Origin of the sequence: Agrobacterium tumefaciens (genome assembly GCF_013337285.1) — a bacterium.
Taxonomy (GTDB): Bacteria; Pseudomonadota; Alphaproteobacteria; order Rhizobiales; family Rhizobiaceae; genus Agrobacterium; species Agrobacterium burrii.
Map to the genome: position 1 here is coordinate 798,040 of NZ_SUPW01000001.1, position 222,369 is coordinate 1,020,408.

The 222,369-nt window shown below is 60.1% G+C and carries 231 protein-coding genes, 2 tRNA genes and 1 riboswitch (2 of these 234 cut by a window edge); of the genes, 102 read left to right on the plus strand and 131 right to left on the minus strand.

Annotated features, from left to right (window positions below):
* On the plus strand, positions 1-116 hold the final stretch of the coding sequence (locus tag FCH38_RS03860; RefSeq protein WP_210267118.1) for a DUF2336 domain-containing protein. It extends 823 nt beyond the left edge of the window; the window shows 116 of its 939 coding nt (coding positions 824-939); its start codon lies beyond the left edge, outside the window; its stop codon occupies positions 114-116.
* Between the two features lie 22 nt (positions 117-138).
* On the opposite strand, the gene FCH38_RS03865 is transcribed toward FCH38_RS03860, so the two are convergent.
* The 3 genes from FCH38_RS03865 to FCH38_RS03875 all read right to left on the minus strand — a co-directional run bounded on the left by FCH38_RS03865 (position 139) and on the right by FCH38_RS03875 (position 3,191).
* Positions 139-492 carry a DUF1491 family protein gene (locus tag FCH38_RS03865; RefSeq protein WP_149898858.1) on the minus strand — a complete coding sequence of 118 codons (354 nt, stop codon included), beginning with the start codon at positions 490-492 and terminating at the stop codon, positions 139-141.
* A gap of 283 nt (positions 493-775) precedes the next feature.
* A complete protein-coding gene (locus FCH38_RS03870; protein ID WP_174372880.1) occupies positions 776-1,690 on the minus strand; it encodes a peptidoglycan-binding domain-containing protein in 915 nt (304 codons plus the stop codon).
* Entirely contained in the window at positions 1,662-3,191 is a 1,530-nt protein-coding gene (locus FCH38_RS03875) for a sensor histidine kinase (RefSeq protein ID WP_174372881.1), read from the minus strand. Before FCH38_RS03875 ends, FCH38_RS03870 begins: the two co-directional genes overlap by 29 nt.
* A gap of 485 nt (positions 3,192-3,676) precedes the next feature.
* Between FCH38_RS03875 and FCH38_RS03880 the strand changes: the two genes are divergently transcribed.
* Positions 3,677-4,102 carry a DUF5330 domain-containing protein gene (locus FCH38_RS03880; protein WP_149898855.1) on the plus strand — a complete coding sequence of 142 codons (426 nt, stop codon included), beginning with the start codon at positions 3,677-3,679 and terminating at the stop codon, positions 4,100-4,102.
* A 192-nt stretch (positions 4,103-4,294) separates the two neighbouring features.
* On the plus strand, positions 4,295-4,711 hold the full coding sequence (locus FCH38_RS03885) for a SufE family protein (RefSeq protein WP_149898854.1): 417 nt from the start codon (positions 4,295-4,297) through the stop codon (positions 4,709-4,711).
* Positions 4,712-4,714: 3 nt separating this feature from the next.
* On the opposite strand, the gene FCH38_RS03890 is transcribed toward FCH38_RS03885, so the two are convergent.
* From FCH38_RS03890 to FCH38_RS03935, 10 genes are all read right to left on the minus strand, one after another.
* On the minus strand, positions 4,715-5,590 hold the full coding sequence (locus tag FCH38_RS03890; RefSeq protein WP_174372882.1) for a DUF6456 domain-containing protein: 876 nt from the start codon (positions 5,588-5,590) through the stop codon (positions 4,715-4,717).
* On the minus strand, positions 5,583-6,020 hold the full coding sequence (locus FCH38_RS03895) for a helix-turn-helix domain-containing protein (RefSeq protein WP_174372883.1): 438 nt from the start codon (positions 6,018-6,020) through the stop codon (positions 5,583-5,585). Before FCH38_RS03895 ends, FCH38_RS03890 begins: the two co-directional genes overlap by 8 nt.
* A 390-nt stretch (positions 6,021-6,410) precedes the next feature.
* On the minus strand, positions 6,411-6,839 hold the full coding sequence (gene ros, locus FCH38_RS03900; RefSeq protein WP_003512037.1) for a MucR family transcriptional regulator Ros: 429 nt from the start codon (positions 6,837-6,839) through the stop codon (positions 6,411-6,413).
* 433 nt (positions 6,840-7,272) lie between these two features.
* Complete coding sequence (gene mnhG / locus FCH38_RS03905; RefSeq protein ID WP_174372884.1) at positions 7,273-7,605, minus strand: monovalent cation/H(+) antiporter subunit G; 333 nt, start codon at positions 7,603-7,605, stop codon at positions 7,273-7,275.
* The gene (locus FCH38_RS03910) at positions 7,602-7,988 is read right to left on the minus strand and encodes a cation:proton antiporter (protein WP_174372885.1); all 387 of its coding nucleotides are present in this window, start codon (positions 7,986-7,988) and stop codon (positions 7,602-7,604) included. Before FCH38_RS03910 ends, mnhG begins: the two co-directional genes overlap by 4 nt.
* On the minus strand, positions 7,985-8,464 hold the full coding sequence (locus tag FCH38_RS03915) for a Na+/H+ antiporter subunit E (RefSeq protein ID WP_149898849.1): 480 nt from the start codon (positions 8,462-8,464) through the stop codon (positions 7,985-7,987). Before FCH38_RS03915 ends, FCH38_RS03910 begins: the two co-directional genes overlap by 4 nt.
* On the minus strand, positions 8,461-10,035 hold the full coding sequence (locus FCH38_RS03920; protein ID WP_174372886.1) for a Na+/H+ antiporter subunit D: 1,575 nt from the start codon (positions 10,033-10,035) through the stop codon (positions 8,461-8,463). Before FCH38_RS03920 ends, FCH38_RS03915 begins: the two co-directional genes overlap by 4 nt.
* Positions 10,036-10,055: 20 nt before the next feature.
* Entirely contained in the window at positions 10,056-10,433 is a 378-nt protein-coding gene (locus FCH38_RS03925) for a Na+/H+ antiporter subunit C (RefSeq protein ID WP_142839358.1), read from the minus strand.
* Positions 10,433-10,852 carry a Na+/H+ antiporter subunit B gene (locus tag FCH38_RS03930; protein WP_149898847.1) on the minus strand — a complete coding sequence of 140 codons (420 nt, stop codon included), beginning with the start codon at positions 10,850-10,852 and terminating at the stop codon, positions 10,433-10,435. The genes FCH38_RS03925 and FCH38_RS03930 overlap by 1 nt, the downstream gene beginning before the upstream one ends.
* Positions 10,849-13,218, minus strand: a complete 2,370-nt coding sequence (locus FCH38_RS03935) for a putative monovalent cation/H+ antiporter subunit A (protein ID WP_174372887.1) — start codon at positions 13,216-13,218, stop codon at positions 10,849-10,851. The genes FCH38_RS03930 and FCH38_RS03935 overlap by 4 nt, the downstream gene beginning before the upstream one ends.
* 226 nt (positions 13,219-13,444) lie before the next feature.
* On the opposite strand from FCH38_RS03935, the gene msrB reads away from it, so the two are divergent.
* Positions 13,445-13,852 carry a peptide-methionine (R)-S-oxide reductase MsrB gene (gene msrB / locus FCH38_RS03940; RefSeq protein ID WP_174372888.1) on the plus strand — a complete coding sequence of 136 codons (408 nt, stop codon included), beginning with the start codon at positions 13,445-13,447 and terminating at the stop codon, positions 13,850-13,852.
* A 208-nt stretch (positions 13,853-14,060) separates the two neighbouring features.
* On the opposite strand, the gene FCH38_RS03945 is transcribed toward msrB, so the two are convergent.
* From FCH38_RS03945 to FCH38_RS03965, 5 genes are all read right to left on the minus strand, one after another.
* Complete coding sequence (locus FCH38_RS03945; RefSeq protein ID WP_174372889.1) at positions 14,061-14,567, minus strand: GNAT family N-acetyltransferase; 507 nt, start codon at positions 14,565-14,567, stop codon at positions 14,061-14,063.
* A 122-nt stretch (positions 14,568-14,689) separates the two neighbouring features.
* The gene (gene trhA / locus FCH38_RS03950) at positions 14,690-15,358 is read right to left on the minus strand and encodes a PAQR family membrane homeostasis protein TrhA (protein ID WP_149898843.1); all 669 of its coding nucleotides are present in this window, start codon (positions 15,356-15,358) and stop codon (positions 14,690-14,692) included.
* A 330-nt stretch (positions 15,359-15,688) separates the two neighbouring features.
* On the minus strand, positions 15,689-16,009 hold the full coding sequence (locus FCH38_RS03955) for a TraR/DksA family transcriptional regulator (RefSeq protein WP_174372890.1): 321 nt from the start codon (positions 16,007-16,009) through the stop codon (positions 15,689-15,691).
* Positions 16,010-16,069: 60 nt separating this feature from the next.
* Positions 16,070-16,480, minus strand: coding sequence for a universal stress protein (locus FCH38_RS03960; RefSeq protein ID WP_149898841.1), 411 nt, complete (start codon positions 16,478-16,480; stop codon positions 16,070-16,072).
* A 48-nt stretch (positions 16,481-16,528) separates the two neighbouring features.
* Complete coding sequence (locus FCH38_RS03965; RefSeq protein ID WP_174372891.1) at positions 16,529-16,777, minus strand: hypothetical protein; 249 nt, start codon at positions 16,775-16,777, stop codon at positions 16,529-16,531.
* Here FCH38_RS03965 and FCH38_RS03970 point away from each other — a divergent pair.
* Together FCH38_RS03970 and FCH38_RS03975 are read left to right on the plus strand one after the other, a co-directional pair.
* Complete coding sequence (locus FCH38_RS03970; RefSeq protein ID WP_174372892.1) at positions 16,760-17,620, plus strand: VOC family protein; 861 nt, start codon at positions 16,760-16,762, stop codon at positions 17,618-17,620. The two genes, FCH38_RS03965 and FCH38_RS03970, sit on opposite strands and share 18 nt — an antisense overlap.
* An 86-nt stretch (positions 17,621-17,706) precedes the next feature.
* Positions 17,707-18,891 (plus strand): AI-2E family transporter, encoded by a 1,185-nt coding sequence (locus FCH38_RS03975; protein WP_174372893.1) that lies wholly within the window; start codon positions 17,707-17,709, stop codon positions 18,889-18,891.
* A gap of 303 nt (positions 18,892-19,194) precedes the next feature.
* On the opposite strand, the gene FCH38_RS03980 is transcribed toward FCH38_RS03975, so the two are convergent.
* The 4 genes from FCH38_RS03980 to FCH38_RS03995 form a co-directional block, all read right to left on the minus strand.
* Positions 19,195-20,286 (minus strand): bifunctional transcriptional activator/DNA repair enzyme AdaA, encoded by a 1,092-nt coding sequence (locus FCH38_RS03980; RefSeq protein WP_174372894.1) that lies wholly within the window; start codon positions 20,284-20,286, stop codon positions 19,195-19,197.
* 263 nt (positions 20,287-20,549) lie between these two features.
* On the minus strand, positions 20,550-21,275 hold the full coding sequence (locus FCH38_RS03985) for a polysaccharide deacetylase family protein (RefSeq protein ID WP_174372895.1): 726 nt from the start codon (positions 21,273-21,275) through the stop codon (positions 20,550-20,552).
* 62 nt (positions 21,276-21,337) lie between these two features.
* A complete protein-coding gene (locus FCH38_RS03990; RefSeq protein WP_174372896.1) occupies positions 21,338-22,246 on the minus strand; it encodes a dihydrodipicolinate synthase family protein in 909 nt (302 codons plus the stop codon).
* Between the two features lie 105 nt (positions 22,247-22,351).
* Positions 22,352-22,753, minus strand: a complete 402-nt coding sequence (locus FCH38_RS03995; RefSeq protein WP_149898834.1) for a DUF930 domain-containing protein — start codon at positions 22,751-22,753, stop codon at positions 22,352-22,354.
* A gap of 255 nt (positions 22,754-23,008) precedes the next feature.
* Here FCH38_RS03995 and FCH38_RS04000 point away from each other — a divergent pair, with 255 nt between their 5' ends.
* Positions 23,009-25,108: a S9 family peptidase gene (locus FCH38_RS04000; protein WP_174372897.1), complete on the plus strand. Its 2,100-nt coding sequence runs from the start codon at positions 23,009-23,011 to the stop codon at positions 25,106-25,108.
* Positions 25,109-25,387: 279 nt separating this feature from the next.
* Here the strand turns inward: FCH38_RS04000 and FCH38_RS23540 are convergent, their stop codons facing one another.
* Entirely contained in the window at positions 25,388-25,513 is a 126-nt protein-coding gene (locus FCH38_RS23540; protein WP_272872194.1) for a hypothetical protein, read from the minus strand.
* A 92-nt stretch (positions 25,514-25,605) separates the two neighbouring features.
* Here FCH38_RS23540 and FCH38_RS04005 point away from each other — a divergent pair, with 92 nt between their 5' ends.
* From FCH38_RS04005 to FCH38_RS04020, 4 genes are all read left to right on the plus strand, one after another.
* Positions 25,606-26,616 carry an ABC transporter substrate-binding protein gene (locus FCH38_RS04005; protein WP_174372898.1) on the plus strand — a complete coding sequence of 337 codons (1,011 nt, stop codon included), beginning with the start codon at positions 25,606-25,608 and terminating at the stop codon, positions 26,614-26,616.
* Positions 26,617-26,870: 254 nt separating this feature from the next.
* Positions 26,871-27,779, plus strand: coding sequence for an ABC transporter permease (locus FCH38_RS04010; RefSeq protein ID WP_174372899.1), 909 nt, complete (start codon positions 26,871-26,873; stop codon positions 27,777-27,779).
* Complete coding sequence (locus tag FCH38_RS04015; protein WP_174372900.1) at positions 27,772-28,905, plus strand: quaternary amine ABC transporter ATP-binding protein; 1,134 nt, start codon at positions 27,772-27,774, stop codon at positions 28,903-28,905. Before FCH38_RS04010 ends, FCH38_RS04015 begins: the two co-directional genes overlap by 8 nt.
* 386 nt (positions 28,906-29,291) lie before the next feature.
* The gene (locus FCH38_RS04020; protein ID WP_149898828.1) at positions 29,292-29,579 is read left to right on the plus strand and encodes a hypothetical protein; all 288 of its coding nucleotides are present in this window, start codon (positions 29,292-29,294) and stop codon (positions 29,577-29,579) included.
* A 10-nt stretch (positions 29,580-29,589) separates the two neighbouring features.
* On the opposite strand, the gene dmeF is transcribed toward FCH38_RS04020, so the two are convergent.
* Together dmeF and dmeR are read right to left on the minus strand one after the other, a co-directional pair.
* A complete protein-coding gene (dmeF, locus tag FCH38_RS04025) occupies positions 29,590-30,597 on the minus strand; it encodes a CDF family Co(II)/Ni(II) efflux transporter DmeF (RefSeq protein WP_174372901.1) in 1,008 nt (335 codons plus the stop codon).
* 78 nt (positions 30,598-30,675) lie between these two features.
* Positions 30,676-30,948: a Ni(II)/Co(II)-sensing transcriptional repressor DmeR gene (dmeR, locus tag FCH38_RS04030; RefSeq protein WP_003509296.1), complete on the minus strand. Its 273-nt coding sequence runs from the start codon at positions 30,946-30,948 to the stop codon at positions 30,676-30,678.
* A gap of 127 nt (positions 30,949-31,075) precedes the next feature.
* Here dmeR and FCH38_RS04035 point away from each other — a divergent pair, with 127 nt between their 5' ends.
* From FCH38_RS04035 to FCH38_RS04055, 5 genes are all read left to right on the plus strand, one after another.
* Positions 31,076-31,432, plus strand: coding sequence for a hypothetical protein (locus tag FCH38_RS04035; protein ID WP_174372902.1), 357 nt, complete (start codon positions 31,076-31,078; stop codon positions 31,430-31,432).
* Positions 31,433-31,559: 127 nt separating this feature from the next.
* Complete coding sequence (locus FCH38_RS04040) at positions 31,560-31,973, plus strand: MerR family transcriptional regulator (protein ID WP_035218370.1); 414 nt, start codon at positions 31,560-31,562, stop codon at positions 31,971-31,973.
* 84 nt (positions 31,974-32,057) lie between these two features.
* Positions 32,058-32,993 (plus strand): prolyl aminopeptidase, encoded by a 936-nt coding sequence (gene pip, locus FCH38_RS04045; protein WP_174372903.1) that lies wholly within the window; start codon positions 32,058-32,060, stop codon positions 32,991-32,993.
* 194 nt (positions 32,994-33,187) lie between these two features.
* Positions 33,188-33,676 carry a GNAT family N-acetyltransferase gene (locus FCH38_RS04050; RefSeq protein ID WP_003509304.1) on the plus strand — a complete coding sequence of 163 codons (489 nt, stop codon included), beginning with the start codon at positions 33,188-33,190 and terminating at the stop codon, positions 33,674-33,676.
* Between the two features lie 21 nt (positions 33,677-33,697).
* On the plus strand, positions 33,698-34,264 hold the full coding sequence (locus FCH38_RS04055) for a type 1 glutamine amidotransferase family protein (protein ID WP_174372904.1): 567 nt from the start codon (positions 33,698-33,700) through the stop codon (positions 34,262-34,264).
* A gap of 192 nt (positions 34,265-34,456) precedes the next feature.
* Here FCH38_RS04055 and FCH38_RS04060 read toward each other — a convergent pair whose 3' ends face one another.
* The 6 genes from FCH38_RS04060 to FCH38_RS04085 all read right to left on the minus strand — a co-directional run bounded on the left by FCH38_RS04060 (position 34,457) and on the right by FCH38_RS04085 (position 38,497).
* Positions 34,457-34,771, minus strand: coding sequence for a hypothetical protein (locus FCH38_RS04060; protein WP_174372905.1), 315 nt, complete (start codon positions 34,769-34,771; stop codon positions 34,457-34,459).
* Between the two features lie 4 nt (positions 34,772-34,775).
* Positions 34,776-35,489, minus strand: coding sequence for a CbtA family protein (locus tag FCH38_RS04065; protein WP_174372906.1), 714 nt, complete (start codon positions 35,487-35,489; stop codon positions 34,776-34,778).
* Positions 35,490-35,500: 11 nt separating this feature from the next.
* Complete coding sequence (locus FCH38_RS04070) at positions 35,501-35,683, minus strand: CbtB domain-containing protein (protein ID WP_046798597.1); 183 nt, start codon at positions 35,681-35,683, stop codon at positions 35,501-35,503.
* Positions 35,684-35,845: 162 nt separating this feature from the next.
* A riboswitch (cobalamin riboswitch) is annotated at positions 35,846-36,073 on the minus strand.
* Between the two features lie 89 nt (positions 36,074-36,162).
* Entirely contained in the window at positions 36,163-37,083 is a 921-nt protein-coding gene (locus FCH38_RS04075) for a c-type cytochrome (RefSeq protein WP_174372907.1), read from the minus strand.
* Positions 37,084-37,170: 87 nt separating this feature from the next.
* Positions 37,171-37,605, minus strand: a complete 435-nt coding sequence (locus FCH38_RS04080) for a c-type cytochrome (protein WP_174372908.1) — start codon at positions 37,603-37,605, stop codon at positions 37,171-37,173.
* 247 nt (positions 37,606-37,852) lie between these two features.
* Positions 37,853-38,497: a LysE family translocator gene (locus FCH38_RS04085; RefSeq protein WP_174372909.1), complete on the minus strand. Its 645-nt coding sequence runs from the start codon at positions 38,495-38,497 to the stop codon at positions 37,853-37,855.
* Between the two features lie 132 nt (positions 38,498-38,629).
* Here FCH38_RS04085 and FCH38_RS04090 point away from each other — a divergent pair, with 132 nt between their 5' ends.
* On the plus strand, positions 38,630-39,340 hold the full coding sequence (locus FCH38_RS04090) for a helix-turn-helix transcriptional regulator (RefSeq protein WP_149898819.1): 711 nt from the start codon (positions 38,630-38,632) through the stop codon (positions 39,338-39,340).
* On the opposite strand, the gene FCH38_RS04095 is transcribed toward FCH38_RS04090, so the two are convergent.
* Together FCH38_RS04095 and FCH38_RS04100 are read right to left on the minus strand one after the other, a co-directional pair.
* A complete protein-coding gene (locus FCH38_RS04095; RefSeq protein ID WP_174372910.1) occupies positions 39,329-40,174 on the minus strand; it encodes a metallophosphoesterase in 846 nt (281 codons plus the stop codon). The genes FCH38_RS04090 and FCH38_RS04095 overlap by 12 nt on opposite strands.
* Before the next feature lie 126 nt (positions 40,175-40,300).
* Entirely contained in the window at positions 40,301-40,903 is a 603-nt protein-coding gene (locus FCH38_RS04100) for a superoxide dismutase (RefSeq protein ID WP_077982731.1), read from the minus strand.
* A gap of 220 nt (positions 40,904-41,123) precedes the next feature.
* Here FCH38_RS04100 and FCH38_RS04105 point away from each other — a divergent pair, with 220 nt between their 5' ends.
* Complete coding sequence (locus tag FCH38_RS04105) at positions 41,124-41,468, plus strand: hypothetical protein (protein WP_174372911.1); 345 nt, start codon at positions 41,124-41,126, stop codon at positions 41,466-41,468.
* Between the two features lie 4 nt (positions 41,469-41,472).
* On the opposite strand, the gene FCH38_RS04110 is transcribed toward FCH38_RS04105, so the two are convergent.
* Positions 41,473-42,015 (minus strand): GNAT family N-acetyltransferase, encoded by a 543-nt coding sequence (locus FCH38_RS04110; RefSeq protein ID WP_174372912.1) that lies wholly within the window; start codon positions 42,013-42,015, stop codon positions 41,473-41,475.
* A 96-nt stretch (positions 42,016-42,111) separates the two neighbouring features.
* Between FCH38_RS04110 and FCH38_RS04115 the strand changes: the two genes are divergently transcribed.
* Entirely contained in the window at positions 42,112-42,999 is an 888-nt protein-coding gene (locus FCH38_RS04115) for a LysR family transcriptional regulator (protein WP_174372913.1), read from the plus strand.
* Between the two features lie 207 nt (positions 43,000-43,206).
* Here the strand turns inward: FCH38_RS04115 and FCH38_RS04120 are convergent, their stop codons facing one another.
* Together FCH38_RS04120 and FCH38_RS04125 are read right to left on the minus strand one after the other, a co-directional pair.
* The gene (locus tag FCH38_RS04120; protein ID WP_174372914.1) at positions 43,207-45,555 is read right to left on the minus strand and encodes a methyl-accepting chemotaxis protein; all 2,349 of its coding nucleotides are present in this window, start codon (positions 45,553-45,555) and stop codon (positions 43,207-43,209) included.
* Positions 45,556-45,719: 164 nt separating this feature from the next.
* The gene (locus FCH38_RS04125) at positions 45,720-46,601 is read right to left on the minus strand and encodes a branched-chain amino acid aminotransferase (RefSeq protein ID WP_153513358.1); all 882 of its coding nucleotides are present in this window, start codon (positions 46,599-46,601) and stop codon (positions 45,720-45,722) included.
* Between the two features lie 397 nt (positions 46,602-46,998).
* On the opposite strand from FCH38_RS04125, the gene tam reads away from it, so the two are divergent.
* Entirely contained in the window at positions 46,999-47,769 is a 771-nt protein-coding gene (gene tam, locus FCH38_RS04130; RefSeq protein WP_153513356.1) for a trans-aconitate 2-methyltransferase, read from the plus strand.
* Positions 47,770-47,771: 2 nt separating this feature from the next.
* Here tam and FCH38_RS04135 read toward each other — a convergent pair whose 3' ends face one another.
* Together FCH38_RS04135 and FCH38_RS04140 are read right to left on the minus strand one after the other, a co-directional pair.
* Positions 47,772-48,140 carry a VOC family protein gene (locus FCH38_RS04135; protein WP_174372915.1) on the minus strand — a complete coding sequence of 123 codons (369 nt, stop codon included), beginning with the start codon at positions 48,138-48,140 and terminating at the stop codon, positions 47,772-47,774.
* Between the two features lie 48 nt (positions 48,141-48,188).
* On the minus strand, positions 48,189-48,899 hold the full coding sequence (locus FCH38_RS04140; RefSeq protein WP_174372916.1) for a helix-turn-helix transcriptional regulator: 711 nt from the start codon (positions 48,897-48,899) through the stop codon (positions 48,189-48,191).
* 214 nt (positions 48,900-49,113) lie between these two features.
* Between FCH38_RS04140 and FCH38_RS04145 the strand changes: the two genes are divergently transcribed.
* Positions 49,114-49,941 carry an aldo/keto reductase gene (locus FCH38_RS04145; RefSeq protein WP_174372917.1) on the plus strand — a complete coding sequence of 276 codons (828 nt, stop codon included), beginning with the start codon at positions 49,114-49,116 and terminating at the stop codon, positions 49,939-49,941.
* 24 nt (positions 49,942-49,965) lie between these two features.
* On the opposite strand, the gene FCH38_RS04150 is transcribed toward FCH38_RS04145, so the two are convergent.
* The 3 genes from FCH38_RS04150 to FCH38_RS04160 form a co-directional block, all read right to left on the minus strand.
* Positions 49,966-50,577: a LysE family translocator gene (locus tag FCH38_RS04150; protein ID WP_174372918.1), complete on the minus strand. Its 612-nt coding sequence runs from the start codon at positions 50,575-50,577 to the stop codon at positions 49,966-49,968.
* 292 nt (positions 50,578-50,869) lie between these two features.
* The gene (locus tag FCH38_RS04155; RefSeq protein WP_174372919.1) at positions 50,870-51,676 is read right to left on the minus strand and encodes a helix-turn-helix transcriptional regulator; all 807 of its coding nucleotides are present in this window, start codon (positions 51,674-51,676) and stop codon (positions 50,870-50,872) included.
* Positions 51,677-51,746: 70 nt separating this feature from the next.
* The gene (locus FCH38_RS04160; protein ID WP_174372920.1) at positions 51,747-52,505 is read right to left on the minus strand and encodes an SDR family oxidoreductase; all 759 of its coding nucleotides are present in this window, start codon (positions 52,503-52,505) and stop codon (positions 51,747-51,749) included.
* Between the two features lie 103 nt (positions 52,506-52,608).
* Between FCH38_RS04160 and FCH38_RS04165 the strand changes: the two genes are divergently transcribed.
* Complete coding sequence (locus FCH38_RS04165) at positions 52,609-53,040, plus strand: winged helix-turn-helix transcriptional regulator (RefSeq protein ID WP_065115118.1); 432 nt, start codon at positions 52,609-52,611, stop codon at positions 53,038-53,040.
* Positions 53,041-53,047: 7 nt separating this feature from the next.
* Here FCH38_RS04165 and FCH38_RS04170 read toward each other — a convergent pair whose 3' ends face one another.
* Positions 53,048-53,446, minus strand: coding sequence for a DUF937 domain-containing protein (locus tag FCH38_RS04170; RefSeq protein WP_046798576.1), 399 nt, complete (start codon positions 53,444-53,446; stop codon positions 53,048-53,050).
* Between the two features lie 313 nt (positions 53,447-53,759).
* Between FCH38_RS04170 and FCH38_RS04175 the strand changes: the two genes are divergently transcribed.
* Positions 53,760-55,334: a helicase HerA-like C-terminal domain-containing protein gene (locus FCH38_RS04175; protein WP_174372921.1), complete on the plus strand. Its 1,575-nt coding sequence runs from the start codon at positions 53,760-53,762 to the stop codon at positions 55,332-55,334.
* Between the two features lie 106 nt (positions 55,335-55,440).
* On the opposite strand, the gene FCH38_RS04180 is transcribed toward FCH38_RS04175, so the two are convergent.
* Together FCH38_RS04180 and FCH38_RS04185 are read right to left on the minus strand one after the other, a co-directional pair.
* Complete coding sequence (locus FCH38_RS04180; protein ID WP_149898805.1) at positions 55,441-55,743, minus strand: helix-turn-helix domain-containing protein; 303 nt, start codon at positions 55,741-55,743, stop codon at positions 55,441-55,443.
* Positions 55,740-56,117 (minus strand): type II toxin-antitoxin system RelE/ParE family toxin, encoded by a 378-nt coding sequence (locus FCH38_RS04185; protein WP_174372922.1) that lies wholly within the window; start codon positions 56,115-56,117, stop codon positions 55,740-55,742. Before FCH38_RS04185 ends, FCH38_RS04180 begins: the two co-directional genes overlap by 4 nt.
* Before the next feature lie 495 nt (positions 56,118-56,612).
* Between FCH38_RS04185 and FCH38_RS04190 the strand changes: the two genes are divergently transcribed.
* Positions 56,613-58,127, plus strand: a complete 1,515-nt coding sequence (locus tag FCH38_RS04190) for an ABC-F family ATP-binding cassette domain-containing protein (protein ID WP_174372923.1) — start codon at positions 56,613-56,615, stop codon at positions 58,125-58,127.
* Between the two features lie 69 nt (positions 58,128-58,196).
* Here FCH38_RS04190 and FCH38_RS04195 read toward each other — a convergent pair whose 3' ends face one another.
* The 3 genes from FCH38_RS04195 to FCH38_RS04205 form a co-directional block, all read right to left on the minus strand.
* Entirely contained in the window at positions 58,197-58,976 is a 780-nt protein-coding gene (locus FCH38_RS04195; protein ID WP_153513347.1) for a VOC family protein, read from the minus strand.
* Between the two features lie 97 nt (positions 58,977-59,073).
* Positions 59,074-59,568 (minus strand): DUF1579 domain-containing protein, encoded by a 495-nt coding sequence (locus tag FCH38_RS04200; RefSeq protein WP_174372924.1) that lies wholly within the window; start codon positions 59,566-59,568, stop codon positions 59,074-59,076.
* 26 nt (positions 59,569-59,594) lie between these two features.
* Positions 59,595-60,323 carry a DUF899 domain-containing protein gene (locus FCH38_RS04205; RefSeq protein WP_149898800.1) on the minus strand — a complete coding sequence of 243 codons (729 nt, stop codon included), beginning with the start codon at positions 60,321-60,323 and terminating at the stop codon, positions 59,595-59,597.
* Between the two features lie 150 nt (positions 60,324-60,473).
* Between FCH38_RS04205 and FCH38_RS04210 the strand changes: the two genes are divergently transcribed.
* Complete coding sequence (locus FCH38_RS04210; protein WP_153513346.1) at positions 60,474-60,920, plus strand: MarR family winged helix-turn-helix transcriptional regulator; 447 nt, start codon at positions 60,474-60,476, stop codon at positions 60,918-60,920.
* A gap of 101 nt (positions 60,921-61,021) precedes the next feature.
* Positions 61,022-61,444, plus strand: a complete 423-nt coding sequence (locus FCH38_RS04215) for a YciI family protein (protein ID WP_174372925.1) — start codon at positions 61,022-61,024, stop codon at positions 61,442-61,444.
* Between the two features lie 207 nt (positions 61,445-61,651).
* Here the strand turns inward: FCH38_RS04215 and FCH38_RS04220 are convergent, their stop codons facing one another.
* The 3 genes from FCH38_RS04220 to FCH38_RS04230 all read right to left on the minus strand — a co-directional run bounded on the left by FCH38_RS04220 (position 61,652) and on the right by FCH38_RS04230 (position 63,277).
* Positions 61,652-62,413, minus strand: a complete 762-nt coding sequence (locus tag FCH38_RS04220) for an RES family NAD+ phosphorylase (protein ID WP_174372926.1) — start codon at positions 62,411-62,413, stop codon at positions 61,652-61,654.
* Entirely contained in the window at positions 62,373-62,756 is a 384-nt protein-coding gene (locus tag FCH38_RS04225) for an antitoxin Xre/MbcA/ParS toxin-binding domain-containing protein (RefSeq protein WP_174372927.1), read from the minus strand. The genes FCH38_RS04220 and FCH38_RS04225 overlap by 41 nt, the downstream gene beginning before the upstream one ends.
* A 98-nt stretch (positions 62,757-62,854) precedes the next feature.
* Complete coding sequence (locus FCH38_RS04230) at positions 62,855-63,277, minus strand: organic hydroperoxide resistance protein (RefSeq protein ID WP_003511906.1); 423 nt, start codon at positions 63,275-63,277, stop codon at positions 62,855-62,857.
* Between the two features lie 194 nt (positions 63,278-63,471).
* On the opposite strand from FCH38_RS04230, the gene FCH38_RS04235 reads away from it, so the two are divergent.
* Entirely contained in the window at positions 63,472-63,930 is a 459-nt protein-coding gene (locus tag FCH38_RS04235; protein ID WP_149898796.1) for a MarR family winged helix-turn-helix transcriptional regulator, read from the plus strand.
* A 58-nt stretch (positions 63,931-63,988) separates the two neighbouring features.
* Here FCH38_RS04235 and FCH38_RS04240 read toward each other — a convergent pair whose 3' ends face one another.
* The gene (locus tag FCH38_RS04240; RefSeq protein WP_003494344.1) at positions 63,989-64,714 is read right to left on the minus strand and encodes a L,D-transpeptidase; all 726 of its coding nucleotides are present in this window, start codon (positions 64,712-64,714) and stop codon (positions 63,989-63,991) included.
* 154 nt (positions 64,715-64,868) lie between these two features.
* Entirely contained in the window at positions 64,869-65,777 is a 909-nt protein-coding gene (locus FCH38_RS04245) for a L,D-transpeptidase (protein ID WP_149898795.1), read from the minus strand.
* A gap of 167 nt (positions 65,778-65,944) precedes the next feature.
* On the opposite strand from FCH38_RS04245, the gene FCH38_RS04250 reads away from it, so the two are divergent.
* A complete protein-coding gene (locus FCH38_RS04250; RefSeq protein ID WP_174372928.1) occupies positions 65,945-68,629 on the plus strand; it encodes a heavy metal translocating P-type ATPase in 2,685 nt (894 codons plus the stop codon).
* A 44-nt stretch (positions 68,630-68,673) separates the two neighbouring features.
* Here the strand turns inward: FCH38_RS04250 and FCH38_RS04255 are convergent, their stop codons facing one another.
* The 4 genes from FCH38_RS04255 to FCH38_RS04270 form a co-directional block, all read right to left on the minus strand.
* Entirely contained in the window at positions 68,674-69,639 is a 966-nt protein-coding gene (locus tag FCH38_RS04255) for an alpha/beta hydrolase family protein (RefSeq protein WP_174372929.1), read from the minus strand.
* A gap of 128 nt (positions 69,640-69,767) precedes the next feature.
* Positions 69,768-71,393: a cisplatin damage response ATP-dependent DNA ligase gene (locus tag FCH38_RS04260; RefSeq protein ID WP_153513340.1), complete on the minus strand. Its 1,626-nt coding sequence runs from the start codon at positions 71,391-71,393 to the stop codon at positions 69,768-69,770.
* Between the two features lies 1 nt (position 71,394).
* Positions 71,395-72,411 (minus strand): ligase-associated DNA damage response exonuclease, encoded by a 1,017-nt coding sequence (locus FCH38_RS04265; RefSeq protein WP_174372930.1) that lies wholly within the window; start codon positions 72,409-72,411, stop codon positions 71,395-71,397.
* 288 nt (positions 72,412-72,699) lie between these two features.
* Positions 72,700-74,229, minus strand: a complete 1,530-nt coding sequence (locus FCH38_RS04270) for an MDR family MFS transporter (protein ID WP_174372931.1) — start codon at positions 74,227-74,229, stop codon at positions 72,700-72,702.
* 141 nt (positions 74,230-74,370) lie between these two features.
* Here FCH38_RS04270 and FCH38_RS04275 point away from each other — a divergent pair, with 141 nt between their 5' ends.
* On the plus strand, positions 74,371-74,886 hold the full coding sequence (locus FCH38_RS04275; RefSeq protein WP_174372932.1) for a MarR family transcriptional regulator: 516 nt from the start codon (positions 74,371-74,373) through the stop codon (positions 74,884-74,886).
* A gap of 82 nt (positions 74,887-74,968) precedes the next feature.
* Positions 74,969-75,628, plus strand: a complete 660-nt coding sequence (locus tag FCH38_RS04280; RefSeq protein WP_149898789.1) for a glutathione S-transferase family protein — start codon at positions 74,969-74,971, stop codon at positions 75,626-75,628.
* A 140-nt stretch (positions 75,629-75,768) separates the two neighbouring features.
* On the opposite strand, the gene FCH38_RS04285 is transcribed toward FCH38_RS04280, so the two are convergent.
* Together FCH38_RS04285 and FCH38_RS04290 are read right to left on the minus strand one after the other, a co-directional pair.
* The gene (locus tag FCH38_RS04285) at positions 75,769-76,389 is read right to left on the minus strand and encodes a glutathione S-transferase family protein (RefSeq protein WP_149898788.1); all 621 of its coding nucleotides are present in this window, start codon (positions 76,387-76,389) and stop codon (positions 75,769-75,771) included.
* Between the two features lie 148 nt (positions 76,390-76,537).
* On the minus strand, positions 76,538-77,536 hold the full coding sequence (locus tag FCH38_RS04290) for an asparaginase (protein ID WP_174372933.1): 999 nt from the start codon (positions 77,534-77,536) through the stop codon (positions 76,538-76,540).
* Positions 77,537-77,609: 73 nt separating this feature from the next.
* Here FCH38_RS04290 and FCH38_RS04295 point away from each other — a divergent pair, with 73 nt between their 5' ends.
* Positions 77,610-78,362 (plus strand): DUF3750 domain-containing protein, encoded by a 753-nt coding sequence (locus FCH38_RS04295; RefSeq protein ID WP_174372934.1) that lies wholly within the window; start codon positions 77,610-77,612, stop codon positions 78,360-78,362.
* 4 nt (positions 78,363-78,366) lie between these two features.
* On the opposite strand, the gene FCH38_RS04300 is transcribed toward FCH38_RS04295, so the two are convergent.
* Complete coding sequence (locus FCH38_RS04300) at positions 78,367-79,710, minus strand: chloride channel protein (RefSeq protein WP_174372935.1); 1,344 nt, start codon at positions 79,708-79,710, stop codon at positions 78,367-78,369.
* A 146-nt stretch (positions 79,711-79,856) separates the two neighbouring features.
* On the opposite strand from FCH38_RS04300, the gene FCH38_RS04305 reads away from it, so the two are divergent.
* Both FCH38_RS04305 and FCH38_RS04310 read left to right on the plus strand, forming a co-directional pair.
* On the plus strand, positions 79,857-80,129 hold the full coding sequence (locus FCH38_RS04305) for a YlcI/YnfO family protein (protein WP_174372936.1): 273 nt from the start codon (positions 79,857-79,859) through the stop codon (positions 80,127-80,129).
* On the plus strand, positions 80,126-80,425 hold the full coding sequence (locus tag FCH38_RS04310) for a type II toxin-antitoxin system RelE/ParE family toxin (RefSeq protein WP_174372937.1): 300 nt from the start codon (positions 80,126-80,128) through the stop codon (positions 80,423-80,425). Before FCH38_RS04305 ends, FCH38_RS04310 begins: the two co-directional genes overlap by 4 nt.
* Positions 80,426-80,428: 3 nt before the next feature.
* On the opposite strand, the gene betA is transcribed toward FCH38_RS04310, so the two are convergent.
* The 3 genes from betA to betI form a co-directional block, all read right to left on the minus strand.
* A complete protein-coding gene (betA, locus tag FCH38_RS04315) occupies positions 80,429-82,078 on the minus strand; it encodes a choline dehydrogenase (RefSeq protein WP_174372938.1) in 1,650 nt (549 codons plus the stop codon).
* A gap of 230 nt (positions 82,079-82,308) precedes the next feature.
* Complete coding sequence (gene betB, locus FCH38_RS04320; RefSeq protein WP_174372939.1) at positions 82,309-83,790, minus strand: betaine-aldehyde dehydrogenase; 1,482 nt, start codon at positions 83,788-83,790, stop codon at positions 82,309-82,311.
* 12 nt (positions 83,791-83,802) lie between these two features.
* Positions 83,803-84,423: a transcriptional regulator BetI gene (gene betI / locus FCH38_RS04325; protein WP_149898781.1), complete on the minus strand. Its 621-nt coding sequence runs from the start codon at positions 84,421-84,423 to the stop codon at positions 83,803-83,805.
* A 359-nt stretch (positions 84,424-84,782) separates the two neighbouring features.
* On the opposite strand from betI, the gene FCH38_RS04330 reads away from it, so the two are divergent.
* From FCH38_RS04330 to FCH38_RS04350, 5 genes are all read left to right on the plus strand, one after another.
* Positions 84,783-85,019, plus strand: a complete 237-nt coding sequence (locus tag FCH38_RS04330; RefSeq protein WP_174372940.1) for a ribbon-helix-helix domain-containing protein — start codon at positions 84,783-84,785, stop codon at positions 85,017-85,019.
* A gap of 180 nt (positions 85,020-85,199) precedes the next feature.
* Positions 85,200-87,002, plus strand: coding sequence for a GGDEF domain-containing protein (locus tag FCH38_RS04335; protein ID WP_149898779.1), 1,803 nt, complete (start codon positions 85,200-85,202; stop codon positions 87,000-87,002).
* Positions 87,003-87,340: 338 nt separating this feature from the next.
* On the plus strand, positions 87,341-88,354 hold the full coding sequence (locus FCH38_RS04340) for an NAD(P)H-quinone oxidoreductase (RefSeq protein ID WP_174372941.1): 1,014 nt from the start codon (positions 87,341-87,343) through the stop codon (positions 88,352-88,354).
* A gap of 49 nt (positions 88,355-88,403) precedes the next feature.
* Positions 88,404-88,697, plus strand: coding sequence for a toxin-antitoxin system TumE family protein (locus tag FCH38_RS04345; RefSeq protein ID WP_174372942.1), 294 nt, complete (start codon positions 88,404-88,406; stop codon positions 88,695-88,697).
* The gene (locus FCH38_RS04350) at positions 88,694-89,059 is read left to right on the plus strand and encodes a helix-turn-helix domain-containing protein (protein WP_149898777.1); all 366 of its coding nucleotides are present in this window, start codon (positions 88,694-88,696) and stop codon (positions 89,057-89,059) included. The genes FCH38_RS04345 and FCH38_RS04350 overlap by 4 nt, the downstream gene beginning before the upstream one ends.
* A gap of 425 nt (positions 89,060-89,484) precedes the next feature.
* On the opposite strand, the gene FCH38_RS04355 is transcribed toward FCH38_RS04350, so the two are convergent.
* The 5 genes from FCH38_RS04355 to FCH38_RS04375 all read right to left on the minus strand — a co-directional run bounded on the left by FCH38_RS04355 (position 89,485) and on the right by FCH38_RS04375 (position 94,395).
* Positions 89,485-90,525, minus strand: a complete 1,041-nt coding sequence (locus tag FCH38_RS04355) for a sulfate/molybdate ABC transporter ATP-binding protein (RefSeq protein ID WP_174372943.1) — start codon at positions 90,523-90,525, stop codon at positions 89,485-89,487.
* A gap of 11 nt (positions 90,526-90,536) precedes the next feature.
* The gene (cysW, locus tag FCH38_RS04360; RefSeq protein ID WP_174372944.1) at positions 90,537-91,409 is read right to left on the minus strand and encodes a sulfate ABC transporter permease subunit CysW; all 873 of its coding nucleotides are present in this window, start codon (positions 91,407-91,409) and stop codon (positions 90,537-90,539) included.
* Positions 91,402-92,259 (minus strand): sulfate ABC transporter permease subunit CysT, encoded by an 858-nt coding sequence (cysT, locus tag FCH38_RS04365; protein ID WP_174372945.1) that lies wholly within the window; start codon positions 92,257-92,259, stop codon positions 91,402-91,404. Before cysT ends, cysW begins: the two co-directional genes overlap by 8 nt.
* 196 nt (positions 92,260-92,455) lie before the next feature.
* Complete coding sequence (locus tag FCH38_RS04370; RefSeq protein ID WP_149898773.1) at positions 92,456-93,481, minus strand: sulfate ABC transporter substrate-binding protein; 1,026 nt, start codon at positions 93,479-93,481, stop codon at positions 92,456-92,458.
* Between the two features lie 473 nt (positions 93,482-93,954).
* Complete coding sequence (locus tag FCH38_RS04375) at positions 93,955-94,395, minus strand: RrF2 family transcriptional regulator (RefSeq protein WP_025592702.1); 441 nt, start codon at positions 94,393-94,395, stop codon at positions 93,955-93,957.
* A 204-nt stretch (positions 94,396-94,599) separates the two neighbouring features.
* Here FCH38_RS04375 and FCH38_RS04380 point away from each other — a divergent pair, with 204 nt between their 5' ends.
* The 4 genes from FCH38_RS04380 (at position 94,600) to FCH38_RS04395 (ending at position 98,554) form a co-directional block, all read left to right on the plus strand.
* Entirely contained in the window at positions 94,600-95,382 is a 783-nt protein-coding gene (locus tag FCH38_RS04380) for a phosphoadenylyl-sulfate reductase (RefSeq protein ID WP_174372946.1), read from the plus strand.
* 28 nt (positions 95,383-95,410) lie between these two features.
* On the plus strand, positions 95,411-96,364 hold the full coding sequence (gene cysD / locus FCH38_RS04385; RefSeq protein WP_174372947.1) for a sulfate adenylyltransferase subunit CysD: 954 nt from the start codon (positions 95,411-95,413) through the stop codon (positions 96,362-96,364).
* Positions 96,364-97,845: a sulfate adenylyltransferase subunit CysN gene (gene cysN / locus FCH38_RS04390; RefSeq protein WP_174372948.1), complete on the plus strand. Its 1,482-nt coding sequence runs from the start codon at positions 96,364-96,366 to the stop codon at positions 97,843-97,845. Before cysD ends, cysN begins: the two co-directional genes overlap by 1 nt.
* Before the next feature lie 487 nt (positions 97,846-98,332).
* Positions 98,333-98,554, plus strand: coding sequence for a hypothetical protein (locus FCH38_RS04395; protein ID WP_142839283.1), 222 nt, complete (start codon positions 98,333-98,335; stop codon positions 98,552-98,554).
* Between the two features lie 263 nt (positions 98,555-98,817).
* On the opposite strand, the gene FCH38_RS04400 is transcribed toward FCH38_RS04395, so the two are convergent.
* Positions 98,818-98,894, minus strand: a tRNA-Pro gene (locus FCH38_RS04400).
* 264 nt (positions 98,895-99,158) lie between these two features.
* Between FCH38_RS04400 and FCH38_RS04405 the strand changes: the two genes are divergently transcribed.
* From FCH38_RS04405 to FCH38_RS04420, 4 genes are all read left to right on the plus strand, one after another.
* On the plus strand, positions 99,159-99,578 hold the full coding sequence (locus FCH38_RS04405; protein ID WP_174372949.1) for a hypothetical protein: 420 nt from the start codon (positions 99,159-99,161) through the stop codon (positions 99,576-99,578).
* Between the two features lie 389 nt (positions 99,579-99,967).
* Positions 99,968-101,701, plus strand: a complete 1,734-nt coding sequence (gene mqo / locus FCH38_RS04410; protein WP_174372950.1) for a malate dehydrogenase (quinone) — start codon at positions 99,968-99,970, stop codon at positions 101,699-101,701.
* Between the two features lie 284 nt (positions 101,702-101,985).
* Positions 101,986-102,267 carry a type II toxin-antitoxin system ParD family antitoxin gene (locus FCH38_RS04415; protein WP_149898766.1) on the plus strand — a complete coding sequence of 94 codons (282 nt, stop codon included), beginning with the start codon at positions 101,986-101,988 and terminating at the stop codon, positions 102,265-102,267.
* Positions 102,257-102,568: a type II toxin-antitoxin system RelE/ParE family toxin gene (locus tag FCH38_RS04420; protein ID WP_174372951.1), complete on the plus strand. Its 312-nt coding sequence runs from the start codon at positions 102,257-102,259 to the stop codon at positions 102,566-102,568. The genes FCH38_RS04415 and FCH38_RS04420 overlap by 11 nt, the downstream gene beginning before the upstream one ends.
* A gap of 12 nt (positions 102,569-102,580) precedes the next feature.
* Here the strand turns inward: FCH38_RS04420 and FCH38_RS04425 are convergent.
* Positions 102,581-102,655 (minus strand) — tRNA-Gln (locus FCH38_RS04425).
* A gap of 203 nt (positions 102,656-102,858) precedes the next feature.
* Between FCH38_RS04425 and FCH38_RS04430 the strand changes: the two genes are divergently transcribed.
* Complete coding sequence (locus FCH38_RS04430) at positions 102,859-103,767, plus strand: MBL fold metallo-hydrolase (protein WP_174372952.1); 909 nt, start codon at positions 102,859-102,861, stop codon at positions 103,765-103,767.
* Between the two features lie 279 nt (positions 103,768-104,046).
* Here FCH38_RS04430 and FCH38_RS04435 read toward each other — a convergent pair whose 3' ends face one another.
* Complete coding sequence (locus tag FCH38_RS04435; protein WP_149898763.1) at positions 104,047-104,967, minus strand: DUF1499 domain-containing protein; 921 nt, start codon at positions 104,965-104,967, stop codon at positions 104,047-104,049.
* Between the two features lie 747 nt (positions 104,968-105,714).
* Here FCH38_RS04435 and FCH38_RS04440 point away from each other — a divergent pair.
* The 4 genes from FCH38_RS04440 to FCH38_RS04455 all read left to right on the plus strand — a co-directional run bounded on the left by FCH38_RS04440 (position 105,715) and on the right by FCH38_RS04455 (position 108,431).
* Complete coding sequence (locus tag FCH38_RS04440) at positions 105,715-107,079, plus strand: dicarboxylate/amino acid:cation symporter (RefSeq protein WP_174372953.1); 1,365 nt, start codon at positions 105,715-105,717, stop codon at positions 107,077-107,079.
* 26 nt (positions 107,080-107,105) lie between these two features.
* A complete protein-coding gene (locus FCH38_RS04445) occupies positions 107,106-107,249 on the plus strand; it encodes a hypothetical protein (protein WP_174372954.1) in 144 nt (47 codons plus the stop codon).
* Between the two features lie 106 nt (positions 107,250-107,355).
* The gene (locus tag FCH38_RS04450) at positions 107,356-107,952 is read left to right on the plus strand and encodes a demethoxyubiquinone hydroxylase family protein (protein WP_174372955.1); all 597 of its coding nucleotides are present in this window, start codon (positions 107,356-107,358) and stop codon (positions 107,950-107,952) included.
* Positions 107,953-108,158: 206 nt separating this feature from the next.
* On the plus strand, positions 108,159-108,431 hold the full coding sequence (locus tag FCH38_RS04455; RefSeq protein WP_149898760.1) for a hypothetical protein: 273 nt from the start codon (positions 108,159-108,161) through the stop codon (positions 108,429-108,431).
* Here FCH38_RS04455 and ppdK read toward each other — a convergent pair.
* Positions 108,409-111,135, minus strand: coding sequence for a pyruvate, phosphate dikinase (gene ppdK, locus FCH38_RS04460; protein ID WP_174372956.1), 2,727 nt, complete (start codon positions 111,133-111,135; stop codon positions 108,409-108,411). The two genes, FCH38_RS04455 and ppdK, sit on opposite strands and share 23 nt — an antisense overlap.
* A 228-nt stretch (positions 111,136-111,363) precedes the next feature.
* Between ppdK and FCH38_RS04465 the strand changes: the two genes are divergently transcribed.
* On the plus strand, positions 111,364-112,341 hold the full coding sequence (locus tag FCH38_RS04465) for a VOC family protein (protein WP_174372957.1): 978 nt from the start codon (positions 111,364-111,366) through the stop codon (positions 112,339-112,341).
* Positions 112,342-112,806: 465 nt separating this feature from the next.
* On the opposite strand, the gene FCH38_RS04470 is transcribed toward FCH38_RS04465, so the two are convergent.
* The 3 genes from FCH38_RS04470 to FCH38_RS04480 form a co-directional block, all read right to left on the minus strand.
* Entirely contained in the window at positions 112,807-116,274 is a 3,468-nt protein-coding gene (locus tag FCH38_RS04470) for a chromosome segregation SMC family protein (protein WP_174372958.1), read from the minus strand.
* Between the two features lie 84 nt (positions 116,275-116,358).
* Entirely contained in the window at positions 116,359-117,039 is a 681-nt protein-coding gene (locus FCH38_RS04475) for a DsbA family protein (RefSeq protein ID WP_149898756.1), read from the minus strand.
* Between the two features lie 130 nt (positions 117,040-117,169).
* Complete coding sequence (locus FCH38_RS04480) at positions 117,170-117,697, minus strand: DUF721 domain-containing protein (RefSeq protein WP_153513318.1); 528 nt, start codon at positions 117,695-117,697, stop codon at positions 117,170-117,172.
* A 97-nt stretch (positions 117,698-117,794) separates the two neighbouring features.
* Here FCH38_RS04480 and mutY point away from each other — a divergent pair, with 97 nt between their 5' ends.
* Both mutY and FCH38_RS04490 read left to right on the plus strand, forming a co-directional pair.
* Entirely contained in the window at positions 117,795-118,898 is a 1,104-nt protein-coding gene (gene mutY, locus FCH38_RS04485; RefSeq protein ID WP_174372959.1) for an A/G-specific adenine glycosylase, read from the plus strand.
* Positions 118,895-119,506 carry an HAD family hydrolase gene (locus FCH38_RS04490; RefSeq protein WP_153513316.1) on the plus strand — a complete coding sequence of 204 codons (612 nt, stop codon included), beginning with the start codon at positions 118,895-118,897 and terminating at the stop codon, positions 119,504-119,506. Before mutY ends, FCH38_RS04490 begins: the two co-directional genes overlap by 4 nt.
* A gap of 66 nt (positions 119,507-119,572) precedes the next feature.
* Here the strand turns inward: FCH38_RS04490 and FCH38_RS04495 are convergent, their stop codons facing one another.
* From FCH38_RS04495 to FCH38_RS04505, 3 genes are all read right to left on the minus strand, one after another.
* On the minus strand, positions 119,573-121,087 hold the full coding sequence (locus FCH38_RS04495; protein WP_174372960.1) for a DegQ family serine endoprotease: 1,515 nt from the start codon (positions 121,085-121,087) through the stop codon (positions 119,573-119,575).
* 248 nt (positions 121,088-121,335) lie between these two features.
* A complete protein-coding gene (locus FCH38_RS04500) occupies positions 121,336-121,812 on the minus strand; it encodes a hypothetical protein (protein WP_153513314.1) in 477 nt (158 codons plus the stop codon).
* Positions 121,813-122,370: 558 nt separating this feature from the next.
* A complete protein-coding gene (locus FCH38_RS04505) occupies positions 122,371-123,516 on the minus strand; it encodes a site-specific DNA-methyltransferase (protein WP_149898750.1) in 1,146 nt (381 codons plus the stop codon).
* Between the two features lie 234 nt (positions 123,517-123,750).
* Here FCH38_RS04505 and FCH38_RS04510 point away from each other — a divergent pair, with 234 nt between their 5' ends.
* Positions 123,751-124,851, plus strand: a complete 1,101-nt coding sequence (locus tag FCH38_RS04510; RefSeq protein WP_174372961.1) for a hypothetical protein — start codon at positions 123,751-123,753, stop codon at positions 124,849-124,851.
* Here FCH38_RS04510 and FCH38_RS04515 read toward each other — a convergent pair.
* The gene (locus tag FCH38_RS04515) at positions 124,811-125,272 is read right to left on the minus strand and encodes a DUF1284 domain-containing protein (protein WP_174373132.1); all 462 of its coding nucleotides are present in this window, start codon (positions 125,270-125,272) and stop codon (positions 124,811-124,813) included. The two genes, FCH38_RS04510 and FCH38_RS04515, sit on opposite strands and share 41 nt — an antisense overlap.
* 45 nt (positions 125,273-125,317) lie before the next feature.
* Positions 125,318-125,998, minus strand: coding sequence for a GntR family transcriptional regulator (locus FCH38_RS04520; RefSeq protein ID WP_174372962.1), 681 nt, complete (start codon positions 125,996-125,998; stop codon positions 125,318-125,320).
* Positions 125,999-126,219: 221 nt separating this feature from the next.
* Between FCH38_RS04520 and FCH38_RS04525 the strand changes: the two genes are divergently transcribed.
* From FCH38_RS04525 to FCH38_RS04535, 3 genes are all read left to right on the plus strand, one after another.
* Complete coding sequence (locus tag FCH38_RS04525; RefSeq protein WP_174372963.1) at positions 126,220-126,909, plus strand: HAD family hydrolase; 690 nt, start codon at positions 126,220-126,222, stop codon at positions 126,907-126,909.
* A gap of 71 nt (positions 126,910-126,980) precedes the next feature.
* On the plus strand, positions 126,981-127,259 hold the full coding sequence (locus FCH38_RS04530; RefSeq protein WP_174372964.1) for a BrnT family toxin: 279 nt from the start codon (positions 126,981-126,983) through the stop codon (positions 127,257-127,259).
* The gene (locus tag FCH38_RS04535) at positions 127,238-127,552 is read left to right on the plus strand and encodes a BrnA antitoxin family protein (RefSeq protein ID WP_174372965.1); all 315 of its coding nucleotides are present in this window, start codon (positions 127,238-127,240) and stop codon (positions 127,550-127,552) included. The genes FCH38_RS04530 and FCH38_RS04535 overlap by 22 nt, the downstream gene beginning before the upstream one ends.
* Positions 127,553-127,624: 72 nt before the next feature.
* On the opposite strand, the gene FCH38_RS04540 is transcribed toward FCH38_RS04535, so the two are convergent.
* A complete protein-coding gene (locus FCH38_RS04540; RefSeq protein ID WP_153514139.1) occupies positions 127,625-128,164 on the minus strand; it encodes a PilZ domain-containing protein in 540 nt (179 codons plus the stop codon).
* Positions 128,165-128,428: 264 nt separating this feature from the next.
* On the opposite strand from FCH38_RS04540, the gene thrC reads away from it, so the two are divergent.
* From thrC to FCH38_RS04560, 4 genes are read left to right on the plus strand one after another with little or no spacing between them, the layout of a single operon-like run.
* A complete protein-coding gene (thrC, locus tag FCH38_RS04545; RefSeq protein WP_174372966.1) occupies positions 128,429-129,826 on the plus strand; it encodes a threonine synthase in 1,398 nt (465 codons plus the stop codon).
* Between the two features lie 21 nt (positions 129,827-129,847).
* Positions 129,848-131,146 (plus strand): M16 family metallopeptidase, encoded by a 1,299-nt coding sequence (locus FCH38_RS04550; RefSeq protein WP_149899014.1) that lies wholly within the window; start codon positions 129,848-129,850, stop codon positions 131,144-131,146.
* Between the two features lie 32 nt (positions 131,147-131,178).
* Positions 131,179-131,778 (plus strand): GNAT family N-acetyltransferase, encoded by a 600-nt coding sequence (locus FCH38_RS04555; protein ID WP_149898744.1) that lies wholly within the window; start codon positions 131,179-131,181, stop codon positions 131,776-131,778.
* Positions 131,775-134,690, plus strand: a complete 2,916-nt coding sequence (locus tag FCH38_RS04560) for a sensor domain-containing phosphodiesterase (RefSeq protein ID WP_174372967.1) — start codon at positions 131,775-131,777, stop codon at positions 134,688-134,690. Before FCH38_RS04555 ends, FCH38_RS04560 begins: the two co-directional genes overlap by 4 nt.
* Positions 134,691-134,879: 189 nt before the next feature.
* Here FCH38_RS04560 and FCH38_RS04565 read toward each other — a convergent pair whose 3' ends face one another.
* From FCH38_RS04565 to FCH38_RS04575, 3 genes are all read right to left on the minus strand, one after another.
* Positions 134,880-135,974 carry a zinc-binding metallopeptidase family protein gene (locus FCH38_RS04565; RefSeq protein WP_174372968.1) on the minus strand — a complete coding sequence of 365 codons (1,095 nt, stop codon included), beginning with the start codon at positions 135,972-135,974 and terminating at the stop codon, positions 134,880-134,882.
* 168 nt (positions 135,975-136,142) lie between these two features.
* Positions 136,143-136,334, minus strand: a complete 192-nt coding sequence (locus FCH38_RS04570; protein WP_046798516.1) for a CsbD family protein — start codon at positions 136,332-136,334, stop codon at positions 136,143-136,145.
* Positions 136,335-136,456: 122 nt separating this feature from the next.
* Entirely contained in the window at positions 136,457-137,062 is a 606-nt protein-coding gene (locus FCH38_RS04575; protein WP_174372969.1) for a YqgE/AlgH family protein, read from the minus strand.
* 161 nt (positions 137,063-137,223) lie between these two features.
* Here FCH38_RS04575 and FCH38_RS04580 point away from each other — a divergent pair, with 161 nt between their 5' ends.
* A complete protein-coding gene (locus FCH38_RS04580) occupies positions 137,224-138,072 on the plus strand; it encodes a protein-disulfide reductase DsbD domain-containing protein (protein ID WP_149898740.1) in 849 nt (282 codons plus the stop codon).
* A gap of 121 nt (positions 138,073-138,193) precedes the next feature.
* Positions 138,194-138,679 carry a peroxiredoxin gene (locus FCH38_RS04585; RefSeq protein ID WP_149898739.1) on the plus strand — a complete coding sequence of 162 codons (486 nt, stop codon included), beginning with the start codon at positions 138,194-138,196 and terminating at the stop codon, positions 138,677-138,679.
* A gap of 156 nt (positions 138,680-138,835) precedes the next feature.
* Here the strand turns inward: FCH38_RS04585 and FCH38_RS04590 are convergent, their stop codons facing one another.
* The 12 genes from FCH38_RS04590 to coxB all read right to left on the minus strand — a co-directional run bounded on the left by FCH38_RS04590 (position 138,836) and on the right by coxB (position 149,077).
* The gene (locus FCH38_RS04590; RefSeq protein ID WP_149898738.1) at positions 138,836-139,144 is read right to left on the minus strand and encodes a Dabb family protein; all 309 of its coding nucleotides are present in this window, start codon (positions 139,142-139,144) and stop codon (positions 138,836-138,838) included.
* A gap of 143 nt (positions 139,145-139,287) precedes the next feature.
* Positions 139,288-139,728, minus strand: coding sequence for a ribonuclease HI (rnhA, locus tag FCH38_RS04595; protein ID WP_003511799.1), 441 nt, complete (start codon positions 139,726-139,728; stop codon positions 139,288-139,290).
* On the minus strand, positions 139,725-140,693 hold the full coding sequence (locus FCH38_RS04600) for a homoserine kinase (RefSeq protein ID WP_174372970.1): 969 nt from the start codon (positions 140,691-140,693) through the stop codon (positions 139,725-139,727). Before FCH38_RS04600 ends, rnhA begins: the two co-directional genes overlap by 4 nt.
* 93 nt (positions 140,694-140,786) lie before the next feature.
* Positions 140,787-141,833, minus strand: coding sequence for a 4-hydroxy-3-methylbut-2-enyl diphosphate reductase (gene ispH, locus FCH38_RS04605; RefSeq protein WP_174372971.1), 1,047 nt, complete (start codon positions 141,831-141,833; stop codon positions 140,787-140,789).
* A 75-nt stretch (positions 141,834-141,908) separates the two neighbouring features.
* Complete coding sequence (locus FCH38_RS04610; protein WP_174373133.1) at positions 141,909-142,643, minus strand: SURF1 family protein; 735 nt, start codon at positions 142,641-142,643, stop codon at positions 141,909-141,911.
* A gap of 10 nt (positions 142,644-142,653) precedes the next feature.
* Positions 142,654-143,055 (minus strand): DUF983 domain-containing protein, encoded by a 402-nt coding sequence (locus FCH38_RS04615; protein WP_174372972.1) that lies wholly within the window; start codon positions 143,053-143,055, stop codon positions 142,654-142,656.
* Between the two features lie 354 nt (positions 143,056-143,409).
* The gene (locus tag FCH38_RS04620; protein ID WP_174372973.1) at positions 143,410-144,285 is read right to left on the minus strand and encodes a cytochrome c oxidase subunit 3; all 876 of its coding nucleotides are present in this window, start codon (positions 144,283-144,285) and stop codon (positions 143,410-143,412) included.
* Between the two features lie 58 nt (positions 144,286-144,343).
* Positions 144,344-144,976 carry a cytochrome c oxidase assembly protein gene (locus FCH38_RS04625; RefSeq protein ID WP_174372974.1) on the minus strand — a complete coding sequence of 211 codons (633 nt, stop codon included), beginning with the start codon at positions 144,974-144,976 and terminating at the stop codon, positions 144,344-144,346.
* A gap of 29 nt (positions 144,977-145,005) precedes the next feature.
* A complete protein-coding gene (locus tag FCH38_RS23545) occupies positions 145,006-145,137 on the minus strand; it encodes a hypothetical protein (protein WP_149898732.1) in 132 nt (43 codons plus the stop codon).
* Positions 145,137-146,090: a heme o synthase gene (locus tag FCH38_RS04630; RefSeq protein ID WP_153513299.1), complete on the minus strand. Its 954-nt coding sequence runs from the start codon at positions 146,088-146,090 to the stop codon at positions 145,137-145,139. The genes FCH38_RS23545 and FCH38_RS04630 overlap by 1 nt, the downstream gene beginning before the upstream one ends.
* A 390-nt stretch (positions 146,091-146,480) precedes the next feature.
* Complete coding sequence (gene ctaD, locus FCH38_RS04635; RefSeq protein ID WP_149898730.1) at positions 146,481-148,196, minus strand: cytochrome c oxidase subunit I; 1,716 nt, start codon at positions 148,194-148,196, stop codon at positions 146,481-146,483.
* A 17-nt stretch (positions 148,197-148,213) separates the two neighbouring features.
* The gene (gene coxB / locus FCH38_RS04640) at positions 148,214-149,077 is read right to left on the minus strand and encodes a cytochrome c oxidase subunit II (RefSeq protein ID WP_210267122.1); all 864 of its coding nucleotides are present in this window, start codon (positions 149,075-149,077) and stop codon (positions 148,214-148,216) included.
* A 446-nt stretch (positions 149,078-149,523) separates the two neighbouring features.
* Between coxB and FCH38_RS04645 the strand changes: the two genes are divergently transcribed.
* The 5 genes from FCH38_RS04645 to FCH38_RS04665 all read left to right on the plus strand — a co-directional run bounded on the left by FCH38_RS04645 (position 149,524) and on the right by FCH38_RS04665 (position 153,522).
* The gene (locus FCH38_RS04645; RefSeq protein WP_003494243.1) at positions 149,524-150,048 is read left to right on the plus strand and encodes an invasion associated locus B family protein; all 525 of its coding nucleotides are present in this window, start codon (positions 149,524-149,526) and stop codon (positions 150,046-150,048) included.
* 83 nt (positions 150,049-150,131) lie between these two features.
* Complete coding sequence (gene tldD, locus FCH38_RS04650) at positions 150,132-151,547, plus strand: metalloprotease TldD (protein WP_174372976.1); 1,416 nt, start codon at positions 150,132-150,134, stop codon at positions 151,545-151,547.
* Between the two features lie 301 nt (positions 151,548-151,848).
* The gene (locus FCH38_RS04655; RefSeq protein WP_149898727.1) at positions 151,849-152,334 is read left to right on the plus strand and encodes a bleomycin resistance protein; all 486 of its coding nucleotides are present in this window, start codon (positions 151,849-151,851) and stop codon (positions 152,332-152,334) included.
* Positions 152,335-152,339: 5 nt separating this feature from the next.
* Positions 152,340-153,029, plus strand: coding sequence for an HAD family hydrolase (locus FCH38_RS04660; protein ID WP_174372977.1), 690 nt, complete (start codon positions 152,340-152,342; stop codon positions 153,027-153,029).
* Between the two features lie 115 nt (positions 153,030-153,144).
* The gene (locus FCH38_RS04665) at positions 153,145-153,522 is read left to right on the plus strand and encodes a hypothetical protein (RefSeq protein WP_174372978.1); all 378 of its coding nucleotides are present in this window, start codon (positions 153,145-153,147) and stop codon (positions 153,520-153,522) included.
* 52 nt (positions 153,523-153,574) lie between these two features.
* On the opposite strand, the gene FCH38_RS04670 is transcribed toward FCH38_RS04665, so the two are convergent.
* Positions 153,575-153,880, minus strand: a complete 306-nt coding sequence (locus tag FCH38_RS04670; RefSeq protein WP_174372979.1) for a MazG nucleotide pyrophosphohydrolase domain-containing protein — start codon at positions 153,878-153,880, stop codon at positions 153,575-153,577.
* Between the two features lie 154 nt (positions 153,881-154,034).
* Here FCH38_RS04670 and FCH38_RS04675 point away from each other — a divergent pair, with 154 nt between their 5' ends.
* The gene (locus tag FCH38_RS04675; protein ID WP_174372980.1) at positions 154,035-154,814 is read left to right on the plus strand and encodes a sulfite exporter TauE/SafE family protein; all 780 of its coding nucleotides are present in this window, start codon (positions 154,035-154,037) and stop codon (positions 154,812-154,814) included.
* A gap of 30 nt (positions 154,815-154,844) precedes the next feature.
* Here the strand turns inward: FCH38_RS04675 and pdxH are convergent, their stop codons facing one another.
* Entirely contained in the window at positions 154,845-155,465 is a 621-nt protein-coding gene (gene pdxH, locus FCH38_RS04680; protein ID WP_174372981.1) for a pyridoxamine 5'-phosphate oxidase, read from the minus strand.
* Between the two features lie 56 nt (positions 155,466-155,521).
* Between pdxH and FCH38_RS04685 the strand changes: the two genes are divergently transcribed.
* The 4 genes from FCH38_RS04685 (at position 155,522) to FCH38_RS04700 (ending at position 158,875) form a co-directional block, all read left to right on the plus strand.
* Positions 155,522-155,971, plus strand: a complete 450-nt coding sequence (locus FCH38_RS04685) for an RT0821/Lpp0805 family surface protein (protein ID WP_149899011.1) — start codon at positions 155,522-155,524, stop codon at positions 155,969-155,971.
* A 212-nt stretch (positions 155,972-156,183) separates the two neighbouring features.
* Complete coding sequence (locus FCH38_RS04690) at positions 156,184-157,299, plus strand: DnaJ C-terminal domain-containing protein (protein WP_153513293.1); 1,116 nt, start codon at positions 156,184-156,186, stop codon at positions 157,297-157,299.
* A gap of 131 nt (positions 157,300-157,430) precedes the next feature.
* Positions 157,431-158,249, plus strand: coding sequence for an enoyl-ACP reductase FabI (fabI, locus tag FCH38_RS04695; protein WP_149898721.1), 819 nt, complete (start codon positions 157,431-157,433; stop codon positions 158,247-158,249).
* 32 nt (positions 158,250-158,281) lie between these two features.
* Positions 158,282-158,875: a histidine phosphatase family protein gene (locus FCH38_RS04700; protein ID WP_174372982.1), complete on the plus strand. Its 594-nt coding sequence runs from the start codon at positions 158,282-158,284 to the stop codon at positions 158,873-158,875.
* Positions 158,876-159,038: 163 nt separating this feature from the next.
* Here the strand turns inward: FCH38_RS04700 and FCH38_RS04705 are convergent, their stop codons facing one another.
* The gene (locus FCH38_RS04705) at positions 159,039-159,299 is read right to left on the minus strand and encodes a DUF1344 domain-containing protein (RefSeq protein ID WP_006309807.1); all 261 of its coding nucleotides are present in this window, start codon (positions 159,297-159,299) and stop codon (positions 159,039-159,041) included.
* A 435-nt stretch (positions 159,300-159,734) separates the two neighbouring features.
* Here FCH38_RS04705 and aroC point away from each other — a divergent pair, with 435 nt between their 5' ends.
* Together aroC and ribB are read left to right on the plus strand one after the other, a co-directional pair.
* Positions 159,735-160,832: a chorismate synthase gene (gene aroC / locus FCH38_RS04710; RefSeq protein WP_174372983.1), complete on the plus strand. Its 1,098-nt coding sequence runs from the start codon at positions 159,735-159,737 to the stop codon at positions 160,830-160,832.
* 12 nt (positions 160,833-160,844) lie between these two features.
* On the plus strand, positions 160,845-161,945 hold the full coding sequence (ribB, locus tag FCH38_RS04715) for a 3,4-dihydroxy-2-butanone-4-phosphate synthase (RefSeq protein WP_149898718.1): 1,101 nt from the start codon (positions 160,845-160,847) through the stop codon (positions 161,943-161,945).
* Positions 161,946-162,213: 268 nt separating this feature from the next.
* Here the strand turns inward: ribB and FCH38_RS04720 are convergent, their stop codons facing one another.
* Complete coding sequence (locus FCH38_RS04720; protein ID WP_153513289.1) at positions 162,214-163,410, minus strand: winged helix-turn-helix domain-containing protein; 1,197 nt, start codon at positions 163,408-163,410, stop codon at positions 162,214-162,216.
* Positions 163,411-163,902: 492 nt separating this feature from the next.
* On the opposite strand from FCH38_RS04720, the gene FCH38_RS04725 reads away from it, so the two are divergent.
* The 7 genes from FCH38_RS04725 to dxs all read left to right on the plus strand — a co-directional run bounded on the left by FCH38_RS04725 (position 163,903) and on the right by dxs (position 170,251).
* Complete coding sequence (locus FCH38_RS04725) at positions 163,903-164,583, plus strand: energy-coupling factor ABC transporter ATP-binding protein (protein WP_153513287.1); 681 nt, start codon at positions 163,903-163,905, stop codon at positions 164,581-164,583.
* Entirely contained in the window at positions 164,580-165,212 is a 633-nt protein-coding gene (locus tag FCH38_RS04730) for an energy-coupling factor transporter transmembrane component T family protein (RefSeq protein WP_153513286.1), read from the plus strand. Before FCH38_RS04725 ends, FCH38_RS04730 begins: the two co-directional genes overlap by 4 nt.
* 5 nt (positions 165,213-165,217) lie before the next feature.
* Positions 165,218-165,781 carry a biotin transporter BioY gene (locus FCH38_RS04735; protein WP_149898714.1) on the plus strand — a complete coding sequence of 188 codons (564 nt, stop codon included), beginning with the start codon at positions 165,218-165,220 and terminating at the stop codon, positions 165,779-165,781.
* Positions 165,782-165,806: 25 nt separating this feature from the next.
* On the plus strand, positions 165,807-166,742 hold the full coding sequence (locus FCH38_RS04740) for a histone deacetylase family protein (RefSeq protein ID WP_174372984.1): 936 nt from the start codon (positions 165,807-165,809) through the stop codon (positions 166,740-166,742).
* A 2-nt stretch (positions 166,743-166,744) separates the two neighbouring features.
* Positions 166,745-166,999, plus strand: a complete 255-nt coding sequence (locus tag FCH38_RS04745; protein WP_003503059.1) for an exodeoxyribonuclease VII small subunit — start codon at positions 166,745-166,747, stop codon at positions 166,997-166,999.
* 309 nt (positions 167,000-167,308) lie between these two features.
* Positions 167,309-168,232: a pirin family protein gene (locus tag FCH38_RS04750; protein ID WP_174372985.1), complete on the plus strand. Its 924-nt coding sequence runs from the start codon at positions 167,309-167,311 to the stop codon at positions 168,230-168,232.
* Between the two features lie 99 nt (positions 168,233-168,331).
* Positions 168,332-170,251, plus strand: a complete 1,920-nt coding sequence (gene dxs / locus FCH38_RS04755; protein ID WP_174372986.1) for a 1-deoxy-D-xylulose-5-phosphate synthase — start codon at positions 168,332-168,334, stop codon at positions 170,249-170,251.
* 42 nt (positions 170,252-170,293) lie between these two features.
* On the opposite strand, the gene FCH38_RS04760 is transcribed toward dxs, so the two are convergent.
* Entirely contained in the window at positions 170,294-170,656 is a 363-nt protein-coding gene (locus FCH38_RS04760) for a nuclear transport factor 2 family protein (RefSeq protein WP_174372987.1), read from the minus strand.
* A gap of 107 nt (positions 170,657-170,763) precedes the next feature.
* Here FCH38_RS04760 and FCH38_RS04765 point away from each other — a divergent pair, with 107 nt between their 5' ends.
* Both FCH38_RS04765 and FCH38_RS04770 read left to right on the plus strand, forming a co-directional pair.
* Positions 170,764-171,558 (plus strand): helix-turn-helix domain-containing protein, encoded by a 795-nt coding sequence (locus FCH38_RS04765; protein ID WP_174372988.1) that lies wholly within the window; start codon positions 170,764-170,766, stop codon positions 171,556-171,558.
* A 5-nt stretch (positions 171,559-171,563) separates the two neighbouring features.
* A complete protein-coding gene (locus tag FCH38_RS04770; protein WP_174372989.1) occupies positions 171,564-171,872 on the plus strand; it encodes an antibiotic biosynthesis monooxygenase in 309 nt (102 codons plus the stop codon).
* Positions 171,873-171,891: 19 nt separating this feature from the next.
* Here the strand turns inward: FCH38_RS04770 and FCH38_RS04775 are convergent, their stop codons facing one another.
* Positions 171,892-172,344 carry an Lrp/AsnC family transcriptional regulator gene (locus tag FCH38_RS04775; protein WP_174372990.1) on the minus strand — a complete coding sequence of 151 codons (453 nt, stop codon included), beginning with the start codon at positions 172,342-172,344 and terminating at the stop codon, positions 171,892-171,894.
* 119 nt (positions 172,345-172,463) lie between these two features.
* Here FCH38_RS04775 and FCH38_RS04780 point away from each other — a divergent pair, with 119 nt between their 5' ends.
* On the plus strand, positions 172,464-173,426 hold the full coding sequence (locus FCH38_RS04780) for a nucleoside recognition domain-containing protein (protein WP_174372991.1): 963 nt from the start codon (positions 172,464-172,466) through the stop codon (positions 173,424-173,426).
* Positions 173,427-173,519: 93 nt separating this feature from the next.
* Here the strand turns inward: FCH38_RS04780 and FCH38_RS04785 are convergent, their stop codons facing one another.
* Positions 173,520-175,544, minus strand: a complete 2,025-nt coding sequence (locus FCH38_RS04785) for a methyl-accepting chemotaxis protein (RefSeq protein ID WP_174372992.1) — start codon at positions 175,542-175,544, stop codon at positions 173,520-173,522.
* Between the two features lie 270 nt (positions 175,545-175,814).
* On the opposite strand from FCH38_RS04785, the gene FCH38_RS04790 reads away from it, so the two are divergent.
* The gene (locus FCH38_RS04790) at positions 175,815-176,567 is read left to right on the plus strand and encodes a TlyA family RNA methyltransferase (RefSeq protein ID WP_149898704.1); all 753 of its coding nucleotides are present in this window, start codon (positions 175,815-175,817) and stop codon (positions 176,565-176,567) included.
* Positions 176,564-177,814, plus strand: a complete 1,251-nt coding sequence (locus FCH38_RS04795) for a class I SAM-dependent RNA methyltransferase (protein ID WP_174372993.1) — start codon at positions 176,564-176,566, stop codon at positions 177,812-177,814. The genes FCH38_RS04790 and FCH38_RS04795 overlap by 4 nt, the downstream gene beginning before the upstream one ends.
* Here the strand turns inward: FCH38_RS04795 and FCH38_RS04800 are convergent, their stop codons facing one another.
* The 3 genes from FCH38_RS04800 to FCH38_RS04810 all read right to left on the minus strand — a co-directional run bounded on the left by FCH38_RS04800 (position 177,815) and on the right by FCH38_RS04810 (position 180,954).
* Positions 177,815-178,129: a hypothetical protein gene (locus FCH38_RS04800; protein ID WP_149898702.1), complete on the minus strand. Its 315-nt coding sequence runs from the start codon at positions 178,127-178,129 to the stop codon at positions 177,815-177,817.
* A gap of 271 nt (positions 178,130-178,400) precedes the next feature.
* Positions 178,401-179,159, minus strand: coding sequence for a crotonase/enoyl-CoA hydratase family protein (locus FCH38_RS04805; protein WP_174372994.1), 759 nt, complete (start codon positions 179,157-179,159; stop codon positions 178,401-178,403).
* A gap of 10 nt (positions 179,160-179,169) precedes the next feature.
* Complete coding sequence (locus FCH38_RS04810) at positions 179,170-180,954, minus strand: acyl-CoA dehydrogenase (protein ID WP_174372995.1); 1,785 nt, start codon at positions 180,952-180,954, stop codon at positions 179,170-179,172.
* A 223-nt stretch (positions 180,955-181,177) separates the two neighbouring features.
* On the opposite strand from FCH38_RS04810, the gene FCH38_RS04815 reads away from it, so the two are divergent.
* On the plus strand, positions 181,178-182,173 hold the full coding sequence (locus FCH38_RS04815) for a transporter (protein WP_174372996.1): 996 nt from the start codon (positions 181,178-181,180) through the stop codon (positions 182,171-182,173).
* 57 nt (positions 182,174-182,230) lie between these two features.
* Here the strand turns inward: FCH38_RS04815 and FCH38_RS04820 are convergent, their stop codons facing one another.
* From FCH38_RS04820 to FCH38_RS04835, 4 genes are all read right to left on the minus strand, one after another.
* Entirely contained in the window at positions 182,231-182,752 is a 522-nt protein-coding gene (locus tag FCH38_RS04820) for a BA14K family protein (RefSeq protein WP_174372997.1), read from the minus strand.
* A gap of 221 nt (positions 182,753-182,973) precedes the next feature.
* Complete coding sequence (locus FCH38_RS04825) at positions 182,974-183,438, minus strand: BA14K family protein (RefSeq protein WP_149898698.1); 465 nt, start codon at positions 183,436-183,438, stop codon at positions 182,974-182,976.
* Between the two features lie 177 nt (positions 183,439-183,615).
* Positions 183,616-184,698 (minus strand): hybrid-cluster NAD(P)-dependent oxidoreductase, encoded by a 1,083-nt coding sequence (locus FCH38_RS04830; RefSeq protein WP_142839200.1) that lies wholly within the window; start codon positions 184,696-184,698, stop codon positions 183,616-183,618.
* Positions 184,699-184,705: 7 nt separating this feature from the next.
* Positions 184,706-185,950 carry an aromatic ring-hydroxylating oxygenase subunit alpha gene (locus FCH38_RS04835; protein WP_174373134.1) on the minus strand — a complete coding sequence of 415 codons (1,245 nt, stop codon included), beginning with the start codon at positions 185,948-185,950 and terminating at the stop codon, positions 184,706-184,708.
* Positions 185,951-186,282: 332 nt separating this feature from the next.
* Here FCH38_RS04835 and FCH38_RS04840 point away from each other — a divergent pair, with 332 nt between their 5' ends.
* Genes FCH38_RS04840 through FCH38_RS04850 form a run of 3 tightly spaced genes read left to right on the plus strand, consistent with a single transcriptional unit; the run spans position 186,283 to position 189,408 of the window.
* Complete coding sequence (locus tag FCH38_RS04840) at positions 186,283-186,891, plus strand: DUF6656 family protein (protein WP_174372998.1); 609 nt, start codon at positions 186,283-186,285, stop codon at positions 186,889-186,891.
* Between the two features lie 60 nt (positions 186,892-186,951).
* Entirely contained in the window at positions 186,952-187,929 is a 978-nt protein-coding gene (locus FCH38_RS04845; RefSeq protein WP_174373135.1) for an L-threonylcarbamoyladenylate synthase, read from the plus strand.
* A 48-nt stretch (positions 187,930-187,977) separates the two neighbouring features.
* The gene (locus tag FCH38_RS04850) at positions 187,978-189,408 is read left to right on the plus strand and encodes an FAD-binding oxidoreductase (protein WP_174372999.1); all 1,431 of its coding nucleotides are present in this window, start codon (positions 187,978-187,980) and stop codon (positions 189,406-189,408) included.
* A gap of 71 nt (positions 189,409-189,479) precedes the next feature.
* On the opposite strand, the gene FCH38_RS04855 is transcribed toward FCH38_RS04850, so the two are convergent.
* Both FCH38_RS04855 and FCH38_RS04860 read right to left on the minus strand, forming a co-directional pair.
* The gene (locus tag FCH38_RS04855; RefSeq protein ID WP_174373000.1) at positions 189,480-190,340 is read right to left on the minus strand and encodes a glycoside hydrolase family 75 protein; all 861 of its coding nucleotides are present in this window, start codon (positions 190,338-190,340) and stop codon (positions 189,480-189,482) included.
* Positions 190,341-190,461: 121 nt separating this feature from the next.
* On the minus strand, positions 190,462-190,980 hold the full coding sequence (locus FCH38_RS04860) for a glycosyltransferase family 2 protein (RefSeq protein WP_149898692.1): 519 nt from the start codon (positions 190,978-190,980) through the stop codon (positions 190,462-190,464).
* Positions 190,981-191,286: 306 nt separating this feature from the next.
* On the opposite strand from FCH38_RS04860, the gene FCH38_RS04865 reads away from it, so the two are divergent.
* The 3 genes from FCH38_RS04865 (at position 191,287) to FCH38_RS04875 (ending at position 194,727) form a co-directional block, all read left to right on the plus strand.
* Entirely contained in the window at positions 191,287-192,444 is a 1,158-nt protein-coding gene (locus FCH38_RS04865; RefSeq protein ID WP_174373001.1) for a PA0069 family radical SAM protein, read from the plus strand.
* A gap of 338 nt (positions 192,445-192,782) precedes the next feature.
* The gene (locus FCH38_RS04870; RefSeq protein ID WP_174373136.1) at positions 192,783-193,436 is read left to right on the plus strand and encodes a ribonuclease HII; all 654 of its coding nucleotides are present in this window, start codon (positions 192,783-192,785) and stop codon (positions 193,434-193,436) included.
* A 130-nt stretch (positions 193,437-193,566) separates the two neighbouring features.
* A complete protein-coding gene (locus FCH38_RS04875; RefSeq protein ID WP_174373002.1) occupies positions 193,567-194,727 on the plus strand; it encodes a RelA/SpoT domain-containing protein in 1,161 nt (386 codons plus the stop codon).
* Positions 194,728-195,116: 389 nt separating this feature from the next.
* Here the strand turns inward: FCH38_RS04875 and FCH38_RS04880 are convergent, their stop codons facing one another.
* The 12 genes from FCH38_RS04880 to FCH38_RS04935 all read right to left on the minus strand — a co-directional run bounded on the left by FCH38_RS04880 (position 195,117) and on the right by FCH38_RS04935 (position 207,034).
* Positions 195,117-195,602, minus strand: a complete 486-nt coding sequence (locus FCH38_RS04880) for a F0F1 ATP synthase subunit B (protein WP_153513267.1) — start codon at positions 195,600-195,602, stop codon at positions 195,117-195,119.
* Position 195,603: 1 nt separating this feature from the next.
* Positions 195,604-196,242: a F0F1 ATP synthase subunit B gene (locus FCH38_RS04885; RefSeq protein WP_153513266.1), complete on the minus strand. Its 639-nt coding sequence runs from the start codon at positions 196,240-196,242 to the stop codon at positions 195,604-195,606.
* A gap of 80 nt (positions 196,243-196,322) precedes the next feature.
* Positions 196,323-196,550 (minus strand): F0F1 ATP synthase subunit C, encoded by a 228-nt coding sequence (locus FCH38_RS04890; protein WP_003494147.1) that lies wholly within the window; start codon positions 196,548-196,550, stop codon positions 196,323-196,325.
* A 73-nt stretch (positions 196,551-196,623) separates the two neighbouring features.
* Positions 196,624-197,373: a F0F1 ATP synthase subunit A gene (locus tag FCH38_RS04895; RefSeq protein WP_006309767.1), complete on the minus strand. Its 750-nt coding sequence runs from the start codon at positions 197,371-197,373 to the stop codon at positions 196,624-196,626.
* Positions 197,374-197,433: 60 nt separating this feature from the next.
* Complete coding sequence (locus FCH38_RS04900) at positions 197,434-197,799, minus strand: AtpZ/AtpI family protein (protein WP_149898688.1); 366 nt, start codon at positions 197,797-197,799, stop codon at positions 197,434-197,436.
* Between the two features lie 270 nt (positions 197,800-198,069).
* Positions 198,070-199,233 carry a cell wall hydrolase gene (locus FCH38_RS04905; RefSeq protein ID WP_174373003.1) on the minus strand — a complete coding sequence of 388 codons (1,164 nt, stop codon included), beginning with the start codon at positions 199,231-199,233 and terminating at the stop codon, positions 198,070-198,072.
* Between the two features lie 165 nt (positions 199,234-199,398).
* On the minus strand, positions 199,399-201,318 hold the full coding sequence (locus FCH38_RS04910) for a potassium transporter Kup (protein ID WP_149898686.1): 1,920 nt from the start codon (positions 201,316-201,318) through the stop codon (positions 199,399-199,401).
* Between the two features lie 15 nt (positions 201,319-201,333).
* The gene (locus FCH38_RS04915; RefSeq protein WP_174373004.1) at positions 201,334-202,311 is read right to left on the minus strand and encodes a magnesium transporter CorA family protein; all 978 of its coding nucleotides are present in this window, start codon (positions 202,309-202,311) and stop codon (positions 201,334-201,336) included.
* A 338-nt stretch (positions 202,312-202,649) separates the two neighbouring features.
* Positions 202,650-203,783 carry an Mrp/NBP35 family ATP-binding protein gene (locus FCH38_RS04920; protein WP_174373005.1) on the minus strand — a complete coding sequence of 378 codons (1,134 nt, stop codon included), beginning with the start codon at positions 203,781-203,783 and terminating at the stop codon, positions 202,650-202,652.
* 129 nt (positions 203,784-203,912) lie between these two features.
* Complete coding sequence (locus FCH38_RS04925) at positions 203,913-205,136, minus strand: CmpA/NrtA family ABC transporter substrate-binding protein (RefSeq protein WP_174373006.1); 1,224 nt, start codon at positions 205,134-205,136, stop codon at positions 203,913-203,915.
* 78 nt (positions 205,137-205,214) lie between these two features.
* Positions 205,215-205,955, minus strand: a complete 741-nt coding sequence (locus FCH38_RS04930; RefSeq protein ID WP_149898683.1) for a helix-turn-helix transcriptional regulator — start codon at positions 205,953-205,955, stop codon at positions 205,215-205,217.
* A 209-nt stretch (positions 205,956-206,164) separates the two neighbouring features.
* Entirely contained in the window at positions 206,165-207,034 is an 870-nt protein-coding gene (locus FCH38_RS04935; protein ID WP_174373007.1) for an IclR family transcriptional regulator, read from the minus strand.
* Positions 207,035-207,104: 70 nt separating this feature from the next.
* Here FCH38_RS04935 and FCH38_RS04940 point away from each other — a divergent pair, with 70 nt between their 5' ends.
* From FCH38_RS04940 to FCH38_RS04955, 4 genes are read left to right on the plus strand one after another with little or no spacing between them, the layout of a single operon-like run.
* Complete coding sequence (locus FCH38_RS04940; RefSeq protein ID WP_174373008.1) at positions 207,105-207,887, plus strand: SDR family NAD(P)-dependent oxidoreductase; 783 nt, start codon at positions 207,105-207,107, stop codon at positions 207,885-207,887.
* Positions 207,887-208,801 carry a 2-dehydro-3-deoxygalactonokinase gene (locus FCH38_RS04945; protein WP_174373009.1) on the plus strand — a complete coding sequence of 305 codons (915 nt, stop codon included), beginning with the start codon at positions 207,887-207,889 and terminating at the stop codon, positions 208,799-208,801. The genes FCH38_RS04940 and FCH38_RS04945 overlap by 1 nt, the downstream gene beginning before the upstream one ends.
* A 14-nt stretch (positions 208,802-208,815) precedes the next feature.
* Complete coding sequence (locus FCH38_RS04950) at positions 208,816-209,445, plus strand: 2-dehydro-3-deoxy-6-phosphogalactonate aldolase (protein ID WP_174373010.1); 630 nt, start codon at positions 208,816-208,818, stop codon at positions 209,443-209,445.
* A gap of 4 nt (positions 209,446-209,449) precedes the next feature.
* Positions 209,450-210,337 carry an SMP-30/gluconolactonase/LRE family protein gene (locus tag FCH38_RS04955; RefSeq protein WP_174373011.1) on the plus strand — a complete coding sequence of 296 codons (888 nt, stop codon included), beginning with the start codon at positions 209,450-209,452 and terminating at the stop codon, positions 210,335-210,337.
* A gap of 52 nt (positions 210,338-210,389) precedes the next feature.
* On the opposite strand, the gene FCH38_RS04960 is transcribed toward FCH38_RS04955, so the two are convergent.
* Complete coding sequence (locus FCH38_RS04960; protein ID WP_149898677.1) at positions 210,390-211,742, minus strand: putative bifunctional diguanylate cyclase/phosphodiesterase; 1,353 nt, start codon at positions 211,740-211,742, stop codon at positions 210,390-210,392.
* 140 nt (positions 211,743-211,882) lie between these two features.
* Complete coding sequence (locus FCH38_RS04965) at positions 211,883-213,502, minus strand: response regulator (protein ID WP_174373137.1); 1,620 nt, start codon at positions 213,500-213,502, stop codon at positions 211,883-211,885.
* Positions 213,503-213,907: 405 nt separating this feature from the next.
* Between FCH38_RS04965 and mutL the strand changes: the two genes are divergently transcribed.
* Both mutL and FCH38_RS04975 read left to right on the plus strand, forming a co-directional pair.
* Positions 213,908-215,740 (plus strand): DNA mismatch repair endonuclease MutL, encoded by a 1,833-nt coding sequence (mutL, locus tag FCH38_RS04970; RefSeq protein ID WP_174373138.1) that lies wholly within the window; start codon positions 213,908-213,910, stop codon positions 215,738-215,740.
* A gap of 139 nt (positions 215,741-215,879) precedes the next feature.
* Entirely contained in the window at positions 215,880-216,101 is a 222-nt protein-coding gene (locus tag FCH38_RS04975) for a DUF2093 domain-containing protein (protein WP_174373012.1), read from the plus strand.
* 21 nt (positions 216,102-216,122) lie between these two features.
* Here FCH38_RS04975 and lpxK read toward each other — a convergent pair whose 3' ends face one another.
* From lpxK to FCH38_RS05005, 6 genes are all read right to left on the minus strand, one after another.
* Complete coding sequence (gene lpxK, locus FCH38_RS04980) at positions 216,123-217,169, minus strand: tetraacyldisaccharide 4'-kinase (RefSeq protein WP_174373013.1); 1,047 nt, start codon at positions 217,167-217,169, stop codon at positions 216,123-216,125.
* 137 nt (positions 217,170-217,306) lie between these two features.
* Positions 217,307-218,044: an HAD family hydrolase gene (locus FCH38_RS04985; RefSeq protein WP_174373014.1), complete on the minus strand. Its 738-nt coding sequence runs from the start codon at positions 218,042-218,044 to the stop codon at positions 217,307-217,309.
* Positions 218,038-219,360 carry a lipid IV(A) 3-deoxy-D-manno-octulosonic acid transferase gene (gene waaA / locus FCH38_RS04990; protein ID WP_149898672.1) on the minus strand — a complete coding sequence of 441 codons (1,323 nt, stop codon included), beginning with the start codon at positions 219,358-219,360 and terminating at the stop codon, positions 218,038-218,040. The genes FCH38_RS04985 and waaA overlap by 7 nt, the downstream gene beginning before the upstream one ends.
* 214 nt (positions 219,361-219,574) lie before the next feature.
* Positions 219,575-219,814 (minus strand): DUF4170 domain-containing protein, encoded by a 240-nt coding sequence (locus FCH38_RS04995; protein ID WP_046800695.1) that lies wholly within the window; start codon positions 219,812-219,814, stop codon positions 219,575-219,577.
* Positions 219,815-219,875: 61 nt separating this feature from the next.
* A complete protein-coding gene (locus FCH38_RS05000; RefSeq protein ID WP_174373015.1) occupies positions 219,876-220,682 on the minus strand; it encodes a 3'(2'),5'-bisphosphate nucleotidase CysQ in 807 nt (268 codons plus the stop codon).
* A 93-nt stretch (positions 220,683-220,775) separates the two neighbouring features.
* On the minus strand, positions 220,776-222,122 hold the full coding sequence (locus FCH38_RS05005) for a TldD/PmbA family protein (RefSeq protein ID WP_174373016.1): 1,347 nt from the start codon (positions 222,120-222,122) through the stop codon (positions 220,776-220,778).
* A 116-nt stretch (positions 222,123-222,238) separates the two neighbouring features.
* Between FCH38_RS05005 and FCH38_RS05010 the strand changes: the two genes are divergently transcribed.
* Positions 222,239-222,369: the beginning of a monovalent cation:proton antiporter-2 (CPA2) family protein gene (locus tag FCH38_RS05010; RefSeq protein ID WP_149898669.1), read on the plus strand. 1,696 nt of this gene lie beyond the right edge of the window; the window shows 131 of its 1,827 coding nt (coding positions 1-131); the start codon lies at positions 222,239-222,241; the stop codon falls past the right edge of the window.

Here is a 222,369-nt window from a genome sequence, read left to right on the forward strand (position 1 = left end):
TCGACATCGTGGAGTCCGAAGAGCGGGTGGAAAGCTGGCGTCGGGCGGATAGCTATACGCATGGCCGCGAGCGGCCGCGTGGCGGCGTAACTGTCGTTCACAGAACGGGGACGTGAGGGGTAATCGTCGCTTAGCCGTCTAGGCCGACGGCTGGTCCACCAGCGTCAGCAAAGTGCCAATCTCATCCGTCTCGATCTCCACGATCCACAGATCGCTGTCGAAGCGCCGTTCCTTCTCCAGAAGAGCGGCGCTTTCCTCAGCCTCTGCACCGGCAAGGCGCGTTTCAAAACGGCGCTCGGCGCGGATTTCCTCGTCATCGGCGAAGCTTTGCGGCGCCGGTCCATAGAGGTTTTCACGGCCGTCGCGCAGGCGCTGGCGGATGAAGATCGCACCCGCCTCCTCCGCACCCTTCTTTTCGATGGCAGCAAATCCGCCGGCGGCGAAAACGCGGCGGATGAGGGCGGAGACGAAGATTTCGGATTTGAGGCGCATTGGTGGTGCTTTCGGTGGAAAGAGTGGGACGTGCTCTCGATGTTGGATTTGTCAACGGATTGAGGTGCGTGGGGTTTACCCCCTCTGCCCTGCCGGGCATCTCCCCCTCAAGGGGGGAGATCGGCAAGACGCTCTACCGCCACTTCATTTTCAAGCTTTGCGATGGGCGAGATCTCGCCACAGATCGATCTCCCCCCTTGAGGGGGAGATGCCCGGCAGGGCAGAGGGGGGTGAGCCACACCCACTCCGGCCCGCCATCAACGAACCTCCTGAGGCTAAAACCTCAAAGCGCCCCGATCGACTTAAGTTTCTTCAGCACCACTTCGCTCGGCTCGCCGGTTTCCGGCAGGCGATAGTGTTTTTCAAAAGCACGGATGGCGTTGCGGGTCTGCTGGCCGGCCACGCCGTCCACCTTCACGTCAGCATAGGCGATATTGATCAACCCCTGCTGGATCCTGGCAATCAGCGCGCTGCTTGCCGGCTTGGCAGCGGCAGTCGCGCTGTTGAGCGACACCGGCTCGGCCTTGGGGCGCGGCGCTTCCGCCTTGCGGATGGCGGCTGCGACCGGGTCGATTTCCACTCCGCCGCCGGTGTTGGTGTCGGACGGCCGGTCCTTTGGAATTGCCGCAACCGTGGCGCCGTCGATCCTGAGGGCGGCAAGCACGCGGGTCGTCGGCTCGCCGGTCTGTTCCATGCCAAGGGTTTCTTCGAAGAACATGATGGCGGCGGCGGTCTTCGGCCCCATGCGGCCATCCGCGTCGCCTTCGTAAAGCCCGCGTTTTTTGAGTTCGCCCTGAATATCGGCAACGATCTGCTGCGGCTTCTGGCTTTCGGCTGGCGGCAACGCCGCAGTCTCGGCGGCCGGTGGCTGCGTCGCTTCCGTCTCGGCCGGCCGCTCTATGCGAAAGGTGGTGACGTTGCCGTGGGTGCCGAGCGGCTCTGCGGGGCGATAGCCGGCGATCCCGTTCGGGTTTTCTGCATCACGCGTGCGCAGAAAGGGAGACGGGTGAATGCCCGGCTGGTACCAGAGCGCATTGGCCGCAACAAAACCGAAGACGACCGCGAAGGCACCGCAGCCGCCAACCAGTTTCGGATGGCGCAGGACTTCGCGCCCGATGGCCGTAACCACCAAGGAAACAAACCCGGCGCCAATCTGGGCCGTTGTTTTCTTAGGCGATTTTCGCTTTCGCGGGGCCATCGTCACCATCCTTTTTCATAATCGCAGCCATTTCGCCGAGTTGACGGATGCGCGGCGGAAATTCCACCATGCATTCAGTTTCAGCGTCTTCGCCACCCGCCATGCCGGAACCATCGGCAGGCAACATGATTGTTACGACCGTCCCCTCGCCGGGCTGGCTGGCGATGACGAAGGTGCCGCCATGCAGTGCCACCAGCCCCTTGACCAGGGATAGTCCGAGACCCGTGCCCTCATAGCGACGGGTATATTCATTCTGAACCTGCATGAAGGGCTGGCCCAGCAGGTCAATCTTGTCGGCGGCGATGCCGATACCGGTATCGCTGACCGTCAGCTTCAGCATCTTGCCTTCGCGCGCCGCATCGATCGATACAACACCACCCGCATCGGTGAATTTTATGGCATTGCCGGCCAGATTGATCAGAACCTGGCGAATGGCGCGCTGGTCGGCGGAGATTTCGCCGATATTGCGCTGGATGCGGCTGGTCAAAGTCAGGCCTTTTTCCCTGGCCTGCAGACCAAGCATGGCCTCGCAGGAAGCGATGGTTTCGGAAATCGGGAAGCTTTCCATCAGCAGCTCGTAGCGGCCCGCTTCCAGCTTGCTCATATCCAGCATGGTGTTGACCACCGACAGGAGATGCGCGCCGGACTGGCGGATCAAGCCGACATATTCGCGCTGACGATCATTTTCCAGCCGGCCGAAATATTCGCCGGCCAGAATATCGGAAAAACCGAGGACGGCGTTGAGCGGCGTGCGCAGCTCGTGGCTGACGGCGGCAAGGAACCGTGACTTGGCGTCATTGGCCGATTCCGCCTCCGCCGCCTTGCGGGCGACATCGCGGCGCAGCAACTCCATCTCGGTGACATCGGAAAGCTGGGCGACGACGCGGCGCAGCCGGCCGGACGCGCTGCGGATCGCCGTCATTTCGATGCGCGCATGCATGAACTGCGCCGGGCGCGATTTCGCGCCGGTTTCAAACCGAAGCTCGGCGCTGGCCTTGTCCTCGCCCTGCCGCAAAAGATCAAAGGCCTGCATCAGTTCGATACGATCAGACACATAAACATATTCGGCAAAGACATGGTCTTTGCAGGCCTGAAGCTCGACCGGAAATTTCTCACGGTCACGACCGGAGACACGTTCGACCAGGCCGTTTTCATTGATGGTGAGCACGAGGCCCGGCACCTGCGATGCTGCGACAAGGTCGTCATCAGCCGCAGGAGCGGACGAGGATGCTACGCCACGCAGCGGCCGGGAAAAAGCAATCGACAGGGCGGCGGCGGATAGAAACAGCGCCAGCACCAGGGCAGCACCAATGGGCAGCGCGATGGCGGGGCTGAAGACGAGGCTGAAGAGGGCGGGCACAACCAGAAGGCCGACAGCACCGAAGGCAATCAGGCGGCGCAGGCGCGCAACGGTTCCGGCGCGCCTTTCAGCGTCCTCTTCCATACGCGCAAGCCATCTGCCCGCGGCATGGTCGACCAGTGCGACCGCTTTTTCTCTCATATTACGCAATACCAATACCGAATCCCTGAGGCGGATCTTATGGCCCCGACAATAGAAGGCGGCGGCTTAAGGAATGGATAAAAAGAATGGCCGCAAACGGCCTTCAAATGCGCCGCAGTCCCAATACGGGGCATTTATTCGAAGCTTTGCCAATCATGGTTAATGACGGGTAAGCGACGGATTTCGCTTCATTTTTGCCATCGCGTTAACCTTTGTGGCAAAGCGTGCCGCCGCTTTGGCCGGGAACGCGCGGGCTCTGTCGCAATTATGCTTAACATGGACTGTTAAAATGCGAATGAATTGATGGCGCACGTGCCGATGCGAGGAGAATAGATACAATTTGAATTAAATTGCGCCGCTTTTTGCAATTGGCTGTTCGCCGGTCGCCTGTAGCTTCTCCCCAAGCCCGAAAAACGGGACAAAGGCCAATGACCCGAAACCGGGCGGGGCTTCAAAACAAAGATCATCTGGCAGGGTGTCTGACAATGTGGTTTCTGATCAAAGGAACATTCTGGTTTTCGCTGGTGCTGGTGGCGCTGTCCTATTTCGGTAGCTACAACGACCCCACCAAGGAACCTTCGGCATTCGATCTTCCCAGCGCCGTTTCGGCCGCCGGTGAGGCCTATCGTTATGTCAGCGCCATCTGCATCGAAAAACCCGACGTCTGCATCAAGGGTGCGGAAACCTTCCATGCGCTGGGTGAGCGGGCAAAGGAAGGCGCCAAGGTCGCCTATGAACTGCTCGACGCGCAGCTTGCCGCCGGTGACAAAACCGCTCCCGCCACGCAGATCGTCGCCGAGACCGAAAAACTGGCCGAAGCCCCGGCCATCAGCGTCGAATTTCCCGGGAATACCGACATGCTGAAGACCGGCACCGTCATTCCCCTGCCGCAGAAGCGCCCTGCCCCCTGATATTTCGCGGTCGCGCCTCGCCGCACCGCCCCTTCCTTGCAGCCGGATATGTCCGTCTGCGTGACTGCCTGCCAGACTTGCCCACGGAAACCTGTTTTCCGTGGGCTTTTTCATGGCCAGATGGTTCAAAACCGTCCGCACTTGCCCTATATCGTAGCCAAGATATGCAATAGTGGACGATACGGCGCGCAAATGGCCTCTCTCGAAACGATCCTTGATGACTTCGCCTTCCTCGACGACTGGGAGGATCGCTATCGTTATGTCATCGAACTGGGCAAGGCGCTGCCCGATCTGCCGGAAGACAAGCGCACCGCTGAAAACAAGGTGCAGGGTTGCGCCAGCCAGGTCTGGCTCGTCAGCCATAGCGACGGTGCGGAAGACCCTCTCATGACCTTCGAGGGCGATTCCGATGCGCATATCGTGCGCGGCCTCGTTGCCATCGTCCTTGCCGTCTATTCCGGTAAAAAGGCCTCCGAAATCGCTGGTCTCGATGCCATCCAGGTGTTCGACAAGATCGGGCTGGTGGAACATCTCTCTTCGCAGCGCGCCAATGGCCTGCGTTCCATGGTCAAGCGCATCCGCGAGGAAGCCAGGCTGCTGGCCGCCTGATCTTCAGCCCGCGATGATGGACGGGCGATAATCGTCATCCCCCCAATGGTGGCTTGCTCTTTTTGAGCGGTTGGCCTGAGGCACGTAATGCCGGGCAAGCGACAGGAGTGCGGCGCGCAGCAGCAGTTTTGCCGACCGCGCCGGCCATTGCCGCTCCCGCTCCACCGTTTCCAGACCCTTTTCGAAACAGCAAATATCGATGGCGACGCCCGACAGTTCCGGCCCCATCGCATCCGCCGCACGGGAAAACCGCACACGTGCGGCCATCGCAGCCTCGGTGAGATCGAGCGCACCGCCCGCCTCCCCCTTTGTTCGGTTCGCAATGCGCGGTTCCCATGTCGCGGTGACCCTGGGGTTGAGATGCGCGCGGTGAAAATCAGCGGCGAGACGTTCTCCCGCCTGTAAGGCGTCAGCCGGAAAGAAGGCCGTGCCGTCCCGCTCCTTCAGGCGAGACAGGCTGGTCAAAGGCGAGGTTTTGAGGTTGTGCCGGGCGGGCTGCCTGCCCTCGCCGACATCCACGATCACTGTCTGCACATCCCGGTGCTGCTCCTGAAAAATCTCGTCGCGATCCTTCGCGATCGCGCGCCTCAGATAGGCCGAGAGCGGCGCTGCGGCTAAAAGCGTGTCGCCCTGCCGGACGACCAGACCCGATGCGACGGCAAGCCTCACCGTCGCTGCCGGGAATCGCAATCTCTCACGCCCTTCCCTCTCTTTCCCAACCCCTTCTTTCGCTGCCCCCTCTTTGGCTGCACTACGCCGCCGCAATACCGTTTCGCCACCCTCTTCCAACGCTTCAGCCGCGCCAGCCGCGATAAAACGCACCAGCCGTAAGAGAACGGGATCGGGGCGAGCGATGGGTGTCTGTTTCGCCTCACTCATCGCGAACACCCCTCATCACGTTGAAAATGCTGCCGGCGAGCCGCTCGAGCATGGCAACGAACTCGTCGAAGGCCGGTTCGTCACGTCGATCCTCGACCACCTGGCAGGCATGGCCGACCGTGGTTCTGTCCCTGCCGAAACAGGGGCCGATATCCGACATGGCAATGCCGAGCTGCACATGGCACACATACATGGCGATCTGACGGATATGGCATTCGCTGCGCCGCCTGTCGCGGTGCCCGGACAAGCGGGGGCCGGCCAAACGCTCACCGGTCAATTGCACCATTTCGGCTGTCAATTGCCGAACCAGCCGGCAGATGCGGGAAATCTCCTCCCGCCCGGCAGCCAGTGGCCAGCGGCGGAAATGACGATCGGTAACCGGCGCGCATGGCCGCGCGGCGACAGACAGGGGCGATGTATCCGACGGCATATGCAACTCCTCTACGAATAGGAATTAATTCATACACCCGAGGACGGCCGTGGGGAAGCGTGAATTTGACGAGGAAGAATATATCCTTGATATAGCTTTATTTTTGCAGAAATGACGCAAGCGATAAAGGATTTTTTTCCTCACTCAAGATTCGACGCGACAATAAAAAAGCCGGTCGACGGACCGGCTGGACATTCATGTGACGGTAAAGACAGCTTCAAAGGGAGCATGTGGAGCGGGCGGGCTCCGCTTGCCGCCTTCTCCCGCCGGGGAGAAGTTCGCGGCAGCGGGTTGAGAGGGTAAGGGTGCGGTCTATCGCTGACGTTGCCCCCTCATCCGACCCTTCGGGCCACCTTCTCCCCGGTCGGGGAGAAGAATAGGCAGATCCGATTAGCGGTTGGCCTTGCGGCGCTGGCCGAGACCCATTTCCTTGGCGAGCCGCGAGCGGGCTTCGGCATAGGCGGGCGCAACCATCGGATAATCGACCGGCAGGTCCCATTTTTCGCGGTATTCTTCCGGTGTCATGCTGTGATGCGTCGTGAGGTGGCGCTTGAGCGACTTGAACGAACCGCCGCATTCCAAACAGACGATATGATCGTCCTGAACCGACTTGCGAACCGAGACGGCAGGCTTCTGCTTTTCAACATTGACCGCCACCGATGCCGGGGCCGAGGTGCCGCTGAGTGCCGTGTGAACATCCGAAATAAGGCCGGGAAGCTCTGTAACCGGAACGACGTGGTTGCTAACATAGGCAGCCACAATATCCGCCGTCAGTTCGACCAGCAGATCCTGGGCGTTACCGTATGCAGTTTCCGTCATTTAAGTATCTCCTGTTTATTTATCTCCGGAAGCGGGCGAACGCCGCTTCGAGCGATGTGAAGTTACCCGGTGCCCCACCTTCGCCTTGTTGAAACCAACGTGAAATCTACCCCTAGATTTCAAGCGAAAACCGGAAACGTATTGATCCGAGATTCAACTTATGGCCCGCGACATGGGCAGCAATGGTCTGATGGACCATAGATTAGACATTAATAAAATGTCTATGCCGACTATGAAGAGGCTAGATGCAAATCGCGATTAGCAACTTTACACTTAATTTGGATAACAGCAAAACAGCAAAAGTCAAATTCCTATTATGAATTTTTCAGTTCAAAACAGTCTAATCGCAATACAAAAAATTACGGGTAATAAAATACTATGCCAAGTAGCAATTGAAAATGAACACCCCCTATTATTGGGGGGAATTTCAACTTCAAATTTTCTTGAGGTCATCAACTACCGATTTAACATGAAGCGGATAACCTGCCTTATGCGCGGCCATGGCAAGAAGATGCGCCGAGACCGGTGCTGTCAGAATGAAGAAGAAGAAACCGGCGAGTGCCCGTGCCAGCGTCGCCATATCCATGGAATGAATGCCCACGGCCAGAAGCAGCAGCCCGGACCCCACCGTCCCCGCCTTGGAGGCCGCATGCATGCGGGTATAGACATCAGGCAGGCGATTGAGCCCGATTGCGGCGATCAGTGAAAAGGCGGCTCCCGAGACCGTCAGCGCCGCAACGAGGATAGCAACAAGCCAGCCGATCATTTTCCGCCCTTTATTTTTCCGCCAACCTTCTGATTTTTTGACGTTTTTTCAATGTCTTCCGACACCCTTTCGCCATCCAGCACCGCCTTCGACTTTCGCCCGCCGTCTGCGCCGCGCGCCAACACGAAACGGGCAAAGGCCACCGTTGCCAGAAAACCGACAAGCCCGAGCGCAATCGCGATATCGACATAAAGGGTGAAGCCGGTGCGGATGGCGATGACCGCGATGAAGCCGATGGCGATACCGACCAGCATGTCGAGCGCGACGATCCGGTCCGGCAGAGTCGGCCCGATGACAACACGATATACTGTCAGCAGGAAGGCTGCCGAGAGTACAACCGAGGCAAGTATAGTTGCAAATGAAACTATTTGTTCCGGCGTCATTGCTGAAACGCCTCCATGATCTTTTTTTCAAAGCCGTTGCGGATGTCGTTCCTCGCGGCTTCGATATCGCTGCAATCGATGGCGTGGACGTAGAGCGTCTTTCTATCCTCGGATACATCGACCGACAGCGTGCCGGGGGTGAGCGTGATGAGATTGGCGAGCAGCGTGATCTGGAAGTCCGTCGTCACCGTCAACGGATAGGCGAAGATGCCGGGCTGCACGTCGAGCTTCGGCCGCGTCACCAGCACCGCCACCTTCCAGGCCGACAGCGCCAGTTCCTTGAAGAACAGCAGCACGAGCGACAGTATCCGCGTCAGCCGCAGCCAGTGATTGTTGCCCCTGGGCATCTGATGGCGGATAAGCCCGAGCGCCAGTGCCGAGACGATGACGCCGAAGACGATATTCGCCGGCGTGACGCTGCCGGTTATGGCAAGCCAGATGGCGAGGAACATCGACAGGACGATATAGAGGCTCATGGTTTGCCTCCCTCGGGAAAGACCGACTGGATATAGGCCTGGGGATCACCCAGCCCCACTGCTGCCTGCTGGCTGAGACTGAGCAGGCTTTCCGGAAACAGGCCGAAAAATACCACCAGCAAGGTCAGTCCGACCAGCGGTACGACGGAGGGCAGCGCCTGAGAGGGCGGTGCCGGTGATGGCGGCTGGCTTGCCGACGTCGCCGGGCGCCAGAAACACAAAAGGAAAATCCGTCCGAAGGCGATGGTAGCGATGAAACCTGAAACGAGAATGGCGGCGGCGAGCCACCATGCGCCGATATCGATCGCCGATTTGACCAGCACCGCCTTCGGCCAGAAGCCGGAAAAAGGCGGCAGGCCGGAACCGGCGAAAAACAGCGCCAGCGCCAGCGCCGAAAACCATGGGGCCTGCCGGTAAAGGCCACTCAGCGCCGTCAGACTAAAGCCGCCGCCGAGGCGGGCGGCATGGCCGGCGGCAAGATAAAGCGCCGTCATCAGCACCATGGAATGCAGCGCGTAAAAGATCGCGCCCGACACGCCCGACGGCGTGCCGATGGCGATGCCGGCCATCATGTAGCCGATGCCTGAAATGACGATGTAACCGAGCATGCGGCGGATGTCGTTCTGGGCGAGTGCGCCCATCGCCCCCAGCACCATGGTCAGGGCCGCCGAGATGGCGATGACGATGCTCAGTTCCTCACGCTCGACCGGAAACAGCATGACCATGACGCGCAGCAGCGAATAGATGCCGACCTTGGTCAGCAGGCCGCCGAACAGGGCGGACACGACGATGCGTGGCGTGTGATAGGAGGCGGGCAACCAGAAATTCACCGGAAAGGCCGCCGCCTTCATGGCGAAGGCGAGCGCGAAGAGGCTGGCGAGCGTCATCAGCGGCGCGGTGCCGCGCAGGACGTTCGCCTTCAGCGCGATATCGGCCATGTTGAGCGTGCCAAAGATGGCATAGAGATAACCGACCGTGATCAGGAACAGCGTGGTGCCGATAAGGTTCAAGATGGCGTATTTCAACGCCCCGTCGATCTGTTCGCGCGTCGAGCCGAGCACGATGAGACCGAAGGACGAGATCAGCAGCACCTCGAACCAGACATAGAGGTTGAACAGATCGCCCGTCAGAAAGGCACCGGTGACACCCGCCATCAGCAGCATCAGGAACGGATAAAAACCGTAGCGCCTGCCGCTGGCATCGATATCGCCGGCGGCATGGATGGCGCCCGCAAGCGCTACGATGGCAGCAGCAAGCGACAGCAGCGCGCCGGTGAGATCAGCAGTAAAGGCGATACCGAAAGGCGGCAGCCAGCGGCCCATCACCATGGTGAACGGGCCTTGCGTCGCGACCTTCCACAAAAGTGCTGCATTGAGCACCACGAGCAGGAAGAGCGCCGCGATGGCAACGGCGGCATGGTGGCGAATGGCGTGGCGCATCATCATCAGCACCGCGCCCGCGCCGATGCAGAGCGCGACCGGCAGGATGATCACCCAGTCGGACAGCGGCACGGGCGCCATGACGAGTGCTGCGGAAAGATCGGTAACTGCGGAAGGGGTGGATGAAGCCATGTGTCTGAAGCCCTGCCCGCTCAATAACCGAGCGGCGGCATAGGCTCGCCGGCCGGTTCTGCGGTGCGCATTTCGTCCGTGTCGTCGGTCTGCAATTCCTGGAACGCACGCCAGGTCAGCACCAGAAGGAAACAGAAGAAGGAAAAGGAAATGACGATTGCCGTGAGGATCAGTGCCTGCGGCAGCGGATTGGCAGCACCCGCCGGCAGCGTATCCATGCCGGCCGGGATGATCGCCGGTACTTCGCGCGTCAGCCTGCCGGCGGTGAACAGCAACAGATTGACCGCATTACCGAGAATGGCGATGCCGAGCAGCATGCGGATGCTGTGTCGCGACAGCATGAGATAGATCGCCACCGAAAAGAAGATGCCGACGAGAATGGAGAAGACCGCTTCCATCAGTCGCTTTCCCTTTCTTCCAGTGCCAGCGCAATGGAGGTGATGGCGCCGACCACGACGAGGTAAACGCCGATATCGAAGGACATGACGGTGGAAAGCGGCACCTCGACGCCGAACAGGCTCGGATAGACCCAGAGCCCGGTCATGAAGGGCACGCCTGCGGCCATCGACACGACACCGGACAACATCGCCATCAGCAACCCTGCTCCGGCGATGGCGAGCGGATGAAACACGATGGCGCGTCTGACCGCCGCCACACCATAAGCGATGCCATAGATTGCCAGCGCCGAGACCGCGACCAATCCGCCAATGAAACCGCCGCCCGGCTCGTTATGGCCTCGCAGCAGCACGAAGATGGAAAACAGCACCATGAGGCTGGTGACAACTGGGGCGACGGTGCGCAGGATCAACGTATTCATGCCCGTGCTCCCGTCTTTTTCGCCGTTTTCGCCGGTCCCTTGACGGCGGCGGCCGGGCGGATGCGGATGAGCGCGAGGATGGCAAGGCCGGTGATCATCACCACCGCGATTTCGCCCAGCGTATCCGTACCGCGGAAATCGACGATGATGACGTTCACGACATTGGCGCCGTGGGCGATGACCTTGGAATAGGTATTGTAGAAGTCCGTCAGGCGGTTGTCGAAGCTCGCCTCCGTCGCCCGCATCAGGAACAGGGCAAAGCCGGTTCCGCAGGCAATGGCGATGGTGCTGTCCAGGAGCTTCTGGCCAAGCCCGCGATGGTCCGACGGCGACAGGCGAAGCCGCGTCATGACCAGCGTCAGAATGACCACCGACAGCGTCTCGACCATGAACTGCGTAAACGACAGATCAGGCGCGCCGAACAGCAGGAAAATGACCGCCACGGCAAAGCCCTGAATGCCAAGCGCGATGATGGCGGTGAGCCGGCTCGATGCCGTCAGCACTGCAAGAAGCCCCACCACCGCAATGGCGATGAAGGTCAGTTCATGGATCTGCATATCGTGCGGCCAAGAGGGCATCGCCGGAAGTTCGCCGTAAAGAAATAGCGGCACAAGCAGCACGGCGGCGATAACGGCGAAGGTGGCGGTGACATAAAATTCCAGCCGGCCGGGCTGAATGAGCCGCGTGACGTGGAAGGAGATTTTCACCAGAGTGTCGATGAAGACATCGAAACCCCTGTCCGGCCCGGCTCCCAGCGCCTTGAACGTGCGGTCCATCAGGCCGCGGAGCGGGACAAGCTGCGTATAAAGGACGATACCGAGCGCGACCGTGAGCAGCGAAAGGCCGAGCGGCACGCCGATATGGGGAATGAGCGAGATTTCCACCGGACGCGGCTCACCGGCAATGGCGCTTGCCATGGGGATGGAGATGTAGAAATGCGCGATGCCGGAAAAGAGAGCGATGGTCAGCCCCTTCAGCGCCAGCAGCGCCGGGCCGAGCCAGAGCAGCAGCGGCCCCTCATGCGCGTGTTTTGGGGTTTTCACCGGCTTGCCGAGGAAGGGTTTCAGCCCCACCGCAAAGGCGACGGCGAACATCAGCGCATTGCCGAGAATGGCGATGCCGGTGAACAGCACGGCGCGCGGATTGCCATGCGCCAGCGCGTAATAAATCTCTTCCTTGGCGAGAAAGCCGAAAAACGGCGGCAGGCCGGCCATGGAAATCGCTGCGGCCAGCGCCGCTGCAAAGGTGATTGGCATGGCCTTGCGCAAGCCGCCAAGCTTCGTGACATCGCGCGTACCGGTCTCGTGGTCGATGATGCCGGCGACCATGAACAGCGCGCCCTTGAACAGCGAATGCGCCACCAGATAAAGCACCGCGGCTTCAATGGCATGGTCCGAACCGAAGCCGGTGAGCATCACCAGAAGGCCGAGCGACGAAACGGTGGTATATGCGAGCATCAGCTTCAGATCGGTCTGGCGCACGGCCAGTAGCGCACCGGTGAGCATCGTCAGCCCGCCGAAGAAGGGCAGCAGAATCTGCCAGGCGGCCGTGTCTCCGAGAACCGGGTTGAGACGCATCAGCAGATAGACGCCGGCCTTCACCATGGTTGCCGAATGCAGATAGGCCGAAACCGGTGTCGGTGCTTCCATGGCGTTCGGCAGCCAGAAATGGAAGGGAAACTGCGCCGATTTGGTGAAGGCGCCGCCGAGGACCAGAAGCAGTGCGGCGAGATAAAACGGGCTATCGCGCAATATGTCGCCGCCGCGCACCAGCATCGACAGCTGCGTCATGCCGCTGATGTCCCAGATGAAGATCAGCCCGGCAAGCAGCAGCAAACCGCCGCCACCCGTCACCACCAGCGCCTGCAGGGCAGCGCGGCGCGAGGCGGCACGCTCGTGATCGAAGCCGATCAGCAGGAACGAGGTGATGGAGGTCAGTTCCCAGAAAACGAACAGCATCAGCAGGCTGTCTGAGACCACGACGCCCAGCATCGCCCCCATGAACAGAAGCAGGAAGGACAGGAAGCGGCCCTGCTGGGGATGGCCCTTCATGTAACCGCCGGCATAAAGCACGATCAGCAGGCCGATACCGGTGATCAGCAGCGCGAAGGTGAGCGACAGGCCATCAATGAACCAGGAGAAGCTGAGATTGAAGCTCGGCACCCAGGCGTAACCGCCCGTCACCACACCGCCCGCCGCAATGTCAGGCAGCATCAGCGCGAAATGGACAAAGGCCAGCCCCGGCGCAAGCGCCAGCACCCAAGCGGCATTGTGCCCCAACTTCTTCACCAGCACCGGTGCGGCGAGTGCTGCCATAAACGGCAGAAACAGCGACAGGAATGTCAGCGGCGTGACATCTGGTGTCATTCACATCTCCCGGGGTGTCCCCCACACATCTGCCTGGGGTGTCCCCCACCCTGCGCGCCAATGACTGGCGTTCTCTTTAAATCGATTTTTTCAGTTAAGGCATAGCTAAAGGCATCTCAACCCAAATCGACACTCCCGGCTCATAACGAACGCGTTATGACGGTCTGCCCTCTTTCAATCCGTGGCGGCGATGACTATTTCTGGCAGGAACAGAAAGGATCATTCCATGAGCGATCTGACGCCCCCCAAAGTCAACAAGAGCGATGCCGACTGGCGTGAACAACTGACGCCGGAGCAATATCACATTCTGCGCGAGCACGGCACGGAGCGCCCTTTCACCGGTCCCTATTGGAACTCGACCGAAAAAGGCCTCTACCGCTGCGCCGCCTGTGACGAACCGCTGTTTCTCTCCGACACCAAGTTCGATGCCGGCTGCGGCTGGCCGAGCTATTTCGAGCCGATCAAACCCGACGCGGTGACGGAACTGCGCGACGCCAGCCACGGCATGGTGCGTACCGAAATCCGCTGCACCAATTGCGGCGGCCACCTCGGCCACGTTTTTCCGGACGGGCCGAAGCCGACCGGCCTCCGTTACTGCATCAACGGCCATTCGATGGTGTTCGAGCCGGTTTGAGGGGCTGAGAGTCTCTCACTCGACCGTATGTGGATCAAAACGGTGCCGCTTGTTTCTTCTCCCCGAGGGGGAGAAGGTGGCCCGAAGGGTCGGATGAGGGGGTAGCGTTGCCGGAATTCGGAGAGCTTGCCCCCTCATCCCGCTGCCGCGGACTTCTCCCCGGCGGGGAGAAGAACAACGCGGCACCCGCTCGATATACAGGTGGCCTTCAGCTTTCAGCTGAGAGCTTCAGCTCCATACACGTCAAATCCAGCCAGCGGCCGAACTTGGCGCCGACTTCCGAAAACCTTCCGACAACCTTAAAACCGAGGCTTTCGTGCAGGCGGATGGAAGCGGTGTTTTCCGCTTCGATGGCGGCGATCAGCACATGCACGTCATTGCCGGAAGCGTGGTCGATCAGCGCCTGCATCAGCCGCTTGCCGATGCCGTGGCCGCGCGCGTCCTTGTGCACATAGACCGAATGTTCGCGGGTGTGGCGGTAACCGTCGAAGGCGCGCCAGTCGCCATAGGATGCGTAGCCGGCAACCTTGCCGTCAAGGATGGCGACGATGACCGGAAAGCCCCGCGCCTTGCGCGCAGCGAACCACTCCTTGCGATTTTCCAGATCGACCAGCACCTCGTTCCAGATCGCCGTCGTATTGACGACCGCATCATTGTAAATCTCCATGATGCCGGAGAGATCATCCACGGTCGCGTCACGCAGTTCCACGGTCATTATCCTTCGCCCTCGCTCATTGTGGAATACGCGCCGGCATGGTTGCGGTCGCGATCCCCACGAGCCTTAAGCGATGACGCCGCGGCCTGTCCAGTGTCTGCGGCGTGATAGGGGGAGACTGTTCAGGACGCCAGCGGAACAAGGCTGAAAGCGGTGACCACGGCAAAATAATGAATGGCGGCGGCGGTGACGACGAAACCGTGCCAGATGGCATTCTGGAAGCGCAGTTTTTCCCAGACATGGAAGATCACGCCAAGCGAATAGATGACGCCGCCGGCGACGATCAGCCAGAGTGTGACGGGAGCGAGATGCGACGACAGGGGCTCTACCACCATGATGCCGCTCCAGCCCATGGCGAGATAAAGGCCGATGGCCACCCGGTCGTATCGGCCGGGGAAGACACATTTGAGGAAGATACCACAAAGCGCGGTGAGCCAGATCAACCCCAGCATGGTGGCGATCAGCGGATCGTTGATGCCGCGCATCAGGAAGGGCGTATAGGTGGCGGCAATCAGGATGAAGATCGCCGAATGATCCAGCCGGCGCAGGAACCATTTTACTCGGGAATGCGGCCAGATATTGTAAGTGAAGGACACGGAAAGACAGGCAACCAGACCGAAACCATAAATCCACGCGGCCGCAATCGCGCTCAGCGTACCCCAGACGGTGGCGTAAAAAATCAGCGCCGTGGCGCCGACCAGCGCAAAAACAATGCCGACGCCATGGACGATGCCATCTGCGACAATCTCGTGAAAATCATATTTGCGCCCGAACCGCCACAAATCACTCATAGTCCATTCCCGTCTGCGTGCTTCCATCAAAGCATGGAGACAATATTAGACAGGAACAAGACAGCAGCCGGTTAACGTCGATCAAATTGCGTTCGAGGCTGTTGCGAAAGGAGAGGTGCGGGTCGTTCTGCGGCAATAGCAATCGCCGATGGAGCGAGCGGTTGCCGCCTGCTTCTTCTCCCCGAGGGGGAGAAGTCCGCGGCAGCGGGATGAGGGGGCAAGCGTGCGGTTAATCGCTGGCGTTGCCCCCTCATCCGACCCTTCGGGCCACCTTCTCCCCGGCGGGGAGAAGAAACGCGCGGCGACCTCGCGGCCCTTTTCAGTTGCGTATCACAAAGCCGCAGCACATTCCTGACAGAACGGCGTATAGGGCACCGCCTTCAAACGGTCCTCCGAAATCGCCTTGCCGCATTTGACGCAGGTGCCGAAGGTGCCCCTGGTGATGCGGTCGAGCGCTGCGTCGATGGCGCGCAGCTCGTCCTGCCCCACCTGCCCCATCTCATCCAGCACCTCGTCATTGTTGCGCTCAGTGGCGCGCTCCTCGTCATCGGGATTACGCGGCTGTTCGAAATCGGCCTCGATGCGGTGCAGGCGGCGATAAAGCTCACGCTGGCGGTCGCGCAGGATTTTCTCGTAACTCTCGACATTCATGGTGTTTTCCTCCAGCCGGTGCGGGCGGCCATTCGCCCGCAACCCTTTTTATGGCCGCTCTTACCGGTCGATCAGCACCGAACATTTGGCGTGGCGCACCACGCGGTCGGCGGTGGCGCCGATGAAATAATTGCTGAAATCCGGCGTATGCGACGCGATGATGATGAGGTCCGCCTTGTGTTGCTCGGCGGCGGCGATGATTTCGCGCGCAGGCGCACCGCTGCGAATTTCCTGACTGCCCTTGAAGCCGCTCTTCGCCTTGAGGTCCGCAAGCTTCGTCTTGGCATCCTTGATGGCGTTTTCAATAAGATCGACGGGCAGGTCGATCGCCATGTAGCCGGGCAGTTCCTCAACCACATTGATGAGGACGATCTCGCCATCGGCGTCCAGCAGCGCCTTGGCCTTTTCAAGGATTTTTTCCCCCTTGTCGGTGGCGCTGAGGTCTACCGGTACGATGATCTTCTTGTACATGGCTGTCTCCTTTGGCTTATTCCGCCGTTTCGCGTGTCGTGCTCAAGCTCATATTTCCCTGCCATCGCTTGGTCCGCCTTGATCGAAGTCAAGGCTGTGCCGGTCTAGCAACAGGGCTTTGTCAACAAATAGTGAACGGTCAATCGCCATAAGGCGATCTTTGCTGAACGACAAAATCCGCCCATATTCACCACAGACAAACGCCGCAAAGCGGCGTCGGCCAATGCCGGTGACCGCCGATCCGCTTTCCGGCGCGTCATATTCAATATGGAGATTATGATGAGTGAAATCAAACAATTCGCCCTGACGCGGCCGGCCTATGTCGGGCAGGCTCATCTCGTCGTCCACGATCTGCCGCGCGTTTCGGATTTCTACCAGAAGATCATCGGCCTTTCGGTGCTTGAAAAGAGCAAAAGCGGCGAGGTTCTGGGCGTGAATGGCCAGCCGCTCTTGACACTTTCCACCTCCAACACGGCGGAACGCGCGCCGCGCAATGCCGCCGGCCTGTTCCACACCGCCTTTCTGATGCCGAGCCGCGATGATCTGGCGCAATGGCTGGCCCATGCGGCGCATAACAACGTCCAGCTTCAGGGCGCATCCGACCATCTGGTCAGCGAGGCGATCTATCTCGCCGACCCCGAAGGCAACGGTATCGAGGTCTATCGCGACCGGCAGCCGTCGGAATGGACCTACCAGCCTGATGGCACGGTGGAGATGGCTACCCTCGCCCTCAATCTTCAGGCACTTTATGACAGCGCACCGAAAACCGCTTTTGCCGGTGCGGCGGAGGGAACGGCCATCGGCCATATTCATCTGCAGGTCGGCAATATTCCGCAGGCGGATGAATTTTATCAGGACGTGCTGGGGCTGAACATCATGGCGCGGTATCCGGGCGCCAGCTTCTTCGGCTCCGGGGCCTATCACCACCATGTGGCCGCCAATATCTGGAACAGCCGGGGTGCTGCGGCGCGCAAGGACAATATGACGGGGCTTGCCGGTTACTCGCTGAAATTCAACGAGCCTGAAGCACTCGAAAAGGCTGCCGCCGCGCTCGATCGACTGGAAATCGCGACCGAGCGGCAAAGCGATGGCATCGTTTTGAAAGACCCATGGGGCATCGGACTAAAGCTTTCCGCATAAACATAAAACGGGGCGGCCAAAAATTTGCGCCGCCCCGGAACCGCCATATTTTTCGAACGTTTGTCCCCTTATTGGGGGACCGTTCGATGAATGAAAATGCCAGACCGGACAAAACCGGTATTTTGGGCCATCACGTGGCCAGCACCGCAGCCGCGCCGGCGGCAAGGGCCGATCCGCTGGAAACCCCCGCCTCCGGTTCACGCCGCGACGATGCGCGCAGCCAGCAGCCGCTCGGCCGCGAAGCGCTTGATGTCGTTGTCGCCTGGTCGGTGATCGGCATCTTCCTCATCATGCTGATGGCGGTCATTCACGAATTGTCGCTCATCCTCATCCCCGTGGTGATGGCCATCGTGGTCGGCATGATCCTTGGCATCGCCGCCGAAAAACTCGGCTCCTATGGCATTCCCGGTTTCGGCGTCGCGCTCATTCTCTCCACGCTCGTGGCGGCGGTGATGTTCTTCGTGGTCAATTCGCTGAGCGAGCCGCTTTCCCTGCTCGCTTCGGAAGGGCCGGCGCTGGTGGAGCGCAGCATCGACCGCTTCCTGCCCTATCTGCAAAGTCTCAGATGGCTGAATATTTCGGCGGCGAGTTTCAGCATGGGGTCGATGTCGATGGAATCGCTGATTTCGCGCAGCGGCGAAATCATTTCCGTGCTCGGCGCCAACATCACGCCCGCCGTCATTCAGGGGCTGATCTTCCTCGCCGCGCTGCTGATGTTTCTCTATAGCCGGCTGCGGCTGCGCAAGGCGATCATCATGGCCTTTCCGGCCCGCCACCAGCGGCTCAGAACCATCCGCATCATCGGCTCGGTGGAAGAAGTGCTTGGCACCTATTTCGCCACGGCAGCGCTGATCTATGCCGGGCTTGGCGTGACGATGGTGGTTATCGCCTATTTGGGCGGGTTGGCCATGCCGCTCCTCTGGGGGCTGTTCGCCTTTCTCTCCAGCTTCGTGCCGTTTCTCGGCATCACCGCCATGACGATATCGCTGACGGTGGCCGGCATCATCACGCATGACAACATGATTCTGGCGCTTATGCCGGCGGCGATCTTCTTCACCATTCACCTGTTGATGGAAAACCTCGCCTTTCCGGCTGTCGTAGGCCGCAACATGGAGATCAACCCGTTCCTCGTCTTCGTGATGATCATCTTCTGGACGTGGATGTGGGGGGCGGCCGGCGCCATGCTGGCGCTGCCGCTGTCGCTGATTGCCATGACGGTGACGCGAGAACTGTTTCCTTCGCGCAAGGTGGTTCCCAAATTGCCGGATTGAGCGGCGGTTTTCTGGCTGGAAAAGCGAAACCGCTCCAGATGTGGGTTTAAGGGGATGTCAGTTGACGGCGGGCGGAGGGCGCATGTGGTTTACCCCCCTCTGCCCTGCCGGGCATCTCCCCCACAAGGGGGGAGATCGATTCGCGGCTGTGTCTCGTTCATCTCGACGTTAGAGTATGAGGTGGTGGAAGAGCGTCTTGCCTATCTCCCTCCTTGTGGGGGAGATGCCCGGCAGGGCAGAGGGGGTAAAGCCCCACACACCCCGCTCAACTAAATGCCCCCCAAAATCCAACAGCCAAGAACCTCAGGAAGCGAGCGGCATTCTCTGCCCCTCCCCCTGCGCGCCCGCCATGCGGCGCTCATGCTCGATCAGCCATTTCTTCCGCCACAGGCCTCCACCATAACCGGTCAGGCTGCCATCCGCCCCCAGCACCCGATGGCAGGGCACGACGATCGCAATCTGGTTGGCGCCATTGGCGCGGGCCACGGCGCGCACGGCGGATGACCTGTCCATGCTGGTTGCCAGCGAGGAATAGCTGACGATCTCACCCACCGGAATTTCCCGCAGGTTGCGCCAGACATCGCGCTCGAAGGGCGTGCCGTGGCCGGCGAGCCGGGTTTCGAAGGCAGCCGAACTGCCGGCGAAATAGGCGGCAAGTTCCGCCGCGATCTGGCCGGTCACCGCGGTGCGGCCCAGCACCATATCCGCGCCGGTGCGGGCCTTCAGCCGCTTCAGCTCGGCCGGAAGGGCCGGCCGGTCGGCGAATTCAAGCAGATGCAGGACATGATCGTCGGCAACGACCAGCATCGGGCCGATCGGCGTATCGATCCAGTCACCCTTCAAAAACCCCTTGCCCTTCATGGCGACGGGCGATGTGCCGAAGAACTGGTTGATCGCCGAGCGAAAGCCGCTGCCGGATTCGTAACCCGCATCGATCTGCGCGCCAATCACCGCCTCGCCCGAGGCAAGGCTCGTCGCCGCGTCTCCGAGCCGGCGCAGCCGGGCGATTTCCAGAAAGCTCATGCCAAAACGACGCTTGAAGGTGCGGCGCACGGTGGAGGGATCGTGTCCCAGCGCCACCACATCCTCCTCGCACCAACGCCGCGCCGGTTCGTTTTCCAGCGCCGTCAGAAGCGAGGTGACGGTCTCGTCCGGAGCGCCATAGGACAACATCGGCTTGCAGCGCTTGCAGGGGCGAAAACCCGCCTCAAGGCATTCGGCGATGGTCTCGCGGAACCGGCAATTTTCGATCTTCGGTTTTCGCGCCGTGCAGGTGAAGCGGCAAAAGATCTTGGTCGAGGTCACGCAGACATAGGCCACGCCTTCATAGGCGGGGTCCTTGTTCACAAGGGCGGAATACAGCGTTTCGGTGTCGGGGCGTTTGAACAGCATCATGGGAGGATGCTAGCGCAATTTTCTGGTCCGCGCCGCCGAAAAACGGGCGTGGATGTGGGGATGTATCTTGTTTCTTCGGGGAGAAACATCGCCACCGGAGTGAGCGGGTGCCGCCCATTTCTTCTCCCCGCCGGGGAGAAGGTGGCGCGCAGCGCCGGATGAGGGGGCTACGGTAGAGATATGCGGAGAACTTGCCCCCTCATCTGACCCTTCGGGCCATCTTCTCCCCCGCGGGGAGAAGAAACGAGAGGCAACCTTTTGGATTAATTCCCCGGCGGCGAAAAAGATGGGTCGTCCAGCCTCGTAAACACCACGCCGCGGGCCTTCAGCGCCAGAAGGCCTTTTACCACGCCCTCGCCCGCCTCATGGGTGGGCTGGTTGATGTGGGAGATGATGACATCGCCATCCTTTGCGGAGGCGATGTGTTTTGCTGTCATGGCCGCCCCCAGCAGCGAGCCGCCATCGCCATTGACGGAATAACCGGCCACCCGCATGCCGAGCCGGTTGATGGTGGCCATGGAGGACTTGGTGTATTTGGCCGTCGCCCCACGGAACCATTGCGGCTGGAGACCGGTGGCAGCGACGATCGCCTGGCGGCCGCCTTCCACTTCCTGCTCGACCGCCGCTTCCGAACCGGCAGCGGTGATGCCGTAAATGGACACCGGCTTATCCACCGCCGGCACGTGGTTTTCGCCGTGGTTTTCGATCTCGAACAGGTCTGGATGCGCCGTAAGCACGGCGAGCGCCTCGCCATTGTGTTTTAACCAGCGGGCGGTGACGAAGATCGTTGCTGGAATGCGCTCCTTCACCAGCGTATCGAGGATGCGGTGATCGGTCTTGCCCATGCAGGCATCAAGCGTCATCGCCACCCGCACGTTGCCGTCATGTCGCGGCGTCATTTTCAGCGTCGGCTCGACAAGGCCGGTGCCCGCGAACGCGGCCGACGCGGCGGAGGCAAACAAGACAGCAAGGAGGACGCGACGCATCATTTTCGTTTTCCGCAGTGTAGTAGCGTATAATCCCGTGGCAATTCGCCCGCAAAGCGCCCGAATTATGGCGCGGTTTCCAGCGCGGACAGGGCTTCCAGCGCCTCTTCCACCCGCTGTCGTTCCGCGCTGGTGAGCGGCAGGATCGGCCGGGGCGGTTCGCACGCCGTCAATTGCAGGATGTTGGCCGCGGCGTAAACCACGCGGATGCTGCCGAATTCCTTGAACAGCGCCCAGAGCGGCTGGAAAGCGGCATCGATCCTCTTTGCCTCTTCCGCATTCTTGGCCTGAGCCGCCCGCATCAATTGCAGGGCTGCAACCGGCAGCAGGCCGGCAACCACACTGTACCAGGTGTCGCCGCCGGCAAGCGTGGCCTCGGCGCAGCCCCAGTCACCGCTGTAACCAATGGCGAAATCATCCGACAGCTTCGGCCTCAGCCGCGCGAGCTCACCCGCATAATCGGAATCGGCCGGCAGCGGCATCTTTATGGCGCGAATATTCGGGATATAGGCAAGCCGCACCAGAAGTTCGTCGCTGAAGGTAAAGCGGGTGGTCGTCGGGTTGTTGTAGATGGCAAGCGGCAGGGCCGTTGCGCCGGCCACGGCGGCGAAATGGTGATAGGCCTCTTCCTGCGTCAGCGGCGTGTAGGAGACGGGCGCCAGCAACAGGGCATCGGCGCCGGCGGCTTCCGCATCCCTGGCCAGCGCCACCGCCTCATCGGTGCGCAAGGCGCCGACGCCGGCCATCAATATGCGCTTGCCCTTGAGGACCGCAGCTGCCGCCTCGATGGCGCGGCGTCTCTCTTCCCGCGTGAGGTACATGTAGATGCCGGTGCTGCCGAGAACGCCGACGGAATCGACCGCCGCCGCATCCAGCCGTTCGATCAGGGCGGAGAAGGCCTGCGTGTCCACCCGCCCGGCCTCATCGGCCGGCGTGATCGGAAAAGCCGAAAGTCCCTTGAATCGTGTCGCCATGCCCGTCTCCCTCGCTTTGATCGGCAAGCAGGGTTACAGAGCCAGTGGCGGAGCGGCAAGAAAAGTGGCGGCTAAACCCCTGCCCGCAACCGAAAAAATCCTTGCTTAGTCATAAAGATACAACTTCTTCCACTGCTCTTCGGGAATCCTGTCGCCAACGCGGTAATCAAAGGTCTGGATGCTGAGGCTGTCGCTCTTCAGCTGGCACTTGTATTTGAGCTTGTACCATTCGCCGGAACTTCTGAAGACCGCACCCGGCGCCTTGATGGAGTTCTTGCCAACCTCAGGATCACCAAAGGTATAGGCGATGACCTTGTCGGGCCGCATGCCCTTCTGCTCCGTCGCTATCCTTTCCATCGCCTCGATATCACAGCGCTGCTCGAGACGCTCCTCCGGGGCAAGCGCATTCAGCTGCCGCATGACGCTGGCGTCGATCGCGAAAGCGGGGGTGAAGGCCTGCAAGCCAAGGAAAAAGGCAGATAGGGCAGCGGGAAGAAGCTTTCGCATGGGATCCTGTCAGTTTTTTCGTTTGTTCTTGTCTTTTGGTCTGTTTCGAGCAGAGGACGTCCGGCCGGCAACCGCCGCGCATCATCGCCGATTTGCCAGATATTGCCAAAATGTGATCGAAAGCCGACGAAATTGTGCCGAAGCCTCATTTCATCTGTGGAGATTTGAAACTTGATCGGCCGGGAGGGTCACTCTACATCTTGGTGCCGCACCTTGGTAGCGACCACGGATTTTTCATACGAAAGCGAGTTTCCCTTGCCGATTTTCAAAAACCTGCCCGCCGCCCCGACCGCCGAAAAACGGCCCGTTCAGGACACGCATCACGGCATTACCCGCACCGACGACTATGCATGGTTCCGGGCCGACAACTGGCAGGCCATGTTCAAGGACCCTACCCTGCTCGACCCGGCCATCCGCACCCATCTGGAGGCCGAGAACGCCTATATGGAAGCGGCCATGGGCGACACCAAGGCGCTTCAGGAAAAGCTGTTCGAAGAAATGAAGGGCCGCATCAAGCAGGATGATTCCTCCGTGCCTGTGAATGACGGGCCTTATGCTTACGGGACATTGTTCGTGACCGGCGGCGAGCAGCCGCATTATTTCCGCACCCCGCGTGATGGGGGCGAAAAACACGTACTGTTGAACGGCGACAAGGAAGCGGAAGGCAAGGATTATTTCCGTCTGGCCGGTCTCGACCAGTCCTCCGATCACAGCCACGGCATCTGGGGTTATGACGACAAGGGCTCGGAATATTTCACCCTGCGCATCCGCAACCTCGAAACCGGTGAAGACCTTGCGGACATCGTGGAAAACACCGGTGGCGGCGGCGCATGGGCGCCTGATGGCAAGAGCTTCTTTTATACGCTGCAGGACGAGAACCACCGTCCCTCCAAGGTCTTCCACCATATCATCGGCGAGCCGCAATCGGCCGACCGGCTGGTTTACGAGGAAAAAGACCCCGGCTTCTTCATGGGCGTCGGCGCGTCTGTTCTCGACGATTTCATCTTCATCGACATTCATGACCACGAAACCAGCGAATACCGGCTGCTTTCCACCAAGGATCTGATGGCCGAACCTGCGGTGGTGGCGGAGCGCGAAGAGGGCATCGAATATTCGATGTGCGAGGGCGGCGACGTTTTCTACATCCTCACCAATGACGGCGACGCCAAGGATTTCCGCATTGTGGAAGCGCCGGTCACCGCACCGGGCAAGGAAAACTGGAAAGAGACCGTGCCGCACGAGCCGGGCCGTCTCATTCTTTCCGTCGATGCCTATGCCCGCCACCTGATCTGGCTTGAGCGCCGCGACGGCCTGCCGCGCATCGTCATCCGCGATCGTCGCACGGGCGAGGAACATTCCATCGCCTTTGCCGAAGAGGCCTATTCGCTCGGCCTGCATGGTGCGGCGGAATACGACACCGACGTCATCCGCTTCTCCTATTCCTCGATGACGACGCCGAGCCAGCTGTTCGACTACGACATGGTGACGCGAGAGCGCACGCTTCTGAAGACGCAGGAAGTACCATCGGGCCACAATCCGGATGATTACATCACCCGCCGCATCATGGCCCCCGCCCATGATGGTGAGCTGGTGCCGGTCTCCCTGCTTTACCGCAAGGATGTGGCGCTTGATGGTTCCGCCCCCTGCCTGCTTTATGGTTATGGCGCTTACGGCATCAGCATTCCCGCTTCTTTCTCCACCACCACGCTGTCGCTCGCCGACCGTGGTTTCATCTATGCCATCGCCCATATTCGCGGCGGCAAGGACAAGGGTTTCGAGTGGTACGAAACCGGCAAGATGGAAGACAAGCAGAACACTTTCAAAGACTTCATCGCCGCTGCCGATCATCTGGTTCAGGAAGGTTTCACCTCTTACGCCGGCATCATCGCCGAAGGCGGTTCGGCCGGCGGCATGCTGATGGGGGCTGTGGCCAACATGGCGCCGGAGAAATTCGCCGGCATCATCGCCGCCGTTCCCTTCGTGGACGTGCTGACCACCATGCTTGACGACACGTTACCGCTCACCCCGCCGGAATGGCCCGAATGGGGCAATCCGCTGGAATCGGCAGAGGAATATGGCTGGATCGCCGCCTACAGCCCCTATGACAATGTCGGGAACAAACCCTATCCGCCGCTGCTGGCGCTTTCCGGCCTCACCGATCCGCGCGTGACCTATTGGGAACCGACCAAATGGGTGGCGAAACTGCGCGAGAAAACCACTGGAGAAGCCCCGATCCTGCTCAAGACCAACATGGCGGCGGGCCATGGCGGCAAGTCGGGCCGTTTCCAGCGGCTGGAGGAGATTGCCTTCGAATATGCCTTCGCGCTGAAGGTGGCGGGCAAAGACGCCGTGTGAGACCCTGATTGCAAAAAGGGCGGCGATTCAATCGCCGCCCGACTGCATCTGAGACGAAAATACCCATAAAAAACTTCTTTACGAATATTTTTTCCACAAAATCTCGACTGCGTCTTTTCTATAAATGCAACTTTCGCCACTAGTAAATTTTTATTTCCAGATACTGCAACTAAAAATATATCTCTCATAAATCCAAATAACTCCCATGTATTACACGACATGGAGAAATGTTCCGAAAATCGAACGCATGGCTGCGATGCGCCATTTCGCGTTGCAATATCACTTTTTGGCCGTATTATGCCGGTCGTTGACATATTCATGCGCCTTTTCGCCGCCCTTCCCGCGGCAATCCTGCAGCACGTCTTGCGGATATTCTTGATGCCGGATTTTTTCGGCTTTTTTCACGCGCCATGTCAGTTCGCCCTTGGCAATCCGGGCTTTGCAGTGCTCCCGCTTTGCCAATTGAAAACACTGCATCAGACTTGGGGGTCTTACACATGAAGAAACTCCTCGCCTCGACCATTCTCGTAACGGGCTTTATCATCGCTGCCGGTGCAGCAAATTCCGCCAATGCCGCCGAAGAGTGCGGCAGCATCTCCATCGCCGAAATGAACTGGGCATCCGCCGGTGTCGCGGCTTACGTCGACAAGTTCATCATGGAAAATGGCTATGACTGCACGGTCAATGTCGTCAGCGGCGATACCATGCCGACCTTCGCCTCCATGAACGACAAGGGCCAGCCTGATATGGCGCCCGAATTGTGGGTGAACGCCGTGCGCGAGCCGCTCGACGCTGCCGTCAAGGACGGCCGGCTGATCGAAGCATCGAAAATCCTTTCCGAAGGCGGCATCGAAGGCTGGTGGATCCCGAAATTCATCGCCGACGAACACCCCGATATCAAGACCGTCGAGGATGCGCTGAAACATCCCGAGCTCTTCCCCGCTCCGGAAGACGCCAGCAAGGGCGCCGTGCATAATTGCCCCTCCGGCTGGAACTGCCAGGTGACGACTACCAATCTCTACAAGGCGCGCGAAGGCGACAAAAAGGGCTTTACCCTCGTCGATACCGGCTCGGCCGCCGGCCTCGACGGCTCGATCGCCAATGCGTTCGAAAAGAAGCAGGGCTGGCTCGGCTATTACTGGTCACCCACCGCCATTCTCGGCAAATACGAGATGGTGAAGCTGGATGACGGCGTTGAGCTTGACCGCGCCCATTTCGACGAGTGCACGGCCAAGGTCGATTGCGCCGATCCCAAGGTCAACGCCTATCCGGTGGCCGATGTCTTCACCGTCATCACCAAGGATTTCGAAGGCAAGGCCGGTGTGACGATGGATTATCTGAAGGCCCGCAACTGGGACAACAAGATGGTCGCCGAAATCCTTGCCTGGATGGATGAAAACCAGGGCACCAACGAGGATGGGGCGGAGTATTTCCTCGAAAATCATGAGGAAATCTGGACGAAGTGGGTTCCGGCCGAGGTGGCGGAGAAGATCAAGGCTTCGATGTGATTGGTTGATGGGAGGGGAAAGTTTCGGTTGGTATCCGTGGCTTTACCCCCCTCTGCCCTGCCGGGCATCTCCCCCACAAGGAGGGAGATCGGCTGGGCGCACCCTTCTCACAAATCCGCAACGTGTTTGATGGGCGAGACTTTGCCGCAGGTCGATCTCCCCCCTTGTGGGGGAGATGTCCGGCAGGACAGAGGGGGGTGCCCGCGCACTCCAACCTCCCCCCATCCCCAAAACCCAAAGGGAAAACAACAATAATGGCCCTCTGCAATTACCTGCCGGACCTGCTCTGCAAGTTCCCGGCCATCGACAACGGCACGATGCGTGTGGCACGCAAAACCATCGACGATGGTTTTCGCGACATCGTGCGCAATTACGGCGATGCGATCGATGTGATCGTGCATCCGCTGCAACTCTTTCTCAACGCCTCGGAGCGGCTGTTCATCCAGACCCCGTGGATCGTGACGATGCTGGTTATTCTCGCCATCGTGCATCTGGCCGGGCGCAGCTTCAAGATCACCGGCGGCACTGCCATCTCGCTCCTCATGATCGGCGCGGTCGGCCTCTGGCGAGACGCCATGACGACGCTTTCCATCGTCGCCATCGCCACGCTGATCGCCATCGTCATCGGCCTGCCACTCGGCATCCTGATGGGACGCTCCGAACGGTTGCAGCGCCTCATCAACCCCGTGCTCGACGTGATGCAGACCCTGCCAAGCTTCGTTTATCTCATCCCCGTGGTGGTGATTTTCGGCATCGGCAAGGTACCGGGCCTGATTGCGGTGGTGATCTATGCCATTCCGCCGGTCATCCGTCTGACCAGCCTCGGCATTCGCCTCGTGGACCGCGAAGTGCTTGAGGCGGCCGATGCCTTCGGCTCCTCCAATGGCCAGAAGCTGTTCAACGTGCAGTTGCCCCTGGCGCTACCCACCATCATGACCGGCATCAACCAGACCATCATGATGGCGCTCGCCATGGTCGTCGTCGCCTCCATGGTCGGCGTCGGCGGGCTTGGCAAGAATGTGCTGCAAGCCATCAACAACCAGTTCTTCACGGTGGGCTTCCTGAACGGTTTCGCTCTGGTCGCCATCGCCATCATGTTCGACAGGGCAAGCCAGGCTTTCGGCAAGCGCCTGCAGAAATACCGCGAGGTCTCCCATGGCTAAAAGCATCGAAATCCGCAACCTTTACAAGATCTTCGGCAAGCATCCCGAGAAATATCTCGAAGCGGTGCGATCCGGCATGGACAAGGTGGAGCTGAACGACAAACACAACCACGTTCTCGGTCTCAACAACATCAACATCACCATGCCGGGCGGCAAGATTACCGTCGTCATGGGCCTTTCCGGCTCCGGCAAGTCGACGCTGATCCGCCACATCAACCGGCTGATCGACCCGACCGCCGGTGAGGTTCTCTATGACGGCGACGACATTTGCGGCATGAGCACCTCGGCGCTCAGGAAATTCCGCCGCCTCAAGACGGCGATGGTGTTTCAGAAATTCGGCCTTTTGCCGCACCGCACCGTGCTGGAAAACAGCGTCTACGGTCTCGATATCCAGGGCGTGCCGCGCAAGGAAAGCGAAGAAAAGGGCCGTTACTGGCTGGAGCGGGTCGGCCTTTCCGGCTACGAGGATTATTATCCGAACCAGCTTTCCGGCGGCATGCAGCAGCGCGTTGGCCTTGCCCGCGCACTTGCCAATGACGCCGATATTCTGCTGATGGATGAAGCCTATTCGGCGCTCGATCCGCTGATCCGCGTCGATATGCAGACCATGCTGCTCGATTTGCAGCAGGAGCTGAAGAAGACCGTGGTGTTCATCACCCACGATCTCGACGAGGCTTTGCGGCTGGGTGACCACATCGCTATTCTGAAGGACGGCGAAGTGGTGCAGCAGGGTGATGGCCAGAGCATCATTCTCTCCCCTGCCGATGGCTACGTCACCGACTTCGTGCGCGACGTCAATCGCAGCCGCGTGCTTCAGGCCACCACGGTCATGGAGCCGTTGGACAGCAAGCCGCAGGGCATGTCCGTGCCGGAAAGCGCGACGCTGGAAACCATCGCCCGCGATATGTCGGAGGCCAACGAGACTCAGGCGCATGTGGTGGACGAGGACGGCAAGCCGGTCGGTTCGATCGGCCTCGACACGCTGGTGGCGGCCATGGTGACACCCGCTGCGCAGGAGCCGGACGCGACGGTTGAGGCAACGCCCGTGCCGCAGGAGGCTGAGGCCGTGGAGGAGACCGCGAAGGTGCGGGAGGCGGTTTTGCCGGTGGAGAAGGAAACGGCGTAATCAGGCTATCCTGACATCGTTTCCGTCATCCTTGGGCTTGTCCCACTGCTGTCCGGTTTAAATTTCCGGGCAGGCCGAAGACCCCTTCAGGAGTGACGAAGGGTGCGAATTCTCTCGACATCATCCTCCGCCCTGTGCCGAGGATCCAATCACGTTGAATAAAATCAATACGTTGCAGATCCTCGGGGCAAGCCCGAGGATGATGCCGAATGTGTGGAGGCCGGCAATCCAGCCTTCCCGCCACCACCCTATCCCCTTCCCGCAAAAACGAAGCACCACTTCACCGCCTGTCAAGCTGGGAACGTCATTGCAACGCAGCAAGCGCAAGTTTCAGGCAAGTCGCCGCCGTTAACCCTTCGTTAACTTTTGAACGCGGAATCACCGACATGCAGATCGAAAGCAATATCGGCGGATACAATTATCAGGGACGTATCCGCGAGATCGAAAAAACCGGCAGCGCGCAGAGCACGCCGGAGGAGCAGGCCGTCAAACGCGGCCCGGGCAACCCCACCGTTTCCAGCACCATTCTTTCGCAATCGCTGGCAAATGTGCTGTGGGCCGTGGGGAATGGCAACGCGCCGGCCTATCAGGACACGCCGGCGGCCGCTTCCGCCGAGGACAAGGCGGAAGCGCAGGCCGAGTGGGTGCGCAGCGCCTATTCCGAATACGAATAGGCGATTCTTCTCAGGCCCTTGCCGGGCTGACCTCCACTGTCACATGTGACAGTTCATGTATGGCGGCAAGTTTCTGCTTGTAGAAAGCCGGCGCTTTCGGCGCCTGCGACTGGATCGCCACGATGGCGGCGTGATGGCCCGGCCCCACCTGCCAGACATGCAGGTCGGTGATGCGGTCCTCTTCCGTCTCAACGCTTTCACGGATTTCCTGCGGCAGATCTTCGGTCTGCGGCACGGCATCGAGCAGGGTTGTCGCCGTTGAGCGCACCAGACCCCATGACCAGCGGGCGATGACCAGACCGCCAACGATGCCCATTGCCGGATCAAGGAAAGACCAGCCGTTCCATTTGCCGAGCAGTAGCGCGACGATGGCAAGAACCGAGGTCAACGCATCCGCCAGCACATGCAGATAGGCGGCGCGCAGATTATTGTCCCTGCCGCCTTTTGCTGCACCATGGTCTCCATGATGCGCGTGCGAGCCGTGGTCGTGATGGGCGTGGCTGCCATGGCCGTGATGGGCATGCGAGCCGTGTCCATGCCCATGATCATGATGATGGTCATCTTTCAAAAGCACGGCGCTGACGAGATTGACGGCAAGACCGATGACGGCGACGAGGATCGCCTGATTGAAGTCGATCTGCACCGGATTGAAAAGCCGCATCGCGCTTTCAACGGCGATCAGCAGCGCCACCACCGCCAGCACAATGGCGCTGGCGAAGCCTGCGAGATCACCGAACTTGCCGGTGCCGAAAGTGAAGCGCGGGTTGCGCGCCTCGCGCCGGGCATAAAGATAGGCCAGCGCCGAAATCAGCATCGCGCCCGCATGGGTGGACATGTGCCAGCCATCTGCCGTCAATGCCATGGAGCCGAACCAGTTGCCGGCGACAATCTCTGCCACCATCATCACGGTAGTCAGCGCGATGACCATCCACACGCGCTTTTCATTGCGCTCATGGTTCTGGCCGAGAAAAACATGGTCGTGGCCGGTCGCGGCAGGGAATTCGGATGTCGTCGTCATGTCGCTTATCCTGTTCGATCTTCAAGGTAGTCGTTCCACGCATGGCTTTTTCCCAAAGCGGACACTTTGGAGGGCTTGCTAGCGGATGTAGGTCTTCAGCACCTGGGCCAGCTCTTCCGCCGCCCGTGCCCGCTCGTCTTCATTTTCGGCGTGCACCACATGTTCGTGCAGGTGCTCCTGCATCACCTCTCCCGTCAAACCGGATAGCGCGCCGCGCACCGAAGCCAGCAATTGCAGCACCTCGCCGCAGGGCTTGGCGTCATCAAGCGCACGCTCCACCGCCTCCATCTGCCCTTTCAGGCGGCGGATGCGGGCCAGAAGCTTCTCCTTGTTGCGGATCGTATGGGACATAAGCACCTCATATAGTATAGGGGGGTATACTATATTGCGTTGATTTTTCGTTCAAGTCCTGCGTGACGCAATCCTCGCGAATGTTTCGGCCCCTAAAAATGCTCCATCAGAACTTGGGGACTCAGTCATGACGACTATCGCAGCAACCACCACCAGCTATTATGCTTCTCCGGTCCGGACCCTTGAGCCGACGAAAAACAGGGAAACCCACTCCACCACCGAAGCCCTGCTGGAGTTGACCCGCGCCGCACACCGCGCCATCTCGAGCGCCGAGAGCGTCGCCACCGCGGTCGCACCGGCCGCCGCCAGCGTGTCGGCCGGCCTTGCCGCCGCATTGTGGAACCTCGACAGCCGCGCCTCCACCACAGCTACGCCCGTGCTGGAGATGGCCGCATCCTCCGCCCAGCCTGAAGCCACATCCAGCCTCGAGGCAGAAGTTGTGAAAGCGCTGGCTCAGGCGCTCGGTGTGGACGACGCCGCCTGACACCCATTGACCTGAAAGCCATTGAACAACGGGCTGAAAAGCCATATCTCTAGAGACTAGAGCATCGGACCATGAGCGGCGGAAATACCCCGCTCTGTTGCCGCTGCGCCAGAAATATGGAGAAAGCATGCTGTCCATCGGTGAACTGTCCAAGCGTACCGGCGTCAAGGTGCCGACGATCCGCTATTATGAGCAGATGGGCCTCATCCGCGAGGCGGACCGTTCGGAAGGTAACCAGCGCCGTTACGAAAAAACCGACCTCGAAAGGCTGGCCTTTATCCGCCATGCCCGTGATATAGGTCTGAACATCGATGCCATTCGCGAACTCATCGCGCTCAGCCAGCACCGGCAAATGCCGTGCGAGGGGGCGGACCGTATCGCCGCCGAACACCTCGCCCATGTCCGCGAAAAGATCGCCAGCCTGAAGAAGCTCGAACACGAGCTGGAGCGCATCGTCTCCCATTGCCACGGCCATTCCATCGAGGATTGTTACGTCATCCGCGCGCTTTCCGACCACGGCATGTGCGAAGGCGAGCATTGAGACGCCGACGGATCGAGATGGTGACATCCAGTTGTCACCCGCACGATATATGCGCGTCCCATCTCTTTCAAAAAGACCTGCCGGATGCCCGAAATCTCTCCCTTCGACACAGTTTTCATCGATGTTTCCGAAGGCCACAGGCTGCATGTGACGATTTCGGGCAACCCGGCGGGACAGGCCGCGATCCTGCTGCATGGCGGCCCCGGCTCCGGAATATCGGCCACGGCGCGGCGTTATTTCGATCCTGAGCGTTACCGAATCATCCAGTTCGACCAACGCGGATGCGGGCAAAGCACGCCGAATGCCGCCGTCAGCCTCGAGCACAACACCACACAGCATCTGATCGACGACATGGAGGCCATTCGTACGGCGCTTGGCGTCGATGACTGGCTGGTGTTCGGAACATCATGGGGTTCCACGCTTGCGCTTGCCTATGCCCAGCGCCACCCTCGGCATGTGCGCGCCATGGTTCTGGCGGGTGTCACCACCACGCGGCAAAAGGAAATCGACTGGCTTTACAAGGGGCTGGCGATGTTCCTGCCGCAGCAATGGCAGCGCTTCATCGCGGCTATCCCGGATCACCTGGCGAAGGAAGATCCCGTCGGCGCGTATCTCCAGCTTTTGAACGATCCTGACCCGGTCATCCGCCGGATGGCGGCGCTTGAATGGCATTTGTGGGAGGCGGGTTCGATCAGCGCGGAGTCCAGCGCGGACTTTCCAGAAAAATGGCGTGATGCCGACTATATTCTGACCCGCGCCCGCCTCTGCGCCCATTATTTCCACCATGCGGCCTGGCTGGAGGACGGCGTGCTTCTGCGCAATGCCGGCGTGCTGGCGGGCATCCCCGGCATGCTCATCCAGGGCATGCGCGACCTGCAGGGACCACCCGTCACCGCTTACGAGCTTGCCGCCGCATGGCCGGGAAGCCAGCTGATCGCCATAGGTGGAGCCGGGCATTCCACCAGTGATGCGGGGATGGAGGATGCGATTGTTTCGGCGATCGCACGATTTGCAAATTGAAGCCGCTTGACAGATTACGGATTCGGGCGCATTGCAATGACATGATCAACGAACGCGCACCCATCTCCTGCTCGTACTTTTGGGCCTACCTTTAAGGGCGGCTCGACAGATCATATTGTCAACAAGCCGCCGTCAGGCGGCTTTGTTGTTTTCAAACGTCCTGACGGCACCAATAAGACCAAAGGACCGAAAAAATGACCGAAGATAGCTCCCTTACACTGGAAAGACCGCCCGTCGTCATCATTCGCGGCGCGCGCAAGACCGATCTGCCCGAGCTTAACGAGATGATCACGCTGCTTGCCTCCTACCACGGCGATGCGGCGGCAATCACGCCGGCCAAGCTTGAGCGCGACCTGTTCGGCCCCCTGCCCTGGGTGCATGGTCTCGTCGCCGAAGCCGATGGCGCGCTGATCGGCTACGCGCTGCTTCTGCCGCTCTACAGGGCGCAGGAAGGCCGACGCGGGCTTGAATTGCACCATCTCTTCGTGCGTGACGGCCATCGCGGCCACGGCACGGGCCAGCATCTGGTTTCCCGTGCCCGCGATATCGCCAAGCGGCTGGGTTGCGACTATCTGTCCGTCAGCGCCACGACCGGGAATGTGGCGGCGCATCGTTTCTACGAAAACATGGATTTCGCGCCACGTCCGGTCACCGGCATGCGCTACATGCAGTCCATCGCCTGATCAAAACCGACGGAGACGGCCATGACACGTATCGCGATTGCGCTGGCGCAGGATTTTGCGGACTGGGAACCGGCGCTGCTAACGGCGGCGGCACGCAGCTATCTCGGCGTCGAGATCGTTCATGCCACCCCGGACGGGCGGCCGGTAACATCGATGGGCGGGCTGAATGTGACGCCCGAAACCTCCTATGACGCGCTTGATCCTGACAGCATCGATGCGCTCGTCATTCCCGGCGGTCTTAGCTGGGAAAAGGGTACGGCCGCCGATCTTGGCGGGCTGGTGCAGCGCTTTCGCGAAAAAGACCGGCTGGTTGCCGGTATCTGTGCGGCGGCAAGCGCGCTGGCCGGCACGGGTATCCTGAACCATGTCGCCCATACCGGCAATTCGCTCGCCTCACACAAGGCCTATCCGGCCTATAGCGGCGATGGTCTTTATCGTGACCAGCCGAAGGCGGTCAGCGATGGCGGCGTCATCACGGCAGCCGGCAGCGCGCCGGTCAGCTTCGCGGTGGAAATTCTGAAAAACCTCGGCCTCTTTGGTCCGGAAGCCGAGGCGGAACTTCAGGTTTTTGCAGCGGAGCATCGGTAAGGCGCAGGCTGATATTGCGGCCACGTAAGCTCCCCCACCCTCATTCCTGTGCTCGTCACAGGAATCCAGCCAGCCCAAGTCGTTGGGCTGGAAGGACTTCTCTCGCCGCGCAGACGCGCGTCGACTGGATTCCTGTGACAAGCACAGGAATGAGGTCGGAGCAAAACACGAACATCTGGACATCATCACGCATCATCCGTGATCAAGCACCCGGCACACACGCGCCGCAAACTCCGGCCCTTCGCCGGCAATCGCGCGGCGGATATCGCGGCTGTTCAAATGCAAACTACGCCCGACTGGCAAATTCGAGCGCTCGATCTTGCTGCGCGCTGCGGCGATAAAGCCGGCCTCGTTTTCATGAAAATAGGCGAGAGCCGCTTCGCGCACCGGGTCTGGCCCGAGGACTGCCTTGAAGGCAAGACGGTGCACGGCGCAGAATGCACCGTGACCGGGAACGACAAAACGCAGCGCATCGAGTTCGTCACTCCATTCCGCTGCGTCCTGCATGCATTTACGCCGACTGGAAGCGTTTCAGGAAAAACGCGCTCAGTGTTCCAAGCAGCGCCCAGAAAACGAAGCTGGTGATGGTGGCGGCAACGATGAACTGCCGTTCCAGCGGCAGCGGCGCCAGCGCATGTTCGCCTTCCGGCGGCAGCGGTGCGCCCACCACATGCGGCGCGACGATCAGGACCAGAGCAAGAACGATGGCCCAGGGCTCGCGGCGAAACGCAATCAGCGCAATGCCGCCCGCGGTTGCGGCAACCGTCGAGAGCCACCAGATTTGCCGCGCCTCAAGTGCTGCGGCCGGGCTTCCCGGCAATTCCGGCGGCAGGCCGATCATCGGCGCGAGCATGACGGCGGCAAAACCGGCAACGCCCCACAGAAGACCTTCGCGCCAGCCGGCATCGGTGCCGCGCAGCGAGATGAGACCGGTCAGCACCAGCGCGTAACCGATGGCGGTCAGCACATTGGCAGCGACAGTATAGGCGGTGCGTTCTAAACCATCGGCCGGAGTCCAGGCCTCGTCATTGTGCTCATGGGCGGGAACCGCAGCGCCGGGTGCTGCCGCATCATGGCTATGGGCCGCTTCGCCGCCGGCGCTTTCAAAGGTTTCCGCCTGAAGGATGAGCGGCGTGGTCCCGAAAGCCTGCATGGCCGAGACGGCTAAACCACCCACGATGCCGACCAGAACGGCGGTAAAGACGATATTGCGAAAAAATGACATGCCGTTTCCCCTCAATGGCAGGGGAAGGCATTGGCATGACGCGTGTCATGCGCGGCATTGTGAACGGCTTCCACATGCGAAAAGCCGACAAAACCGACGACGAACAGGCCAAGCACGATCGCCGTCAGCGATTGCGCGAAGCTGCCCGTTTTTGCTGAAACGGCAGCATTGGCCGTATTCTGCTGGATAGACATGGTGACCCCTCTCCCGGCGCGACCCCGCGCCATAAGATGCGGCCGAACGGCAAAAAGCCACCAGACCGCATATGATACACTTCACCACGGGGATACGAGACTGACACAGGGGTATCGAAGCCGACGACCCTGACATTCCGCTCTTCCGGACACCCCGCCGGCATGGACATTTCCGTGATGGCAGGTCTCCTGGCTTACGGGTCAAAACCTGAAACACCTTCCCGGCATCGCCCTCGCCGTGAATAAGGGCGAGATGGCTTGCCAGTGGCATTTCGTTTCAGGCTCTCCGCTCACAGTTGCGGGGGCAGCCACGAATGAGGATTTCTCCCTATCGTGTTCCCTTTTCACCTTCCGGAACGCCCGGAAGGAACCATCACGGACATGTTATCGACCGGGTGGGTGTGGGAGTCAATGGTGGCGGCTCCTTGGCCCAGCATGACGTGAAGCATGTGGTGAGCGCCAACCCAAGCCATGCCCAGTTATCGAGACGGGATCGCCTTCAGATAGGCCGCAATCGCATTGCGGTCTTCGGCGGTGAGATGCGCCATGTTCTGCTGCACCTTGACCATGGGGCCACCGACGCTGTCGAATTCCGGGGTGAAGCCGGTTTCCAGATAGCCGGCAATATCGGCCGTCGTCCACGATCCGATGCTCGCAGAACCCGGCGTGATATCGGGAATGCGGCCTTCACCTTCGGGATTGGGGCCGCCAGCCAGCCATTTGCCCTCCAGAAAACCGCCGAGCGCATTGCGCGGGGTGTGGCATTCACCGCAATGGCCCGGCCCTTCGACCAGATACTGGCCGCGCAGCAATTCGGCATTGGCATTGGCAAGCTCGACGCGCGGCGGTGCGGAAGTGTCGAAATACAGGAATTTCCAGCCGCCGAGCGCCATGCGCAGGTTGAAGGGAAACGGCAGGTCATGATCCGGCGCATCATTCTGGCTGGCCGGCAGGGTTTTCAGATAACCGAACAGGTCGTTCACGTCCTTCTGCGTCATGCGCGCATAGGAGGCGTAAGGGAAAGACGGGTAAAGATGTTCGCCGTTCTTTCCCACCCCGCGCGTCATGGCATCGCCGAATTCCGCCAGCGTCCAGCTGCCGATACCGTGCTGTGGATCAGAGGAAATATTGGGCACATGGAAGGTGCCGAAGGGGCTTTTCAGCGCCTGCCCGCCAGCAAGCGTCCGCATCGCGTCGCCCGTGGCATCCGGTGCGGCATGACAGCTTGCGCAGCCACCCGCCCAGAACAGCGTTTCGCCATTGGCCAGATCCGGCTCTCCGAGGCTGACCCAATGGCTGGGCGCCTGCCGCTGCGGCGCGGTGACCCACGCGAAAATGCCGTAGCCGGCAATGGCCGCGATCACGGCCCCGCCCACAAGCTTCGTCCAAATGGAAGACATACCCCTCTCCCCATTCTCACCCGAGTGATCAGGTGTCTTTCAAAGTGAAAAAACGCCGCCGGGAAGCGGCGTTTTGAAATTCATGATTTATTTCTTCAGACGATAGGTCTGGTGGCAGGTGCCGCAATCGGCACCGAGCGTCTTCATGGCGGTGGTGACGCCCGCCTGATCGGTGGGGAGATTGGCAAGAACCGTATCGGCATCAGCACCGAGCTTGGCCGCCTTGGCCTTGAAGTCCTCGAAATTTTCCCAGATGGCGGGGGCAGCCGCGCTGCCGGTCTCGGAACCCTTCGGGAACTGATCAGGGAAAGCCTTGGCATTGGTGCTGATGGTCGTCACGGCAGCCTTGACGGCCTCGGCGTCGAAGGGCTTCTGGCCCTTGGAGATGGCAGCCAGCGCGCCCATGGAGCCGCCGATCTGCTTCATCATGCCTTCACGTTTTTCGACTTCGCCGGCAGCGAAGACCGCTCCGGCGCAAAGACAGCCGAAAAGCATGGCCGCCGCGATGGTTTTCAGTTTCATACACTCTCTCCTTGATTCCGGCCGGGTGCCGGACGCTTGATGGAACGGCGCGAGGATGCCCTTTCCGCATGGCGAAAAGAAGTCACATTGCGGTGAATTCCGCCGTGAAAACAGAAGTCTAGAGTATCAGGCCGAAAAGTGTCCGACGGTTTTCCGACAAGAACCCGTGACAAAACAACGGGCCAAAGGAGAGCATTCGCTGGCTTGCCAGGGAATAGCCTCCCTGGAGCGGCGGAACCTGTTCCTGTTATTCGCCGAGGCTCCACGACAGAGCTTCCCAAAATGTCAGCAGCGCTGCGGCAACCAGCATGAAACCGGCAGCGCGACCGATGAAGATCGTGGCGCCGGGTGAAGAAACCAGCCATTGCCGGCTTTTATCCGCCGTCAGCGCCAGCGCGCCATAAACGGTAAACTGCGTTACCGCCACCATCGCCCCCATCACCAGCCCCTGCATCCAGATCGGACCATAGGCCGGTTTGAGAAATTGCGGATAGACCGCCATCATGAACAGATAGGCTTTCGGGTTGGAAAGGCAGGTCAGCACCGCCCGCCAGAACGCTTTTTTCGATGAGGCGCTCGCCTGCGCCTCATCGCCATTCACGACGATTGCGCTGCGCATCAGGCCGATGCCGATCCAGACCATATAGGCAGCGCCGACAATGAGAAGCGGCAGAAACAGCGACGGCATCCAGGCGGCGAGCAGGCCAACGCCGGCCGCGCCATAAAGCGAATGCACGATGCCGCCGGCGCTCATGCCGCTTGCGGCCGAAAGGCCGGTTTTCCTGCCGCCCGTCAGCGCGCTTGCCAGCACGAACAGCATGTCCATGCCCGGCAGGATGATGATGCCGAACAGGACCAGAAAGAAAAGCCAGAGATTTTCGGCGTAACTCATGTCAGTATCTCCCCAGACGGTTCATGGCACATTTAGGAATATGCATGTTTCTCAATGTGTTTTGCCGTTTATAGAAAAAGCCAACTGACAGCATTATGTCAGTTGGCTTGAAAAAACGCCGGGGAAATGTCAATGCGCAAGGCCTCGAGACTGTTCGAGATCATTCAGATCCTGCGGCTGGCCCGCCGGCCCGTTACCGCCCAGATGATTGCCGAAAAGCTGGAAGTGACGGCCCGTTCGGTCTATCGCGACATAGCCGCCCTCCAGACCATGCGGGTGCCCATCGAAGGCGAGCGCGGCGTCGGTTATATTCTGCGCCCCGGCTTCAGCCTGCCGCCGCTGATGTTTTCCATCGAAGAGACCGAGGCAATCGTGCTGGCGCTCGCCATGGTTGGCCGTTCCGGTGATACCGAATTGCGGCAGGCGGCGAGAAAAGCGAGCGACAAGATTGCCGCCTCGCTGCCCGAACCCCTGTCCAAAACCCTGTCGGCCAATGCCCTGCATGCCTGGGGCAGCATCGCGCCAGCACCTGCCGGCATCGATCTTGCCACCGTCCGGCGGGCGGTGCGCGATGAAGAGCGGCTGGACATCAGCTATCGCGATGAAACCGGCGCAGAGACCCGGCGGCAGATCCGGCCCATTGCCGTGATCTATTATTCGGAGACGGTGAATATCGTCGGCTGGTGCGAATTACGGCAGGCGATCCGTAACTTCCGCTCTGACCGGGTTTTGACCTGCGAAAGCACCGGCAGCTTTTTCAAGCTTGAAGGTGAAAAGCTGCGGCAATTGTGGATGAGCGGCTGGCAGAGCAACCAGCCGGGCAGTCCATCCTCACAGCTGTAAGAGACGATCCTCCTCGCGGCCAAAACCGCGAATGACGATCCGGTCTTCGAAAACATCTGATATAGCGAAGGTGTTCTGGTCGGGCGTATCCACCATGCCCTTGAAATTGACGAAGTGGGTGTTACCCAGCGCACCGTAGTTGCCTTCGTGATTATGGCCATTGAACCATGCGACGGCCGAAGCATGGGCGCCGAGAAGATCAAGAATGCGCGGTGAATCCCACATGTTGTGAGCGTTTTCCGGATAAAGCGGATAGTGGCACAGCACGACCACTTTTTCGCCGGCCGCATCCGATTTTTGCAGGAGGCTTTGCAGCCATTCGAACTGCTCGTCGCTGAGCGAGGCGTTCCAGTCCTGTGCATTAATCGCGCCCGCTTCCTGCAGGTGCTTCAGCCGCTCCTGCGCAAGTGCGCGACGCGGATCGCCGGGCGGCGGGGCGAAGAGACTGACCTCGTTGCCATCGAGCACGGCGAAGCGGACATTGCCAATGGCGAAGTCATGCCAGGGGGCCGGCATGCCAAGGCGGGCATGGATGGCGGTCAGATGTTCAGGCGCAACTGAAAAATCATGATTACCCGGCAACAGGACCGAGGGATGGCGAAGCCCGTCATAAACGCTGAGGATCGCATCGAAATTGTCGAAACCACGGTCGATGATGTCGCCGAGCGTCACCACAAAGGCGAGGTCCTCTTCGTTGAAGGCGGCCACCGCTTCGGAAAGCTTTTTCGGGCTTTCGGCATAATAGCGACCCATGTCCGGACGGGGATCGGCATTGGCATATTGGGGATCGGCGACGATGCCGAAGGAGAAGAGAGGCTTGCTTTTTTCAGTCATGATGCGCCGCGATAAACCCGGCTGATGACAGGCTTGTGACAACACGATTGGAAGGAGCAACCGAGGCCCAAAAAGCAGAACACCCGGCACAACGGCCGGGTGTTCAAAAATTCCGTTCGCCAAGCCTTACTTGGCAGCGGCTTCGTAACGCTCCAGGACGTAGTCCCAGTTGATGAGGTTATCAACGAAGGCTTCGAGGTACTTCGGACGCAGGTTGCGGTAGTCGATGTAGTAGGAGTGTTCCCAGACGTCGACGCCGAGGATCGGCTCTGCACCGTGAACCAGCGGGTTTTCACCGTTCGGGGTCTTGGAGATTTCGAGCTTGCCGTTCTTGACGGAGAGCCACGCCCAGCCGGAGCCGAACTGCGTGGTGCCGGCAGCGATGAAATCAGCCTTGAACTTGTCGTAACCGCCGAGATCGGAAGCGAATGCCTGTTCCAGTTTGCCCGGCAGCTTGTTGCCGCCGCCGTCCTTCTTCATCCACTTCCAAAAATGAACGTGGTTGTAGTGCTGGGCAGCGTTGTTGAAGAGGCCGGCATTGGTGCCAAAGGACTTCTTCACGACTTCCTCGAGCGACAGGTCGGAAAGACCGGCTTCGGCCGCCAGCTTGTTGCCGTTGTCGACATATGCCTTGTGGTGCTTGTCGTGATGGAACTCGAGCGTCTCGCGCGACATGTAAGGTGCAAGCGCGTCGTAGTCGTAGGGGAGTTCGGGAAGTTCGAAGGCCATGGTTTTACTCCTTGTTGCAGCGGCTGGACCGCTCCTTGAAACCGTGTGCGCGGACCATAGGAGCGAACCTTTGTTTGGGCAACCTGCGAAATATCAAAATGTTCCGACAAAAGAGAAAATTCGTCTCGAGCCAGCCGCCACCACATTTGTTTCACAACCCTGGCGTACCGTTTTCCACCCTATCGGTTCGCTTTTGCCGAAAATGCAGGAAGGAAATTCCATGACGCGCTTCATCGCCCGAAACGTTCTGTTCTTCGCCGCCTTCTCATCGCTGGCGCTACCCGCCGCCGCATCGTCGGATGATGCGTGGAAGGAATTCGTGGCGGATGTGCAGACCGCCTGCCTTGGCGTGGCCAAGGACATGATCGAGGATGCCAAGGCGGTGGTTGATCCCGTCGGCAGCGAAAATTACGGTCTCGCCATCCTCACCGGCAAGGCGAAAGGCACGGATGCGACGGTCAGCCATATCTGCGTCTATGACAAGAAGACCAAGGCCGTAGAACTGGGCAGCGAGCTTGCCGGCGATACGCTGAAGGTCGAGATTCCCGGTTCTACGAAGCCCTGAACGCTTAAAAGCGGGGTGTGCTGTCCCCCTCGCCCAGCGGCCGCTGCATCAGCACCGTGTCCAGCCATTGGCCGTGTTTCCAGCCGATGGATTTGAAGGTGCCGACATGCTCGAAACCGGCGGCGCGGTGGACGCCGACCGAAGCGGCGTTGGCGCTATCGCCGACGACGGCGATCATCTGCCGGAAACCGCGCGCGGTTGCATCTTCGATCAGCGCATCGAGCAGCTTGCGGCCGATACCCATGCCCTTCATGGCCGGATCGATATAAACGGAATCCTCGACCGCCGCGCCATAGGCCGGGCGGGCGCGGTAAGCGCCGGCATAGGCATATCCGGCTACCTTTCCATCGCACTCGGCGACGAGATAGGGATAGTTGCCCTCCACCAGAAGGCGGCGGCGCTCGATCATGGTTTCGACGGTCGGCGGGTCGATCTCGAAGCTGGCGCTGCCATGGAGCACAGCATCCCGGTAGATTTCGGTGATGGCTGGAATATCCGCCTCTTCACAGGGGCGGATTAAAAGGCTGGAAACGGTGGGAAGGGTCATTCTTGCTGTCCTGCGGTCATTCACGCCATCATTGTGCATTGCGGCGCAATCAAAATAAAGATTATCTGTCTTATACAAACGATAAGGTTTTCTTTGATGATGGACCTCGATCTGCGGCAGGTGCGCAGCTTCATGGATGTGGCCGATCTCGGCAGCTTCTCCGCCGCCGCCGACAAAGTCGGGCTGACGCAGCCAGCCATCAGCCTTCACATCAGACTGCTGGAAAAGCAGCTCGGCGTGCGGCTGATCGAACGCGTCGGCAGGCGGGCGCAGCCGACGGCGGCGGGCCGGGACTTCCTCATCCATGCAAGACGCATCACTGAAGAAGTGGCGCATGCCATCGATACCGTCGCGCCGCATCGCAGCGGGGTGACGGGACGCTTACGCATCGGCACGGGCGCCACCGCCTGCATCTACCTGCTGCCACCGGTGCTTGGCCGTATCCGCCAGGCGATGCCGGGCATCGACATCGTCGTGCAGACCGGCAATACCCACGATATTTTACGGCTTCTGGAAGCCAATACGATCGATGCCGCGGTGGTGGCCCTGCCGGCCAGCGGCCGCAGCCTCGATATCCGCGATATCCATCTCGATGAACTGGTCGCGGTTTTCCCGAATGGCTCCGTTTCCGGGGCGACGGTGCTGAATGCCGAAACGCTGTCGACGCAGCCGCTGCTCCTCTACGAGGGCGGCAATACGCGCAGGCTCGTGGATCAATGGTTTTCGGCGAGCGGGCGCACGGTACAGCCGGCCATGGAACTGGGAAGCGTCGAGGCTATCAAGAAGCTCGCGGGCGCGGGCCTCGGCCTCGCGATCGTGCCACGCATGGCCATGGAGCATGAAGGGGCGGCATCAGGGCTGGAGTGGCGCTCCCTCGAACCGCCGCTCGAACGGCGTATCGCGCTGGCATTGCGGCGCGACAAGCACATGACCGCGCCGCTGCGGGCGCTTGCCGGTGCGTTGCCGGACTTGCGGAAACGATGAGGCCGGTTTCGGTCATCGAAGCTGATGGCGAATAGCGCGCATGTCTTCAGCGTCATCCTTGGGCTTGCCCCAAGGATCCAAACACGTCAACAAAATCAATCGGTTGCAGATCCTCGGGACAAGCCCGAGGATGACGTCGCGGGTGGAGAAAGCCTCGGCAACAACGTTGCCGATGCCTTTTGATGAGGCAGAGCTGGCGTGCTAAACTCAGAACTCAGTCCACTCATCGCCCTTCACGGCCAGCGCCGCATTGCCGCGCGCGGCAACCGGGCGGGCTTTCGGGGCTGGAGAGACCGGAGCACGTGCCGGGCTTGCGGCCCGCTGCATTTGCCTTGCCGTATCGCGCAATGCCGAGGCCTGCTGGCCGAGCTGGAATTGCGAAAGCAGCGACTGGAGATTGGCGCATTCCTGCGCCAGACCGGCGCCGGCAGCGTTCATTTCCTCGACCATCGCGGCATTTTGCTGCGTGGCCTGATCCATGTGGTTGACGGCGGTGTTGACCTCCGCGAGACCCGAGGATTGTTCCTGCGCCGCCGTGGCAATGGCGTCCATATGGGCGTTGACGGATAGCACCAGCTGCTCGATTTCGGAAAGCCCGACGCCGGTATCGGCGACCAGCTTCACGCCCTCACCCACTGCTGCGGCGGAGGTGTTGATGAGCTGCTTGATCTCCTTGGCGGCCTTGGCGGAACGCTGCGCCAGTTCGCGCACTTCCTGCGCCACGACCGCAAAGCCCCGGCCTGCCTCGCCAGCGCGCGCTGCCTCGACGCCGGCATTCAGCGCCAGAAGGTTGGTCTGGAAGGCGATTTCATCGATGACGCCGATGATCTGGCCGATCTGTTTCGAGGAATGTTCGATACGCTCCATGGCGGAGACGGCATCGCGCACCACCTTGCCGGAAAGGTCGGCCTTGGTGCGCGCCTCGCGCACCGTATCGCGCGCCTCGCTCGCCCGCTTGGAGGTTGACGACACATTGGCGGTGATTTCTTCCAGTGCGGCGGCGGTTTCTTCCAGAGAGGCGGCCTGCTGCTCGGTGCGGCGGGAAAGGTCGTCGGAGGCGGACGACACTTCGTGCGCGCCGCCATTCACGGTCTGGACGGAATTGCCGACGCTTGCCAGCGCCTCGCGCAGCTGAACGACGGAACTGTTGAAATCGTGTCGCAATGCTTCGAACTGTGGCGCGAACGGCGTGGCGATCTCGCAGACCATGTCGCCGGAGGCAAGCCGGCGAAGACCGCCAGCCAGCGAACCGGTGGCCTGCGTGAGCCGTTCCTCGGCCTCGGCTTCCGTGCGTTGCTGCAACTCGATACGATCCCGTTCGGCCTTTTCGCGATTGCCGACGGCATCCGTCTCCAATTGCCGGTTACGGATTGCCGCCTCACGGAAAATCTCGACCGCGCGGGCCATTTCGCCGATTTCATCGCTGCGTTTGGCACCGGGCACGTCGATGGAAAGGTTGCCGTTGGCGAGTTCCATCATCGAATTGGTCAAGCGGCTGATCGGGCGGGTAACGCGGCCAATGATGACGGCGAGACAGAGAATGCAGACCCCAAGCGTGACGATGAAGGCCGCCAGATAAATGATCGCGCCGACAAGGGCGTCCTGTTTCGCCTTTTCGGCATTGGCATTGAGAACGTCCATCGCTTCGGAAGCGATTTTCGCAACCGTGTCGAGGTTGGCCGTGACTGTGTTGCGCCACGTGTCGATGGTGAAGGACGGCGTGCGGCCGTTATTCAGATCGTCGATCAGCTTCGCGCGCTCGGTAATGAAATCGCCCTTGAAATAGGTCCGGTCGGCAACGGCGTAGATATCCTTCAGGGACTGCGGCGTCGATTCATGCGCGACGAGTTCGCCGGTGGCTTTCCACGCAAAGGCCGCGCCGGCATCGAAATTGCCAAGCTGCTGGGTTTCCTGCGGGGTCAGCGGCCGCTGCTGGGCCACGACCGCATTGATGACGACGGTGGCGCTGCCGCCAAGTGCGCGCGCCGACCAGCCATAGGACCGGAGCTGTATGAGGCCCGTCAGGCTCTGATCCAGCGAGCGGACCTCGCCTTCCACCGCCGTCGATCCCGTCTCGAGCGCGGTCAGGAAATCCGCCCCGAGCGCCAGCACGGCCTTGTCCAGCCCGCTTTCGCGGCGGTCGAGCGGCAAGGTGACGTTGGCGTCGATCTTTTTGCGCAAATCCAGAACCTGCGCGTAGATGTCTTTCACGCGGGCAAGCGGCGCTTGCAGCCCGGTCTGGCCAAGTGCTGCGGACTGTTCGAGAAATCCGCCCATGGCCGCATCCACCTTCTGGCGCGACGCCTGCACGCTGGCGATGGTACTCGCCGTCTTCGCCGGATCAACGGTCAGCGCCGAAGCGCTGTTGCCGCGTTCGCTCCGAAAGTTCAGCAGGGCGTTAAACAGCAGCCTGTCGAGCGAAACGAGCTGCGCGACATCGGAAAAAGTGCGGGCTCGATAGACGGATTGCCACATGGCATTGCCCACGAAGCCGGCCAGTGCAATGCCGACAAGCAGAAAAAAACCAACAAGTATATTGCGTATGCTGAAAGACATTGGTGGCCCCCGTAGCCCAAACCGATAATGCCGCAAGCTACAGGGAGTTTTTCTAAAATTGGATTAAATTGCCCCTCGATTTTCATGGGAAATATCACAATTCAAAAAAAAGCTGCGGCAGGGTCATGACCCTGCCGCAGCTTTTCAAAACGGGGTACCGGGTCTCAGACGTCTGTGCCGAGACGCGCCCAGTCCAGGTAAAGATCGAGCGCCTTGCGCGCCACCGGGCCTGCCTGCAGCACGCGGTCATCGAGCTTCACGACAGGCGAGACTTTCGAATAATTGCCCGAGCAGAAGATTTCGTCCGCCTCGCGGAAATCCTCGACCGAGAGCGTTGCTTCGCGCACTTCGAAACCGGCCTGGCGCAGCAGGCCCATCACCCGCGACCGGGTGATGCCGGCAAGGAAGGTGCGGTTCGGAACGGGGGTGAGGACTACGCCGTCCTTGACCATGAAGACGTTGGCGGATGCGGATTCGGCGACATTGCCATTCATGTCGCGCATCAGGGCGTTGTCGAAGCCCCGAGCGCGGGCCTCAATAATGGCGCGGCCGCTATTGGGATAGAGGCTGCCGGCCTTGGCGTCGGTCATCGCGGTTTCCGGCGAGGGACGGCGCAGCGGCGAGACGGTGAGCGTCAGCGGCTTGCCGGCATCCATCGGCGCTTCGAACAGGCAGAGCGCGAAACGGGTGGAGCTGGCATCCGGCGCCACGACGCTGCCCGGCATGCCGTGTTCGGCCCAATACATCGGCTTGATATAGATCGCCATATTGCCATCGAATTTCTTGACGCCTTCCAGCGCCAGGGTCTCGATCTCCTCCGCCGTCATCGTCGGCTTCATGCCCATATTGACGGCCGAGCGGTTGACGCGCTGGCAATGCAGATCAAGATCGGGAGCGACGCCATCGAACCAGCGTGCGCCGTCGAACACCGTGGAGGCCAGCCACATGGCATGCGAGGTCGGGCCGATGAGCGGCGGGTTGCCGGGAAGCCATTGACCGTCAACATAGGTCCAGGTGGTTGATCGGGGTGCTGTATCGACGCTCATGGCGGGCTCCTGTTTTCAAGCGTTTCCGTAAGGCGAAAACGCTCCGTCTTTTTGCCTGTCGCATTTCAGGGCGCAAAACGCTTTGCATTTTGCTGGAAATGGGCTGCTTGTCTCTGGTCGCATTTCCAGACGCAAAACCGCTTCGCACTTTTGCTGGAAATGCTTTGGAAAATCGGCCGGAGTGAATGCCTCTCGCCTGATGAGGTCAAGTTTTAATTGCCACGATTTCTGATTTTGATGGAAAATAACAAAGCGACGCACCGATAAAGATGTTTTATGAGGCGAAACAAAAGGTTGGTGAATAGGTTCATCACAATAATTCATGCATCGGATGATGGCGGCGCTATTTCGCCCGTGCGATGCTCACGGTCTTACAGCTCTCTGGCAGGAGGAAATCATGGCATGGTCCGCCCAGCAATATCTGAAATTCGAAGATGAGCGGACGCGGCCCGCCCGGGACCTTCTGGCGCAGGTGCCGCTGGAGCGGGTGCTGAACGGCTATGATCTCGGCTGCGGGCCGGGCAATTCCACCGAGCTTCTGACCGACCGTTATGGCGTCAATGTCATCACCGGCATCGACAGCGATGACGACATGTTGGCCAAGGCGGCGGACCGGCTGCCAAATACCAACTTCGGCAAGGCCGATCTTTCGCAGTGGCGACCGGCCCACAAGGCCGATCTGCTTTACGCCAATGCGGTTTTCCAGTGGGTGCCGGATCATCTTGCCGTTCTTTCGCAATTGATGGACCAGCTGGACAGCGGCGGGGTTCTGGCGGTGCAGATGCCGGATAATCTGCAGGAACCGACACATCGCGCCATGGAAGCGACCGGCGCGAACGGCCCGTGGAAGGATACGTTTACTGACGGCAGACTGCGGCGCAAACCCCTGCCCGCGCCATCGGACTATTTCAACGCGCTGGCGCCGAAAGCTGCCCGCGTGGATGTGTGGCACACCATCTATAACCACCCGATGAAGGATGCGGAAAGCATCGTCGAATGGGTGAAGGGCACCGGGCTGCGCCCCTACCTCGCCGCCGCCGGTGAGGAAAACCGCGAAGCCTTCCTCACCGACTATACGCAGCGTATCAAGGCGGCCTATCCGCCGATGGCGGACGGCCGCCTGCTGCTGCGCTTTCCACGGCTGTTTGTGGTGGCGGTGAAGAAGTAGCGTCAACCAGCGAAGGCATAGACCCTGAGACGGTGGTTGTCGGGGTCGGCGGCCGTAAAAGTGTAGCCAAATTCCATTTTCGCGGGCTGCTGCAGCATGGGAACACCTCTTGCCTGCCATCTGGCGAATGTCTCATCCACCTGTGCGTCGTTTCCGACACGGAAGGCAAGCTCACCGCCACCGCCCGTCACCGATGCCTTCGGCTCCACCGTGTGGCGCGACCAGAGGCCGAGCTTCATGCCGTTCTGAAGAATGAACAGGGAGAATGTCGGCGAGGCTTCGACCGGCTCTGTACCCAGCAGGGTCTTGTAAAATTCCGTGCTGGCCGGCGGGTTATCGACATAGAGGATGGTGAAATCGGGGTGGGTCATGGTCGTTCTCCTGTGTTGCGGATGAACGATATCTAGACCCGCCTGCTGTCAGTTTTTGTCAGCATGGTGTTGCCGACGCCGTTGTTTTTCACGCTCACGCCATTCTTTCAGCAAAGCCTGCCGGCGGCGGGGATAACGGCTGTCCATCGGGCGGAAAGTTTCGATACGGTCGGCCCGGAAACTGCGGAAATCCTGCCGCGTTTCGCACCATGCCAGTACCACCCGCACCAGATCGAAAAAAGCGAGCGCGAAGGGCCAGATCACCCGCTCCGTCAACTCTCCCTTTTCGTCACGATAAGTCATCACGACCTTGCTTTGCTCGCGGATCGTATCGCGAATGGCGGCGAGATCGACGCGGATGGTTGCCATGCTTTGGCCGGGGCCGACGAGAAGCGTGGAATTGTCGGGTTCTTCGCGCAGGGCATCGGGCAGAACGGCCGCGATCTTGACGAGTGCTGCGCGGGCGGCCTCGGCCAGCCCGGCATCGGCACGACCCGCCACCCAGCGCGAGCCCAGCACCAGCGCCTCGATTTCCTGCCCGGAAAACATCAGCGGTGGCAGAAGGAAGCCGGGGCGCAGCACATAACCCACGCCCGCCTCGCCCTCGATATCCGCGCCCTGCGCCTGAAGCGTCGCTATATCGCGGTAGAGCGTGCGCAGACTGACGCCGGTCTGCGCGGCAAGGGCCGCACCGCTGACCGGCATGCGGTGAGAGCGCAGGATCTGCAACAGATCGAGAAGCCGTTCTGAGCGTGACATGCGACATTTCCTTCCATCCGCATATTCAAATCCATACCGCGATATGATCTTCTGCCGCCGACTGTTATCGCCGCGCTTCTCCGCCCGCAATGGCGCGGATGGGTGATCGTGTCAAAACGGTTGAAACCGATCGCGCGGATGGCAGTTAATGAAAGACGGCTTCCCGCCCGGCCTCTTGCGCCGGCCATGTTTTCAGCAAACAGGAGAGACATCCATGTATGACGTCAGCGCGAATGGCGCGAATATTCCCGCCCTCGGTTTCGGCACCTTCCGCATTCCGGAAGACGATATCAGGCGCATTCTGCCGGAAGCGCTGACACTCGGCTTCCGCCATGTCGATACCGCGCAGATTTACAAGAACGAAGGCGCGGTGGGTGAGGTCATCGCGCAATCGGGCATTTCCCGGCACGATATCTTCCTGACCACCAAGGTCTGGGTGGACCGCTACCGTCACGATGATTTTCTTGCCTCCGTTGATGAAAGCCTTACGAAGCTGAAGACCGACTATGTCGATCTGCTGCTGCTGCACTGGCCGAAGAGCGACGTGCCGCTTGCCGAACGCATGGGTGCACTGAACGCGGTGCGCAAGGCCGGCAAGGCGCGCAATATCGGCATTTCCAACTTCAACGTGGCGCTGACTGACGAGGCGGTGAAACTGTCCGACACGCCGCTTGCGACCAATCAGATCGAATATCACCCCTATCTCGACCAGACGAAGGTGGTTTCCGCCGCGCGCAAGCACGGAATGTCGGTGACGGCCTATTATCTGATGGCCGACGGCAAGGTGCCGAACGATCCTGTGCTGAAGGATATCGGCGCGAAACACGGCAAGACCGCCGCGCAGGTGACCCTGCGCTGGGCGGTGCAGCAGCCGGATATCGTGGCGCTTTCCAAGACGGCGACGGAAAGCCGCCTCAAGGAGAATTTCGATATTTTCGACTTCGCGCTATCGGAAGAGGAAATGCGGGCGATCCACGCTCTTGCCAGGCCGAATGGCCGCATCGTCAGCCCCGGCCACCTCGCGCCCGATTGGGACGACTGAGGCGACGGGGCCATTTGGTCCCGTCTATCTCTCGGTCAGGGCCAGCTTCGCACCCAGCGCCACGAAAGCGGCGGCGAAGCTGCGCCGCAGCCAGGCGAGGACCGCCGGGCGTGACACCACATGCCGCCGGACCGAGGCGGCGAAACAGCCATAAAGCGCAAAGACCAGAAACGTCATGGCCATGAAGATCAGTCCGAGATCGATCATGCGCCATGTCGGCAAAGCCTCATCCGGCGCGATGAACTGCGGCAGGAAGGCGAAAAAGAAGATCGACAGTTTTGGGTTCAGCAGATTGATGAGGATCGCCTCGCCGATGACACGGGCGGCCTTCTGGGGCTCCTTCGTATCGTCGATCTTCAGTGCACCGTCTTCCCGCAGCGTGTTCCACGCCATGTAGAGGAGATAGGCGACCCCCAGATATTTGACGATGCCGAAGGCGAGCGCGCTGGTGTGCAGAATGGCGGCAAGCCCGGTGATGGCGGCGAGCAGATGCGGCACGATGCCGAGCGTGCAGCCGAAGGCCGCGATGACGCTCGCCCTCGCCCCCTGCGAAAGACCGGCGGCCAGCGTGTAGACCACGCCGGTTCCGGGAGACGCGGCGACGATGAAAGATGTGATGAGGAATTCGGGAGTCATGATGCGGGTGTGTCCTGTGGGTGGAGGACGGGAGCATGATGGTGCGTGGGGTGGGTGTCTTGGATGAAATTGCAGGGTTGATGCCCGGAGGCTCCCTCCCCCCTCATTCCTGTGCTTGTCACAGGAATCCAGTCGACGCGCGTCTGCGCGGCGGGGGAGTCCTTTCAGCCCAAAGACTTGGGCTGGCTGGATTCCTGTGACAAGCACAGGAATGAGGAAAGAGGGTGCGTTTGCGCTCCCCAGAAACCCCAGACATGCCGCGCAGACCTTTCCCCTTTTGGAGTAACCTGCCCTACGAAAGCGCCGCCCGATAAACCGCCGGCGTCACCCCGAACTGGCGCACGAAAACCCGGTTCAGATGGCTCTGGTCGGCAAAACCGGCGATGAAGGCCACCTCGGCGGGTGGCGCGCCGCCGGCGAGCGCATTCCGGGCCAGATGGACGCGGCGCTGGAGAAGATAGCTGTGCGGCGTCAGGCCGGTTACCCTGGCGAAGGCCCGCAGGAAGCGGAACTGGCTCATACCGGCCTCCGCGGCCAGATCGGCAAGGCGGAACGGCCGGGCGGGATCGTCATCAATTCTGCGTTTCGCCCGTTTTATGCTGTCGGGCGCGGCGGTTTCACGCGGTTTGGCAACCACCTCCATCGCACCCGCCAAAAGCATCAGCAGGGCCTCGTCGCCATGAAGGGTTTCGCCCGGCCGCTGCCTTGCGGTAACAGCCGAAAAGACCGCGTTGAACCGCTGCGCCAGCGGCCTTGCATCAACGGGATAGGCAAATTCGAAAGAGCCGTGATCCTTCTCGCAGACATCGGCAATGGCGTCGCGAACGATATCGATGTCGAGATAGAGCATCCGCCAGGCGCGGCCGCCTTCTCCGAGCGGAATGCCGTCATGCACCTCGCCCGGATTGACGGTGATGACGTGGCCGGCGCCCGCTTCCACCATGCCTCGGCCGGAAAGCGATTTCTGCGCGCCGCGCTCGATGAGGCCGATGCCGAACTGATCATGCATATGGCGCGGAAAGCAACGATCGCTATCCGCCACCACGGCGGCGACACCGGGCATGCTGGTTTTCGGCATCAGGAACTGGCCTTGGGCCATGAAAGCGCGCGCTCCGCGGATAAGAGCGCGACGCTATCACAGGATGTGCCCATGCGACAGACACCGGCGCTTAAGGATGCATATGGTTGATCATGGCGAAGACCTGATCGAAATTGCCGTTCTGCGCAGCAAAACGCAAAGGCTTGCAGCGTTCCACCACCACTTCCCTGTCGTCCGGACGATTTTCAAGAATGTCCATCACCTCGGAAATGAAGGCCTCCAGCGGCATGGCCCTTTCGTCATTGGCCTGTCCCTCGCCCATCAGCGTCGTCTGCACATAGGGCGGCACGATTTCGATGACCTCCACCGGCGTCTCCTTCAGTTGCTCCCGCAGCGCGACCGAATAGGCGTGGATGGCCGATTTGGTGGCGCTGTAGGTGGGGGTCAGCACCATGGGCACGAAGGCCAAGCCAGAGGAGACCGTGAGCACGGCGGCGGCGGGCTGCTTAAGGAAATGCGGCAAAAGCGCCGCCGTCAGGCGGATCGGCGCGAGAAGATTGGTGGCGATGGTTTCTTCGGCCGTATCCAGATAATCCGGCGCGGTGGCGATGTCTTCCGGCCGCATGATGCCGGCATTGTTGATAACGGCGTTGAGGCTCGGATGGGCCTTCACCAGCGCCTCGGCGAAAGCGCGGATGCCTGCGGCGTCCGTCGCGTCCATGACCATCGAGGCCATGCCGGGATTGGCGGCCGTCACCTCGTCGAGCACGGCCTGGCGGCGGCCGGAAATGACGACCCTGTTGCCGGCCTGATGAAACGCTTCCGCCAGCGCCCGGCCGATGCCGGAACCGCCGCCAGTGATGAGAATGGTGTTACCGGTGATTTTCATTGCAGCATCCTTTGCTTGTTGGGTGAAAGGAAGTTAGCTATGATACTCTCTAATCGAAAGTAGGCACCCAAAATATTTATACTTACCCAATGGAGAGTGTAAGATGAAACGGCACGCCGCCGACCCCGCCATCGAGAGCCGGCGCAAGGTTCCGCCGCCCACGGATACCGATCCGGTCATCGAGGCGCTGGTTCAGGATATCATCGCCAAGGTGGCGGACAAATGGACGATGCTCATTCTGGAGGTGCTGGAAGAGCACGGCACGCTGCGCTTCACGCAGATCGGCAAGCATGTGGGCAGCATCAGCCAGAAGATGCTGACAAAAACGCTCAGACAGATGGAAAGCGACGGGCTCGTGCGCCGCACCGTGCATCCCGTCATTCCGCCGCATGTGGATTATGATCTCACCCATCTCGGCCGCACGCTCGGCAGCGCCTTTTGCGGCGTGTGGATCTGGGCGGAAACGCACCATGCGGACATAGAAGAGGCGCGGCGGCGTTTCAAAGAACAGCCACCGCGCCCCGCAATGGACTAGTCGCGCTTCAAGCGAACTGGCTGAGGCCCGGAACCGAGGCGATCACCTGGTCAACGGTTTCGTCACCGGCGTGCTGACGGGCAACGGCGATGGTTTCCTTGGCGAGCGTGGAAATCTCGCTCATGCCGATACCCTGGCTCATCAACTGCTGGCCAAGACCCATGATGCCGCCGCCGCCGATCGCGCTCATCAGTCCGCCCAGCAGACCGCCGCCGCCATTACCGGTGCCCTCACCGTTATATTGCGCCACGAGATCGCTGGCGCCCGGAATGGCTTCGATCATCTTGGCGATCGGTCCGTCGGCCGCCTCGCGCTGGAGAAAACCGAGAATCATGCCAACGGCCTTTTCGGCCAGTTGAGGGTCGATACCCGCCTTTGCGGCGATCTGATCAACGATTTCGTTCATTCTTGCCTCCTGTTGAAAAACGACGCCAACATCGAATAACTGACGTTAACGTCAACGTAAAACAATCTCATGCCGCATTCAAGCGGCCACGGATAGGTGCGGCAACTTTCATCAAGCGCTTTTTATTCATCGCCATCAAGCAGTTGTTGCGCCTTGAAACTGTCCTTATAAGATCATCACAACCAAACTATGAAAAGGCCGCTTTTACCTTGAGCGGCCAAAGAATGTCGCAACGCTTTTAATTCGGACATGGCTTTTGTTAAATCGATTCCGATTTTAAGGGTCATGCATCAGCCGCAGGAGAAAATGGTCGATGTTGCAGGACGGACAGCTCTATATCGGGACCAGCCGCAATCCGGATGACAGCCTGAACAAGGGCGAATATCTGGAACTGAAATTCGGCAACCGCCATGGCCTGATCACCGGCGCGACGGGAACGGGCAAGACCGTGACGTTGCAGGTTCTCGCCGAAGGCTATTCGAAGGCCGGCGTTCCGGTGTTCTGCGCCGATATCAAGGGCGACCTTTCCGGCATTGCGGCCGAGGGCGAAGCGAAAGACTGGGTGCAGAAACGCGCCGAGCAGATCGGCTTTACGGATTTTTCCTATGGCAAGTCGCCTGTCATCTTCTGGGATCTCTACGGTGAAAAAGGCCATCGCGTGCGCGCCACCATCGCCGAGATGGGACCGCTGCTGCTCGCCCGGTTGATGGACGCATCGGAAGCGCAGGAAGGCGTGCTCAACATCGCCTTCAAGATCGCCGATCAGGGCGGGCTGCCGCTGCTCGATCTGAAAGACCTGCAATCGCTGCTGAACTATATGGGCGAAAACGCATCGGCGCTTTCCAGCCAGTTCGGCCTGATTTCCAAGGCCTCAGTCGGTTCGCTGCAACGCGGGCTGCTGGTTCTCGAACAGCAGGGTGCCGCAAATTTCTTCGGCGAGCCGGCACTGAAAATCGCCGACATCATGCGCGTCGGCGCGGATGGCCGCGGCACGGTTTCCGTTCTTGCGGCTGACCGGCTGATGATGAACCCGCGCCTTTATGCCACCTTCCTGCTCTGGATGCTCTCGGAACTGTTTGAGGAACTGCCTGAGGTGGGCGACCCGGAAAAGCCGCGTCTGGTGTTCTTCTTCGACGAGGCGCATCTGCTGTTCAACGATGCGCCCAAAGTGCTGGTCGAGCGCGTGGAACAGGTGGTGCGCCTTATTCGCTCGAAGGGCGTGGGTGTCTATTTCGTGACGCAGAACCCGCTCGACGTGCCGGAAACCGTTCTCGCCCAGCTCGGCAACCGTGTGCAGCATGCGCTGCGCGCCTATACGCCGCGCGAGCAGAAGGCCGTGCGCACCGCAGCCGACACCTTCCGCCAGAACCCGGCCTTCAACACCGCCGACACCATCACCACGCTCGGCACGGGTGAGGCGCTGATTTCCACCCTGCATGACAAGGGCGCGCCTTCCATCGTAGAACGCACCCTCGTGCGCCCGCCCTCCGGCCGCGTCGGGCCGCTCACCGATGCCGAACGTCAATCGCTGATGGATCTGAGCCCGGTCGCCGGTCAATACGACAAGGATCTGGACCGGGAATCGGCCTTCGAAATCCTCAACGCCCGCGCCCAGAAGGCGGCGGAAGCCGAAGCCGCCAAGCGCGCGGAAGAGGAAAATGCCGGCAACCAGTCCGACAACGCTTCCGGACGCTGGCGTCTGCCGGGCTTCGGCGACGAGGAGCCCGCACCGGCCTCCACCACAGGCGCCCGCAATGGCGGCGCGCGCAAGACCGGCTACCAGCGCGAGACGGTGATCGAGGCGGCGATGAAAAGTGCAGCGCGTTCCGTTGCGACATCCGTGGGACGCGCGATCGTGCGCGGGATTTTGGGTAGTTTGAAGCGGTAACGACTGGAGCATTTCCAGTAAAAGTGCGTAGCGGTTCTACGTCCGAAAAATGCGTAAAAACAAATGGATAGAGCATTTTCGCGTTTCGGATAAACGCGGAAATGCTCTAGATCGGCTTGACGTCGACAAGCTCGATCTTCAGCTTTTTACCCACTGAACGAGCCGCTCGCTCGAGCGTATCGAGCGAGACTGCAACATTGTGAGGATCGAGTATTCTTTCGACCTGGGTACGGCTGGTACCCATTCTCGCAGCCATTTCGGACTTGGTGAGGGATTGCTTCTTTCTGGCTTCTTCGATCTGCCATGCCAAAACTCGCTTGATCGCCTCGCCATAGATCTCTTCTTTTTCGCCAAGCCCATCAAGGAAATCTTCGAGGGTACCGCCGATAGAAGGTTTTGCATCGCTCATTTCTTTTTCCCTTTATCGATCTTTTTCAATCGCTTGGATCGCTCCTGATGCTCTCTCCAACGCTTGATCGCCTGTTTGATCGCGTCCTGTTGGCCATCCTTGCCCTCTTCCCCGTGAAGCAGGAGCATTACCCCGCCATCAATTCCGAAATAGGTTCTGGCTTCAACACTTCCATTTTTGATGCTGGAACGGACTTCGCGAACGCCATCCCTGATCGGCCTGCAAGTAGGCATTCCAATTGGCCAACCGAACTCAACGGTCGCAATGTCCGAGCCGATCGTGCGGCGGTCATCCCTGTCGAGTGAGATAAGCCAGTCTTTAACGGGCTCCACTCCCTCGCCCGTCGCGAAGAACTTCGCCACGATGCGCTTCATATAAAATCCTTGTACCGTATAAGGTTCAATTTAACAAAGTAATTATTCCGGAAACATGTAAGCGCAGCTTCAGCCGTACCTCTCTTATAGGCTCTCAACCTATCTGCTAACGGCGACAGTCTGTCGAGTTGAGTATCGTTTTTGGTGGAATTTCTCTGCCGCCCCACTCCATCCTCCCGGCCGCCCGCAAAACCCATTGCCTCCCGTCACCACCGCTGCTAATCATCAGACGGTTCAACCCCACATCAAGAAAGGAGGCTTCGCATGGATATTTCCTGCTTCTGGCGCTACCGCCAGATCCGCCACCTTTCTGCCCTGCAGATGCGTTTGCAGGGCTGACCGGAACTTCCAAGACTCTGGTTTGCCCAAAAGGCCGCGCGGGACGCAGCTCGTCTGCCATTGCGCATGTTTTCATGACGGATCATCGCGACTGAACAGCCCTGCCCGCATGTGGCAGCCAGCTTCGTCGATGATCCGTTTCGCCAGAGATACATCATGACCCTTATCACGCTTCGAAACCTCGGAATTATCCTGGGCAAGCCGCTTTTTTCCGGTCTCAGCCTCACCATCCATGCGGGAGACCGCATCGGCATCGTCGCCGCGAATGGCTGCGGCAAATCTACCTTGCTCAATTGCCTTGCTGGCGAACTGGATGCTAGCAGCGGCGACATCACCCGATTGCGCGGGTTGACGCAGTCCATCGTCCACCAGCATCTGCCCCCGGCCCTTCTCACACGGACAATGCGGGATGCGGTATTAACCGCCCTGCCCGCGGATGTTATCGACAGCGACAGCTGGCGGGCCGATATTATCCTTGACGAGATGGCCGTGCCGGAAAGCTATCGCCATCGGCCGCTGCAGGCTCTGAGCGGCGGCTGGCAGCGGCTCGCCATGCTGGCGCGGGCATGGGTCACCGAGCCGGACCTGTTGCTGCTCGATGAGCCGACCAACCATCTCGACCTTGAAAAGATCAAGGTGCTGGAGGGTTTTCTTCAACAGTTACCGCGCGATACGGCAGTGGTCATTGTCAGCCATGACCGTGCCTTTCTCGACAATGTCACCAAAACCACGCTGTTCCTGCGGCCGGAAAATTCCTCGCTCTTCCGCTTGCCCTATGGCCATGCGCGGCGGGCGCTCGAAGAGGAGGACGCCGCCGATGAGCGGCGTTTCGAGCGCGACATGAAGACCGTGCAGCAATTGCGCCGACAGGCGGCGAAGCTCAACAATATCGGCATCAATTCGGGCAGCGATCTTCTAACCATCAAGACCAAGCAGTTGCGCGAGCGCGCCGAGAAGCTGGAGGAAAAAGCCCGACCCGCCCATCAGGATCGATCTGCCGGAAAGATCCAGCTTGCCAATCGCGGCACGCACGCCAAGGTATTGGTGACGCTGGAGGATATTCCCGTCTCGACACCGGATGGCACCCTGCTGTTCCGCACCGGCCAGCAATTCATCCGCCAGGGCGACCGCATCGTCATTCTCGGCCATAATGGCGTCGGCAAGACGCGGTTGGTCTCGCTTCTGAAGGCGGCTGTAAGGGCTGACGAGCAGGTGGCGGAGGGCATCAAGGCCACCCCTTCGCTCGTGGCGGGATATGTCGACCAGTCGCTCGCCGAGATCGATGATGCCAGCACGCCGCTGACGCTCATCACGCATCGGTTCGACATAGGTGACCAGCGCGCGCATGGGCTGCTCGCCGGTGCGGGCATCGATATGGAAATGCAGAAACGTCGCATCGCGACGCTTTCCGGCGGGCAGAAGGCGCGTCTTGCCATGCTGGCGCTGCGCCTGACCGAGCCGAATTTCTACCTGCTGGACGAGCCGACCAACCATCTCGACATCGAGGGGCAGGAAGCGCTGGAGGCGGAAATTACCGGCCGCCAGGCCAGTTGCGTGCTCGTCTCGCACGACCGGAGTTTCGTGCGCACGGTTGGAACCCGCTTCTGGCTGATCGACAAACGCCGGCTGGTGGAAGTCGACGATGCGGAAGCGTTTTTCGCCTCGGCATAACCATACTCAAAGCGAAGGCCCCTCCCGCCAATCCAATGGCGGGAGGGGCAGCGGGAGGGGCATGCATTGTTATTTCTTCTGCGACAATAGCGAAAAAAAGGCGCCCTGCGGGTCCTGACAATTGACGATCCAGCTTTCGCCGGGGACCTCCATCGGACCGTTGATGACCTTGCCGCCGCCGGCGCTGACGCGAGTGATGGCGGCATCAATGCCATCGACATTGAAGTAATAACTCCAATGACAGACGGGAACCTGCGGCATACGCTTCATCATGCCGCCGATGGCCTTGCCGTTATAGGCGAAGATGCGATACGGCCCCATTTCGCCCATGTCGAAATCATGGTCCTTGGTCCAGCCGAAGACCTCGCCATAAAAGGCGGTCGCTCCATCCACATCGTCCGTCATCAACTCATGCCAGCCGACATGGCCGGGCAGGCTTTGCGCGTCTTCGGGGAAACCGCCGCTTTCCATCGGCAGCGGCGTCATGATGCACAGAACCGCACCATAGGGGTCCGCGACCACCGCAAACCGGCCAATTTCAGGGATATCCTGCGGCTGGCGCATGACGGAGCCACCCTTTTCCTCGAAAAGCCTGGCCGAGGCATCAACATCGTCGACGGCAACATAACCGGTCCAGTTCGGCGGAATGCCCTGACCCTTGTGTTCTTCGGTCAGTTCCATGACACCGCCCATGCCTTTGCCGTCAGCCTCCAGCACCAGATAGGGCATTTCCGGCGAACCGAAATCCTTGGTCTGCCAGCCGGCGACGTGGCCATAAAAGCGGGCGGCCTCTTCCATGTCAGGCGTCATCAGTTCAACCCAGATGAATTTTCCATGTGTATCGGACATCGTCGTCTCCTCAGGAGGTTTGGGCATCTATATTTGGTGATCGCCCGCCGCAGGACGCGGCGGCGCTTTTCTGTTTCTGGCAAATTCCGGCAGGGCTTTACGCTTCGCGCCGGAATTCCGATGTCATGAAGGTCTTGAATGTACCGTCCGGCTGCTTGACGCTGCCGGAAAAGCTGCGGTGATTGTCGTCATGCAGCACCAGCACATCGCGATAGGTATCCATGCGGCCGGAGCCGTCAAAGGCGGGGCCTTCTGCTTCCAGCGTCAGGGTCTTGCCGTCCTCTTCCAGCCAGCCCCTGTAGACCCAGAGATAGGTCATCATCGACCCAATCCAGCTTCCGACAAAATTGCCCCTGGCTTGGTCGAAGCCGACCGTGATCACCGCCGTCATCTGCGTCCCGTCCGGCATCTTGCCGGTGCCTTCGCCGATGATCCACAGCCCGCCGATGGAGCGGACCGTCTCGGTGAAGCGCTGCGACGGGTCGTCGGCATCATAATCCCCATGGCCGGAACTGGCGGTCATGACCCAGTTCCCGACGATTCTCGACAGGAATTCATGTTCCTTCTGCGGCTTGGCGCTTTCCATTTCCATTGTTGTCTCCTCCTCGTCTGTGCGTTTCAGTGGCAGCAGGCTGCAGCTTTCGGCGCGTCCTCATATTGATCGTGCCGGCGCACCCAATCCATTACACCGTCTTCATTACGGCCTTTTGGCACCAGATCGAGCAGCATCAGCGTACCGAGCGCCTGTTCCATGCCGCGGGCATAAGCCGAGTAAGTGTGATAAATCTTGCCATCTTCGCCCTTGGCGAAAATGCTGACGCCGTGCAGGTCCTTCAGGTCGCCCATCGGTTCGATTTCACGATAATTATAGGTGATTGCCCCGCCCTTGATATCCTCATCGCGGAAGGAAGCCTGATAATCGTAGTTGAAATCGCTGCCTGATGCGGAAACCCAAGGGAACTTCCAGCCCATGCGGTTTCTATAGGCTTCGATCTTTTCAAGCGGCGCGCGGGAAACCGCTACGAAACCGGCATCGCCATGTTTCAGATGGATCATCGCGCCATCGACATGGTCGGCGAAAAAGGAACAGCCGGTGCAGCCCTCTTCCCAATCGGGCGCCAGCATGAAGTGATAAACGATGAGCTGGCTGCAATCGCCGAACAGTTCCTGCAGCGATTTCGGGCCGGAAGGCGCATCGAAAATATAGTCTTTCGTCACCTCTTCCCAGGGCAATGCGCGTCGCGCCTCGTTCAGCCGATCACGCGCGCGGGTCAGTTCCTTTTCCTTCACCAGCAGATCGCGGCGAGCCGCAAGCCACTCTTCATTCGAAACAACAGGATGAGACATGATCTTTCCTCCTTGGATCCGTCTTTCACCACGGCGCCACTCCGCTCCACCGGAGGGCGCCGCCTATTTCTGCATTGAAAGTCAGTTAAACCATCAGCGGGGCATCAAGTTCCGCTTGACTAATTAGGTTGATATCAACATATTTATCGCATGTCAAACGCTGGCCTGATTCCTTTTTCGACAACTCTTTTCGTGCGGGACGCCTGTCTCTGCCTGCATGCGCAGCGCGCCGCACGTGCTTTGGCGCGGTTGTTCGACAATGCGCTGAAGCCTGTTGGCATCAATAATGGCCAGTTTTCCCTGCTGATGTCGCTCAACCGGCCGGAGCCGCCGCCGATGGGGCCGGTCGCCAATCTTCTGGCCATGGATCGCACGACGCTGACGGCGGCGCTGAAGCCGCTGGAACGGCGCGGGCTGGTCAGCATCGAGCAGGACCCGAAAGACAGGCGCGGCAAACGCCTGCGGCTGACCGCTGATGGCATGGCCGTGCTTGCCGCCGCTTTTCCCATCTGGAAACAGACCCATGCGGAAATCGAAGCGAAAATTGGCAGCGGCGACCCCGACCGATTGCGCCGCGATCTTATCGATCTCGGCTGAAAGGCCGACGGCATAACGCCACTTTTATCGGCCAGAATGTCATCGGGCCGTCGTGCTGGAAGACGAAACTACCCGGAAAACGCAATCTAGGAGGAAAGATCATGCGTGCAATCGTTTTTGTAAAAGCCACCAAAAGCAGCGAAGATGGCGTCATGCCCACGACTGAACTCATGGAGGCGATGGGAAAATTCAACGAGGAACTGGTGAATGCCGGCATCATGCAATCCGGTGATGGCCTGCATCCCTCCTCCAAGGGCAAGAGAATCGTTTTCGACGGCGACAGCCGCACCGTGGTTGACGGCCCGTTCCCGAACACCAACGAACTGGTTGCCGGCTTCTGGCTGTGGAATGTGAAGGACATGGATGAAGCGGTGGCGTGGGTGAAACGCTGCCCCAACCCGATGCTGGAGCGCAGCGAAATCGAAATCCGTCCGCTGTTCGAAATGGAAGATTTTGGCGATGCGGTGACCCCGGAAATCGCAGCGCATGTGGAAGAACTGCGCGCCCGTGTGGGCAAGCAGTAGCGGGAGCTCAGGCTTACCGTCGGGCCTGAACAAGCCGAGCGGATGCCGCTTGTTTCTTCTCCCCGCCGGGGAGAAGGTCGCGGCAGCGGGATGAGGGGGCAAGGGTAGAGATATTCGGAGAACTTGCCCCCTCATCCGCCCCTTCGGGCCACCTTCTCCCCGGCGCGGAGAAGAAAGAAGCGGCAGCGTCTGCTCAACCAGCAGCCGTTACCCCAGCAGGCCGGCCAGACGCGGGTCATTGGCAAAATCCGAGGCCAAAAACCCTGTCCGGCGCATCGGGAATTCGCACAACGCCTGCACCCCGGTTTTCGACAGGTGAATGCGCCAGCTCATTCGCTCTACCGGCGTTTTGGCCGCAAAGGCCTTTGGCGACAGGATTGCGATGTTCATCCCACCTGCGGGATCGCGAACCGAGCGGTAAAGGATGGCTTCAACCTTTGCCTCGCGCGCCTGCTCTGCCAATGCCTGGCACGGCTCGTAATTCGTGAGATCGGTCCACAGCGCCTCGTTACGGCTGAGCTCCGGTTTTGTCAGGTCAAGTGCGGCATCGGTGGCGACACGGGCGGCGAAGGCGGAATATTCGGCGGGATTGGCGGGCAGCGGTGTACCCGGCGATTCGGCATAAAACAGCAGCCGGTAAAAGGCCATTTCGGCAAGCGCCGTCTCCACCTTGGCGGCGGCGTAATAAACACCTTCGGTGAAACCTGCGCGGCGAAATCGCGAACCATAGGGATAGGCCGCGCCATAGCGGAACGGCGTGGCGAGAAGATAATCGAAACCGGCGCATTCAGGCGGAAACGGCCGCTTGCTCGTCTCGAGAATATCTTCCAGCAGCGATTGCTCCTCCACCGTGTCCACCAGCTTCATGGTGGAAACCTGATGCTGCGCTTCCACCAGCCGCCAGTATTTTCCCGATGTGGCGCGTTTTTCAGACAGGAGCGCGTCGGGCGTCCAGATAGGAGAGGACATCGATCAATCCGGCAATGGTGGTGAGTTTTTCGGCAGGCACGGCGTTCAGCGCCGTGTTGTGATTGCGCAGCCAGTTTTTCGCAACGGCCTCGTCACCGCCGGCAATCGCGTCCAGCGAACGAAAAACCCGGATCAGCAGCACCGCCAGCTCGAAGGATTTGGCGCCCGGCTCCAGCAGGAAATCCAGTCTTTTCATGCGCGAGACGGTGGGGGCGGAAACGCCGAGAATATCCGCCATGCGGGCGGCATTCAGGCCCAGCCGCTCGGCAGCGGCGATAACGGCCTTGGTGACGACCCTGCCCTGTGCTGCAGGATCCATGGCAGTCTTGGCGTAAATATTCATGGCGCACATCCTTTCTTCAGAAAGAATATAGCATATTTATTTCCACAAACAAGAAGGCCGAGGGATGAACCCCGGCCTCTTTTTTTAAGTCTACAATATCAGGCCACCGAAACCGGCACTTCCGTGGAGGTGCGCATGGCGTGGCTATAAGGGCAAACGATATGGGCAGCAGCGACCAGTTCTTCTGCCTTTTCGCGCTCCAGGCCGGGAATATTGACCTTCAGCGAGACTTCGATGCCGAAGCCGGTGCCATCTTCGCGCGGGCCGATGCCGACGGTTGCCGTCACAGTCGTGTCTTCGGGGATCTTTACCTTCTGCTTGCCGGCAACCGCCTTCAGCGCGCCGAGGAAGCAGGCCGAATAACCGGCGGCGAAAAGCTGCTCCGGATTGGTGCCGCGGGCACCGTCACCGCCCAGTTCCTTCGGAACGGTCAGCGTTACGTCGAGAACGCCGTCTTCCGATTTGGCGTTACCTGCACGGCCACCGGTGGCGGATGCTTTGGTCGTGTAGAGAATAGGCATGGCATTTACTCCCTTCGGGTTGGTGTTGGATGTTTTATAGCGAACAATTAAATTGTGCGCAATATGATTTTGCGCATTGAATGAAATTTTGTTTTTTGCGATAGTTTTCACGAAATTTCGCCGCACATCCATGGGGCAGGAACCGAAAGCGGGGGCCGATTGTTCCCTCACCGGTTTTATTTTGGAGCAAGACTATGGGCGCAGAGGGCAATGACACGAAGATGGAAAGCCTGTTGAGGCTGGACCAGCAGATATGCTTTGCCCTTTACGGCGCAGCGCACGCCTTCACACGCGCCTATAAGCCGCTGCTCGACCCGATTGGTCTGACCTATCCGCAATATCTGGTCATGATGGCGCTCTGGGAAAAGCAGACTTCCACCGTCAAGGCGCTTGGCGAAATGCTGGGGCTGGATTCCGGCACGCTGTCACCGCTGCTGAAAAGGCTCGAACACGCAGGGCTGATCACCCGCAAGCGCGGAACGGTGGACGAGCGGCAGGTGCTGGTGGCCTTAACGCCAAAAGGCGCCGACCTCAAAAAAGAGGGCGTGAAGATCATGGCGGCCATCGGCGGCGCCACCGGCTGCGGGCTGGAGGAACTGGCGCAGCTGCGGGACCGGGTGAATGCGTTGAAGGACAGCCTTGCCCGCACGTAACCCTGAAAAAACTAAAGGCGGCACGAGGCTGCCTTCATTTATGCGAATAGACTTCAGCTTACTGCCAGACCACCACACGCGCTTTCTGCGGCACGCGGTCGTAAAGATCGATGACATCCTGGTTCATCAGGCGCACGCAGCCGGAGGAGACGGCCTTGCCGATGGAGTTCCATTCCGGCGAGCCGTGCAGGCGGTAAAGCGTGTCTTTGCCGTTCTGGAAGATATAGAGGGCGCGGGCGCCGAGCGGGTTCTTCAGGCCTGGCGGCATGCCGCCATTCTTGGACGAGTATTTGACCAGTTCCGGCTGGCGGGCGACCATTTCGTCCGGCGGGGTCCATTTCGGCCATTTCTGACGCCACTGGATGACACCTTCGCCCGACCAGGCGAAACCATCGCGGCCGATGCCGACGCCGTAACGCATGGCACTGCCACCCTGCTCCACAACGTAGAGGAAGCGCGAGCGCGTATCCACGACGACAGTGCCGGGGCGTTCGCCGGTCGGGTCGACAACCCGCTGGCGATAATAACGCCGGTCGATTTTCTGATAGGGTACGGCGGGAATGACGTAACCGCCGTCTTCAACCGAACCGTACATGACGGCCAGTTCCGCATCGCTGACGCCGGGCGAGAACATCTGGCGAAAATCGCTGCCGATGGCGCTTGCCTGCTGGCGGATGGCGTCTCCCGTGCCGGATGAGGCGCAGCCCGCCAGAAGCGAAGCGGAGGAGATGCCGAGAAGGGAAAGAAAGGTGCGTCTGGAAAGATCTGTGTCGGTGCTTGTCATAAGGCCGGTTTGTCCCACATTCGAACGGCTATATCGCCGTTGTACGTCATTTGTTCCGTATCATGCGTATTGCGAAAATAGTTAACCGACCGCTAAAAGCCAGTCACAAGGTGCTGGCGGAATGTTGCCCACATCTCTTTCTTTTCGAGCGTGGTCAGATAACCACAATCTGCGCGCCTTTCGGCACACGCTCGTAAAGGTCGATGACATCCTGATTGAGCATGCGCACGCAGCCGGACGACGTCGCCTTGCCGACGGACTGCCAGTCGGGCGTGCCGTGCACGCGGTAAAGCGTGTCCTTGCCGTCCTTGAAAATATAAAGCGCACGCGCGCCGAGCGGATTGTTGAGACCGGGCGTCATGCCGCCATTGGCCGCCGAGATGGAGGTGAGCTCCGGCTGGCGCTTGACCATTTCGTCCGGAGGCGTCCAGCGCGGCCATTTCGCCTTCCACTGGATCTTGCCGCGGCCCGACCATGCATAACCATCGCGTCCGAGACCGACGCCGTAACGGATCGCCTTGCCGCCCGGCTGCACCAGATAAAGGAAATGCTGTTTGGTATCGACGATGATGGTGCCCGGCGCTTCCGCCGTCTGATAGCTGACTTCCTGCCGCAGATAACGCGGGTCGATGCGGCCATAGGGAATGGCGGGAAGTGAACGGTCTTCGTCGCGGATCGGGCCATACATGACCCGATGCAGCGGATTGGAAACCGGCAGGCCATAGGTCACCATGCGATCCGGGGAGAGCGGTGCGGCCTGACCCTGCACCTGCGGCGCGCTCAGCCCCTGCCCGCGCACCGGCGGGCCATATTCCTGATGGAAGCGGGTTCTGAACAGGTCCGGCGGACGCGTCGAAAGCTGGCCCGGCTGCGGCGGCAATTCCGGCTGGCGGTTGGAGCTGACGGAATTGAAGTTGAAGACCGGCGCCGTTTCCCGCACGAAAACATCCGGGTCCATCCGGGTCGTATCCGTCACGAAAAGGCAGCCGCTCAGGAGCGGCAGAGCCGCAAGGCCCGCCAGAGAGGCCGCCCGGCGGCAGTGTTTCAAAAGGAGTGCTGTCATCTGAACCGCTTCATGGAATCCAATATGGCTGCATGATGAACCGCGCGGCTGGCGCGAAGCTGGTGTGTACCTTTCAAAAAAAATCGGAAATCTGCATTTTTGCTCTTGAACCTCTAGTTGCTAGAGGTGCCAGATTGGCTGTCGAGTGGAATTCAGGAGCGAGAACCATGAATATTTCGACACGCGGCAGTTTGAACGGGGAAGCAGGAGACCTGACCTTCACGGTCGGCGGCATGGATTGCGGCAGCTGTGCGGCGAAGATCGAAACCGCGCTCTCCCGCCTGCCAGGCGTTGCCGACGTCAAGGTGTCCGTTGCACGCGAAAGGCTGAACCTTTCGCTGGCGGAAGACAAAACGTCGGTTGCAAAAATCGAGGATACTCTGCGCAAACTCGGCTTCAAGCCAGCTTTGCTGCCGCAGGAGAAGGCTCCGCGCGAAAAGATCGCGGCGGAACCTCACGAGCATGGGCATGACCACGACCATTCATCCTGCGGCGGTCATCACCCTGCCGAAGCAGCACCGAGCATCGAGCAGAACAATGCCCTGACCTTCTCGGTCGGCGGCATGGATTGCGGCAGCTGCGCCGCAAAGATCGAAACCGCACTTTCCCGCCTGCCCGGTGTTGCCGACGTCAAGGTGTCGGTTGCGCGCGAAAGATTGAACCTGTCGCTTGCCGAGAACACAACCCCGACCGCAAAAATCGAGGATACGCTGCGCAAGCTCGGCTTCAAACCCGCCTTGCTGCCGCAAGACAAATCGGCGCGGGACAAGGTGGAAGATGACGGGCACGACCACGGGTCCTGCAACGGTAATCATGATCATGATCACTCGGGCCATGACCATTCGGGGCACGATCATGCGGATCATGACCACGCCAATTGCGGCGGCCATGACCATGATCACGCCAAGCATTCTCATGAAAAGGCGCAGCCCGCGGCAGTGACCCCAAGCGCCGAAGTCGGACACGCCCATGGCGCGGACGAAAAGGGCGCATGGTGGCGCACGGCAAAGGCCCGCAACACCTTCACCGGCACCATTCTGGTCGCTGTCGCCTATGCGGCGGAACTCACCTTCCCGGCCTGGGGCGGTTACGCCTTCATCATCGCCACGCTGGTGACGCTGTTTCCGATTGCGCGCAATGCCTTCAACGCCGCCCGTTTCGGCGCGATCTTCACCATCGAGATGCTGATGACTATTGCCGCCATCGGCGCGATCTTCATCGGCGAGGCGGAAGAAGCGGCGATCGTCGTGCTGCTGTTTTCCATCGGCGAACTGCTTGAAGGCTTTGCGGCCGCGCGGGCGCGTTCCGGCATCAAGGCGCTTGGCTCATTGCTGCCGAAAACGGCGCTGGTGGAAGAAAACGGCGCGCTCCGTCAGGTCGCCGCCGATCAGGTCCGCATCGGCCAGGTGGTCGTGGCGCGACCGGGTGATAGAATCGCCGCCGATGGCGTGGTGATGGACGGCGAATCGAGCGTCGATGAATCGCCGATGACCGGCGAGAGCATTCCCGTCGCCAAGGAAAAAGGCGCCCGCGTGTTTGCCGGTTCGATCAACCATGACGGTTCGCTGCGCATCCGCGTTGACCGCGCGCCGGAAGACAACACCATCGCCCGCATCATCACGCTCGTCGAGGAAGCGCAGGATGCCCGCGCTCCGACCGAACGCTTCATCCAGAATTTCTCGCGATATTACATGCCGCTGATCGTGGCGATTTCGGCGCTCACCATCATCGTGCCGCCGCTTGTCGGTCTGGGCGACTGGGATACCTGGATCTATCGCGGTCTGGCCCTGCTTCTGATCGGCTGCCCCTGTGCACTGGTCATCTCCGTTCCCGCCGCCATCGCCTCCAGCCTTTCGGCTGCGGCACGCCACGGCATGCTGGTAAAGGGCGGCGCGGTTATCGAAATGCTGGCGCGCACCGAAACCGTCGCCTTCGACAAGACCGGCACGCTGACGCTCGGCGAACCTGTCGTGACAGACGTGGTAGCGCTTGACGGCAACGAGGCCGGCCTCATCGCGCAAGCTGCAACCATCGAGCATGAATCGAGCCATCCGCTGGCCAGAGCCATCGTCAACCATGCGGAGAAGGCCGGCGTGAAGCCCCTGCCCGGCTCCGAGATCAAGGCGATTTCCGGCCGTGGCATGCAAGGCATCGTCGGCGGCAAGCGCCTGTTCATCGGCGCGCCACGCTTCGCAACCGATGTCGGCATCCTCTCGCCAGAGCTGGTCGACCGCATTACTGCGCTTGAGAGCGAAGGCAAGACGGTGGCCGTCGTCATGGCCGGCGGTGTGGCAACCGGCCTCTTCGCCATGCGCGACGAGCCGCGCAAGGATGCGGCTGAAGGCATCAAGGCGCTGAAGGAGATGGGTATTTCTTCGCTGATGCTGTCGGGCGACAATGCCCGCACGGCCAAGGCCATCGGCAACAAGCTGGGTCTTGAAGCACGCGGCGAACTCTTGCCGCAAAACAAGGTCGAGGAAATCCGCAAGCTGGCCGCCAAAAAGACCGTGGTGATGGTGGGTGACGGCATCAACGATGCACCGGCGCTTGCCGCCGCCAGCGTCGGCGTCGCCATCGGCTCGGGCACTGACGTGGCCATGGAAGCGGCGGATGCGGCGCTGATGCGCAACAATGTCGGCGATGCCGCCCGGCTCATCGGCCTGTCACGCGCCACCATGAGCAATATCCGCCAGAACGTGGCGATCTCGCTCGGCCTCAAGGCGGTGTTTCTGGTCACGACCGTCACCGGCCTGTCCGGCCTGTGGCTGGCGGTGTTTGCCGACACCGGCGCGACGGTGCTGGTGACTGCCAACGCCATGCGGCTGCTTGGTTATTTCAAGAAGAGCGTCTGATTTCGCAGGAAGGCCGAAAGCTGCAGCGGTGGTTTTCGGCCCTTTTATGCGAACTGATTGAAAAAACGGATGCTTTCCGCTACCGCGCCCGGGACCACGCCATTGTGGGTGCCGGGCAGCAGTTTTTTATCAACCTTGAACCCGGACATCAGGGCACGATCCACAAAAAGCTGGTGGTCGGCGTCGAAAGGCCGCTCCTCATCGCCGCGTAGCAACAGTGCCGGGCATTTGAGGCTGGGGCCGAAACAGACCGAGGAGCGCATGATGAATTCACGCTCGTCGGTTTCGTCGAAACAGATCTCGTCCGAATAGCGATTGAAATATCGCCATGAATTGACGCCCGCCGACATGGGTGCCGCCGCACGGAATTTACGGCTCATGGCGGCGAGAAGCGTCAGCGTGCCGCCATTGGAATGGCCGGCAATGAAAAAGCGCTTTTTATCGATGCCGGGCAGGTTTTCCAGATAGGTTGCCGCCGCCAGCGCATCCGCCGTTTCATTGTAGAAACCGGAATAATTGCCACTCTGGCCGTTCTCTCCCCGGAAAGACGGCAGCAGCACGACAAAACCAGCCTCCCAATAGGGCTTCATCAGCGCCCAGTGGCCGTCTCCCGTGGCATTGCCGCCGTGGAGGAAAAGCACTGCCGGCTTTAGTGTCCTGGAAGGCTGATAATGGGAGAGCCAGGCGACAAGCTCGATGGAACCATCAGGCCCGCCTGGATAAGTCACGCGTTCCGCGCCGGGCGGCGTGCCGAGGGCCGAGGATTTTTCCGGCGCGGCCATCTTGCGCAGCAGGTGGGTGTGAAAATGTTGACGCGCCTCCGCGTAATCCTGTCTTTCAAGCGGCAAAACCTCGGGGGCAGCAATGCCGGCTTTTGCGCCCTGCGGCAAAAGCGCTGCCACTGACAGGCCCATGGCGCCGGCAAGCAGGCTACGCCGCGTCAGGCCCTCGCAAATCACGCCGCTCTCTTCCTGTCCGAAGGCTGAGAAAAGAAAGCGTTTATCTGCCATGGGTGCACTCTGAGGACGGGGATGGAAATATTAGCAGTTCAGCACTGCGGCGGGAGACTGTCCAATCACGGATTCGCGAATGACAACAATGTATTCGCAGCATTCATGGCAATTTCTGGACGGCCACCCTACCCTTCCGCGCCATCGATCATCGCCACCAATGTCGAAAGCCGGTCCGCTTCGGCCGGCAGCTTGTCGGCTCTCAGCCGCGCAATGCGCGGAAACCGCATGGCAACGCCGGATTTGTGGCGGGCGGAGCGGTTGATGCCCTCAAAGGCCACTTCCAGCACAAAACCGAAATCCGGCGTGGCCCGCACCGCCCGCACCGGGCCGAAACGCTCGACGGTATTGTCGCGCACGAATTTATCCAGCACCTCCAGCTCTGCATCGGTAAAACCGAAATAGGCTTTGCCGACCGGGACGAGCTGCTCGCCATCCTCGCCTTCCGCCCACACACCAAAGGTGAAATCGGAATAATAGCTCGATCTTTTGCCGTGGCCGCGTTGGGCATACATCATGACAGCGTCGATATTATAGGGATCACGCTTCCACTTGAACCATGGCCCCTTGGCGCGGCCTGCCTGATAGGCGCTGTCGCGGCGCTTGATCATCACGCCTTCGATCACCGGATCGGGCGGGGCGGCGCGCAACGTGTCGAGTTCCGGCCATGTGGAGAACGAGATCAATGGCGACAGGTCGAAGCGGTCATGCGGGGCATGTTCGATGATGTCAGACAGCCGGCCGCGACGCTCCAGATAGCTCTGCGCGCGGATATCGCTCTCGCCATCGAACAGCAGATCGTAAGCGCGGATGAAGGCGGGGTAATCATCCAGCATCTTCGCCGTCACCGTCTTGCGGTTCAGTCGCTGCTGCAGGTCGGAAAAAGTGCGGGTGAGATTGTTGGAGCGCACTGTCCCGCCAATCAACAACTCGCCATCCATCACGCCTTCAAAATCAAGCGCATCGAGTACATCCGGGAATGCCCCGGAAATATCGTCGCCGGAGCGGGAGTAAAGCTTTCGCGTCTCCCCGGCGCGGGATAGCTGCACGCGAATGCCGTCCCATTTCCATTCGGCGGCATAATCCGCCGGGTCCAATGCATCGAGGTCGCCTTCGGCCACCGGTGTGGCCAGCATGACCGAATGAAAGATGGCGGGGGTGGCCAGCACCGGCCGGTCCGACTTGCCTTCCAGCCACGCAAAAAGCGTGGTGTAGGGAGGCGTCAGACCATGCCAGAGGGTTTCGATTTCGGTGATGTCCTTCCCCGCAAAATCCGCCAGTGCCTGCCGCGCCAGCCGCGCCGAGACGCCGATGCGCAGGCTGCCGGTGGCGAGTTTGAGGAAGGCGAAACGTGAGGATGTATCGAGCCGGTCGAGCAGATCGCGCACCGCGCCGCGCACTTCGGTGCGCCCAAGCGAATTCATCAGCGTCACGACGTCGCCGAGGCGCGGATCCTGCGCCTCGGAATCGTCAGCACCACCGATATTCCCCCAGACCAGCGAAATGGTCTCGGCGAGATCTCCGACATAGTCATAGGAATAACGGAACAGGACCTCGTCCATCCGCTCCATAACCAGCTCGCGCAGCATGGCGGGTTTGACGCTTTTGAGGTCCAGCGTGCCGGCAATCGCCGCCAGCCCGTAACCCCGGTCCGGATCGGGCGTATCGCGAAAATAATCGGTCAGCAGCTTCAGCTTGCCGTTGCGCGACGGGGTGAGGACAAGGCGGTCGAGAAGGGTGGCGAAGGCTTTCATTTCAATCCCCCTCGTCTTCGTAACCGACAAGATGCAGCGGCTTGGCGGCAATGCCCTGCAATTCGCACCAGCGCACCAGCGCCTCCTCCCGGCCATGGGTGACCCAGACGGCCTGCGGGGAAATTTCCTTGATGGTCTCCAACAGTTCCGGCCAGTCGCAATGGTCCGATATGACCAGCGGCAGTTCCACGCCTCCCTGCTTTGCCCGCTGCCGCACCATCATCCAGCCGGAGGCGAAGGCGATCAGCGGTTCGTTGAAGCGCCGCGCCCAGCGCTCCTGAAAGGCCGAGGGCGGGCCGACGACAATCGCACCCTTGAAGGCGGCTGGATTGCTTTTTTCGAGCGTCGCGGGGCGCAGATCGCCGAGATCAATGCCCTGCGAGACATAATAATCGCAAAGCCGCGCCAGCGCGCCGTGGATGTAGATCGGCTCGGCATAACCATTGTCGCGCAATAGCCGGATAACGCGTTGCGCCTTGCCGAGCGAGTAGGCCCCGACCAGATGGGTGCGTTCGGGGAATTGTTTGATGGAGGTAAGCAGCTTGCCGATTTCCACACGCGGCAGCGGATGGTGAAACACCGGCAGACCGAAGGTGGCCTCGGTGATGAAGACATCACAGGGCACCGTCTCGAAGGACGCGCAGGTTGGGTCGACGCCGCGCTTGTAATCCCCCGATGCGACGATGCGCATGCCGTTCATCTCCACGGAGATTTGCGCCGAGCCCAACACATGGCCGGCCGGATGGAACCCGACAGTGACGCCGTTCACCTCCACCGTTTCACCGAATGCCACCGCCTGCTCGCTGCCGCAGAAATCCTCGCCATAACGGATACGCATGATATCGAGCGTCTGGCGCGTGGCCAGCACCGCGCCATGGCCGGCACGGGCGTGATCGGAATGGCCATGGGTGATCAGCGCCCGCGCCACGGGGCGCACGGGATCGATATAAAAATCGCCCGCCGGGCAATAAAGGCCTTTGGGCGTGGAGTTCAGGAGCTGTTCCGGCTTCATATTCATTGAGATAGGGCCGCCCGCGCGAATGTAAAGTGCTGCGAGCATAACGCGGAACGGGCGTTAAATTTCCCGCAGGGGTGTTTTTGTTTTGCCGTCACTTGCGCTGTAGTCATGGCCCACACGCCGGAGGCGTGTCACAGAATTGTCCAACAAACTCGACGTCATCCTCGGGCTTGACCCGAGGATCCATAATGCCGTCGGTGGTGGATCCTCGGGTCAAGCCCGAGGATGACGGAGAAGAGGCCAGAGGTGGGGTTGAATACACAATCCGGCGGCGATCTTCGTTACAACTTATTCCCCCGCGGCTTCCGCGGGCTTCGCCTCAACCGCGGCCGGCAGGCGCACCGGTTTCAGCATCAGCGCTGCCGCAAGGCCGATGGCAGCGGTTGCGGCGGCCGCGAAGAATAGCGGTGTAAACGCATCCGAGTAGAGCGAGGCAACGGCCGCCTGTGAGGCGGCGGGCAGTTCGGCGAGCATTTTCGGCGTCAGTTCCTCTATTCTGCCGACGCCGGGGATATCCACCGCCACGCCCTTGAGGCTGGAGGTGACGATCGCGCCATAGACCGAAATGGCGATGGCGGCGCCGCCCATGCGGGTCAGCGTCACCGCGCCGCTCGCCGCACCGATATCCGCCTTGGGCGCGGAATTCTGCACGCCGATGATCGGCGCCTGCTGGCCGAGGCCAACGGCGAAACCCTGCACCAGCATCAGCACCGCTATCAGCCAAAGCGGCGTGCCCGCATGCATTTGCGTGAACAGCAGCATGGCGATGAGATTGATGGTGAGGCCCGCCACCGAGAACGGCTTATAGACGCCGGTGATCGAAATCAGCCGGCCGGCCGATAGCGAGCCCATGACGATACCGCCGGTGACAGCGATGAAGAACAGGCCTGCATGAGAGGGGGAAAGGCCCGTCGTGGTCTGCAGGAACAGGGCATAATAATTGACCATGCCGATGCCGATGCCGCCGCTGGTCAACGAAACGATCATCAGCAGCGGAAAGGTCGAATCCTTGAACAGCCTGAGCGGTACGACGGGTTCCGGCGCGCGACGCTCCACCTGCACCCAGAGGAAAGCGGCGATGACGGCGAAGGCGATGATGCCAAGGCTCGGTGCCGCGATCAGCGAGCCGAACAATTCGCTGCTGTCGGCCCAGAACACCACGCTGGCGATGGTGGCCGCCAGCAAAACTGCACCGAGATAATCAATCTTCGGCTGGCGCGCGGGGCGACGGTAAGGCAGCATCAGCGCCAGGCCCGCAATGACGATAATGCCGAGCGGCAGGTTGATGAGGAAGATCGACCGCCAGCCGAACAGGTCGCTCATCGTGCCGCCGAGGATCGGGCCGACGCTGCCTGACGCCATGATGGTGAGGCTGGAATAGCTCTGGTAACGGGCGCGTTCGCGCGGTTCGAACAGATCCGCATTAACGGAGAAGATCGACACCATGATGCCGCCGCCGCCAAGCCCCTGCAACACACGGGCGGCAATCAGGCTATCCATCGACCAGGCCACGCCGCAGGCGAGCGAGCCCAGCGTGAAGATAACCACCGCCGCGATCATCACATATTTGCGCCCGAACAGATCGCCGAGCTTGCCATAAACAGGCATGACCGCGCTGGTTGCCAGAAGATAGGCGGAGCCGATCCAGCCGAAACGTTCCAGCGCGCCGAATTCGCCGACGATGGTGGGCAGTGCTGTCGATACGATCTGGTTGTCGAGCGTGGCCATGAACATGGCCAGCATCAGAAATAGGAAAACGATGAGCCTGCGCCGATGATCCGACACAAGCGGCGCCACGGGGGCTGCGGACATATCCATGAAAAATCTCGTTGAGTTTCGGCGGTTTTGCTGCGACAATTTGTGTGCTATTAGCATATATATGTCAATGGCAAGTTTTTGACATCCATGCTATTCGCGCTAAATGTGATCGCGAACGAGCAAGAAAAGGAACAGCTGAGAGTGGCGACCGAGGAAGACTGGAACGAAGATTTGCCCGAGGACATCAAGCGGATCGGCAATACGATGACGCGCATGCGCATCATGATCGGCCGCCGCATCATCGGCCGCATGGCGCTTGCCAAGCTCGCTCCGGGTCTCGAACTTTCGCATATCGACGTTCTGGATATTCTGCGGCGCGCCGAAGGTGATGTCACCGTGGGTGCGATTGCCGAGGGCATGCGCATTGATCCCTCGCGTGGCAGCCGCGTCGTCGCGGACATGGTCGGGCGCGGCCTGTTGAAACGGGGCGTCTCGCAGGAGGATGGCCGCCGCAGCATCGTCGAGATTACGCCGCTCGGCACCAGCCTGCTGCAGGAAATGCGCCGCACCAAGATGAGCGTCATCGAAGATGTGATGGATGGCTGGCCAGCCGACGATGTGGAGACTTTCGCGCGCCTGTTCGAGCGGTTTATCGACCGTTTCGAATACCGGTTGTCACCGGACACGGACTTGCTGACGGATCAGAAAAAATCATAGTTGCCCCGGCGCTCTGCAACTTCACTTTAAAACAACGAGACCGTAACGTGCCGCCATCGAACAGGTTCAAGGGGTAATTTCGATGTTGACGATTTACGGTGTCTACCGGTCCCGCGCCACGCGCACGCTGTGGCTCGCAGGGGAACTCGGCATAGAATTCAAACATGTGCCTGTCATACAGGCCCGCCGCCTTGCCGATCCGCTCGCTGCCGACGCGCCGCTCAACACACTGTCGCCCGCGTTTCTCGCCATCAACCCGATGGGGACCATTCCCTGCGTCGAAGATGACGGCATGGTGCTTTATGAATCCATGGCCATCAATCTTTACCTCGCCCGCAAATATGGCGGGCCGCTGGCGCCTGTGGACCTCAAGGAAGATGCGGCGATGCTGCAATGGTCGTTCTTCGCCGCCACCGAAGTCGAAGCCAATTCGCTGAAGATTTCTTCCGCCGTCGCCGAAGGTCTATCGGAAGGCGATGCCGGCAGGGCTGTGATCGACGTTGCCGCCCGCCTGCTGAAACGCCCTTTCCGGGTGCTGGAACAGCATCTTGTCCGCCATGATTATCTGGTGGGTGATCGCTTCACCGTTGCCGATCTCAATGCCGCGGAAATCGTTCGTTACGCGCAGGGCCACCCGCCGCTGTTTGACGCCCATCCGGCGGTTAAGGCCTGGCTCACCCGTTGCCAGGCGCGCACGGCGTTCAAGACCATGTGGGATACGCGCGCGGCTGAGGCTGCTTGAAATGAGCTTTTGGCGCGGACTGGAGACGTCCATCCGTACTCAACATCATCCTCGGGCTTGTCCCGAGGATCCAACCACGTCGAATAAAATCAATACGTTGCAGATCCTCGGGACAAGCCCGAGGATGACGACAGCAACTATTAGCCCCTCTCGCTCGCCAGCGCCCGCTGCACTGCCGGGCGGTCGTTCATGCGGCGGAAGTGATCGTGCACTTTCGGGAAGCGGGCAATATCCACGCTGTCGCTTTCCAGCCAGCCGGACATGACGAAAAGATAGGGGTCAGCCACCGAATAGGCCGTGCCCAGAACCCAGGGGCCGTGCAGCAGGCCGTGCTCGATCAGTTCGAAGCACTCGCCCATGGTCTGCGGCACTTTCGCTTTCATATCCGCCAGAGACGCATCCTCATTCGCCCAGCGGCTGCCGCGCCGGCCATGCGCATGGGCAACATGCACGGTGGAAGAGATGAAGGCGTTGAAAGACTGCATGACCGCGAATTCGAAGGGATCATCCAGCGGCGCAAGTTTCTTCTCCGGAGCCATCTGGGCGATGAAGGCGAGGATGGCCGGTGTCTCGGTCAGCACCCCGCTTGCGGTGGCCAGCGCCGGTACGCGGCCTTTCGGATTGATCTTCAAAAATGTCTCGGAGCGCTGTTCGCCCTGCGCAAAATTGACGCGGTGGGCCGTGTAAGGCAGGCCGGATTCCTCAAGCACGATATGGCTGGCGCGCGAGCAGGAGCCGGGGGAGAAAAACAGGGTAAACATGAATATGCGACCTCCAGGACAATGAAGGCGTCCACCTCCTCTTGCTGTGGACGCCGGACCTTGCCGGCGGCCGGGAGTCGGCCATCACGCGCAGGGCAAGCCATCATCGTGCCGGCAACCGGCGGCGTCAAAGGTTTTATGGCGTTTCTTACAGCCCGACGACTCTGACATCGCCGACATGGATGCCGTTCCAGTTGCGCATCTGCCGGTTGGACATGCCAATGAGCACCTGCTGCTCGGCACTGCCCTCATCAAAATAGCGGGCTAGCAATGCCGAGACCATGGCTTCGGCCGCGCGCGTGGTGCCGTCCTCGCATTTCACCGCCATGGCAATGCCCTTTTCCGGAAGGGCCGCCACGAAAACGCCTTCAGCGCCGGTCTTGGCAAAAATCTTGCCCGGTGCGATCTGCATAAGCTTCGTGCAGGCGCGGCCGGTGCCTGCCACATAAAAGGGTTCCGCCATGCAGGCCTCGATGAGACGGCGCGAGGCTTTGGCGCGGCCCGCTTCCAGCCCCCTGCCCGTCGCCATCCTGGCGAAACCATGCGCCAGACCCGTGAGCGGCACCGCATAGGTGGGGATGGAGCAACCATCGACGCCACAATTGTCGTGGCCGAGCGCCGCCCCCGTCAGGCTTGCCATCGTGGCGCGGATTTGCCTCTGCAACGGGTGATCATAACCGACATAGCCCTTGGGGTCGGTGCCCGTGTGGCAGCAGGCGCAGATGAAGCCGGAATGTTTACCGGAGCAATTATTGTGTAGCGCCGTCGGTTTTTCCAGCGTGCGGGCCTGATGGATGATGGTTTTCTGGTCGGATGACCAGTGCGCACCGCATTCCAGCGTCTCCACATCCCGTCCCGCTTTGGCCAGCATGGAAGCGGCAAGCGCCGCATGTTCGTCTTCACCGGAATGGGAGGAACAGGCAAGCGCCAGTTCACGATTGCCGAAACCATAGGCATCCGCCGCGCCGCTTTCCACCAGCGGCAGCGCCTGCATGGCCTTGCAGGCAGAACGCGGGAAGATGCCGCGCTCGATATCGCCTGCCGCAAACACAACACCGCCATCGCCATCCACCACCACGGCAAGGCCCTGATGGCGGCTTTCGACAAGACTGCCCCTGGTGATTTCGACGGTAACGGAATTGTTCATTCTCTCAGCCTCAAAAAATTCTGATTTTATGTCGTTGATACCGTAATTGATTTTTCGATGCACGGGGCTCTCAGTGAAATTTGCAAAACGTCTGCTGCTGGCGATTGCCATTATCTATCTGCTGCCTGCGCTGGCATCGGCCGGGTTGTGGGCCATGCGGGATCATCCGCAGGGCTGGCGCGATGCCCGCTGGTCCTCCTCAGGCACCCTTCCGCAAGCCGGAGCCGATGGGCAGGCAGCGGTTTACGTGTTTTCCGCCATGACCGGGGGCTTCAAGGGCTCCGTCGCCAGCCATGCCTGGATCGTGCTGAAAAAGCCGGGTGCGACGGCCTATGACCGCTATGACAAGGTGGGTTGGGGAACGCCCATCCGCCGCAATGGTTATGCGGCGGATGCCTTCTGGTATTCCAACACGCCGCGCCAGGTGGTGGCCGTTCACGGCGCGGCGGCGGAAAAGCTGATCCCCAGGATCGAACAGGCGATTGCCGACTACCCCTACGGCAAGCCGGGCGGCTACCGCATCTATCCCGGCCCGAACTCCAACACCTTCGTCGCCCATGTGCTGCGCAGCGTGCCGGAACTCGGCGTGGTGCTGCCATCAGATGCGGTGGGTCGCGACTATCTGCCGAACGGCGCGTTTTATCATGTTGCCGACGACTGGAAGGATGCGAGTGTTTCGCTGGGCGGATTGTTTGGTATTTCGGCGGGAACGCGCAGCGGTTTCGAGATCAATTTTCTCGGTCTGGTCGCGGGGATCGATTTCAGCCGCCCGGGCATCAAGATACCGGGGCTTGGTTATTTCGGGGTGGCCGGCGCACGCGTCTGACGCATCAGGCATCGGCGGCGTGACTTGCCCTTTTTGCGCGGATGGCCTGGGCGATGAAAACGCGCGACAGGCCGTGATAGAGCGGTTCCCGGGAGAACAGGCGGGAGGTCAGATATCCCAGCATCGATGCCACCATGATGGGGATGACGCCTTCATGATTGCCGGTCATTTCGAGGATGATGACAAAAGCCGTCATCGGCGCCTGCACCACGCCGGCGAAATATCCTGCCATGCCAACGATCGCGCCAAGGCCGATGCTGGTGCCGAGCAGAGCGGCCATGGTGCTGCCAAAACCGGCACCCACGGACAGGGAGGGCGCGAAGATGCCGCCGGGAATACCCGACATCATTGCAAGAAATGTCGCCGCCAGCTTTTCGATGAAGAAGAAGGTCGGAGCGGCTTGCCCCTCAATCGCCGCACGGGCCTGTTCGTAGCCGGTTCCAAAGGTCGCGCCACCCGTTGCAATGCCGATGACGGCCGAAGCGAGGCCGCAGGCGGCGGCAACCGCCAGCATTCGCTTCAAAGGCATGGTTTGCGCGAAGCGCCGGATGCGGGCGGACAGACGCAGCGCCCCGGCGCTGAAAAGCGCGCCGAAAGCGCCGCCGCCAATGCCGCAGATCAGCACCAGAAGCCAGTCTGCTGTCGTTTTCGCCAGAACGGAACTCGTACCGAAATATGTGTAGCTGCCGACCAGCGCCAGCGAAGCAAGGCCGGACAGGATGACGGCGGTGAGAACGAGACCATTGGCGCGTGATTCGTAGGTTTTGCTCATTTCCTCGATAGCAAAGACGATGCCTGCCAGCGGCGTATTGAAGGCGGCCGCGATGCCCGCCGCCGATCCGGCAAGGATGAGACCCTTCGCCTGCGCCATGCCGCCCCAGCGGGCGGCCTGCAGCATGATCGAGGCACCCACCTGAACGGTCGGCCCCTCACGCCCGATCGACGCACCGGACAAAAGACCCGCCACCGTCAACACCACCTTGCCGAAAGCGAGCTTCAGCGACAGAAGCCGCGAGCGATCCGCATCGTCACGCAGATGCCGCGCCGCGATCGCCTGCGGAATGCCGCTGCCACCGGCATTGGGGAAAACCGTCAATGCCAGCCAGGCGCAGAGCGTGAAACCGAGCGGCGTGATGATGAGGGGCAACAGGAACGCCCACGGCCCCGAAGAAGTGGCCGCGAAAAAAAGATGCTGGGCGCGATCCGCCGCCCATGCAAAACCGACGCTGATGACCCCCACCGCAAGCGCGCCGACCCAGAAAACCGCCCGCGGTTTCCACGCCCGCCACGACCCCCAGACAACACGGGAACGGCGGAGCATCTTCAGCTTCTTGTAATCGACGGGCATGGCGGTCCAGATCGGTAATTTCAGTCATTGTCGGGCGGGAGGTCCTTTTATCGGACTGCCAGCCCGCGATTGCAAGTTTTGCATTTGACATGGCGTGAGAAGCGGCTCATTCTGCGCATCGCAATTGCAACGCATGGAGGCGAGACATGAAAACCGCGACATTACCCTCGCTTCGGGTAACGGCGGATTTTCGCGAGGCGGCGGAAAGCGTGCTGAAGGACGGCGAGACGCTCTCTTCCTTCGTTGAGGATTCCGTGCGCAGGCAGGTGGAAATCCGTAAATCACAAGCGGAGTTCATCGCGCGTGGGCTGGCGTCACTCGAAGAATCCAAACGCACCGGGATTTTTTACTCCGCCGAAGAGGTGCATGCGGAATTGCGGGCGATGCTCGCAGCTAAGAAAGCTGAGCGTGGCAAGTGACGTTCAATCTCCGGTACACGATTGCCGCCCGAGCGGACATAACCCGGCTATATAATTTTCTACTGGAAAAGGATTTTTCAACGGCGGAAAAAGCCGTGGACCGAATCATTTCGACGATTGAGGGACTGAGCGAGTTTCCTTTCGCAACGCGCAAGGCACCTGGAGACAACGCACTCTTACGGGAACTGATCGTTCCGTTCGGATCTTCCGGTTACATCGTCCTCATTCAAATCGAAGATGCGGAAACCGTGTCCATCCTCGCGATCCGCCACCAGCGCGAGGATGATTACCTTTGATCCTCACCGGTCGCTGACCGCCGCGCGCGGGTTCACCCAAGGTTCCTGATTGGAACGCGGCAGCGGGGTCTTTCCAAGAATATGATCGGCCGCCTTTTCGCCGGTCATGATCGACGGGCCGTTGAGGTTGCCATAGGTCACATGCGGGAAGATCGAGCTGTCGGCGACCCTCAATCCCTCCACGCCGATCACCCGGCATTCGGGATCGACGACGGCCATCGGGTCGTTGCGGTCGCCCATCCGGCAGGTGCCGCAGGGGTGATAGGCGCTTTCTAGATGCTCGCGCAAAAAGGCGTCGATTTCCTCGTCCGTCCCGACATTTTCGCCCGGCTGGATTTCCGGTCCGCGAAAATCGTCGAAGGCTTTCTGGCTGAAAATCTCGCGCGTCAGGCGCACGCAATGGCGGAATTTTTCCCAGTCTTCCGGGTGGCTCATATAGTTGAAACGAATGACCGGATCGTCCTTCGGATCGGCGGAGCGGAGCGTGACATTGCCGCGCGATTTCGACAGGTTATAGCCGACATGCACTTGAAAACCATGACTTTTCGCGGCCGCCTTGCCGTCATAGGAAATGGCGACCGGCAGGAAATGATACTGGATGTCAGGCTGTTTCAGCCCCGGTGCTGAGCGCAGGAAGGCGCAGGCCTCGAACTGATTGGAGGCGCCAAGCCCGCCCTTCGACAGCAGCCATTGCGCGCCCGCCACGCCCTGCCAGAACCATGGCAGCCAGGAATAAAGCGAGACCGGCTTGGTCGAGACCTGCTGGAAATAGAACTCCATATGGTCCTGAAGGTTTGCGCCCACACCCGGACGATCCGCCTTTACCTCAATGCCCATCTCAGCCAGATGCGCGGCAGGGCCGATGCCCGAAAGCATCAGCAGTTTCGGTGAGTTGAATGAGGAGGCGGACACGATGACTTCGCGATTGGCCGTGATGGTTTCCACCACGCCCTTACGCTCGATCTCGACACCCACGGCGCGGCCATTCTCGATGACAATCTTGCGGGCGAAACCGCCAACCAGCGTGACATTACCGCGCTTCAGCGCCGGCCGCAGATAGGCATTGGCGGCGGACCAGCGACGGCCGTGGTGGATGGTCTGCTCCATAAGGCCGAAACCTTCCTGCCTGGAGCCGTTATAGTCGTCCGTCAGCTCGAAGCCGGCCTGTGCGCCGGCCTGAATAAAGGCATGGAACAGCGGATTATTCACCGGCCCGCGCTGCACATGCAGCGGCCCATCCGTGCCGCGCCAGCCTTCCTCGCCGCCATGGCTGTGTTCCATGCGCTTGAAGTAGGGCAGCACATCCGCATAGGCCCAGCCCTGCGCGCCAAGCTCTTCCCAGCGGTTGAAATCCTCGGCATGGCCGCGCACGTAAACGAGGCCGTTGATGGAGGACGAGCCGCCGATGACCTTGCCGCGCGGGGCGGTGATGCGGCGATTGTCGAGATTGGGTTCGGGCTCGGAGAGGTAACCCCAATTGTAGCGCTTCATGCTCATCGGCCAAGCGAGTGCGGCCGGCATCTGGATGAAGGGGCCGAAATCCGAACCGCCAGCCTCGATGACGATGACGGAATAGCGACCGTCTTCCGACAGGCGGTAGGCGATGGCGGAACCTGCGGAACCGGAGCCGACGATGACGTAATCTGCTTGCATGATTTGTGCTCTCCGATGAGCTGTGGTTCTGATTTAGGGTATGCGCGTGGGGCTTACCCCCCTCTGTCCTGCCGGACATCTCCCCCACAAGGAGGGAGATCAGCAAGACGACGGGGCATCGCTTCATTTGCGACCTCGAAGAAGGACGCGACGTGGCCGCAGGTCGATCTCCCTCCTTGTGGGGGAGATGCCCGGCAGGGCAGAGGGGGGTAAGCCCCACGCGCCAACCGTCAATAAGGTGCGTCCACCTTCCCCGTGCTCACATAAACCGTCTTCAGCTCACTGTAATGCTCCAGCGCCGCCGCCGAATTCTCCCGCCCGAAGCCGGATTGTTTCGAGCCGCCGAAGGGGATTTCCACCGGGCAGAGATTATAGGTGTTGATCCATAGCGTGCCCGCCTCCAGCTGATCCACCACACGGTGAGCACGGGCGAGATCGGCAGTGAAGACGCCGCCGGCGAGGCCGAATTCGGTGGCGTTGGCGCGGGCGAGAACCTCGTCTTCATCGTCAAAATCCAGCACGCACATGACCGGGCCGAAGATTTCCTCGCGGGCGATGGTCATGTTGTCGGTTACATCGGCAAAAACGGTCGGCTGCACATAGGCCCCCTCACCCGACACATTGTTGGGGATGCCGCCGCCGGTCACCAGCGTCGCACCCTCCGCCTTGCCCTTTTCGATGTAGGCAAGAACCTTCTCCTGCTGGGCCTTGGAGACCAGCGGGCCGAGATGGGTGGCGTAGTCAAGCGGATCGCCGAGGATCATCGCTTCGGTGCGGCGCTTCAGGTTTTCGAGGAAGCGGCCCTTGGCTTTTTTCTGCACGAAGACGCGCGTGCCATTGGAGCAGACCTGCCCGGAGGAATAAAAATTGCCGAGCATCGCACCGCCGACAGCACTTTCGATATCGGCATCGTCGAAAACGATCAACGGCGACTTGCCGCCGAGCTCCATGGTCACGTGCTTGAGATGCCCGGCAGCGGCAGCGGCCACCTTGCGGCCGGTTGGGACTGAGCCTGTCAGCGAGACCTTCGCGACATCGGGGTGGTTGACCAGCAGCGGACCGGTATCACGATCGCCCTGAATGACGTTGAACAGGCCCTTGGGCAGACCGGCTTCGATGAGGATTTCGGCGATCTTCAGTGCGCCCAGCGGGGTGTTTTCCGAGGGCTTGAAGACCATGGCGTTGCCGGCGACGAGTGCCGGCGCTGCCTTCCAGCAGGCGATCTGCTGCGGATAGTTCCATGCGCCGATGCCCACGCAGACTCCCAATGGCACGCGCTTCGTATAGGCGAAATCTCCACCGAGCGGGATGTAATCACCATTCAGCGCAGAAGGTGCGATGCCGCCGAAAAACTCGAAGGCATCCGCGCCGGAGGTGGGATCGGCGACGATGGTTTCCTGGATCGGCTTGCCGGTATCGAGTGTCTCCAGCGTGGAAAGCGCATCGTTGCGTTCACGCATGATATCAGCGGCGCGTTTGAGGATGCGGCCGCGCGCCATGGGGGTCATCGCCGCCCATTCCTTCTGGGCGCGCTTGGCAGACGCGATGGCGCGCTCGACAATCGCCGGGGTTGCCGCATGCAGCCTTGCGATAACCTCGCCGGTGGCCGGAAAGATGCTTTCGAACAGCGTGCCGGCAGTGTCTTCGACATAGTCGCCGTCGATGAAATGCGAGGCTTTGGGCTGCGCCCGGAGAGGCGTGGCGATAGTCATGTCGAAGTCTCCTTAGAGAACGCGGATGGACGGCTTGGGGCGCTGTCCATCGGGATAGGGTTTGAGCTGCATGTCGAAATAATCCTCGACAAGCGCCGGCGCGGAAGCGAGGCCGAGCGGGGCGGACCGCAGGCTGTGGCGGATGTAAAGACCGTCTATCAGCGCTGCCGCCCCTTCCGCGATGCGTGCGGCATCATCCGGCGGGCAGAGGCGGGACAGGCTGGACAGAAGATTGGAGCGCAGGCGGCGGGAATAAATCACCAGCAGCCGCCGGGTTTCCTCCGAACGCTGCGCCTCGACATAAAAGGCAAGCCATGCCGCCACAGTTTCCGGCGTGAACTGGTCACTCTGGAAGGAGACGTGCACGATGGCGCTCAGCCTCTCGCGCGGGCCGGAAGCGCGGGTCAGCGCCGCCACGGCATCGCGCCTGAGGTCACGCAACAGGCTGCGGATGGTTTCGAGAAGAAGCTGCTGCTTGCTGCCGAAATAATGATGCGCAAGTGCCGCCGACACGCCCGCTTCCCGGGCAATGTCAGACATCGTCACATTCAGCGAACCATGGTGGCCGATGGTGCGCAGCGCCGCATCCACAAGCGCCTTGCGGCGCAGAGGCTCCATTCCAATCTTTGGCATCATCGTCTCCTTGACGGATGGCAAATTATTCTTGATTGATCAATCAATCAATAAAAAATGCGCCGTTTTATGTCGCGGATTTGCGATGGATCATATTTTCCGACGCCGTATTCCAATAATTTCACAAATGCCGGGCATCAGGCTCATTACCCCTCTCACAGGGGAAAAACTAAACCGTGATATACTGCTAATTGGGAATGAAACGCGTTTCGTGCTAATATAGGAAGTGATACAAATTTCGCTGGAAGCGGCGCCAGACGAAAAACAATAAAAACGCCCGCCATAGACCACGACGATACCTGGTCCGCACATTGGACATCAAAGGTTCGATCGCAGCGTTTAAAGAAGGGAGTGATATCATGCCAATGGTAACAGTATCGATTTCCCCGGAACAGGCGGCAAGAATGCGCGAGGCCGTGAATAGCGGCGCTTACGCATCTGGCAGCGAGGTCGTCAGGGCCGCGCTGCGGCTATGGGCGGCCTCTGCCCAACACAGCACTGAAACAACGCCTCCCGCCCCTGTCGAAGCGGACCGGGAGCGCATGAATGTTGCGGAACTTTACGCCGCTCACACCGGGCATGCGCGCCGGGCCTGAGGCTTTGCCCGGCAACCCCGCATATTGAGGGGGTTGTGACAAAACGTTCATCAAAGCTTCACAATCGTGAAAGCTTTTGTTGACCTGTGATCTGCAATTGTTCGCCGTAAAAGAAACGGCCCCGTTGTGGCGGATTTTCACGCCATGCAATCTCGGGGCTGGCCAATTGCGGAGAAAGAAATGCAGGCCGTCACGATGGAGAATGATGTCATAAGGCGATTTGCCTCCGGGCACATGTTTCCCATGGCAAAGCTTGTGCTTGAAACCGCGTTTCAGCCGATTGTCGAGGCGACGACGGGCACGATTTTCGGCTATGAATCATTGATGCGCGGCCATGACCGGCTTGGATTTTCCAATCCGCTGGCGCTTCTCGACCAGGCTGCTGCGGACGGCGAACTGAAAGCTTTCGAGCAGATGCTGGCAAGCCGCGCGCTGGCGAAATTCTCCACCCTGCCCGACTTTTCCTCCACCACCCTGTTCCTCAATCTCGATGTGCGGCTGATCCCGCACGGCGACGCCATTCTCGACAAGCTTGTCGGCCATCTGGCGCGGGCAGGCATTCCGGCCTCCTCCATCTGCTTTGAGCTTTCCGAACGTTTCGACAACACCAGCGTGCCGGAATTCACGGCGCTGATTGCCCGTATGCGCAAGGAAGGCTTCAAGCTGGCGATCGATGATTTCGGCGCCGGTCACGGCGAGATGAAGCTTTTGTGCGACTATCCGCTGGACTACCTGAAGATCGACCGGCACTTCATCAGTGGTGTCGATCATCTTCCGCGCAAACAGCATCTCGTCCGCAACATCGTCAACATCGCCCATGTTCTTGGCGTTCGGGTGATTGCGGAAGGCATTGAAACGGAAGCGGAATTCCTGACCTGCCGCGAATATGGCGTCGATCTGGTGCAGGGCTGGCTGATCGCCAGACCGACGGTCTTCACCAGCGAACTGCCAGAGAGCTTTCCGCACCTCAACCGCATGGGCGTGGCGCGGCGCAGCAGCCAGTCGCTGGACGAAATATTGATCCGCCGGGAAATCGAGCGTCTTCCCACCGTCTATGAGCATGACAGCGTCGATAATGTCTTCGAACTGTTCCGCAGAAACCCGCAGCAGGCATTTTTCCCGGTTCTCAACGCCAATGGCGAACCGCGCGGCGTTATCAACGAATATCACCTCAAGGAATATATCTACCGGCCTTTCGGCCGCGACCTGCTCAAGAACAAGATTTATGAGCGCACCATCTCCCATTTCGTCGATCCCGCGCCGATCGTCGGCCTTGATGCCGATGCAGATCAGCTGATGAACATGTTCGCCAGCATGGGCGGCAGCGCCTGCATCATCCTGACCGAAAACATGCGTTACGCCGGCATCGTCTCGGCGGCCTCGCTCATCAAGGTCATCAATGAAAAACAGCTGAAGATGGCGCAGGACCAGAACCCGCTGACGGCGCTGCCCGGTAACCGCGCCATTGGCGGCTTCATATCCGACAGCTGCGGCGACGGCGACGAGACGCGGTTCTTCTGCTATTGCGACTTCGACAATTTCAAACCCTTCAACGACAAATACGGCTTCAACGCCGGCGACCACGCCATCACCCTGTTTTCGGCGCTGATGCGCCGTTACTTCTTCGCCGGCGACTGTTTCCTCGGCCATATTGGCGGCGACGATTTCTTCATCGGCGTGCGTGACTGGACGGTGGAAGAGCTGACGGAAATCCTCGAACGCCTGCTCAGCGATTTCCACGACGACGTGGCGGAACTCTATTCGCAGGAGGACCGCGACGCCGGGCACATGGTCGGGCTCGACCGTCGCGGCAATGAGCGGGATTTCGCGCTGCTGCGCTGCTCGATCGGTGTTCTCACCCTGCCGAAAGGGTTGATCATCGCCAATCCCGAGCGCATCGGCAGCGAGATTGCCGGCGTCAAGACAGCCGCAAAGGAAAACGAAGGTGGTCTTGTGATCCGGGTGTTCGGCGAGACAAATTGAGAAACAGGGGGCGAGTTTGGGACCCGGTTGACCCGGAGTTTGCGGCTTTACCCCCCTCTGCCCTGCCGGGCATCTCCCCCACAAGGAGGGAGATCATACGCGGCGAGGTTTCGCCCCTCTTAAAGTTTGAGAATGAAGCGACGGTAGAGCCGCTTGCCGATCTCCCTCCTTGTGGGGGAGATGCCCGGCAGGGCAGAGGGGGGTAAAGCCGCGCACTCCACGCCCATGCGAACCAACAACACCCAACGTACTCCAGCGTCAAAGAGCCGCCTTTCCTAAAGGACGCATCCGGCCTACATTTTAAGGTAACGCCAATCCCCAGGGAGTTGCCCTCACCCATGTCCGATACCACGACCCTGCCCGAAACAATGCGCTTCATCGACCTTCCTTCCCATGGCGGCCCGGAAGTGATGCAGCTTTCGCAGATGGCTTTGCTGAAACCCGCCAAAGGCGAGATTCTGGTCAAGGTCGAGGCAACGGGCGTCAACCGTCCCGATGTCGCACAGAGACAGGGCATCTATCCGCCGCCCAAGGATGCAAGCCCGATCCTCGGCCTGGAAATTGCCGGAGAAGTGGTTGCGCTCGGAGAAGGCGTCACCGAATTCAAACCGGGCGATAAAATCTGCGCGCTCGCCAATGGCGGCGGCTACGCCGAATATTGCACCGTGCCGGCCGGACAGGCCCTGCCCTTCCCCAAGGGTTATGATGCCGTCAAAGCCGCAGCGCTGCCGGAAACCTTCTTCACGGTCTGGGCCAATCTCTTCCAGATGGCGGGCCTCACCGAAGGCGAAACCGTGCTGATCCACGGCGGTACCAGCGGCATCGGGACAACGGCCATCCAGCTCGCCAAAGCTTTTGGCGCGGAAGTCTATGCCACGGCGGGCTCAGTGGAGAAATGCGACGCCTGCGTCAAGCTCGGCGCCAAACGGGCGATCAATTACCGTGAGGAAGATTTCGCCGCCGTCGTCAAGACCGAGACCGGCGGCAAGGGCGTGGACGTCGTTCTGGATATGATCGGCGCTGCCTATTTCGAAAAGAACATCGCCGCCCTCGCCAAGGACGGCTGCCTGTCCATCATCGCCTTTCTGGGCGGCGCCGTGGCGGAGAAGGTCGACCTGCGCCCCATCATGGTCAAACGCCTCACCGTCACCGGCTCCACCATGCGGCCCCGCACCGCCGACGAGAAACGCGCGATCCGCGATGACCTCATCGAGCTGGTCTGGCCGCTCATCGAAAGCGGCAAAATCGCACCGGTCATCAATCGGGTCTTTGCGCTGGATGAGGTCGCGGAGGCACATCGGTTGATGGAAAGCAGCAATCATATCGGCAAGATCGTGATGCGGGTGTCGTGATTACACTCTGCTTGTGTTGTTTTTATTGACAACAGATGAGGACGTTGTCATGAATAACAACACGAAGGTGGTACTGCTCGAAAAAACCCGCAAGGTAATCGATGAGACCGCCTTTTTCGAGGTTGTCCTGTGGCACCTGCCGGAGCCGGTTCCTGGAAGCGCCCACCCTTTCAAGTATCGGCTGGCACTTGTGATCAAAGGTGAATGCGTTCTGCGCTATGACAATGAACGCGGCAAAGGTGATCATCGCCACATGGAGGGGCGTGAGGACACAATCGAGTTCACCACGCTTGAAGCCCTCTTCGATGCTTTTCAGGGTGATATGGAAAGGATTTTAGCATGACCGCACTGACTGTCCGTCTCGGCACCATCGATGACATTAAAAGCCGGTTTGTCGCCGCCGGAAATCTGGCGATGTCTGGAAAGCCGGCGGAGGCGAAACCGTCTGTCGAATTTTCCAGCTATGAAGACCTGCACCGCATTCTCGCCCCGTTGCGTCTTGCCATTGTCCGGGCTCTGTCGGGTCAGGGAACGCTTTCGATCCGCGAGGTCGCGCGCCGCGTGGGGCGGGATGTGCAGGCCGTTCATCGCGACGTCACGACGCTTCTCCATGCGGGCATCATCGACAGGAACAACGACGGTATTGCGTTTCCCTATGACAGCATCCATTTCGAATTCGACGTGAAGGCCGGCGAAGCGGCATAGTCTCACTGGTCGTGCTTGAACGACTGCCTCTTGCATTCACCGCGAATCGTACTACCTTCTAGTTATGTTCAACGTATCGGAAGGAGGTGATCCAATGTCTAATGAGATTTCGGTTTCTGGTTCAGGCAATGGAAAGGGTGTGTGTGCGACGGGGCAACCCTCGGCGTAAAACCACCAGCCTTCGGAACGTTGAGAAACAGTCCCGGGTCTGTAAACAGGACCAAACTCATGGAAGGGTCGCCTCTGGCGGCCCTTTTCTGTTTGTGGGGATTGGGTGTACCTCCCTCATCTCTGTGCTTGTCACAGAGATCCAGCCAGACCAAGTCTTTGGGCTGAAAGGAGTCCTTTTCGACGCGCAGACGCGCGTCGGCTGGATTCCTGTGACAAGCACAGGAATGAGGAAATCTGATAGACCTGTTCCCAGCCTACCTCTTCCCAAACACCTTCCAGCGTGTCGGGCGAAAGCGCAGTTCGGCACCCACGGCCACCGCGGCGTTGAGCGGCACTTCGATTTCGAGGTGATAGGGCTCATGGCCGTTATTGGCGATGTCGATTTCGGCGATACGGGTGCCGGCAAGGCGGCGGCAGGTGGTGACTTTACCGTAGAGCGTATCCTTCTCGTCCGTCAGCACGACGTCTTCCGGCCGGAAGAAAAGCTCGCCCTCGCCTGCGCCGCCCTCATTGATACCGATGCTTTCCCCCTGAAACAGCACATGGCCGCCGCGGATCGTCACCGGCAGGCTGGAAGATTCGCCGATGAAGGAAAAGACGAAGGGAGAATTCGGCGTGTCATAGACGTCATCGGCCGTGCCGACCTGTTCGATCTTGCCCTGGCTCATGACCACGACGCGGTCGGCCAGTTCCAGCGCTTCTTCCTGATCGTGGGTAACGAAAACGGTGGTGTGGCCGGTGCGGTCGTGGAATTCGCGCAGCCAGCGGCGCAGCTCCTTGCGCACCTTGGCGTCGAGTGCGCCGAAGGGTTCGTCGAGAAGCAGCACCTTCGGCTCGATGGCGACAGCGCGCGCCAGCGCCACGCGCTGGCGCTGGCCGCCGGAAAGCTGAGTTGGATAACGTTTTTCAAGACCGGAGAGATGCACCATGTCGAGAAGTTCGGACACCCGCTTGCGGATCTCCGCTCTCGGCGGGCGGGTGGCGGAGGGGCGCACTTTCAGGCCGAAGGCGATATTGTCGGCCACCGTCATATGGCGGAACAGCGCGTAGTGCTGGAAGACGAAACCGACATTGCGCTCCTGCACGGTGCGATGCGAGGCATCCTCATCGCCGAAATAGATATGGCCCTGCGTCGGCTGTTCGAGGCCGGCGATCAGACGCAACAGCGTCGTCTTGCCGGAACCGGAAGGACCGAGCAGCGCGATCAGCTCCCCGGAACGAATGTCGAGCGACACGTCGTTCAGCGCTGGAAAGCGGTCGAACTGCTTGGTGATGCCGGAAACTTTCACTTCCATGAAGATGCCTTTCAATGCTTGCCGGCTGCGTTGCCCGCGCCAAAGCGTATTTCGAGAATGGTTTTGAGAACGAGCGTTACAAGCGCCAGACCGGCCAGCAGCGTCGCCACCGCAAAGGCCGCGCCGAGATTGTACTCATTATAGAGGATCTCGACATGCAGCGGCATGGTGTTGGTTTCGCCGCGAATATGGCCTGATACCACCGAAACGGCACCAAACTCGCCCATGGCGCGGGCGTTGCAGAGCAGCACCCCGTAAAGCAGGCCCCATTTGATATTCGGCAGCGTGACATAGCGGAAGGCCTGCCAGCCGGAGGCGCCGAGCGAAATCGCCGCCTCTTCGTCGCCATTGCCCTGATCCTGCATCAGCGGGATCAACTCACGCGCGACAAAGGGAAAGGTGACGAAGATGGTGGCAAGCACGATGCCCGGAACCGCGAAGAGGATTTCGATGCCATAGCTTTTCAGCCACGGCCCGAGCACGCTGTGGGCGGAAAACAGGATGACATAGACCAGACCGGAAATAACCGGCGAGATCGAGAATGGCAGGTCGATCAGCGTGATCAGAAACGCCTTGCCCTTGAACTCGAATTTGGCGATGGCCCAGGCGGCGGCAACCCCGAAGACCACATTGAGCGGCACCGAGATGGCAGCGACCAGCAGCGTCAGGCGGATGGCGGAGAGCGCATCCGGCTCGACGATGGCTTCCCAAAAGGCGTCCCCGCCTTTGCGGAAGGCTTCGAAGAACACCGAGACGAGCGGCAGCACGAGGAACGCCGCCAGGAACAGGAAGGCGACGGCGATCAGCGCCAGCCGGGCGGGAAAGCTTTCGCTGGCGGGATCGCGGAACGGCCGGGGTGCGGTGCGGGAAGCGGTCTCAGACATAACCGTACCTCTTGCGGCTCCAGGCCTGAATGAGATTGATGAGGAACAGCATGGCGAAGGAGATGATCAGCATGATGGTGGCGATGCCGGTGGCGGCCGCATAATTGAACTCCTCCAGCCGGATGACGATGAGGAGCGGCGCGATTTCCGAGACGTAAGGGATATTGCCGGCGATGAAGATGACCGAGCCATATTCGCCGACGCCGCGCGCAAAGGCGAGCGCGAAACCCGTGAGGATGGCGGGTGTGAGGCTCGGCAGCAGAACGCGGGTGATGGTCTGGAAACGGTTGGCGCCGAGCGTCGCCGCGACCTCTTCCACCTGCCGGTCGATCTCTTCCATGACCGGCTGCACGGTGCGAACGACGAAGGGCAGGCCGATGAAGATCAGCGCGATGACGATGCCAGTCGGCGTGAAAGCGATCTTGATGCCGAAGGGTTCGAACAGCGAGCCGACCCAGCCGCGATTGGCATAAAGCGTGGTGAGCGCGATACCTGCAACCGCCGTTGGCAGGGCGAAGGGCAGATCGACGATGGCATCAACGAAGCGGCGGCCGGGGAAACGATACCGCGTCAGAACCCAGGCGACGAGGACGCCGAAAACCGCGTTGACGAGCGCGGCGATGAAAGCCGTGCCGAAACTGACGCGCAGCGCATTCAGCGTGCGGCTATCGGTGGCAATCGCGAAAAAATCTGCAAAACCAAGTTTCGCCGTGGACCAGACAAGGCCGCCGAGCGGAATAAGAATGATGAGAAACAGGTAGGTGACGGTGTAACCAAACGTCAGGCCGAAGCCGGGTATGACACTCGACTGCCGCCACTTCCACCTGTTTCCGGATGTATTATTGCTCATCAAGGCTCCGGATAATCTTTGTTTGGCGCATTTCCGGACAGGAAACCGGGGTCCACTTTTCCTGGAAATGCTCTCTGGGAGCCGGCGTTCCCCGGCGTTTATTATAAAGTATCGACCGGCACGGTGTCCGGTCGATCAGGCTTTTGTTTATCTTGTCCCGGTGGACGGGGTGATCTCTTGTCACCCTATCATCCGCTTACTTCGCGGGCTTGTAAATCTGGTCGAAGATGCCGCCATCGCCAAAATGTTCAGGCTGCGCCTTGGCCCAACCGCCGAAGATCGGATCGTCGATGGTGACGAGCTTGATGTCGGGCAGCTGCTTCAGCAGGTCCTTGGAGACAACGGCCGGGTTGGACGGACGGTAGAAGTGTTTGGCCGCAATGTTCTGTCCCTCGTCGGAATAAAGATATTGCAGATAGGCTTCCGCCGCCTTGCGGGTGCCCTTGGCATCGACATTGGCGTCAACCACAGCGACCGGCGGTTCGGCAAGGATCGAGATCGGCGGCACGACGATATCGAAGGCGTCAGCGCCGAATTCCTGACCGGCGAGATAGGCCTCGTTTTCCCACGCCAGCAGCACGTCGCCGATCTGGCGCTGTGCGAAGGTGACGGTGGAGCCACGGGCGCCGGTATCGAGAACCGGGGCGCGCTTGTAGAGATCGCCGACATAGGCCTTGATCTTGTCCTGATCGCCCTTGAACTCTTCATTGGCCCAGGCCCATGCAGCCAGATAGTTCCAGCGTGCACCGCCTGATGTCTTGGGGTTCGGCGTGACGATCTGGATGTCGCCCTTCACCAGATCGCCCCAATTATGGATGCCCTTCGGGTTGCCCTTGCGCACCAGGAAAACGATGGTGGAGGTGTAAGGCGAGGAATTGTGCGGCAGGCGGGTGCGCCAGTCCTTGTTGATCTTGCCGGAATTTTGAACGATGGCGTCGATGTCGCTCTGCAGCGCCAGCGTCACCACATCGGCTTCCAGACCGTCGATGACCGAGCGCGCCTGCTTGCCGGACCCGCCATGCGACTGCTGGATGGTGACATCCTCACCGGTATCGGCCTTCCACTTCTTGGCAAAGGCCTCGTTGAAATCCTTGTAGAGCTCGCGGGTCGGATCGTAGGACACATTGAGCAGCTTGGTCTGCGCGAACGCCGTGCCAACGCCCCCCAAAGCCAGTGAAAGGCCGAGAGCGGCAACGCTCAAACCGGACAGAAGCTTAGACATCGGTATTCCCTCCTGTGAAGATGGCTTAACTCTACCGGTTGAGTAGAGTTGGTCAATGAGGCCGAATACGATCGAAAAAGTGTTTCCCTTGAGCGTTTCTCCGGGCAACAAATACAGCGCAGCATAAGCGAAAGGCGCAACAAGCGTCGTGTAAAACTTTGCTGAATGCAAAACCGTTTCACATTTTTGCTGGTTTTTTGCCGCGATGGCGAAAAATATTAGGGGGTTTTAGACGATTTTTTCGTTTGCGAGGCGCGAGGAGACGACCGCGTCGGAACTCTTCCACCTGTGTCGTCGTCCGCGCATCAGTCGCGAAACCCGTGTAATACGTCGCAGCATCGGGTCCTGGCGGGTAAGCCCAGACCTCTCCTCCGTCTTCCTCGGGCTTGACCCGAGGATCCACAACCCAGCCTCACCATGGATCCTCGGGTCGAGCCCGAGGATGACGGCGAGTGTGTGGGGAGCGATGCCTGCTATGCCGTCAAAAGCTCCGGCACTTCGACCCCGGCCACCGCATCCGCAACAGTCGTGTTGAAAAGAATATTGCGCGTCGCATCGGCCACGCGGGCAAAGACGTGGCGGATCTCGCACTGCTTCTCGCCGTCGCAATCCTCGCAGCGGCGATAGGCGGTCTGCGACAGGCAAGGCAAGGGGGCAAGCGGTCCGTCGATGAGGCGCAACACCTCTCCGAAGGTGATGTCTGCGGCCGGGCGCGCCAGAAGATAACCGCCCTGCTTGCCGCGCCGGCTTTCAACGATGCGTTCCTTTTTCATTTCCAGAAGGATCTGTTCGAGGAATTTTTTCGGAATGGCCTGTTCGCGGGCGATGTCGGAAATCTGCACGGGACAGCCGCCGTCGGCCTTGGCCAGCGAAAGGAGCGCCCTTAGCGCATATTTTGCCTTCTGCGAAATCATCGTAAAACCAGTAGATCACAAGCCCGGTAACCCGGCAATTCCCGCTTAGCGCAGAAGTTGTCACAATTCAAATCCAGGCTGCAAAGAAGGTGAACGGGTATCTTTTGCTCAGACTATGCGCGCGAGAGGCATTTTTGCTCTCAAGTGCAGCGCACAAGCATTGTCATTTCTGTTCCAAAGGCCGGATTTCAACAATAATCGGCCATGGAAATCCCGGACGTGACAATGACCATCAATTCAGCAAATGTTTCTGCCGATACCGCATCCCTCGACGCCACGCTGGCCGGGCTCGACCTTGCGGGACGTCTCGCCTTCGTAGCCGGCCTTGGTGGCCGTGCGGTTTTCACCACCAGTCTCGGCATCGAGGATCAGGTCATCACGGCGGCCATCGGCACGCATCGCCTGCCGATCGATGTCGTGACGCTGGAAACAGGCCGTCTGTTCAAGGAAACCGTCGATCTCATCGATGAGACCGAGGAGCGTTTCGGCATCGAAATCCGCCGCTTCCGGCCCGAGCAGGACGATATCGACGCTTATGCGGAAAAATACGGTCTCAACGGTTTTTACGAAAGCGTCGAGGCCCGTCATGCCTGCTGTCATGTCAGAAAGCTGATCCCGCTCGGCAAATCGCTGGAGGGAGCCGCTTTCTGGATTACCGGCCTTCGTCGCGGCCAGTCGGGCAATCGCGCCACGACGCCGTTCGCCGAATTCGACGCCGAGCGCAATCTCATCAAGATCAATCCTTTGGCGGACTGGGATATCGACCTTATCCGGACGCATGTCGCCAAGGAAAACATTCCCGTCAATCCGTTGCATGCGCGTGGTTACCCCTCCATCGGCTGCGAGCCGTGTACGCGCGCCATCAAACCCGGTGAGCCTGAGCGCGCCGGACGATGGTGGTGGGAAAACGACGAGAAGCGCGAATGCGGTCTTCACGTCGCCGGTGCGGAGCAGACCTCCGCCATTTCCGCCATCCCGCAACGATAATCACTGAGTAAATCTCCCGGAGTTCACAATGTCCAACGCAGTCCACGAGACGGACAGCAAGAATACTGTCGCATCCAAGCCGCCGCTCGATCCCCATCTCAAGGCGCTTGAAAACGAAGCTATTCATATTTTCCGCGAAGTCGCCGCCGAATTCGATAATCCAGTGATGCTCTATTCCATCGGCAAGGATTCATCCGTGCTGCTGCACCTGGCGCGCAAGGCTTTCTTCCCCGGCCGCATTCCCTTCCCGCTGCTGCACGTCAATACCGGCTGGAAGTTCAAGGAAATGATCGAATTCCGCGACAATATCGTTAGGGAATATGATCTCGACCTGATTTCCTACACCAACCCGCGCGGTGCGACTGAGAACGTCACGCCTTTCTCGCATGGATCGGCGCTCTACACCGACATCATGAAGACGGAAGCACTGCGCCAGGCGCTGGATGCCGGCCAGTTCGACGCAGCCTTCGGCGGCGCGCGTCGCGACGAAGAGGCGAGCCGCGCCAAGGAACGCATCTATTCCTTCCGCTCCCCCGACCACAAATGGGACCCGCGCAACCAGCGCCCGGAACTGTGGAACATCTATAACGGCATGGTCCGCAAGGGCGAAAGCGTGCGCGCCTTCCCGCTCTCCAACTGGACCGAAGTGGATATCTGGCGTTACATCGAGGCGGAAAACATTCCGCTGGTGCCGCTTTATTACGCCGCCGAGCGCCCTTACGTGGAGCGCGACGGCATGATGATCCTTGCCGAGGACGAGCGTCTGGAACTGTTGCCCGGCGAAGAAATCCAGCATGGCTCGATCCGCTTCCGCACGCTCGGCTGCTTCCCGCTGACCGGCGCGATCCGTTCCGAGGCGACGACGCTTCAGGAGGTCATCGCCGAACTGGAAATCGCCACCGTTTCCGAACGGCAGGGCCGCGCGATTGACCGCGACCAGTCCGGCTCGATGGAGAAAAAGAAGCGCGAGGGGTATTTCTGATGAGCGCCGCTATCGCCAATACCCCCTCTTCCGCCACCATTCTGCCGTTTGCCGAACATTCGAAGGCGACGCGCGACACACGCCCGCTGCGCCTTATCACCTGCGGCAGCGTCGATGACGGCAAATCGACCCTGATCGGCCGTCTCCTCTGGGATACGAAAGCCGTCAAGGAAGATCAGGCCGCCACGCTGCACCGCGACAGCGGCAAGCAGAACGATCTCGGCCTGCCCGATTTCGCGCTGCTGCTCGACGGTTTGCAGGCGGAGCGCGAACAGGGCATCACCATCGATGTCGCCTATCGTTATTTCGCCACCGACCGGCGTGCCTTCATCGTGGCCGACACCCCCGGCCACGAGCAATATACCCGCAATATGGCGACCGGCGCTTCCACGGCCGATCTCGCCGTGCTTCTGGTGGATGCCCGCACCGGCATTCTGGAACAGACCCGTCGCCACGCCACCATTGCGGCGCTGATGGGCATCCGGCAATTCGTGCTGGCGATCAACAAGATCGACCTGACGAATTACGACAAGGCCGGTTTCGAACTGATCGCCCATGAATTCCGCGAATTCGCCTCCAATCTCGGCATCAAGCAGATCACCGCCATTCCGATGTCGGCGCTGAAGGGCGAAAACGTCGTATTGTCCGGCAAGGCCGCCATGCCGTGGTATGAAGGCCCGACGCTGGTCGAAACGCTGGAACTGGCAACGGTTCGCTCGGCGCAATCGGGCGGCTTCCGCTTCCCCGTGCAGCGTGTGTCGCGTCCCGGCGAAAGTTTTCGCGGTTATCAGGGCACGGTTGCCGGCGGCTCGGTGAAGCCCGGAGACAGCGTCGTCGTCCTGCCATCGGGCATGGTCGCCAATGTCAAGCAGATCGTCACTTTCGATCTGGTGCGCAACGCCGCCGTGGCGGGGGATGCCATCACGCTCGTGCTCGACCGTCAGGTGGACGTCTCGCGCGGCGACATGATCGTCTCCATCGAGGCGCAGCCACAGACGGGTCTTGCCTTCGACGCGCAGATCGTGGCTTTGCAGCCCGGCGGCATCGAGGCCGGAAAGCGCTATTGGCTGAAAAGCGGCAGCCGCCGACAGCGCGTCAGCGTGCAGCCGATCAGCCAGCTGAACCTCAAGGAAGGCGAATGGCAGGCGCATGAAACGTCGCTTTCCATGAACGCCATCGGCAAGGTGCGGCTCTCCTTTGATGAGACGGCGATTTTCGATGCCTATGAACAAAACCGGGCGACCGGTTCCTTCATCCTGATCGACCCCGACACCAACAACACGGTTGCGGGCGGCATGATCACCAGCAAGCGAAGCGTTGGCGCGACGGAAGAAAAGGGTGACCGGGTCATTCTGTCCCTGCCCGCCGATCTTGCCGAAAAGCTGCTGGCGAGCGAGTTGCTGGCCAGACACCGCGACGAGATCGACATTCGCCGCACCGACGTGGCGACCGCCTCAAGGCTGATCAGCGATCTGGACTGAGAAAGTTTGCGATACAAACAAAAAGGCGACCGCAAAACGGTCGCCTTTTTTCGTTGCGGGCCATTGGTGTGAGGCGCCGCTTAAAACACGAACATATAAAGCAGAATGATCACGACGACCGGAACGCCCATAGCCCACAGTGCAATACCCTTCAGCATATTATCCTCCATCGTTGTTGTGAATGGATAACGGCTGAAGCGCGGTTGCGTTCCCTGTGGCTGAGCCGACATTGGCTTCATCGCAGTTGATAACGGCAAATGCATCAGGTTTGCGAAGGCGGGAAAAACCGAGAAGATGGCTCGCCATGGTACCCCGCCACATCGGCGCTGGAGCCTGCGCCGTCACCCATCGCGCAGCCACGACCTTGTCCTCAAGGAAACCCGTGGAACCGCGTTCAGGCCCGGTTAATGGCCGACACGTCACTCTCTCAACCATGGAACTACGAACTCCAGCGCACGTTGGGGTTCGTCATTGGGAGATGAAGATCATGAAAATTTTGACTGCAGCGATCTGTCTGGTTTCGGTCGGCATCCTGAGCGGCTGTGTTGACGACAGAGGATACCGGAGCGGCGGATACTATACGACCGGCGTGTATTACCGCACCTATGACCGCGATCGCCACTACCGTGATTATGATCGTCGCGACTGGCGCGACCGAAGGGATTGGCGTGATCGCCGTGACTGGCGTGGTGACCACCGCTACCGCTGATAATGGTCGACTGGATTAGTCCTATTGCCTCTTACCGGCGTCCGGCCGTTGTTTGCATTTCTCATTCTCGCACTGACGAGAATGAGAAATGCTTGTGCAGTCGCAAATCGACGGAACAACCGTGCGTCGATTCCGAACAGTCGTCGACTGCATACTAGCCGACCGGGGGGCTCAGACGTCGGTTCGGCACGAGACTTTGATTCAGGGATTTTCAGAAAATATCGGGATCAGTTGCAAGCCATCGTAAATACAAGGCTTCAAGCTGGTCGGAGTGAGAGGATTCGAACCTCCGACCCCGTCGTCCCGAACGACGTGCGCTACCAGACTGCGCTACACTCCGTGACCAGCGGCGCTTCTATAGACCAGCCTCCGGCATTCGACAAGCGGCTTATTGCATTTTTTATGACAAGTTTCCTCCCCACAGCGAGGCCGTCTCGCCAACCGCTTGCGGCAAAGGGCGCAGGGCTGAAAAACGTTACAAAAAAGCAATTGTGGCAGGAAATTTTCGTCAAGCCGCATACCTCCCCTGCCCGTCGCCGCCAAATCTGCTAGGGGAACGGAATGACCGGCGGGAAGCCGGACACGGCACAAAGGACATTTCACCATGCTATTTCGCAGCGTAACGCTCGCAGGGCTCGCCATTGCGCTCTCCGCCTGCACGACATCGGAAGGCTCCGTGCCTTCCTTCACCCAGAAGAGCCCCGTTGAAACGCGGTGGGTCGGTCAGTCGGCAGGTATTTTCTTCGCAAAATTCGGCCCGCCGCTGAGCGACACGGAAACCGGCAGCTCGACCGTCTATAACTGGCGCGGCGGTTACAAGAAGGCCACCGTTCCGGCCAGGTTCGAAGAAGGCAAGGACGGCAAGAAGGGTCGCCAGATTTCGCCCGCCCGCACCGCCTCGCTCTCCTGCACGGTGCAGCTCACCGTTTCCAGCAATTATACCATTACCTCCGTGCGCACGGTCTCCGACCGCCCCGGCGTCAATGGCCCCAGCTACTGCGCGGAATTCCTCGCCGCCAACTGAGTTTTCGGCCAGAAAACCGGAACAGAAAGGCTCGCCCAACCGGCGGGCCTTTTCACTTTTTCGGGATTATTGCCATTTTTCCGCAAAAATTTTAGACGCAACGGCTTGGTCCGCCCGATGATGCCCTGCAACGGCTGGATTGCGAGGCTTTTCGCGATATCCGGCTCACAAGACCCTTTCAACCGTTTTAAAGCACCGCCTAATCTTCGCGATCCTGAAAAATGACAATCCGCAAAACCGCGAAATTCGCCGTTGCGACCTTATGTCCCGGCAAAACCCCGGCGAAAGCGCTTGAACTGGAGTGGATAAGTCCGGGTTGTGCCGGTTTGCGCTTTGCTGTAACGGGGGCGGCTGGGAGGAGTGTTTTTAACACAAAACAAGAATCAGGTATGGCCGTGACTCCCATCGATCAAGACAAATCCCAGCTCACTGATCTCTCCCAGGACACTTCCCTTTCCCACGCTTTTCCAATGAACCGCCGTCAGGTTCTGGGCGGCGCGCTTGCCGGGATTGCCGCAGCGGCGCTGCCCTCCTCTCCGCTTCTCGCCAACACGACCGCCAAGAAGGTCGATGTGCTTCTGATCGGCGGCGGCATCATGAGCGCGACGCTCGGTGTGTGGCTGCGCGAACTGGAGCCCACATGGTCGATGCAGATGCTGGAGCGGCTGGATGGTGTGGCGCTTGAAAGCTCCAACGGCTGGAACAATGCCGGCACCGGCCATTCCGCACTGGCGGAACTCAACTACACGCCGGAAGACGACAACGGCAACATCAAGATTTCTCAAGCCGTCAACATCAACGAATCCTTCCAGATTTCCCGGCAGTTCTGGGCCTGGCAAGTGCGCAACGGCGTTTTGAAGAACCCGCGCTCTTTCATCAACCACACGCCGCATATGAGCTTCGTCTGGGGTGATGAGAACATCGCCTATCTGGAAAAGCGCTATCAGGCGCTGAAGGCAAGCCCGCTTTTCGCCGGCATGGAATATTCCAGCGACCCCGAGCAGCTGAAGAAATGGGTGCCGCTGATGATGGAAGGCCGCGATCCTTCCCAGAAGATCGGCGCGACGTGGTCGCCGCTCGGCACCGACATGGAATTCGGCGAAATCACCCGACAATTCGTTTCGCACCTGCAAAGCGACCAGAATTTCGACCTGCAGGTCAATAGCGAGGTTTCCGACATTCAGCGCAATGCCGATGGCAGCTGGCGCGTGACCTACACCAATACGAAGACCGATGCCGAACAGGTGGTGGATGCGAAATTCGTGTTCATTGGCGCCGGTGGCGGCGCGCTGCATCTGTTGCAGATGTCCGGCATTCCGGAAGCCGATGATTATGCCGGCTTCCCGGTGGGCGGCTCGTTCCTCATCAACGACAATCCTGATGTGACGATGCAGCATCTGGCCAAGGCCTATGGCAAGGCCTCGGTCGGCTCGCCACCCATGTCGGTTCCGCATCTCGATACTCGCGTGCTGGGTGGCAAGCGTGTTATCCTGTTCGGGCCTTTCGCCACCTTCTCCACCAAGTTCCTGAAGGAAGGCTCGTATTTCGATCTCGTCTCCTCCGTCACAACAAGCAATGCCTGGCCGATGGTGCGTGTGGGCATCGATGAATATCCACTGGTGGAATATCTCGCCGGCCAGTTGATGATGTCGGATGACGACCGCTTTGCCGCGCTGAAGGAATATTTCCCCAATGCCAAGCAGGGCGAGTGGCGTCTGTGGCAGGCGGGCCAGCGCGTGCAGATCATCAAGCGCGACGAAGAAAAGGGCGGCGTGCTGCGGCTCGGCACCGAAGTCGTCTCCGCACAGGACGGCAGCATCGCCGGCCTGCTCGGCGCTTCGCCGGGTGCCTCGACCGCAGCCCCGATCATGCTCAGCGTCCTGGAAAAGGTCTTCAAGGACAAGGTGGCAACGCCGGAATGGCAGGCCAAGATCCGCCAGATCGTGCCGAGCTACGGCACCAAGCTGAATGACGACCCGGAAAAGGTGCGTGAGGAATGGGCCTACACCGCCGAACACCTGCAGCTGCCGACCCCTCCGCAGATCGATCTTGATGCGCTGAAGGGTGCCGGTGTGGCACCTGCGGGTGCGCCGGTGAAGAAGGTGCCGGATATCGCGCTTTAAGGCATCGTCGCGATTGTTAGATTAGACGCCGCGTGTCTTTGGATGCGCGGCGTTTTTGTTGATGCAGGCCTTTCTCCGCACTCAACGTCCTCCTTGGGCTTGACCCGAGAATCCATTAACTTCAACGGATCGTGGACCTCGGGTCAAGCCCGAGGAGGGCGGAGGACAGGTTTTCGCGCTTAACGTTATAGCAAGCTGGCCATCATCGGATATACCGCCACCGAAATATCTGGCCCCCAAACATACTCGGTGGTAATAATTCCTACCAGATGATGGAGATAGCCGTGGCCAACGTGGAAAAGATCAGCGTCTCGATGACGCCCCAGCACGCCGAAATCTTGCGTGATGCCGTGGAAAGCGGCGCTTATGCCAGCAGCAGCGAAGTCATCCGTGAAGCGATGCGAGACTGGTCTGCAAAATGGCTCCAGCGACGCGACGACATCGCCAAGCTGCGCGCGTTGTGGGCTGAGGGCAAAGCCAGTGGCAGTTCAACCGAAGTGGATTTTGACGAGGCGCTGAATGAAGCGCGTGCAGAACTGGCTTCGTTGAAAAATCGTGACCATTAAGCTTGTCTGGACACCCCGCGCACGCGGCGATGTGAAGAAAATCTATCTCGATATTGGCAAATCACAGCCTCTTGCCGCAGAGCGGTATTTCGCTCGGTTCCGCGCCAAGGCGGTGAGTCTGGTCGACCATCCCCATCTTGGCGAACGCCATCCGGAAATTTTTCCGTCTGCCCGTATGCTCGTCGAAGCACCTTATGTCATTCTCTACGAAACCGTGCCGGATACCGATGACGGCGAAATATATTCCGTGGAAATCGTTCGCGTGATCGATGGTCGCCGAGACCTGCGAACATTGTTCTGACTTTGGAATGGATGGCTGGGGCGCCAGGATTCGAACCTGGGAATGCCGGTACCAAAAACCGGTGCCTTACCGCTTGGCGACGCCCCAACAGGGCAGCGAAAGCGAAACGCTGCTGCCTGAACCGCGCCTGATTAGCAAAGCCTGCCCGGCGCGGCAATGACCCGGCGACCAATTTTTTCACAAAACCCAAGCTTTTTGGATGCTGCGCCGCAGACGGCATGATAGGGCTTGGCGATTGTGCGGCGGGCGCCGTCGGCACTGGCGGCATGGCATTCATTCAGGAGGTCTTGATGGCGGACCCGGCATTCGATCTCGATTTCAAGCCGGCCTATGGCGAGGCGGTTCCTGTCGCCCCGCTGATCCAGCGCCTCACCGTCAACAATCCTTCCGCCTTTACCTTCCATGGCACCAATTCCTATATCGTCGGCGACCGTTCCGTCGCCGTCATCGATCCCGGCCCGGAGGATGAGGCGCATTTTCAGGCGCTGATGACGGCGCTTGACGGCCGCGAGGTGACCCACATCTTCGTCAGCCACACCCATCGCGATCACTCGCCGCTTGCCCGGCGGTTGAAGGAAGCCACGGGGGCGACAACGGTGGCGGAAGGTCCGCACCGCGCCGCCCGGCCGCTCTATGCGGGTGAAACCAACCCATTTGCCGAAAGCTCCGATATGGCTTTCGTGCCTGATATTGCGCTTGGCGACGGGCAGAGCCTTTCCGGCGATGGCTGGACGCTGACTGCCCTGCACACGCCGGGCCACACCGCCAACCACGCCGCCTTTGCGCTTGATGGCAGCGGCATCGTCTTTTCCGCCGATCATGTCATGGCCTGGGCCACCACCATCGTCGCACCGCCGGATGGGGCGATGAGCGATTACATGGCCTCGCTGGAACGGCTGCTGACCCGCGACGACCGGCTGTTCCTGCCCGGCCATGGCGGGCCGGTCACCGACCCCGCCGCCTTCATGCGCGGGCTGCGCGCCCACCGCCGCATGCGGGAAAAGGCGGTGCTAAAGCGTATCCGCGAGGGTGACCGGTTGATCGCCGAGATGGTGAAGGTGATCTATGCCAGCACCGACAAGCGCCTGCATGGCGCCGCGGCCCTTTCCGTGCTGGCGCATATCGAAGATTTGATCGAGAAGGGTGAGGTACAGACCGAGGGTGCGCCTTCGCTGCTGGGCGAATATTTTCCGGCTTAACGGATATTTCTGGCGCTCGACATCAAGGCTTGCTCTGGCCTCGCCACTCGCTCGCCCATTGATGGGGGTGAGCGGAAGCCGTTTGTTTCTTCTCCCCGCCGGGGAGAAGGTCGCGGCAGCGGGATGAGGGGGCAAGGGTGGTGAGATACGGCAACGTTGCCCCCTCATCCGACCCTTCGGGCCACCTTCTCCCCGGCGGGGAGAAGAAACAAGCGGCGACGCCACTGCCACACAATCAAGACGACCCGCAGCACCTCTGCTTCATTCACCCAAAACGTCTCAGTTGTCGTTCAACCCCTGCATTTCCGCATCCAGCGCATCGAGATAGGCCTCCGCGATCGCAGCCCCCATGCCGAGATCGTGCGGGGCGTAACGAGAGGCCACGCGGATATCGACGATGGTGGTTTCCGCCTCTTCCTTGAGGCGGATGAGGATATCGAAACGCAGGCCCCAGATGCGGGTGCGCGTTTCGCCCTGCATCAGCACCACGCCGCTGCCGTTAAAGAAGGTGGGCTGCGGCGCCTCGGCCGGGCGGGCCATGGGGACTGGCACGATGGAGGGCAGGTCTTCCACCGGCCCCTCTTCGCCGGGCGGCGTCTTGTCCTGTTCGGGAACGCCGACGGAGGGCGGCTCCACCGCACCGATGACACCTCTGGTATGGGTGATGCGGATATTCTGGGCGGCGGCCATCTTCTTGGCGGCGGCATAGATACGGTCTATCGCGCCTTCATAACGGCGTCCGGCGAGGCTGGCATAGGCGATGGCCTGCGCATCACGGTCTTGTTTCGCAACCGTGGCGGGCCTTGCCAGCCATTGCTGGTTCGCGACCGGTGCCACCAGCCATTCCGGCACGTCGGTCAGATCCGTGGAGATGTCGTAAATCTTCGGCTGCTGCCAATAAAGATATGCGCCGTACCCGACCACACCGAGCGGCAGGGCCGATAGAAGCAGGGCGGCAAGCGCCGAAAGCCCGCCCCGCGCGCCCTTTGTCCACAGCCGCTCAAGGCCGATCAGCGCCAGAAGCACCGCCGTGAGCGCGATGCCGGCGGCAATCATCAGCAACCCCACAAGGTCAGGTGTCGTCAGTGGCCCGAAACGGTGGATACCGGCGGCAATCAGAAATAGCGCCAGCGCCACTAGCCCGAGATAGCGGGAAAGATAGGCTGCAACCGAAAAAGGCCGGACGAAACGCACAGTCATGGAAGCGGATATCCGTAAGATCGCATTGGCGTAAAAGCGTTGCACCCGAAATCTGGCAAGGGAATCACCTGCATATGATGTCATAGACCGGATTTGCGGCGAGGAAAACAAAGGAGGGAGCCGATCTGCGGGTAAAGCGTGCTCACAACCTCCGAAGACCTCTCTTCCGTGAAGCCGGACATGATCCACTGCTGTCCGGTTTAAATTTCCGGGCAGGATGCAGTCCCTTGCAATGACTGCGAATTCTCTCGGCATCATCCTCGGCCTTGTGCCGAGGATGATGCCGTTGAATAAAATCAATACGTTGCAGATCTTGGGGACACGCCCGAGGATGACGATGACTGAGTGGCATGCCCTGCCTTCCCATCTAACGACGCTGATCTTCTTTCGTGTCCGGTTCGAGACGATACGGCCAAAAATATAATAGAAACCACGACCTGTGCCTTCTTCGAAAATTTAATCCGGACAGTAGTGGACATGGTTTGGGGGGACGCACACTCCTGCCAAATGCAGACGCTCTCCGGGCCTCCGGTATCGCTCCGACGGGCCGAGAGGCCACGGCAACAAGAAATCGGAATATTTTTCCGCATGAGTGGCGCTTAGGAGAATAATTCCCCGACAATGCAACAAATACGCAAGCTCATCCCTTAATTGCTGAGGAAATCGGCGTATCCTCGGCGACCTCCCTCGAGAATGCGTGTAAAAAGTGCAACATTCTCGTTTTCTTGCACAATAAAGAGACAAGCCATGTCACAGGCAACGACGCCCGCCCGCTCATCCGGGCCTAAACCCTTTTATCGCAATTTCGGCTTTCAGGTTCTGAGCGCCATGGTCATCGGCCTGCTGCTCGGGCTCGTTGCGCGCAACATCGGTCCCGATGCCGCCGGCAGCCCGAATGGGCTTTCGGTAACGCTGCAGACCATCGGCAGCATTTTCGTGCAGCTGCTGCGCGCGCTGGTACCGCCGCTGATCTTCACGGCCATCGTCGCTTCCATCGCCAATCTCAAGAACCTTTCCAATGCGGCAAAGCTGGTATGGCAGACGCTCTTGTGGTTCGCCATCACGGCGCTCATCGCCGTGGTCATCGGCATCGTGCTCGGCCTCGTCATTCAGCCGGGTGTCAACACGGCGATTGCCAATACGGCAGCGGCAGCCCCCTCCTCCACCGGTTCGTGGCTGGACTTCCTCAAGGGCCTGGTTCCTGCCAACGTCTTCGGCCTCGAAGCGTCTACCAAAATCAACAACGGTTCCGGCAGCACTTCGCTGAACTTCAACGTTCTGCAGCTGCTCGTGGTATCGATTGCCTTTGGCGTTGCGGCGCTGAAAGCAGGCAAGGCGGCGGAGCCGTTCCTCGCTTTCAACCAGTCGCTGCTCGCCATCGTGCGTAAAATCCTGTGGTGGGTCATCCGCCTCACGCCCATCGGCACAATCGGCCTGCTCGGTCGCGCGGTTGACCAATATGGCTGGACGACGCTTTCGCAGCTCGGCTGGTATGCGGCTGCCGTTTATATCGGTCTGGCGCTGGTGCTTTTCGTGGTCTATCCGGCGCTGCTTCTGGCCCATGGCCTGAAGCCGTCACGCTTCTTTGCGGGCGCATGGCCGGCCATCCAGCTCGCCTTCGTTTCGCGCTCCTCCATCGGCACCCTGCCCGTTACCGAGACCGTGACGGAAAAGAGCCTCGGCGTGCCGCGCGAATATGCCGCCTTCGCCGTGCCGCTGGGCGCCACCACCAAGATGGACGGTTGCGCCGCCATCTACCCGGCGATTTCGGCGATCTTCATCGCACAGTTCTTCCAGGTGCCGCTCGGCATTCAGGAATATGTGCTGATTGTTTTCGTCTCGGTGCTCGGTTCGGCTGCAACAGCGGGTCTCACAGGTGCTGTGGTAATGCTGACGCTGACGCTTTCCACGCTCGGACTGCCGCTCGAAGGCGTGGGCCTGCTGCTTGCCATCGACCCGATCCTCGACATGGGCCGCACGGCGGTCAACGTCGCCGGTCAGGCGCTGGTGCCGACGCTTGTTGCCAAGCGTGAGGGCATTCTGGATGAAGCTGTTTATAACAACGCCAAGGACATCGACGCGCTCGATGACCGGGAGGCAGTGGCGGCCTGATTGACGTAACGGGGAGGTGGCTACCAGTGCACGTCCTTTGGATCAACACCACCGTTGATTTAAATCATCTTGGTGATGTCACCATGATCGCAGCCGCCGGCAATAAAAAGCTGGGCGGCTGTGATCATATGGCGGTCATCTATCGTAAAACCTTTGCGCAATTCGTTTAGCGTTGTGTGAGACACTGCAATCCGATCCAATAGGCAGGCGAACGATTTCCAAAAGTGGCAAGCGGTGCTGCTGTTATATTCGGATGAACAGAAATTCGCTTAGGTAATGCTTCCTATGTCCGTTAGTTTCAGCAAACATGATCCGGCTCTTACTATTCGCCGCATTCTCAAGGTCAATCACGCTGGCGAGTTCGGTGCAATTCGTATCTATGGGGCACAGATCTGGATGGCGCTTCGGCTGTTTCCCGATATCGTGCCGGCTCTTCGTGAAATGCAAGACGACGAAATCGATCATTGCCGCCAGTTCCGGGAAGCCATGTCCTCCAGAAATGCCAAGCCCTGTCGTGTGATGGCATTTTGGAGCCTTGGAGGTTACCTGCTTGGCTTTCTGACCGCCCTTGGCGGACGTAACATGGTCTGGATCTGCACCGAGGCCGTTGAAAGCACCGTTCATCGCCATCTGGAAGACCAATTGGCCTTTTTGCAGAAGAGAGATCCTGAGCTTCATCAGCTTATTGCCTCGATTCAAGAACAGGAGTTGGCTCATCTGCGGGAGGCCGAAAAAAACCAGACGACGCGCGGCTTGGGCCGCAGGCTGCTTCTGCCGGTTATTGGCTTTCTCACCGACCTGATGATCTGGCTTTCGACATGGGGGGACTCAAAGCGGTTGCACGCTGAAATGGGAAACTCCAAGCAGGCTTGACACTGAGACTCAAGCTATTGATCGTCCTGGATTTCTTTTACGGTGCAGACGCGCCGTGGTTGGATGCCGGATTTGGTTCGGGATGGTGGAGGGAAGTTTTCAATGCAACTTTCCACCCCAACGCGGCTTTTCCCCGTATGAAAACAAGCGTATCAATCGCGGCAATAAAACAGCCGCCCGGTTACGCTTTTCAAGGGAGAAACAAGATGCGCGTTTCCATCGTCCTCGGTTCGCTTGCCGCCATGCTGGCGCTGACCGCCTGCCAGACGCTGACGCCGGAAGAGCGGCGGGCGCGGGATGAGGCGACGTGCCGGGGTTATGGTTTTCGCACCGGCACCGACCAGATGGCCGGATGCCTGCTCGACCTCGATCTCGATCGCCGTGCTGACAACCGCGCCTGGCAGGCGCAGATGAACCGCGACATGTTCTACCGGCCGGTCGTGGTCGAGCGTCAGATCATCGTCCGACAGAACCCCTGATGGGGATGAAGGCGACGTTGCTTGCCGCCTTGCCTTTATCCGCCTTTGCAGCAAGCGTTGCCTGCGCGGCGGCTAGGCGGGCGATGGGCACGCGGAAGGGCGAGCAGGACACGTAGTCGAGATCGGCATCTTCGCAGAAATGGATCGAGGCCGGATCGCCGCCATGTTCGCCGCAAATGCCGAGCTTCAGTTCCGGCCGCGTCTGGCGGCCGCGCTCGGCGGCGATGCGGATCAACTCCCCCACACCGTCGAAATCGAGCGAAATGAACGGGTCACGTTCGATGATGCCCTTGCGCTGATAGGTGTTGATGAAGCGCGCCGCATCGTCGCGGGAAATGCCGAAGGTCGTCTGCGTCAAATCGTTGGTGCCGAAGGAGAAGAACTCCGCGGCTTCCGCAATCACATGGGCACGAAGGGCCGCACGCGGCAGTTCGATCATGGTGCCGGTCAGATATTCGAGTTCCATGCCGGTCTCTTCCGCCACGGCGGCAGCGACGCGATCGATAACCTCGGTGACATAATCCAGCTCTGAGCGCAGGCCGACCAGCGGCACCATGATCTCAGGCACGACAGGCGCGCCGGTGATACGCGCCGCCTCAACGGCGGCTTCAAAAATGGCGCGCGCCTGCATTTCGGCGATCTCCGGATAGGAAATCGCCAGACGGCAGCCGCGATGGCCGAGCATGGGGTTAAATTCGTGCAGCGCATCCAGCCGCTGGCGAAACACCGTCTGCGGCATGCCCATGGCGGCCGCCACCTCGACGATCTCGCCATCGGTCTTCGGCAGGAATTCATGCAGCGGCGGGTCGAGCAGGCGGATCGTCACCGGCAGGCCGTGCATGATCTGGAACAGTTCGGTGAAATCCGAGCGCTGCATCGGCAAAAGCTGGTCGAGCGCCGCCCGCCTGCCCTTTTCGCTTTCGGCAAGGATCATTTCGCGCATCACATGGATGCGATCGCCTTCGAAGAACATATGTTCGGTGCGGCACAGGCCAATGCCTTCGGCACCGAAGGCGCGGGCGGCGCGGGCGTCGGCAGGGGTGTCTGCATTGGTACGTACCGTCATGCGGCGCAGATTGTCAGCCCAGATCATCAGCTTACCGAAATCGCCTGACAGTTCCGGTTGCGTCATCGGCACTTCGCCCTTCAGCACACGGCCGGAAGAGCCATCGATGGTGATGATATCGCCGCGCTTGAGCATGCAGCCGACGCCAATCAGCACCTTGTTGCGCATGTCGACGCGCATGGAACCCGCACCGGTGACGCAGGGGATGCCCATGCCGCGCGCCACCACGGCGGCGTGGCTGGTCATGCCGCCGCGCGTGGTCAGAATACCTTCGGCGGCATGCATGCCATGAATATCTTCCGGGCTGGTTTCGATGCGCACCAGAATGACGCGGCGGCCTTCAGCTTCCGCCGCAACAGCCTCTTCCGAGGTGAAGACAATCTCGCCGGTCGCCGCGCCCGGAGAGGCCGGCAGGCCGGAACCGATGATGGGGCGGGAAATGCCCGGATCAATTGTCGGGTGCAACAGCTGGTCGAGCGAGGACGGCTCGATGCGGCAAACGGCCTCCTCCTGCGAAATCAGCCCTGCTTCCACCATATCGACGGCAATCTTCATGGCGGCGCGGGTGGTGCGCTTGCCGGAACGGGTCTGCAACATCCAGAGCGTGCCGCGCTCGATGGTGAATTCCAGATCCTGCATGTCGCGATAATGGTTTTCCAGCCGCTTGCAGATGGCCAGGAATTCAATGAACGCCTCCGGCATCAGCTTTTCCATGGAGGGCTTGTCGGAACCCGACGCCAGCCGCGCGGCCTCGGTGATCGACTGTGGCGTGCGGATGCCCGCGACCACGTCTTCACCCTGCGCATTGACGAGGAATTCGCCGTAAAGCTCCGCCTCGCCGGTGGAAGGATTGCGGGTGAAGGCGACGCCGGTTGCCGAAGACGAGCCGAGATTGCCGAAGACCATGGCCTGAACGTTGACCGCCGTACCCCAATCACCCGGAATATTGTGCAGATGCCGATAGGTCACGGCGCGGTGGTTGGTCCAGCTGGCGAAGACCGCGCCGATGGCCCCCCAGAGCTGGACATGACAGTCCTGCGGGAAGGCTTCGCCCAGCTCATCCTCGATCAGCTTTTTATAAAGCTGGACGACGTGCTGCCATTCGACCGCCGACATATCGGTATCATATTCATGGCCGAGCCGGCCTTTTTCATCCTCGAGGATTTCCTCGAACAGTTCATGATCGAGGCCCATGACGACATCGGCATACATCTGGATGAAGCGGCGGTAGCTGTCCCAGGCAAAACGGGCGTCGCCGGCATCGTGGCCCAGCGCCTCGACCGTGCGGTCATTGAGACCGAGATTGAGAACGGTGTCCATCATGCCGGGCATGGAGGCGCGCGCGCCGGAGCGGACGGAGAGAAGCAGCGGCGACTGGCTGCCGCCGAAGGTCTTTCCGGTCACGCTTTCCATGCCGTGCAGGCCAGCCATGACCTGTAACTTCAGGTCTTCTGGAAGATCACGGCCGTTCTTGTGATAAAGGGCGCAGGCATCTGTAATGATGGTAAGGCCGGGGGGAACGGGTAGGCCGAGACTTGCCATTTCGGCAAGGTTCGCGCCCTTGCCGCCCAATATTGCAACGTCACCTGCCCTGCCTTCGGCGACACCATTGCCGAAGGTATAAACCCATTTTTTCATTCCACGCTCTCCACCCAGAAGCGTTGTCATTTTTCTATCATCTACAGCATTGCCAGCATGTTGGAAACGCCGCAACGTGCAGTTTACATCGCAGTGCAGCATAATTGCGGCGAATTGCGCGCCAGAATTGCCGCAAACACAAAATAACAGCATGACTGACGCATTCGTGTAGTGCGCAGAAACGGAGTGTTCCCTAAGCCACTATCATCGCCGACAAAGAGATTATTCATGCAATTTACTCGCCGCCATACGTTGAAATTTGCCGGAATTTCTTGCGCCGCCACGGCGCTGGCCGGTGCGCTCAAGGCCGAGGGCGGCACGCCCGCCGCAAATGCCGCAACCGCCCTGCCCTTTGCCCTCACGACACCCATGCATATCGGCCAGGCAGCACTTCGCGTGCGCGATCTTGATCCGATGATCGATTATTACCGTTCGGTGCTTGGCATGAACGAGGTGGGACGCACGGCCAGAGGCGTGACGCTTGGCGTCGGCACCGTGCCGCTGCTCGATCTCGTGCACAAACCGGCGGCCGACTACGAAAGCCCCACCTCCGCCGGCCTGTTCCACATCGCCTATCTGATGCCCTCCCGCAAGGATCTTGCCCGCTGGCTGGTGCACGCGGCGCTCCGGCAGGTGCCGCTTTCGGGTTTTGCCGACCATAATGTCAGCGAAGCGGTCTATCTCAACGATCCAGAGGGCAACGGTATCGAGGTTTACAGCGACCGCCCGCAGGACGCATGGGTCTGGAGCGGCCGGGTGGTGAAAATGGGCACCGAACCGCTTGATGTCGATAATCTAGTGGCGCTGACCGACACCAAAACCGACCATTATGAGGTCGCACCGGCGGGAATGCGCATCGGCCATATTCACCTGCGGGTCGGCGAAATCGCCACCGCCCGCGGCTTTTATGAAGCCGCCGTCGGCCTGCAACCGACGCAGGATGCGCGTTCGGACGCATCGTTCCTCTCCTCCGGCGGCTATCACCATCATCTGGCGGTGAATACATGGAACAGCCGGGGGGCGAAGGAACGCAACGCCACAGAGACCGGCCTCGACTGGTTTTCACTCACTGTCCGAAATCCCGACGATCTCGAAGCGCAGAAGACCAGGCTGCGGGCCGCCGCTTATGTGCTGGTGGAGATGGAGAACGATGTGGTGGAAGCGATTGATCCGTGGGGCACGCGACTGCGGCTGGTGCCGGCTTGAGTGAGCACAAAAACACGCACACTGCGTGATTGACAGTTGCGGCAAGTGAAGCGTTTACCAGAATTCGTAGCCCCCCTCTTCTCGTCATTCCGGCCTTGAGCCGGAATCCAGTCGGCACGCGTCTGCGCGACAGGAAGGGTTCCTTTCAGCCAATGACTTGGGCTGGCTGGATACCGGCTCGAGGCCGGCATGACGTAGGAGGTTTGCTCCCCGGAAACAACTACCAGCAAGATCGCCGCATCAAACTATGAAGCCAATGGAAAGAAAGCCTTGCGAGGCCACGGCAGCGGCCTCGCAAGGCATTCCATCCGGTACAGGAAACCGGATGGTGGGGTCTGGTGAGAGCCCTTGGTTGTTTCGTAAAACATAGCAAAATGCCGCGCATTGTCGCTCACCCGAATGGGTGATACGGCGAGATAAATTCACATTGAGCAAAAGTCGGGACTGATCCCCGGAAAAGCCGCCTCAGACAGCTTCGCGCAACTGTTCGGCGGTCTGCAAATCGACCGATACCAGTTGCGACACGCCCTGTTCGGCCATGGTGACGCCGAAGAGGCGGTTCATGCGCGCCATGGTGATGGGATTGTGGGTGATGATGACGAAACGCGTCTCCGTCGAGGCCACCATCTCGTCCATCAGGTTGCAGTAGCGCTCGACATTGTGGTCGTCGAGCGGCGCGTCCACCTCGTCAAGCACGCAGATCGGTGCTGGATTGGTGAGGAAGACCGCGAAAATCAGCGCCATGGCCGTCAAAGCCTGCTCGCCGCCCGAAAGCAGCGTCATGGTCTGCGGTTTCTTGCCCGGAGGACGGGCGAGGATTTCCAGCCCCGCCTCCAGCGGATCGTCGGATTCGATCAGCTGCAATTCCGCCGTGCCGCCGCCGAAAAGATGGGTGAACAGCCGCTGGAACTGCGAATTGACCACATCGAAGGCGGCAATCAGTCGTTCGCGGCCTTCGCGGTTGAGGCTCTGGATGCCGGCGCGGAGTTTCCGCACGGCGTCGATGATGTCGTCGCGTTCCTTGATCAGCGCCGCAAGCTTGGCGGAAAGCTCGGCCTGCTCCTCCTCGGCGCGCAGATTGACCGCGCCAAGCCTCTCGCGCTCGATCTTCAAGCGGTCGAGATCGCGCTCGACATCGCGGATATCGGGCTTCGGCTGGTCAGGGCCAAGGCCGGTCAGGCGCAGCGCCATATGCGGCTCGGTATTCAGCGTCTCACGGATGCGATGTTCGGTTTCCTGCCGTTTTTCGCGGGCCGACACCAGTCGCTCTTCGGCACGGCCGCGCTTTTCGCGGGCTTCGGCCAGTTCGGAAAGCGCCGTCGTGGCGGTGCGGTCGGCGACGCGTTGCAGGTTTTCCGCCTCGGCCAGCCGGTCGGCGGCTTCCCGGCGGGCGTCTTCGGTTTTCTGAAGCTCGTTGAGGAGATTGCGGCGTTTCTCGTCGAATTCCTCCGGCGCTATGTCCAGCTCGGCGATTTCCTCACGCGCCTCTTCCTCGCGTTCGCGCAGGGTGGCTATATGATCGGCTGCACTGGCCGCGCGCGAGCCCCAAGTGGCGCGCTCCTGCGCAATCGCCTGCAGCCGGCGCTGGCGGCTTTCGGCCTCGCGGCTCACACCTTCATGACGGGCGCGAGCTTCCGCCAAAAGACCGCGATCGGTAGCGACTTCAAGCTGGCTTTCACGCAGCTTCAGGTCGAGGACGGAGAGATCGGGAGCGTCCTCGATTTCGATGCGGGCATTTTCTTCCTGAACGGCGATCTCGTCGATCTGCGCGCCGATCTGGTTCAGCGCCTCGGAAACGATATCCCGGCGGCGCAGCAGATCGCCCGAGGCCCGTTCGGCTGATGTCAGCGCCTCGCGCGCTTCGGCAAGCTGGCGTGTCGCCAAGCGGTTTCTGTCGCGCACCTCCGAAAGCCGCATTTCGGCGCTTCGGATGTCTTCGGTTTTGATGGTTAGCTGTTCTTCAGCCTCTTCGAGGCCATAACGAGCTTCGTCGAGTTCGGTCTCGATTTCCGCAAGGCGATTTTTCTGCGCCAGACGCAGGGCGGCGGCTCCCGGCGCATCGGCGCTGGCGATATGGCCATCCCAGCGAAACAGCGCGCCCTCGCGCGTCACCAGCCGCTGGCCGGGTTTCAGCTGTGGCATCAGGCGCAGAGCCTCCGCGGTGTCGGCAACGACGCCGATCTGGACGAGCGAGCGCCGCAGCGCATTCGGCGCCTGCGCGTAGTCCAGAAGTGGTTTCACACCCGGCGGCAGGGCAGGATCGCCCGCCCCATCGCCATTGCCGGCCCAATAGGCGGCAGCGGCGGGGTCGAGCGAGCTTTCGAGATCGTCACCAAGGGCCGCCCCCAGCGCCGCTTCAAACCCGCGCTCCACCGTCATCTCCTCAGCCACCGGTGTGAAGCTGCCATTGGCGGCGGCGCTGGAGGCGAGGATTTTGGTGATGGTGCGCGCTTCGGTTTCCAGCGCGTTCAGCCGGTTTCTCGCCGTCTCCAGCGGTCCGCGCGCCAGTGCTTCGGCGGAACGCGCCGCAGCGACGGCGGCTTCCGCCTCCTCCGCCACGATCAGCGCATCCTCAACCGCGATCTCGGCTGCCTCGACCGCTTCGCGGCGTTCCGAAGGATCGGGAAGGCCGGCGAGTTTTTCATCGATGGCGTCGATCTCGGACGATGCTTCCTGCGACTGGCGTTCCAGCCGCAGCTTGCGATCAGAAAGATCGCGGATCGTCTTTTCCAATTGCTGACGGGAGGCGGCAGCCTGCGCGCGCTCGGCGGTGATGGCGGTGAAAACGGCTTCGCTCTCGGTGAGTTTGACGGCCGCAGCCTCGAAGGCCTCCCGCAGTTCTTCACCGTGACGGCCCTGATCCGACAGGATTTCGAGAAGGTCGGCCTCTTCTTCATCGAGCCGGGCAAGGATCTGGGCATTATCCGAGACAAGCCGTTCCTCGCGAACGATATCCTCGCCAAGCTGCGACAGACGACGGGCCAGCTCGTCGCGGCGGCGCAGCAGGCGGTTTGCCTCGTCATCCAGTTGGGTGCGGGCGATTTGCAGGCGTTGCAGGGCGGCGGCGACGCGGGCCTCGTTCTCACGCAGCTCCGGCAGCTTCAGGCTGGCGATGCCCTGCTGTTTTGCCGCTTCCATCTGCGCTTGCACCTTTTCGGCGACGATGTTGGTGGCCTGATTGAGCGCGTTTTCCCCTTCGCCTTCCGCCTCCTTCGCCTCCACCCAGCGAATGTGCAGAAGCGTCGCTTCGCGGGAACGGATATCCGCCGACAGCATCTTGAAACGGTTCGCCTGCCGCGCCTGGCGTTTCAGGCTTTCAATCTGGCTTTCCAGCTGCGAGGTTACGTCCTCCAGCCGCTCGAGATTGGTCTCGGCGGCGCGCAGGCGAAGCTCCGCCTCGTGGCGGCGGGAATGCAGGCCGGAAATGCCGGCGGCCTCTTCCAGCAACTGGCGGCGGGCCTGCGGCTTGGCGTTGATGAGTTCGCCGATGCGCCCCTGCCCCACCATCGAGGGCGAGCGCGCGCCGGTGGAGGCATCCGCAAACAGCAGCTGCACATCCTTGGCGCGGGCTTCCTTGCCGTTGATGCGGTAGACCGAGCCGTTTTCGCGCTCGATGCGGCGCGTGACCTGAATTTCATCGGCATCGTTGAAGGCGGCTGGGGCGGTGCGGTCGGAATTGTCGAGGTAGAGACCAACTTCGGCGGTGTTGCGGGCCGGGCGATTGCCGGAACCGGAGAAGATGACGTCATCCATGCCGGATGCGCGCATGTTCTTGTAGGAATTTTCGCCCATCACCCAGCGCAGCGCTTCGACCAGATTGGACTTGCCGCAGCCGTTAGGGCCGACGACGCCGGTCAAGCCCGGCTCAATGATGAATTCCGATGGTTCGACGAAGGATTTAAAACCGACGACGCGCAGCTTGTTGAACTTCATGCCGCCATGCTCCGCCTAAACACACGGCAATAAAAAACGGGCGAGCGGAGATATCCGCCGCCCGTCTCTTTCGGGGTTCGGCGATCAGAGCAGCTTGTCGATGACAGCCGACATGGTTTCAACCGACATGTCTCCTGCGTATTTCTTGCCGTTGATGATGAAAGTCGGCGTGGAGTTGATGCCGAATTCCGTCGCACCGCGTTGCATGGTTGCGTTCACATCATCCAGAAGTTTCTGGTTCGTCAAGCAGGCCTCGAAAGACTCCTGTGAGAAACCGGCCATTTTAGACAATTGCAGCAGAGCGCCGCGGGCATCCTGCGCCGTGGCCCAGCCCTGCTGCTGCTTGAACAGCATGGAAACGAACGGGAAATACTGACCTTCCGGTGCGCAACGCGCCAGCATGAAGGCGGCAGCGGCACGCGGATCGAACGGGAATTCGCGCAGCACGAAATAGACCTTGCCGGTATCGATGTATTTCTTCTTGATCTCGTCAAAGGTCTTGTTGTGGAAATTGGCGCAATGCGGGCAGGTCATCGACATATATTCGACGATCTTGACGGGCGCGTTGGCATCACCGAGCGCTGCTTCCGGCAGCGGGCCGGGCTTCATCACCGCAGCCATATCCACATCACCGGTGGACTGGGGCAATTCCTGCGCTTCGGCGATGCCGGGCGCAAAGGCAAACGGCAGGGCTGCGGCAACGGCGGCAAGGGCAACACCGCCAAGCAGGCTGCGACGGGAAATGGTCAGTTCGGGAAAATGCATGAAAGCACCTGTTGGTAATAGACTCTATTGTCTGTTGATTCCGATATAGCGACGGCCTGTTCATCACAAGCGGGGTTTTGAACTCTTCCTGTCAAAGAATTGTGACCAGTCAAGGACGGCACCTCTTTCATCAAATTGTCTTGCGCCCCGGCTTCCTCTGCAAAACCGCCGTGCCAAGTCTTTCCACCGCCTTGCGCAGCGCCTCGCTCTCGATGCCTTGCATCATGTCATCGAGACGTTTTGCCGCATCACCGCGCAGCGGCGGCGGTTTTCTTTTGCGGGCAATGGTTTGGGAAACCGGCTTCTGCACGATCCTGATCTGGCGCACCGCCGGAAAACCAAAAAAGCCATTGATCCGGGCGATGAGTTCGCCCTGCGCATGGGTGAGGAACAAGGCGCGTGCACCTTCGCAGGCAATCGTCAGCACACCCGGCTGATAGCCACCGCGATCCGGCCCCTCGTCGCGGCGCGGCCAGGTGATTTTTTCCGGGCGGGTGCAATCGGCAAAGTCATCGCCGGCGATCTCGTCCCATGAGCCAAGCAGCGCCGTATTGATGCCGGCGCGTTTCGACAGCACCGGATCCATGATGCCATTGGCGACTTCGGCGATCTGTACCACGCCCTTCTTGTATCCGACGCCCTTCTGGGGATAACGCATGTTTCACTCGCGATTTTTGACCGCACCATCGGGGTGTTCTTGATCGGCCGGTCCTGATGTCCCAACTATAGGCCGAATCCAACGGAAACGGCAAACCATGCTCCAGAAAACCGACCCGCCGTCTCACGCGCAGATGCTGCTGGCATGGTACGACCGCCACCATCGCGAGTTGCCGTGGCGCACCTCCCCGGCCATGGCTGCCAAGGGAAACCGCGCCGATCCCTATCATGTCTGGTTGTCCGAAGTCATGCTGCAGCAGACGACGGTGCAGGCGGTTAAACCCTATTTCCTGAAGTTTCTCGCCGCATGGCCAACCGTCAGCGATCTGGCGGCGGCGCCGGTCGAGGATGTGATGGCCGCATGGGCGGGGCTTGGGTATTATGCTCGTGCCCGCAACCTTAAAAAATGCGCGGAAGCCGTGGCGAAAGAGCATGGCGGCGTCTTGCCGGATACCGAAGAGGGCCTGAAAAAGCTGCCCGGCATCGGCGATTACACCTCCGCCGCCGTGGCGGCAATCGCGTTTAACCGGCAGGCGGCTGTCATGGACGGCAATGTCGAGCGCGTCATCTCCCGCCTGTTTGCCATCGATGCCCCCCTGCCCGGCTCCAAACCCGCCATGAAGGCAAAGGTGGCCGCGCTCACCCCTGCCGACCGGCCCGGCGATTTTGCCCAGGCGATGATGGATCTCGGCGCGACGATCTGCACGCCGAAGCGGCCGGCCTGCGCGCTCTGTCCGTTCAACGGCCAGTGTCTGGCGCTTGCCGATGACGAGCCGGAGCGTTTTCCGGTCAAGCCTGCGAAAAAGGCAAAGCCGGTGCGGCTTGGCGCCGCCTTCGTGGCGGTGAATACCAGCGGCGAAATCCTGCTGCGGCGGCGCATCGACAGCGGGCTTCTCGGCGGCATGACCGAGGTGCCGACAACGGCATGGACCGCCCGCGTGGATGGCGGCACGGAGACGAACCACGCGCCCTTTGCCGCCGGCTGGCAGGCGGCGGGCGTCATCGTGCATGTCTTCACCCATTTCGAGCTGCGGCTCACCGTCTATCGCGTGCAGGTGCCGGATAGCCTCAAAACAGGGCTGGATGACGGATGGTGGGAGCCGGTTACAAATCTTGACGCGCAGGCGCTGCCAACGGTGATGAAAAAAGTCATTGCGCAGGCTATTCCATCCGCATTCGATGAACGCAGGAAATTTCGATGACCAAGATTGAGCATATCGTATTCGACATCGGCAAAGTGCTGATCCACTACGATCCGCATCTCCCCTACAGCCGTCTCATTCCCGATGCCGACGAGCGCCAATGGTTCTTCGACAATGTCTGCACCCATGACTGGAACCTCGAACAGGATCGCGGTCGCCGCTGGGAGGATGCCGAAGCGCTGTTGCTGGAGCAGTTTCCCGAACGGGAAGAACATATTCGCGCCTTCCGCAAATTCTGGCACGAGATGGTCTCGCATTCCTATGATGACAGCGTCGCGATCATGGTTGGCCTGATCGACAGTGGCCACGATGTGACGATGCTCACCAATTTCGCCTCCGACACGTTTCGTGAGGCGCAAAAGATGTTTCCCTTCCTCACTCTGCCGCGCGGCGTGACGGTTTCGGGCGATGTGAAGCTGCTGAAACCTGACGTGGCGATCTACGATCTGCACGCCAAGGAATTCGGCCTCAATCCCGCTGCCAGCATCTTCATCGACGACACTCTGGCGAATGTGGAAGGCGCAAAACAAGCCGGCTGGCAAGCGCTGCATTTCACCGGCGCGGAAAAGCTGCGGCAGGACCTGCGGGCCTATGGGGTAGATGCCTGAATATGACAAAACGGGCAGCTCCTATGGAGTTGCCCGTTCCTTGAGATTTTACCGGAAAACCGGCGTTCAGCCCTGTGCGAAGGGCACGGCGACGTAGGTTTGCGAATCGCCGCGCTGGATGAGCAGCAGAACGGATTTGCGACCGGCCTTGCCGGCCTGCGCAATGGCCGCCTTGGCATCACCCGCCGATTTCACCGCGGTCTGATTGACTGAAACGATCACATCTCCCGCCTGCAAACCGGCCTCGGCGGCGGGTTTGGAGGGTGTCACGCTTTCGACGATCGTACCCTTCTCATCCTGCGGGAGATTGAGGGCTTCACGGATCGCCGGGGTGATATCGGCCAGTCCGATACCGATCATCGGCAGGGCTTGCGATGAGGCGTCGCCCTTTTGCTGGCCATTGTCAGGGGATGCCTGTGCGCTCTGGCCATCATTGCCACCCACGGTGAGAAGCAAGTCTTTCGTCTCGCCCTGGCGCCAGACTGTAACGTGTTCCTTCTGGCCCGGCGACAGATCGGCGACCATGCGCGACAGGTCGCGCGGGGACTTGATCGCCTGGCCGCCGAGCGCGGTAATCACGTCGCCGGTCTTGATGCCGGCGCGGCCTGCGGGCGTGCTCGCTTCCACCTTGGCGACCAGCGCACCTTCCGGCGTGGCAAGGCCGATGGCGTTGGCCACGTCAGGCGTCACCGGCTGTATCTGGACGCCAATGAAGCCGTGGTGGATCGACCCATCCTTCATCAGGCGGACGACGACATTCTGCGCCTGATCGGAAGGAATGGCGAAACCGACACCGACGCTGCCGCCATTCGGTGAATAGATCGCCGTGTTGATGCCGACGACCTTGCCTTCGACATCGACCAGCGGACCGCCGGAATTGCCGTGATTGATCGGCGCGTCGATCTGGATAAAATCGTCATAGGGTCCGCTGTGTAGATCGCGACCACGGGCCGAGACGATGCCGGCCGTGACCGTGGTGCCGATGCCGAACGGATTGCCGATCGCCAATATCTGATCGCCGGCCTTCAGCCTGTCGGAATCCCCCCAGGAAATCACCGCCAGCGGCTTGGAAGCGGTGATCTTGAGGACCGCCAGATCGGATTTCGGATCGGCGCCGACAAGCGTGGCGGGAAGTTCCGTGCCATCATCCAACGTCACCTTGATGGAGGTGGCATTGTCGATGACGTGATTGTTGGTGACGATATAGCCGTCCGGCGAGATGATGAAGCCGGAACCCAGCGCTTCCGCGATCTGGGGTTGACGCTGCTGCGGCTGCTGTTGCGGCAGGGGAATGCCCTGCTCGCCGAAGAACTGCCGAAACTGCTGGTCAAACGGCGTGGTGTCATCGGTCGCCTGTTCCTGCGTTTTCATTTCGGTGGTGACGGTCACCACCGCCGGCTTGTCGGCGGTAACGATCCCGGCGAAGGAACCGCCCGAAGTCACCGGACCGGGAACGGCCGATAATCCGGCCTGGGCAAAAGCGGGGGTGTTATGCAGAAAGATGGGCATTGCCAGCGGTGCGGCGACAAAGGCTGCGCCAAGCAAAGCTGCAATGCGATATCTTCGTAGAATGCCGGACATGACGTTTCTCCTTTCAAGGACATGCTCAAGGCCTCAGCCATCGGGGAGCAGGCTTGCCCGCACCCCATGCATCCGGCCGGGCACATGGTTTTTTGAGTTTTCGATCGTTTCTTTCGAAATCCGCGCAACCCCGAACGGGGTGATATTCCTGAAGGCCGGAGGGCGGGTCGTAACGTTGTCACCGCTCTCCGGCACTATTCGTGGCAGCCTGGTCTGTCCTCATGCTGCCGAGGACAGAATAGCCCCGGTCAGCTCATTCGAACGATATTCCGGTCAAGTTGCCGGACTTCGCCCTGAAGCGTGGCAAACGCCTTCATGGGAATATAGCCACGATGCATGTCGGCGGTTTTCAATGCCTGGGTGCGGATTGCGGAAGCTTCGTTTTCGAGCCTGTTGAATGCGCTTGCGGTCAACTTGCCCTGCTGGCGTTCGAAGTCGATCCTGTGGTCAGCGACGCGAAGCTCATGGAGAACGCGAACCAGATGCGGCCTCTGTCCGTAAGCGGCGGGGCCGGTATAGCCGGTATACATGTCGTTCATGAACAGGTCGTCATCGTTATGGCGGAAGAAATGTCTCCCACCCCGATCGAAATCGTGGGACCGCTCGCTATGCATTCCGCCGGAACCGGAATGCTCGCCATGCGAATGTCCGGCCGCGAAAGCACCGCCGGTGGCGGCCGCCAGAATGAAGGATGCAATTGTGACTGTTTTGAAAAGCGAGCGCATGGCACGCCTCCTTATTCATCGCAGGTCTGCGCCTTGCGAATCCGGCTGTCTCGCATCGTCGCGTCGCGATCGTTTCCGGTCACCGGCGATACTCAGCCTGGGAGAATATGTACTCCCCGCCGTGTGTAGCGTCACGTTAATCTTCCGTAACGCGCAGGACATCTAATGTTAAGGCAAGGGAACTCGTCTTGGCCGGGCGAGCCGCTATGGAGCGGCGCAGGAACGCCTGCGGAGACCGCATAAAGAAAATTGGCGCAGGCGGAAATGGCGGTCTCCGGCCTGCGCCAGTCCTGCCGCAAGCGGCATGGGACAGCAATGTTTTCGTGATCTGTCCGAACCGGATTTTCACAACCACTGCTTTGATCAAGACAGTATGGGCCGTCTCTTGCGCGAAACTTGTCTGGCTAAAATAATATATTCGAAAATACCAAAGCCCGACACCGAGGTGCCGGGCTTTGGTCGTTCTCCATCCGGGACTGAAGGTACTAAACCGGACGGAGACGTATTCTGACAAGGGCGGGCGGTGGATCGTCCGTCTCCAGCCTCCAAGGCTTTTGACTATTCGGCCTTTGCCATTTCACTGCGGATGATGGTTCTCAAATCGTCGATCGGCTTCAATTCGTCGCCGTCCTCGAAATGCCAGAATGTCCATCCGTTGCATGCGTCGAGACCCTGCACCTTCGCGCCGAGGCGGTGAATGGAGCCGGCAGTCCCGCCGGATGCCAAAGTACCATCGGCACGAATAATGGCGCTATAACGGCGCTTTGCATCCGTCAGAACCTGGCCGGGACGGACGAGGCCGCTTTCCACCAGCGTGTTGAAGGCAACGCGCGGCTCAGCCTTCTTGCCCGTCATGACGGTCAGTTCCGCCTTGCCGAGCGGTTCGACGGCGGCGATGCGGGCAGAGGCCGCGTCGATATAATCCTGTTCGCGCTCGATGCCGACGAAGTGGCGGCCAAGACGTTTTGCAACAGCACCCGTGGTGCCGGAACCGAAGAACGGGTCGAGCACGATGTCACCCGGCTTGGTGGACGCCATGATGATGCGCGCCAGCAAGGCTTCCGGCTTCTGGGTGGGATGCACCTTCTTGCCGTCGTCACCCTTCAGCCGCTCATGGCCGCTGCAGATGGGGAACAGCCAGTCGGAGCGCATCTGCACATCGTCGTTGGAGGCCTTCAGGGCGTCGTAGTTGAAGGTATATCCCTTGGCTTTCGGATCGCGGCTGGCCCAGATCATCGTCTCATGGGCATTCTGGAAACGGCGGCCCTTGAAATTGGGCATGGGGTTGGTCTTGCGCCAGACGATATCGTTGAGGATCCAGAAATCGAGGTTCTGGAGCATGGAGCCGACGCGGAAGATATTGTGATAGGAGCCGATGACCCAGATGGTGCCATTGGGTTTCAGTACGCGGCGGCAGGCGAGCAGCCAGGCGCGGGTAAACGCATCATAGGCCTCGAAGGAGGCGAACTGGTCCCATTCGTCATCGACAGCATCGACCAGCGACTGATCGGGCCGATGCAGCGTGCCGCCAAGCTGGAGATTATAGGGCGGATCGGCGAAAATCGCATCCACCGACTGGCTCGGGAGGGCATCCAAGGCAGCGACACAATCACCTTTGATGATGCTGTCTTTCCAGGCGTCACTCTCGCCCGCACGATCAAAACCGGCACGCCGAAAATCGGCCAGCGGAAAAACTGCTGCCATTGGTACTCGCTCCATACGCTTACTCTCTACTGACGCTTATGGTTACCGAAGATGGTTATCAAAGCCTGAACAAGTCACGGAAAACGCAAAATAAATAGCTTTTGACGCTGACAGGTGGGATTTGCGGCGGCGGGCGGGGAACCCGAAGCGGCACGAAAACGTTGTGCACAACGGGTTAGTCTGTCGCGCTGTTCTGCGCTTCAGGAAGAAGGCAATCGCAAGGGGTGATCCGCAATGGGGTCGATGATGAAAATGGCTTGTTTTTCCGCACATATCGTATGCGCTGCGCTTGTCGTTGCGGCGCTGCCGTCGCCATTGCGGGCGCAGGCGCCGACGGCGCAATTTAACGTGGTGACGGATGCGATACTGTTCGATGGCGGCCCTTCGCTTGGAAACAGCAACAAGGTGCGTTGGGATTTCTACAAGGCGGACCGGGCCGGAGCGCGCACCGATGAGAATGCCGGGGGCTCCTATGACGCCACCTTCGAGGCGAAGCTGCCGGCCGGCAAATATGTCGGCGTGGCGGCGCTGGGCAATGTCACCCGCGAAATTGCCTTCGAGGTGAAGGACGGGAGCATTGCAAGACCGAAGGTTAATTTCGATGCGGCGGAACTGACTGTCGTACCGAAACGCAGCCCTGATGGCGATGTGGAAAGCCAGGCGAAAACCGAAATCACCAAGGGGGATTTTAGGGATAGCGTCTACGGCCAGAATGCGGTCTTCGTGCCGGCGGGCGAGATTGTTCTCACTGGCAGCATCGGCCCGGCAAAGGCGCAGGAAACACTTGCCGTCAAGGCGGGCGAGACGATCAGCCACGAGCTTGTCATCCCCAGTGGCGTGGTGGTAGCCAGGGCGGTTTATGCGCAGGACGGCAAAGCTGTTGAAACGGACGAGATCCGTTTTGAGGCGATGTCGGCCAAGGAAACGCTTGATGGCACGCGCCAGACCATCAACGGGACTTACGGCACCGGTAAGATGATGGAAATGCCCGCCGGCGATTTCGTGATGCGCGCCCGTCTCGGCAAGGTGACGGTGGAGCAGCCATTCACCGTGACCGCCGGAAAGCGGTCCGAGATCACCATCAACCTCGATGCGGGCGTTCTGGCGATCACGGCTCCGGGCGCGGAGCGGATCGATATCGTCGAGACGACCAAAGACCTTCAGGGCACGCAGAAGGAAATTTCCGGCCGCTACGGCACACAGCATCAGGAAACCCTGCATCCCGGCGACTATTCGGTAAAGGTGAGCTACGACAAGAAATCCGGCCGCGACCCCAAGGAAATCAAGGCGACGGTCAAGGCCGCCGAGAGAACCGAGACGAATGTGGCGGAGTAGGTGCAAGCCGCTTCCCGGCCGGGCGCGCTGGCGGCTCGCCGATTTTTACGCCGGCGAACCCTGACGCCGCGATGCGGTCGCACAATCTGATCCACTGGCAACCGCGACAGGCCTGCCGGATATCTCCGGCGGCGAAAGCGAGACGCATTTTCGCCAGAAAGTCCGGTGTCGCCCGCAGCCGTTTTCCGGGGGCGAGCGTCTCGCCCAGAAGCGCCGAAACCGAAAGCCGGGCCGCCTCGTCCCGCTGCACCACACCCTCGTTGAAACAGTGGGCATGGCTTTCGCAGAGCAGGCCGGTGCAGATATCATCCGGTCCGTCCACCAGTTCGATATCCTCTTCGCCCGCATTCAGGCGGGCGGCGACACGGTCGTAATTTTCGACGAAGCCGGACGTGTAGCCTTTGCCCACATAGGTCAGCATGCAGAGAAGGTGGTGGGGGCGAAGGCGGACAGTCACAGCCACCGCCTATCCGACAATCGCGAAGGCGTCGCGCACCGAGCCGGACGAGGTGCGGATCGCCTTGCGGCCGATCCATTGCACATGTCCGTCGAGAATGCGCACCGCCTCCTCCGCCCTGCCACCGCGCAGCGCGTCGATGATCGCCCGGTGGTCGGTATCGGTGCGGCGCTCCCAGCCGGCCCGCCAGGCGGAAAACAGGAAGCGGGCGCTTGCCGCATGCAGACCGTCGATCGCTTCCATCAGGCGCGGCATGTTGCAGGGCGCGGTGATGAGCCGGTGGAAGCGGCGGTTGGCCTCTTCCCAGTGCTGCACATCGACGGCGCTGTCGCCTTCGAGCGTTGCGGCCTCGGCCTGATCGAGAATGGCAGGGGTCATGTTGGGAATGGCGTGGCGCAGCGCCAGAACCTCAAGGGCTGCGCGCATTTCCGCCACCTCGCGCACATCCTCAAGGCCGAAATCCGCGACCCTGACACCCCGGCGCGGAATGCTGGCGGCCAGACCCTGCGCTTCCAGCCTGCGGAACGCTTCGCGCACCGGCACATGCGACGCGCCGAATTCGGCGGCGATATGATCCTGCCGCAGGCGTTCGCCCGGCGACAGCTCACCGCGAACGATGCGCTCGGCGAGCGTGCGGCTGATGCGTGCGGCAATGGTGTCTTCAGGTCGTGATTTCACTGGCTTGGGCATAATATCCCATAACGCATATGGCGCGAGACTGTGTAGCGGTTTTTGCACGCCGGAAATAAGCAACAGCGAATATTTAAAGCCGTACAGGCACTTGCTGAAGCCGGATCAAGCTATGAGCCTGATGGGACCGACCCTTGCGGGTGAGCCGGTTGAGCTTGGCGCGGACATGGTCTAAAAGCCCGGCATCACTTTTCCAAGCAAATTCGATACAGGGAGCGCCCATGAGCGGCTTCGACCTCATTATTTTCGACTGCGACGGCGTTCTGGTCGATTCCGAAATCATCGCGGCACAGGTGGAATCCCGCCTTTTGACCGAGGCCGGTTATCCGATCTCCGTCGAGGAAATGGGCGAGCGCTTTGCCGGCATGACCTGGAAAAACATCCTTTTGCAGGTGGAAAAGGAAGCCAGCATTCCGCTGTCCGCCTCCCTCCTCGACAAGTCGGAAAAGCTGCTCGATGCGCGGCTGGAACGCGATGTGAAGATCATCGAGGGCGTCAAGTTCGCGCTGTCGCGCCTGACCACGCCGCGCTGCATCTGCTCGAATTCCTCCAGCGCCCGCCTCGACATGATGCTGACGAAGGTGGGCCTGAAGCCCTATTTCGCGCCGCATATCTATTCCGCCAAGGACCTCGGCGCTGATCGTGTGAAGCCGAAGCCGGACATTTTCCTGCATGGCGCGGCCCAGTTCGGCGTCTCCCCCGACCGCGTCGTCGTCATCGAGGATTCCGTGCACGGCATCCACGGCGCGAAAGCCGCCGGCATGCGCGTCATCGGCTTTACCGGCGCATCCCACACCTATCCGAGCCATGCCGACCGGCTGACCGATGCAGGCGCGGAAACGGTGATTTCGCGCATGCAGGACCTACCGGCCGTGATTGCGGCGATGGCGGAATGGGAAGGCGCTTTTTGAGTTGTGAAAGCGCTTCTTTCATGATTTGAGTGGCTACATTGATCTTTCAATAAATGTAGCTACATTAATTCATGAAAATCATATGGGACGAGCCCAAGAGGCTCGCCAATATCGAGAAGCACGGCTTCGACTTTGCAGATATCGATGGCTTTGACTGGGAGAACGCCATCATCGAGAAAAGCTTGGCCGAATCGGGAAGTTCGCGCTTCAAAGCGATAGGACATTTCCGGAACGGGACTGTGGCCGTTGTTTTTGCGACTGTCGGAACAGAAGCGATATCCATCATCAGCTTCCGTCGGGCGAGCTCCCAGGAAAGAAGGATGTTGCCATGGCAAAAGCTGCAAAACTGAAAGAATTCAAACCCGGACGCGGCTATACCGAAGCGGACTGGAACGCGGTCGATTTTCCGGAAATGACGGAAGAGGAACTCGCCAATACGCGTCCTGCCCGGGACGTTTTGCCGCCCGCTTTTTTTGAAGCAATTAATGAATACCGAAAGACACGTGGCCGCCCGCCGGTAGATAAACCAAAGAAACAGGTGACGCTGCGCCTCGATGAAGACGTGGTGGAGCGTTTTCGTAACAGTGGCAAAGGATGGCAAAGCCGCATCAATGAGGCCTTACGAAAGGCAGCAGGCATTTAAATTCGTTGCCACTCAACAGAAAACCGGAGCCTGCAGAAGCAGCCTCCGGTTTTTTTCATCTAGCCCGTCAAATCACCGGCGCTTGGTCTTTGCCTTGGCGCTCTCGCCGCCGAAGCCGATATAGACGCTGACCGACTTCGGCGCGCCGCCCGGGCCATTGGGAATGGCAACGTGGTCATTGTTGAAGATGAACTGAGTGCCGGCCTGACCTGCCGGGACATCGATGGCGAAATTGGTCGTTTCGCCGTAGATTTCGCCGTCACCATCTTTCACCGTCACGCGGATGGGAACCGTCACGCGGCCGGGCTTGGCCATGGGGCCGGGAACGAGGCGACCCTGCGCCAGCACGTTGACCGTCAGCGTCGATTCGTTGGCGCTGCACGAACGCGTCGTGTCGGAGAGCGAAACCTGATAGACGAGTTTCTGCGGATCGTCCTTGGCGCCGCCGGCATAAACGCGGTGGACGGCGCTGGCGTCGAGAACCGTGACCGTCGGGCAATTGGCCTGCACCACCGGGGCAACGGCATTGGCCTGCGCCGCCGGAGGGTTGATGGCAAGCGAGTCCGCTGGATTGGAAGAATTGCACCCTGCAACGACGGCGAGAAGCGACATCGCGGCGGACAAACGCAAGAAATTCCCTGACACTCTTCTAATTCCCTCTCCATTGTCCCGGAACCGAACCGGAGACGCTGTTTATTGACCTTTCACGCAGGTTGGCGATGGTCTATAGCAGCGACGCCGGAAAAAATCGATTGGCATGTTCGGTTTTGCTTGAATTTTCAAAAAAGCCGTTCATGACCTCGCCAATCGCCTCATTTCCGTGAGACGCTGCCGATAAAGACGCCGGTAAGAACGGTAAGGACAAGGGACTATCTCGTGAAATATGTATCGACCCGGGGTGCGGCCCCTTCGCTTGGTTTCTGCGACGCGCTTCTGGCGGGCCTTGGCCGTGATGGCGGGCTTTACGTGCCGCGCGAATGGCCTTCCATGTCGAAAAAGGAAATCCGCAACCTGCGCGGCAAATCCTATCAGGACGTCGCCTTCGAGGTTCTCTACCGTTTCACCGGCGGCGAAATTCCGGCAGACAAGTTCAAGGCGATGATCGACGATGCCTATTCGACCTTCCGCCACCCTGCCGTCGTGCCGCTGACGCAGACCGGCCCGAACACCTTCGTGCTGGAGCTTTTCCACGGCACCACGCTCGCCTTCAAGGACGTGGCGATGCAGCTTCTCGCCCGGTTGATGGATTACACGCTGACTGAACGCGGCGAGCGCGCCACCATTGTCGGCGCAACCTCCGGCGATACCGGCGGCGCGGCGATCGACGCCTTTGCCGGCCGTGAGCGCACCGACATTTTCATCCTTTTCCCGAACGGCAAGGTCTCGCCGGTGCAGCAGCGCCAGATGACGACGTCCACCGCTTCCAACGTGCATGCGCTGGCGATCAACGGTAATTTCGACGATTGCCAGACGCTGGTCAAAGACATGTTCAACGACGTGAAGTTCCGCGATGGCGTGAAGCTTTCCGGCGTCAACTCCATCAACTGGGCGCGCATCATGGCGCAGGTGGTTTATTATTTCACCGCGTCGCTGTCGCTCGGTGGGCCGGACCGGAAGATTTCCTTCACCGTTCCGACCGGCAATTTCGGCGATATCTTCGCCGGTTACGTCGCCAAGAAGATGGGCCTGCCGATCGACAAGCTCGTCATCGCCACCAATGACAACGACATTCTGGCGCGCACGCTGAAAACAGGCCGTTACGAGATGCGCGGTGTGCAGCCCACCACCTCGCCCTCAATGGACATCCAGATCTCGTCCAACTTCGAGCGGTTGCTGTTTGAAGCCTATGGCCGTGATTCCGCTGCGGTAAAGGCGTCGATGGACGGCCTGAAGCAGTCCGGCGCGTTTGAAATTCCGCCGGCGGCCCTGAAATTCATCAGACGAGATTTCCGCGCCGGCCGCGCCACCGAAAAGCAGGTGGCGGCGACGATCCGTGAGACGCTTGAGAAAACCGGATACCTGATCGACCCGCATACGGCGACCGGCGTTTTCGTGGCAGCAAAGCACGAAAAGGCCTCCAGCCCGATGGTGGTTCTGTCTACCGCGCACCCGGCTAAATTCCCGGCGGCTGTAAAATCCGCTTGCGCAATCGAGCCTGCGCTTCCAGTATGGCTAGCTGACATTATGAACCGGGAGGAGCGTTTCGACATTCTGGACGCAGAGCTGAAAGCCGTGGAAACCTTCATCGGCCAACATGCACGCGCCGGCAAATAGAGACGCGGAAAGACGTTGAGTATGAGAGTTAATGTGACCCGGCTTTCGTCCGGGTTGACCGTTGTGACGGAGAGAATGCCGCATCTCGAAAGCGTTGCTCTTGGGGTGTGGATCAAATCCGGGTCCCGCAACGAGACGACTGCCGAACACGGCATCGCCCATCTTCTCGAACATATGGCCTTCAAGGGCACGGCACGCCGCACCGCAAGGCAGATCGCCGAAGAAATCGAAAATGTCGGCGGCGAAGTCAACGCGGCGACATCGACGGAAACAACCTCCTACTACGCCCGGGTCCTGAAAGACCACGTCCCGCTCGCCGTCGATATCCTTGCCGATATCCTGACGGAATCGCTCTTCGACGAAGACGAGCTGGAGCGCGAGAAAAACGTCATCCTCCAGGAAATCGGCGCTGCGACCGATACGCCTGATGACGTGATCTTCGATAATTTCTCCGGTGTCGCCTATCGCGACCAGACCATTGGTCGGCCGATCCTCGGCACGCCGGAAACCGTTCAATCCTTCACCAGTGGTCAGATCCGGCATTATCTTGCCCGCAATTATACGACGGACCGCATCTTCGTTGTCGCGGCAGGCGCTGTCGATCACGAAAGCTTCGTGAAGCAGGTGGAAGAGCGTTTTGCCTCGCTGCCGCTCGTTCCGGCAGCAACACCCGTCATGGAAAAGGCGATCTATACCGGCGGCGAAATCCGTGAGACCCGAGACCTGATGGACGCCCAGGTGCTGCTCGGTTTCGAGGGCAAGGCCTATCACGCCCGTGATTTTTATTGTTCGCAGATTCTGGCCAATATTCTCGGCGGCGGCATGTCATCGCGCCTCTTCCAGGAAGTGCGCGAGGCGCGCGGCCTTTGTTATTCCGTTTATGCCTTCCATTGGGGTTTTTCCGATACCGGCATCTTCGGCGTGCATGCGGCGACCGGCGGCAACGACCTGCCGGAACTGATGCCCGTCATCGTTGACGAGTTGCGCAAGTCTTCCCAAACCATCCATCAGGAAGAAATCGACCGCGCCCGCGCGCAAATCCGTGCACAATTGCTGATGGGACAGGAAAGCCCCGCCGCCCGCGCCGGCCAGATGGCCCGGCAGATGATGCTTTACGGCCGGCCCATCCCCAATGAGGAGATGATGGAGCGCCTGAACGACATCACGCGCGAACGCCTGACCGATCTTGCGGGACGGCTGTTTTTCGATACAGTTCCGACATTGTCCGCAATTGGCCCGCTCGAACATCTGCCGCCTCTTTCAGACATCACTGCCGCGCTTTCCGCGCAGCAGCCTGCAAGGATAAAGGCGAACGGCTGAGAATGGCGGTTTCTTCCGCACAGGGATGGTGAATGCTGCGTTTTCTTTCCCGACATAGCGACACGCCCGAACTGCGCAGCGCCGACTATCTTCTCAGACTGCCGCGCTACAGCGATTTCAGGCAATGGCACGTGCTGCGCTCCGAAAGCCGGCAGTTTCTCCAGCCGTGGGAACCCACGTGGCGGCCGGATGAACTGACGGAAGGCTCCTACCGCACGCGCGTGGTGCGCAACGGGCAGGAATTTTCCTCCGGCACCGCCGTCTCGTTTCTGCTGTTCGAAAAAGAGACGCTGCTCGTCGGCGGCATCACCATCGGATACATTCGCCGGGGCGCTGCGCAGAGCTGCATGATCGGCTACTGGGTGGGCGAGCGCCACGCGGCACGAGGCCATATGTCTGCCGCATTAAAATTGGTAATACCATACATCTTTAACGGACTTCAGTTGCACCGTATCGAGGCAGCCTGTATTCCGGAAAACTTCAAAAGCATCCGGCTTCTCGAAAATGCCGGTTTCCAGCGGGAAGGCCTCTTGCGGGAATATCTGAAAATCAATGGCCAATGGCGGGATCATATGATGTTTTCCCTTCTTGCCGACCAGCAAAGCTCCGGCGGAACGAAGTACGATACATGACCTACATTCATCCTGAGCAATGCCTCACGAAACGTCTGGCGGCAATTGCGCTGGCTGTACCGTTTTTCCTGCTGTTCCTGCTTTTCTCTTCCTATTCCTACGCCTTCGAGCCGGTGAAGATTTCCCGCGACGACACGGCGCTTGATCTCACCGCCACCACCGATATCTACGCCAATCAGGGTGAGGCCTTTCAGGTCTCGACCGCGCCCGGCCCCGACGGCATCCGCCGCCGCATCGAGGTGCGCGCCAGCTCCACCGACCACCAGGGCGACTGGGCGGTGTTTGCGCTTGCCAACGTCTCCGAGGAGCAGCTGGAGCGCGTCATCGTCGCACCGCATTTCCGTCTGGTGAACTCCAAGCTGTTCTGGCCCGATCTCGGCTCGCAGCGCATCATCGCGATTACGCCGAGCGAAGGCTTCGCGCTCGACCGACAGCCAAGCCCGGATGCCGACGTGTTCCGCATCACGCTCAACCCCGGCTCCGTCATCACCTTCGTCGCCGAGCTTTCGACGCCGCAGCTGCCGCAGATCTATCTGTGGGAGCCGGAAGCCTACAAGGACACGATCAACGCCTTTACGCTTTATCGCGGTATCGTGCTTGGCATCGCCGGCCTGCTGGCCGTGCTTTTGACCATCCTGTTCGTCGTCAAGGGAACCTCGGTACTGCCGGCGTCGGCCGCACTCGCCTGGGCGGTTCTCGCCTATATCTGCGTCGATTTCGGCTTTCTCGAAAAGCTCATCACCGTCACCTCGAGCGATCAGCGAATATGGAGGGCGGGCGCGGAAGTCGCGCTCGCCTCCAGCTTCGTGGTCTTCCTCTTCACCTATCTCAACCTCAACCGCTGGCATGCGCATCTGGGTTATGCGACATTTGCCTGGGTGGTGGGTCTGGCGCTGCTGTTCGGCGTCGCCATCTACGATCCTTCGGTTGCCTCCGGCATTGCCCGCGTGTCCTTTGCGCTGACCGCAACGGCCGGCATCGCGCTCATCATCTATCTCGGTTTCAACAAATATGACCGGGCCATTCTCCTGGTTCCATCATGGGCGTTGATCCTCGTCTGGCTGTTCGGCGGTTGGCTGACGGTGACGGGGCAGCTGGACAATGACATCGTGCAGCCGGCGCTCGGCGGCGGGCTGGTGCTGATCGTGCTTCTGATCGGCTTTACCGTCATCCAGCACGCCTTTGCCGGCAGCGCCTATCAGCAGGGCCTGTTCTCCGATCTCGAACGGCAATCTCTCGCCTTGACCGGCAGCGGCGATACCGTGTGGGACTGGGATGTGACGCGCGACCGCATCGTCACCACGCCTGACATTTCCAACCGGCTGGGGCTGGAGCCCGGCACCATGCATGGCGCCGCGCGCAACTGGTTGCCGCGCCTGCATCCTGACGATCGCGACCGGTTCAAGGCGACGCTCGACGTGCTGCTCGACCATCGCAAGGGCCGTCTCAACCACGAATTCCGCATTCGCGCCGAAGACGGACATTTCCACTGGCTGCAAATCCGCGCCCGCCCGGTACTCGGCTCCAACGGCGAAATCATCCGCTGCGTCGGCACTATTACTGATATTACCGAGCAGAAGAATTCGGTCGAGCGGCTGTTGCAGGATGCGATGAACGACAATCTGACCGGGCTTCCGAACCGGCAGGTGTTCCTCGACCGCCTGCAATCGATCCTCAATCTCTCGCCCGATAGCGAGGCCGTGCGCCCGACCGTGATGGCCATCGATATCGACCGTTACAAGCTGGTCAACGATACGCTGGGGATTGCTGCCGGCGACAATATCCTCATTGCACTGACACGGCGTCTGCGCCGCCTGCTGAAACCGCAGGATACGCTGGCGCGTCTCGGCGGCGATGAATTCGGTCTGATCCTGACCTCCGAACGTGATCCGCAGCGTGTGGCCGATTTTGCCGATGCGGTGAACAAGGCGATCATGGTGCCGATCAATTTCGCCAATCGCGAAATCATCCTCACCGCCTCCATCGGCCTCGTCTCGTGGATCGACCAGCAGGAAAGTGCGGCTGGTCTTCTGAGCGACGCCGAACTGGCCATGTACCGCGCCAAGCGCGCCGGCGGCAACCGCGTCGAGCCGTTCCGCCCCGCTTTCCGCACATCAGGCACCGACCGCCTGCAGATGGAAAGCGACCTGCGCCGCGCCATCGAGCGCAAGGAGTTGTCGCTGGCCTACCAGCCGATCGTCAAGCTTGATGATGGCGAGTTGGCCGGTTTCGAGGCGCTGATGCGCTGGGAGCACCCCAAGCGCGGCAATATTCCGCCGAGCGAGTTCATCCCCATCGCGGAAGCCTCCGGCCTGATCGAACCGCTCGGCATGTTCGCGCTGGAGCGGGCAGCAACCGACCTGATGGACTGGCAGCACGCCATCGAGAAGATGCCGATCTTCATTTCCGTCAATATTTCCAGCGCGCAATTGCTGAACAATGAATTGTACAACGATGTGCGCAGCATGCTGACGCGCACCCGCTGCAATCCGCAACAGCTGAAGCTGGAACTGACGGAATCGGTTGTCATGGAGAACCCGGAACAGGCCCGGCTGGTGCTTTCCAAGCTGAAGGAAACCGGCCTCAGCCTTGCCATGGACGATTTCGGCACCGGCTATTCGTCGCTTGCCTATCTCACCCGTTTCCCCTTCGACACCATCAAGCTCGACAAGGCGCTGGTGGCCAATACCAGCGACAAGCGCAACGTGCTGTTGCGCTCGGTCATCGCCATGGCGCGGGCGCTCGACATGCAGGTCGTGGCGGAAGGCATTGAAACGCCTGAGGATGCGGCGGAACTGGCACGCATGAATTGCCATTTTGGGCAAAGCTTCATGTTCGGCACGCCCGTTTCCGGCGATGCGGCGCTGAAGCAGCTTCGCGAGCGTTTCCAGCCGACGAAACGGGCTTCGTGAGGGGATAGCAGGGGCAATGCGACCTGCTTTAGACGAACGCGACGTCATCCCTCGGGCTTGTCCCGAGGATCTAATCACGCATCCTAAAATGACCGTTGGCAGATCCTCGGGACAAGCACGAGGATGACGGAGGAAAGATTATTCCTTCTCCTCAAAAGTCTTGGATCTTTATAGCCACGTGCCAAATCTTCACTGAACCATCGCCCCATACTGCGCATCCGCGGCCACCTTCCCATGCAGCAGGTCGTGAATGAATTCCATCTTAGCCACCACCGGCGGCGTCAGCACGAAGGGATAGAGGTCCGCCTCCCCCATGCTGCGCTGGATGGAATTGATGGCGACGCTGAGCGGGATCCATGCCTTGACCAGTTGCGCGGCGCTGCGGGCCTTATAGGGATCGAACGTGACCTCGGCTGCCATTTCCTCATGCCCGTCAGGATCGATCGCGACGCCGAAGGCGCGGGCGGTCTCGAGCGTATCAACGATATGAAGGTAGTGGGCGAAACATTCGGCAAAATCTTCCCAGGGGTGGACGGAGGCATACGAGCTTATGAACGTCTCCTGCCAGTCGGGGCGCGGCCCCTGTTCGTAATTGCGTTGCAACGCCGCGCCGTAGTCCTCGCGGTCATCACCAAACACCGCTCGGCAGGCCTCCAGCCGGTTCGCATCACGCACCAGCTTGTTCCAGATGAAATGCCCGACCTCATGGCGGAAGTGGCCAAGCAGGGTTCGATACGGCTCATTCATGTTGGCACGCACCTGCTCGCGCGTCACATCGTCGGCTTCCGCGGCGCGGATGGCGATCAGGCCCTCATCATGCCCGGTCATCGCCGGAATGACGGACCCATCGGGCGCCACCTCATCGACCAGAAAGTCGAAGACAAGTCCACCGGCTGGATCAACATCACGGTTGGGATGTGGCAGGCCGAGCCGCAGGATCGAATAAAACAGATGCCGCTGCGCCTGGCTGATGCGACGCCACTGTTCGATCCCCTGCTCTGTCGCAATGTCCGGCACCAGACGATTATGGCTGCAGGCCGGGCAGAAGGCGCTGTCGCTTTGCGCCGGCACCGCCCAATTGCAGATGCCGTTCACTTCATTGGCGCAGAAACGCACCTGTTTTTGCGGCTCCGCGACAATCTGCCAGTTCGGTTCGCCGGCCGGCGCCAGCGCTTCCATGGAAAGGCGCTCGGGCACGAAGGCAAGGCGGTGGCCGCAGGCGACGCAGAAACGATTGTCGAAATGAACCGGCTGGCCGCAGGATGCGCAGGAGAAAAGTCTCATTGATGAAACCCTTGCGATGGATCAGTTGGGTGAGAACAAACATACGGTGTCACTGTGAACGAGGTAACAAACCCATCGTTCCGGCCCCATACGACAAGAGCGCATGTGCAATAACACATGCGCTCCGAGCGCCGCATCGTTTCAGAGGCGGAAGACCGTCAGCCGGCATTACATCCGGTCGACAGCGCCCTTGACGGCATCCTTGGCCTTGCCGACGCTCTTTTGTACCTTGCCCTTGGTTTCCTGAGCGGCACCCTTGGCGCGCAGCTCGTTATTGCCGGTGGCTTCACCGACGCTCTTCTTGACCTTACCGGCAACTTCGTTTGCCGTACCGGAAATCTTGTCTGATGTGCTACCCATCTTACTGCTCCCTGGTTGAGCCGTACTGTCTGTGCGGCTTTCCGGGTGACTAACGTGAGGGGGCAGGATTTGGTTCCCACCTATAATTATAGGCGGGCGACGGAAAATTTACGCGTATCAATTCAGGCATGGCCGGCATCGGTGGAGAGCATGCGCGCATCAACGCCCATCAGGGCCAGCGCCCGCTCATATTTATTGTCCAGCCCGCGATCAAAAATCAAATCTTCCGCCGCCGGGCAGTTCAGCCAGCCATTACTGGCGATCTCGTTTTCCAGCTGGCCGGGTCCCCAGCCGGCATAACCAAGCAGCATGGTGGCCCTTTGCGGGCCACGGCCGTTGGAAATGGCGCGGACAATATCCAACGTCGCCGTCAGCGAAATATCGTCGCTGACCGGAATACTGGATTCGCTCAAATAATCATCCGAATGCAGCACGAAGCCGCGGCCGGATTCCACAGGACCGCCACACTGGATCGGAAATTCGCGGGTGCGGTTGGGCAGCATGATGGCGTCATTGCTGTCCACCAGTTTCAGGTGCAGAAGAATGTCCGTAAACGTGATCTGCTGCGGCCGGTTGATGATGAAGCCCATGGCGCCGGCATCCGAATGGGCGCAGATATAGATCACCGCACGGGCAAAATTACCGTCGTCCAGCCCCGGCATCGCCATGATGAACTGACCATCGAGAAAGCCACGTTCGCGTTTGTCCATCAGGGTTGAAAAGCTCACCGGCGCCTCCAGCAGACCGAATTCCGTGATTGAACGGAAAACGGCGTTCGCACTTCGACAAGGGACAGGATGCGGCATCGCGCCCGATCAATCAACCGAAAATGATAAACCCCACGAATTCGTAACTGGTCGACCGGGCAATGTTGGGTTAGACGGGAAGAATGAGCGCCAGGACATTCTTCCGATTTTCACATCTTCGTTTCGCGGCCCTATTCGCCGCTCTCCTCGGCGGCGCGCAAGCCGCCCGGGCCGAAATTACCGATTGGGCCAGGAGCGAAGGCGGCCAGATGCGCGTGGCAAGTCTTGCCATGGATGCGGACGGCGTGGTGCGCGGCGTGTTACAGATCGAGCCGAAAGACGGCTGGATCACCTATTGGCGCGAGCCGGGCGAAGCCGGCATTCCGCCAAAGATCACGCTCGATCCGGAAAGCGGCATGAGCCTCACCACCATGGCCTATCCCGTTCCCAAGCTCATCGAAAATGGCGACATCACCGATATCGGCTACGACCATGCCGTCAGCCTGCCTTTTCAGCTGAAAGCCACCGACCCGGCGGCCAGCGGAAAGATCGATTTCACCGCCTTTATCGGCGTGTGCCAGAATATCTGTATTCCTTTCGAGGCGACATTCTCGATCGACCGCGGCAATGCGGGTGATGACGATGGCGAGGAACGGCGTCTGCTGGAGGAAGCCCGCGAAACACTGCCCGAAGCCGCATCCGACGATTTCAAGGTCATCGATTTCCACATCACGCCGGACAAGACCATGCTCGGCGTGCAGTTGCAATTGCCGGAAAACGCGCCGAAGGAAACCGAGATATTCATCGCCGGCCCCTCCGGCTTTGCCTATTACGAACCGCAGAACATGGTGCGAGACAAGCGCAAGCTGTCCTTCTACATGAACATCAAGGGCCTGCCGAAAACCTATCAGGTGCCCGGCAACAGCTGGCCCATTCTGGTCAAATCCGGTGACCGGGCCATGGAGACGATGCTGAATTTTCCGAAGCCCTGAGCGATTTTCGCGGGGAGCGGAGCGGCCTTTTCAGTGAAGAAATTTAACTCGAAAACCGCATGACAGATTTCATTTTCGTGCTCTATAGTCGCGCCAACCGAACGACCACAGGAGCACTGACATGACCATCAAGATCGGCGAAAAACTGCCTTCCGCAACCTTCAAGGAAAAGACGGCCGACGGCCCGGTGGAAACCACCACGGATGCGCTTTTCGGCGGCAAGAAGGTCGTTCTTTTCGCCGTACCCGGCGCTTTCACCCCCACCTGCTCGCTGAACCACCTGCCGGGCTACCTCGAAAACCGCGACGCCATTCTCGCCAAGGGCGTGGATGACATTGCCGTGATCGCCGTCAATGATTGGCACGTCATGGGCGCATGGGCACAATCCTCCGGCGGCCAGGGCAAGATCCACTTCCTCGCCGACTGGGACGCCGCCTTCACCAAGGCGCTTGGCCTCGATGCCGACCTTTCCGGCGGCGGGCTTGGCGTGCGCTCCAAGCGTTATTCGATGCTGGTGGAAGACGGCGTTGTGAAGTCACTCAACGTGGAAGAGAACCCCGGTCAGGCGACTGTTTCCGCTGCTGCGGCGATGATCGAGCAGCTTTGACATTAAGAAGATGGCCTCTTGGCCCTGGATCAGACGTCATCCTCGGGCTTGACCCGAGGATCCACCAGCTCAAGGGGTTATGGATCCTCGGGTCAAGCCCGAGGATGACGTCGCGAGTGGAGCGACCAGACATTGAAGAGCGGCCCCGCCGCCCTCTCAAACATTCATATCAAACACCAGAAGACCGGCGAGACCGCCATCGGTGAGCGACACCAGACGTTCCCCCGCCTCCACATGCTGCGGATGGGCGAGATAGTCGTCGCGGGCCTCGGGACTTTCCAGCGTCACGATGAAGCCGTCGACGAAGCCGCCGTTCAGGCCTTCGGGCGATACATTCTGGCCGTATTTCACATCGATGATGCCGGGTATCACGTCCTTCAGGGCGGCGATCGCCTCGAACGCGGCGTGTTTTTCAGAGGATGCCGTCGCAGCCTTGAAGCGTAGAAATACACAATGCAGGATCATCCGGATTCCTCTCCTCCGTTGGGCACCATGCAGGCCGCCCTTGACGACAAGATAGGTCGGGTTTCGGTTTTCACAACCCCGATAAATGCGGCCCGGGTTAAATCAGCCCGGACGGAACCGAGCGGACATAAAGCAGGCTTGCATTACCGGCGCTTGAAGGGCTCCATGCCCTTGCGTGCCAATTCATCGGCGCGCTCATTTTCCGGGTGGCCGGCATGGCCCTTGACCCAGTGCAGGGTAACCTTGTGGCGCTCCTGCGCCGCTTCAAGCGCCTGCCATAGCTCGACATTTTTGACCGGCTTATTATCGGCGGTTTTCCAGCCCTTCTTTTTCCAGCCGAAAATCCACTTGGTAATGCCGTCCTTGACGTAAGCGCTGTCGGTATAAAGATCGACCTCGCAGGGGCTTTTCAGCGCATTGAGCGCGGAAATCGCTGCCAGCAGTTCCATGCGGTTATTGGTGGTGTCCGCCTCGCCGCCGGAGAGTTCCTTTTCGGTCTCGCCATATCGCAGCACAGCGCCCCAACCGCCGGGACCGGGATTACCCGAGCAGGCGCCATCGGTAAAAATATCGACATGTTTCATTCGCCTACCAGCCCATATTCGGCGACATTGGCGATCGCGCGGTGGAACCGCAGCTTGCGCAGATATTCCAGCGGGTCTTTCTTGACCACCAGCGCGCCCTCCGGCGTCGTCAGCCAGTCGTAGAGCCGCGTCAGGAAGAAACGCAGCGCCGAGCCGCGCGCCAGAAGCGGCAGGGCATCCAGTTCCGCCTCGCTCATCGGGCGCACCGACTGATAACCTTCCAAGAGCGCCTTGCCCTTGGTGACGTTATATGCGCCATCCTTTTCGAAGCACCAGGCATTGAGGCAGATCGACACGTCATAAGCGAGCAGATCGTTGCAGGCGAAATAAAAGTCGATAAGGCCGGACAGCTCATCGCCGAGGAAAAACACGTTGTCCTGAAACAGATCCGCATGGATGACGCCGGCCGGCAGATCCTTCGGCCAATGGGCGGCGAGATAATCGAGCTCAGGGCGAATCTCGTCCCTCAAACCCTTCTCCACCTCATCGGCGCGGTCTTCCGACTTGTCCCACAGCACCTTCCAGCCTTCGATGGAGAGCGCATTCGGCCGCTTTATCTCGAACCCCTCGCCGGCCAGATGCATGGCGGCCAGCGCCTTGCCGACTTCGCGGCAATGTTTGGCTTCCGGCTTTCGCAGCCACATGCCTTCGAGGAAGGAGATCAGCGCCGCCGGGCGGCCCGACAATTCGCCCAGCAATTCCCCATCCTTGCGCGGCAGGGGCAAGGGGCACGACAGGCCCTTGGCAGCCAGATGCTGCATGAGGCCGAGGAAGAACGGCAAATCGTTTTTTTCCACCCGCTTTTCATAAAGCGTCAGGATCAGCGGGTCCTTGGTGGTATGCAGCAGGAAATTGGTGTTTTCGACGCCTTCGGCAATGCCCTTATAGGAGGTGAGGCTGCCGGTGTCATATTGCGTGAGGAAATTCCTCAGATCATCTTCTGTGATGTCCGTGTAAACTGCCAATTTCAAATCTCTTGATAAAGGATGGAATGAAAATCTCGGGGGTGGAGATGACGGATGCAAGGGGAGAACCCCTCACCTCGTCATCATCCCGTTCTAGGCACCGGCGGTGGCTTTCGGCGGCAGCGCATTGCTGGCATTGCCGTTGACGAAAGCCATGTCGTCCGTCGTCAGCTCGATGCTGCGCAGTTCGCGATTGACGAGGAAATGTTCCGTTTCCTCAACCGTCACGGCAAGATCGAGCGTGGTGTCGAAACGCGCCTTGAAGGCTTCGATGATCTCATCGACGATAACTTCAGGAGCGGATGCGCCGGCCGAAAGTCCGACAGTGCGGATATCGCCGATCGTGTCCCAATCGATTTCCGAGGCCCGCTGCACCAGCACCGAGTGTTTGGCGCCAGCGCGCAGCGCCACCTCCACCAACCGCTTGGAATTGGAGGAATTGGGCGCGCCGACCACAATGAACAGGTCGCAGCCGGGTGCTGCCTGCTTCACCGCATCCTGACGGTTGGTGGTTGCGTAACAGATGCTATCGGCGGCGGGCGACTGAATGGCGGGGAAGCGTTCCTGAAGTCTGGCGATGACACCGGCGGTATCATCGACCGAAAGCGTCGTCTGGGTGACGAAACCGAGGTTTTCACGGTCTACGGGTTCGTAGACACCCGCATCTTCCACCGTCTCGACCAGCGACACGGTGCCTTCGGGAAGCTGGCCCATGGTGCCGATGACTTCAGGGTGACCGGCATGGCCGATCAGCACCACATGGCGGCCAAGACGCTGGTGGCGCATGGCCTGCTTGTGAACCTTGGAGACCAGCGGGCATGTGGCGTCGAGATAAAACAGGTTGCGCGCCTGCGCATCTTCCGGCACCGATTTCGGCACGCCATGGGCGGAAAACACCACCGGCTGCTCGCGATGCTCCGTGGGGATTTCATGCAGTTCCTCGACGAAAATCGCGCCCTTGGCTTCCAGCCCTTCCACCACATAACGGTTATGCACGATTTCGTGGCGGACATAGACCGGCGCGCCATAGGCCTTCAGCGCCAGCACGACGATCTGGATCGCCCGGTCCACGCCCGCGCAAAAGCCGCGCGGTCCGCACAGCCTTATCGTCAAAGGGGGTTTGGAAACGGCGATGTTCATTCGTGCTCCTTGGCCTGCTTCTTGGCGAGTTCCATGCCTTGCCCGATAGCCTGCCCTTGCCGGGCGGGGCGCACGTTATTCGTCGTGCACCTTATGGTTCCGGAAATAGGCAAAACCAACGACGATGACAAGGGCCAGCGCCAAGCCATACCACGTTATCGCATATTGCAGGTGATTGTTGGGCAAATCTATCAGCGTCACCCCGCCCTGAGGCCAGCCGCCGGGGTTGGGCGCCGTGTCGGCATCGACGAAAAGATTGACCAGCCGATTGGAGGGGATATCGACGCTCGAGGCCATGACCGCCAGATCCTTCCAGTAGAAGATGTTCTTGGCGATATCGTTATCCGGCAGCAGCGAGGAGGGTTTGGCAACCAGTGGCGCGCGCGCCAGCCCTGTTATCGCGACCTCGCCGGTTACCTGTCCTTCCGTCCGTTTGGCTTGTTCCTTCATCTCGAAGGGCACGAAACCGCGATTGACGAAGAGAATGCGGCCATCGTCAAGCGTCAGCGGCGTATAGATGTAATAACCGGTTCGGCCCTGATGGGTAGCGAAGAAATGCCGCTCGCGGGCGTGGTCGAAAGTGCCTGACAGCCTGACCCTGCGATATTCGATCTCGCCGCCGCTTTTTGCCAGTGCTTCGATATCGGCAAGCGGAACCGGGCTCGCGCTCAGCCGCTGCTCGATATCGGCCATCAGCGCCTCTTTCCAGTAAAGCCGCTTCACCTGCCATGTACCGAGCCCGAGAAGAATGGCAAGCGCCAGCAGGACGAGCGGTGCGGCGAACCAGACCCGTCTGTCCGCCGCCTTCATGTGGGAAACCTCATTCACGATCAAGCCTGCCTTCGCTTGCATTGTTGCGGTATTGCAGCGCAATCATGATCCCCTTCAGCTTGCGCAAAAGCACGAGCGAGATGATCACCGTAAACGGCAACCAGAGCATGACATGCACCCAGACGGGCGGCGCAAAACGCTGATCGAACCAGAGCGCCAGCCCGACCACCAGAAAACCGACAATCAGCATGACGAAGACCGCCGGACCGTCACCCGCATCGGCGAAACCATAGTCCAGCCCGCAGGCGCCGCAGGCCGGTTTCGGGGTCAGGAAACCGTCGAACAGCCGGCCGTTACCGCAACGCGGGCAGCAGCCTCTCAAGCCCACCTTGATGGGATCAACGGGTGCGAAATCGCCGTTTGATGGTTCAGATTTCGATTGTTCAGACATGGAGAGAACTCCCGCGAAGTTTCCCAACACCCGCATCGGTCATCCCTGAGCTTGGCCCGGGGATCCACGCTTTCAGCGGGCCTATGGATCCTCGGGTCAAGCCCGAGGATGACGTCGTGTCTGCAGGAAGCCGCCTCGAAACCAGAGCAATCACTTATCGCTCGGCATTGCCCTTTGGTTTCTTCTCCCCGCCGGGGAGAAGGTGGCCCGAAGGGTCGGATGAGGGGGCAACGTTGCCGCCTACCGCCGACCTTGCCCCCTCATCCCGCTGCCGCGGACTTCTCCCCCTCGGGGAGAAGAAATGTGCGGCACCCGCTCGATTCAGAAGCAGCGTAGTGGGCTACCCGGCGTAATTTACCCGTGAACCGGCGCACCCCAGCCACCCCAGATATAGATGGCGAAGAACAGGAACAGCCAGACGACGTCAACGAAATGCCAGTACCAGGCGGCCGCTTCGAAACCGAAATGCTGCTTGGGCGTGAAACCACCGGCAATGGCGCGGAACAGGCAGACCAGCAGGAAGACCGTGCCGACGAAGACGTGGAAACCGTGGAAACCGGTGGCCATGAAGAAGGTCGCGCCATAGATCGAGTTCTTGAAGTCGAACGGGGCGTGTATGTATTCGTAAACCTGCACGGTGGAGAACAACACGCCAAGTGCCACGGTGAGAGCGAGGCCGCTGATCAGGCCCTTGCGATCATTGTGCAGCAGGGCATGATGCGCCCAGGTGACGCAGGTGCCCGACAGAAGCAGGATGACGGTGTTGTAGAGCGGCAGGTGCCAGGGGTCGATGACCTCGATACCCTTGGGGGGCCATTGTCCGCCGGTATATTCGAGGCGGGACGCCTGAATGGCTTCGTGCGGATAAAGGCTGGCATCGAAATAGGCCCAGAACCACGCGACGAAGAACATCACCTCCGAGGCGATGAACATGATCATGCCATAACGCAGGTGAAGCGAAACGACGCGGGTATGGCTGCCCTCATTGGCTTCCTTGATCGTGTCCGCCCACCAGGCGTACATCGTATAGAGCACGATGACGAGGCCGATATAAAACAGCCAGGGATTGGCCAGTTCCATGCCGAACAGCTTGAAGGAGCCGGCCGACAGGTAACGCATGTAACAGACGCCGCCGAAGGTCAGAATGAAGGCGCCGATCGAGGCCAGGATAGGCCATGGGCTTGGGTCTATGATGTGGTAATCGTGGTTCTTCTGATGCGTATCTGCCATTGCGACAATCCCCGAATGTCTCTTCCCTGACCCGGCCTCAAAGAGGCCAGGTCTCCTCTCACAATTTGCTTTCGCCAGATGAAGTCTTTACCGGCAAGGACGCAACCGGTTTTTCGGTTTTGGCCGGATAAAACGTATAGGACAGCGTCAAAGTATGAATGCTTTTGGTTTCGCGCGCCGTGGCGATATCAGGATCGACGAAGAAAACCACCGGCATTTCCAGTGTTTCGCCCGGCTGCAGCGTCGTTTCGGTGAAGCAGAAACACTCCACCTTGTTAAAATAGGCACCGGCTTCCATCGGCGTGACGTTGAATACCGCCGTGCCCGTGGTCGCCACGGGCGAACGGTTGGTCGCCTTGAAAGTGACCTGTATCGTCTCGCCAATCTTCGGCTTGACCATCTTGTCGACCGGGCGGAAATCCCAGTTGAGGCCGTTCGACGTATTGGCGTCAAAAGTGACATTGATGGTCTTGTCGAGAATGACGTCGGAATATTGCTCAACGCGCTGGGTCGTGCCGTTATAGCCGGTGACGCGGCAGAACAGGCTGTAGAGCGGAACGGCGGCGTAAGCCATGCCGATCATGGCGCAGAAAAATACCAGACAGAGCACCAGGATCGAGCGGTTGCTCACCCGCTGCGTGCCGGCCGTTGTCGTGTCTGTTCCCATATTCGCCCCCCCGGTATTCGCCATGTCCTCTTCCGCTCCCTCAGATCAGACCGTCAATTCGCGCCGATCTTGATGATGGTGATGACGTAAAACAGCACCACCAGACCCGCCAGCAACACGCCGAGCGCGATGTTGCGCCCGCGTCGCGATTTTTTCTGCGCCGCGCTCAGTTCCACAGTTTCCATCACAGAACTCCCGTCATCACGGCCTTCAGCGCCGGCGCAAAATGATCGGCCAGAAGGCCGGAGAAAATAGCGAAGAGGTACAGCACCGAATAGGCGAACATCTTCTTGGCCGGCAGCATCTTCTCGTCACCCTCAGGCATGCGCCGGACAACGAGCGAACAGTAAACGAAGATAGCGCTCAGCACGGCGGCGAAAATGCCGTAACCGGCGCTCGCCAGACCCGTGAAATAAGGTGCGACGGCAGCCGCCGCCGTCAGCACGGCATAAACGATCATCTGGTTCTTGGTGGAGCGCTCGCCCGCCACGTTCGGCATCATCGGAATGCCGACGGAGCCGTAATCGCGCATCTTGAACAGCGCCAGCGCCCAGAAATGCGCCGGCGTCCACAAAAAGATGATGAGGAACAGGATGATGCTGTCCAGCGACACGCCGCCGGTAACGCAGGCCCAGCCAAGCATGGGCGGAAAAGCGCCGGCAGCACCGCCGATGACGATGTTCTGCGGCGTCGAGCGCTTCAGCCACATCGTATAAACGACAGCATAAAAGAAGATGGTGAAGGCAAGCAGGCCGGCGGAGAACCAGTTGACCGCAAGACCGAGGATGACCACCGAAAAGGCCGACAGCGTCAGCCCGAAGGCCAATGCCTCACGCGGCGCGATGCGGCCGGACGGGATCGGCCGCTTTGCGGTGCGGCTCATCACGGCGTCGATATCGGCATCGTACCACATGTTGAGCGCGCCGGATGCGCCAGCGCCGACGGCGATGCAGAGAATGGCGATCAGCCCAAGCACCGGATTGATTTCGCCCGGCGCCAGCACGAGGCCGGCAAAGGCCGTGAAGACGACCAGCGACATGACGCGCGGCTTCAGCAATTCGAAATAATCGCGCGCGCCGGCTTCCGAGAGTTCGGAGCTTTCAACACCCAGCATATCGCGATTGTCGATAACGGTCATTTCCTGTCCTGTTTTCCTTCAGATGCTACTTGCCGCGGCATCCCCTGCACCGGCCCGAAAAACGAATGTTATTTCCGGCATGCGCGATGCGTCAAATCATTGGGTCCGAACGTTTCGGCATGGGCCGCATCGTGTAAAACCGATGCAATTCGCCCGGCCTGTCGCCGCGCCCACCCCGCCATTCGTCTGCGCCTGCTTATTCATAAAGGCCAAACTTGGCATTTATCACATTCAGGCATGTATCACGTCGGACGATAAGCTTCGCTTGGACAAAATGTCACGCGGGCGGCGGACCCATCCACCTTCGGAAACGGCACGGACGCAACCACGCCGTCCCCTCTTTTCAGCAACCGGAATGCGCGAGCCACGCCCGCGCCTCCGGTCCGGCATTCAGCGAATGCGCGGAAGCTGTTCCCACTGGTGGTAAGGCGGCGGCGAAGACAGCTGCCATTCGAGCGTTGTCGCACCCTCACCCCAGGGATTGTTGCCGGCGATCCGCTTTTTGGCGAAGGCTTCCCAGACGCCGAAGAGGAAGATGCCCACGGCAACGGCCGAGATGTAGGAACCGTAAGAAGACACCAGGTTCCAGCCGGCATAGGCATCGGGATAATCGATGTAGCGGCGCGGCATGCCGGCGAGACCCAGGAAGTGCTGCGGGAAGAAGATCAGGTTCACGCCGACGAACATGACCCAGAAATGCAGCTTGCCGATGAACTCGTTATACATGTAGCCGGTGATCTTCGGGAACCAGTAATACCAGCCGGCGAAGATCGCAAAGACCGCGCCGAGCGACAGCACGTAGTGGAAGTGGGCCACGACGTAATAGGTATCATGCAGCGAGCGGTCGAGACCGGCATTGGCGAGCTGCACGCCGGTGACGCCACCGACCGTGAACAGGAAGATGAAGCCGATCGCCCAGATCATCGGGGTCGAGAAGGTCAGAGAACCGCCCCACATGGTCGCGATCCACGAGAAGATCTTGATGCCTGTCGGCACCGCGATCACCATGGTGGCGAAGACGAAATAACGCTGCGCTTCAAGCGACAGGCCGACCGTATACATGTGGTGCGCCCAGACGATGAAGCCGACTGCGCCGATGGCGACCATGGCATAGGCCATGCCGAGATAACCGAAGACCGGCTTCTTGGAGAAGGTGGAAATGATGTGGCTGATGATGCCGAAGCCGGGCAGGATCAGGATGTACACTTCCGGATGACCAAAGAACCAGAACAGGTGCTGGTAGAGGATCGGATCACCGCCGCCTTCCGGCGAGAAGAAAGCCGTACCGAAGTTACGGTCGGTCAGAAGCATGGTGATACCACCCGCCAGAACCGGCAGGGACAGCAGAAGCAGGAATGCGGTGACCAGAACCGACCAGGCAAACAGCGGCATCTTGTGCAGCGTCATGCCCGGGGCGCGCATGTTGAGAATGGTGGTGATGAAGTTGATCGCGCCGAGGATCGAGGATGCGCCGGCGATATGCAGCGAGAAGATCGCCAGATCCACCGCCGGTCCCGGCATGCCGCTGGTCGATAGCGGCGGATACATGGTCCAGCCGCCGCCCACGCCGTAACCGCCCGCCGGACCTTCGACGAAGAGCGACAGGAGCAGCATGATGAAGGCTGGAACGATCAACCAGAAGGAAATGTTGTTGAGGCGCGGGAACGCCATGTCAGGAGCGCCGATCATGATCGGGATCATCCAGTTGGCAAAACCGCCGATCATCGCCGGCATGACCATGAAGAAGATCATGATAAGCGCATGCGCTGTCGTGAACACGTTGAACATGTGCTTGCCGCCGTCGATGGCGGCATCGCCCTCGAAGCCGTAAACCATGGCGGCCAGACCGTGGAAGATCTGGATGCCCGGCTCCTGCAGTTCCATGCGCATGACAACCGACAGCCCGCCGCCGATGATGCCCGCGATGATGGCGAAGATCAGGTAGAGCGTGCCAATGTCCTTATGGTTGGTGGACAGGAACCAGCGGGCGAAAAAGCCCGGCTTATGGGAATGATGCGCATCATGCGAATGATCGTCATGCGCGTGCGCTTCATTTGCGGATTGACCATGCGAGTGATGATCGTCGTGTGCGGAAGGTCCAGCCATTGTCGTCACTCCAGGTCTCAGTTGGTTTCGTTGGCGGCAACATCGACCGTGCGCGGAGCGCCGTCGACGGAGGCCATCAGCGCCCGGTTCGCGCCGTTCAGATCAGAAGCGGCGGCGGCGTGCCAGGCATTGTACTGCTGTTCGGAAACCACCCGAATGGCGATCGGCATGAAGGCGTGGTCCTTGCCGCAAAGCTCGGAACATTGGCCGTAATAAAGGCCTTCCTTCTCCGGCTTGAACCATGTTTCGTTGAGGCGGCCCGGAACGGCGTCGATCTTGACGCCGAAAGCGGGCATGGCGAAGGCGTGAATGACATCGGTCGGAGCCGCCGTCACCAGAAGACGAACGGTCTTGCCGACCGGAACGACCATTTCATTGTCGACAGCAAGAAGACGCGGATAGCGGGCCTTGTCCTCCTTGCCCGCAGCAGCGCGATCCTGCTCCTTCAGCAGATAGCTGTCGAAGGCGAGCGGCTCGGCGCCCTCAGCGGCCTTGTATTCATAATTCCACAGCCACTGCGTGGCGGTCGCCTTCAGCGTCAGGTCCGGGTTTTCCGGCTGGGTCAGCTGCGCGTTCAGAAGATTGAACGAGGGAATGGCAAGGAACATGAGTATGAGCACAGGCGCCAGCGTCCATACCACCTCGATCGCCGTGTTATGGCTGGTCTTGGAAGCCACCGGATTTTTCGCGGCGCGGAATTTCAGGGCGACGATGATGAGCAGCAAAAGTACGAAAAGCGTAACCGGAACAATGAACCAGAGCGTATATTGTTCGAACCAGCGTATTTCGTGCATGATCGGCGTGGCGGCCTCCTGCATGCCCATTTGCCAATGCACCGGCTGATCGGCGTGGGCGCCGACAGCCGTGAGCAGACAGGTCATCCCCGCCAATGCTGCGTAAATCCTATTCCTCACGGTACCCTCTCCCTCACGCGTCTGATCTTGATCAATCACAGACGCAGAATCCATGCTAATGGTACTAACTTAAAACCACAGTTTGCCCTCTGCCGCAATATGCGTCGGGACACGGATGCCCGCCAATTTTGCCATTGGTCAATTGACGGTCGACTTTCCCGCACTCCGCACCAGCATGGGTAGGCCGCAACCGGTTTCAAACAGTCAAAATGCGGCACAGGCCCTTCTTTCAGAGGGTTTTGCAGCCTGCCAGCGCAGGCCGGACACGGGGTGGCGGGCGCAGAAATTACACACATGAACAAAGCGGAAAGGTCCTATTTCCGCCCAACTCCGCTGGAATTGAAGGCTGTAGGCTTTTTTTTCCGGATTATGGCGTCAAAATAGCCGCACTGATTCGAATCCCAGAGGTATCCATGCGTCTTTCCCCGCTCGCGCGCACCTTTCTTGCCGCCGCCGGTCTTGCCATCATCGCCCCCGCTGCTGCGGCGCTGGCGCAACAGCAGCCGCCCGGCACGCCGAAATCGACGCATGGCGCATGGTCTGTCATCTGCGACAAGCCGGCCGGCGCGTCGGAAGAGCAATGCGCCCTGATGCAGAACGTGATTGCCGACGACCGCCCGGAAGTGGGGCTTTCGGTGGTGGTGCTGAAGACCGCTGACCGCAAGTCGCGCATCCTGCGTATCCTCGCGCCGCTTGGCGTTCTGCTGAAGGACGGCATGGAGCTTTATATCGACAACAACAATATCGGCCGCGCCTATTTCACCCGCTGCTTCTCCGAAGGCTGCTATGTCGAGGTGGATATCGACGACGAGCTGCTGAAGGTTCTGCGCGCCGGCAAGGCCGCCGTTTTTGCGCTGCGTGAATCGGTCGATCAGGATCGTGTCGGCATTCCAATCGAGCTGACCGGCTTTGCCGAGGGCTACGACGCACTGCCGTAACGCCTCGTCGTCAACGGGCAGCCTTGCGTCTGCCCGCTCCAGTGCCTAAATCGGTCATTGAACGATAATGACTGGAGCCTCCCATGACCGACGATCTTGTAAAACTCTTCGATTGCGATGAAACGCAATTGCGCAAGCTTCTCGGAGAGGCGCTGGCCGGTGCTGACGACGGTGAGCTGTTCATCGAACATGCGCAGGCCGAATCGCTGACCTTCGACAATGGCCGGCTCAAGGGCGGCTCCTTCAACACCGATCAGGGTTTTGGCCTGCGCGCCGTTGCCGGCGAGACGGTGGGATACGCGCATGCGGGCGAGCTTTCTGAAGCTGCGCTGAAGCGCGCTTCGGATGCGGTGGGCGCGGTCACCCGCGGTTATTCCGGCTCCTATGCCGCCGCACCCCAGCGCACCAACAAGAAGCTTTACGGCGACGAGAACCCGATCGGCAGCCCGAGCTTCGAAGAGAAGGTGAAGCTCCTCACCGACATCGATGCCTATCTGCGTGACAAGGACTCTAACGTCCGGCAGGTGACGGCGACGATTTCCGCAAGCTGGCAGGTGGTGGATATTCTGCGCGCCGACGGGCATCGCGTCAGCGATATCCGGCCGATGACCCGCATCAATATTTCCGTGGTTGCCGGCGAAGGCGACCGGCAGGAAAGCGGCTCCTACGGCATTGGCGGCCGCGTCGGTTTTGGCGATTTCATTACAACGGAAAGCTGGCAGCGCGGCGCGGATGAAGCGCTGCGCCAGGCGCTCGTCAACCTGACCGCCATCGATGCACCGGCCGGCACCATGGATGTGGTGCTCGGCTCCGGCTGGCCCGGCGTGATGCTGCACGAGGCCGTCGGCCACGGCCTGGAAGGCGATTTCAACCGTAAGAAGACTTCGGCCTTTGCCGGGCTGATGGGCGAGATGGTGGCTGCCCCCGGCGTGACTGTGGTGGATGACGGCACCATCGACAGCCGCCGTGGCTCACTCACCATCGACGATGAGGGAACGCCATCCGCTTATAATGTGCTGATCGAGAATGGCAGGCTGGTGGGCTATATGCAGGACCGCCAGAATGCCCGGCTGATGGGCGCAAAGGCCACCGGCAACGGTCGCCGGCAGGGCTATTCGCATGTGCCGATGCCGCGCATGACCAATACCTACATGCTGTCTGGCGACAAAACGCCGGAAGAGATCATCTCCTCCGTCAAGAAGGGTATCTATGCCGTGTCCTTCGGCGGCGGACAGGTGGATATCACGTCAGGCAAATTCGTGTTCGGCTGCACCGAGGCTTACCTCATCGAAAACGGCAAGATCGGCGCGCCGGTGAAGGGCGCGATGCTGATCGGCAACGGACCGGATGCAATGAAGCGCGTCTCGATGATCGGCAATGATTCCAAACTCGATACGGGCATTGGCAATTGCGGCAAGGCCGGGCAATGGGTGCCGGTCGGCGTCGGCCAGCCACATCTGCGCATGGACCAGATCACCGTTGGCGGCACAAAGGCATAGGGCATTCCGAGTGTGGGGGACTGCGGTCTGTCCCAACTTCCGCCATACCGGCCCTGAGCCGGTATCCAGCCGACGCGTCTGCGCGGCGAGAGGGGTCTTGTCCGCCCAGGGACTTGGGCTGGCTGGATGCCGGATCTGGTCCGGCATGACGCAGAGAGAGTTGCGGTCACGCGAAACGTTGAGCCTGCCGCGACAAGCTCAACCACCAGTCTTGCAGCCGGGCAGCCCATAACCTCGCACATGGCTGCCATGATGAGGTTTCCTCTGGCACCTCACCGAGAAGACGATAAGATCACCCTTCATGGCAGGCCCTCCTCCCACCGCCCGGCCTGCGTGGCATAAGGAGACCCCGACCATCATACGCAATGCCCTCGTCCCCGAACTTGCCGTCACCGACTGGCTGAAAAGCCGCGCCTTTTATTGCGACCTGATCGGTTTTCATGTGGTCTATGAACGCGCCGAAGAAGGTTTCGCCTATCTTGCGCTCGATGAGGCGCAGCTGATGATCGACCAGATCGGCGCAACCCGAACCTTCGTGGCCGAGAATGCAGCCCTTGAGTTTCCGATGGGCCGGGGCATGAACCTGCAGCTCGCCGTCCCCTCCCTGCAGCCCATTCTCACCCGGCTGGAGCGCTCTTCGATCGACCTCGTCCTGCCCGCGGAAGAAAAATGGTACAGGCGCGGCACCGTCGAGGTCGGCAACCGGCAATTCATCGTCGCCGATCCGGACGGTTATCTGATCCGCCCGTTCGAGAGCCTGGGCGAACGCCCCTTCCGGTTCGGGTAAGCGCCATGCTGCCCTTTTTCCCGCATGCGGTTGTTTTCGACATGGACGGATTGCTGATCGAAAGCGAGGCGCTTTATCGCGATTCATTCCTGGCGGCTTCGCAGGAAGGCGGCCATGGAATGCAGGTCGAGACCTATCAGAAGGTCTGCGGCAGTCCATGGGATGTCATCACCGGCACCATCTTTGCCGATTACGGCGCGGATTTCCCTATGGACGCCTTTCGCGACGCATGGCTCCGGCATCTCGGTGTGATGATGGCGGAAGGCGTGGCCCTGAAGCCGGGTGTCGTCGAAATCCTCGATCTCCTCGACCGGCTCGATATCCGCCGCGCCATCGCGACCTCCTCGCGGCTCGATTCGGTCACACGCCATCTCGGCCCTTACGATCTTCTCAGGCGTTTCAACACTATCGTGGCGCGCGGCGATTATACCGAGCCGAAGCCCGCGCCGATGCCCTATCTCACCGCCGCACGACGTCTCGGTATTGATCCGGGCCGCTGCCTTGCGCTCGAGGATTCCTATTCCGGCGTCCGCTCTGCCTCATCGGCGGGCATGATGACGATCATGGTGCCGGATGTGGCGCCGCCGACCGAGGAAATGCGGGAAAAATGCATCGCCGTTTCGAGTGATCTGCATGCGGTGGCAAGCATGTTGAAAGAAGCAAGGCTTTTTACAAGCATGAAAAACAGGCCTTAGGTGCGAATAGGCGTCACATGCCTTTCGCCATTTGGCCTTATGATAAAGATCGTATCGGCAGGAGCGCCGCTATTCGTCGAGCGCCTTAGTCGGCGCATCCATAATCGGAGTGGTTATGCCGCTTGTCGCCGTGTCGCTTGCGACGCTGATACTGCTCATTCTTTCCGCATTTCAGATTGCGCTTGCAGCCGGGGCGCCCTTCGGCCGCCTTGCCTGGGGCGGCGCACACCGGGTTCTGCCGGTTAAGCAACGGATTGCAAGTGTCGCTTCTGTTGCGATCTATGCCTTTATCGCATCCTTTCCGCTGCAAAAGACGGGCTTCGCCATTATCTGGCCCGCAGGCTGGGTCGAGCCCGCCATATGGATCATTGCCTGCTATCTCGCAGTGAGCATCGGATTGAACGCGATGTCGACAAGCCGCATGGAGCGGATGGTGATGACCCCTGTAGCCGCCATTCTGGCGATTCTGTTCTTTATCGTCTCGCTCTCCTAATCCCACCAAGCAAGTCGCGATGCCGCAACGACCGAGCCCTTTCAGCAGGTCGTCAGACCGCCGGCTTGAAACGCCACTTGCGCTCAATCGCCCCTTCCATATCGAGACCGTTGTAATGGGCCAGCAACAGCACATGGCCGAGGAGATCGGCGGTTTCGTCGGCCAGATCCCGTTTCATCTCCTCTTTGTTCCTGCCCTTTATGCGGCCCCGCCCCGTCAGCCGGTTCCAGGCCTGCGTGACCTCGCCAACCTCTTCCTGAAGCTTCAGCATGTACCAGTCCGGGTCGCGGAATATTCCGTTTTCAGCGGCATATTTTTGCGAGGCCTCTTCAAACCGACGCATCATGTCAGCAAGCATTTGTTCATCTTTTGTTCATGCGCTACAACTCTAATCATGATTCTCTGACGCCGTCGACCCGTCAGTGCGTCATGCAGTCATGAACTGAAATCTCCGCGACATGCGCCTGCAGGCGAGATAGAGAAAAGGTATTCGAACAACCGTGCCATCGCCCATGTCCCATCTCGATTTTTTCTCATCGCTTATCACCGCGCATAGTCCGACGCTGCTGGCCATGTTTGCGGGCGCCGCGTTTCTCGCCGGTCTTGCCCGCGGCTTTTCCGGTTTCGGCGCAGCACTGATCTTCATTCCGCTGGCCAGCGCCATCGTCGGGCCGCGCATCGCGTCAGCGGTTCTGCTGGTGGTGGACGGCGTCTTGACGCTCGGCATGATACCGCCCGCCTTTCGCATGGCGAACCGGCGCGAAGTCTTCACCATGGCGGCAGGCGCACTTGTCGGCGTTCCGCTCGGAACCCTGCTGCTTTCCCATGGCGATCCGCTGACCCTGCGCTGGATCATTTCCACCGTGGTCGTCGTGCTTTTATTGTTTCTGTTGTCCGGCTGGCGTTATAGCGGGCGGCCGAAGACGCCTCTGACCCTGTTTACCGGGTTTCTGGCTGGGCTGTTTTCGGGTGCGGCGCAGTTGGGCGGCCCGCCCGTGGTTGCCTATTGGCTTGGCGGGGCGCTCAAAGGGGCCTTCGTGCGCGCCAATGTCATTGTTTATTTCGCCATTTCGACCGTGATTTCCACGGCAAGCTATTTCCTCAGTGGTCTTTTCACCGCCGATGTCTTCGTCTTTTTCCTGCTGGCCCTGCCATTTTACGGGGCGGGTCTTTACGCCGGCGCGCGCCTGCACGGATTTGCCGATGAGGCCGCATTCAGACGCATTTGTTACGGCCTGATCGCCATTTCCGCCGTCATCGGCCTGCCGCTGTTTGATTCGCTGTTGAAATAGGCAGGCCGCACCGGCCTGCCCTTGCCACCTTCAAGGATACATACGAACCTTCGACCACGGCGCATCCGGCGTCTCGCGGCGGAATTCGACGCGGTCATGCAGGCGAAACTTGCGGTCGTGCCAGAATTCGATGCTGACCGGGCGAATGCGAAAACCGGACCAGTGGGCCGGGCGCGGAATATCGCCGATGGCATATTTGGCGGTATATTCAGCCACCGCCTTCTCCAGCGCGAAACGGCCTTCCAGCGGCCGCGACTGCTTGGACGCCCAGGCGCCGATGCGGCTGCCGCGTGGACGTGAGGCGTAATAGGCGTCCGCCTCGGCGTCGCTGACGATTTCCACCTCGCCGCGCAGACGCACCTGCCGTCGCAGGCTTTTCCAGTGGAAACACATGGCCGCTTTTTTCTGGCCAAGAATCTCGCGGCCCTTCTGGCTTTCGAAATTCGTATAAAAAACGAAGCCGCGATCATCGACGTCTTTCAACAGCACCATGCGCACATTCGGCAGGCCGTTTTCATCGACGGTTGCGAGCGCTACCGCGTTTGGATCGTTGATCTCGGAAGCCGTCGCATCCTTCAGCCACTCGGCAAAAAGCGCGAAAGGTTCATTTTCTTCCGTGAAGTCACTGGATGTTAACCCCGTTTCCGACATATTGACTAAAATGCTCCCGAGCTGATTTGGACCCCAGAGATGATTTCTGGCGAAAGATGGTGACAGTCATAGCAAAGTCGAACAGTCGAACAAAGGGCCTCCTTTCGTCGATCGCGGAAGTTTCCGCCGTCGTGTCAATGCTCGTGGTGCTGAGCGGCTGCGTCAGCCTCGATCTGTTCGGCGGCGACAAGGTCGACCGCACGCTTTCCACAGCGTCCGTTCCCAACCAGCCGAATAACGGCCAGCAGACGGATGATGCGACCATCCGCAATGCGGTAACATCCGCCGATCTTGCCAAACTGGCCGACCAGCCGTTGCCCTGGGCCAATGCCGCAACCGGCAGCGCGGGTGTCGTCACCGCCATTCACGAAGACAAATCCAGCGGTTTCGTCTGCCGCGATTTCAGAACGACACGCCACTCCTTCGAAGGCGTAGCTGCTTACTCAGGACAGGCCTGCCTTTCGGAAACCGGCGAATGGTTGATGACCCGCTTCGAGCAGAAATAATCTGTTTACCTTGGCGCATGGAATAAAGCCGGCCACCGCGCGCCGCGCTTCGCGCGTAAAGGAGTGATTAGCAACTTATTGCAACAGTCGACGTTGATTAAACCGAGGGCGTGTACGCGAATGATCGCGGGCATCCCTTTTCGGAGAGGTTAGTTTCAGGATTGCGCCATGATGGGCAGCAGGCGCCTGAGCCAACGTAACTGGTGTTTCGGATGCGCGATCCATATTCGATCCTCGGCGTTAAGCGTGATGCCCGCCACGAGGAAATAAAGACCGCCTGGCGCACGAAGGCGAAAACCGTGCATCCCGACGCCAATCGCGACGACCCCGACGCTTCGGCGCGATTCGCCGAGATCGGCCAGGCCTATGACCTTTTGAAAGACCCCAAAAAACGCGATCTTTACGATCAGGCCCGCAAGGCGGCCGAGAAGAAGCAGCGCGGCGAAACCATCATGCAGCAGCGGGCGTCGGCCCGCGAGGCAGAGGAACGCGCCAAGGCCGCTGAGAAGCTGATGGAGGAACTGGCCCGTGCCGATGCCCGCAACCGGGCGCAGACCGGCCAGAAAACCGACGGGAAGCCCGAAACAGCCGAGGATATCGTCGAGCGGATTTTCGGCGCCGATGCGCAGAACGATCCCAAGGTGCAACAGGCGGCCGAAGCGGCGAAGGCTGCGGCCAGCGGCGCAAAAGGCGACGTTCCGAGGACGAGTGAAACGGCACAACCCGCCGCCGCTGACGACAGATCCGCACCTTCCTCGCTCGCCGGCAATCTTTTCAGCGCTCTCGTGCGCCGGTTCCGCACACCGCAGCCGGTTCCGGAAAAGGCGCCGGACATCACGGCCGAAGCCACCATCACGGTTGCCGATCTTCTCGAGCGCAAATGGGTTACCATTGGGCTTGCCGAGGAGCGGGAAGCCCGCTTCCAGCTTGAGCCGGGCATGACTGACGGCCATGTGGTGAGGCTCAAAGGACAGGGGCTGAAACTTCCCGGCATGGCGCGCGGCGATCTTGCCGTGACGTTGCTTGCCGCACGCGACGACGCCTTTTCCGTTCGCGGTTTCGATATTCACACGACGTTGCCGATCTCGCTCGGGGATGCGGTTCTGGGCTGCGAAACGAAAGTCCGCACCCCGCTTGGCGAGGAAAATCTCAGCATTCCCGCCTGGTCGGGTTCCGATCGCGAGCTGCGGCTCGCCGGTAAAGGCCTTGCCGATGGCAAGGGTGGATATGGCGATCTCGTCATCGAATTGCGCATCGTCCTGCTCGAAAAGCCGGATGAAAAGGTGACCGACCTGATGCGCCACATGCGCGAAGGCCTTTATTTGTGAAAGTTTTGCGAATAGCCGGGACAACGCACCCTTTGTTACGCTCCCTAACAGTTGATGATCTTTGGCAATCTTGAACAGGATTGCAGCCTATGCCATAGGCAGGATCAATCGAAAGTATCAGGGAGCATAAAATGGCTCAGGCATCCGGCCTCATGGCTGGCAAACGCGGCCTCATCATGGGCGTCGCAAATAATCGTTCAATCGCTTGGGGCATTGCAAAGGCCTGCGCCGACGCAGGCGCGGAACTCGCACTCACCTGGCAGGGTGACGCGCTGAAGAAGCGCGTCGAGCCGCTGGCGCAGGAACTTGGCGCCTTCATGGCCGGCCATTGCGACGTGACGGACCTCGGAACGATCGACGCGGTTTTTGCCGCGCTGGAAAAGCACTGGGGCAAGATCGACTTCGTCGTGCACGCCATCGCCTTTTCCGACAAGGACGAGCTGACCGGTCGTTACCTCGATACCAGCCGCGATAACTTCAACCGCACCATGGATATTTCCGTCTTTTCGCTGGCCGCTGTCGCCAAGCGCGCAGAGCCGATCATGAATGATGGCGGCTCGATCCTGACGCTGACCTATTACGGCGCCGAAAAGGTCATGCCGAACTACAACGTCATGGGCGTGGCCAAGGCCGCACTTGAGGCCAGCGTTCGTTATCTCGCCGTCGACCTCGGCAATCGCGGCATCCGCGTCAACGCCGTTTCCGCCGGCCCGATCAAGACGCTGGCCGCTTCCGGCATCGGCGACTTCCGTTACATTCTGAAATGGAACGAATATAATGCACCGCTGAAGCGCACGGTTTCGATCGAGGAAGTCGGCAAGTCGGCGCTTTACCTGCTGTCCGACCTTTCGACCGCCGTGACCGGCGAAATCCACCATGTGGATTCCGGTTACCACACCATCGGTATGAAGGCCGTGGATGCGCCTGACATTTCGGTGGTCAAGGACTAACCATCAGGAATGCTTGAAACAGGGGTATCGCCTTGCTCGTCTATGTGATCCGGCACGGACAAACGGACTGGAATGCGATACGCCGGCTTCAGGGCCAGAAAGACATTCCGCTCAATGATTTCGGCCGCCAGCAGGCGGTCGGCAATGGCAGGCTGCTCGCCCATTTGCTCGGCGAGCAGGCCACGGATTTCGACTATGTGGCAAGCCCGCTGGGGCGCACGCGCGAAACCATGGAACTGATGCGCGGCGCGATGGGTCTCGACCCCCTTGCCTACCGCACCGACGACCGCCTGATCGAAGTTTCCTTCGGCGACTGGGAAGGCCATACCCTGCCCGATCTGAAAAAGGAATTTCCCGACCGGGTGAAGGCGCGCATGGCCAACAAGTGGGACTTTATTCCCCCCGGCCAGGATGCCGAAAGCTATGAAATCCTCTCCTGGCGCATCGGCGCATGGCTTTCCTCCGTCGAGGTGCCAACCGTCTGCGTCTGCCACGGCGGCGTCATCCGCTCGATCTTCCGGCTGGTCTCCGGCATGGACAAGGACGAGGCGTCGCGAACGCAGATCCCGCAGGACCGGATTTTGAAGGTGGAGATGGACAGGAACAGTGCGGAGTGGGTGTCGTGAGGGCACGCGGAGCGTAATTCTCTGCGCCGTCGCCTTTGAAACGCTTGTAAATTGGCTGAGCGGACGCCGTTACTTTCTTCTCCCCGCCGGGGAGAAGAAAGCTAGATGCACTCGCTCGTTTCACAACGGAGGTTTGGCATAAGGGCTGAGTAAGGGGCTGGTCCTACTCAACGACCTGAAGATCGTCGACCACGCGTTTTCCATCCACTTCCGTGTAGAAAACCACGACCTTCACGCCCGCCTTCAAACCTTCGAAGTTGAACTCTTCCGGCACACGATAGGTCTTGCCGTCGTTGAGCGTAATGCTCAGCCCGTTCGCATCGATCTTGCTGATCGTGCCTTCCACATCGACGCTCTGGGCGAAGCTGTTGATCGGCATCAGGAGGTTGGCGGTGGCCAGAAGGGCGGCAATCATCATACGCATCGATCTAGCTTTCGTGGATTTGCGTGAAAACCTTACATGCATGAAGAATTGCCTTTCGAATGTGGCGGAAATCGCCCGCAACCATGACATTTTCGGCCCAATTGATGAACGGATTTGGGATCGTGTTCAAGCCGTTAGTGATTTTTACACCGCATTTCGCGGCAATATTGGAAAACTCCGGATAAACGTGGAAAACGACGGCGCTTTTACATTTCCGTCATCTCGAAAAATCTCGTCGGCCGGCACGAATCGCCGCCCACTCTCATCCCGGCGCTTGCCTGCGGGATGGGGAAGACGCCTGTTGATGTCGTGTTCGGCACTTATCCTGCCGCAGTGAAAGAAAGGCTTTTGCCTTGTCCGGATTTACACTAAGACAAATCCGCTTGTTTTAAACGGCGCTACCCGCAGGCGCCCTGTTTTCCGGTTTTGAGAACTATGTCGCATAACAGCTTCGGTCATCTTTTTCGCGTTACCACCTGGGGAGAAAGCCATGGGCCGGCACTTGGCTGCGTGGTGGATGGCTGCCCGCCCGGCCTGCGCTTTACCCTTGCCGAAGTGCAGCACTGGATGGACAAGCGCAAACCCGGCCAGAGCCGTTTCGTTACCCAGCGTCGCGAAGACGATATCGTGAAAGTTCTCTCCGGCGTGATGCTGGACGAGGACGGCGAAACGATGATCACAACAGGCACGCCGATTTCCATGCTGATCGAAAATACCGACCAGCGCTCCAAGGACTATGGCGAGATCGCCAAACGTTTCCGCCCCGGCCATGCGGATTTTACCTATGATCTGAAATACGGCATTCGCGACTATCGCGGCGGCGGACGCTCCTCAGCGCGCGAAACCGCAGCGCGGGTAGCGGCGGGCGCGATTGCGCGCAAGGTGGTGCCTGATCTCAATGTGCGCGGCGCGCTGGTGCAGATCGGCAAACACAAGATCAATCGTGACAATTGGGATTGGGACCAGGTGGACCAGAACCCGTTCTTCTGCCCCGATGCGGCCATGGTGCCTGTCTGGGAAGAGTATCTCGACGGCATCCGCAAGGCGGGCTCTTCCATCGGTGCGGTTGTCGAAGTGGTGGCGGAAGGCGTTCCGGCCGGTATCGGCGCACCGATCTATGCCAAGCTCGATCAGGATATCACCTCCAGCCTGATGTCGATCAACGCCGTCAAGGGCGTGGAGATCGGCGAAGGTTTCGCCTCGGCCGAGCTTTCCGGCGAGGACAATGCCGACCAGATGCGCATGGGCAATGACGGCAAGCCGATTTTCCTTTCCAACCATGCCGGCGGCATTCTTGGCGGCATCGCGACCGGCGAGCCCGTGATCGCCCGCTTCGCCATCAAGCCCACCTCCTCCATTCTGACGGAGCGTCTGTCCATCGATACCGACGGCAATAATGTGGATGTGCGCACCAAGGGTCGTCACGACCCCTGCGTCGGCATCCGCGCTGTGCCTATCGGCGAGGCGATGGTGGCCTGCACCGTTGCCGACCATTATCTGAGGGACCGCGGCCAGACCGGCCGGTTGAAGTGAGGGGATATCGCCATGGCCTATGACCAGAAACGCGTTGTCGACGCCATCCGCGCTTTCGAAGCCGGCGAAATCGTCGTTGTGACCGACGATGACGACCGCGAGAATGAAGGCGATCTGATCATTTCGGCGGTTCACTGCACGCCGGAAAAAATGGCGCTGATCGTGCGCCATACCTCCGGCATCGTCTGCGCCCCCATGCCGCGCGAGGAAGCCAAGCGGCTGAACCTCAACGCCATGGTGGCAGAAAACGACAGCGCGCATACGACGGCCTTCACCGTCAGCGTCGATTTCAAGCACGGCACCACGACGGGCATTTCCGCCGACGACCGCACATTGACGGTGCGCAACCTTGCAAACCCCAATGTCGGCGCTTCCGATTTCACACGGCCGGGCCATATCTTCCCGCTTATTTCCCGCGAGGGCGGCGTACTGATGCGTTCCGGCCATACCGAAGCGGCGGTCGATCTCTGCCGGCTCGCCGGCCTGCCGCCCATCGGCGTCATCAGCGAGCTGGTGAATGATGATGGCAGCGTAATGCGCGGCCCGCAGGTTCTGGATTTCGCCGACAGGCACGGCATGAAGCACGTTTCCGTCGCCGATCTCATCGCCTATCGCCAGCGCAAGGAAACGCTGGTGGAGATGGAATCCTCCTTCACCATCGAAACACCCTTCGGGCCGGCCAAGGCGCAGACCTATTCCCTGCCCTGGGATCCGATGCAGCACATGGCGGTGATTTTCGGCGACATCAGGGACGGCGTCGACATTCCCGTCCGTCTTCACCCGGAAAACGTCGCAGACGACGTGTTCGGCGACCGCCAGCCGGTGCGGCATTATATGCAGAAGATCGCCGAGGAAGGCCGCGGCGTCATCGTCTATCTGCGCGAAGGCTCCGTCGGTGTCGGCCAGGTGGCCGGGCGGCGCAAGGCGCGTGACCCGGACGAAGCACATGCCCAGGCCCGGTCGCGCGAGAATGAATGGCTGGAAATTGGCCTCGGCGCACAGATTCTGAAAGACCTCGGCATCAGCTCCATCAAGCTGCTGACCACCCGCGAACGGCATTATGTCGGGCTTGAAGGTTTCGGTATCCAGATTTCGGCGACGGATATCTGCTGATTTCTGAGGGCTAGAAGGCCCGGCTTCATACCGCAATTGTGAGGCGAGCGGGTGCTTTTTCCGCCTTCTCCCCGAGGGGGAGAAGGTCGCGGCAGCGGATTGAGGGGGCCACGTTGTCGATAAACGGAGAGCTTGCCCCCTCATCCGACCCTTCGGGCCACCTTCTCCCCGGCGGGGAGAAGAAACCAGCGGCAACGCTGTGCTACCTCAAGGGCGAAGATGGCGTCGTGTGAGGACATCCGTCTCACCATGCCACCAGCCACGAAGTTCACTTCTCCTCCCGCCAGCCCTCCAGATAATTCACGCTCTCCACCCCCGTAAACCGGGCAAGCCGCGCCAGTTCGGCGTCGAGCTTCTCCAGCCGTCCGGCCGAGGCGCGCACGCCGGGCTCCAGCCACAGGCGGCGCACATCCAGCGTCCCGCGTTTGCGGTCGGCCTTCATATCGATGCGGCCGATCAGACGGTCGCCTTCCAGCAGCGGGAAGACATAATAGCCATATTGCCGTTTCGGCTCCGGAACGAAGACCTCGATGCGGTAATAAAAGCCGAATAGCCGCTCCATGCGGTTGCGGTCGCGCAACAACGGATCGAAAGGGCTCAGCACACGGACGCGCGGTGAGGGTTCCGGCAGGTCCGAGATATCGGCGCTGAAATCAGCAAAGGCATAGGACGGGCGGGCGCTCTCGCCGTCGCTTGCAAGAAGCGAGACCTCGCAGAGTTCGTCGCGGTGGCTTTTGACCCAATCCCTCGCCTCCTGTGGGGTGACGAGATCAAAAAAAGCGGCGATTTCGCCGTGGGTGGCGAAACCCAGCCGCTTCAGCGCCTGCCGGCAGGCCCAGTCGACGAATTCTGCATGCTCCACGTCGCTTTCGTGATGCTCGCCGGGAATGACCCGTTCGGCCAGATCATAGACCTTCTGGAAATTCACGCGGCCGGCAATCGCGAGCTTGCCGGTGTGCCAGAGATATTCGAGCGCGGTCTTGGACGGATGCCAGTTCCACCAGCCCCCGGATTGATGCCCCTCCTCCTTCAGTTCCCGCGCCAGAACCGGACCTGTCGCGGCAATGCGCTCCAGCGTTTCACCGAAAGCGGCATCGAAGCCCTCGCCATGCCATTTGCGCCAGCGCTCCTGAATGATCGGTTCACGACGGCGGAAGCGGTGCTTCCAATAGGGATAAAATTCTGTCGGCACGATGGAAGCGTCATGCGTCCAGTGCTCGAAAAGCGCGCGGTCCTTTTCCAGAAGCGTGGTCAGATGCTCGCGCTTGTAGGTCTGGTTGCGGGAGAAAATAATCTGATGGTGGGCGCGCTCCACCGTGCCGATGCTGTCCACCTGCACGAAGCCGAGTTCGGTAATGAGTTGCAGTAAATCGCCCTTGGAAAGCGCCTTGCCGGGCGGGGAGCAAAGCCCCTGCCGCGCCAGAAAAATCCGCCTTGCCGCTTCGTTCGAAACCTTGATCACCATGGGGCAGAAGGTAGAACGGCTTTTTCAGGATTGCAATGTTCTTTTTTTGTTCTTCCCTCAGTTTTGTTTTCGCAATCACTACCTGTTAAATCTGGCACCGTATGGAGGCCATTGCTTTGTCCCCTCGTTTATATCCAGCACGAGGCGCAGAAGACTTTTCTTCAATCAAATGGATAGAGAATGTTTCGTCGAGCCGCATCAGCTTCCAGCCTTGGCGCTCACCACTATTGCTACCGCCTCGGACCTGCCACACAAGCATAATGCCGTTTCCTTCATCCGTAATACCGACAGCATGGACCTCAACAACGCGAACGTATCCGTCATATCGTAGTTCAAGGCACTTAGCCGAACGCAGAGCTTCACATGGGGTATGCAGGACCATTTGAGCCTCCTAACAACTTAACGACGGAACATATCTGATTCCTTCATCATCTTTTACTTCTGTTTGTGACGGGATATAGGACCAGAAACAGACCCTAAGGACATAAGAACTTGGAAATCCGTTTCGACGCCGCCGGTGTGGCCTTCGAGGGCAGGCGGGCCTTGCACCCATTGTCTCTGACGCTGACAGAGCGGCGTATCGGCGTGATTGGCCTCAATGGTTCGGGCAAGACCACCTTCGCGCGGCTGATCAACGGGTTGACCAAGCCGACCGAGGGCAAGGTGTCGGTGGACGGTCTCGATACCGTCAAGCATGCGAAAACCGTGTTGCAGACGGTCGGCTTCATTTTCCAGAACCCACAGAACCAGATAATCCTGCCGATCGTGCGCGACGATGTCGCCTTTGGCCTGAAGCGCCTAGGCATCGGCAAGGCGGAAACCGAAACACGGGTGAAGGCCGTTCTTGCCCGGCTTGGCATTTCTCATCTCGAAGAGCGGCGCGCGCATGAGCTTTCCGGCGGGGAGTTGCAGCTGGCAGCACTGGCCGCCCTTCTGGTTACCGAGCCGAAAATCCTCATTCTCGATGAACCAACAAACCAGCTGGACCTGAAAAACCGCACTATCGTGGAAAAGACCATGGCGGTGCTGTCGCAGGCGTTGATCGTCATCACCCACGATCTGCCGCTGCTTGCCGGCTTCGACCGCGTGCTGGTTTTCCATGAGGGCGCGCTGGTTAAAGATGCTGCGCCTGCAGAGGCAGTGGCGCACTATCTGGAGGTGGCATCGTCATGAAATCGCTGCATGTCGAAGGCACCGGCTGGCTCTATCGCGTTTCGCCGCGCCTCAAGCTCATCACGCTTATGGGCTTCAGCATCGCGCTGTTCCTCACCCGCGATCTGCTGGTGCTGGGATGCGCCGTGATTTTGGCCGTTATCATCCTGCGCGCGACGCGACTACCCTTCCGGGAGATCGGCCTGCGGCTGCGGCCGGTGATGCTGACCATCCTGCTTGTCGCCGCCTTCAGCTATGTTCTGCTTCCGGCCCATGATGCGAGTGTCAATCTTTTGCGGCTGACGGCGCTGGCGCTGCTCGCCACCGCCGTCACCATCACCGTCAGCATTTCGCAGTTCATGGACGAGATCGCGCTTGCCGCCGCCCCTCTCGAGAGGCTGGGGCTGGTCAAGGCTGCCGATATCGGGCTTGCGGTCGGGCTCGTCGTGCGGTTCGTGCCCGAGATCGTCAACCGGTATCATGCGGTGCGCGATGCCCACCGGGCGCGCGGCCTGCCCGTGCGGATGGCCACCATCATCGTGCCACTCGTCATTATGACGTTGAAGGATGCCGACGCCATTGCCGACGCCATTGACGCGCGCGGTTTCAGAGGCCAAAGCTTGGCGCCAGATAACCATCCGGAGTTTTGAGTGCCATGACGACCCGCGACCTTGTGCTGATTTCGCTGTTTTCCGCCATCATCATCGCACTCGGGCTTTTGCCGCCGATCACGCTCGGTTTCATCCCCGTGCCGATCACCGCGCAGTCGCTCGGCGTCATGCTGGCCGGCGTCGTGCTGGGTGCGAAGCGCGGCACGCTCGCGGTGCTGCTGACGATCTTGATTGCCGCCATCGGCCTGCCGGTACTCTCGGGCGGACGCGGTGGTCTTTCGATTTTCACCACGCCGACGACGGGCTTCCTGATCGGCTGGATCGCAGCTGTCTTCGTCACCGGCACGCTCTCGGAAAAACTCGTCAATCGCAGCCAATCCGCTCTGGCGCAGGGCGTTGGTTTCTTCGTCGCTAGCCTCATCGGCGGCGTGGTCGTGCTTTATGCTTTCGGCATCACCTATCTGGCGCTGGTTGTCGGGCTTGGTTTCGAAAAGGCCTTCATGGGTTCGCTCGCCTTCATTCCCGGCGATGCGCTGAAGGCCGTGCTTGCCGCACTGGCCGGCCGTGCCGTGATGGCGGGTTATCCGCTTCTGCCGCAGCGCGCCTGAACAGACTTTCTTCAGGAGGAAAAGCATGGCGACGCGTTTATACGAACACCCGATCTTCCTCGAGCATATCACGCCCGAAGGTCACCCGGAGCGGCCGGACCGCCTGCGGTCGCTGAACATCGCGCTCGAACATCCGAATTTCGAGCGGCTGGTGCGAAAGGAAGCGCCGCAGGCCAATGAGGATGCGGTGTTGCTGGCGCATCCGGAAGAGCATCTACTTGCCGTCATGCGCCAGATTCCGCAAGAGGATGGCGGGATCAACCGTATCGAGGCCGACACTTACGTCTCGCCGAAAAGCCTGCAGGCGGCGCTGACCGGCATCGGTGCGGCAATGGCTGCGGTGGACGACGTGTTTACCGGTGCTGCCGATAATGTCTTCGTCGCGGCCCGCCCGCCCGGCCACCATGCGGAAACCGCCAAGGCCATGGGTTTCTGTCTTTTCAACAATGTGGCAATCGCCGCCCGCCATGCTCAGAAAAAACATGGGGCAGAGCGCATCGCCATCATCGACTGGGACGTGCATCACGGCAACGGTACGCAGGACATCTTCTGGAACGACACATCAGTGCTGTTCTGTTCCACCCACCAGATGCCGCTTTACCCGTGGAGCGGCGACAAGAACGAAACCGGCGTGAAGAACAATATCGTCAACGCCCCGCTTTCGCCCAATACCGGCAGCGACCATTTTCGTGAGGCCTTCAAATCCCGCGTGCTGCCGGCAATTGCCGATTTTTCGCCTGATCTCATCCTCATCTCCGCCGGGTTCGACGCGCATCACCGCGATCCGCTAGCGCAGATCAATCTGGTCGGCGAAGATTTCGACTGGGCGACGGGCCGGCTTCTGGAAATGGCCGACAAATACGCCTCGAACCGGGTCGTCAGCCTGCTTGAAGGTGGTTATGATCTGGAAGGGCTGGCGGAATCGGCAGCCATGCATATTTTGAGAATGATGAAGGGTTGAACATGACGGAAAATGCCAACACAGCCGATGTCAGCGGTTATTCCTTCGAAAAGGCCGTCGCCGAGCTGGAAAGCATTGTCGCACGCCTGGAACGCGGAGACGTGGCGCTGGACGAATCAATCGCCATCTATGAGCGTGGCGAAGCGCTGAAGAAGCATTGCGAGACGCTGCTGAATGCCGCCGAAAAGCGAATCGAGAAGATACGTCTCGACCGTGCGGGCAAGCCGCAGGGTGTGGAGCCGCTCGACGGAGAGTGATTGCGTTTAGGATGAGCCTTTGGATGCGATTCCATAAGGTAGCCACCTCCCGATTCAAACACTCGGCGTCATCCTCGGGCTTGTCCCGAGGATCTGCAACGTATTGATTTTTCGAGCGTGTTTAGATCCTCGGGACAAGCCCGAGGATGACGGAGGAGAGGTTTGAAGCCCTTCGTCAGCCGTAACCGCATGAATTAGTATTCTCACAATTTCGTGTTCACAAGGTTCGTTGACGCTGCGTTCGAGATCGCGATGCTCCCCTCCCCTTGGTTATGCTAAACTCCAATAAGACAATACGAGGAGCTTGCGATGTCCTTTTTTCCCGGCAACGATCCCGTCGCGGGTGATGCCTTTGCCTGCGACGCCATCGAAAACCTCATCATTCCCCGCACCAGCGATATTGGCGGCTTTGCCGTGCGCCGGGCGCTGCCCACGCGGCAGCGGCGGCTTGTCGGTCCCTTCATCTTTTTCGACCGCATGGGTCCGGCGATCCTGAAGGCCGGTGAGGCGCTCGACGTCAAACCGCATCCGCATATCGGGCTTTCCACCGTCACCTATCTGTTCGACGGCGAAATCAAACATCGCGACAGTCTCGGCACCGAACTCGTCATTCGCCCCGGCGACATCAACCTGATGACGGCCGGGCGCGGCATCGTGCATTCGGAACGCACGCCGGAAAATCTGCGCGGCCATCCGCTGTCCATGTCCGGCCTGCAGACATGGCTGGCGCTGCCGGACAATATGGAGGAAATCGCCCCGGCTTTTTCCCATACGGCGAAGGAAGACATGCCGCTGATCGACCTCAAGGGCGCGTCCGGCCGGGTCGTCGTCGGCGAATTCGAAGGCCTTACCTCGCCCGTTTCAGCCTTTACCGATACGCTTTATGTCGATCTTTCGCTGGAGCCAGGGGTAAAATTCCCCTTCTCCGCTGATCATGAGGAGAGGGCAATCTATATTCTGTCCGGTTCGCTGGATGTGGCGGGTGATATCTTCGCCGCCGACCAGCTACTCGTCTTCCGTCCCGGCGACGACATCACGCTTCAGGCCGGCGCGGGTGGCTGTCACATCATGATCTTCGGCGGGGCGGCGCTCAATCAGCGCCGCTACATCTGGTGGAACTTCGTTTCGTCATCAAAAGAACGCATAGAACAGGCCAAACAGGAGTGGAGAACCGGACGCTTCGATATCGTTCCCGGCGACGAAGAAGAGTTTGTCCCTTTGCCGGAAGGTTGAAATTCTATAGAAGTGTACGACATGCAGGGCTGCACCGTCGGCTTTCGACATGAAAGACGCTCTGGCACGCCCTGCTGACGACAAGAAAAGGCCGAACGATTGACCGGAATGCCACAGACACCATTGCTCGACCGGGTGAATTTCCCCTCCGATCTCAAGGAGATCGACGATCGCGACCTGCCGGAACTGGCACGGGAACTGCGCGACGAGATGATTGACGCCGTGTCGAAAACCGGCGGCCATCTGGGTGCCGGCCTCGGTGTGGTGGAACTGACGATTGCCATCCACAAGGTGTTCAACACGCCGGAAGACCGGCTGATCTTCGATGTCGGCCACCAATGTTATCCGCACAAGATCCTGACTGGTCGGCGCGACCGCATCCGCACGCTGCGACAGGAAGACGGGCTTTCCGGTTTCACCCGGCGGGCCGAAAGCGAATATGACGATTTTGGCGCCGGCCATTCCTCCACCTCCATTTCCGCCGGCCTCGGCATGGCGGTTGCGGCGGGTCTTGACGGCAGCGACCGCAAGGTCATTTCCGTCATCGGCGACGGCTCGATGTCGGCAGGCATGGCGTTTGAGGCATTGAACAATGCCGGCGCACTCGATGCGCGGCTGATCGTCATCCTCAACGACAACGATATGTCGATTGCGCCGCCGACGGGCGCGATGAGCGCCTATCTGGCACGCCTCGCCTCCGGCCGCACCTATATGGGCTTTCGCGATTTCGGCAAGAAACTCACGGCCTATCTCGGCAAGACCATCGACCGCGCCATTACCCGCGCAGTCACCCATGCGCGCGGCTATGTGACCGGCGGCACGCTGTTCGAGGAGCTTGGCTTCTACCACATCGGCCCGATCGACGGTCATTCCTTCGATCACCTGCTGCCGGTGCTGCGCAATGTGCGCGACAACCAGAAAGGCCCCGTCCTCATCCATGTGGTGACGCAGAAGGGCAAGGGTTATGCGCCGGCGGAAGCGGCGGCGGACAAATATCACGGCGTCAACAAGTTCGACGTCATCACCGGCGCGCAGGCGAAAGCCAAGCCGAATGCGCCGAGCTATACCAGCGTCTTCGCCGAAGCCTTGATCCAGGAAGCAACGCTCGACGACAAGATCATCGGCGTCACCGCCGCCATGCCGAACGGCACCGGGCTGGACAAGATGGCCGAGCTTTTCCCGTCCCGCACCTTCGATGTCGGTATTGCCGAGCAGCATGCCGTCACCTTTGCGGCGGGGCTTGCGGCTGACGGGTACAAGCCGTTCTGCGCGCTTTATTCCACCTTCCTGCAACGCGGTTACGACCAGCTGGTGCATGATGTGGCGATCCAGAGCCTGCCCGTGCGTTTCCCCATCGACCGCGCCGGTTTTGTCGGCGCGGATGGACCGACCCATGCCGGCTCTTTCGACACGACTTTCCTCGCCACCCTGCCCGGCATGGTGGTGATGGCGGCCTCGGATGAGGCGGAGCTGAAACATATGGTGCGCACGGCAGCGGCCTATGATGAAGGCCCGATTTCCTTCCGTTACCCGCGCGGCGAAGGCGTGGGCGTCGAGATGCCCGCGCGTGGTGAGATTCTTGCAATCGGCAAAGGCCGCATCATCAAGGAAGGCACCAAGGTTGCGCTCCTCTCCTTCGGTACGCGTCTTGCGGAATGCCTGGCGGCGGCCGAAGACCTTGAAGCGGCCGGCCTTTCCACCACGGTTGCCGATGCGCGCTTTGCCAAGCCGCTGGATCTCGATCTCATCCGCCAGCTGGCCAGCCATCACGAGGTTCTGGTGACCATCGAAGAAGGCTCTGTTGGCGGTTTTGGCGCGCATGTGCTGCATTTCATGGCCAGCGCCGGCCTGCTCGACCATGGCCCGAAGGTCCGGACTCTGACGCTGCCTGACCAGTGGGTGGAGCAGGCCAAGCCCGAGACCATGTATGCCAATGCCGGCCTCGACCGGGCCGGCATCGTTTCCACCGTGTTTAATGCGCTCGGCCAGCGTCAGGCCGACGTCGGTTTCGCCGGCTGACAAGATTGCCGGGACAGGAGGCGGGACTATCCCGCCTCTGTCTCAGGATGCAGCGCCATCGAGAAAACCGACGACATTGTCGATCCGTCCCTCGGCATCGCGGCTGACGACATCGGTACCACCCGCGACATCGTCTCCATCAGGTGAAATGAGACGCCATGAGAACCGGGTGAAGTTGCCGTGTCCGTCAGGGGTGCCGGCAAGAACGAAGCGATATCCCGGAAATTTCTGCCGCGCCGCCTCGATCATCGCGGCAATCCCCTGCTGTCCTTCGCCTTGCATCAGCGGGTCGACGTAGCGTGTGTTTTCTGCCCACGCCTGACCGACGAGATGCCTGCGGCGTTCATTGTCTTCTTCGTTCCAGGCTGCGAGATAGGTCTGGGCGATTGCGAGATGTTGCGTCATGATTGCGCTCCTTCTGGTTGACGGCCCAAACATGCCGGGGGTCGATAAGCGGAACAATTACCTGCGAGGTAATCGCATTGCCGATATGTTCTGCTAGGCTGCGGGGCATGACACATCATCGAGAACATGTCGGCCAGGTGCTGAAGGAATGGCGTGCCCGCCGCAGGTTGAGCCAGCTCGATCTGGCGGTGGAGGCGGAAATATCCGCGCGCCATCTGAGCTTCGTTGAAAGCGGGCGATCATCCCCCAGCCGCGAGATGCTCGCGAAACTGGCGGAGCAGCTTTCCATGCCCGCCCGCGCCGCCAACCGGCTGATGCTGGCGGCGGGTTATGCACCTGTTCATTCCGAACGCCCGCTGGATGCGCCCGACATGGCGGCGGCCCGACAGGCCGTCGAAACAGTGGTGCAGGGCCACATGCCCTTTCCCGCCCTTGCCGTTGATCGTCACTGGAACGTCGTTCTCGCCAATGAGGCGATCACGTCGCTTCTGGCTGGTGTTTCCGAGGAGTTGCTTCGGCCACCCCTCAATGCGCTGAAGCTGAGCCTGCATCCTGATGGATTAAGCTCCCGCATCGCCAACCTCGCCGAATGGCGGCATCATTTGCTGGAACGTCTGCGCCGTCAGGTCGAGGAAACGGGAGACGAGGTGCTTTGCCGCTTGCATGCGGAGCTTTCCGCCTATCCCGCGCCGAAGGCCTCGCCCCATGCCGCCGAGGCCGATCCGCTGGCCATACCATTGCAACTGCGCGATCCGGCATCGGGCGCCGTTCTGAGTTTCATTTCCACCACCACGGTTTTCGGAACCGCAACCGATGTCACGCTGTCCGAACTGGTGCTGGAATGTTTCTACCCCGCCGATGCGGCAACCCGCGCCGCCCTGATGACAGGCACAAAGGAGTAAGCCCCGTGCACACCACCTATCTCATCGGCTTCCAGATCCGTGACGGCCAGCGCGAGCGCTTTCTTGAGTTGCTGAATGCACTTCTCGACGCCATGCGGCATGAAAAGACCTTCGTGAACGCCACCCTGCATCGGGACGGTGAAAACGACAACCGCTTCCTGCTGCACGAGACCTGGAGCGACCATCAGGACGTGCTCGATGTCCAGATTCATCGCCCCTATCGCCAGGCATGGCACGATGCCCTGCCCGAGCTTCTGGAGGTCCCACGGGATATCTCCGTCTGGCATCCCATGCGGGCCGATCACGCCGCATAGGCGAGATCGTGACCGCTGGTCAAAGCCTGATGGCCGTTTCCTCTTTCGCCGTCTTGATGACGACCATCGTGACGAAGCGAGCGACATTGTTCTGGTCGCGGAACAGCCTGTCGCAGAGCGAGTCGAACTCCTCCATGTCGCGCAGGCGCAGCATCAGCACGACATCGCTTGCGCCTGTCACGGCATAGGCGTGCGACACGGCCTCTTCAGCACTGGCGATGTCCAGAAAGCGGCGCATATGCTGCTCGCCATGTAGTTTCAGCTCCACTGTCACCAGCGCCTTGATCACACGCCCGGCCTTTGCGGGGTTGAGGATCGCGACGATTCGGTCGATCACCCCCGATTTGCGCAGCCGTTGAAGGCGGCGCAGGCAGCTGGAAGGAGACAGCCCCACCTCGTCGGCCATATCCACATTGGTGCGCGAAGCATCGCCCTGCAAGAGGTTCAGAAGTTTCCGGTCGATCCGATCCATGCCGGCAGCATATCTCTCGCGGATGGATTTGCAATAAAATTGCACAAAGCTGCAATTTCTGACCACAAATGCGAACGGGTTCGGCCTAGTGAATGGGGACAACCTTCGAGGAGCCTCACATGCCCATTTTCGTCACCATCTGGCAGAAAACCCGGGAAACGCTTGATATCTACTGGGTGCTGGTGCGGATCACCGTTCCGATCGCCATCCTGACCGAGCTATTGTCGAGGATGGGTGCGATCGAGGCGGTGGCGCCGGCCTTTGCGCCCGTGATGAACCTCGTCGGGCTGCCGCCGGAACTCGGTCTGGCATGGCTGACGGCAATGCTGGTCGGCATATGGGGCGCGGTGCCGCTTATCTTCACGCTTGTTCCCGCATCGTCGCTTGATGTCGCGGATATCACGGTCTTTTCGGCGCTCATCCTCTTCGCGCATGGCCTGCCAATCGAGCAGAAAATCATCGAAAAGGCAGGACCGGGCATGCTCGTCACCACGGCGCTGCGCATCGGCGGTGGATTGCTCTATGCCTTTCTCCTGCACCAGCTTCTGGACGTGACCGGGTGGCTGTCGGCTCCAGTCAATCCCGCCTGGATTGCCATGGGCAACACGCCTGAATGGGCAGACTATTTTCTGGGTCTCGGTGAAACCATGATCTGGATGCTTGTCATCCTGCTCGTGCTGTCCCTCGGTCTGGAAATTCTCAGACTGACCGGCCTTCTGGCACTGATGATGAAAGCGCTGTCACCCCTGCTGCGGCTTGCCGGCATTCGCGGCGAGGCCGAACATCTCACCGCCATCGGATTGTTCCTCGGTATTTCTTATGGCGCGGGTTTTCTCATCCGCGAAGCGCAATCAGGGGCGATCTCGCCGCGTCAGGTCTTCCTGTCCTGCGTGTTCATGGGTTTTGCCCATAGCGTGATCGAAGACACCCTTGTGGTGATGGCGCTGGGGGCCGATATTTACGGCGTTCTGGTCGGACGGCTGGTTTTCGCCATCGCGGCAACCGCCGCCATTGCCGCCCTGCTGCACCGCCTGTCCGATGAGGTGTTTTTCCAGCGGATATTCAGGCCACAGAGTACGTAGGCGGATCGGCGCACGCCGTCGATCTCATCTGAAAAGCTGATGCAAAAAGGGGCCTCACGGCCCCTTCCTTGGGTTCAATCCAAAAGAACCGGCTCAGAATTCCGTCCAGTCCTGATCCTTCGCGGCCGGGGCTTCCGCAGCGCCGCCAAAGGCGCGGGCGAGGCTCTGGCCGAGGGCGCGTGCCGGTGATTTGACTGGCCGTGCGGTGGCGGACGCCGATTTCACGGGCGCTGCTCTTTTCATCGCTGCCTGCGGTGCAGGCTGGAAGGCGGGCCTCAAGGAAGACTGGCGCGGGGCGGTGTAACCGCCGGCGCTGGCGACCGCACCATGAGCGCCGCCCACCCGGAACTGCCCAAGCAGGCTGTTCAAGGCTTCCGCTTCACGGGCGAGCGAATGGCTGGCGGCGGTCTGCTGCTCCACCATGGCGGCATTCTGCTGCGTGCCCTGATCCATGGTGTTTACGGCCGTGTTGATTTCCTGCAGGCCCGTCGCCTGTTCGCGTGACGCGACGACGATAGCGCTGACATGGGCGTTGATCTCTTCGACTTCCGAAACGATGAGTTCCAGCGCCTTGCCAGTCTCATCAACGAGATTGACGCCGTTTTCCACCTGACGGCTGGAAGCGCTGATCAGCGTCTTGATTTCCTTGGCGGCATTGGCCGAACGCTGGGCGAGTTCGCGGACTTCCTGCGCGACGACCGCAAAACCCTTGCCGGCATCACCGGCGCGGGCAGCTTCCACGCCGGCATTCAGCGCCAGCAGGTTGGTCTGGAAGGCAATATCGTCGATGACGCCGATAATGTTGCCGATTTCGCCCGAGGACTTCTCGATTTCGCGCATGGCGGAAACCGCATTGCGCACGACAACACCTGATTTTTCCGCACCGGCGCGGGCGCGCTGAACCAGATTGCCGGCATCTTCCGCACCGCGGGCGCTGTCACGCACGGTCGTGGTGACTTCTTCCAATGCTGCGGCGGTTTCTTCGATGGAGGCAGCCTGCTGTTCGGTGCGGCGCGACAGGTCGTCGGCGGCCGACAGCATCTCGGAAGCGCCGGCATTGATCGCGGCGGCGTTCTCGCCGACCGTGCGCAGGGCCTGCTGCAGCTTTTCAACCGCGCTGTTGAAATCGATACGGATGGGATCGATGTAGGAAGCGAAAGGTGTTTCGATGCGGTAGGCGAGATCGCCTTCGGCCAGAGCGGCCAGACCCTTGCCCAGCTCGTCGCGCGCAAGAGTGTTGGCGGCTTCGTCCTGCGCCTTCTCTTCTTCGTTCCGGCGGCGCTCGCTCTCGGTTGCGGAGCGCATGCGCTCGGTTTCACCGGCAAGGCGGGATTTTTCCAAACCGGCCTGCTTGAAGACGAGAACGGCCTTCGCCATCTTGCCGACTTCGTCGCCGCGATCAACGGCTGGAACTTCGGTGGTCATGTCACCATCTGCAAGCCGGCTCATTGCCGCCGTCATGCCGACGATCGGCGTGACGATCGAGCGCGACAGCGCCCAGATGAGGGCAACGGCCAGAAGACCGGCGACGGCACCGCCGCCCAGAAGCGCATATTTGAGGTTCAGCGCCGCCGCCTGCTGTTCAGCCGCATAGGCGGTCGACAGGCCGTTCAGCTGTTCCTTGATCTTGGCGGCGGCGGCGCGGAAACCGTCGAGCTGGCCCTTGGCCTGATTGCGGCCGATCTCGATGATGTCGGAAATCGGCGCTTCCGTGGTCTTGCGGGCAGCGATCTGCGGTTCCGCCAGTTCCTTGAAGAACACGGTGGCGGATTTCTGCATGTCATCGATGGATTGCAGGATATCCGGCTGGCCTGCGGCAAGGGCGCGGGCTTCATCGAGCTTTTTCAACATGATGTCGCGCTGAGCGAAAACATCGTTGTATGTGCTGTCGCTGCGAAACAACAGGAAGCCGCGCTGGTTGACGGCCTGTTCCAGCATCGCGGCCGTCGCACCATCCACCGCCTGGATGATGTCCTTCGTCCGGTTGTTTTCGATCGTGACACGCTCGCTCCCCAGCGTCTGCCAGAATACGATCGCGGAGGCGAGCAGGCACACGCTCATCAAGGCACAGAAGGTGACAATGAGCTTTATGTTAATGGGGAGATTTTTCAGCGACATCGCAAACTCTCTCGGCGACCCGATGCCTCGGAGCAAGCGTCTGCGCTGCAACGGTCGCAATTCTGTGAATGGGAGGAGATGCCGTCATGGCAGGTTCCGGTGGCCGCACGGGCCTTGGGCACAAAGTGCAATACAAGCCTTTATATTGGATTAATCGAACATTCTGACTTTGCGGTGCAACACAACCTTGACCGACGACAGCGGCATTCCGGGCCATTCCAGCGATAAATCGCTTGCATCGGCGGGGTTTGGCGGTCATTGAACGGAACCATGTCCAAAACACCTGAAAATGAACGGCTTGACCAGCTTCTCGTGTCGCTCGGCCACTTCGCCAGCCGCTCGCGTGCGCGCGACGCGGTTTCGCGCGGCACCGTGAGCGTGAACGGCAAAATCGTCACCAAACCGAGCCAGACCGTCGCTGCAAACGTCAAGATCGCTATTACCGATCCGGCGCAGGCTTACGTCTCTCGCGCCGCCCTCAAACTCACGGCCGCGCTCGATCATTTCAATCTCGATCCGAAGGGCCTTGAGTGTCTCGATGTCGGCGCATCCACCGGCGGTTTCACCGAGGTGCTGCTGCACCGTGGCGCGAAACATGTCGTCGCCATCGATGTCGGCCACGGGCAGATCCATCCAAGGATCGAGAACGATCCGCGCGTCACCAGTCTCGAAGGGCTGAATGCGCGGTTCCTCACCACCGAAGATATCGATGACCGGGCAATCGGCTTCATCGTTTCCGACGTGTCGTTCATTTCCATCAAGCTGGCGCTTGCCCCGGCACTTGAGCTTGCGGAGCCGGGTGCTCTGGCGATCCTGCTGGTGAAGCCGCAATTCGAAGCGGGCCGCGATGCAATCAGCAAGGCCGGGCTGTTGAAGGAGCCGGAAACGGCGCCTGCGGTTGCCGCCGAACTGGAACGCTGGCTCGTCGAAGACATGGGCTGGAAGAGCCTTGGGCTCATTCCCTCACCGATTGCCGGCGGCGATGGCAATGTTGAATTTCTTCTCGGAGGCGAAAAGCCATGAGCACCCAGACCGTCAGCATCAAGAGCCTCGGTGCGCAGGGCGATGGCATCGCGCACTGTCCCGACGGCCCGGTTTATGTGCCCTTCGCCCTGCCGGGCGAGACGGTGGCCATCGCCAAAGTGAAGGACCAAGGCACGGTCATGTCGATTGCGGAAGCCTCTGCGGACCGCCGCGAACCCGTCTGCCGGCACTTCGGCCCTGAAGGCGTCAACGGCACCTGCGGTGGCTGTTCGCTACAACATCTGGCCGACCAGCCCTACCATGCCTTCAAGCGGGAACTGGTGGTTTCAGCGCTGAAATCCAAGGGTCTGACACCGCCCGTGGATGATCTCGTCATCTGTCGCCCCGGCGAGCGCCGCCGCGCGGTGTTTGCCGCCCGCAGGACGGAAAAGGGTCTGCTGCTGGGCTTCAGCCAGGCGAGCAGCCATCACATCGTCGCCATCGAGGAATGTCCCGTCACATCGCCCGGCATCGTCTCGCGGCTCGATGCCATCCGCGCCATCGGCCTTTCGATGACGGCAAATGCCGAGCCGTTTCGCATGACCGTTCTCGAAACGCTCTCGGGTCTCGATATTTCCGTCGAGGGCATCAAGTCGGTCAACGACAAGCAGCGGCGGACGCTGACGGAAACGGTGCTGACCATGCGCGGCATCGCCCGCGTCTCGCTGTCGGGTGAAATCCTGATCGAGCCGCAAAAACCAATTATCGAATTCGGTGGCATTCCGGTGTCGCCGCCCGCCGGTGGTTTCACGCAGGCGACGAAACAGGCCGAGGACGCCATGGCGGAGTTGGTGCTTGCCCATATCGGCAAATCCAAACACATTGCCGATCTCTTCTGCGGTTCCGGCACATTTGCGCTCAGACTGGCGCGCATCGGCAAGGTGCATGCGGTGGAAGCCGAAGACAAGGCGCTGAAGGCATTGGATTTCGCTGCCCGCAATACGCAGGGCCTGAAACCGGTCAGCGTCGAGAAGCGTGATCTTTTCCGCCGGCCGTTGATGACCAGCGAATTGAAGAATTACGACGCGGTCGTGTTCGATCCGCCGCGCGCCGGGGCGGAAGTCCAGTGCAAGGAGCTGGCCCGCAGCACGGTAAAGAAAATCGTCGCTGTCAGCTGCAATCCGCTGACGCTGGCCCGCGATCTCGCGCTTCTGGTTGAGGGCGGCTATCGCGTCACCCGCGTCACACCGGTCGACCAATTCCTGTGGTCGCCGCATGTGGAAGCGGTGGCGGTGCTGGAGAAATAATCACCAGGCGGTATCAACCGTACCGTTGCCGACCACGCCGGAGCAACGGCAGGAACCGCCGACGCGGCCCTGCTCGATCGGGCAGATATAAGGGCGGCGGCGATTGGCGCTTTCCGGCGGGGTGATGACGCAGACGAAACGCGCGCGGCGCTGGTGACTGCGGCTGTTGCCGGAATTGAAGTTCGGGCTATCGTCGTCGTTGGACTGCGCCAGAATGATGTTGTTGCTCGAAACCGGCAATGGCGTGATCGCTGCTGCCTCTGCAATAGTTGCGGCGGAGAGAAAGACGGACAGGGCGAAAACGAGGTGACGCATGCGGGTGGCCTTTGACGGAGAGTTTGCGCGATCCGTTTTTGCCGGACCGGTTTGATGGACGATATATAATCCGTATTCAAAAGCACAGAGGCTTCCAAACTCCACGATGCCGCTCGTTTCTTCTCCCCGCCGGGGAGAAGGTGGCCCGAAGGGTCGGATGACGGGGTGACGTTGCCGGATTTCGGAGAGCTTGCCCCCTCATCCCGCTGCCGCGGACTTCTCCCCGGCGGGGAGAAGAAACGAGTGGCGCGCTCCCAGATTCTCGAAACGCCTAGCGGCGCATGAATGCCTCGAAGGCGGCGCGGGCTTCGGCACTCTGCAATTGCGCGATGAAATGGCGGGCTTCTTCGTCGATGCGGGCCAGCACATCTTCCGGCTTGCCACGGACCAGATCGCGGGCGATTTTCAGCGCCTGCTGCGGCTTGGCGGCGAGCCGTGTCGCTAGCGCCAGCGTTTCGCTCTCCACATGCTCAGGGGAAACGACTTTCCAGATCATCCCAGCCTGCAACGCCTGTTCGGCGGAAAAACCCTCGCCCATGGCCAGCAGCGCAAAGGCGCGCTGGTGGCCGATGAGTTTTGGCGCAAGCAGGCTGGAGGCGGCTTCCGGCACCAGCGCCAGATCCACGAAGGGTGTCTTGAACAGGCTGCGATTGGAGGCGACAGTCAGATCGCAATGCAGGTTGAGCGTCGTGCCGATGCCGATGGCCAGCCCGTCAACGCCCGAAACCAGCGGTTTTTCGAAGGTCGCGAGCGCCTTCAGGAGATCGAGCACCGCAAGCTTGCCCTTTGCGCCGGACATGGCGAAGGCAAGGAAATCGGCCATATCGTTACCCGCAGAAAAGCAGCCTTCCGTGCCGAGAAACGCAACGACGCGGATGTCCGGGTCGGCATTGGCGGACTGCAGCGCTTCAGCCATACGCAGATACATCGCATCGGTGATGGCGTTTTTCTTTTCCGGCCGGTTGAAGCGGATGGTCAGCACTTCAGGCGCATGGCTGACCCGCTCGACGAGAATATGATCGTCCGACATCTGAATCTCCTCAGGCCAATACGGTGCGGGCGGCGGCAAGGCTTGCCGCGCCTGATATGACGCGATCCTTCAGCGCCGCCGTTTCCGCCAGCAGGTTTTCTGCCGCAAAACGGCAAAGTGCCGCGCGGTGCGCGCCCCTGCCATCATCGACGGAGACCAATGCGCCCTTGGCGAGATAGGCACCTGTCAGCGCCAGACCGAAGAGACGTTGATAGGGTGTCGCGCCGGCGAGTGCGGTTTCGGTTTCGCCTGCCTTGATGCGGTCCAGCAGCCAATCGGTCGTCGTTTCCAGATCGTTGAGGCTGGCTTCGAGATAACGGGCGGTCTCGCCGAGATCATCACGGTTCGAAGCGGCTGTTCGGGCAACGATCTCGCGCAGTTCGGCGATGAAACCCCGCACCTGTGCGCCATCGGAAAGCGGCAGCTTGCGCAGCACCAGATCGATGGCCTGTATGCCGTTTGTGCCTTCGTAGATCGGTGCGATCCGTGCATCACGCAGATAACGCGCCGCGCCGGTTTCTTCAATGAAGCCCATGCCGCCATGCACCTGAATGCCCATGGAGGCAACATCGACACCGGCATCGGTGGAGAAGGATTTGGCAATCGGCGTTAGAAGGGCGGCACGCTCCTGCCAGCGGGCGCGCTCTGCCTTATCTTCGCTCGCATGCGCCATATCGATGGCGTGGGCGCAGCTGAAGGAGATCGCTCGCGACCCCTGCGTCAGCGCCTTCATCGTCAGAAGCGTTCTGGCAATGTCAGGATGTTCGATGATCGGGCTCATGCCGGAGCCCTGCCAGCCGGGCGCCTTGCCCTGCGTGCGCTCCTTGGCGTATTCGATTGCCTTCTGGGTCGCTGCTTCGCAGATCGCCACGCCCTGCATGCCGACGGCAAGGCGGGCATTGTTCATCATGGTGAACATGCAGGCGAGGCCCTTGTTCTCCTCGCCGATCAGCCAGCCCAGAGCGCCTTTTTCTTCGCCGAACCTGCCGTCGCCGAAAATCATCGTGCAGGTGGGCGAGCCGTGAATGCCGAGCTTGTGTTCCAGCGAATGGCAGAAAAGATCGTTGCGGCTGCCCGGCGCGCCGTTTTCGTCGGGTAAGAATTTCGGCACGAGAAACAGCGAAATGCCGCGCGTTCCGGCCGGCGCATCCGGCAGGCGGGCAAGAACGAGGTGGATGATATTATCAGCCGCGTCGTGTTCGCCCCAGGTGATGAAAATCTTCTGCCCGAAGATACGATAGGTGCCATCACCATTGCGTTCCGCCCGGCTCTTCAACACGCCGAGGTCCGATCCCGCATGCGGTTCGGTGAGGTTCATCGTGCCGGTCCATTCGCCGGAAACGAGTTTGGGAAGATAGATCCGCTTCAGATCGTTGCTGCCGTGAGTGACGATGGCTTCCACCGCACCCATGGTTAGCGTCGGGGCCAGCGCAAAGGCCATGGAGCCGGAGTTCCACATTTCGAGTGCTGCGACATTCAGCATATGCGGCAGGTTCTGGCCGCCAAATTCCTCCGGCGCCGTCAGGCTGTTCCAGCCGGCTTGCGCCCAGCGGCGGTAAAGATCGGCCCAGCCATCTGGCGTTGTCACCTTGCCGTCGGCAAGCTTCGCGCCCTGGCGGTCGCCGATATCGGCGAGCGGCGCGACCTGTTCCGTGGCGAAACGACCGGCTTCCTGGAGAATGGCATCCACCAGATCTTCACCGAGATCGCCCAGCACACCCTTTGCCAGCGCGTCTTCAAGACCCGCTACATGTTTGAGTGTAAAGGCGATATCATCCACCGGCGCGCTATACATGCTGCCTCCTCCCGAAGCTTTTGCCTATCGTGCTGCTCTTCGGGCTAAATGATTTTTACGTAAACGTCAATTTGAAAATTCCCACCATTTTGGCAGGTTTGTTATAAAACTGTCATATGAATTTGCTCAGCATGCGCTGAAAGGCGCAATGCCGCCGCTGCCGTTCCCACACCGGGGCGACGGACGCCTCCCTCCTCCCATCCAGCCGGTCAGGACTGCCACGATGGATCTCATAACGCCCAATATTCCCGGCCTTGTCTGGGCCTATCAGTTCCACCCCGGCACAGCCCCCTGCCGCCGGCTGGCGGCCGATGCGCGCTTTCACGAAATGGCCGAATGCGAAGGTTTCTTCTGGCTGCATCTCAATCTCGCGGACCAGCGGGTGGCGGGTTTTCTGGAAACCATCGACGGCCTCGATCCGGCGGCGCGGGCAAGCCTCACCACCCATGAAACGCACCCATCCATCGTGGTCGATGAAAAATCGCTCTATGGTACGCTGGTCGATTTCCAGCGGGAATTCGACAAGGAGACGCGGGATTTCGGCTGGCTGCATTTTGCGGTGAGCGACCGTTTCATCATCACCACCCGCCTGCAGCCGCTGCACTCGGTGGACCGGCTGAAGGCGGCGGTGGACAAGAATTCCAACCGCTACCTTACACCCTCCCATGTGTTCGAGGGCCTCGTCGCGGAATTCCAGCGCTCGCTCATCAATCTGGTGATGGAGACGACCGAAGAACTGAACGCCATCGAGGACATGGTCTATGACAGCGAGAACCGCGACGAACGGCGGCGGCTTGCCCCGCTGCGCCGCACGGTGGTTCGCCTGCACCGGCATCTGCGCACCGTTCTCACCCTGATGCGACGCGCTTCGGCCGCCGATGAGGACGAGATGCCGGATGGTTTTGAAGATGTCGCCTCACGCCTGGTGGGTCGCCTCGAAGCGGTGGATCACGACGTCTATGCCCTGCAGGAGCGCGCAAGGCTGCTGCACGAAGAAATCGATTCCAAACTCTCGTCGGAAACCAACCGGCACCTTTATATCCTGTCACTGATGACGGCATTCCTGTTGCCGCCCTCGCTGGTGACCGGTTTCTTCGGCATGAATACGGATGAATTGCCATTTACGGTCGGCACCGGCGGCACGCTGTCGGCGGGCGTCTTTATCGTCATTTCGGTCGTGCTTGCCTGGTTCGTGCTCAAACGGGCACGGATTTTGTAATAAAAAAGCCGCCCGGTGATGACCGGACGGCTCTGTCAATTTCAGCCTGGCATTATATCAGCTGTAAGGCGAATAGCAGGCCTGACGCGGGCCGTGGTAAGGCTGGAACGTGTTGCTATAGGCATCGTAGGAACGATAACGGCCATAGCACCAGTTCACATGCGCCTGGCTCATGCCGCCACGGCGGACCGGGCGATATTCGCGATAGACCGGGCGCGGACGATATTCCGGCACGGGACGGTAGACTTCACGCGGCTGCGACAGGGCGCCGCCGATGATTGCGCCCGTCGCAAAGGCTGCAAGCGGGAACCAGTAACCGTCATGGTGACGATAGCCGGGGCGATAATCGCGATAACCGCGATGGCCGCCATACCAGCCACGACGGTCACCCCAGTCGCCGCGACCACCACGATCGCGCCAATATTGCACATTGACGATATTGCCGGCATCGCTGCCCGTGGCCTCGACGCTCTTCGGCGCCATCGGCAATGGCATTGCTGCTTCTGCCGGAACGATCGCTCCTGCAACCACAATCGCAGAAAGACCGACAGCCAAGATATTCTTCATATAGTTTCTCATCTGACTTCCTCCATTCACGACGGTCAACAGGCCGTTCTCCGTGAATAATAGCACTTTTTCTTCTCACTCGGCCAGTTTTCGATCTGGCTGGAACATTAGAGGTTGCAGGCTAGGCGTTTTCGCCTGAACCCAGCATTAACGATCCCATCACGCTTCGGTTACTCAATCCGGCGGCCGGAAAACAAAAGCCCGGATCAAAATCCGGGCTTTCGAAAGTCCTGTTATCGGCTGTAAGGCGATACGCATATGCGGCGCGGACCGCTGTTCGGCTGATAGGTATTGTCGTAAGCGCGATACGAGCGCCAACGGTTCTGACACCATGAAACATGGCTGCCGCCATAGGCAGGTGCCGGCCTCTGCATCGCGCCGCCAATGATGGCGCCGGTGGCGAAAGCGGCCAGCGGGAACCAGTAACCGTTGTGATAACGGTAGCCCGCCCGACGGTCACGATAGCCGCGGTGACCGTTGTAGTAGCCGTCACGCGACGGACGCGGACGGTACATGCGGTCGCCGTGCCTGCGGTCATTGCGGCGGTCCCATTCACGATACTGCACCTGCACCACATTGTCGGTCGAAACCGCCGGCTTGGGCATCGGCACAGGCACTTGGAACGCCTGAGACGGCGTAAAGCTTGTGATGAACACGATCATCGCCGTGGCGATGCTCGTTGTCCGAAAATTCATCATGATCTTCCTCCGTTTGCTTCAGCGCGTTGGACCGCGCCTTTTCACGCACTCGCTCTTGTCGGAGATAAGGGTCAGCCCCGTTTCTGCACCCGAAAAGAATTCGATGACGTGCAAACGAGTTTAGGGAAATTTAGTTCCATGACAACTATCCGGCGAAGGGCAGGAAGATAACACGCGTCAGGCTTCAACCTTCACATCGGTCAAAGGTCGCGAGCAGCAGGCGAGAATATAACCTTCCTCGATCTCGTCATCGAGAATGCCGCCATTGTGGTTCATCTCCACCTCGCCCGAGAGCTTCAGCACCCGGCAGGTGCCGCAGATGCCCGATTCGCAGGCCGCGCCGATGCGCACCCCGGCGGCACGCGCCGTCATCAGAACCGTCTGGCCGGGCTGGCAGGCCATTTCTTTTCCGGACAGCGTGAAGCCCACCATCGACAGCGCCTCGCCATCCACATCGGTGAGAACGCTCTCGCCGACCGTGACCGGGGCGGCGGGCGAAAAGCTTTCCTGATGGTAACGGCTCATGTCGAAGCCGGACGCATCGAGCATGGAGCGGACGGCGGCCATGAACGGCTCCGGCCCGCAGCAGAACACAGTGCGCTCCATGAAGTCATGCGCGAGCAGCGCGATCTTGGCCTTGTCGACCATGCCTTTGAGCCCGGACCACAGATCGGTGCGACCGCATTTCTCGACAATAAAGCCGAGAGACAGGTTTGGCATGAAGCGGGCGAGATATTCCAGCTCATGGCGGAAGACGATATCGGACGGCGAGCGCGAACAATTGATGAAGGCAATGTCGCTCTGCGGCGCACGGTCGCTCATGTCGCGCACCATCGACATCATCGGCGTGACGCCGGAGCCTGCCGAAATGAACAGATATTTGTCGCCGGGATGCCGCACATAGGAGAAATCGCCGAGCGGGCCGAGCGCCCGGATTTTCATGCCGGGCTTCAGATTGTCGAACATCCAGCGCGTGCCGATGCTGTTGGCCTGCGCCTTCACCGTGACCGAAAGCGCATAGGGCCGTGACGGGCTGGAGGACAGTGTGTAGGTGCGATAAAGCGGCTCCTTGCCCACCGGCAGTTCCAGTGTGACGAACTGGCCCGGCAGATACCGGAACCAGTTCTGGTCTTCGGAGCGGAACAGGAACGTCATCACATCCTGCGTTTCGGGTGTCACCGAAATGCACTCCAGCAGTTGGAGCTTGTCGCTCCACGGCTTCATCTCGTCTATGTGCTTATAGGTCACAACCATATTCATCTTCGCGTCACGCTACTGCCGAAAGCCGGGCCTTGTCGCCGGAAAGCCGGTCGATCATGAAATCGGAATACCAGTTGACGAACTGCATCACACCGCCCTCGTCTTCCATGGAATAGGGGCCGGGCTGGTACGCAGGCGAACGGATGCCGAAGGCGTTTTCCTCGACGATGCGGCGGTCCTGATCGTTGGTTTCGTTCCAAACGTGGGTCAGGTCTTCCAGATCGTAATCCACGCCTTCCACCGCATCCTTGTGCACCAGCCATTTGGTGGTGACCATGGTCTCATTGGCATTGAGCGGCAGCACCCGGAAGGAAATGGTGTGGTCGCCAAGGAAGTGGTTCCAGGTCGTCGGATAATGGAACAGCAGCAAAGCGCCGATATGGCTGATGCTGACATCCTCCGACAGCGGCCGGCGCACGGCGCGCTTGCCCGACATGGTGTAGCTTTCCGCCTCGCCGATCAGCGGCATGCGGGCAACGCGGAACTGGCCATTCGGGTCCATCTTGAAACGGCTCGGCAGGCCGGCGGCCTCGCAGCGCGCCCAGTGGCCGCCGATCTCGGGGTCGCTGGCACCGCCATCCGTGCCCGTGACACTGGGGTTTTCAGGATAGGTGCGGCAGAGTTCCGGGTGGTTGGCGGCGCAGTGGTAGCACTCGCGGTTGTTTTCCCAGACGAGCTTCCAGTTGCCCTTTTCGATGATCGTGCTTTCATGCGCGACCTTGGCTTCCCGGATACGGTGCGGGGCCATGTAGCTTTCGACTTCGGCCCGCATGGGCGCGAAATCCGCCGGCTGGTCGGCAAGGCAGATGAAAACGTAACCGGCAACGGTCTCGCAGGCGACCGGCTTCAGGCCGAATTCCGCCTTGTCAAACTCCTCGCCCATATGGCGGGCGAACAGCAGCTTGCCGTCCAGATCGTAAGTCCACTGGTGATAGGGACAGACGAGACGGGCGGACTGGCCCTTGTGGGCGGAGCAGACGCGGGAACCGCGATGGCGACAGGAATTGTGAAGGGCGCGGATCTCGCCGTCGCGTCCCCGGACGATGACGACGGAATAGGAGCCGACCTGAACGGTGAAATAATTGCCGGATTTGGGCACTTCGCAATCATGGCCGACGAACAGCCAGTCGCGATACCAGATGGTTTCCATATCCAGCTTGAAATAATCCTGGTCCGTGTAGAAAGGCTGTTCCAGGCTGAAGCCTTCGCGGCGGTTCTTCAGCTGGCGCAATACGGTCTCACGCAATTCCATGGCCAAATCCTCGATCAAACCGCCCTGCCCGACACCATTTACCGGGCTGCGGAACCATGATCCCATCTAAACACCGGCGGTGATTTGCAGCAGCACAGACAGCGACATCGGCTTCCGCATTGGCGACAAATTGCGACATGCGCGAATGCCTGCCACAGCCCATTCCGCTGCTAAATCCGGCAGCTATTCGGTGAACAAAACCACGTCGCAATATGACGCATGATAGTGCGCAATTGCCTGTCCACCCATCAGAAAACAGGGGGTGCGGCGCAACGGAGTATTAACGCGAACTAAATTATCTTGCCTGATCAAAGGCAACGAGGGCGTTCCTGGTGGAGAAGGCGACACGCATACGTTATTTCGATGCGGCCAGACATTCGATCATGCCGATACGGTCGAAGACCGCGCATTCGGATTTCCTGCGCACCGGCCGGATCAGCCGTTATGAAGAACGCTGGTTGCCGAGGGAGCGCGTCTATTACAGCCATGATGAGGTGGCGGCGATGACCGGGCGCAAGCTCGAAGCCGCCGCCGATGCCACCCATAGCCGCCTCAACACCTTTCACCGGTCCATCCGTTTTCCCAAGATGGTCTCCCACCATCTGCTCAACGACCGGCCGCATCTCGGTTATTGTCATGTCACGGCGGCGAAAACCAGTTTCGACGCTGAACGCCACGTGCTCTGGTCCTTCTATTTCGCGAATTTCTTCGCCGAGTTGAGCGGTGCCGAAAACTTCTTCGAGAATATCGATGCGCGTTATTCGCGGATGTATTTTGCCGTCGCCATCAATGCGCTTCCCGATAAGGAATTTGCCGTCGATACCTCCTTCCATCGCGGCGGCCTGCTGTTCCAGACGCATGATCCGCGGGTGGCGCTGAAAAATGTGCTGCTGCTCGGTGCGCGCTCGGAGGAGATGCGCAGGATCATCAAGGCGATATAAACGATAGCGCTTTCCATCCCGGCCAGAAATACGCTATTGAGCGCGCTGAAAGGCAGCATCATGGCGCGTCATATCAACATCGAAAACGAGCGGGAAACCGCGTTGCAGGCAGCCGTGGCGGAGCTTGCGGACGGCCAGCCCATCGCCCTGCCGACGGAAACCGTCTATGGCCTTGCCGCCGACGCCACCAATCCGGCTGCCATCACCCGCATTTACGAGACGAAAGGCAGGCCGCAGTTCAATCCGTTGATCTGCCATATGGCCGACATTGCCATGGCGGAGCGTTATGCGGTTTTCGACCCCATTTCGCTGAAGCTTGCCCAAGCCTTCTGGCCCGGCCCGCTGACGCTGGTTCTGCCGCTGAAACCGGAAAGCGGCATTCACTCGCTGGCGACGGCCGGGCTTGATACGGTCGGCATCCGCGTGCCGCAGGGTTTCGCCGGCGACCTGATCCGCCGGTTCGACAGGCCGCTGGCCGCCCCCAGCGCCAATAGTTCCGGCAAGATCAGCCCGACAAGTGCCGCCCATGTGGAGGCCGATCTCGGCCAGAAGATCAATCTCATTCTCGATGGCGGGGCAGCCTCCGTCGGCGTCGAATCCACCATCGTCAAGGTGGAACAGGATGGCCGGGTGCGGCTGCTTCGTCCCGGCGGTATCGTCACCGAAGACATCGAGAGCGTTACCGGCCTGCGGCTGGAACGGCCCGAAAAAGCCTCTGCCGCCATTGAAGCGCCCGGAATGCTGGCGTCGCACTATGCGCCGGGCGCCACTGTGCGCCTCGATGCCGCATCGGTTTTGCCCGGTGAAGCACTGATCCGGTTCGGCGGCATTGCCGTTAAGGGCGAAGAGACCGCCCGCACCGTTCTCGATCTCAGCCCCGCCGGCGATCTTGCCGAGGCCGCCGCCAATCTGTTCGATTATCTCAAAGCCGCCGATGCGACCGGCGCAAAGACCATCGCCATTACCGCCATTCCCACACATGGTCTCGGAGAGGCGATCAACGACCGCCTTTCCCGCGCCGCCGCACCGAGAGGCTGACGGCACTTAACCCCTTTCGCCCATGTTTCAAACGACAGCGAGACGCCCATGACCACCATCCCCTCTTCGGACATTCTCGACCGCTTCACCGCCATTGTCGGTGAGAAAAATGCGGTGCGCGACCCGGCGGAAATGGCGCTGCGTCTGGTGGAAAATCGCGGGCTTTATCGCGGCGTCTCACCCTTGCTGCTGAAACCCGGTTCGGTTGAAGAGGTTGCCGCCATCCTGAAGCTCGCCAGCGAGACCGGCACACCCATCGTGCCGCAGACCGGCAATACCGGGCTTGTTGGCGGCCAGACACCCCGGGCGGAAGGCACCGACATCATCCTGTCGCTGGAGCGCATGAACCGCATCCGCGATATCGATCCGGTTGCCAATGTCATCGTCGCCGATGCCGGCTGCATCCTCGATGACATCCATAAGGCAGCCGAGACGGTGGAGCGGATGTTCCCGCTGTCGCTCGGCTCGCAAGGCTCCTGCCGCATCGGCGGCAATCTCGCCACCAATGCCGGCGGCACGGCGGTACTTGCCTATGGCAATATGCGCCAGCTGTGCCTTGGGCTTGAAGTCGTCCTGCCGACCGGCGAAATCTGGAACGGGCTGCGCCGGCTGAAAAAGGACAATACGGGTTACGATCTGCGCGATCTCTTCATCGGTTCGGAAGGCACGCTCGGCGTCATCACCGGCGCGGTGCTGAAGCTGTTCCCCAAGCCGCTCGGCCATCAGGTGGCTTTTGCCGGGCTCGGCTCCACCGAAGACGCATTGAAGTTGTTCGAAATGGCCTCGAACCTTTGCGGCACGGCGCTGACCGGCTTCGAACTGATGCCGCGCATCGGCGTCGAATTCACCACGAAACATATTCCCGGCGTGCGCGACCCGCTGCAGACGCCGCATGACTGGTACGCACTCATCGATATCTCCACCTCCGATTCGGCGGAGACAGCCGAGACGATGATGCAATCGCTGCTGGAGCGCGGTTTTGAAGCCGGGCTGGTTGCGGATGCGGTGATCGCCGCTTCAGAAGCCCAGCGACAGGCGCTGTGGCACATGCGAGAGAGCATGTCGGATGCACAAAAGCCGGAAGGTGGCTCTATCAAGCATGACGTTTCCGTCCCGGTCTCGAAAACACCGGAATTCATGGCGACGGCGGAAAAGGCGGTCATCGCCGCTATTCCCGGCGCCCGCGTCTGCGCCTTCGGCCATCTCGGCGATGGCAACATCCATTACAATATTTCCCAGCCGGTGGGTGCCGACAAGGCCGAGTTCCTCGGCCGCTGGCGGGACATGAACGAGATCGTCCACGGCATCGTTCTGTCGCTTGGCGGCTCCATTTCCGCCGAACATGGCATTGGCCAGCTGAAACGCGACGAGTTGGCCGCCATTCGGCCCGGCATCGAAATGGACCTGATGCGGCGCATCAAACACGCCTTTGACCCCGCTGGCATCATGAACCCCGGCAAGGTGCTTGCCGCCGGGTAGATAGGCGATTGGCAGGGTTGACGCGGGCGGTTTTGGCCGCCCGCTTTTCGTGACGATAGGGCCAGTTCAAACTAACGGGCGCATTCGATCAATTTCTGAAGACCGCCCCAATTGTCGAAATGCGTTTTTCCCATTGCCGCAATTTCAGCCCGCCATTTTTTAGCGTCAATGGTTGGATGAGACGTCTTTCCGGGAAACACCACCGTAATAACTGGGATTGGATCTTTATTTTTTCGTTGGTCGGCAATGCCCGATTTCGCTCTCAGAACGCCACCTCTGTTCACCAGCGGATTGTTGCCGATATCCTGATGGAAGCGCACGGAGGCCTCACCGAGCTTGCCGCCGTCAGCATAAACCCCGTAAGCGAAGCGCTTGGTCGCCGGGCGATAGACCACGGCGATATCGCCGTCCTTCACGCCATATTTCTTCACGAAGCTGCTGGACAAAACAACATAGGGAATTTCGGTGGCATCGACCCAATGCCTTTGTGTTCCTGCCGGTCCATCGGGAACCGAAACAGATGTTTCGGTGATAAAAGCTTTGCCGGGCAAGGGATCGCCGGCTTTTTGAATTATCGGCTTATTGTTCTCATCTTTCGAAAAGCCAAATATTCTGACCTTCGAATAATCACCCGTGGCAACGGCCTTCTTCCAGGCATCCTGGCATTTTTTTTGCCATCCCTTGGGGTCCGTATCGGGTGTTGAACCGACAGCAGTCAGCCCGTCGCAGGTATAAGACAGCCCCTCCCCATTCACGAGATAAGAGTTGGGCGCCCCATCGGCATCGACCTTGAGTTCCTTTGTGGAAAAAACGACGCCTCCCCTTCCGCACAGGGCCTGAGACAGGGCAGTCGTTGGCAGCGCCAATAGTGTGGCAGCGCAAAAGACAGCGTGAATCTTCGAAGTATTCGACTTGAAAAATCCGTATGACATGCAACCCTCCCCCTACAAAACATGTATAGGTTGCATTTATTCATTCAGAAGTCGAGTCCAGTCTTATTCAGGGACAGAATCTGGTGTTCACCGCCATTCCCGCCCGTTTCAATCTTCAGCCCTAGCCCGACGGCCGGGCGGTCCAGGCGGGAACCAGTTCCGCATTCAGGCGGCGTGGTTTTTGCGCATGGACGAACTGCGTCAGGCCCATGCCGGATTTCGCAATCGCCACCGCATGTTTCTTCGGCATCAGATAGCCATATTCCAACGGCGGCGGGCGGCGCATGATTCGGCTGAAAAACGGACGTTTGTGATAACGGGACGGGGAAAACCGCGCTGGTTCCGCACATACCGTCACATATTCCAGTATTTCCTCAATCCAGCCGCTTTGCGGCCGCGCACCCGGCTCCACCAGCAATATCCACTGTCCACGCGCAGAGCGCATGACATCTTCAATATCCCATTGCCCATAAAAGCGGCAACCGGCGGCATCGGCGACACGCGACGATCCATCGCGCGAACCGTGATCGAGGATCACCACATCGCTTACAAGCCCTTCCACGGCACCGGTTACAAGCGCAGACAAGGTATGCGCCAACTCCGGTTCCTGATCCCGGCATTCCATTATGACTGTCAACATATGCATAGCTCTAACGCATCGCACAATAAATTGCCACTGCACCCGTCACGGTAAAATCCGCCATTTTCCATACGGACCACCATCCCACCCACCTGCTGGATCAGCCTGCAATGCGTCTCGCACACAATATGGGGCATCTCTGACACAATGTGGAATGAGAGCGGATTTGTGTTTTTTGTTCTTGTATTGTTCTCATTCTTGAGTTAGGAATTTAATCATCGAAGAGGTGATGAAAGCCTGCTCGAACGGAAACGGTTTAGGGTGTCTGGTGGGCCTTCCAACCCGCGGCGCTCTTGGAGCATCCAGATGAGAAACCATACGCTTTCGGGGCAGGCTGCCTTCCAGCCGAGCCATATGCCAGATATTGCCAATGCGCTGGCCGATGCATCGGGCTTGCGGATCGAGATCGACCGTCGTCGCGGCCGTGGCGCCGGGATCAATCCGGATGGGCGCTTCGAGGCCCTGCATCGCGAGGTTTTCGACGATGGCTGGCAGACACTCGAAGACATGCCGGAATTCCGCACCGAGGTGCAGGTGGAAAAGCCGCGCAGCATCATCACCAGCAACGATTCCCCCGACATCCCCTTCGACCGTTCGATCAACCCCTATCGCGGCTGCGAACATGGCTGCATCTATTGTTTCGCGAGGCCTACACACAGCTATATGGGTCTTTCAGCCGGGCTGGATTTCGAGTCAAAGCTGTTCGCCAAGCCGGATGCGGCCAAGCTTCTGGAAAGAGAACTGGCGAAACCGGGATACAAGCCGCGGGTGATCGCCATCGGCACCAATACCGATCCCTATCAGCCGATCGAACGCGAGTGGCGCATCATGCGGCAGATACTGGAAGTGCTGGCCAAGGCCGACCATCCCGTCGCCATCGTCACCAAATCGGCGCTGATCAAGCGGGATATCGACATTCTGGCGCCGATGGCCAAAAAGGGTCTCGCCAAGGTCGGCATTTCCGTGACGACGCTGGATCGTAAGCTCTCGCGCAATATGGAGCCGCGCGCCGCCACGCCGGAGAAGCGGCTGGAAGCGGTCAAGGCGCTGACGGAAGCCGGCATTCCGGTCGCCGTGATGATGGCGCCTGTCATTCCGGCGCTCAACGATCACGAAATCGAACGGATCCTGGAAGCCGGCAAGGCCGCCGGCGCGACCGAGGCGTCTTACGTGCTGCTGCGCCTGCCGCTGGAGGTGAGCCCGCTCTTCCGCGACTGGCTGCTGCGCAACTATCCGGACCGTTATCGTCACGTCATGTCACTGGTGCGCTCCATGCGCGACGGCAAGGACTACGACGCGGAATTCGGGAAACGCATGAAGGGCGCCGGCCCTTACGCCTGGCAGATCGGCAGGCGTTTCGAAATGGCGACGAAACGGCTTGGCCTCATCCGCCGAGGCATTCACCTGCGCGACGATCTCTTTGTGCCGCCGGGCGGTGCAGGGGTGCAATTGTCGCTGCTTTGAAAAACGGACGCTGAAAACATCCTGCCTGATCGAAGCACCACACAGCGCGTGAGGCGATATCAGGCAGAACACGACAAGGAGCGCTGGCCTCTTCCCTTCTAGCGGCCACACTCCCCATGAAATGCCCGGCGGGTTTTCCCTGGCCAGCCGGACATCGCCCCCCCGGAACCGCCGCCTCGCGTGCGATCGTTTTTCCTCCGCCGCCCCGCTGGAGGATCAAAGGTCATGATGACCTCGAAGGCACAGTGAGCCATGCCCCTCGACCCGGCTCACCCGTGCTGTCATCGCCCGCCTCCGGGGGCTTGCAGGAGATCGGGTGTGTGTGCAAGTTTCGCCGCATGAAACGCCGCACCGCACCCGATTCTCCTGCCCTCTTCGATCTTGCCGATACCGGCCCGGATTTCTCTTGCGAGCTTGAGGCAAAAAAGAAAGGCCTCTGGCCCGTGGCAGGCACGGATGAAGCGGGCCGCGGACCGCTCGCCGGCCCGGTGGTTGCGGCCGCCGTCATTCTCGATCCGGACAATATTCCTGAGGGTATGGACGATTCCAAAAAGCTGACGAAGCTGAAGCGGGAAAGCCTCTTCGTACAGATCATGGAAACATCGATCGTCTCGGTCGCTTCCTCCGGCCCCGGCCTGATCGACAGCATGAATATCCTGCGCGCCAGCCTCGACGCCATGCGCCGCGCCGTACTCGGCCTCGAAACCTCCCCCGCCCTCGTGCTGGCCGATGGCCGCGACAGGCCGCCGGGCATCACCTGCGAAGCCAAAGCCGTCATCAAGGGCGATTCCCGCTCCCTCTCCATCGCCGCCGCCTCGATCATAGCCAAGGTGACCCGCGACCGGATGATGGAACGCGCCGGTTTGGTGCATTCGTCCTATGGTTTTGAAGGCCATGCCGGTTACGGCACGCCCGCTCATTTGCGCGCTATCGAAAGCAACGGCCCCTGCCCGTTGCACAGGATGAGCTTTCGGCCGTTGAAGCGGGATTGATCTGGACGGAGTAGTAGAGGGCCGAGCACGTAGATTACGCGTGCTAATCTGTGTATTGCGCCCTCGGGTTGATGATTGTTCAAATAAAAATTTCTAGTATCCTTGGGTGAACATTTGGATCAGATTCGCGATGCCGGTTTACCCTGAACTTAAATTCAGTATGCAGGAAGTAAGAGCCGCTGGAAAACGTCTAAAGGACGAACTGAACCTATACTCCGCAGTTGACTGGCGCGACGCGCATCATGTTTTTGCAGTCGCAAACTCATGGCGCGACAGCCATTTTTTTCCCATGCGCTCCGTCTATCTCTCTGCCGCATATCGCATGCGCAACATTGGTATTAAGGGCGATATGGCGGCTCGACCAAAGCGTATGGCCAGCATTCGAAGGAAGCTCCGTGAATCCGACATTCACCTCGACCGTATGCAGGATATAGGAGGCTGTCGCGCCATTCTCGATGATATCGCAGGTGTTCGTTCCTTGCTTGCTGCGATCAATGACGGATTCCCTCATCATGACCGGCGGCAATGGCCTTACATAGATGCGCCGAAAGACGACGGGTATCGTAGCCACCATATCTCTTTCGAGTTTTGCCCTCGGAGGAAGGAACAAGCAATTTTTGCCGGTCGCCGGGTGGAGTTTCAAATTAGAACACGCCTCCAACACTCATGGGCGACCGCAGTTGAAGCTGTAAGCCTGTTCAACGGCGAGGACTTGAAACATCATCACGGCAATACCGACTGGCTCCGTCTGTTCAAGCTTATGTCGGGTGAATTCGCATATGTCGAGGGCTGCGCTGTTGGCTCTGGCGTGTCTGACCGACCGCTTCGAATTGCTGAAATCAAGACTTTAGAAGCGAAGCTGGACGCAATCTCCACTTTAGAGAATATTCGCACAGCGACCACCTATGCCGAGACATACCTCTATGGTGATGGGAAATTCTTCTTAATTATTTATAACAACGATGATCACACCGTTACGGTCGAGCGATACTCTGAAATATTGCAGCTTCAGGCTCGTCTCGCGTTCATCGAACGGCAAATTGAGGAAGGCTTTACACGTGCGAAAGTCGTAACCGTCGAAGTCTCACGCATTAACAACCTCGTGCGAACCTACCCGAATTATTTCGGCGACGTGGGAGTCTTCTTGAGTAATCTGAGAAGGATTGTTCGAGGTCAAGATGCGCTAGAATTCACTCTGATTCAGCAGGAGCGCGTGAAAATTCCGAAACCGCAGCTCCAAGGGGATGTGCGCAATCTGACCAGGCGCTATACACGCTGGTATCCTAGCTAAAAGTTCGGACATAGCGATAACCGGTCATTTGGCACACCAATATTTTGGATGTTGCTGGAAGAATGTTTGTGACTTCGGCATTCCGTGGAGTTCCTCCCCAGCCACATTAGATTTCCTTTGCTACAAATCTAATCGAAATTTCTTCGGCGGATCACCGCCATGATCGACCTCAATTTGTCCGATACATCCCCAGCAATCACCCATGTATTGCCGGAAAGCGTATCTCCCTCAAAAGAGAGAATTCGATTACAACTTCCGCAGCGTCCTTACATGTTGATTGAGTTCCATCCTTGGCTGCCGCGTCGCATCTCTGATAGTCTTTTCTAACACAAACAAAAAACCCCTCACGGCTCGCGCCGGAGGGGTTTTGAAACAATCCGAGATAAATCTCAGTTCAGCTTCGACTTCACTTCGCCGATCGTGTCGGCAAAAAGCTTGGCCTTTGCGGCAGCCGTGGTCTTTTCCGCCAGCAGCTTCTCTGAAGCGGCAATGGCGATGTCCACGGCGGCGGCGCGGACGGCGCCGATGGCGTCTTCTTCGGCCTGCTTGATCTTCTGTTCCGAAAGAGCCGTGCGGCGGGCGACGAATTCTTCCGTCTTCTGCCTGGCTTCTTCCGTCAGGGCAGCGGCTTCACGTTCAGCGGCGGCAACGATGCCCGCGGCTTCGGCTTCGGCTTCCTTGCGCTTGCGCTGATATTCGGCCAGCAGGTGCTGGGCCTCTTCACGCAGACGCTTGGCTTCGGCCAGCTCGTCCTGAATGTTCTGGGCGCGCTCGTCCAGAGACTTGGAGAGCATGCCCGGAACCTTGAGATAGGCGATCAGGACAAAGAAAAGGACGAGACCGACAAGAGCGAAAAATGATGCATCAAATGCCATGTCAGGCTCCCTTCACGCTAGAAGCGGCGGCGATTGCGGCCTTGACGTCGGTATCCTTGACCTTGGCGCCAACCAGCTGGTCGACGATCGCAGTCGCGGTTTCCTCGGCAATGACGCCGACATCGGCGAAAGCCTGATCCCTGATGCCCGCAATGCGCTTTTCGGCGGCGGCCAGCTTTTCAGCAAGTCCTGCCTCGATGGCGGCGCGGTCGGCATCAGCCTTGGCCTTGGCGGCGTCTCGTGCCGCGGAGCCGATCGAGCTTGCCTTGGCGCGGGCTGCCGCGAGTTCTTTTTCATAGGTTTCGACGGCTGCGTCAGCTTCGCTTTTCAGCCGTGCTGCTTCATCGAGATCCTGTGCGATGCGTCCATGACGGTTTTCGAGAATACCGCCGACGCGAGGAACGATGACCTTCTGCATGAGCAGATAAAAAAGGCCAAATGTGATCGCCAGCCAAAGGACCTGCGATGCATAAGTAGTGTGATCGAACGGCGGGAATACGCCGGAAGCACCTTCGGAACCATGTGCGACACCGGTTTCCGTGTGCGTGGCTGCCGGTTGTGGCTGGCCAACAGCCGGAGTTTCCGTATGCGTTTCACCTACGGTCGGTGCTGACTGGGCAAAAGCCTCGGTCACGAACATGCTCACCTCCAGGGGGACTGCAAATGCGAAGGATCACGACACGCTACAGTGCGGGCCGTGATCCAGACCTGATGCCGATATTAAACAGCGAACAGGAGAAGGAGAGCAACGAGCAGCGAGAAGATGCCCAGAGCTTCCGTAACGGCGAAGCCGAATACCAGACGGCCGAACTGGCTGTCGGCAGCAGAGGGGTTGCGCAGTGCGCCGGACAGGTAATCACCGAAGATACGGCCGAGTGCGAGGGACGTACCAGCCATGCCGAGGCATGCGAGACCTGCGCCGATGTACTTTGCTGCTTCCGCTTCCATGTGAGACTCCTTGAGATATTGGTTGTTGCGGCTGTTTTTTGGCGCCCGTTGCCGGGGCCAGCGACTTTACTTCTCAGTGACCACCATGCACGGCGTCGTTCAGGTACATGCAAGTCAGTACCGCGAACACATAAGCCTGCAGGAAGGCAACGAGAAATTCGAGAGCGGTCATTGCGACCGTCATGATGAGAGGCAGGACCGCGCCGCCGACGCCGAGCGCGCCGAGCGCACCCATGGAGGCGACGAAGCCCGCGAAAACCTTGAGCGTGATGTGGCCGGCCAGCATGTTCGCGAAGAGACGAACGGAAAGGCTGATCGGACGCGACAGGAACGAAATCATTTCAATCGACGCCACAAGCGGCAAGAGCGCTTTCGGCACGCCCGAGGGGGCGAAGATGCCGAAGAAATGCAGGCCGTGCTTGTAGAAACCGTAAACGATGACCGTGCCGATGACGAGGCAGGCGAGCGCGAAGGTGACGATGATCTGGCTGGTCACCGTGAAGAAATACGGGAACATGCCGAGAAGATTGGCCGTCAGCACGAACATGAACAGCGAAAAGACGAAGGGGAAGAACACCATGCCCTTTTTGCCGGCGCCTTCGCGCAGCATGGAGGCGATGAATTCATAAGACATTTCAGCAACGGACTGCATGCGGGTCGGGATCAGACCGCGGTTCGACGTTGCGAAATAAAGGAAACCGGATGCGGCGGCCACGGTCGCAACCATGAAAAGCGACGCATTGGTGAAGGAAAAATCAACGCCGCCAATTTCGATCGGAATGATCGGCTGCACCAAGAACTGATGGGTCGGATCGTTTGCCACCGGCTGCCCTTTTTACCTGTTGCCGCACCTGGCGGCATCTCAACTGCAAGAAAAAACAGCTTAAACGCCGCCTTTTCCACCCTCGTCTCGCCTGTCCGCCTTGTCCAGCAGCGGCGGCTTGGCCACCGCGCCGGTCGAGCGCAACACATTCAATACGCCTGCGCAGAAACCGAGAAGGAGAAGTACGATCATCCCCCACGGCGTCGTGCCGACAAAATAATCCAGAAGATAACCCAGCATAGCGCCGACCACGATGGCCGAAATGAACTCCGATGAGAGCTTCACCGCCATCGCAAAACCTTTCCGGTTTTCCGCAGCGTTGGTCTCCGCCCTCACGTCCGCCTCATCCTCCGCTTTCACCTTAGCCAACTCATCAGCAAGGCGTTTGCGACGCTCGTCCAGACTATCGTCACGGTTGCCAGTCATCTTAGAATCCCACCCATTTTCTCCGTTCCAGCCATGCCAGAACCCTTTGGAGTTGTAAACGGTGACGGATTAAGCCTGTTCCAGCCCGCTCTGAAGTCGCGCGCAACATAGTTTTAGGGGCTTCTCTAGTCAAGGCGCTGCGGCAGCTTGTTTCAACACAAATTAATCATTGAAAAACAATGGCTTGATGCCAAATCGCTGTTTGGCGGCGATGTTTCGCGAGGGAATCGGCATTTTTGACACGCAAAATGCGACAAATTGGCGGTGGTATCAGCTCCAGCCGCCACCATAGGTACGGTAAAACACGTGCAGACCGATGCGGCCGACCTTCTTCATCGTCCGGCCCCAGGCGGGACGTACATAGACGGCATGATAATGAGTTGCTGAGCCAACTTCATTCAGCCAGATTTTTCCGGCGGTGGTGGCCATGGCCACTTCGCGCGCCATTTTCCAATGGCGTTCGGAATTGACGCGGTCCTTGATATTGTCGCAGGCGAAGGAAAACTGGCAGCGGTTGCGCCAGTCCTTATTCTGATAGACCACGCCGCAGATGGTTTTCGGATAGGAAGGGTTACGCACACGGTTGAGAATGACCTGCGCCACCGCCGCCTGTCCCTTGACCGATTCTCCGCGCGCCTCGAAATAGATGCCGGATGCGAGGCATTGCTGCTCGGCTGCGGAAAACACCTCGGCCGGCAGCGGAGTCGCCGCCCAGGCGTGATCTTCCGGACTGATCTGCGGCACGAAACGGCCGGCCTCCGGTTTTTTGAGAATGGCGTCGAAGGGCGATTCGCGGGCGAAATCCGGCGTGGCCGGCGCGTAGGCCGTGGCGAGAATGTCGGGGGTACGGTTGGTGATGAGTTCCGCCAGCATCGGCGAGACACTCTTATCTGCCTTTTTTTCGTCGCGGCGGAAATAGAAGGAAGCCAGTTCGACATCCTTGCCGCGTTTGGGTTTCACGAAAGCCGTGCGGTCCTTGCGCTTCAGTGGCTCTATGTCCAACATGCTGGTGCGCTGGAGAACGGAGCCGGCGGTGAAGGCCTTTGGCGGCTGCATGATTTCGGTTGCGACGATGCGGCCCTTCTTGGCGGCGCGGTTGACACGCTCGCTGTCCGGCGTCGTGGCCTCGCCCTTCTTGTTGGTGACGAAGGCGACCTTGCTGCCATTGGGCAGGGTCATGCCGCTGCCATGCAGCGCCGCCTCGCCTGCCGCATCATTGAAGGTGAGCGCGGCGTTGTGCACCGAACCGGCCGGAGATGCGGTCAGCACCATGCGCCATTGTTCGCCGCCATTATCCAACCCAGCCAAGAGCGAGGCCAGATCCGCACGCGCGGCGAGAGAAGGAAAGACGAGCCAGGCGGCAAGGCCGAAGACGACGGGTGAGGCCCATCTGGCGGTCCATGCCTGAAGGGACGCAGGGGACCGACGACGCATTACACTTTTCGAACGCAAAACCAGCACTCCGAACACCGACAACCATATTTGCTACAGGTGTTCGAGAATCTCTTATTAACCTTGATGCTTGGTTAACGCCGCGAGCGGACATGGCTTCACGTTAATGTGTAACCACCTTCTAATAGTCAAAAGACAAGCGAATAATCACACGACGACGTGAGAACCCAGCTCCACCACACGGTTGGCCGGAAGGCGGAAATAGTCCGAAGGGTCGGCGGCGGTTTCGGCAAGCGCGATGAACAGGCGGTTCTGCCAACCCGGCATGCCGGATTTCGGATCCGGCACCAGCTTGCGGCGGCCGAGATAGAACGACGTCGACATGATGTCGAACTTGTAGCCGGTGCGCCTGAGATAACCCAGCGCCTGCGTGACGTTCTGGGTTTCCATGAAGCCGAAATGCAGTTCCACCACCGCGAAACGATCACTGAGTTTCGTCAGTGTGTACCTGTTCTCCGGGCGGACGCGCGGCTGATCCTCGGTGCGGATCGTCAGGATGACATTCTTGTCATGCAGGACGTGATTGTGCTTGAGATTGTGCAGCAGGGCCGCTGGTGCTGCCTCCGGATCGCCGGTCAGGAAAATCGCCGTGCCGGGCACACGCACCGGCGCATGGGCGCTTTCCTTTTCCACCGAGGCGACGAAAGCCTTCAGCGGCACGTCGCTGCGGCGGGTCTTGGCGAAGAGGATTTTCGAACCGCGCTGCCAGGTGGTCATGATGATGGTGAAGGCAATCGCCAGCATCACCGGCACGTAGCCGCCATCATGGATCTTCAGCAGGTTCGCGCCGAGGAACACGAGTTCCAGCAGCAGAAGCGGCGCCAGTACGGCAAGGGCGAGCCAGACCGACCATTGCCAACGTTTGCGCACGAATTCGAAGAACATCAAGCTGGTGACGACCATGGCGCCGGTGACGGAAATACCATAGGCGGTGGCCAGCGCATCGGAACTCTTGAAGGTGAGCACCAGAGCGACGACGCCGAACAGCAGGATGGTGTTGACGGCCGGCAGGTAGATCTGTCCCGTATTGGTTTCCGAGGTGAAGAGGATTTCCATGCGCGGCAGGTAGCCGAGATGGATGGCCTGACGCACCAGCGAAAACGCGCCTGTGATGACCGCCTGGCTGGCGATGATGGTGGCGGCGGTGGCCAGAATGACGGCTGGCAGGATCGCCCATTGCGGGAACATCAGATAGAACGGATTGGACATCGCTGCCGGGTCTTTGAGCACCAGCGCGCCCTGGCCGAGATAGTTCAGCGTCAGCGCCGGGAAAACCAGACAGAACCATGCCCACTGGATGGGGCGGCGGCCGAAATGGCCAAGGTCGGCATAAAGCGCTTCGGCACCCGTGATCGTCAGGAACACCGCGCCGAGCACAACGATGCCATAAAAGCCTTCATTGGCCAGAAACTCCACCGCATGCCACGGGTTGAAGGCAAAGAGAATGCCAAAATCATCGGCGATATGAACGAGGCCCACCACACCCATGACGAGGAACCAGACGGCCGTGATCGGCCCGAAGAATTTCGCCACCACTCCCGTGCCGTGCGACTGGATGGCGAAGAGGCCGATGAGAATGCAGACGGAAATCGGAATAATAAAGTCGTCCATGGCAGGCGTGACGAGTTTAAGACCCTCCACCGCCGACAGCACCGAAAGTGCGGGCGTGATCATCGCATCACCGAGGAAAAGTGCCGCACCGATGAGACCGAGCACGATGAGAACGCCGCGATGGGTGCCCGCCGTCTTCATCAGCAGCGCCAGCAGCGAGAGCGTGCCGCCTTCGCCGTCATTGTCGGCGCGCAACAGAAGCGTGATATATTTGAACGTCACGATGATCGTCAAAGACCAGAGCATCAGGGATGTCAGGCCGATGACTTCCTCTCGCGTCACGCCATCATAGGCGATCGGCCGCAGGGCTTCGCGGAAGGCGTAAAGCGGGCTGGTGCCGATATCGCCGTATACGACACCGATCGAACCAAGGATTGCGGCATAAAGCCCCTTGTTCTGATGTTTGTCGTCCGCATCCGGTTTCTCGGCAAGGTCTTTGTCAACGATCTGAGACATGTTGATTCTGGCTCCTCAGAGCCAGCCCTTCCAACGGAAAAAGAGAAACGGAATGATTGCGGACATCAGCATGATGACGAGCGCGAGTGGATAACCAAATGTCCAGTTCAACTCCGGCATGAGCTGAAAGTTCATTCCATAAACCGAGGCCACCAGCGTCGGCGGCAGGAACACCACCGAGGCGATGGAGAATATCTTGATGATGCCGTTCTGCTCGATATTGATGATGCCGAGAGACGCATCCAGCAGGAAGGTCAGATTGCCGGAAACAAAGGCCGCATGTTCGTTCAGCGACTGGATATCGCGCCCGATCGACTTGCCCTGTTCCCGCGCTTCCTTGTCCCCGCGAGCCTGATCGCTGGTGGACAGAAAGGTCTGCAGGCGCGCCAGCGATGCGAGGCTGACGCGCACCTTCGAGATCAGCCGGTGATAGGCGGCGATGTTGCTCAGGCGGTCTTCGAGATAGCGCGGCGCCTTGCGTTTGGACCGGGCCTGACTGCCGAGAATGTCGGCAGCGAGATTGTCGATGCCGGCGACAGAGTTTTCGAGAATTTCCGCCGTGCGGTCGACGATGGTTTCCAGCAGCTTCAGAAGCAGGGCCGTGCCGCTGCGCATTTCGTGCGGCACGCGGGTGATGGCGGCGATGAAGAGGTGGAAGGATTTCGGCTCGGCATAACGGATCGTCACGAGGCGTTTACCGGCAAGAATGAACGCGACATCCGTGAGGCGTGGATCGTCCGATTCCGCCTTCCACACCAGAGAGGCAGTCATAAAGACATTGCCGTCTTCCATATAAAGGCGGCTGGAGGGTTCGATATCTTTCAAATCCTCACGGGTGGGCAGATCGAGCCCCAGCAGTTTTTCCACATGCTGCTCTTCCGCCCTGTCGGGATTGACGATGTCGATCCAGACGATGTCGTCGGGAATCTGTCCGGAGCCGTCGTCTGGCGACAGGCTGATCGCCTCGCAATTGGCGCGATAGGCTTTTATCAATCCGCTTCTCCGGTCCACATCGCAAGCTTCAGCCGCAATGCTGCTTAACATATCCTGTTTGCGGTCGGCAAACCTTTGGACGACACTTCAGGGCACGCCGGAACGAGCGGGATTTCATATCTCGCCAGCCCGATGGACCAAGAGCCAAACGGCGCAGGCGTATGCGCCCAAAGCGAGATGCAATCAAGCAATATTTTTTCTCGACAGCATTGCAGGCGAAGCATTTCTCGATGTTCAAATCCAGAAACCTTGCCTGATACTGACGATTAATCTTCTGTTTTAAAAAGACTATTCAAGATCGACAGACGCCTCTTCGGTTTATGCCGAAAGCCGTTGCGTTATTCGAAAACGATCTTCGGCGCGGCTTTTCTCTCACCCGCGCCGATGCGCGCCCAGACTTTTTGCGCGATATCGCGATAAATTTGCGCCTGCGGGCCATCCGGCTCGACGGCGACGACGGGTGTTCCCGCATCCGATGTTTCACGGATGGAAATGGTGAGCGGCACCTCGCCGAGGAACGGCACGCCGATCCTCTCGGCTTCGGCCTTTGCACCACCATGGCCGAAAATATCATAGCGGGCACCGGTATCCGGTGCGATGAAATAGCTCATATTCTCGATCACGCCGAGCAAAGGCACTTCCACCTTGCGGAACATGGTGATGCCCTTGCGCGCATCGATCAGCGCCAGATCCTGCGGCGTGGACACGATGACAGCGCCGGCAAGCGGCACCTGCTGGGCGATGGTCAGCTGCGCGTCACCCGTGCCGGGCGGCATGTCCAGTACCAGCACATCCAGATCGCCCCAGGCGACTTCGCGCAGCATCTGCATCAGGGCGGACTGCACCATCGGCCCGCGCCAGATCATTGCCGCTTCCTCATCCACCAGAAAGCCCATGGACATGACCTTCAGCCCATAATTTTCCATGGGGAGGATGATGCGGTCTTCCTGCTGCTGCGGGCGGCCGGAAATCTTCAGGAGTTTGGGAAGCGACGGGCCGTAAATATCGGCGTCGAGCATGCCGACCTTGAGGCCGAGCGCCTGAAGGCCGAGCGCCAGATTGACGGCGGTTGTCGACTTGCCGACCCCGCCCTTGCCCGAGGCCACCGCGATGATGGCGCCGACGCCGGGAACACCGACCTTGGATGAGCCGGGCTGCGCGGCGGGCCGGCCGGATGCAGCGGCGGGGCGTGCCGGTGCCGGCTGTTGCGGCTGGCCGGGCTTGCGATCCGCCGTCAGCGCAACGACTGCCCCGACGATGCCAGGAACGCCCTTGGCCGCCTTTTCAGCTGCGAGCCGCAACGGCTCCATCTCCGCTGCCTTGTCGGACGGAACGGTAATCGAGAAATAGGCTTTCGCATCGGCGATGAAGATTTCCGAGACCATGCCAAGCGCCACGATGCTTTTGCCGCTGCCGGGATAGATGACGGCTTCCAGAGCGTTTTCCACCTGGTTCTTGCTGACTTCTGCCATTGTCTTACTCCGTATACATGGTCCGGCCGGATATGGGCATTCTTCCGCGCCATCCATAGACAAGCGGGAGCGCTTCGCCAATGGCAAAGCGCAAACAGAAGAGATTAGCGACGATTCACCGCTGCCATTTCAGATTTCATCGTCCATATCGAGCGTTTCAGGATCAAAGACCCGGCCGTCGAAAAAACAGTCAGGACCCAGGACCAGACCCGTGCGCGACGCGCCGACATGCACCGGCTCTCGGAGCGTGCCTTCAAGCTTCAGGTTGGCGCCCGGCACCGGCACGAAAAGCGGCTTCATCGCCTTGCGGAAAATATCCGGCCGATAGGCGTTGCGCGCGGCCTCCACCACGGCCGCGTCGAACCGACATTCGGCGGGAACCTCGCCCCAACGCAACATCTGGCTGAAGAACCAAAGCGCCTGGCTCTGCCACGGAAAATTCGCAGCCTTGGCGCTGGTCACGAAAAATTCCGGATAACGCCGCATGTCCTTCTGTGAGGTGGAAATATAGCCCGTCAGCGCCGGCAGCAGGAATTCGCCGTTTTCGTCCATATAATGAGGAGCAGCGAGAATACCGGTCAATTCCTCGATATTGGCGGAATTGGCGCACCATTCGCCAGCGCGGTAGAGCGCACGCAGCAGCCCTTCCAGCAGGGTGGCGTTCTCCTCAGCCCACTGCCGCTTCACGGCCAGTATCTTTTCCGGCGCATTGTGCCAGATCAGCGCCCCGGTCGTCACCATCCGTCCCGTACCACTGAGCACGGCGGCGCTGCCTGCGGGTTCGGCTGTACAGAGCGCATCGACCTTGCCGCTTTCCAGCAGGCCGGGCATGGCTTTCGGCAGGGCTTCGACAATTTCCATGTCGCGGCCAAGCAGCACGCCGCAGCTGCCAAGCAGATAACGCAACATATAAAACGGTGTGGACACGATATCTTCGACCGCAAAGACCGGCGGGTTTTTACCTGCCGCCCGCCGCGCCGCGCAGACGCGGGCCATGGCTCGCCCGAAGGCCGCAGGGTCCGGAAGCTTCAGACCTTCGCGGTAAAGCTCGTCGTAAAATTCGTGCGAAACGGTGGTTGCCGATCCACCGAGGGAAAGTGTGAAAACGCCGATAATATCGGCCGGCAGCTCATCGAGGCCCGCTGCGGAACCGACCGGCACCGGAGCGGGCAGATGAGCGACGTGAACCTCGTCCTCGGCAAGCGCCGTCAAAACAGCGCGTGCGGATTGTTTTCGGACGAGTTGCAGTTCTATGCCTTCATCGGCAGCAAAGCCTTTTTCGGCAGCGACTATCAGCACGGCGCAATCGACAGTCGGAGAAAATCCCGCTTTTACCTTATGCCGTTCCGGCAAACGATTTCTCCTTTCCGGTGATTCGAAAGAAGGATCGCCCAGGAAAGGGTTTATCACAATGATAAAATTACGATTTCGCTATTTTATCAAACCGACCCGCAATGCCTTGGCGACAGCCTGGGTGCGGTTGACCGTGTCGAGTTTTTTGGTCGCGCGGTTGAGGTAATGATTGATCGTATGTTCCGACAACATCATGATTTCAGCGATTTCGGCGCTGGTCTTGCCGGCCGCCGTCCAGTTCAGACAATCGATCTCCCGCTCGCTCAATGTTTCGGGAACCCTGAGATCAAGACGGCGGATTTCCGATAGCCGGGCAAAGACATGACTGGAAATGTAAAACAGTTCCGCCAGCCGGCTTGCCGGCAAAATCGTCTTGTTGCCGGAGAAAGACACCGCGCCCCGGGTGGTGGTGACATCGTGAACGGGAAACCATACGGAGTTGATCATCTCAAATCGCTCGAACAGGCCGATCACGTTCTTTTTGGCGATCGGTTCGTTGCCTCCATCCAGGAAATCCATGGCAACGGAAAAGGGCACAGTCGATTTTTTCAGCTGCGCCATCACCTTGCTGTTCTGCAGCATCCCCTCTTCATCGTACCGCTGCAGAAGCTCGGCCGGCCAGCTGGTGATGATGGTATATTGCGACAGCTCGCTCGCCAGTTCGGATGACAGGTCAAGCACCATAAAGGCCCTGAACTCCCAGGCCTCCGTCAACCGTTTCAAGAACCGGAATATGTCGAATTGCGTGTTCAGACCGGCGATCTCGCGAACGCAATCAACACCAATCGCCTGAACGGCGTCCGTCTCTGTTTTCTGCATGAAAGCTGTTCTTCGAGAATGAGAAATGCCGTCGCAAAGGCCACCTTTGCCCGGAAATTGCCGGGGATGTTACTCACCAAAATGATTCATGCAAACAAAAGTTGAAAACTTAATTCAGAATAGTCGAAAATAAGATTTAACTCGCGCAATTTGACGTTAGACACGTCTGCCCGGCCGCGAAAACAACGGAGCAGCGCCTGCGTTTTTCCTCAACCATCGGCAACCGGCGATAATCGGCAGGAAAGCTCCGCTGAAATTTTGTCCGCGGTTTCGCGCACCAGCGGCGCCCATTTGTAAAGCTGCTCCACATCCACCCGATAGGCGGGGCCGGTGACGGAAATCGCCGCAAGGAAATTGCGTCCCGGCGCATGGACCGGCGCGGCGGCGCAATGAATGCCGATCTCGTGTTCCTGAAGGTCGAAACCGTAGCCATTCACGCGAATGGCCGACACATCCCTTATCAGCGCCTCCGGCGTTATGATCGTATTTTCCGTAAAGCGGAGGAACTCCAATCCGGCAGCGAGGTCTGCCAGCGCATCAGCAGACAGCAGGGACAGCGCCGCCTTGCCCACGCCGGTGCAATAGGCCGGCGAGGTCTTGCCGACCTGCGAATGCATGCGCAGGGTATGTCTGCCCTCGATCTTGTCGAGATAGGTGACTTGCCCGCCGTTCAGAACGGCGAGATGCACGGATTCCTGCGTGGCATCCTGCAGCGCGGCCAGATGCGGGGCGGCGACGCTGCGCAGATCATTGCCGCTCCAGGCTTTCGCCGCAAATTGCAACAATCTCAGGCCGACGGCATAGGTCTGATCGTTGGCATGGTCGATCAGGCCTTCGGCGAGAAGATGGGCGAGTTGACGGTGAACCGTGCCGCGCGGCTGGCCGCAAGCCTCGACAACATCGGTAAAACGCATCGGTTTTTCCGCAAAGGCGATAAGCTCCAGAAGCGAGACGGCCTTTCCAAGAGTGCCGGTCTCGCTTTCCGTTTTTCGGGCGTGACCGGGAACGGGCTCATGCTGTTGGGCATTGGGTGTTTTATTATCGGGCATGGCAACATCCACCGTCATCTGCCTTGACATAAGTGTGACGCCAAGAGAATAATTCCATTTAGTAAAATCTAGTTCCATATATTGGAACAATCAAGCCCTTATGGATGAGACGATGTCGATGATGCAAGCCCAATTTCCCGACCTCAAGGATGCGGGGGTGCTCATTACCGGTGGCGGCTCCGGCATCGGGGCATCGCTGGTGGAAGCCTTCGCGATGCAGGGAGCGAGGGTCGCCTTCATCGACATCGCCGAAGAACCGAGCGCCGCACTTGTCCAGCGGCTCGCAGGAGTGGCTCCCCATCCGGTGCATTTTTTCAAGACCGACTTGAGCGACATTCCCGCCATCGGGCGGACAGTGGATGCGGCGGCCTCCGCCACCGGCGGCATCAAGGTGCTGGTCAACAATGCCGCGTGGGATGACCGCCACGACATCGACACGGTGACGGAAGCCTATTGGGACGCCAATCAGGCCGTCAATCTCAAGCAGATGTTCTTCACCGTTCAGGCCGCGCTGCCCTATCTCAGACAGGCGAAGGACGCATCCATCGTCAACTTTTCATCCATCTCATTTCTGCTGAACATGGGTGAACTACCCTCCTATGCAGCGGCCAAGGCCGGCATTATCGGACTGACGAAGAGCCTTGCCGGCAGGCTGGGACCTGACAATATCCGCGTCAACACGCTCCTGCCGGGCATGATCGTCACGGAGCGGCAGAAAGACCTGTGGCTGACCGACGAAGGCATCGCCGCAACCACGGCGCGGCAATGTCTCAAGCGCACGCTCGTCGCCGCCGATCTGGCCGGGCCGTGCCTGTTTCTCGCATCATCGACATCGAGCGCCATCACGGCGCAATCCATCATCGTAGACGGAGGCCTTCTATAATGTCTGAACCCGCTTTTATCGCCGTCGACTGGGGCACGACCAGTTTCCGGCTCTGGCTTCTGAGCCGTTCTGGCGCGGTGCTGGCTGAGCGCAGAAGCGCGGAAGGCATGACGACCGCCATGCGCACCGGCTTTGCCGAGGTGCTGCAATCGCATCTTGACACCATCGGCGCGCCGGACAATCTGCCGGTTCTCGTCTGCGGCATGGCGGGGGCGCGGCAGGGCTGGGTTGAGGCGGGTTATATCGACGTGCCGGCATCGCTTTCAGCGGTTCTCGACGGCGCGGTTCGTGTGCCGGGTCAGGCGCGGGATGTCCGCATTCTGCCGGGGCTGGCGCAGCGGGATAAAAATGCACCCGACGTGATGCGCGGCGAAGAAACGCAGTTGCTCGGCGCACTCGCCTCCACCGACGCAGGCGAAAAACTTGTCTGCATGCCCGGCACACATTCCAAATGGGTGACGGTCAAAGGCGGCGACGTCACCGGCTTTGCCACCTTCATGACCGGCGAACTGTTCGAAGTCATCTCCAAGCAGACGATACTTTCCCATGCGGTGGCCGAAGCGGACGCCTTCACCGGTGAACACGAGACCTTCAGGGCTGCCGTGCGCGACATCTACGCCAATCCGCAGCTCGCCACCAACCGGCTGTTTACCCTGCGCTCCGGGCAATTGCTGCATGGCCTCACCGCGACCGATGCCAAGGCCAAGCTTTCCGGCATCATGATCGGGCTGGAAATCGCCGGCGCGCATGCCAATGCGCGGCGGGATACGCCTGTCGTGCTGATCGGCTCCGGCGCGCTTGGTGCGCTTTACGAAGGCGCCTTCACGGCCCTTGATATCCAATATACGGTCATCGACGCAGACGAGGCCGTGCGGCGCGGATTGCTGGCCGCCGCCAATACCATCTGGTCATAAAAGAAAGACCCACCATGCGTATCCCCTTCCCTGCCATGAAATATCCGCTGATCGCCATCCTGCGCGGTCTGAAACCCGAGGAAACCGAAGGCGTCGTCGGCGCGCTGATCGAAACCGGCTTCCGCGCCATCGAAATCCCGCTCAACTCGCCCAATCCGTTCCGCTCGATCGAGATCGCCGCGAAGATGGCGCCGGCCGATTGCCTGATCGGCGCAGGCACCGTGCTCAGCGTAGAAGACGTGGATGCGCTGGATGCCGCCGGCGGCAAGCTGATGGTCAGCCCCAACGCCGATGCTGAAGTCATCGTCGCCGCGCGCGTCAAGGGCATGGTGACGATGCCCGGCGTTCTCACCCCAACTGAAGCGCTTGTCGCCGCAAAGGCCGGAGCAACGGGGCTGAAATTCTTTCCCGCCAGCATCATCGGCCCCGCCGGCATCAATGCAATCAGAACGATCCTGCCGAAGGATCTCATCATTGCCGCCGTGGGTGGCGTTTCCGACAAAAATTTCGCCGAATATACCTCGGCCGGAATTCTGGCTTTCGGGCTTGGAACCAGCCTCTACAAGCCGGGCATGACGGCGGCCGAGGTGCGTGAGCGCGCCACCGTCACGCTATCGGCCTATGACGCAGCCATCGGAGGATAAGAGCTTGGCAACCGTTTTTCCCTTTGCCGGACATGTGCTTGACGAAACGCCGATGATGCTTGGCGAAGGCCCGACCTTCGACCCCGCGACCGGCACCGCCTGGTGGTTCAACATCGTCGAGCGCGAGTTGCACGAGCTGCATTTCGCTTCCGGCCGCAAAACCGTTTACGCCCTGCCCTTCATGGGCAGCGCACTGGCAAAGATCAACGACCACAAGCAATTGATCGCCTCTGATGACGGGCTTTTCCTGCGCGATACGGCGACCGGCGTGCTGACATTGCATGCGGAACTGGAAAAAGACCTGCCCGGCAACCGCTCCAATGACGGGCGCATGCATGCCTCCGGTGCATTGTGGATCGGCACCATGGGCAGGAAAGCGGAAACGGGTGCCGGCAGCATCTATCACGTTGCCCAAGGCGTCGTGACGAAGCTGTTTGCCGAGGTCAGCATTCCCAATTCGATCTGCTTCTCACCGGATGGCGCGACGGGATATTACGTCGATACCAAGGTGAACAAGCTGATGCGGGTGCCGCTCGACGCTCAGACCGGCCTTCCAACCGGCAAGGCCGAGGTGTTCATCGATTCCGCCGGCGTTCAAGGCGGTATCGACGGGTCGGTATGCGATGCCGAAGGACATATCTGGAATGCTCGCTGGGGCATCGGCGTGGTTGATCGCTACGATACCGACGGCAAGCACATCGGCCGTTATGAAGTACCGGCGGGACAGACGACCTGCCCGGCCTTCATCGGCCCCGATGCATCGCGATTGCTCGTCACCTCCGCGCGGGAAGGTCTGGACGCCGACGCGCTTGCCGCCAATCCGCAGCATGGCCGGACGTTCGACCTCGGCATCGAGGTCAAGGGCCGGTTCGAGCCGCTTTACCGGCTCTAGGGCATTTCAGACATTCGCGGTTAGCCCGCGAATGTCGAACACCCGGAATGTCTCAGGGAATATCCGACAGGATTTCGCGATAGTTTTCGTGCAGATAACGCTGGGTCGCGGCGGCATCGGCGGGGCGGCCGTAGAAATAGCCCTGCCCCATGGCGCAGCCGAGCGCGCGCAGCTTTTCCTCTTCCACCCGCTCCTCGATGCCTTCGGCCACCACTTCGAGATCAAGTCCGTCGCACATGGCGACGATGGCCTTGATGATGTGTTCCGAGGGGCGGTCACTGCTGATGCGCGAGACGAAGGCGCGGTCGATCTTCACCTTGTCGAAGGAGAAATCGCGCAGGCGGCCGAGGCTCGACTGACCGGTGCCGAAATCATCAAGCGAAATGCGAACGCCGGCACTCTGCAACTCGCTGATGATGCGTTGCGCGGTCTCGGCGGACGTCATGACAGCCGTTTCGGTGATTTCAAGCTCCAGCCGGTGCGGATCGAGACCAACGCGAGCGAGGATCGAAAGAATATTGTCGGCGGTGCTCGGGTCCATCAATTGCGCGGAAGACAGGTTGAAAGACAGGAACAGCTCGCGCGGCCAGAAGAGTGCTGCTTCCGCCGCCTTGCGGAGCAGGGCTTCCGACAGCGCGTCGATGAAACCCCGTTCTTCGGCGAGCGGCACGAAGACGGCCGGCGACACGAAGCCGAGATCGGGATCGTTCCAGCGGGCCAGCGCTTCGAAACCGATGACCTTCGCCTCCTCCAGCCGGACGATGGGCTGGAAATGCACATCGATCGCATCGGTGATGATGGCGTTTCGCAGAGCCTGCTCCAGCTGCGTGGCGCGCTTCATTTCCTGCGCAATCTCACGCGAATAGACCGTTATCTGGCCGCGACCGCGTCGCTTGGAGCGGTAAAGCGCCGTCTCGGCACTTTTCAGCAGGTCCTCGAAATCATCGCCGGCAAAGGGATAGATGGCAAAACCGAAAGAGGAAGAAAGCCGGACGTTACGATCGCCGAGATCATAAGGGGCCGAAAGCACATCCTTGATCATGTTGCCGATGCGCTCCGCGCCGGTGCGCTCGAACACCAGCGGCAGCACGAAGGCGAATTCGTCGCCGTCATGGCGCGTTACGATGGCGCCATCGGGAATGCAGGCCTTCAACCGGTGCGCGACCTGACACAGGATTTCATCGCCCGCCTGCACACCGAAAAGATCGTTGATGGGTTTGAAACCGTCTATATTGGCGATGCCGACGGTGAAGGGCGCGGGGTCGCTGGAGCGTTCGCTTGCCAGCATACGGATCTTGTCCCGCAGGCGGTAACGGTTGCCGAGCCCCGTCAGAGGGTCACTGTAGGCCATCGCCTGCAGCTCGTTCTGGCTGACCTGCAACGATTGCGGTTCTGCCCGTTTCATTCCTGCATCCCGTTAATCCTGTGTGAACGCGCTCACAATGCAGGGCAAGTATTAAAAAAACCATAGAGTCGCGAACCAAAAACGCGGCGGCATTTTCGGAAAGTCTACAGCTTGCGAAAAACGGCCCGGTCAGTGGGCTTTCAGGCCTGCAGCCGCACCGCATCCGTGCCGAAAAGGCGCAGGAAAACCGCTTCGACCATGTCAGGACTGACGGGTTTCAGCAGCATGTCGTTCATTCCGGACGCCAGGCATTTGTCGAGATCGCCCTCGAAGGCGTGGGTAATGACCCCGACGATGGGAATGTTCTGGTCCCCGGCCAGTTCCCGCATGCGGCGGGCGACCTCGAAACCGTCAATATCGGGAAGCGTCGTGTCGAGCAGCACGACGGTGGGCGCCTGCTCCGCAAAAAGCCGCAAGGCCTCCTCACCCGAGGTGGCGAGCCGCCAGGAAAGCCCCAGTCCCTCGAGTATCTGCGAAAAGACGATCTGGTTGACCCGGTTGTCCTCAACGAGAAGTATCTCGCAGACACCGCCCGTCTTGAGGGTCTTGGGCAGGTCTTCCGTCATGATCTCCCAGTCTTCCTCCGGCGATTTCTCGCCAGGAGATGAACTGAGACCAATGGCGACGTAATTCAGCAGGGATGCGTCGATGTCCTCTTCCTCAATGGTGACGACTGGCAGGTCATGCGCAGCGGCGATATCGAGACATGTGACGCTCATCTGGGCATCGACCACGACGACATCGATGTCCACGCCGGCGGAGGTAGCGATATCGATGAATGCCTGCTGTTCTTCCTCGCTTGTCACTGCCGCATGATCCATGCCGCCTGCCGTCAACCGGCGGCCGGCAGCTTCGGCAAAACGCCCGCTTTCGGAGACGACCAGCACCGCCTTGCTTTTCAGCAGGTCTTTGGCCGGCGCGTCCTCCTCGTCCTTTCCATAGGTGGAGGCGACGAAGGCGACATGTTCGAGCGAGGGGATGACGGGCCTGCCGTCCGCATCGACGGTAGCAAGTGCGGTGACATCCTCCATGGTCGTCACCAGAAAATGCCGGCCCGGGCGGCCCACGCGCTGCTTGCGGGTAATCGTCAGCACCTCTTCGCCATTCAGGCGTTTCACCCTTTCGGGAATGAGGCTCGACGTGCCGCTGTCCATGACCGCGCGGTCGGCGGCATCGATCTGCGCGGCGACCTTGCGCGAATGCAGATCGAAAACCGTCTTGCCGAGAATGCTCTCAGCGCTGGTTTCAACCATGGTGCAGGCGGATTTGTTGACGGCCGCATAGGCCATGTTCCGATCCTTGACGAAGACGGGAAACGGCAGATTGTCGAGAATGTCCTCGATCAGCTGCACGCGCTCAAGGTCGATGCGCCACTGTTCTTCTCTCTTCTTCTGTTCGGAAATATCGGCGATGACGCTGATACCGAGCCCGGATGGCAGGCGGTTCATGACGAAACGCAGAAAACGCTCGCCCTTCAGACGTTCGGTTTTTTCCGATCTTTCCTTCCAGTGCAGCGCCAGCCGCTCGCCGATCCATTCGTCCCGCCCGAGCTGGCGGGCATTGGCGGCGAGATTTTCCGTCTCCAGCAGATAACAATCGTAAAGCGCGCTCAGATAGTCGCGCAGCCGCGCACCGGGGCCGACAACGGCCTCTTCCAGCGGGAAAAAATTCAACAGTTTCCGGCTTGCGAAAATAATGTGATCGTTACGGTCGTAGACGACGATCGCCGCGCCAAGCGCGTCGCAAAGGGCATCAAGCATCACCGTATGAACGCCCGCGCCGGTGGGCGCCAAATCACTCAACTGCAAACTCCCGCCTGTTAATGGGTCAGGCTTATGTTTCTATTGGAATCGTTCAGGGCAGATGCCGGGATGAAACGACAAATTCCGAAAAAGAGACATCAGGGTTCGCCACTTGAAGCAGTCTTGAGGAGAAGATGACGTTCACCCATAGTCGACGTCACACACCACCCAAAAAGGGGGCCTCTTGCCTGCGGTCATTTCAAGCCGCCCCACCATAATCAGGGCCGATTAAAAGCGGATTAACGCTTACCCAGATGTTGACGGAAATGATCAAATGCCCGGAAGTCCACAAAACATGTGCAAAGTGCCGCAATTGGCGTTTTTTGCTTTCGAAGCCATGGCGAATCCGCGAAAATGACGATCATGGCCATCAAGCAGCTTTCAGAAACCCTCATCAACCAGATCGCCGCCGGCGAGGTCATCGAAAGACCGTCCAGCGCCACGAAGGAACTGGTGGAAAACGCCATCGACGCCGGCGCGACCCGGATCGAGATTGCCACGGCGGGCGGCGGCAAGGGGCTGGTGCGCATTACCGATAACGGTTCCGGCATGTCACCCACCGATCTGGAGCTTGCGGTGAGGCGCCATTGCACCTCGAAAATATCCACGACCCTGGATGACATCCGCACGCTTGGATTTCGCGGCGAGGCGCTGCCCTCCATCGGCTCGGTTGCCAAGCTTTCGATCACCAGCCGCCAACAGGGCGCGGAACAGGGTTCGGTGATTTCGGTCACCGGCGGCAAGGTCTCCGAGGTGCGCCCAGCCGCCTCGAATGCCGGCACCATCGTCGAGGTGCGCGACCTGTTCTTCGCCACGCCCGCGCGGCTGAAATTCCTGAAGACGGAACGGGCGGAGGCGGCCGCGATTACCGAGGTCGTCAAGCGGATGGCGATCGCCTTTCCGCATATCCGCTTCGTGCTGTCAGGCACCGACCGTTCGACGCTCGAAATCCCCTCGACCGGCGATGATCATCTGGCCCGCATGGCGCAGATTCTCGGCGCGGACTTCAAGGACAACGCCATCGAGATCGATGCCGGGCGCGAGGATGTGACGCTTTCCGGTTTTGCCGGCGTGCCGACCTTCAACCGTGGCAACTCGGCGCATCAATATGTCTTCGTCAACGGCCGCCCGGTGCAGGACAAGCTGCTTTTATCGGCCATTCGCGGCGCTTATGCCGAAACCGTGCCGCATGGACGATACCCGGTCGCGGTGCTGTCCATCACGCTCGACCCCGCTTTTGTGGATGTGAATGTGCATCCGGCGAAATCCGACGTGCGGTTTCGCGATCCCGGCCTCATTCGAGGGCTGATCGTCGGCGCTATCCGGCAGGCGCTGACGCGCGACGGTGACAGGGCAGCGACGACGGGTGCGAGCCAGATGATGAACGCCTTCCGCCCCGGCTACAGCCCGTCCGGCCTGCGACCCTCCCCTTCCATGCCGGCTTCCGCGCCGTGGTCCGCCGCCACCTCGCCTTCACGGCCGCTCGCCGTTTCCGGGGACATGCAATTTGCGGAAGCGGTGCAATCGCGCTTTTCCGACATTACCATGCCGACGGCGCGGGCCGAACCGCGTGAGACCTATGAGGCTTCCGCAAGCCCTTCACCGGAGTCAGTGCTGTATCCGCTTGGAGCGGCACGGGCGCAGCTGCACGAGAACTACATCATCGCGCAGACGGAAAACGGCCTCGTCATCGTCGATCAGCATGCCGCGCATGAGCGGCTGGTGTTCGAGGAAATGCGCAATGCGCTGCATTCCCGCCGCCCGCCTTCGCAGGTGCTGCTCATCCCTGAAATCATCGACCTGCCCGAAGAGGATTGCGACCGGCTGATGGATCACGCCGCCGGTTTCGATGCGCTGGGCCTCGTCATCGAGCGTTTCGGGCCGGGAGCGGTTGCGGTTCGGGAAACACCGGCGATGCTCGGCGAGGTCAATGTGCAGGGGCTGGTACGCCAGCTTGCCGACGAGATCGCCGAATGGGACGCCGCCTCGACGCTTGCCAATAAGCTCGAATATGTCGCGGCCACCATGGCCTGCCACGGTTCCGTGCGCTCCGGCCGGCGCATGCGGCCGGAGGAGATGAACGCGCTTCTGCGGCAGATGGAAAACACGCCGGGTTCGGGACAGTGCAATCACGGCCGTCCGACCTATATCGAACTGAAACTTTCCGATATAGAACGGCTTTTCGGCCGAAGCTGAGGCGCGACCGGGCGGGGCTGGCCTTGGGCCGCACCGGACTGTATAAATCTAGGACATTGGAGCAGCCGGGTTGTTCAGGAAAACGCTACGCCGTTTCGGACTGGGTGCGCTCACAGGACAGAGCAGGAGACGAAAACGGATGAACAGATTTGAGGGAGGCGGAAATCGTCTCGCCGTCATCGAATATCTCGACGGTGACTTCCGGATCGTGCAAACCGGCTCACATGTCGTCTGCGCCCTGACCGGCAAGGCCATTCCGCTCGACGAATTACGCTACTGGAGCGTGGCCCGGCAGGAAGCCTATGTGGATGCCGCCGCCTCGCTGGAAGCTGAACGAAAGGCCGGCAATCTGCCGGCGTGAGCCGGGAAGCCGACTTCTATTCTAGAATGACGACCGTGCATTTTCCCGCAGCATGCGGGCGCGGCAATGCTGGATCGCGGCATCGATGATCGTCGCGGCCGCATTGGGGTCATCAAACACCATGTCGATCTCGATCACCTGACTGTTCCATAGCAGCTCTTCCGCACGGCCATGATGCCCGTTGAGCCGCACGGCATCCTTGGCCGTCGTCACCAGTTGCAAGTTCTCCTTGCCCGCATCCTGCAGGAGATCGGCGACCTCGTCGTCGCTGAAATGGTGATGGTCCGGGAAGGAGCGCTGCTGCACGATGTCGCCGCCAAGCGCCTCGACGGTGCGATAAAACTTGGCCGGATCGGCGATGCCGGCATAGGCCAGCACGCGCTTTCCCCTGAAATCCTGCGGCTCCTGCGGCGTGATCGCCGCGACGAAGACGGGTTTGGCGGCCTTTGCCGCCCGTCTCACCAGCGGATCGGCGGCATGGCCATTGCCCACCTTCAGAAGACCAGTCATCTGCCGCATCTGTTCGGCAAGCGGCGCACGCACAGGGCCCCCTGGCACAAGATGGCCATTGCCGATGCCACGCATCGTATCAATGACAACAAGCGCATAATCCAGCGTCAGGCGGGCGCTCTGGAAACCGTCATCCATGATGATGAGATCGACACCCTCTTTCACCAGCCGGTGAGCCCCTTCCACGCGTCGGCGCGAAATCACCGTCACCGCCTCGCGCGCCAGAAGCAGCGGCTCATCACCGACATCGGCGGAGCGATGGTGCTGCGGATCAACAAGGGTGGTGACATCGAGCGTGCCGCCATAACCACGGCTGAGGAAACCGGGTTTGAGGCCTTTAGCAGTAGCAGCCCGGGCGATTGCCATCGCCGTCGGTGTCTTGCCCGCTCCGCCGACGGTGAAATTGCCGATGCAGATCACCGGAACGGATACGCTTGCCCGCTTTGCCGTCCGCATCCGCCGTCCGGCGACCTTGCCGTAAAGAAGCGAGAAAGGCGACAGGAGCCATGCCTGCCAGCCCGCTTTCTGCCACCAGAATGGCGGCGCTTCAGAAACCATCTATGCCCGCTCCCGGCCGCGTCGCCCACGGCATTCGTTCGGATGTTACACGTCAGGGGTTGTTTGCCAGAAAAAACCGTAAATTGCAAAATTGGAATAGACGGATCGAAGAAACTCTCCGCTTTCCAGGGCCAGGCTCAAACAACCCGTTCCGGCAGCAGCGCTTCAAGCGCGGTAATATCATCGAAACAATAATGCGCATCCGCATCGAGACTTTCGCGTGAGCCGGTTCCCGTCAGAACGGCGATGCGCAGGCCCGCACCCGCATTTTTCGCCATATGCAGATCGTGGTTATTGTCGCCGACCACAGCCACACGTTCCGGCGGAAACCCTATTGCTTCGCAGAAACCGAGAACCATTCCGGGCTGCGGCTTGGTGCCGTAACCGCTGTCATAACCCGCGACGAAATCAATATCGCTCTCGAAACCGAAGCGGATCGCCGTCTGGCGAATGGAATTTTCATTGTCGCTGGAGGCGATGCCGAGCTTATAGCCGCGTGCCTTGAGCCTTGCGAAAAACGCCTTGAGATCGGTGACGGGCACGGATTTATCCGCGGCCTCGGTGAAGAGCCGGTCGAGGCGCTTTGTCAGTTCACCGACATCGCAGGGCGAACCGGCGGCGACCAGACCGGCGGCGATTTCCGCCGTATTGCCGGCGGCGAGCAGGCTGTCGGGCACCACATGGCCGGTGACGGGGTCCATGCCGCAGGCGATGAGAAGCCGGTCGGCAAGCGCCGCGTCGCCCTTGGCTGCGATCGCCGCAAGCTCGCGGTTTACCGGTCCCCAGCTGGCGTCATAACCTAAAAGCGTTCCGTCCTTGTCGAAAAGCACAGCGGCAATCGACGGCGTCGCGTCAATTTTGATATCCGCTACCATGAACCGATGGCGCTCCGCGGTTGCAGCTTGGCCGAAACGGTGAGCGGATTGATATAGGGCTCCAGCGCCTTGACAGTGGAGGACAGCGCACCGCGCATATCCTGAATGACCCGGTTGCCGGCATCGATCATCTTGTAACGCTCATTGTCGTTGACCAGCAGATAATGCACGGCCTTCGCCAGCATCTCGACATCGCGGATGATGCGACCGCCGCCGGCGCGGATGAGCTTCTGATAGGCCTCGCGGAAATTCTGAACATGCGCGCCCGACAATACGGCACAGCCGAGCATGGCCGGCTCAAGCGGGTTCTGCCCGCCTTCCGCCGTCAGCGAGCGGCCGACGAAGGCAAGCTCGGTCAGCCGCAGGTATAGTCCCATCTCGCCGATGGAATCGCCAAGGAAAATATCGGTTTCCGGCGTGATCACGTCGTTGCGGCTGCGGCGCGCCACCGTCAGTCCCATGCCCTTCAGCATGGCCTCCACATCGTCGCCACGCTCGGGATGGCGCGGCACGATGATGGTCAACTGGCCGTTGCGCGACTTGATCGCCGCATGCACGGTGGCTGCGGCCTTTTCCTCACCATCGAAGGTGGAGATCGCCGCCCATGTCTTGCGATTGCCGACCTGCTTGCGATAGGTCTCCAGCAGCGCCTCGTCGCAGGGCGGCGGGTCGGTATCGCCCTTGAGATTGCCTGATATCACCACCGGCCAGGAGCCAAGATCACGGAAACGTTCGGCATCGAGATCGGACTGCGCCACAACCAGCGCCAGCTTGGAAAACAGCGATTCCGCAATATCGTGACGGTTTTTCCAGCGGTCGAAGGAACGGTCGGACAGACGGGCATTCACTCTTATCTGCGGGATATGCCGGCGCTCCAGTTCCATCATCGTCACCGGCCAGATTTCCGATTCAGCGGTGATGGCGGCATCCGGCGCCCAATAGGTGAGGAAACGGTTGACCGCGATCTTGATGTCGAGCGGCACATATTGGTGGATCACATCGTCGCCAAGCCGGGTACGGGTCAGTTCGGCCGAGGTGACGGTGCCGGTGGTCAGCAGCACGAAGATATCGCGCTTGCGAATTTCGCGGATCAGCGGGATGAGGGCAAGCGTTTCGCCCACACTTGCGGCATGGAACCACACGAGCGGCCCGCGCGGGCGCTCGGCGCTGGCGTAACCGAAACGTTCGAAGCGGCGGCGTTTGTCTTCCTTGCCCTTCGCAGCCCGCCAGGAAAGATAGGGTCGGGCAAAGGGATAGGCGGCGATACCGGCGATCCGGTAACCCGAAAGAGCGAAACGTGCGATACGGCTGCTCATGACATTCTGCCCTTGATCATTCCGCGCAATGCCCTGCCCCTGTTCTTGTTGTTATCGCCGCCTACTTCTTCTCAAATTGCGTCATTTTTTGTCATCGGAAATCAAAGCGCGATCACATTTTCTCGTGCCGGAACCCCGGCCTGCCATTTTCAAGCAGGAATCACGGAAAAGCGCGCCCTCACCCAATAGTATTACAACGCAAGGGCAAAAGGACTCAATTTTTGTCGTCGGGATTGAGAAGACGGTGCATATGCACGATAAAATAACGCATATGGGCATTATCGACCGTCATCTGCGCCTTGGATTTCCATGCCGTGAGGGCTGAAGCATAGTCCGGATAGATGCCGACGATATCGAGCGCATTCAAATCCCTGAACTGAACATCCTGAAGGTTTTCCAGTTCGCCGCCGAAGACGAGGTGCAGCAGCTGTTTTGGTTTGCCGGATTCCGTCATGTCTTTATCTCTTTCTTAAACGCTGAGAGAGGCCTTCATCTGCGGGATTTCCGGGCAAACGTCAACCGTCGGAGAGATGTGAAAACGCATTCAAAAGCGCTGGCAGCGCATAATTTGCTGCGGCGCACAATGCGGAGTGGTTCACCTCACGACGATTATACATCAGAGGTTTTCCATCAAGGCCGACAAGCTGCCCGCCCGCTCTTTCCAGAATGAGGTCGGCAGCGGCCAAATCCCACTCGTGCGAGTTGGCCTTGACCAGCGTTCCGTCAATTCGGCCATCCGCCACCATCGCCAGCCGGTAGGCGAGCGAAGGCACATGCGGAATGCGCTTGACGCCGGCGCGCACCTCTTCCGGCAGATGCGTGATCACATCTTCCGGCGCAGCCAGATGGAAGATGCCGGCATTTTCACGCACGGCGAAAACTGGCTCTCCGTTCTTCAGTGCTTCACCGCCTTCAAGCGCGGTAAACTCCTCGGCAAGCGCCGGCGCAACCAGCACACCCACCACCGGCCGCCCCTCATGCACCACCGCGACGCTGACGCACCAGGTATCCCGCCCTCCAATAAAGGCGCGGGTTCCGTCGATGGGGTCAACGACGAAGACGGTGGAGCGGGAAAGCCGGTCCGTGTCATCATCCGTCTCTTCCGAAAGCCAGCCATAATCCGGCCGGGCGGAACGCAGGATGGTTTCGAGAATTTCGTTGGCGGCGTAGTCGGCGGCGCTGACCGGCGAAAGCCCGCCATTCTTCCACCAGACCTCGGGGTCCTTGCGGAAGAAACCCAGAGCCGTCTCGCCAGCCTTGCGCGCGGCTTCAAGGACCAGCCGCAAATCGGAGGCCCAGCGGGCCTCAGCCATATCGTTCATTTTGCCGTCTTTTCCGCGCGCCTCAAACGGCGCGCCTGTTTTTCTCTTCGCACTTGCACACAAAGTACCGACGAAAACAACCCGCGGGCCGTGTCACTTGCCGGCGATCGTCATGCCTTCGATGGCAAGCGTTGGTGCGGCGACGCCGTATTTGCGGTCAATATCATCGGCCGGTGTGACCCGCATGAACATGTCCTTCAGGTTCGAGGCGATCGTCACTTCGGACACCGCGAAGGTCTTTTCGCCGTTCTCGATCCAGAAGCCGCTCGCGCCACAGCTATATTCACCGGTGAGCATGTTAGCGCCATGGCCGATCAGTTCGGTGACGTAAAAGCCGGTTCCAACCTGTCGCAGCAAATCCTGCGGCGAGATATCGCCCGGTTCCAGAGCCAGATTGCTGGAGGACGGCGATACCGACGTGCCGCCACGCACACCACGCCCGTTGGTTTCAAGCCCGAGTTCGCGCGCCGCCGAGGTGGAGAGGAACCAGTGTTTCAGCACCCCGTCCTCGATCATCGTCATCTTCTCGCCCCGGACACCTTCACCGTCAAAAGGACGGGAGGACGGGCCGCGGACGATCTGCGGATCGTCGGTGAGGTAAAGGCCCTTTTTCAGAACCTGCTGGCCCATTTTGTCGCGCAGAAAGCTGGTCTTGCGGGCGACCGAAGCGCCGTTGATCGCGCCGGCGATCGCACCGACGAAACCACGGGCGATGCGCGGATCGAATACCACAGTAATGTTGCTGCCCGTATCGACCTGACGGGGTCCTACCCGCCGCACGACTTTCTCACCGGCGCGGCGGCCGATTTCTTCGGCTGCATCCAGATCGGCATAATAAAGCCGGCTGTCGAAATCGTAGTCGCGCTCCATCTTCGTGCCTTCGCCAGCGATGACGCTGACGGAGCGGCTGAAGCGGCTGCCCATGTAGCTGCCGGAAAAACCGTGCGAGGTCGCGAGCACGAGGCCGCCCATGCCGCTCGATGCACCGGCGCCGGAAGAATTGCTGACACCCTTGACGGCGAGTGCGGCCTCTTCCGAAGCGAGTGCCGCCTCACGCAGCTGATCAGACGACACCTCGGTCGCATCAAAAAGCTGGAGATCGTCATAGGACGTCGCCAGCCGCTGTTTGTCCGCCAGGCAGGCGAAGGGGTCTTCCGGCGAGACCTTGGCCATGGCCACTGCCCGCTCGGCCAGCGTCTTCAGGTCGAAACCGGGATTGGCCGAAACGCTTGCCACCCGGCGGCCAACAAAGACGCGCAGCGAAAAATCATCGCTTTCGGAGGATTCGGTGCTTTCCACCTTGCCAAGCCGCACCCCGACCGATTGAGACCGGGAGCGGACGACAACGGCATCCGCCTCATCCGCGCCCGCTGCACGGGCAAGATCGACAAGTTCGCTGGCGCGATCGAGAAGTTTGGAAGAATCTATTTCTGAGGACATGAGTTGGCCTTTCATTCCTGTTCCATTTATTGTGCCAGCAACCCCGCATCAAGGGCGAAACGCCGCTTTCTCAATCGGCAAGGCTCTATCGCCACCATATTCGAAAGTCAGCCCGCATGACCGAGCACGACGCTCTCTTTTCCGAACCATTGCTGCTTCTGGCCGGCGCGGTCATCGCGGCCTCGGTTTTCCGCAAGCTCGGGCTTGGCACCGTGCTCGGTTATCTGGTGGCCGGCATCATCATCGG

Bases quoted from the DNA above. Each gene is read 5' to 3' on its own strand.
- FCH38_RS03865 (WP_149898858.1), bottom strand. From the start codon at position 492: ATGCGCCTCAAATCCGAAATCTTCGTCTCCGCCCTCATCCGCCGCGTT.
- FCH38_RS03870 (WP_174372880.1), bottom strand. From the start codon at position 1,690: ATGGCCCCGCGAAAGCGAAAATCGCCTAAGAAAACAACGGCCCAGATT.
- FCH38_RS03875 (WP_174372881.1), bottom strand. From the start codon at position 3,191: ATGAGAGAAAAAGCGGTCGCACTGGTCGACCATGCCGCGGGCAGATGG.
- FCH38_RS03880 (WP_149898855.1), top strand. From the start codon at position 3,677: ATGTGGTTTCTGATCAAAGGAACATTCTGGTTTTCGCTGGTGCTGGTG.
- FCH38_RS03885 (WP_149898854.1), top strand. From the start codon at position 4,295: ATGGCCTCTCTCGAAACGATCCTTGATGACTTCGCCTTCCTCGACGAC.
- FCH38_RS03890 (WP_174372882.1), bottom strand. From the start codon at position 5,590: ATGAGTGAGGCGAAACAGACACCCATCGCTCGCCCCGATCCCGTTCTC.
- FCH38_RS03895 (WP_174372883.1), bottom strand. From the start codon at position 6,020: ATGCCGTCGGATACATCGCCCCTGTCTGTCGCCGCGCGGCCATGCGCG.
- ros (WP_003512037.1), bottom strand. From the start codon at position 6,839: ATGACGGAAACTGCATACGGTAACGCCCAGGATCTGCTGGTCGAACTG.
- mnhG (WP_174372884.1), bottom strand. From the start codon at position 7,605: ATGATCGGCTGGCTTGTTGCTATCCTCGTTGCGGCGCTGACGGTCTCG.
- FCH38_RS03910 (WP_174372885.1), bottom strand. From the start codon at position 7,988: ATGACGCCGGAACAAATAGTTTCATTTGCAACTATACTTGCCTCGGTT.
- FCH38_RS03915 (WP_149898849.1), bottom strand. From the start codon at position 8,464: ATGAGCCTCTATATCGTCCTGTCGATGTTCCTCGCCATCTGGCTTGCC.
- FCH38_RS03920 (WP_174372886.1), bottom strand. From the start codon at position 10,035: ATGGCTTCATCCACCCCTTCCGCAGTTACCGATCTTTCCGCAGCACTC.
- FCH38_RS03925 (WP_142839358.1), bottom strand. From the start codon at position 10,433: ATGGAAGCGGTCTTCTCCATTCTCGTCGGCATCTTCTTTTCGGTGGCG.
- FCH38_RS03930 (WP_149898847.1), bottom strand. From the start codon at position 10,852: ATGAATACGTTGATCCTGCGCACCGTCGCCCCAGTTGTCACCAGCCTC.
- FCH38_RS03935 (WP_174372887.1), bottom strand. From the start codon at position 13,218: ATGACACCAGATGTCACGCCGCTGACATTCCTGTCGCTGTTTCTGCCG.
- msrB (WP_174372888.1), top strand. From the start codon at position 13,445: ATGAGCGATCTGACGCCCCCCAAAGTCAACAAGAGCGATGCCGACTGG.
- FCH38_RS03945 (WP_174372889.1), bottom strand. From the start codon at position 14,567: ATGACCGTGGAACTGCGTGACGCGACCGTGGATGATCTCTCCGGCATC.
- trhA (WP_149898843.1), bottom strand. From the start codon at position 15,358: ATGAGTGATTTGTGGCGGTTCGGGCGCAAATATGATTTTCACGAGATT.
- FCH38_RS03955 (WP_174372890.1), bottom strand. From the start codon at position 16,009: ATGAATGTCGAGAGTTACGAGAAAATCCTGCGCGACCGCCAGCGTGAG.
- FCH38_RS03960 (WP_149898841.1), bottom strand. From the start codon at position 16,480: ATGTACAAGAAGATCATCGTACCGGTAGACCTCAGCGCCACCGACAAG.
- FCH38_RS03970 (WP_174372892.1), top strand. From the start codon at position 16,760: ATGAGTGAAATCAAACAATTCGCCCTGACGCGGCCGGCCTATGTCGGG.
- FCH38_RS03975 (WP_174372893.1), top strand. From the start codon at position 17,707: ATGAATGAAAATGCCAGACCGGACAAAACCGGTATTTTGGGCCATCAC.
- FCH38_RS03980 (WP_174372894.1), bottom strand. From the start codon at position 20,286: ATGATGCTGTTCAAACGCCCCGACACCGAAACGCTGTATTCCGCCCTT.
- FCH38_RS03985 (WP_174372895.1), bottom strand. From the start codon at position 21,275: ATGATGCGTCGCGTCCTCCTTGCTGTCTTGTTTGCCTCCGCCGCGTCG.
- FCH38_RS03990 (WP_174372896.1), bottom strand. From the start codon at position 22,246: ATGGCGACACGATTCAAGGGACTTTCGGCTTTTCCGATCACGCCGGCC.
- FCH38_RS03995 (WP_149898834.1), bottom strand. From the start codon at position 22,753: ATGCGAAAGCTTCTTCCCGCTGCCCTATCTGCCTTTTTCCTTGGCTTG.
- FCH38_RS04005 (WP_174372898.1), top strand. From the start codon at position 25,606: ATGAAGAAACTCCTCGCCTCGACCATTCTCGTAACGGGCTTTATCATC.
- FCH38_RS04010 (WP_174372899.1), top strand. From the start codon at position 26,871: ATGGCCCTCTGCAATTACCTGCCGGACCTGCTCTGCAAGTTCCCGGCC.
- FCH38_RS04015 (WP_174372900.1), top strand. From the start codon at position 27,772: ATGGCTAAAAGCATCGAAATCCGCAACCTTTACAAGATCTTCGGCAAG.
- FCH38_RS04020 (WP_149898828.1), top strand. From the start codon at position 29,292: ATGCAGATCGAAAGCAATATCGGCGGATACAATTATCAGGGACGTATC.
- dmeF (WP_174372901.1), bottom strand. From the start codon at position 30,597: ATGACGACGACATCCGAATTCCCTGCCGCGACCGGCCACGACCATGTT.
- dmeR (WP_003509296.1), bottom strand. From the start codon at position 30,948: ATGTCCCATACGATCCGCAACAAGGAGAAGCTTCTGGCCCGCATCCGC.
- FCH38_RS04035 (WP_174372902.1), top strand. From the start codon at position 31,076: ATGACGACTATCGCAGCAACCACCACCAGCTATTATGCTTCTCCGGTC.
- FCH38_RS04040 (WP_035218370.1), top strand. From the start codon at position 31,560: ATGCTGTCCATCGGTGAACTGTCCAAGCGTACCGGCGTCAAGGTGCCG.
- pip (WP_174372903.1), top strand. From the start codon at position 32,058: ATGCCCGAAATCTCTCCCTTCGACACAGTTTTCATCGATGTTTCCGAA.
- FCH38_RS04050 (WP_003509304.1), top strand. From the start codon at position 33,188: ATGACCGAAGATAGCTCCCTTACACTGGAAAGACCGCCCGTCGTCATC.
- FCH38_RS04055 (WP_174372904.1), top strand. From the start codon at position 33,698: ATGACACGTATCGCGATTGCGCTGGCGCAGGATTTTGCGGACTGGGAA.
- FCH38_RS04060 (WP_174372905.1), bottom strand. From the start codon at position 34,771: ATGCAGGACGCAGCGGAATGGAGTGACGAACTCGATGCGCTGCGTTTT.
- FCH38_RS04065 (WP_174372906.1), bottom strand. From the start codon at position 35,489: ATGTCATTTTTTCGCAATATCGTCTTTACCGCCGTTCTGGTCGGCATC.
- FCH38_RS04070 (WP_046798597.1), bottom strand. From the start codon at position 35,683: ATGTCTATCCAGCAGAATACGGCCAATGCTGCCGTTTCAGCAAAAACG.
- FCH38_RS04075 (WP_174372907.1), bottom strand. From the start codon at position 37,083: ATGTCTTCCATTTGGACGAAGCTTGTGGGCGGGGCCGTGATCGCGGCC.
- FCH38_RS04080 (WP_174372908.1), bottom strand. From the start codon at position 37,605: ATGAAACTGAAAACCATCGCGGCGGCCATGCTTTTCGGCTGTCTTTGC.
- FCH38_RS04085 (WP_174372909.1), bottom strand. From the start codon at position 38,497: ATGAGTTACGCCGAAAATCTCTGGCTTTTCTTTCTGGTCCTGTTCGGC.
- FCH38_RS04090 (WP_149898819.1), top strand. From the start codon at position 38,630: ATGCGCAAGGCCTCGAGACTGTTCGAGATCATTCAGATCCTGCGGCTG.
- FCH38_RS04095 (WP_174372910.1), bottom strand. From the start codon at position 40,174: ATGACTGAAAAAAGCAAGCCTCTCTTCTCCTTCGGCATCGTCGCCGAT.
- FCH38_RS04100 (WP_077982731.1), bottom strand. From the start codon at position 40,903: ATGGCCTTCGAACTTCCCGAACTCCCCTACGACTACGACGCGCTTGCA.
- FCH38_RS04105 (WP_174372911.1), top strand. From the start codon at position 41,124: ATGACGCGCTTCATCGCCCGAAACGTTCTGTTCTTCGCCGCCTTCTCA.
- FCH38_RS04110 (WP_174372912.1), bottom strand. From the start codon at position 42,015: ATGACCCTTCCCACCGTTTCCAGCCTTTTAATCCGCCCCTGTGAAGAG.
- FCH38_RS04115 (WP_174372913.1), top strand. From the start codon at position 42,112: ATGATGGACCTCGATCTGCGGCAGGTGCGCAGCTTCATGGATGTGGCC.
- FCH38_RS04120 (WP_174372914.1), bottom strand. From the start codon at position 45,555: ATGTCTTTCAGCATACGCAATATACTTGTTGGTTTTTTTCTGCTTGTC.
- FCH38_RS04125 (WP_153513358.1), bottom strand. From the start codon at position 46,601: ATGAGCGTCGATACAGCACCCCGATCAACCACCTGGACCTATGTTGAC.
- tam (WP_153513356.1), top strand. From the start codon at position 46,999: ATGGCATGGTCCGCCCAGCAATATCTGAAATTCGAAGATGAGCGGACG.
- FCH38_RS04135 (WP_174372915.1), bottom strand. From the start codon at position 48,140: ATGACCCACCCCGATTTCACCATCCTCTATGTCGATAACCCGCCGGCC.
- FCH38_RS04140 (WP_174372916.1), bottom strand. From the start codon at position 48,899: ATGTCACGCTCAGAACGGCTTCTCGATCTGTTGCAGATCCTGCGCTCT.
- FCH38_RS04145 (WP_174372917.1), top strand. From the start codon at position 49,114: ATGTATGACGTCAGCGCGAATGGCGCGAATATTCCCGCCCTCGGTTTC.
- FCH38_RS04150 (WP_174372918.1), bottom strand. From the start codon at position 50,577: ATGACTCCCGAATTCCTCATCACATCTTTCATCGTCGCCGCGTCTCCC.
- FCH38_RS04155 (WP_174372919.1), bottom strand. From the start codon at position 51,676: ATGGCCCAAGGCCAGTTCCTGATGCCGAAAACCAGCATGCCCGGTGTC.
- FCH38_RS04160 (WP_174372920.1), bottom strand. From the start codon at position 52,505: ATGAAAATCACCGGTAACACCATTCTCATCACTGGCGGCGGTTCCGGC.
- FCH38_RS04165 (WP_065115118.1), top strand. From the start codon at position 52,609: ATGAAACGGCACGCCGCCGACCCCGCCATCGAGAGCCGGCGCAAGGTT.
- FCH38_RS04170 (WP_046798576.1), bottom strand. From the start codon at position 53,446: ATGAACGAAATCGTTGATCAGATCGCCGCAAAGGCGGGTATCGACCCT.
- FCH38_RS04175 (WP_174372921.1), top strand. From the start codon at position 53,760: ATGTTGCAGGACGGACAGCTCTATATCGGGACCAGCCGCAATCCGGAT.
- FCH38_RS04180 (WP_149898805.1), bottom strand. From the start codon at position 55,743: ATGAGCGATGCAAAACCTTCTATCGGCGGTACCCTCGAAGATTTCCTT.
- FCH38_RS04185 (WP_174372922.1), bottom strand. From the start codon at position 56,117: ATGAAGCGCATCGTGGCGAAGTTCTTCGCGACGGGCGAGGGAGTGGAG.
- FCH38_RS04190 (WP_174372923.1), top strand. From the start codon at position 56,613: ATGACCCTTATCACGCTTCGAAACCTCGGAATTATCCTGGGCAAGCCG.
- FCH38_RS04195 (WP_153513347.1), bottom strand. From the start codon at position 58,976: ATGTCCGATACACATGGAAAATTCATCTGGGTTGAACTGATGACGCCT.
- FCH38_RS04200 (WP_174372924.1), bottom strand. From the start codon at position 59,568: ATGGAAATGGAAAGCGCCAAGCCGCAGAAGGAACATGAATTCCTGTCG.
- FCH38_RS04205 (WP_149898800.1), bottom strand. From the start codon at position 60,323: ATGTCTCATCCTGTTGTTTCGAATGAAGAGTGGCTTGCGGCTCGCCGC.
- FCH38_RS04210 (WP_153513346.1), top strand. From the start codon at position 60,474: ATGTCAAACGCTGGCCTGATTCCTTTTTCGACAACTCTTTTCGTGCGG.
- FCH38_RS04215 (WP_174372925.1), top strand. From the start codon at position 61,022: ATGCGTGCAATCGTTTTTGTAAAAGCCACCAAAAGCAGCGAAGATGGC.
- FCH38_RS04220 (WP_174372926.1), bottom strand. From the start codon at position 62,413: ATGTCCTCTCCTATCTGGACGCCCGACGCGCTCCTGTCTGAAAAACGC.
- FCH38_RS04225 (WP_174372927.1), bottom strand. From the start codon at position 62,756: ATGAATATTTACGCCAAGACTGCCATGGATCCTGCAGCACAGGGCAGG.
- FCH38_RS04230 (WP_003511906.1), bottom strand. From the start codon at position 63,277: ATGCCTATTCTCTACACGACCAAAGCATCCGCCACCGGTGGCCGTGCA.
- FCH38_RS04235 (WP_149898796.1), top strand. From the start codon at position 63,472: ATGGGCGCAGAGGGCAATGACACGAAGATGGAAAGCCTGTTGAGGCTG.
- FCH38_RS04240 (WP_003494344.1), bottom strand. From the start codon at position 64,714: ATGACAAGCACCGACACAGATCTTTCCAGACGCACCTTTCTTTCCCTT.
- FCH38_RS04245 (WP_149898795.1), bottom strand. From the start codon at position 65,777: ATGACAGCACTCCTTTTGAAACACTGCCGCCGGGCGGCCTCTCTGGCG.
- FCH38_RS04250 (WP_174372928.1), top strand. From the start codon at position 65,945: ATGAATATTTCGACACGCGGCAGTTTGAACGGGGAAGCAGGAGACCTG.
- FCH38_RS04255 (WP_174372929.1), bottom strand. From the start codon at position 69,639: ATGGCAGATAAACGCTTTCTTTTCTCAGCCTTCGGACAGGAAGAGAGC.
- FCH38_RS04260 (WP_153513340.1), bottom strand. From the start codon at position 71,393: ATGAAAGCCTTCGCCACCCTTCTCGACCGCCTTGTCCTCACCCCGTCG.
- FCH38_RS04265 (WP_174372930.1), bottom strand. From the start codon at position 72,411: ATGAATATGAAGCCGGAACAGCTCCTGAACTCCACGCCCAAAGGCCTT.
- FCH38_RS04270 (WP_174372931.1), bottom strand. From the start codon at position 74,229: ATGGATATGTCCGCAGCCCCCGTGGCGCCGCTTGTGTCGGATCATCGG.
- FCH38_RS04280 (WP_149898789.1), top strand. From the start codon at position 74,969: ATGTTGACGATTTACGGTGTCTACCGGTCCCGCGCCACGCGCACGCTG.
- FCH38_RS04285 (WP_149898788.1), bottom strand. From the start codon at position 76,389: ATGTTTACCCTGTTTTTCTCCCCCGGCTCCTGCTCGCGCGCCAGCCAT.
- FCH38_RS04290 (WP_174372933.1), bottom strand. From the start codon at position 77,536: ATGAACAATTCCGTTACCGTCGAAATCACCAGGGGCAGTCTTGTCGAA.
- FCH38_RS04300 (WP_174372935.1), bottom strand. From the start codon at position 79,710: ATGCCCGTCGATTACAAGAAGCTGAAGATGCTCCGCCGTTCCCGTGTT.
- FCH38_RS04305 (WP_174372936.1), top strand. From the start codon at position 79,857: ATGAAAACCGCGACATTACCCTCGCTTCGGGTAACGGCGGATTTTCGC.
- betA (WP_174372938.1), bottom strand. From the start codon at position 82,078: ATGCAAGCAGATTACGTCATCGTCGGCTCCGGTTCCGCAGGTTCCGCC.
- betB (WP_174372939.1), bottom strand. From the start codon at position 83,790: ATGACTATCGCCACGCCTCTCCGGGCGCAGCCCAAAGCCTCGCATTTC.
- betI (WP_149898781.1), bottom strand. From the start codon at position 84,423: ATGCCAAAGATTGGAATGGAGCCTCTGCGCCGCAAGGCGCTTGTGGAT.
- FCH38_RS04330 (WP_174372940.1), top strand. From the start codon at position 84,783: ATGCCAATGGTAACAGTATCGATTTCCCCGGAACAGGCGGCAAGAATG.
- FCH38_RS04335 (WP_149898779.1), top strand. From the start codon at position 85,200: ATGCAGGCCGTCACGATGGAGAATGATGTCATAAGGCGATTTGCCTCC.
- FCH38_RS04340 (WP_174372941.1), top strand. From the start codon at position 87,341: ATGTCCGATACCACGACCCTGCCCGAAACAATGCGCTTCATCGACCTT.
- FCH38_RS04345 (WP_174372942.1), top strand. From the start codon at position 88,404: ATGAATAACAACACGAAGGTGGTACTGCTCGAAAAAACCCGCAAGGTA.
- FCH38_RS04350 (WP_149898777.1), top strand. From the start codon at position 88,694: ATGACCGCACTGACTGTCCGTCTCGGCACCATCGATGACATTAAAAGC.
- FCH38_RS04355 (WP_174372943.1), bottom strand. From the start codon at position 90,525: ATGGAAGTGAAAGTTTCCGGCATCACCAAGCAGTTCGACCGCTTTCCA.
- cysW (WP_174372944.1), bottom strand. From the start codon at position 91,409: ATGTCTGAGACCGCTTCCCGCACCGCACCCCGGCCGTTCCGCGATCCC.
- cysT (WP_174372945.1), bottom strand. From the start codon at position 92,259: ATGAGCAATAATACATCCGGAAACAGGTGGAAGTGGCGGCAGTCGAGT.
- FCH38_RS04370 (WP_149898773.1), bottom strand. From the start codon at position 93,481: ATGTCTAAGCTTCTGTCCGGTTTGAGCGTTGCCGCTCTCGGCCTTTCA.
- FCH38_RS04375 (WP_025592702.1), bottom strand. From the start codon at position 94,395: ATGATTTCGCAGAAGGCAAAATATGCGCTAAGGGCGCTCCTTTCGCTG.
- FCH38_RS04380 (WP_174372946.1), top strand. From the start codon at position 94,600: ATGGAAATCCCGGACGTGACAATGACCATCAATTCAGCAAATGTTTCT.
- cysD (WP_174372947.1), top strand. From the start codon at position 95,411: ATGTCCAACGCAGTCCACGAGACGGACAGCAAGAATACTGTCGCATCC.
- cysN (WP_174372948.1), top strand. From the start codon at position 96,364: ATGAGCGCCGCTATCGCCAATACCCCCTCTTCCGCCACCATTCTGCCG.
- FCH38_RS04395 (WP_142839283.1), top strand. From the start codon at position 98,333: ATGAAAATTTTGACTGCAGCGATCTGTCTGGTTTCGGTCGGCATCCTG.
- FCH38_RS04405 (WP_174372949.1), top strand. From the start codon at position 99,159: ATGCTATTTCGCAGCGTAACGCTCGCAGGGCTCGCCATTGCGCTCTCC.
- mqo (WP_174372950.1), top strand. From the start codon at position 99,968: ATGGCCGTGACTCCCATCGATCAAGACAAATCCCAGCTCACTGATCTC.
- FCH38_RS04430 (WP_174372952.1), top strand. From the start codon at position 102,859: ATGGCGGACCCGGCATTCGATCTCGATTTCAAGCCGGCCTATGGCGAG.
- FCH38_RS04435 (WP_149898763.1), bottom strand. From the start codon at position 104,967: ATGACTGTGCGTTTCGTCCGGCCTTTTTCGGTTGCAGCCTATCTTTCC.
- FCH38_RS04440 (WP_174372953.1), top strand. From the start codon at position 105,715: ATGTCACAGGCAACGACGCCCGCCCGCTCATCCGGGCCTAAACCCTTT.
- FCH38_RS04450 (WP_174372955.1), top strand. From the start codon at position 107,356: ATGCTTCCTATGTCCGTTAGTTTCAGCAAACATGATCCGGCTCTTACT.
- FCH38_RS04455 (WP_149898760.1), top strand. From the start codon at position 108,159: ATGCGCGTTTCCATCGTCCTCGGTTCGCTTGCCGCCATGCTGGCGCTG.
- ppdK (WP_174372956.1), bottom strand. From the start codon at position 111,135: ATGAAAAAATGGGTTTATACCTTCGGCAATGGTGTCGCCGAAGGCAGG.
- FCH38_RS04465 (WP_174372957.1), top strand. From the start codon at position 111,364: ATGCAATTTACTCGCCGCCATACGTTGAAATTTGCCGGAATTTCTTGC.
- FCH38_RS04470 (WP_174372958.1), bottom strand. From the start codon at position 116,274: ATGAAGTTCAACAAGCTGCGCGTCGTCGGTTTTAAATCCTTCGTCGAA.
- FCH38_RS04475 (WP_149898756.1), bottom strand. From the start codon at position 117,039: ATGCATTTTCCCGAACTGACCATTTCCCGTCGCAGCCTGCTTGGCGGT.
- FCH38_RS04480 (WP_153513318.1), bottom strand. From the start codon at position 117,697: ATGCGTTATCCCCAGAAGGGCGTCGGATACAAGAAGGGCGTGGTACAG.
- mutY (WP_174372959.1), top strand. From the start codon at position 117,795: ATGCTCCAGAAAACCGACCCGCCGTCTCACGCGCAGATGCTGCTGGCA.
- FCH38_RS04490 (WP_153513316.1), top strand. From the start codon at position 118,895: ATGACCAAGATTGAGCATATCGTATTCGACATCGGCAAAGTGCTGATC.
- FCH38_RS04495 (WP_174372960.1), bottom strand. From the start codon at position 121,087: ATGTCCGGCATTCTACGAAGATATCGCATTGCAGCTTTGCTTGGCGCA.
- FCH38_RS04500 (WP_153513314.1), bottom strand. From the start codon at position 121,812: ATGCGCTCGCTTTTCAAAACAGTCACAATTGCATCCTTCATTCTGGCG.
- FCH38_RS04505 (WP_149898750.1), bottom strand. From the start codon at position 123,516: ATGGCAGCAGTTTTTCCGCTGGCCGATTTTCGGCGTGCCGGTTTTGAT.
- FCH38_RS04510 (WP_174372961.1), top strand. From the start codon at position 123,751: ATGGGGTCGATGATGAAAATGGCTTGTTTTTCCGCACATATCGTATGC.
- FCH38_RS04515 (WP_174373132.1), bottom strand. From the start codon at position 125,272: ATGCTGACCTATGTGGGCAAAGGCTACACGTCCGGCTTCGTCGAAAAT.
- FCH38_RS04520 (WP_174372962.1), bottom strand. From the start codon at position 125,998: ATGCCCAAGCCAGTGAAATCACGACCTGAAGACACCATTGCCGCACGC.
- FCH38_RS04525 (WP_174372963.1), top strand. From the start codon at position 126,220: ATGAGCGGCTTCGACCTCATTATTTTCGACTGCGACGGCGTTCTGGTC.
- FCH38_RS04530 (WP_174372964.1), top strand. From the start codon at position 126,981: ATGAAAATCATATGGGACGAGCCCAAGAGGCTCGCCAATATCGAGAAG.
- FCH38_RS04535 (WP_174372965.1), top strand. From the start codon at position 127,238: ATGGCAAAAGCTGCAAAACTGAAAGAATTCAAACCCGGACGCGGCTAT.
- FCH38_RS04540 (WP_153514139.1), bottom strand. From the start codon at position 128,164: ATGTCGCTTCTCGCCGTCGTTGCAGGGTGCAATTCTTCCAATCCAGCG.
- FCH38_RS04550 (WP_149899014.1), top strand. From the start codon at position 129,848: ATGAGAGTTAATGTGACCCGGCTTTCGTCCGGGTTGACCGTTGTGACG.
- FCH38_RS04555 (WP_149898744.1), top strand. From the start codon at position 131,179: ATGCTGCGTTTTCTTTCCCGACATAGCGACACGCCCGAACTGCGCAGC.
- FCH38_RS04560 (WP_174372967.1), top strand. From the start codon at position 131,775: ATGACCTACATTCATCCTGAGCAATGCCTCACGAAACGTCTGGCGGCA.
- FCH38_RS04565 (WP_174372968.1), bottom strand. From the start codon at position 135,974: ATGAGACTTTTCTCCTGCGCATCCTGCGGCCAGCCGGTTCATTTCGAC.
- FCH38_RS04570 (WP_046798516.1), bottom strand. From the start codon at position 136,334: ATGGGTAGCACATCAGACAAGATTTCCGGTACGGCAAACGAAGTTGCC.
- FCH38_RS04580 (WP_149898740.1), top strand. From the start codon at position 137,224: ATGAGCGCCAGGACATTCTTCCGATTTTCACATCTTCGTTTCGCGGCC.
- FCH38_RS04585 (WP_149898739.1), top strand. From the start codon at position 138,194: ATGACCATCAAGATCGGCGAAAAACTGCCTTCCGCAACCTTCAAGGAA.
- FCH38_RS04590 (WP_149898738.1), bottom strand. From the start codon at position 139,144: ATGATCCTGCATTGTGTATTTCTACGCTTCAAGGCTGCGACGGCATCC.
- rnhA (WP_003511799.1), bottom strand. From the start codon at position 139,728: ATGAAACATGTCGATATTTTTACCGATGGCGCCTGCTCGGGTAATCCC.
- ispH (WP_174372971.1), bottom strand. From the start codon at position 141,833: ATGAACATCGCCGTTTCCAAACCCCCTTTGACGATAAGGCTGTGCGGA.
- FCH38_RS04610 (WP_174373133.1), bottom strand. From the start codon at position 142,643: ATGAAGGCGGCGGACAGACGGGTCTGGTTCGCCGCACCGCTCGTCCTG.
- FCH38_RS04615 (WP_174372972.1), bottom strand. From the start codon at position 143,055: ATGTCTGAACAATCGAAATCTGAACCATCAAACGGCGATTTCGCACCC.
- FCH38_RS04620 (WP_174372973.1), bottom strand. From the start codon at position 144,285: ATGGCAGATACGCATCAGAAGAACCACGATTACCACATCATAGACCCA.
- FCH38_RS04625 (WP_174372974.1), bottom strand. From the start codon at position 144,976: ATGGCGAATACCGGGGGGGCGAATATGGGAACAGACACGACAACGGCC.
- FCH38_RS23545 (WP_149898732.1), bottom strand. From the start codon at position 145,137: ATGGAAACTGTGGAACTGAGCGCGGCGCAGAAAAAATCGCGACGCGGG.
- FCH38_RS04630 (WP_153513299.1), bottom strand. From the start codon at position 146,090: ATGACCGTTATCGACAATCGCGATATGCTGGGTGTTGAAAGCTCCGAA.
- ctaD (WP_149898730.1), bottom strand. From the start codon at position 148,196: ATGGCTGGACCTTCCGCACACGACGATCATCACTCGCATGGTCAATCC.
- coxB (WP_210267122.1), bottom strand. From the start codon at position 149,077: ATGACCTGTCTGCTCACGGCTGTCGGCGCCCACGCCGATCAGCCGGTG.
- FCH38_RS04645 (WP_003494243.1), top strand. From the start codon at position 149,524: ATGCGTCTTTCCCCGCTCGCGCGCACCTTTCTTGCCGCCGCCGGTCTT.
- tldD (WP_174372976.1), top strand. From the start codon at position 150,132: ATGACCGACGATCTTGTAAAACTCTTCGATTGCGATGAAACGCAATTG.
- FCH38_RS04655 (WP_149898727.1), top strand. From the start codon at position 151,849: ATGGCAGGCCCTCCTCCCACCGCCCGGCCTGCGTGGCATAAGGAGACC.
- FCH38_RS04660 (WP_174372977.1), top strand. From the start codon at position 152,340: ATGCTGCCCTTTTTCCCGCATGCGGTTGTTTTCGACATGGACGGATTG.
- FCH38_RS04665 (WP_174372978.1), top strand. From the start codon at position 153,145: ATGCCGCTTGTCGCCGTGTCGCTTGCGACGCTGATACTGCTCATTCTT.
- FCH38_RS04670 (WP_174372979.1), bottom strand. From the start codon at position 153,880: ATGCTTGCTGACATGATGCGTCGGTTTGAAGAGGCCTCGCAAAAATAT.
- FCH38_RS04675 (WP_174372980.1), top strand. From the start codon at position 154,035: ATGTCCCATCTCGATTTTTTCTCATCGCTTATCACCGCGCATAGTCCG.
- pdxH (WP_174372981.1), bottom strand. From the start codon at position 155,465: ATGTCGGAAACGGGGTTAACATCCAGTGACTTCACGGAAGAAAATGAA.
- FCH38_RS04685 (WP_149899011.1), top strand. From the start codon at position 155,522: ATGGTGACAGTCATAGCAAAGTCGAACAGTCGAACAAAGGGCCTCCTT.
- FCH38_RS04690 (WP_153513293.1), top strand. From the start codon at position 156,184: ATGCGCGATCCATATTCGATCCTCGGCGTTAAGCGTGATGCCCGCCAC.
- fabI (WP_149898721.1), top strand. From the start codon at position 157,431: ATGGCTCAGGCATCCGGCCTCATGGCTGGCAAACGCGGCCTCATCATG.
- FCH38_RS04705 (WP_006309807.1), bottom strand. From the start codon at position 159,299: ATGCGTATGATGATTGCCGCCCTTCTGGCCACCGCCAACCTCCTGATG.
- aroC (WP_174372983.1), top strand. From the start codon at position 159,735: ATGTCGCATAACAGCTTCGGTCATCTTTTTCGCGTTACCACCTGGGGA.
- ribB (WP_149898718.1), top strand. From the start codon at position 160,845: ATGGCCTATGACCAGAAACGCGTTGTCGACGCCATCCGCGCTTTCGAA.
- FCH38_RS04720 (WP_153513289.1), bottom strand. From the start codon at position 163,410: ATGGTGATCAAGGTTTCGAACGAAGCGGCAAGGCGGATTTTTCTGGCG.
- FCH38_RS04730 (WP_153513286.1), top strand. From the start codon at position 164,580: ATGAAATCGCTGCATGTCGAAGGCACCGGCTGGCTCTATCGCGTTTCG.
- FCH38_RS04735 (WP_149898714.1), top strand. From the start codon at position 165,218: ATGACGACCCGCGACCTTGTGCTGATTTCGCTGTTTTCCGCCATCATC.
- FCH38_RS04740 (WP_174372984.1), top strand. From the start codon at position 165,807: ATGGCGACGCGTTTATACGAACACCCGATCTTCCTCGAGCATATCACG.
- FCH38_RS04745 (WP_003503059.1), top strand. From the start codon at position 166,745: ATGACGGAAAATGCCAACACAGCCGATGTCAGCGGTTATTCCTTCGAA.
- FCH38_RS04750 (WP_174372985.1), top strand. From the start codon at position 167,309: ATGTCCTTTTTTCCCGGCAACGATCCCGTCGCGGGTGATGCCTTTGCC.
- FCH38_RS04760 (WP_174372987.1), bottom strand. From the start codon at position 170,656: ATGACGCAACATCTCGCAATCGCCCAGACCTATCTCGCAGCCTGGAAC.
- FCH38_RS04765 (WP_174372988.1), top strand. From the start codon at position 170,764: ATGACACATCATCGAGAACATGTCGGCCAGGTGCTGAAGGAATGGCGT.
- FCH38_RS04775 (WP_174372990.1), bottom strand. From the start codon at position 172,344: ATGGATCGGATCGACCGGAAACTTCTGAACCTCTTGCAGGGCGATGCT.
- FCH38_RS04780 (WP_174372991.1), top strand. From the start codon at position 172,464: ATGCCCATTTTCGTCACCATCTGGCAGAAAACCCGGGAAACGCTTGAT.
- FCH38_RS04785 (WP_174372992.1), bottom strand. From the start codon at position 175,544: ATGTCGCTGAAAAATCTCCCCATTAACATAAAGCTCATTGTCACCTTC.
- FCH38_RS04790 (WP_149898704.1), top strand. From the start codon at position 175,815: ATGTCCAAAACACCTGAAAATGAACGGCTTGACCAGCTTCTCGTGTCG.
- FCH38_RS04795 (WP_174372993.1), top strand. From the start codon at position 176,564: ATGAGCACCCAGACCGTCAGCATCAAGAGCCTCGGTGCGCAGGGCGAT.
- FCH38_RS04800 (WP_149898702.1), bottom strand. From the start codon at position 178,129: ATGCGTCACCTCGTTTTCGCCCTGTCCGTCTTTCTCTCCGCCGCAACT.
- FCH38_RS04805 (WP_174372994.1), bottom strand. From the start codon at position 179,159: ATGTCGGACGATCATATTCTCGTCGAGCGGGTCAGCCATGCGCCTGAA.
- FCH38_RS04810 (WP_174372995.1), bottom strand. From the start codon at position 180,954: ATGTATAGCGCGCCGGTGGATGATATCGCCTTTACACTCAAACATGTA.
- FCH38_RS04815 (WP_174372996.1), top strand. From the start codon at position 181,178: ATGGATCTCATAACGCCCAATATTCCCGGCCTTGTCTGGGCCTATCAG.
- FCH38_RS04820 (WP_174372997.1), bottom strand. From the start codon at position 182,752: ATGAGAAACTATATGAAGAATATCTTGGCTGTCGGTCTTTCTGCGATT.
- FCH38_RS04825 (WP_149898698.1), bottom strand. From the start codon at position 183,438: ATGATGAATTTTCGGACAACGAGCATCGCCACGGCGATGATCGTGTTC.
- FCH38_RS04830 (WP_142839200.1), bottom strand. From the start codon at position 184,698: ATGAATATGGTTGTGACCTATAAGCACATAGACGAGATGAAGCCGTGG.
- FCH38_RS04835 (WP_174373134.1), bottom strand. From the start codon at position 185,950: ATGGAATTGCGTGAGACCGTATTGCGCCAGCTGAAGAACCGCCGCGAA.
- FCH38_RS04845 (WP_174373135.1), top strand. From the start codon at position 186,952: ATGGCGCGTCATATCAACATCGAAAACGAGCGGGAAACCGCGTTGCAG.
- FCH38_RS04850 (WP_174372999.1), top strand. From the start codon at position 187,978: ATGACCACCATCCCCTCTTCGGACATTCTCGACCGCTTCACCGCCATT.
- FCH38_RS04855 (WP_174373000.1), bottom strand. From the start codon at position 190,340: ATGTCATACGGATTTTTCAAGTCGAATACTTCGAAGATTCACGCTGTC.
- FCH38_RS04860 (WP_149898692.1), bottom strand. From the start codon at position 190,980: ATGTTGACAGTCATAATGGAATGCCGGGATCAGGAACCGGAGTTGGCG.
- FCH38_RS04865 (WP_174373001.1), top strand. From the start codon at position 191,287: ATGAGAAACCATACGCTTTCGGGGCAGGCTGCCTTCCAGCCGAGCCAT.
- FCH38_RS04870 (WP_174373136.1), top strand. From the start codon at position 192,783: ATGAAACGCCGCACCGCACCCGATTCTCCTGCCCTCTTCGATCTTGCC.
- FCH38_RS04875 (WP_174373002.1), top strand. From the start codon at position 193,567: ATGCCGGTTTACCCTGAACTTAAATTCAGTATGCAGGAAGTAAGAGCC.
- FCH38_RS04880 (WP_153513267.1), bottom strand. From the start codon at position 195,602: ATGGCATTTGATGCATCATTTTTCGCTCTTGTCGGTCTCGTCCTTTTC.
- FCH38_RS04885 (WP_153513266.1), bottom strand. From the start codon at position 196,242: ATGTTCGTGACCGAGGCTTTTGCCCAGTCAGCACCGACCGTAGGTGAA.
- FCH38_RS04890 (WP_003494147.1), bottom strand. From the start codon at position 196,550: ATGGAAGCGGAAGCAGCAAAGTACATCGGCGCAGGTCTCGCATGCCTC.
- FCH38_RS04900 (WP_149898688.1), bottom strand. From the start codon at position 197,799: ATGACTGGCAACCGTGACGATAGTCTGGACGAGCGTCGCAAACGCCTT.
- FCH38_RS04905 (WP_174373003.1), bottom strand. From the start codon at position 199,233: ATGCGTCGTCGGTCCCCTGCGTCCCTTCAGGCATGGACCGCCAGATGG.
- FCH38_RS04910 (WP_149898686.1), bottom strand. From the start codon at position 201,318: ATGTCTCAGATCGTTGACAAAGACCTTGCCGAGAAACCGGATGCGGAC.
- FCH38_RS04920 (WP_174373005.1), bottom strand. From the start codon at position 203,783: ATGGCAGAAGTCAGCAAGAACCAGGTGGAAAACGCTCTGGAAGCCGTC.
- FCH38_RS04930 (WP_149898683.1), bottom strand. From the start codon at position 205,955: ATGCAGAAAACAGAGACGGACGCCGTTCAGGCGATTGGTGTTGATTGC.
- FCH38_RS04935 (WP_174373007.1), bottom strand. From the start codon at position 207,034: ATGTCAAGGCAGATGACGGTGGATGTTGCCATGCCCGATAATAAAACA.
- FCH38_RS04940 (WP_174373008.1), top strand. From the start codon at position 207,105: ATGGATGAGACGATGTCGATGATGCAAGCCCAATTTCCCGACCTCAAG.
- FCH38_RS04945 (WP_174373009.1), top strand. From the start codon at position 207,887: ATGTCTGAACCCGCTTTTATCGCCGTCGACTGGGGCACGACCAGTTTC.
- FCH38_RS04950 (WP_174373010.1), top strand. From the start codon at position 208,816: ATGCGTATCCCCTTCCCTGCCATGAAATATCCGCTGATCGCCATCCTG.
- FCH38_RS04960 (WP_149898677.1), bottom strand. From the start codon at position 211,742: ATGAAACGGGCAGAACCGCAATCGTTGCAGGTCAGCCAGAACGAGCTG.
- FCH38_RS04965 (WP_174373137.1), bottom strand. From the start codon at position 213,502: ATGCTTGATGCCCTTTGCGACGCGCTTGGCGCGGCGATCGTCGTCTAC.
- mutL (WP_174373138.1), top strand. From the start codon at position 213,908: ATGGCCATCAAGCAGCTTTCAGAAACCCTCATCAACCAGATCGCCGCC.
- FCH38_RS04975 (WP_174373012.1), top strand. From the start codon at position 215,880: ATGAACAGATTTGAGGGAGGCGGAAATCGTCTCGCCGTCATCGAATAT.
- lpxK (WP_174373013.1), bottom strand. From the start codon at position 217,169: ATGGTTTCTGAAGCGCCGCCATTCTGGTGGCAGAAAGCGGGCTGGCAG.
- FCH38_RS04985 (WP_174373014.1), bottom strand. From the start codon at position 218,044: ATGGTAGCGGATATCAAAATTGACGCGACGCCGTCGATTGCCGCTGTG.
- waaA (WP_149898672.1), bottom strand. From the start codon at position 219,360: ATGAGCAGCCGTATCGCACGTTTCGCTCTTTCGGGTTACCGGATCGCC.
- FCH38_RS04995 (WP_046800695.1), bottom strand. From the start codon at position 219,814: ATGACGGAATCCGGCAAACCAAAACAGCTGCTGCACCTCGTCTTCGGC.
- FCH38_RS05000 (WP_174373015.1), bottom strand. From the start codon at position 220,682: ATGAACGATATGGCTGAGGCCCGCTGGGCCTCCGATTTGCGGCTGGTC.
- FCH38_RS05005 (WP_174373016.1), bottom strand. From the start codon at position 222,122: ATGTCCTCAGAAATAGATTCTTCCAAACTTCTCGATCGCGCCAGCGAA.